The organism is Stomatohabitans albus, assembly GCF_036336025.1.
GTDB lineage: Bacteria > Actinomycetota > Nitriliruptoria > Euzebyales > Euzebyaceae > Stomatohabitans > Stomatohabitans albus.
This window is the reverse complement of sequence record NZ_JAYKKE010000002.1, coordinates 115,344-346,029: the sequence shown is the minus strand read 5'-3', so window position 1 is coordinate 346,029 and position 230,686 is coordinate 115,344. Positions and strand designations below refer to the sequence as shown.

The window sequence follows — 230,686 nt, the reverse complement described above, 5'->3', positions numbered from 1 at the left end:
CCCATAGCTGCGCTGTCGAGCAATACATCGACAAGGTGGTCACCGAGTAGGTTCACCTCGTCAACATACAAAATCCCTCGGTGTGCTGCGGCTAATAGCCCAGGTTCAAACGCTGCAGCACCTTCAGATAGGGCGCGCTCAAGGTCAAGAGAACCAGTAAGGCGGTCTTCGGTTGCGCCCACAGGAAGCTCAACAATGCGGACCGGACGGCTGGTTACCGCACCGGTAGGCGCATCCGGTGATGCAGGATCGTGGCTATACGGGTCACCTGCTACAACCTCAACATCAGGAAGGACCGCAGCGAGGCCACGGACTGCAGTTGATTTTGCAGTCCCCTTCTCACCACGCACAAGCACACCGCCAATTTCAGGGTTGACTGCATTCAGGCACAATGCCAGGCGGAGATCATCAACCCCGACGAGCGCGGTAAACGGATAGGTAGTTTGCCCGCCACGCATGGGTGGTGGTGCGGGGGGCGTATCGGTTGTTTCTTCTTGAGCATCAGTGCTCATGGCGATGACCTCCATGATCATGTCCGTGGCCATGGGCATGATGATGGCCATGTCCATGGGTATGCCCATGTCCGTGATGATGCCCATGGGTATTGGGATCATCAGGGTGTTCATGGGGAACGAGGGGTGCGTTTAATTTATGTTCGAATCCGTCTGTTTTAAAACGGTGAATACACGTGTCACAGTCGCGGTCAATCGCACCGGTCACCGTTTCGTCATACCGTAACCACACCATCTCGGCGATCAGTGGATCAGGACCAAAATAGTCAGCAACGGTCAAATCAATATTGTTTGCCTTAGCCCACTCTAGGCTTTGATTACGAATGCGTTGTTCAAGGACGCCGGTGAATAAGAAGTAGGCAATAACGACGATCTTCTTGTAGCCCAAACGTTTAAGTTTATCCAAACCCTCTTGGAGGGAAGGACGGGTAATACCGATAAAGGCAATCTCTGTTTCTGGCCAATCACGACCTTCCCAGATGAGACGCGCGACTTGGGCTACCCGAGAGTTTGACGCAGGGTCACTCGCACCACGACCTACGATCAGGACTGCAGTTTCCTTACGCTCATCAACAGGAACTGCAGCTTCTAATCGTTTGTTAATGGCTTCAATGAGACTCGTGTGAATACCAAGGGGTTTGGCATAGGTGATATCAAGACCTGGATGCTGAGATTTCCCGATATTTAAACTTGCGGGAATATCAGTTTTTGAGTGACCGGCATCAAACAGCATGAGGGGAACTGAAATCATGTGTTTATGGCCCTTGGCATAGAGCTCGGCAATTGACTCACCCAAGGGGGGTGGACTTAATTCAATGAACCCAGCACGCACATCAATTTCAGGACGCATTTGGGCACAAATATCAACCAGGGCCATAAACTCGTCGACCCCTTCTTGATCAGCAGTGCCATGGCCACTCACTAAGAGAGCTGGCATCCGATCAGGCTGAATACTTTGGAACATGGTTACCTCTGTCTATCGTGCTTACACCGTTAAGGGGCGGACCGCATTGGTATCACCCTCATACCGGGGGTGATACCGCAAGGCATTCACCATTGCTGATGCAATAGCTGCGCCACCTCGACGATTTGTATTACCTACCCAAGGCAATCCACTCGTTGCCAAGGCGGTTTTGCTCTCAACCGCGTCCACATAGCCTACGGGAGTTGCCACAGTTAGCACCGGTGCTGGTATGCCTGACTCAACCGCGTCAAGGAGTGCCCAGACACTTGTTGGGCTACAACCCACAACGACGATGACAGGTCCATCAGCTTGTTCTAACGCTATTTTCATTCCAGCCCGTGATCGTGTTGAACCAGCTGGGGCAACCGGGCAGAAATCAATTGCACATATACCGCCAGATACACCTGCACTTGTCATACGGACATCGGTAATTAAGGGTGCTCCAGCCTCAATGGCATCACGTCCCGCCTGGAGCGCCACTTCATCAACAACGAGATCGGGTACCAGGGTCACATCGCCGGTTGCATGTACGACTCGTTCAACAACAGCACGGCTGAGCGGTGGCAATTCAGCAACTTCGGGGTAGACACGATCCAGTTCGGCTCGCAACAGCTTGTAGCTCTGGACCTCAATCGGGTGTGGCTCATTCAGCATTCGTTCCCCCTTGGGCAAAATCAGCATACTTATCTGAATACCCGCGAGGGGTTACCATCCGTGGACCCATCCATTCTGTCTGTGATGAACCGATCACAACCATGGTCAACATGTCCACGAGACTGGTATCCAATTCACCAAGGGTGGTACGAACAATGTTCTGGGTTGGACGGCTGGCATCGGTAACAAGTCCGACTGGTGTCGACGAAGAACGGTGCGCTAATAACGTTTCTTTGACCCAGTCAAGCTGCCAGTTCCTATCTTTTGAGCGAGGATTGTATAAACAGATAACAAAGTCACCCATCGCTGCGGCTTGCACTCGCTGTTGAATCACCGCCCAGGGTGTCATCAGATTTGAGAGGCTGATATTGCAATGATCATGACCCAGCGGCGCTCCCAAAAGAGCGGCAGCGGTCAAACTTGCAGTAATACCTGGTACCACCGTTACATCGATGTCATCGGCATCGCCCAAGGCTTCCAATGCGGGGCTGGCCATGGCAAATGTGCCAATATCACCACCACTGATCAGGGCGACAATATGGCCATTCCTTGCGGTTGCCACTGCATCCTTAGCTCGTCCGGTCTCATTCCCGAGCCCTGATGGCCTGATATCGGCATTTGGCGAAATCCATTGGCGGCATCGATCAAGATATTGGTCAAGCCCGATCACAACATCAGCTTGGGCAAGCGCTTCGCGTGTGGCCGGTGGAACGAGGTTGGGATCACCTGGTCCCATTCCTAATAAGAGCAAATGGCCCCGCGTATTGACCGGGTCCGTTGCGACTGCGGCTGTTGCCATTGCAGCTCCTTGTGTTGTTGGAATTGAAACTGTTTTTTCTACGAGCAGGTCACCGTGGGTAGCTGCTAAAGCGGAGGCCTCTGCCACACTTGGGGTACCAACTGCAGCGAGTGGGTGCGCAGAAGGGTTTGGCACCGGTATGGATGCTAGGACTTCTGGCGGAAAGATAAGGACTGGCACCCCAAAGGTATCGGCAAGCGCACGCACCGCTGGCTCATCAGCCTTTGCAGTCACACTTGCGATGGCACGCACACTGCGGGGATGGCGGTTGGCGTTATTTAGTACCGCTTGAGCGGCTTGAGCAAGTTCATCAGGTGGGCAGCCTTTGCTTGTTCCGACCCCAACGACGAGGTGTTGGGGTCGGATAACCGTAGCCCCTTCTGGTATTGGTATGTCAGTACGGCTGGTAATAAGGAGCGCTGGATCGGTGAGGTCTTCGATACGGTCAACGACGCTATAGGGGCCAATTCCGTCGATGAGGTTTAAGTAGTGAGGATGTTCGGCCCACACTTGCAGGGTTGCCCCATCAATCCGGGCGCGCATCATGGCTGGCCGGTAGTCATGATCAGGATCCACGAATAAGTGGTCGATATTTCCAAGTCCGTGGCTATCACTGGCCGTTGTCACCACGGCTGTTGCACCCAATAGCTCAGCAACTGTCTTGGCAAGGTCATTTCCAGCACCGGCACCGGTGTGGTTATGGCCGCCGAGAATGGGAATAACCCATTCAGCGGTTTCATTGACACAGAGCACAGGGGGGTCGTACCGTTTGTCAGTACACAGCGGCGCGACTAGCCGGACAGTTGCTCCCACTGCCAGGAAACAAATCAGTGCATCGCAGGTGGTCCAACCTTCTTGTATCGCGGTTTTTGCGGGTCCCGACAAAAGCTTGGCACGACATCCACGCTGTGTATTGAGGCTGTCTATAAGGTTGTTCGCGGCAGCTCGCCCATTTTGTGTAACCGCGATAACGCCAATCACGGGATAACCAGCTTTTCCGCACGAATAATCGTTACTGGATTTAACGCCGCTAGTCGGCGCTGCCCATTGGCTAACCCTTCCAGCCGGTTTGCTTGAATCTGGGTTGCCCGTACGCCATAGCCGGCGTATTCCAGTGTTTTAATCACGGGAATAACCCGATCTATCGCTGCAAGTGTCAGCACAATTCGTCCAACCCCCGCCTCAACTGTTGCGTTAAGTGCAGCGTCTCCTCCCCCACCAATGAAGGCAGCATCGGCAACAATGAGCTGTTGCCATTGGTTGATCACCGTATCTGCATTGCCAGAGATAGCCTGAACGGTGACTTGATGTGTAGCAGCGTTTCGACGAGTTCGAGCAACTTGGTCAGGGTCACTATCTACGGCGAATACGGCGGCGCCTGCACTTGCTGCCTCAACAGACACACTGCCAGAACCACACCCAATATCCCAAATGACCTTTCCAGGACCAGGAGCCAGCCAGGCAAGGGCAACGGCACGTACCTCCGCTTTTGTTATCATCCCATCACGGTGCTCATACACAGCTTCAGGCAGGCCAAAGAATGGTGTTGGCATTTGTCCAGCTGTGATGGGTGCTTCGGTTTCAGGGCTATTTTCGATAGCCAGTGCTTCTTCATCAATAATGAGCACGACATTCGGATCTGGCCAACGATCACCGTCATGATGACGGGCAATGATTTCATTTGGACCGCCAATATCAGCTGCAACATATACCGTTCGGCCAAGATCCTTAACACCCTCAAAGAGGCGTTGAGCTCCCTGATTGGGTTCGGTAAGTACCGCCACTTTTGGATAAGCCCGCGCAAGTGCAATGGCATGACGAATATCGCGCCCATGCGCACTCGCAACAACGGCATCAGTCCAAGGCATCCCAATCATGCCGAATGCGCTGGCCACACTAGAAATGGCGGGAAGCACATTAAGACGGCTTGATGGAAACTTTTGGTTTAATCGGCGAACGATACCAAAGAACCCTGGGTCACCACTGGCGAGCACCACTGGTGCGTTTGCCGTTGTCAATGCCCCATAGACTTGGTCAAACCCCATTGACCAATCAATCGTTGTTGCATTGGGGGGATGCGGGATCAGACTGCATTGTCGACTGGAGCCAACGATCAGATCAGCCGTTTCAAGTACGGCACGGTCAGCATCACTAACGACTCGCGGAACCCCCATCACATGGATGACATTATCCATTAGCGTGGATTATCCTTAACATCAGCCCATTCGGGCTCATATTCGCCACCGGTATATTGTCCCCCGTCACCTTCTGGCTTGACCGCAGCTCGTAACGCGTGGCTAAATGACGGATCATAGAGGCGACTTCGAGTCGCGTGTCCGCTTGTTGCGCCTGGTTTTGTAGGGTCAATACCGAGTGCAGGGCCAACCATGATAAGTACAGTGCGCGTTTGCCCAAGCTCTCGCAAGGTTGCGGCAAGATCACCTAGTCGGCACCGACGTAATTCCTCGTCAGGCCAGGTGATGCGATAGCCAATCGCAACGGGAGTATCTTCGGTGTATTGACCGCCACTAAGCAGTTGGGCTTGTAAGGCTTTGCCTCGTTTGACACTCAGGAATAGCACCATGGTGGTACCAATTGCCGCAAAGTTTTCAATGCTCTCATTGGCAGGCATCGGTGTGCGTGTTGCCATACGGGTTAGCACGATGGATTGGCTCACCTCAGGTACCGTGAGTTCCACACCAAAGGCTGCGGCACCAGCTCCAAACGCACTGACCCCTGGAATGATTTCGTATGTACAGCCAACCTCAGTAAGGCGTGCAATCTGTTCACCAATAGCACCATACAAGCTTGTGTCACCTGAATGGACACGGGCGACGGTGAGTCCTTCCTTAGCTGCGCTAGTGTATAGAGCAATCTGGTCTTCAAGACTCATTTCTAGTGAGTCATAGATCTCAGCGCCTTCGTTGGCGTGCTCACTAATCATGTCTGGTGCAACCAAACTTGATGCCCAAATCACAACGTCAGCTTTGGCTATGGCACGAGCTCCACGGATGGTAATGAGGTCGGCAGCGCCTGGGCCAGCCCCGATAAAAATAACATGTCCACTCAAAATAATGCTCCTTATGAGGCCTCATGGCCATCGAGATGGAGGCGACCACGACTGACAATCACAGTTGACAGGTACGGTGCTTCATCGGGAAGATTACGGGTTACCACTTGATCTGGATGCCCTAGTTTGGCGCCAAATACAACGTCGTTTAGCCGACCCGCGTTGGCAACCGCATCACGAATTTCACTGATCTTTCGCCCCCCCTTATACGCCACAACCGTGTCATGGGTTTCAAGCGCATCAACATAGGCAGGCATACCCAATGTCAATGGCATCAAAGCCACTGTTTGACGGTCTTCACAGATCACCGTTCCAGAAGCACTCGCAACTGCTTGCATCGCCATGATGCCAGGAATGGTCTCTATCTCTGTTTCTGGCCGTGCGCGAGATACCGCACGGGCCAAATAGGTAAATGTTGCATAGACATTGGGATCGCCAATGGTGGCAAATAGGCACTGTTTGCCCTCATTTAACGCTTCAATAACCGGTTTGGCTGCTTCATCCCATGCCAAACGTCGTTCTTCATAGTCATCTGCCCAGTTCCCCAACTCAAAGGGTAACCGAACAATATTATCTCGAGGCGCGTAGTGGCGGACAATCTCTTCGGCATACCCAGGGTCTCCGGTATTGCCGACAGGAACAAAAATAACATCAGCTACCTTGATCGCTTTGACCCCTTTCACTGTTACATAGTCAGGGTCGCCTGGACCAACGCCGAGGCCAATAAGCTTACTCATGATGAATCCTTTCAGGTTTGTGCTCGCTTATCCAGAGCACATTGCACCAACCGTTGAGCTGGGCTGGGGTCGATCCACTGCGTATGTAGATAGGCCGCATGGATATTGCCCCCGTGGCTTACCACCCCTTCTTGGGTGACCACTCCGGAATAGGGATCCGTTAAGGTCCAGGCATGAGGCCCTTGTGGTAAACGAGTTAATTGTGTGCGGTGAAACTCATGGCCGATGATCTGATCGCCAGCCTGAAATAACACACTGTCAGTTTCTGCTTTAGCACGACGATAGCCCAAGGTTAAGGATGAGCTCATCGCCGCTTCTATGGGTAACAAACCACTCATCTTGTGGCCGTCAAGAACTTCGCTGAGATAGAGCAACCCTGCACATTCAGCAACAATGGCGCCCCCCCGATCAGCAAAGCGTTGAATATCAGCGATAAGTGCCCGATTTTCAGCAAGCTTGAGCGCATGCATTTCTGGAAAACCACCACCTATCCAAATGACTTCGGTCTGGTCTGGAAGATGACGGTCGACGGTGGGATCAAAGGGTACTAACCGTGCCCCGGCGGCTTCTAGCGCAAGCACATTTTCGGTGTATTGGAAACTGAACGCTTCACCTTCGGCGACGGCAATGGTGACTGGCTCGTGGCCATTCAGACGACTTGTACCTGGGAACCACATTGGACCTTCAGGCAACTGAGCCCGGTTTGCCCACTCAATGACCCGGTGAATATCAGTATTGGCCGCAACCCAAGCGCCTAACCCACTGACCGTGTCATGGGCTTGTGCTGTTCGTTCTGCAACAGGTATCAACCCAAGATGGCGACTCGGAGTGGCTAATTCAGGAACCCGGGGCAGGCAACCCAACATCGGTACCCCGATGCTCTCAACTGCTTGTGTGATGAGATCAGCATGTTTTGAGCTTCCGATTCGGTTGGCTATCACCCCCGCAATGCGCGCCAACGGTGCACCGGGTGATCCCATAAAATGCGTGAACCCGTATACCGTTGCCGCGACGGAGCGGCTGACATTTGCGGCGTCTACAACCAAAATAATAGGTGCGTTGAGGAGACGGGCTATGTGGGCGGTGGACGCGTAATCATCTTGAGGTCCGGCACCATCAAAAAGCCCCATCACCCCTTCAATGACACTGATATCTGCTCCAACCATCGCCTGTTTGACAAGAGGGGCAATCTGATCCTCCCCAGCCATCATGACGTCAAGATTGCGCCGAGGTCGACCAGTAGCGAGCTCGTGCCAAGACGGATCAATGTAGTCAGGACCAACTTTATGGCCTTGCACGATATATCCAGCTGTAGTCAGCGCAGCCATCAATCCAGTGGCGACGCTGGTTTTGCCCACGCCACTGGTTGTACCACCAATCACGATGGTTGGATAGTGATCACTCATTCGTCTGCTTCCAAATCACCTTCGCTTGCCAAATAGGCTTCACGTAAGGCGTCTAAGGTTTCTTCCTTTGGTTCTTCCCACAGGCCGCGATCGGCAGCTTCAAGGAGACGTTCGGCAATAGCTCGAAGTGCCCATGGATTGGACTCTTCCATGAACGCCCTTGTATCGGGGTCCAAGACGTACTTATTCGTTAAGGTCTCATACATCCAGTCTTCAACAACGCCAGTTGTTGCGTCATATCCGAACATATAGTCAACCGTGGCACTCATCTCAAATGCGCCTTTATAACCATGATGTTTCATCGCTTCAATCCATTTCGGATTTGCGACACGAGCACGGAATACACGCGCGGTCTCTTCAGCAAGGTCTCGCGTTTTCACGCGGCTAGGATCTGAGGAGTCACCGATATAAGCCTTCGGACTCCGGTCAGTCAGATTTCTGACCGTTGCAACCATGCCACCGTGGTACTGGAAGTAGTCATCGCTATCGAGCAAGTCGTGTTCACGAGTATCGGTATTCTTCACCGCAATTTGGATGCGGGCAAAACTGGCATTCATGGCTTCAGGTGCTTCTACCCCCTCGAGACCGCCACCGTAGGCATACCCTCCCCAAGTGGTGTAGACCGCAGCAAGGTCGGCATCATCTGTCCAGTTATGGGCGTCAATAAGTGGTAACAGCCCTGCACCGTAAGCTCCTGGTTTAGACCCGTAGACCCGCGCACCGGCCAAGTGGGCATCAGCACCGTTTGCCACATCGGTGTTGACATGGGCACGGATTGGGTTTTGATCTTCGGGTTCATCTGCACTGGCAACCATGCGTGCCGCCTGGTCGATCAATTCAACCAGATGAGGGAAGGCATCGCGGAAGAACCCGCTAATACGTACCGTCACGTCAACACGGGGACGACCGAGTTCTTCAAGGCTGATGAGTTCGAGGCCAGTAACACGACGGGTTTCATGGTGCCAGGTTGGGCGTACCCCATAGAGGGCCAAAATCTCAGCAATATCGTCGCCGTGCGTACGCATTGCTGCTGTTCCCCAAACGACGATACCTACACTCTTTGGTGGTTCGCCTTCTTCTTTGATATGACGCTTAATGAGATCGTCGGCTAGCCGTTGTCCGACCTGCCAACTCAATTCACTCGGTAAGGCTTTGGGATCAACCGAGTAAAAGTTCTTACCCGTTGGGAGCACATCCAAGCGACCACGTGTTGGTGAGCCCGATGGTCCTGCTGGAATATAGGCACCACTTAATGCCTGATGGATACGTTCTAATTCAAGGCCAACACCACCCAGCCGTGGCACTACTTGTTCACAGGCAAAACGCAACAATGCCACGAGGTCATCATGAGGTTCACCCATCACATTTGCCACAATTTCGGCCGCCTGATCAGGGTCATACCCACCTGATTCGAGCTGTGCAATCATCTCACGGGCGATGGCTTCGAGGGCGTCGATGGCATCAGAATTCGTAACAAGGCGCGCCGGATCGAGCTCATCAAATGATGGGGGTATCACCATGGGCTGAGCCAGTTTGGCACCCGCATCCTGTAACAAGGCTGCCTCGTCGACACCGAGATGGGCACCTACCGTAGCGCGAAGTCCCTGATGGCCACCTTGTGGAAGGCGCAAAATGGCCAGCACGAGGTCAATACGTTCGGTCTCACTGGCCTCATGCCCAAGGATGTGTAACCCACCACGAATCTGTGCATCTTTGATCTCGCACAAGTACCCATCAACATCGACAATCAAATCATCAAGGTCTTCAGGGATGTCATCGCCGTGTTCGGCAAATTTGAGATCTCGTACGAGCTCTGCACTCCGTAATAACTGCCAAATCTCACCTTGAACTGCTTGAACCTTTGCTGGGTCCATCTGGTCGATGTGGTAGTACTCATCGAGCAACTGTTCAAGCTGTGTCAGCTCGTCATAGGTTTCCGCGCGTGTCATCGGTGGCACCATATGGTCCACAATCGTCGCGTGAGCACGGCGTTTGGCCTGGGTGCCTTCACCAGGGTCATTCACCACGAAGGGATACACAAAGGGCAGGTCACCCAGAATGGCGTCAGGACCACAGCTTGCACTTAAACCAGCACCCTTACCGGGCATCCATTCCAACGTGCCGTGTTTACCAAGGTGCAAAATGGCGTCGGCACCTAGGACGTTGTCAACCCAACGGTAAAAAGCCAGGTATTGATGGGATGGTGGCAAGTCTGGGTCGTGATAAATGGCGACAGGGTTTTCCCCAAAACCACGAGGTGGTTGTACCGCCAGGGTCACATTACCAAAGGTACGTGTGGCGAATACGAGGTCGCCGTCATGAACCAAAACTTCACCTGGGGGCGGTCCCCAAGACTCAACGACGGGCTCGGTAAACCCTGCCGGAAGTGCGTCAAACCAAGACTGATAGGTCTGCGCATCAATACGGTGTGGTTGACCAGCAAGTTGTGCTTCGGTCAAAAACTCAGTGTCAAAGCCACCAGCTTCAATGAGCTGATGAATGAGTTGGTCACCCGTTAGTGGTTCATCTTTCCAGTGTCCGGTATTCCAGCCTTGTTCGGTCAGCGTATTTAAAATAGCGACCGCTGACTGGGGCGTATCTAGCCCAACGGCATTTCCGATTCGTGAGTGCTTCGACGGGTAGTTCGAAAGCACTAGACACAGCTTGCGGTCCTCAACGGGAATGTGTCGCAGTTTTGCGTGGCGTGCCGCAATACCTGCCACTCGCAATGAACGTTCGGCATCTGGCACGTACACCGCACCCGCATCGGTTTGTTCTTTAAAGGAGGTTGGCACACCGATAATACGCCCGTCAAACTCTGGCAGGGCGATATACATGGCCGTATCCATCGGACTTAAACCACGGTCGGTTTCATTGAACTCAGCAGCAGATGACGTTGCAGCGATTGCTTGAATAACGGGTACGCCAAGGTCGAGTAATGCTTGGGCAGTCCAAGCGCCCTCTTCAGATTCAATCGTGCCGCCCATGGCGAACATACCGACCAAAAGGGCATCGATTTGATGTGATGCCAAGAGATCCAGGGCGTCACTGCGTCCGGTTTCAGGGTCGGGCCGCAAACTGTAGGTATACACCGCAACCGCATTGCAGCCGTGGGCATGTATCCCATCAATCAGTGCATCTACGAATGCCGTGTTATTGGACAAAAAGTGTGAGCGATAAAACACAATACCCACGGTGGGTTTGGATGGATCAGCATCCGCCTCTCCGTATACCCCGGTCATTGGCTCGTCAACAGGGTCTTCGAATCCGACTCCACCCATTAACAAAGTGTCCGTCAGAAAGGCCAATAAGTTACCAGCATTACGAACCCCACCTTTGACCAAATAGTCAAAGCACTGGGCTACAACCGCACTAGGGACCGTAGAAAGGCCTGTCAGTTCGGCATCTGGTGCAACTTCGCCACTCATCGCGATAAACGGAATACCCCGTTCAACACAAGATTGACGTACAGCATCAAAGGGTGCCCAGGCACGACGACCGCCTAACAGTCGAACCATGACCACTTGGATACCATCAAGGTCAGGAACCGTGTGGGTCGTGGGATCAGCACCAATACTGATCGTGGTGACGGGGGGTACGTCCTTATCTGCCTGCTTGCTTGCCGCAATCGCAGCGAGAAGATCGGTATCGGCGGTACTCGCCAGCAATATCATGAAAATGTGGCCTTCCTGCTCGTCCATCGCGAGCCACGTTGAGGGATGCCAAGACCGGTGTCGGGGCTGTTACCGTTGCGAGGACAGCTCTGGACTCTCACCAGATTCCCGGTTACTTGTGCGTAGCGAAGGCTAGCCGATTCCTTACCAATCTACGACCCCCCGGACAATGAGATCCGCAGCTTCACGGGCTGTGCGTGAAAGGTTACCCGTGGTAGCCGTTCTGATTTGTCGCAGTGTATCGGCACACATCTTGGTTGCGCGCACAAAGTCTCCGGCACTCATGTCCATAGCCACGAGTGCATCTTCGAGACGATCACCACTTGCCCAACGCGCCATTGCATCCATCAACTCTGGATTTAATGGTCGGGTTGCAGGCAACCGATGAGACGATTCAACCGCAACCACTCGGTTATATACTTCTTGTGTCTGGTCCCACGCTATGCCAAGCCGTCCAGAAGCCCGTACCGTTCGGTGATCATCCTCGCTCCGTCGACTTTCATACGTAAAGATGCTGACCCATGCCGCGAGTTCAACTGCGTTCATGTGATCAGGAATACCGGCACGGATCGCTTCACAAAGCACGACATCCGTTTCACCGTGAATACGTGCCAACATCAACCCTTCCTCCGTCGGTTTAGGTTGTGCATCGAGGTAGCCAAGGTCACGCAACATGGCAACAACGGCGATAAATCGGTCACTGAGTGACCGTGTCCGGCGTCGATTCCCGCCTTCCATCGCTTCGATCTTGGTTAACACCTCATCATGGCGATAGGCCCAGACCTCCAGTTCACTTAAGGTTGGGTCATCGTGTACGGGATGATCTGCAATGGCCGCTTTTAGCCGCTCAATTTCAGCAGGTTGGGCGTGTACTTCTGGGCCCACTTCGATGGGTATCCGATAGTGCTCAGATACAGGTGTTTTAGTCAGTGCTATTTGGACTTCTTTGCGATAAACAGGTTTACGGTGACTACCTGTATCTGGTAAGTCGATACGTCCAATCACCGCAGGGGGATAGTCAATATCGCGTGGTCCAATTTTTTCTACACGGCGATGTTCCGTAATGGTAACCACAAGTGGGGTTCGGGCGTGTGGCCCATTCGTGTCTACAACGGCAGCAAGCTGATTTGTTCCTCGTCGGCCGCCACCAATGCGGATGACATCACCGGGTGTGAGTTGGGCAAGTGCCTGGGTGATGGCATAAACCTTTGCAGCTTTTCTCGCTTTGGCCCCTGTTTTCTGAGTACGACTCAATTCGCGCCGCAGTGCCCAATACTCTTCAAAATCGCCGTAATCACTTACTAGGTGCTGTTTATAGCCAGTGAGCGCTTTACGGAACCGTTCAAGTTCCTCAGTATTCCCTGCGATATTTGTATCAGCTTGCCACTGAGCAAATGATGTAGACAAAATCTCATCACAGGTAGCAAGGTCATATCTCCGCAGCAAGTTGACTGCCATATTGGCCGTGGGCGTGAACTGGCTACGGAGTCGCTCGGTACGCCGTCCCACCAGACTGGCAACCACTTCAAACTCTAAATCCCGCTGATAATTGACCACTGCATGGCCAATCGTGTCTTTCCCACGCCGACCTGCACGACCAGTCAATTGAGTGAACTGGCCTGGTGTTAGCAAGTCGTGTCGCTGCCCATTCCATTTTTCTAACCGTTCAATCACAACGGTCCGTGCAGGCATATTAATACCCAATGCCAAGGTTTCGGTTGCATATACAAGCTTGACCAATCCCTCGGCGAACAGTTTTTCTGTTGTCTCTTTGAAAATCGGAACCATGCCAGCATGGTGGGCGGCTACCCCGCGTTCACATGCTTGGGCCCACCACCCAAAATCCAGTGTGGCTAAATCTGCAGGATCGACGTCAGCGGTTTCTCGGTCGATAATCTTGCGTATCTGCTCTTGTTCATTCGCACTCGTTAATACGATGCCACTCCCAAGCACCTGATCCACCGCGTCATCACATGCCGCCCGTGAAAAAATAAACACAATCGCAGGCAACCATTGTTTTTGAGCCAGCATCTCAACAAGATCCGAACGCCATGGTGCCTTTACTTTTTCGCCAACCCGAATACGTCGCCCGCTCCGCCCAATCCGGACATGTTGGGAGCGTCGTTCCAACATGACGACGTCTGGATTGGGAACGCGTGAACTCCCTTGTTTTGGGGTGCGCCCTTTGCTTCGTTTACCCTTCACCTGTTTGAACATGGGGTAGAACTTGTGGCCAATGGCATACGTATGGTCAAGCGGTACTGGACGTACTTCACTAATCACCACTTCACATCCATTGCGCACGCTGGCGAGCCAGGCACCGAACTCTTCTGCGTTACTGACCGTCGCACTCAGCGATGCGATTGTGACCGAATGGCTCAGGGAAATAATGACTTCTTCCCAAACCATCCCCCGGCCTTGATCGCCCAAATAGTGCACCTCATCGAGTACGACATACATCAATCCTTCAAGCCCAGGTGCTTGTTCATAAATCATGTTGCGGAGAACTTCCGTCGTCATTACGACAAGCGGTGCGTCTCCGTTAATAGCGTTATCACCGGTCAGCAACCCAACTCGCTCATCACCATATTGCGCACAGAGATCTCGATATTTCTGGTTGCTCAAGGCCTTGATCGGGGTGGTGTAAAACGCCCGCCCACCCTTCTGAAGTGCTTCATATAAACAAAACTCGCCAACGATTGTTTTGCCTGCACCCGTCGGTGCCGCTACCAATGCTGAGCGGCCTTGTGCGAGCGCCTCCATTGCTTCTAACTGAAACCGATCTAAGGGAAAATCAAATTGTTGGGCAAAGGCGGTCACCGAATCCATATACCCAGCTTAGGGGACTCGTGTTGTGGGATTAGTCAAGGTGACCGCGATGTTGTGCCCACCAACCCAGCAGTTCGATCACCGCAATGATTGGAACGGCAAGGACCACCATCGTGATCGGATCTTGGGTTGGGGTTATCACTGCGCTTATGACCAATACGCCAAGCACGCGCTGTTTTCGATAGTTCAGGATCTGGTCGCCGGTGATCATCCCAAGGTCAAGCAGTACGGCAACGCACCCAGGAAGACTGGCAAGAGAAAACAGACTTATGCTCAAAGAAAGAAGAAACGCGACATAGGCCGAGGGGCTGACCATAACGAAGACCCAGGGGGATCCGAATGAACCAACAACGCTTAATATCGGGCCGATAAGCCACCAACTCAAGCTGAGTGTTATCCCCCACACCAGGACGGCAACAACCCCATACCGGCAACAACGACGGTACTGGTGCGACGTGACCATTGGCTTGCAAAATAATATGCCTTGCCAAATGCTGAGTGGTACACCAAACATCCCGGCAAAGAGGCCAGCCCCAACGACCTGAAAATAAAGGCCACTGAATACGCTTGTACCCAATAGTTGGCATCGCTCAAGAACGAACGGTGATTGGTCGCCCTTACCTTGGGCTACTGAACACAACGGACGAGTAAGTACGTCCAGCCAGGAATCACTGATGAGTAATCCCAATCCCATCAGCACCACAAGCACCAAGCCAACCAATCCTGCTCGCCACCGCAACTCATCAAGGTGGTGCCCAAACGGACTCATCGATGTGACGGGCCGTGATCGCGTGATCGCTCCCTTGACGTCAGAGGCGGTTCCTCTAATGCTTGCCTAAAGAGCTGAACGCTTTGACCGAGGCTATGAGCGAGGTCAGGAAGCCGTTTACTCCCAAAGAGCAAGAGTCCGATAGCGAGTACAACAAGGAGTTCTTGAAATCCCATGACAATCCCTTCTGCCAGAATTCAAGAATACTTGTTTATGCTTGCAATAACCTCTCTATCCACGCATCATCTTTAAGTTGAACGTGAAAATCAAGCAAATCATCGGTTGTAAAAGGGGCAGGATCTCGGATGACGATAACGGGGTCGCTACATGCAGGTGAGCGTGACGCATAGGACCGGGCTGGTACACCGCTGGCCACGAGCAGGCGCACTACACGCGCCCCGGCACGGCGTACCACCGTTGTGTCACAACGAGGACAACTGAATCCATAGATAGCGGCATCAGGGTCAGTCGTATCAATACGTAAATCAATACTGTCGGGTTGAAGCTGGATTCGGCCACAACGGGTACACGTGGTCGTGATTGTCATTGGGATTCTCCTTCGTTCCCAAAGCGTCGACCTATAACCCTTGGTGCTTGAGCGTTTTTTCAATCATTTACCGAATTGATAACCAAGGGTCACCCCGCTTACGTGGCTCAATGGTGACCAGTGTGCGATTATGGGGAGACACACACGCGCCAAATCGGCCATGTGATGGATGATTATATGGATTCAAAAACAACACACCCCGCGCTCCCCTTCAGATTCGGTAAGGTCACCCAAGGTTTCTTAGCTTTGGCTGCTGGCACTGTTGTTGGGTTACTTGTCCTCGGATGGATTGCAACGTTATTGCTTCCGGCGTCTGGACGTGCCCTCTTCGACAGCGTTGGGTTTGGTGTCCAAGCACCTGATGACGCCAAACTTGCAACCTTGAGTCAGTCGTCGTCGGTGTTTGCCGCTGATGGTCAACTGGTTTCAGAGCTCCACGATGAAGAAAACCGTATCGTCGTGCCCTTAGCTGAGATCCCACCCGTAGTTCAAAATGCAATCCTTGCAGCTGAGGACCGAAAGTTTTGGAGCCATCCAGGCTATGACGTTGAAGGTATTGGCCGTGCCGCAGTTGGTAATCTCCGCAGAGGTGGCGTTTCTCAGGGTGGTTCAACTATCACCCAGCAGTTGGCCAAGAGTGAGGTCGGTACTGAAGCCACCTTCCAACGCAAACTTGCCGAAGTGGCGTTTGCCGTTGCCCTCGAACGTGACTTAACCAAAGAACAGATCCTGGAACGCTATTTGAACCAGGTCTATTTTGGCGGTGGTGCGTATGGAATTGAAGCGGCAGCCTTGGAGTATTACGGCGTTAAGGCCAACCAACTTCGCGTCGATCAAGCTGCTACTTTGGCCGGCCAGATTCGTTCCCCAGGGAAAGATGCACGTAAATCGCCTGAGGTAGCCAAACGCCGACGCGATGAAATCTTGCATCAGTTGTTGGCGGTCAATCAACTGACCCAAGAAGAACATGATCAAGCCATCGCCCAGCCGATTGATGTTCAGGCTCGAATGGTGAAAGAACCGAACTTCCCGTATATCTCTGATGCGGTTAAGCAAGAGTTCTTTAATATGCCCCAGTTTGGGACAACCCGTGCTGACCGTGTGCGGACACTTTTCAACGGTGGTCTAAATATCTACACCAGTTTTGACCCGGCGATGCAGCGTATGGCGGAAGAGACGGTTAAAGCCTTCTTCAAGAATAAGACGCCCACAGCCGTGTTGACAGCCATTGATCCACGAACTGGCCAGATTCGGGCCGCATACGGCAATCAGGATTACAACGATGTCTCTGATGAGGCACGCAAATTCAACTTAGCAATACAGGGCCGTCGTCAACCTGGTTCATCACTGAAGCCGTGGGTGATGGCAACGGCACTTGAAATGGGATACAGCCCCGATATGACACTTGAAGGTACTTCAGGTGCTAAGTTCAGGACAGGTGACTCATGGCAGTACCGTGGCGTGAAAAACTACGGTGGCGCCAACCATGGCAACCCCACCATGCGTCAAGCGTTGATTAAGTCTACGAATACGGCGTTTGCGCAACTTGTGGTGATGGAAGGCATCGAAAACATGCTGGACACCATGGGGCGGGCTGGATATGACATTGAGGCGATTACCGCCGGTATCCACAACCCCTCTATTGCCCTTGGTGGTACCGAAGTTGGGGTTACCACCCTCGAAATGGCGTCTGGCTATGGCACGTTTGCCAATGCCGGCGGCCACATCAAACCTTCTTTGATTGACCGGATTGAAGATAAACAGGGCAATGTGTTGTACACCCGTGATGACACGTACACCCAGGTGATCAGTCCAGCAAATGCATCCATCATGATTTCAACCATGCGTAGTGTGGTGAACGGTGGTACGGGTGGCCGTGCTGCGGTATCTGGGTGGCCTGTGGCCGGTAAGACTGGTACCTCACAGACAAACGTCGATGCGTGGTTTGCCGGGGTCACCCCTGTCCTTTCCACCGCGGTATGGGTCGGTCACCCTGAGGGCCGTATCCCTATGTATGGCGTAACAGGTGGTGCCGCGCCAGCAGCAGTCTTTAGCTCATTTATGCGTAAAGCCCTGGCGAATATTCCCAAGGCGGACTATCCCTCTACCCCCCATGGCAAATTGCGTGAGGCAACGAGTGGCCAAATTGAAGTACCGATGGTGACCGGACGCGATGTTGATGAAGCTAAACAAGAGTTAGAAGCTCTGGGACTCAAAGTAACGGTCAATGCTATTGATTCAAATGAGAAAGCCGACACCGTGCTGTTACAGTCCCCACGGGCTGGAGACGTTGTTGACCCTGGTGCGACGGTTGTGTTGACCATCTCCAATGGGACAAAAATCAAGGTAGTGAAACCGGACGTCTCATCATCGGCAAGTGCAAGACCTTCCGCGTCTGCTAGTGCCTCATCCTCAGCATCTGCAAAACCGTCAGAACCAAGTAAAACACCAACTGTGGCCCCTCAGCCAACGGCCCCGCCGCAACCGAGTACACCGCCACAGCCAACCACAAAACCATCGGCGAAACCAAGTTCGCCTAAGCCCACGACAAAGCCATCGGCAAAACCGCCAGCTCCGGCACCACAGCCTTCAGCTAGGCCAACTGCGACCAATAGACCTAATCCACAGCCGTCAGCACCGCTGCCAACCGCAGCACCGCCTGAAGGTCCGATTGACGCAGCAAACTAATCATTACACGGCAAGCAAAGGCAGATTTGCATGACTACTGGTGCTCTCCTCATCATCCCGACCCTCAATGAAGTAGACAATATCGCTCAAGCTATAACGGGAGCGTTGGCGTCGGGGTGCGATGTGCTGGTGGTGGATGATGGGTCTACTGATGGCACGCTGGACGTTGTTGACGACCTTGCGGCAACGCATCCGAATCGTATTTTTAGTTTGCGTCGAACAACAAAACAAGGGTTGGCGGCTGCCTATCGGGATGGATTCCGGTGGGGGCTGCACGCGGGATATCGTGCTTTCGGCGAGATGGATGCTGATTTGTCACATAATCCGGCAGTGATCCCCGCGCTCCTACATGGGCTGACTGCTTTTGACCTAGTGATTGGGTCACGCTACGTGCCTGGTGGACGGACAATTAATTGGCCGTTAAAGCGTCGCCTACTGAGCCGCATGGGTGGCCTGTATGTCCGCCTTCTGACCGGCTTACCAGTTGCGGACCCCACAGCAGGATTCCGCTTCTACCGCCGAGAGGTGATCGAGTACATCGACTTGGATCGTATTGAAGCAAATGGGTATGCCTTTCAAATAGAAATGGCTATTCGTACGTGGCTGGCAGGATTCCATATTCTCGAAGTCCCCATCACCTTTAAGGACCGGACCGCCGGCGAGTCAAAAATGAGTCAGCATATTGTTGTTGAGGCCCTTATCAAGGTTGCCAGATGGGCACCACGTAGTCTTTTTGGGTTACGGCGTCAGCGGGGACGTCATCTCCGCCTTCGTCGTGCCCATCCTTGGCTCCATTAAGCGAATTTACGAATCAAACTCTCAACCCGTTCATCATGTGTGGTGAACGGGTTCATCATGTCGTACACAACACCCATGGCCTTGACTTGTGCCCAGCCTGCCTCCCACGGCACATTTGCCTGGTTAGCAGCAGTAATGAATCGGCCTCGGATAGAAGCTCGGGTGTTTGACGGTGGTATGACCATTGCATCAGCAATGACATCATCATCAACGCATTGCACCGTATGACCCTTTTCTTGGGCGCGCCAGAACAACCCTATATTTGGGTCGCAGTGGTGGTAATGCATATCAATGAGCGCTAATCGAGCATCATGCACACTGAGTTGATGGCGTTGCTTATAGTCCAACAGCATTTGGTATTTCAATACCCAGTCCAAGCGATCTGCCATCTCCATCGGGTTTGCTTCAAGCCCGTTTAATGTCTGTACCCACTCATGATGAACATGGCGATTCATGGGGTTACCATGCCCAGCTTCTATCCACTGGCCAATACGTTCACAATAGGCCCATTGAATATCAAGTGCACTGGCTGCCCGTCCGCCTTCCAGGTCAACACGTTGTCGCCCAGTCAAGTCTTGGGCGATCGTTCGTAGTGCCCGACCTACGTTTGCCAAATTAAACTCACGCCAGATGGCACCGGATTCAATAACATCAAGAACAAGTTGTGTTATCGCAAGACTCAGCCATGCCTGGTAGGTATGCATAGGCGTGTCACCACCGATCACATGCAGTCGGCGCCACTGTGATGGGTCTGCGTGGGTTTCATCTCGATCATTAATAAATGGCCGATGGTGAGTGGTTTCATCACTTAACCCATCAGCAATATGAAATGCTCGCTGACTGATGACATACCGGTATTCACCGCGAGTAGTAGTCATCAAGTGACCAGTTCCACTAATTAACTGGCGGGTGACCAGGAAGGGTAAGAGTAGGGACACAAGTCGGCGATACTCCCCGGCACGATCCACAGAATAATTCTCATGGTACCCCCAAGAATGTCCATGACTATCGACGTTATTCCGCAATAGATGCAAGATAACGGGTTGGCCCATCGCTTCGGTGAGCTTGATTTGGGTCCGCTGAACGAGCTTATGCATGATAATCATGCCGGCCCGTTCATAGGTGATTGCGTCAAGGGGATCAATGCATTCTGGAGTCGCATATTCGGGATGGTTACCAACATCCAAATAGAGGCGCCCACCATTTTCTAGGAAAATGTCACGATGACCACTTCGCCGTTGGATACGGTCAAACAGGGCAGCACCCAATGTCTCATCGTCAATTGCTGAGCCGTCAGCACAAATGCCAATGAGTCCATATTCAACTTCAAGCCCGATAATACGGGACATCATCGTGCGCGCTACTCGCCGCCTTGTTGTACAAACTGATGAACGAGAACATCAGCATCCGGACCGATAATCGCATCAATCTCATCGATCAAGTCTTCGAGATACAGAGGGCTACTTGGGGAAGTTGTTTGCATGCAGCTAGTCTACCGGCCTTTCAACCCTGTCCACTTGGTCGCTTGACCGACGTTCAACTTCACCCGACAGTCGGCGTAGTGTCGTGAGAAAGGCAGTATGGGCAACCATCCGATGATCGGGCCGCACGGCTAACCCATCAACCTTCCATGTTCGTACAAGCGTTTCAGTTGTTCGAGCATGACCCCAACGTGCATCATCAGCAATCGTTTCATACACCCGCATGACTTGAGTTATCGCAGGGGTATACACAACCATAATTCCGCCTGGGTGCAGTGCCTGGGCAGCAGCATCTATATGTTCCCATGGTTCCAACATGTCCAGACATATCCTGTCGCAGGAAACATTGGCCAATCCGTCAGCTAAATCGGTTTGGATCAGTTCCCAGTTTGTGGGTCGTTCCCCCAGCCGACGCTCAATATTGGCGATACAAACCGCAGCATGGTCCTCACGCCGTTCAAAGCTAATTACGCGGCCGGTGGGCCCAACCGCACGTAACAAGGCAAGGGTCAAACCGCCACTTCCAGCTCCCGCCTCCACAACGGTCATCCCAGGCCCAATATCTCCTTCAGCGACCATCATGGCTTGGTCTTTCGGATAGATTATTTGGGCACCACGTGGACTTTTCAACACATAGTCCGCTGAGGTTGGGCGTACCGCTGTCATTGGCTCATGCATAGTGGAGCGAACCGTAATGCCCTCAGGTTGGCCAAGGAGCTGATCATGTTTGATGATGCCGCGATGAAAATGAAATTCACCGCCGACTTGCAAATCAAACATGAATCGACGGTCTTTTCGATCAGTTAGGAGCACGGTATCTCCGGGGCTGAACAAGTCATGATGACCAGCAAAGCGTTTCATAGGTTCCTTTGATGAGCTGTCTTAGCCGTTAAGTACGGTCAACATCTTGCTTCGTGTACGACAGAACGCGCATGTTGCTTCAGTTCGGTCTCCCGAAAGTACGGTGGGCATGCCACATACCTGACAAGGCACGGTAGATGCGGCACTTTGCGCAGCAGCATCACCAAAGAAGGGTTCACGTACCCGATCCAGATAGCCAAATAAGAATGCCGCCTTTGCCCCCGGCGCCTCATGCTCCATTGCATTGAGCATCTCTTTGTACATCATTTGCGTATTGCCCTTGACAAGCGGGCATTCTTCAACAACGTAGTTCAGGCCTTTAATCACACAGTAGGCCGCCATTTCCTTTTCGGTTAGCCGATAAAGGGGCTTGACCTTTGCCGCCAATTCACCTGGTGATGCGGGTAGGGAGGGAGACTGTCGCGCTAAAAAGTCAGTTTGCCAGCGCATGACATTACCAAAGAGTTGGCTGGCCTCATCATCAAGGTTGTGCCCTGTTGCCATAATGTCGTACTCCCCCACCAAGGCAACCTGGTTGAAGGCATACCGTTTAGCAAGGCCACATGTTCCACAAGCCGAGCGTGTATGGCGGTCCTTCTTGGCCGCTTGAACAGTTGCGGGAATATCAAAGCCGTAGGCCTCTTCCATGCGCTCGACGTGCAATACTACTCCGCGGCGTTCAGCAAAGTCACGAACGATTTGTTCACTCCGGCTGGAATACCCACCGATTCCAAGACCGAGGTAGAGCCCATCGACGTTGTACCCCATATCCAGCAGAATGTCCCATAGGGCCAAGCTGTCCTTCCCACCGCTCACTGCGACAAGAATCCGCTGGTCATAGCGCAACATACGGTATTCACGGATTGCGGTGCGCACCTGTGCACGCACAAAATCAATGTAACAATCCCCACACAGTCGTGTTCGGTGACGGGGCATATCCATCACTGCTGGGTTTACTTTACATTGCAAGCACCGTTTGATTGCGGCCACTAAGCGGCACCCCCACTAATGACGGGTCGAATCTCGATCGTGCCATCCGCGGGAATAACCGCATTAGGCATAACCAAGGTGTCTTGGTAAATAACCAATACAGTTTCGGGATTGATTTCCAGCTCCTTGAGCACATCGGCCACCACACGTTCGCCGGGCAGTTCTATACGGTTATCTGGATTTCGAAGCTGAACGTTCATGCATCTATGGTGCCAGCTACCGCTTAGGCGTGCCCATGGCTTGGGATGCGTTGCCACCCATTAAGGCGGAGGCCTTCCCCCGCACTATTGGCGCGTAAGACTGGTGTAGAAACGTGTTGTGGAGCTTGAAAAATCTGAACACGGCGCAGACAGTTGAACCGATCCGCGGTCATATATATCACAGAAGCGGTGTGGTCTGGATCGACTTCAGCGGGAACACTCACGATGAGCGTTCTAAGTCGACCTGCTATCCATTCCATCATGGGTACGACAAGACCGGCATGTACCCAAAATGAGCCATTGGCCAGAACCAACGTGGTCGTGTCAACCAGGTATTTATTCGCAATACCATTCCATGCTGTACAGGCATCTTCTACGGTGTCTTCCAGGCGCACAGTTCCACTTATATGGGTGATACCAGCAAGGGCAAGCGTACTAATAACGGTTGCCATAGTCGGGTTTCGGTTGCCCAACACCACGACGTCATTGCGATTGCCCATGCGTGTATTCATCGCAATAGTGTACCCATGCAATACGAGTCGCCCGTCACGATGTTGCGGGCTCATTAGAGCCGTATGCTTCGCCCCGTTATACCTTGCACAGTGCAACATAAAAAGGACCGCCATCGCGATCCTTATCTGTGCCGATGGGGAGACTTGAACTCCCACCCCCGAAGGGACATGATCCTTAGTCATGCGCGTCTGCCAATTCCGCCACATCGGCGCGGAGCGAACATTCTAGCCAAGTACTCCATATTGTCATCAAAATTCTTCAAAACGACTACCGTAGATTAATGCCTATCATTGCTATGCCTGCGGCACCTATTCGTGTTGAACCTGCACCGATTAAAGGCAGCCGTTTTTACGGGTTATTGTCGCCCGTCCAAACCGAGGAAGATGTAAAAGCGCACCTCCATCATGTTCGAGAAGAACTCCCGGGCGCAACCCATTACTGCTGGGCATATTGCTTTGAAGATGGTCGTTCAATTTCGAATGATGATGGCGAGCCAACAAATAGTGCTGGACCCCCTATTCTGAGACATATCCATGGTTCAGGACTTGTAAATGTACACATCGTTGTCGTGCGGTTTTTCGGGGGTACGAAGCTCGGTGTTGGGGGTCTTATCCGTGCCTACGGTGACGTAGCGGGCCAAGCATTACGTGAAGTTGAGGTTATCTCTCAACCAACACGAACACGACTGACGATCCATCATGATCACGACCTAACTGGCATCATCGATGGCGTCATCCACAGCTACGACATCGAAACGATCACCATTGAATGGGGTGCCGATGTGCGACGCGAACTTGCCGTCGTTGATGAATCCTATGCCCCGTTTATCGATGAGCTAAATGAACGAACTGCCGGTCGTGTTCGTCCTGAACAGACTGACTGAGATTGGTTAGTTCATTTGTTGGAGTCGCTTATTTGTTGGGTGCTTGGCTTCATACATATCGGCATCAGCCAACGCAATCAGTTGATCAGCATCAACACCGTCGTAGCCATGGGCAACACCAATTGCAAGCCCGAGATAGACAAGATCACCACATTCGAGCACATAGGGAGTCTCGTTGATAGCTTGTTTTAGCCGGTCGCACAACGGAGCAATTTTTTCTTTTGCGTTTGGATCCTCTATGACGACGACAAACTCGTCGCCACCAAACCGTCCTACCAGAAAGTTTGGCCCAACTGTTTCCCGTAAACGAATGCCAACTTCACGCAGAACAAAGTCGCCAGCCGCGTGTCCGTGCTTATCGTTAATGGGTTTAAAATGATTGAGGTCACAATACAAAATGGATACTTGTTCTGGGTTGGGGTTCTTTAGCCTAAGCGTGAGTTGTTCAATGAGATAACTGCGATTAGAGAGACCGGTCAATGCGTCGTGAGTGGCTTGGAATTGAAGCGCCTTCGTCAACTCATCACGCTCGTGAATGCGCTGTTCACGTTCACGTACCATCTGCACCATACGCACCAACAAAATCATCACCATGAACGCAGTAACGACTCCACCAATGGTTGCACTCTGATCACCGTTACGAACCCCCACAATCGGGGTTATACATGCAATCGCACCGATTAACAGGGCACGTACAAAACCGATGCGCTGAGGTTCAACCTGAGCTCGGCACAAATCACCATAACTTGAATGGACCGTAGCCAAAATCAACAGTGCTATCGTCAGCCCGTGAAAGCGAAACACCGTGTATGGCTCACCGAGTGACTGACTGGCTTCCCATGCGAGAAACGAATTCGCGTTCAAACTCGAAATAGCGGCCGCGACGAGAAATACCATTGCCACACTGATGGATGTAGCGAATGAGCGATGGACGAGACCAAAAAGGCCGATCCACGTGGTGACGGCCAACAGGAAATTGAGATCCCACAGTCCACTTGTTTCCTGAAGTGGCTGAAAAATCATCATGTAGCAGATGACGCCAAGGCCGGTTGACGCAACCAACAAGTCAAAGATGTGATCTAAGAAAATACGTCGGGTCTCAGGAACAAGCAGACCCTCAATGGTGACAACCGTGTCACGGTAGAGCGAAAGAAAGAAGCTCAGGCACCCGATACATAAAATGAAAATTGCAGGGCGGTAGAACTCAAGGTGTCCAAATGTTGCTAATTTGGCAAATGCACAACCAAACCCAACAAGTGGGATAATCATCGGTAAAGCGTAAGCCATCAGCAGGTTTTCCTTTGAACGGATAATAAATACCACTGATGGAATCATGCCTACGATGATGAGCCAGGTGAGAACCGTAAGTTGAAGCTGCCACGTTGGCGCCAACATCAGCGCGATATTAGAAATAACAACGTGAGCCAGACCGAGCAGAAACAACACGCTGGGCTTCACACCAAAGGCCGATGGAGCACTCATATACGCAAAGTATGCCCCATATCACGAACGGTTACTATTTATTTTCGTGATATGAGGCTTTTTCTTTCGTGTGTCAGGTGATTCCTAGTTACGAACTGGGAATATTGAACGGATCATTTCACGGTTGACCGCAGCAACAGCATCTAATGGGATGCCGGCGGGGCACACCTTTGCACATTCCCCGTAGAAGGAACAAGGACCAAAGTCACGCTCCAGCTCCTCAATCATGTTCTTTGCACGGCGTTTGCGTTCCATTTCACCCGTAGGGCTCAAGGAAAGGTGGCTTAGCTTGGCACCCATAAATAGGTGCGCAGCTCCATTTGGACAGGCTGCGACACACGCGCCGCAACCGATACAGGCCGCGAAGTCCAATGCTCGCTCAGCATTTTCATAGTTGACGAGCATCGTATCCGCATCGGGAGCTGTACCAGCATTGATTGCCACGTGGCCACCGGCCTGAATCAACCGATCCAGGCCAGAGCGATCCACAATAAGATCACGAACCACGGGGTAGGCAGCAGAGCGGAATGGCTCAATAACAACCGTGTCACCGTCTTTGAACTGCGTCAATCGCTGATGGCAAATGGGTAAGTTATCCTCGTGACCATGTGGAATACCATCCACATCTAGACCACAAGTACCACAGATACCCTCTCGGCAATCCGATTCGAATACAACTGGCTCTTGACCAGATTCAATCAATTCGTCGTTGAGCTTGTCGAGCATTTCGAGAATACTCATCGAGGGGTACAAGTCGTCGACAACATGGGTGGTGTAGCGGCCCGTATCTTTGGGACCGTTCTGGCGCCAAATTTCGAGTGTTAGCTTCACTTGTAATTCCTTGTCTGCAGCTCGATGACGTGGAAGGTGAGCGGTTCCATATGCCGCACATAATTCCTGGTGCCACCGAAGGTGGATGCATCGTCAGCCTTGCTTTCCCACACGGATGCAAAGGCCCAGTGCTCGTCGTCGCGTTGTGCTTCGCCGTCCGGGCTAATGTGCTCAGAACGGAAGTGCGCACCACAACTCTCGTCACGGTCTAAGGCATCAATGCACATCAGTTCGGCCATTTCAAGATAGTCTGCCACGCGTCCAGCACGTTCAAGCACCTGGTTCAGTTCACGATCAGTACCGGTGATACGGAGGTCACGCCAGAACTCTTTGCGGAGTTCAACAATCTCTGCGATGGCTTTACGAAGCCCTGCTTCGTTGCGCTCTACACCACAGCCTTCAAAGAGAATCTCTCCCAGCTTGCGGTGGAAGTACTCAGGACCGTGGCTCCCGTTGATATTCATGAGCGCATTGATCCGGGTACGAACCCGATCCAATGCCTCGACGACAACAGGATCATCTAGCGGCAAAACTGGCTCACCTAAATGTTGTGCCAGATAGTTCGGGATTGAGAACGGAAGGGTGAACCAACCGTCAACCGATGCGCTCAGCAATGAGTTTGCGCCCAAACGGTTTGCCCCGTGATAGGCCCAAGAGCATTCGCCACCAGCAAAGAGCCCTGGAATTGATGTCATGCAGTTGTAGTCGGTCCAGATACCACCCATTGAGAAGTGCACACAAGGGGCGATACGCATGGGAACCTTTAAGGGGTCTTCACCCGTTGCATGTTCATACATTTCAAACAGGTTGGAGTACCGACTCCAAATAACGTCTTTACCAAGACGTGCGATAGCATCGCGGAAGTCAAGATACACGCTGTTCTTTAATGGGCCTACACCGCGACCAGCATCAATCTGCTCCTTCGCATTACGACTGGTGACGTCACGCGGTGCAAGGTTCCCGAATGCGGGATACTTGCGCTCCATGTAGTAGTCACGGTCTTCCTCGGGCACATCATTGGCCTCACGGGTTTCACCCGTATCCTTTGGAACCCAGATACGACCATCGTTACGTAAGGATTCTGACATCAGAATGGTCTTTGACTGCCATTTAGAGTCGTAGGGCAATCCTGTTGGGTGGAACTGAACAAAACATGGCGAAGCAAAATATGCACCATGCTGATGGACACGCCACGTTGCGGTCACATTTGACATCTTTGCCAATGTTGAGGCGTAATACACATTGCCGTATCCGCCCGTACCAAGGACCGTTGCGTGGCCAGTATGTGCTTCAATCTCGCCGGTCACGAGGTTACGGGTGATAACACCTCGGCAGTGCCCATCTTTGATGATGATGTCAAGCATTTCGGTCCGGGTAAGCAATTCGCAGGATCCAGCACGAACCTGACGTTGTAATGCTTGCGCCCCAGCAATTTGTAACTGCTGTCCGGTCTGGCCACGCGTGTAATAGGTACGTGAAACCTGGACGCCACCAAATGATCGCGTCGCCAAGGTGCCGCCATATTCACGGGCAAATGGAGCACCAATGGCATTCATGTGATCAATGACACGAACACTCTCTTCACCCAAACGGAATGCTTCAGTTTCACGGCCTCGGAAGTCACCACCTTTGACAGTGTCCTTCACGAAGTTATACAGCGAGTCGTTATCGACTTTCTTGCCTCGGGCGGAGTTAACGCCACCCTGCGCAGCAACAGAGTGCGCACGGCGTGGACTGTCATGGTAAGTGATGACTTTCACGTTGTAGCCAAGTTCGCCAAGAGCGGCGGCACAACCGGAGCCGATCAACCCGGTGCCAATCACAATGACGGTAAAACGGCGAGTATTTGGTGGGCTGACTTTAAGGTAGTGGTCGCGTTGGTACTGCCATGCGTTCGAAAGCGTGGCCAGATCGTGAAGGCCTTCTGGTTCAAAGGTTTCTACAACCTTGCCAACTGCGACGTTATCGATTCGAGATGGCGGTGCGGTAAATGTGTGTGTCACTTCAGCACTCCGGTCATGACGAAGAATGGGATAGACGTATTGCCAATTAAGATAGCGGCGGCCAAAATCCAGCCGAGCCATACAAAGAAGGCACGAATCTTCTTATTCGATGCACCCAAGTCAACCGCGACGGTGCCAAGACCGTGCAGAATATGCATGCTTAACACCACCATGGCGAGCATGTAGAACAATGCAACGAGTGGGCGCGAGAAACTTGCAATCACATTGTCATATGCCGCGGCGTGACGTACCCCATCGACAACTTCAATGTGTTGGTACCCCTCGGGGGCAAACGGTGGGATGCCTGCGGTCAAATCCAAAATATGGAAGACAATGAACAAGAAGAGCACAATGCCCGTTACCAGCATATGGCGAGCTAAGAAATTCTTAAAACCGGATAGCTTGCGGCGGTGCTTGCCACGTGTCTCACGACCACGTCGCGCAACGATTACAGCCGAAATGATGTGGGCTATTAACGCCGTCAACATCACTATACGGAAGATCCACAAGAACCCCTCGTAGTTAAAGGCTGGTTCTAAAATCGTGCGCAAAAATATCGCATATTCATTGAGGTGCTCTTCGCCATCGGGCAAATACACCTTCAAGTTACCGATCATGTGAACGGTCACAAAAGCGGCTAACAGCGCACCGGAGACGGCCATGACCACCTTCGCCAGCCAACTTGGATAAGCAGGCTTGGCACGAAGGCGAGCTGGCGCGTCGTTCTGACGGGTAGCGGTCACCTTTTCCTCCTCAGTCGTTTGGAGTACATACCGTAAAACTTGTACCAACAAAAACTGAACAGCGGAGATAGCTAAAGGTCCTCATCTCTGAGGGACTTATCCGCTGTTCACGCTCATGTTGAGTATGCACGAATAGAGGAGAATTACCAACTATTTCACGGATTTTTAAGGCTAATCAGGTAATGAGAAATTATTCACTTTCGTAAGTCTCTTAATACTAAAGTTAGCCTAAGTTGAACAACCTTGTTCTGGACAAGGTAAGTCGATGGGATCCTCAGTGACGGCATGAGACTGCATCCAAGCATGAACCTTGGCACTGATATCTGAGAATGCGGTGACCTGGTCCGCTGCCAGTTCTGCGGTTGGCATTGACACAAGCGGGCCAACATCAATCACTCGTCCTGCTTTAAATGGGCCTTGCCCGCCAGCTCCAAAACCAATGAGCACAGGCCAAACGTCAATATGATCGATCCCCTCTTGGCTCCGCCAGCCCGCGAATACCATCATGAGCTGACCGCGACCTCCTGTTCCACTGGGCCCATTCGTCCACCAAGTCACTACTCGAACTGACTGGGTTGTTTGATATGGGGTACCAGCAAAAACTGGTGCAGGGATAGCCCCATCATTGATGTGCCGCGTGAGAAGCTGATCCCTCAAATCAGGCATGATCTGGCTCCAAAGCTCCGGCCCATTTGGTATTGGGCCAACGGCACCTTCTGGGTTCCGCCATTTCATTACGGTGTCAACAATGCCACCTGCCTGTTGGGCACTGCCTAAATCATGCCACAACCCCGAAGCACGATACCCTGCAATACCGCTTGGTACTGGGGAAGGCGATGCACTCGGATCAGCGCTTGGCTGCGCTGATGGAAGTGATGTGGCTGATGGGGGTTTCGTTGTGTCTGTCTGCACAACCAAGGATGGCTCAGAGGATCGCTCAGATGCCGGTTCACTTGCCGCTGATTGGGTGATACGGGGAATGGAAGCACTTCCCCCACGAGATTCAGTGCTGGCACACCCGACGGTAAACACCGTCAGGGTGAGCCAAAAAGAGGTGAACCTTAGACCTCGAGCAAACACTGTTCGATGACCTCACTAAGTGCCGGGTGTGGCCAAATCTGCTTACGAGCAATGTCATCAACAGTCAAATCAAAGGTCATCCCCATGACTAAGATCTGGAGAAGTAAGGAAGCCTGTGGGCCGATGATGTGGGCACCTAGGAGTTTCCGGGTTGACCGATCAACGACGACTTTTACAAAGCTTGTGGTGTCTTCCAATGCCCACCCATAGGCTGCATTACCATATTTTTGTGTATGGACAATAACGTCAAGACCTTGTTCGTTTGCTTCCTGCTCCGTTATCCCAACACTAGAAACTTCCGGCTGGCTGAATGTCGACCGGGGGGTATTGGGTAACCATACAGGCTGTTTATCGTCCGGATGGATGAGATTGTTGGCAATGGTTCGTGCATGAGCGTTCGCTACATGCTTAAGGTCGAGGTCACGATTCGCACAGTCACCGAGCGCCCAGATATTGGGTGCACTGGCCTCCATGTAGTCGTTGACCTTCACCTTGCCAAACTGATCTAACTCAACACCAGTCAGCTCACAATGCATGTTCAGGGTATTTGGTGTCCGCCCCACAACCATGAGTACGCGCTCACCAGTAACGGTTTGGCCATCATCAAGTTCAAGGTGGAACAGCCCATTTTCCTTACGGATGGAGGTAGTATTCACGCCACAATGCATGTCAATACCACGCTCATGGAAGAGCTTAGTGATGAGGGTTCCAACCTCAACATCTTCCCGTGACAATAGTCGGTTTGAACGCTGAACCATCGACACTTTCGTGCCGTACGCATTAAAAATGTGCCCCATTTCAGTGGCAATGGCACCACCACCAATAATGATCAGGCTTTCAGGTTTCTTTTCAAGCCGCATGATCGTGTCACTGGTGTCAATATCCAAGCCATCGATACCGGGAATGTCAATCATCGTGGGTGTCGATCCCACCGAAATCACAATACGATCTGCGGTGAATTCATGATCGCCACTCTTGATTTTGTGATCACCGACAAATACAGCTGGCTGATCGTATACATCCACATTCTCGGCATTCGCTCGGAAGGATCTCCCGCTTTCGGCTATGGGATCAATGCGTCCGAATACACGATCTCGTATAGCTTCCCAATGGACGTCAATAACATTGGATTGAACATCGTATAGATGTCCGGTTTCAGCCGTATGGGCAACATCTGCGGCATGAACAAACATCTTAGAAGGTATGCACCCCCGGTTTAAACACGTCCCACCAAAGGTCCACGGTTCTACTACTGCAATCTTCCAATCCTTCATCTCGCTTCGGATAATGGTATTTCCAGAACCTGTACCCAAAATGGCAAGATCGTAATGCGGCATGGTGCTCCTTCGTTTTGAACTAAAGACAGACTTACACAATACGTCTATCGGTCGCCCAGCGTGTTAATTCATAGCGACTTGATAGTTGTAGTTTCCTGAGCACGCTCGAAACATGACTTTCTACCGTTTTTACGCTGATATCTAAGCGGTTTGCGACTTGTTTATAGGCATAGCCACGCGCAATCAATTGAAGAACTTCTCGTTCACGAGGTGTGAGCTGGTCATAATCGGGGTCATCTACAGGTTCAACAGGTTCTTGTTTGCTTGATGCGAATACATCCAAAACGAAACCGGCCAAGCGTGGACTAAAGACAGCATCACCACTGCGTACCCGTTCGATGGCATCAACGAGTTCAGTTGCATTCACCGACTTCGTTAAATATCCACGAGCACCCGCACGGATTAATGAAATAACGTCAGTAGGATCATCTGACACACTTAGGGCAAGAAATTGAACCGGTTCCCCTTGCTCGGTGGTGAGTTGGGCGTCAGCAACTCGGCGCAATACCTCAGCACCGCCACCGTCAGGCATATGTACATCAAGTAACACCACATCCGGCTTGGTCCTGTAAATGACCTCAATGGCCTCATTCACGCTAGAGGCCTTGCCGACCACATCAACCATTTCTCCAATTTCAGCACTAACACCGGCCAAGAACATGCGGTGGTCATCAACTAAAACAACCCTGGCGTCAGATTTAATTCGTTCACTCGATTCTTGTTGTGCGGGCGCCTTACCCAACACAGAAGGGGTAAGTTTTTGGGCGCGGGGACGGTCACTCATAGCTTCCTCTTTCGTTGGTTAGGGCGAGCCTACAGCTCCTCATTGAGTTCTAGCGGTGCAGAAATCTCAATTTCTGTTCCTTCGCCTAGCTGACTAAAAATCTCTACTTGTCCATGAAGCCGTTCCAAGCGGCCGATAATTGAATTACGAACACCCTGGCGAGAAGCTTCAATGGCATCGGGGTCAAATCCCACACCTTCGTCACGCACCCAGATATTAATGGCGGTGTCTTTGATGTCGGCAAATACGTCAATTTGATCAACCTGCGCATGTTTTGCCGCATTGACAATGGCTTCACTCGTTGCAGAGATGACTTGTTCACAGGCATCATCAAGCGGTCTATCCCCGACAATCACTAGCTCAATCTTGACCGGCCAAATACCTTCGATTTCACTTGCCATATGTTCGAGCGCTTCTCGAACCGTCTGGTTTTTCCGTTCTGTCCCAGGATCGCTGAATAGCCATGAGCGTAATTCACGTTCTTGCTGGCGCGAAAGCTGATGAATACGGCCGGGATCATGGGTGCGTTGGATGAGCGCCAAGGTTTGTAACACCGAGTCATGTAGGTGAGCGGCCATATCGGCACGTTCTTCGGCCCGAACCCGTTCTCGCTGTGCTTCTTCAGCTCGATGCGTTGCCTGTTGGATAATCGGGATCGCTACCGTTGCGACACCAACCATCGTCAATGAAATGGCAATCGCAAAGTCAGCAACGTCACCAGGTTTTACTTCTAACCCATTAATAACCGTGACACCGACACCGGATGCAACGAATATTGCCGCAACCACCATGCGTACCCACCCCAATTTGTTGAGGTCAGGGAAGCGACCACCCATCAACCGGTTCATCGCCTCATCAATGCCACGTCGTTCTTCATCGTCAGCGCGTTCCCATACGAGTACGAACCCCATAGAGATGAGAGTTACGACGAGTGCGGTTCCATCGGTGAACCAGAAGCCAATAAACCGACAGATTTGCATGATACCGGCCGTCACCAATACCAAACCTAGCGAATGCCGAAATGCTCGTGGTCGTTCAACCTCTGGCTCAGCATCCTTGGGTGTTTTTGGGATCAATGCCCACGCAAGCACATACACAACAAGGCCGAGTCCTTTAGCGGTTATCAACACGGCGATACACGCGCGTACCAAGAGTGTTGACACGCCAAAAAGCTGGCCGAGTGCCCGCGAGACCCCCGAAATATCACCGCGCTGAGGGTTACGCGTGACCAGCGGTTGGAAAAAACGACTCATTACTTCTATTTTGCTGCATTATTGTGCGTCGCCTACGGGCATTGCCCTTAATGGCTTGTCCTGGATAGGGCATTATAGAACTATGAGCGTTGTTTCCACCGAGTTCCGTCGTGACCGTAGCCGGGCGATTGTCGGCGGTGTATGCGCTGGATTGGCAACCTATTTCGGGTCTACTCCAAATAGTATGCGTCTCGTATTTGTCTTGACGTTCCTCGGACTTAGCGGCGTATCCTTACCAATCTACTTCATTCTGTGGGTGCTTATTCCCGCAGATTCACCGCGTGAACCATCAAAAAATCAGTGGATGTTGTGGCTATTTTGGCTTGTCGGCCCCGTGGCGAGCATACTGCTTCTCGGTGGCGTTCTTTCTGCTGAACTGCCGTTAGACATCAGTCTCGGAATGACAATGATAACTATTGGTGGCTTGTTACTATCGTCGCCACGTCCACTCCCCCAGCCTTCCGCGCCCCGCTACGCGCCTGGTCAAGTGATCACGAAAGAACGTACAGAAGAACTTGAATAGCTAGTCTCCTAAAGGCCGTCGGGGACTCGGTGGACGGGCCCGTTCGTAGTTTTGGAATGGGACGTACTTCTCTCTCGGCGCAACCGTCGGGGTGCTCCTTCCGCGTGGGCTTGTACGACTGGCGACTAATTTGTCGCGGGAAGGATCTTGGGCAACGAGTGGCTGACTCGGATTTGGAGTAATACCCAGTGCTTCACGTTGACTGAGTGGCTTAGCTCCTTTGTGTCCAGGACCAGGGTCAACCCAACCGAGATCACGGGCATGTTCATCTCGCGGTGTTACCTGCATAGAGACAGGATCACAAGTCCAGCGGGCAACACGAGACGCGGTACCAGATGGGGTCACGTAGTGCACACTTACAACCCAGGTATCTCGATTATCTGGTTTCGCAGCGGTCCAGCGTATTGTTTCTGTATTCACCCCATGGTCCCGAAGATGCTCGATGACTGCATCACCAATTGGTACCGATGAGTATCCAAGACTTGCCCGCTCTTGCACGGCGCCACGAACAATATCGATAAGTTGGTCTTGTTCAGCTTTAATTGGCTGGTACCAGCGAAGAATATGCGCCACGCTGGTTCCAGCTGCTTTCGCAACCGCCTCTGGGCTATCGCCAGCGCGCAGGCGTCGCTGAATAGCTTTGGGGCTTAATCGGCTGGCCTCACGATCGGCGGCTAAGGCAGCTCGTTCTTGCACCCTCGGATCACGAAGCAGTCGCGTGGCCATAACGCCACCCCCCTGCCCATCATGTTGGCTACGACCAACCATGAGTTCTGCGACAGTATCAGCAAATGCTTGGGTCAACGGAATACGCACACGCTGGGGTAACCCGTCCACCGCGACAACAAGGTGGGACAGATCTGCGGTATAGCCAACTAGTTCTCCGTTGTACATAGCACTCCGCTAGCGTGAAAGGATACGCACGGTCAATCTAACAAGAATGTGACTGAGAACAGCTCAGCCCGAACCGTCTTGGTTCGGGCTGAGGAAGAATGTCCATTAGTCTGCGTTTGGCGCAATTGGTAGGGCACCTTGGCTAGGGTCGAGCTGGTCAGCATAGAAACAGCTGGCCCGGTGCCCCTTCTCCATACCTTCAGCCAGTGTGGGTACCTCACGTTCACACTGCTGGGTAGCCTTCCAGCAACGTGTCCTAAACGTACAGCCACTTGGTGGGTTGGCAGGACTTGGTAAGTCGCCTTTAAGCAAGATTCGGTTGCTCACATCACGGACATGAGGATCAGGAACTGGCACCGCACTCAATAACGCCTGTGTATAGGGGTGTAAGGCGCGTTCATAAATGTCAGCCTCAGTACCAATTTCAGCGATTCGACCCAAGTACATCACCGCGACACGGTCACAGATATGGCGAACTACGCCAAGGTCGTGGGCTATGAATACATAACTAAGCCCAAGTTCTTGTTGTAAGTCTTCCAGTAGGTTAATGACCTGGGCTTGGACACTGACGTCAAGAGCTGATACCGGTTCGTCAAGAATAACGACATCGGGGTTGAGGGCTAAGGCCCGTGCAATCCCAATACGTTGACGCTGCCCACCAGAGAACTGGTGGGGGTACCGATTTTCATAGTCAGGGTTCAGACCAACGCGATCAAGTAGTGCACGCACTTCGTCACGAGCATTTTTGCCTTTGGCTACTTCAGGATGAATTTCAAATGCTTCACCAATAATGTCGCCAACGGTCATACGTGGATTCAATGATGCGTACGGATCTTGGAAAATGATCTGCACTTTGCGGCGCAATTCACGCATCTCTTTTGAACCCATGGCGAACATGTCACGATCTTCAAAAAAGGCCTGACCACTCGTTGGTTCAACAAGACGAAGCAGAGTTCGGGCCAACGTGGACTTCCCACAACCGGATTCTCCCACTAGCCCAAGTGTTTCACCTTTTCGAAGGTTGAAGCTAACCCCATCAACAGCCTTGACATGGCCAACAACACGCTTAAATAAGATGCCTTGACGGATAGGGAAATAGGTTTTGATGTCCCGAGCACGCAAAATTGCTTCTTCGTCAGGCACAAAGTCAGGGCGGATTTCGTCTGTTTCAATCATTCGTTGACCTCCGCAAAGTGACAAGCCACATCGCGTCCTTCAGCAATGGTCCGCATCGTGGGACGCTCAGTATTGCACTTGCCAGGAACGGCGATAGGACAGCGGGGGTGGAAGGGGCATCCTGGTGGAATAGCACTCAAGTCTGGTGGCTGCCCGATGATCGGGTTTAGTCGACCGCCTACCTGATCGGCACGAGGGATCGAGTCCATCAGTCCTCTGGTATAGGGGTGCAACGGGTTGCCATATAAATCCATTACACCTGCACGCTCAACGGCGGTGCCGGCATACATGACAACAAGACGATCTGCCACACCAGCAACAACCCCGAGGTCGTGCGTAATTAACACGAGTCCCATGTTGTAGCGCTGCTGCAAACTTGCGAGCAGCTCCATGACTTGCGCTTGCACCGTAACGTCCAGAGCCGTTGTTGGTTCATCAGCAATCAAGACGTCAGGATCCAACGAAATAGCCATTGCGATCATTGCGCGCTGCCGCATACCGCCACTGAACTCATGGGGATAATTGTCATAGCGCAACTCAGGGCTGGGGATACCGACACTTCCAAGCAAATCAATCGACCGTTCGCGTGCTTCTCGACGGCTTAACCCCTCATGAACACGGAACATCTCACTGATCTGCCACCCGACGGTATACACGGGATTCAGGGCGGTTAGCGCATCTTGGAAAATCATGGCGATACGCCGACCCTGAACTTGGCGCTTTTCTTTATCCGTTAGCTTCAATAAATCAACTCCACGAAACTTAGCCGTTCCGTTGGTAATGAAGCCCGGAGGAGAGTCCAAAATCCCCATAACAGCCTGGCTACTGACGGATTTCCCCGACCCTGATTCACCCAGGATCGCAACGGTTTCACCTTCGTTCAGCGTCCAGGTCAATTGGTTTGTAGCATGCACCACGCCACTGTCAGTACGGAACTCTACACTCAGGTCCTTTACTTCAAGGAGTGGGGCATTCATATCAAGAGGTTGCCCACCAATAGTGTCTGGCTTCTTACTGAGTTCGGTTTGATTAGATAATCGTGTCATCGCAACCTCGGATCCAATGCATCGCGTAACGCATCACCCATCAAAATGAAGCTAAAGACGGTGACACTGATAAAGGTGCCAGGGAAAAACAAGAGATGAGGAGCTTGCAATAACCGCTTTTGGGCTTCACTAACCATGAGACCCCAACTAATTGTTGGTAATTGGAGCCCCACACCCAAGTAGCTGAGTGTGGCTTCCGCACCAATCATGGACCCCACCATCAGTGTGGCATACACAACAACCGGAGCCAGTGAGTTGGGCAAAATATGACGCGTAATAATGCGGACTGGCCCCGATCCAAGTGCTTTAGCCGCTTGGACATATTCACGTTCACGCTCTCCAACGACGCTGGAGCGCACGATACGCATCATGCCTGGCCATCCAAATGCAATGAGTACGGCTGACACTTCAATAACACCGCGATTAGGCAACAAGTTCAAGAACGCAATGCCAGCCAACGTCGTCGGAATCGCAAAGAAGGTATCAGCAATGCGTGCAATCAAGGCATCAAGCCAGCCACCGAAGTACCCAGCCAAAGCACCCAAGATCAAGGCGACCAGGAATAGTCCAAAGGTAGTAGTCAAGCCGATAGAAATAGAGTTACGTGCCCCATAAATGACACGGGTAAACATGTCGCGTCCTTGGACATCAAAGCCAAACCAGTGCAAGGCGGACGGGCCTTCCGCACTGCGCCCCAATTCAGAGTAAACAGGGTCACGCCAGCAATACGCCCCGGTATTGGACGAAGCGGCGGCACAGTCTTGTGCCGAACTCAACATCGTAAATAACTGAGGGAATATAGCCATGGCAACAATAATGATGAGCAGGAGCGCCGAGACCATAAAGAGTGGGTTCTTACGCAACAACCGCCAAGCATCACCCCACAGGCTTGTACGTCGGCCAATAGCATCAGGGGCTTCAAACGATTGGTTTTCTTCTGCCGCGAACGCCGATTCCATTTGTTCTTGTGGTTCAGCGGTGCTACTCATAACGAATCCTTGGGTCTAACCAGGCGTACAACATGTCTACAACCAAGTTGGAAATCATGTAGATCAACACGAGTGCAGTCACGATGCCTACGACAACAGTGCCTTCTTGCAAGATGACGCCTTGATAGGCAGCACGACCTAAACCTGGAATGTTGAAAATCGATTCTGTAACGATTGCGCCTGCCATCAAGGCACCAAGGTCAAAACCGAGATAGGTGACTACGGGAATGAGGGAGTTACGCAAGGTGTGATGTATGATCACGCGGTGTTTTGGCATGCCTTTTGAGCGTGCTGTACGCACATAGTCGGCGCGTCGATTCTCAATCAGACTTGTGCGGGTGAGACGGGCTACATATGCCAAGGACAGACTAGCCAGTACGAGTGCTGGCAAAATCATGGCACGAATACCGTCAGCGGCTCGATAGGCGACAGGGAAAATCTTCCACTCCACACCCAAATACAGCTGGGCGACATACCCGATAACGAAAATCGGAATACTGATGACCAAAATCGTGCTGATCTTCACGAAATTATCGATAAAGGAACCCGATCGGAGGCCAGCTAGGACACCGATTGCGATACCCATGACGACTTCTATACAGAAGGCGAGAAAGGCAAGCTTTGCGGTCACCGGGAAGGCTTCTCCGATGATTTCAGTGACCGGACGGCCACGAAAGTTTGTACCAAAGTTGCCCTGAAGGAGACCATTAAATCCGTCCTCTTCATCGGGTACCACGCCGACATATTTGCCGTACTGGATCAGGAATGGATCATCTAAGTTATAGCGATCTCGCAACTCCATCTGGACTGACTCAGGCAGGGCTCGGTCACCAGACAGGGCTCGGATTGGGTCACCCGGGATCAAAAAGACCAATGAATAGATAAGGAGGGTGGCTCCCAAAAACACAGGAATAAATTGCAAGATTCGCCGGATCAAATACCGGCCCACGTCACCACACTTTCTGGGTGTTTCCACCCGTACAGGTCCTACCTCTTAAGTAAGAACGACCTAGTTTACCCAAGCATTGCGAATCTCGTGATAACTAGGAACCGAATAAGCGGGCCGAAGCCCGCTCATCCAGGTTCGTATCAGGGATTATGTTGGGCTATTCAGCAACCTTCAACTTCAAGATTTCGACGTGATCACCAAAGTCGAGGCTGAAGTTAGAAATGCGTTCACCTGTACCAGAGAACTTTGTTGAATACAGGATCGGAATCATCGGCATGTCTTCATTGATGATGTCATCAGCTTGCTGGTACAGCTTGACTGATTCCTCAAGGGTCTTGGCTTGGTTCCCTTGTTTAATCAAGTCATCAACCCTGGGGTTGTCATAGCTGCCGTAGTTGGATGCACCGTCTTTGCCGAGTAACGAGCTGAGGTAATTCTCCATCGATGGATAGTCAGCCAACCAAGCCATCCGGTATGGACCAGTGACAGTATGCTCCTCAAGCTTGCTCAGGTAGTCAGCAAAAATCATGGATTGGAACTTGACGTCCTCGACACCCAGGTTTTGTTTCCAGTTATTGGCTACTGCTTCAATCCACTCTTCGTGGCCAGCACCACTGTTAAACCACACCTCGATGGGCCCTTGGATTCCCCCGGCTTCGTCATAGAGTTTCTTAGCTTCTTCGGGGTTGTAATCGCATGAGGTACACCCACCCTTGCGGTATCCATCAACAAGTGGGCTCACAAAGTCATCAGCAGGTGTGCGGGTGTCGTTAAAGACTGCCTTGATGATCGCTTCACGATCGATAGCCATTGATAATGCTTTACGAATCTTGGGATCTTTGAACTTGTCATCATTCACCGGGAGGGACAAGAACCCAAAGTTTGATGTGGGGTTCTCATAAACCCGATCTCCCAAGTCAGCTTCGTAGGACGCTACTTGTTCTACAGGGAGATCTTCAAGGATGTCGATATTGCCAGCTCGCAGGTCGTTGTAGGCCGTTCCATAATCCTCGTAGATACGATGTTCAATCGCATCCATATCGGCTTGAGTGCCAGGATAATCTTCGTAGCGAACCACATTGATCTGCTGATTGTGTTGCCAGGTACCATCCATCTTGAATGGCCCATTACCGATCGGTGCTTCGTTGTAGCCATTGATGTCATCCATAGCCGCCTTTGGTAAGGGGAAGAATGCGTTATAGCTCAACATGGTGATGAAGGGAGCAAAGGGTGACTCCAACGTAATTTCCAACGTCATGGGATCTACCGCTTTGAGGCCTTCTAGCTCTGTGCTTGTTCCGTCTACAACACTCTGATAACCCTTGATATGCTCAAAAAAGTTTGTTGCTTTCTGGGCATTCTTGGGATCAACTGCGTAATTCCAAGCCCGGAGATAGGCATCAGCATCAACCTTTTCACCATTGTGGAAGGTCCATCCATCCTTGAGTTTGATGGTCCAAACAGAATTGTCATCATTGGCTGTAATCGTCTCTGCAACGGTATCGGGATTATCAGCACCGAAGCTGGGTTTTAAGTCACTACCAATGCGAACAAGTGGCGTGAATAATTGGCTAAGAATCTCTGATCCACAAGAATCAGCAGTATTGGATGGAACGAGGTGCTGGGGTTCGCAGGCATGCATTGCGATCGTTTTTCCTGAACCGCCCGAACCACCACCAGCCATCGCAGATTCTGAGCTAGTTGTGGTACTACCTCCCGAGCATCCAGCGGCCAGCAGAGCAAGGGAAATCAGTAAGGCAGGAGCCTTGTGGAATTGAGGCATTACGTTCTCCTTAACGCATGTGTTGGAACATCCATACCTTCTCGGTACACCTGTAGTGATACCGAGAAGGTATTGGGATTATTCCTTTACCATAACCTCAGTGATCTTGATTCGGCCATTAAAATCAAGGTCGTATCCGCTGATGCGTTCACTGGTTCCGCTGTATTTCTTGCCAAAACTCACAGGAATGAGCGGCATATCCTCTAACGCCAAGTCATCGGCTTGTTGGTACAACTGCTTGGCTTCTTCCAGTGTGGCGGCCCCATTTCCCTGTTCGAGCAGGGCATCAAAAGCAGGGTTTGAGTACCCAGAATTATTCTTCTCGCTGCCGGTACCCATTAATGGAGACAAATAATTCTCCATTGACGGATAGTCTGCTGACCAACTGCGGCGATAGGGGCCGGTGTACTCGCCACTATCAATTTTCTGGTAATAATCGGACGTGTTCAGTGTCTTAAACGTCACATCGTCAATGCCCAGGTTCTTCTTCCAGTCGTTTGCTACCGCTTCAACCCACACTTCGTGACCAGCACCGCTGTTAAACCACACTTCAAGAGGACCATCAATCCCACCAGCCTCGTCAAAGAGTTTTTTCGCCTCTTCTGGATTGTATTCGCAGTAGGTGCAAGCGCCTTCGCGGTATCCACCCACACGTGGGTTCACGTAGTCATCGGCGGGGGCCATCGTGTCACGCCAGATCGCCTTGGCAATTGTTTTACGATCAATAGCCATGGCAAGTGCTTGCCGGATACGTTTGTCATCAAATGGTGCTTTAGTTACAGGTAGCCCAAGGTAGTTCAACGTTGTGGCTGGCAATACAACAACATGATCGCCTAGATCCGTTTCATACGAATCAGCCAATTCAAAGGGCAATTCTTCAATGATGTCTAAGTTGCCTGCTAGCAAATCGTTATAGGCTGTTGTCGTATTCTCATAAATGCGATTTGTTACCCTGCGCACATCAGGTCGCTTGCCTTTGTAGTCTTCAAAGGCCACCATGTCGATACTGCGATCGTGCTGCCATGAATCAGCCATTTTGAAAGGGCCATTACCAATGGGTCGTTCGTTGTAGGCATCCAAATCCTCTAATGCGGCTTTCGGCATTGGGAAGAACGCTGTGTGTACGAGTGAGCCAACGAATGGTGCAAATGGCGTTTTCAAGGTCACTTGAATGGTTCTTGGATCTATTGCCTTGAGTCCAGAAAGTTCTGTCGTACTGCCATTCTGTACGTCATCAAACCCTTCAATATGGCGATAGAAATCCAAATTCTCTTGCGCATTCTTGGGGTTTGCCCCATACGTCCAAGCGCGGATGAATGAGTCGGCATCCATAGGCTCACCGTTATGGAAGGTCCACCCATCTTTTAACGTGATGGTGATTGTTTTTAAATCATCACTGGTTTCAATGGCTGATGCTGCCGTATCTGGGTACTGGTCACCAAATACGGGATTAAATGCATCATCTATCTGAACGAGGGGTGTATAGAGAAATGTGATGGTGTCTTGACCGCACGGTTCATTCACGTTTGTCGATGTCAATGATTTTGGTTCACATGCGTAGACGGCAATAGATTTATCCCCCGTTGCATCATGAGAACCTGCCGATGCGCTGGGCATTTGTGCTGACCCAGAAGAATCAGCCGCGGTCGACGAGGCGGATCCGACACTGCAACCACTTGCCAGTAACGCAAGTGATGTGAGCAGAGCAGAAAGCAAACGGGATTGGTGCATTACGATTCTCCTTGATGTACCAAGTGATACGTCGTATCACTGAACTCGTTGTTGTGAGTAACACAACGGCCCTCTGTTGTAGAGGGCCGTTTGGAGTCGTAATCGGTATAAACGGTATTAACCCAGTTCTTTATGGGCCGGAACACCGACGGGCATGATGGAGTCGGCGGGATTGTCTGGCACCCAACCACGGCTTGCCAGTTGCCGTTCGTATTCTGGTCGGTACCCCTCTTCAATGGGTAGTGGCTGGGGATCAGATCCGATTCCAGGCAAATCTGGAATAGCCAGTCCTGCAACAATGGCATCGCCTACTTCACCAAGATCGAGTGGCGATACTGGTTTGATGGCCCAGGCATCACATTGGCTCCAATTCGCCAACCAAATATCTTGTGGCCGAGCTAATAACAGCAAGATCGGGGGCATCGTGGCACCACCCATTTTGCGCAATTTAATCTCTCGACTCAATGAGAATCCGCCCTCTGGTTGCATATCGTTATCTGCAACGACAAGGTCATAGTCGCCATATTCTTTAGGATCATCAAGAATCGCTAGTGCCCGCTTTGGTGTAGATACGTGGAATAACGTGTTGTCCTTTGTACCGAATGCAGCACGAATTTGTTCAGCAGCATGAGTGTGGTCTGCGACCATCAAGATGTTCATAAAAATACTCCGATGGGTGAATATCACCCTCAAGGCCTTATCAGTCTGTTGGCATTCTAGTCTGTAGTCTCGGCAATACGGTAGCGATGTGTATACCACTCACTAACTTCTGGAGATAATTTGTCCCTTTTCATTGCGATTCTTTTAGCGTGTGCTGCCGCAATCGGCTTTGCAGTCGGAGCCGCTTTGCAGCATGACGCTGTTGATTTATTTCATCGTAACGGACGAGTTTCTACGACTGTCCAGTTGCGTCTGTCTTTCCGTAATCGACGTTGGCTATCGGGCTTAGCGTTGTTGTTATTTAGCGCGGCAACTCATATTGGGGCGTTAGCTTTGGCTCCCGTTACGGTAATTCAACCGATTGGGGTGCTTGCGGTACCGCTCTCAGTCATCATTAGCCAAAAGATGCGAAAGACCACCGTTACCCGTCCCGTGTGGATCGCCTGTGCACTAACCATCACTGCGGTGACCGCCTTTACCTATTTCTCGACAAAGATTGCCCACAGCCAAGATGCCAGGCCAAATGAATTGTTGTGGTCGGGACTATCTGTCTTGGCTGTTTCGCTGCTGATCGGTCTGGTAGCACGAACCCGTCGATTTTCCCGTCGAACCCAAGTGATGATGTGGTCTGTATCGGCGGCACTGCTCTACGGCTATTCTTCCGGGCTTATCAAGGCGACATTCATACAAATTGCTGATACCCCCTCTCTAAATCCAACCTATGTGGCCATCTTGGTGGCAGGTTTTACATTCACCTATGCTGCAGGGTTCTATTGTGTCCAACGTGGGTACGCGACGGGTGCACCTGAAATTGTTATCTCGGTGCTCACAACTGCAGACCCGTTGGCTGCATCAATTTTTGGGCTGGTACTCCTTAAAGAAGGCGTGGGCGTAACCCCTAGCTTGTATGCAACGATGGCATTCTTTGCTGTTCTCGCCGTTGTCGGAGTTGCACTACTTTCGTCCAACCATCCCGATACCATTCAACATCGTTCAAAACAAGAACCTAACGATCGCAACAGTGAAGGCAGTGAAAGGACCAGTCATGAGAATCATGATGGCAGCAGACACGTACGCACCTGATATCAACGGAGCAGCTCGCTTTGCGGAACGGTTTGCGGTTGGATTGGTTTCGCGTGGCCATGAAGTGCATATGATCGCGCCCTCACCGACTGGTGAGCCGGGACGCGAACGCTTAAACGGTGTGCTTGTGCATCGGATGCGGAGCCACCGTTATCCAACTGTTGCTGATTTTCATATCTGTCTACCGTGGGAAGTAACGGGTCGAATCAAGCAGATTGTGCATAAGTTCCGCCCAGATGTTGCGCACGTTCAGGCTCACTTTGTTTGTGGTCGTTACCTTGCCAAGCACGCCAGTGACGCAGGTGTTCCCCTGGTCGCAACCAACCATTTCATGCCTGAGAACCTTGTCGGCCATTTACCGTTGCCCAAGGCTGCTAAGGATTGGGTCAAACACATGGCATGGCAGGATCTGGCAAAGGTCTATGGGCTTGCTAATTATGTAACAGCCCCAACCCCGCGTGCGACAACCTTGCTTGAAGCGGCGGCAGGTATCTATGGGGCAGAGCCCATTTCGTGTGGTATCGATGGGGCGCCGTATGAAGCCGCACGTGCTGCCTCACGGACAAATAAGAAACCAACAATCCTCTTTGTTGGGCGCCTTGATGAGGAGAAACGTGTCGATGAACTTATTAAGGCTGTCGCAAAACTCCCAGACCCCGAGGCGGTAAAGCTTGAAATCGTTGGTGATGGTTCGTGCGCAAGTAAATGGCGCAGCCTTTCTGATGAACTTGGGCTGTCCTCAGTCACGACCTTCCATGGTTTTGTTGATGAAGAGGAATTGGTTGATCTCTACGGACGAGCCGACATTTTTGTGATGCCCGGTATCGCAGAACTCCAGAGTTTGGCCACCCTCGAAGCAATGTGCGCGTCTACCCCTGTAATTTGTGCGAATGCGATGGCACTCCCACACCTCTGCCAAAGCGGTAACAATGGGTTCCTCTTTGAGCCAGGAAAGATTGATCAACTTAGCGCCCATATCCTGACGCTCGTCAGTGACAGCGATTTACGCGCACGTTTTGGTGAGCACAGCCGCAATATTGCTGAGGACCACGCCATAGGCAAAACACTCGATCGTTTTGAAGAAATCTACGCGACGGTGATTGAGGGCTAGACTCACCTATGTGACGCAGACTACCCCCACTCAGCAGATAATTTCCGCGATCCGCGCTCTGAGCGTGGACATGGTTGAAGCCGCTAATTCTGGCCATCCAGGCGCCCCCATGGGGCTTGCTCCATTGATGTGGACCTTAACAGAGCGCCATCTTGCCGTAGATCCGGCTAACCCCACATGGTTGAACCGTGATCGACTCGTTTTGAGTGTGGGGCATGCCAGCGCGTTGTTATACGCCACATTATTTATGGCTGGCTTTGACCTTGATATCGAAGACCTTCGCCAGTTTCGACAGTTGGATTCCGTCACTCCTGGCCATCCAGAATATGGTCATACACCGGGTGTAGATACGACGACAGGACCTTTAGGCCAAGGTATTGCAAATGGTGTGGGATTTGCCCTCGCTGAAGCGATGTTGGCCGCACGCTACAACACAGATGACCATGCCATTATTGATCACCATACTTGGGTGATTTGTGGTGACGGAGATCTTCAAGAAGGTATTGCGCTCGAGTCCTTGTCTGTTGCCGCTCGAATGGGTTTAGGCAAGCTCATACTCATTTGGGATGATAACGACGTTCAGTTAGATGGGCCAACTGCATGGGCAATGGGCCAAGAAGATGTGATGGCACGTGTCCAGGCAACAGGTTGGCGGACACTAACCATCGAAAATGGTGAAGATGTCAATGAGATTGACCAAGCACTCACCCAAGCGTGTCAAGATGATGGCCGTCCAACCTTTATTCGGGTACGTACGACCATCGGTTCAGGCTCCCCCAATAAGGCAGGAACATCAAAGGTGCACGGGGCACCCCTTGGTGCTCAGGAAGTAGCGTTGGCTAAAACCGCATGGGGCTGGGAGCATGAACCCTTTGAGATTCCAGAGGCATTGCTTGACATCGCGGACCGTCACGAAGTGGGACAAGCCCGTTATGAGGCCTGGGCGTCCCTATATGCCGCATGGGAAGCAGATCAGCCAGATCTTGCGACTCAACTTGAACGCATCTTGCGTCATGAATTACCCGAGGAAGTCGATGACCTTGTTCTGGACTGGCAAAACGGCGATAAGGTTGCGACTCGTTCTGCCTCCCATGCCGTACTGAATAAGTTGGCGACTATAGCCCCCGAACTTATTGGTGGATCGGCAGACCTGGCAAGCTCTAATAAAACCACTATTGAAGGTTCTGGCCTGGTAGGTCCTAATGCCTATGCTGCGCGCAATATTCAGTATGGGGTGCGTGAACATGCCATGGCCGGCATCGCAAATGGCCTGGCACTTCACGGTGGCTTGCGACCATTTGTAGCAACATTCTTGGTATTCAGTGATTATGCCCGTGGTGCAATTCGTATCGCTGCCCTAAGCGGTATTCCCGTTATCTATGTCTTTACTCATGATTCATTCCATGTCGGTGAGGATGGGCCAACACATCAACCGGTTGAAACAATTGCCGCCTTACGTGCTATTCCAAACCTTGACGTTATCCGGCCTGCAGATGCCAGAGAAACACTTGGAGCTTGGCTCTATGCACTTGGCCGAACAGATGGGCCAACCGCACTGATTTTGAGTCGCCAAGACCTTCCCGTTTTGGAAGGTTCCAGTGCAGATTTAGTCAATGTTGGTGGCTATGAACTGACTGACGTTGAGGATCCGGACGTCATTTTATTGGCGACGGGGTCTGAGGTCTCCCTGGCCGTTGAAGCCGCGACATTCTTGAAAGATGATGACGGCATTGAGACACGAATCATCAGTGTGCCTGAACGTGAACGTTTTACTGACTCAGAGGATGCTGATGAATTGCTCGGCGATGGAGATATTCCTGTTGTGAGTGTCGAAGCAGGGGTACGAATGGGTTGGGAAGGGTTGGCCGATGACCACATCTCAATGGAAACCTTTGGAGCCAGCGGCCCAGCTGCATTAGTTGCCGAACACTTTGGCTTTACCGGTGAGCTGGTAGCCAACACCGTCCATGATCTCATTGAAGAGTGGGATGATATTGATGAGGATGACGAGTAGCCCAGCTATTTAGTTACCAATCGATTTAGGGAGGTAATTTCCATCACCTCCCTACTCTTTATGAAATCATTACCGTGTTAAGCTCGTCATATGAGTACCCACGAACGCGTTATCGAAATAGCTGATCTTTCAATGTCGTTTGGCGACCAAAAGGTCATTGATGGCTTATCCTTCGAAGTCAATAAAGGTGAGATTTTTGGGCTATTAGGTTCCAATGGTTCAGGTAAAACAACAACCTTACGATGCTTATTTGGCATGCTAAACCCTCAACATGGGAAACTGCTTGTTAATGGGAAGCCATGGTCCACCAAAATGGCGTCATCATTGGGGTATTTACCTGAGGAACGTGGGTTATATACCAAAGAAACCGTTACAGATGTCATGACCTTTTTTGGCAGGTTAAAGGGAATGCAGACAAAAGATGCCCAACGGTGGATTAACGATTATCTCGAGCGTGTTGACCTTGCAGACGCAGCACATAAGAAAGTTGAAAAGCTGAGTGGGGGTATGCAACAGAAGATTCAACTCGGGGTCACGATCATGAATGAACCTGAGATTCTTGTACTTGATGAACCAACCAAGGGTCTTGACCCGGTTAATCGCCAATTACTGAATGAAATCATTGAAGATCATCACCAGCGTGGGGCAACCATTGTCCTCATTACGCACCAAATGGAACAGGTCGAACAAGTCTGTGACCGTGTATTACTCCTTAAGGATGGGAATGCCGCAGCCTATGGAACTGTTCAAGATGTTCGCCGCCAATTCGGCGGTCAGCGGGTTCGTGTAACCCATCACGGTCCATTACCACCGCTTCCTGGAGTCACGCAGATTACTACTCGGCTTGGTGAAGATGGGGAGGATACTGAATTACAGATTGATGACTACGTATCCCTTCCAGATGTCCTCGATGCCTACGTACGTAATCGTGTTCAAATTCGATCGTTCACTCCATTCTTATCAAGTATGAATGATGTTTTTATTTCTGTATATGGAGCTGAGAGCGCATGAAATCTTCAGTTTTTACTGTTACTCAATTTGAGTTGACTCGAACACTAAAGAAAAAATCATTCTGGATTCTCACTATATTACTACCATTAATGATTGCTGGTTTCGGCATTCTAGGAAGCCTTGGTGGGAAAAGTGCGTCAGAAGCTATTTCGATTGGGAAGAGTGAAGAGTTTTCATTCGTTTATCAGGACGATTCCAACATTATCGTAGAATCAATCGCCAAAGAATATGGTGGGACACCTGTAGATTCAATTGAATCTAGCATTTCATCAGTAAAGGATAATGCGATTGATGCAGCTATCCACGTTCCAGCCAATCCATTAAAAGATAAAATAGTAGTTGTCGCTAAGGAACGTGGACTATTCTCCAATTCAGCATATTATACTATTGTTGATGACTTATTAAAGGATTCTGCAACAGATCGTATTAACAACAAAGACTATCTATCAATCATAAAATCGCATCTAGATATCACATTGACTACATATAAGAATGGTGAAATTGCTGGAGAATTTAGAGACATAATTGCTCCAGGTGTTTTCCTTATACTATTCTATTTTTCAATTGTTTTGCTCGGTAATCAAATGGTAAATGCTACTGTTGAAGAAAAAGAAAACCGAGTAACTGAGATGGTACTGATCTCTATGGATCCCATGCACCTATTGCTTGGGAAAGTACTCGGCCTACTGCTCTTGGGCATTGTCCAGGTAGTGACACTGGTCACAGTTGTATTGCTTATGGCAATAGGTGCCACCCTTTGGTTTGGTGGTGGCCCCAATGTTGCTAATACATCAGTAGACACTGTGCAAGCCCTCAGCCAATTCAGTTTTGGCAATATTCCAATCGACCCGGTACGCACCATACTCGCAATAGGCCTCTTCTTTGCTGCATTCTTGATGACGAGTGGGTTATTAACGATGTCGGGTTCTATGGTGGGTAATGCCAAAGACGCCGGCCAAGTCTTTGGCTTTGTCGTGATGGGGTTAATGTTGCCCTACGCTGCGCTATTGCTCATTGTCAATGAACCTGAATCTCTCGTAACAGCCATCCTGACGTGGTTCCCACTCACAAGCCCAGTTACGGTCATGATTCGCAATGCTGTCGACAATATGGACCCTATCCAAGTTGGATTAGCGCTCCTCATGCAGCTTGCCATTGGTGGAATCTTCTTTAGGGTTGGAGCCCGTCTGTTTGGTGCCGGTGCACTCGCCTACCAAGGTATGAGTGTCAAACAAGCCCTGGCCACCTTGCGTGGACGCTAAGGTCTAGCCGTCTAGCGAAGCGGAAAATCACGATGAATCAACCCTCTTCAATTCAACCCGTTGATATTGCCGACCGCATGGAGGCAAGTTTCCTCGATTACGCAATGAGCGTTATCGTGGCGCGCGCCCTACCAGATATTCGTGATGGACTAAAACCCGTTCAACGACGGATTTTGTATGCCATGTTCGAAGCAGGGTTATTGGCTGACCGCAGTCATCGCAAATGCGCCAGCGTTGTGGGCGATGTGATGAAGAAATACCACCCGCATGGCGATTCGAGTATTTACGAAGCTCTCGTGCGCATGGCTCAAGACTTTGTCACTCGTGAACCACTCATTGATGGGCGAGGTAATTTTGGCTCCATCGACGGGGACCCTCCGGCAGCATTTCGCTATACCGAAGCGCGGCTCTCCCCCATCGCTATGCAGTTACTCGCTGACATTGATGATGATACGGTTGCCTTCGAACCCAACTATGACGGTCATGAAGTCCAGCCCGAGGTACTCCCCGCTCGGTTCCCCAACTTGTTGGTTAATGGCGCATCGGGTATCGCCGTCGGTTTTGCTACTTCTATTCCACCGCACAATTTGAGCGAAGCGATTGCCGCGTGCAAAGAAGTGATCACGAACCCAACCGCCACGTTGGACCAGGTGATGACCCATCTTCCCGCTCCTGATTTTCCAACCGGCGCTCGCATCCTCGTTTCCGACGACATCCGGACCGCCTATGCCACCGGGAAGGGCAGCATTCAAATGGAAGCTGTTGCGGCTACGGAAACACGCAGCGGCGGCTTGCCCCGTATTGTTATCACCGAAATTCCATACCAGGTTAATAAGTCAGCCCTAATCGCAAAGATTGCCGATCTCACAAAAGCGAAACGCCTTGATGGTATCCGCGATTTACGTGATGAATCTAGTCGTGACGGTATGCGGATCGTTATTGAACTCAAACGTGGTGTGGACCCAATGCAGATGTTGGACCGGCTCTATGACCTGACCGATCTCCGCTCCAATTTCAGTGTCAATATGGTCGCGCTACATGAAGGGCGGCCTAAAACACTCGGGCTCATGGAGATATTGCACGCCTACGTCGCTCATCAGCGTGAAGTTATTACTCGGCGCACCCAATATCGTCTAACACACGCCCGCCAGCGCCTCCATATCATTGATGGACTCCTCATCGCGTTAGACAACCTTGACGATGTTATCGGCCTTATCCGAGCAGCCGCCAGCGCTGCAGCAGCACGAACCGAACTGATGGCACAATTCGGAATGAGTGAGCCACAGGCAACAGCGGTCTTAGATATGCAGCTTCGTCGGTTAGCACAATTAGAGCATCACAAGCTGATAGAGGAAGCTGAATCGTTACGCACCCTGATTGAGCGACTGTGCCAGATTTTGGATGACCCAACTGAATTAGATCGTGTGCTCATCAGCGAGCTTGATGACATTGATGCCCGTTTTGCCAACCCTCGCCGTACCCATCTCATCAATCCAGATACAAACAGTTCAACCCATCTTAGTCCACAGCTAGCGGCACAAGCAGTCACCGTTTATATCAGCGCCGGTGGTTATATAAAACCGGTTGCCCAACAACAAATGAGCGCGGCACATAGCGGCCAAGACCCTGCAGTTGCCGTTATGAGGTGTAACGGTGATGCACAGCTGCTGTTGGTCAGTTCCACCGGGGAAGGTACTCGTGTGAACCTCACTGATATTGGTGTGGTTAGCGCCCGTCAGCGTGGGATGATGGTCACGGAGCCTGGCACCACATTGGCCGGGGCGGTGCCATTAGACCTACAAGGACCCTTCGACCTCATTACCGTTTCAGCCAAAGGATTCGTGAAACGGACACCGCTTAAGGAGTACGACACCCGAAACCGGACCATTGCCGCGACAGGTGTCAAACCAGGGGATGCCATTGTTGCCTGTCTGCTGCTTCGGCCCGGTGGACAGATCATGTTGGCCAGTAATCGTGGTCAAGCCATCGTGTTTGACAGTGATGAGATTCGTCCAACCGGGAGAACCACAACCGGTGTAGCAGCAATGAAACTGCCATCTGATGCCTATGTGGTTAGTGCCACCGTCATTGATCCTGACCATGACGTACTGGTTCTGGGAGAAAATGGAGCCATGAAACGCGTACCTGCGTCCGACTTCCCTGTTCAAGGGCGGAACGGAAAGGGTGTACTTACCGGTATCGGAACACTTGCATTTGCAGGTAGTGGAGAAGTTATCCATGCACCAACCGAGGTGGGATGGACGGTTGTTCGACCAGAGACAGTACCTCTCGCAACCCGCTCGAAAACTCCTGATCCAGGTGATTCAACAGCGCTGGGGAAGCATGTATCAGGTCGAGCAATTCCTGAACAGAGCACCTAGGCATTCAGACAAAACGCTAGGTCAACGTACCTACACGGTGAACGGTTGCCTAGGCGCGAGGTAGTGCTGACCACACATTAGGCTGTACGGAAGGCCATAAGGTCGGCACCGAGAGAAGAAACGAGTTGGTGGGTTTGTGCGAGTGGTAAGCCGATAACTGCCGTCTCGCTCCCGTCGACATGTTCGACAAAAATCCCACCGATACCCTGCACCGCATACCCACCGGCTTTGTCCATTGGTTCACCGGTGTTCACATACCAGTCAATTTCTTCATTGCTCATACGGCGAATTCGGATGTGTGATCGTTCAACGCCTGTTGCATATCGCTCATCATGACGCACACAGACAGCGGTTAACACACTATGGGTGGTGCCATTAAGGCGACGTAACATGCTGGTTGCTTCGTCAGGGGTGGCTGGCTTCCCTAAAATGTCGCCGTCAACAATGACCAACGTATCCGCCGCAATCACAACATCGTCTGCGTCAGCCGTGACCGCTTCGGCTTTCCGTTTCGCTAACCGCTGGACCAAGGCTACAGGAGCTTCAGCTCGTTGTGGTGTCTCATCAACGTCAGGGACTTGAACATCGACGGTGAGACCAAGTCGGTTAACCAGTAGATCGTGACGGCGTGGACTTGCAGAGGCAAGGATCAAACGTGACATAGACCAATAGCATAAAGGATAAGTTCATCAAGGTTGCCTAAGGTTGGTCGTACACCTGACCATTATCAAATCATCGGACACGAAGGACACCTATGGCCGAACGGATATGCCCGATACGACAGCGGTTGGAAGGCTGGTTTAAGCGTGTGCCAATAGATGAGGATGAGCTAACGGGTGAGGAATTAAGCCTGGCTACACACTTGCAAGAGCACCATCCAAACGATGAAGCTGATACCCGATCCCTTATCGCAACCTGTGACCCACCTTCGCTGGAAACCGTCAGCCTTGCGTTTGCTTGCCCTTGGCGGTTATATGAATCGTTTGGCAGCCTAAAACGGCTCTATGGATTCGGTCACATCGCACCTGAGTACATTCATGTACTTCAAGGCAATCTCTACGAGTGGAATGGTGAAATTATCGACGCGTCGTCCTTGGACGCTGTTCTGAGTCACTATAACGACACCGATATGGTCGAAGCCGGCATGATCCTGCACATGATTTGTGCGGCCCATGATGTGGGTTACATCACCTTTACCAACTATCAATCCATCTGCATCCGAGCGATTCATACGATCGTGCGGGATCCTAACCTAGCAAGTTGGTCTGACTACGCTGCCGTGATATGTGATCAACTTCCGAGTGCGTTGGAAACCTACCCGTCAACTATTCGCTCCGCCTATGCACTACACATGGACTGGCTCATTTCGAATGCGCTGAGTCCCTGGGTAACCCTTGATTGGGAGAAGGTCCGCGCCGTTGGAATCGCTCACTATGCGACCCTTAAGTGACGTATTTCGTACACCGTCAGTATCAGGGCAATACGTGAAGATGCGCACGCACGGCTCGGGCGTGCTCGCGCTGTTCTGCATAGATCTGAGCCCGAGGCCCCGGGTAAATACAAATACCATCGCCTAAGAGGGGGGCAGGGCTAGGCCAATTAAAGGCTTGAGTAATTGCATCTACACAACGATAGAGACTCACTACGGCTGGTCGTATCGCGCTCACTGGACGGTTGAGCACATCAGCAAGCAATTGCGGCCAGATGGGATGGGTGACAGGAATACCTAGTAGGGGCACGATATCTGGGGTTAATCCCATCTGATTGGCTGCATCGCCAAGTTGAAAGGCAAGGTATTCATAGGCGGCAAGGTAGCCCTGCCAGGGTTGAGTCTGTTGTGTCATACCTGTGAGCGCAAACGTTGTCAGTGCGATTTCAGCCATCACAAGCTGAGACGTACCTACATGTGCGCCTGATTGAATGAGAGCAAGATCAGCCTCTTGGGTACTCATTGATGGCATCCACATTTTGCGGGCCCAATGCAATCCCGCCATCGGGTTCGAGATCATATACTCAACCACATTAAACCCAGGAAAAGCAGGGTAGGGTGTCATGGTTGGGTGTGTTGGTTCATCACATTCGGTTAAGACTGAGATACCGACCCGTGCCCCAAGCTGAATAAGACCAGACCCAACGTACCGACCGAATACCGCATCAATAAGCCCTGCTTCACCCGAAGGTGCAAGTACGAGCGGTGTCCCTTCATCACAGTCAAGAAGGGTAGCTCCAAGGGTGTTGAGGTACCCAACAACCGATGGTTTCACCTTGATAGCAGGAAGCTCCCAGCCATCCTGCGAAAGATCACTTCTCCAACGCAATGTTGTACGGTCTAGTCCACCGCTTTGTGCTGCGGCATACAAGTCGATAACCGGTTCGGCACCCAGGTAGGCCAGGAGCCACCCATGAGCACTGAGATGAAGGGGCCCTGGGTTCCAATGGGCTTGAGATGCCCACACCAATTGGGCATCCAGGCGTTGAGCAAGAGTCGGCTCAAGCGTTGATGGCAAATCTAGAATTGCCAGATGTCGTGTGTCTGCGGCCACGATTGCATATTGGTGTTGAGCAAGAACAACACGTGACTGACCAGTTACTCCAATGGCATGGATGTAGGTCGTTGGATAGGCACGCCGTACCGCTTGAACCAAGTCAACTATTGTGGCAACCCAATGCTCTGGGTCTTGTTCAGCCCACCCATCATTGGGCATAGAGGTGCGTATCGGACGAGCCGCCGATGCCAGTACCGTACCGTCAATACCAACAATACCTACACGAATCCATGCATTTCCAATATCAATAGCAAGGACCGGTTGCATGGCCTACCTACTCGTTGTTCCTATCATGTGGAGCATCCACTCATCCCCCACTCAGGACGATATCAGCTTCAGGAGCCAGCTCACCGTCCATCTGTCGTGAATCCATCCAGCCTTGTGGCAAACGAACTGGCTTCGGGCCATGCGTATGCCCTCGTTTCATATGAGCCGCTTCAGGTGGCATTGGAAGATCAGCTGGCAAGTCAGCCAATGCCGCACGAACTTCATCGATATGTTCAACATGATGGAGACGTTTACGAAGTTGTCCCCCAACGGGGAATCCCTGAAGGTACCAACCAGTGTGTTTGCGAATCTCCAAACAACCTGATCGCATACCTAGATACTCCACCAACAGTTCGGTGTGGCGAATAATCATGGTGCACACGTCACCTAAGGTAGGCGGCGCTGGAATGCTCTGATGGTTGAGTGCGGCTTCGATATCTCTAAAGAGCCACGGCCGGCCGAGGCAACCCCGGCCAACGACCACACCGGCACAACCGGTTTGGGCAGCCATTTCACGGGCATCGTAACCAGAAAAAATATCGCCGTTACCCAAAATAGGAATCGTGGGCACATCACGGACAAGTTCGCCAATAGCCTGCCAATAGGCATGGCCGCTATAGGCCTGTTCAGCCGTCCGTGCATGCAAGGTAAACCCTGCCGCGCCAACCTGTGCCGCGCCTACGGCTAAGTCATAGGCGTAGAGGTGATCATCATCAATACCTAAACGGCTTTTAACCGTAACTGGTACACCGTCAGCACCCCGTACCGCAGCATCGATAATGGCAATCGCGTGGTCAAGTTTCCAAGGAAGTGCAGCCCCACCGCCATGGCGGGTGACCTTTATCGCTGGACAGCCCATATTCAGATCAATATGGTCAACATGCCCATCAGCAACGAGGCGCGCTACCGCATCATGCATGGAACTGGGATCAGTCCCGTATAGCTGCAAACTACGCACTGGCTCATCGGGATCAAAGGATGCCCGTAGTAATACGCGTTCCTTACCTTCGCTGATGGATTTATCCTTATCCAGTCGCGCCCAGGTTTCGAGCAGGGATCGCGCACCAACCATTTCACTTGTAAAAAGCCCCCCACCGTATTCTCTACAGAGGCGACGGAACGGAGGGTTCGTCACTCCTGCCATCGGTGCGAGCACGACAGCAACGGGTACTGAAAGCGTTCGCGAATTGGGACCGTGACCGGTAAAGGTTAACTGCATTGTTCTAGTGTGCCCGTCCTAGGTCATATTGGGGTCACGAGGAATAACTGACCACGATTTCAATGTGATATGGAGATGAGCTGTAGTCCAGCGATAGATTAACTGCCCCGGTTTGGGTGGCAAATAGGTATCACTAATCGTTGCCCAATCACCCGCTCCAAGAATCCGTAAGGTTGCAAGTTCATCATGCTCCAATCGGGCAAATTCGCCTGGGAGGTGCCGCGCACAAACAGCACCCCCATGAGCCACACTAAACCCCACCACTGGCAATTGATCACCTTGAGCACATTCACTGATTGAAGGTGCAACACCCTGACTTGCACAAAGGCGTAACAAGGCAGCATCAACAATATTCACTGGATACGTTGGACCGTGATCAAGAAGATCCAGCACATCCAGATGCCCCTTAAACAAGGGGAAATCACGTTGTCCCTCCTGGCCAACTAACCCGACCGCCTCCGCCATCGTTGCGGCACAAGTCGCACGTACCCAGTCACGAGCAATATGCACATGGGGCCGAATAAGGAGTGTCTGATTAATGAACGCAAGGTTTGCTCCTTGCGTAAGGTCTACGCGTACCAGCGCATGTAGTTCTAGCGCTCCCCCGAATCGGCTCCCTGGCCGACGGACACCTTTAGCAACGCATCTGATGATGCCATCATTGGGCGTGAGGAGCACGATAATACGATCCGTTTCACCAAAGTCGTAGGTGCGGACGACAAGGCCTTCGGTTTCGAAATGACGGGAGCCCAATCGTGTTATAACCCCAATTGTCCGAGCTTCTTAGGGTCAGACTGCCACTGTGCAAAGAGTTTTACACGAAGATCGAGATACACCCGAGACCCAAGAATGTCCTCAATCTCTGGACGGGCCGCACGTCCGATATTGGATAAGTTGGCGCCACGATTCCCAATGATGATGCCTTTCTGACTATCTCGTTCAACGAGAATGGTGGCATGAACAACCTGAACATCGCGCTTATTACCCGGCAGGATGTCCTCGACTTCAACCGCTATTGAGTGCGGAACCTCTTCACGCATACCGTGCATAGCCTTCTCTCGAATTACCTCACCAATCAGCTCATTAATGGTCTGGTCGGTATAGTCATCTGGGTCATACAGCAACGGTCCTTCAGGCAGATGCGTGATAATTGCCTTAAGGACATCATCGACTTGCTTCCCTCGACGTGCACTGATGGGAATAATCGCATCAAAGGATGCAAGTTCACTGACTTGGGCAATTTTGGGTAGTTGCGCGTCTTTTGAAAACTTGTCTGTTTTATTGATGACCGCAATTTTGGGCCCCTTATGGCTTGCTACCACATTGGTCGCCACCCATTCATCGCCCGTCCCAATGCCAGTGTTGCCATCCACAACAAATACCAGGACGTCAACCCCAACTGATTGGGCTTGTGCAGCATCGTTTAATCGTCGTCCAAGCAGGCTTTTTGCTTTATGAATGCCGGGTGTATCAACAAAGACAATCTGAGCAGATGGTGTGGTGACGATACCACGAATGACACGTCGTGTTGTTTGTGCGATCGGTGTGGTAATGGCAACCTTTTCGCCAACAAGGGTATTCAATAACGTCGACTTTCCCACATTGGGACGGCCAACAATCGCAACTAACCCCGAACGGAAACCTTCGGCTACAGCAGTGAACTCCATGCCTTTAGCGTATCTGTCTCCAACACCGCCTTGGTCCACCTCCAACGATTGGCACATAGAGGGTCGCCTCAGGGCAAAGTTGCTTGTATATCTATCGGCTGGGCTCAATCGGTATGACACGAAGCGCAATCAACGTATCCACGACCGTCCTACTCATGGCTGCCCACCCTGCGCTCGTAGTTGGGAGAGGGAACTCGTGATTGTATTCACAGAGGGTGATGTGCTCACCAATAACGAGGTTCAAATTCACCTGACAGGACGGTTCCGGATCAATGAGGAGCACTATGCTACGTCCTATCTTTGCTTCTTCGATAACCCGTTCAATATCAGCAGGCGAACACACATCAGACCGCATGGGTGCGAACCAATCAACTCCGGGGCGTTGGTCAACAACTCGTCGTGCAGGCGGTACACCCAATAACCGGCTTGCTGCGCTATAGCAAGCAGCGAGAAGACCCTCTAGCGGCTGAAAAAGACCGTGGGATTCAGGTTGTGGGCGTGTAGACAGCACACCAACACGTTGTGCCGTACCAGCCGCAAGTAATGAGGCTAAGAAACGGACGTGAAGCCAGGTCGAGGCGCTGGGTTGAGGCAGGTGAACGCCTATGACGCTACCCGCGATACGTGGAGAACGAAATGGGCTACGGCATGAAGTAGACATCACCGTGTTGTAGCTGCCAGATAAATGCCCTTAGCTGAATTCAGAAAAACACTACTGGATGTAATGCCCTCCTGACTCCCATGGCTGTAATTTCACCGTATCATACGTAATTATTCTGTATTTCAATGTTTTTTAAGTCTTTATATGGATATTTTGACTGAGACCGTTCACAGTTAGGCCCAATCACTACACCCATGAGATAGGAGCCATGATGCAATCCAACCCACTATTCCGGCATCTTCCTGTTATGGCCGCAGCCGTGGCAACGGGCCTTATCCCATTCTTTGCGACAACGGCCTTAGCTGATGATGGAGATATTGGCGCAGAACCGGGGACTACTTCTGATGCACCGCGCCGTGAATCAACGGCTTCACCCCAAGGTATTGCGAAACCAGACGCACCAATGACTCGGACAACCAACCAAACAAAAATTAGTGCCAATATCACATCCAAACCGGTTCCCCAGAGGCCAAAACCAGATTCCCCACCGCCAGTCAGCGCACCTCAGCATTCCAATGCCACGCCACCGGCACCTTCGGTGACGCCACCGGAGGCAGACAACCGACCGTCCCAAACTGGTAACCCCCAGGCACCAACACCCCGTCGGCCCACACCACCCACGATTGACCTATTTGCGCCAGATGAATCGCGATCACCACAACTGGATAGCCCCGCATCATCGACCCCACCACAGGTATCCCCTGGAGCCCCGTCCGAGACGCCATCAACTCCCATTGATGTCCCCTCTCCCGATGATGAACAGCGCTTGGATATATCCCCAGATCACGATCTTGAACAACCAAAACCGCCACCTCATCAGCCCAATACCCCACCAGAAGATCCGGATGATGAACACACTGAGGAATCATCAGAACCAGAGGATACCCAGACACCCTTACGGCCAAATCTACCTGGAGCAATAGCGGGGCAAGGGGATGACCCAGAGGGTGAGGGTGAGCGCCAGTGTGAATGTAAGCCGGGCGAACTACCCACGCCGTTGCCTAAGCCCAATCCCAGCACACCCAACGTGACACAACCAGCACCTGAATCAACGTTGGAGACCGAGACCGCACAGCCAGAACAAGGAAACGAAAGCGAACAACCGGCAGATAGCCCTGAACCACCAGTCGGAGAATCACCGTCTATTCCATCCCACCAAGATGAGCAGGATGTGCGGGTAGACACTCCCCCACCAGTGCAGTCAAAACCAGTGGAGGATAGACCTATTGCACCCTCTGCCCCTATCCGTCCACCGGCATCATCTACGAGTGAGCGTATTCATGTCATAGCCGCACCTCGCCCTAAACCACCAACGATGCCGGCACCGGTAACACCCTCTGCAGGTATCTATTCCTCTCCCCCGACTGCGCCAACTCAGCCAGTACCATCAGACGGGACCAGTCAGACTTCATCAAGTTCAGGGAACCCTATGCCGACGGCACTCACTCCCACGGCCGAAGACGCAGCACCGCCCTTATCCACGGTAGTGCGACATCCAGCATTATTATCCTTGGCCGTGATGCACCCGGGAACCGTGCAACCACATCACCTGCCTGGCAATCTCCTGCCATGGTCGCATGCTCCATCTGATGTGACACGTTCCGCTGGTCAGGTAGATCGTACGCATACAGATATTATCAAGAGCCGTTCACAACCGGTCACCGCAGAACGAATTAGTAAGTGGATCGATGCTGTCCAACAAGACATCACTCGGAAACAATCGGGTCAACCAGAAGTGCACACACTCTGGGCCACAACGGTGGAGTCGGTCCCTCAGCTTGGCTCAGCGTGGACAATCCAACCTGGTGATACGGCCTGGACAATCGCACGTGCCCTATGGGGAGAGAATGTTTCGTGGGCAGTGATGGAATCAACTTGGATCACGTTGGTGGCCTGGAACCCTGGTCTACAGGATGCCCTACCACATCATTTACCCGAAGGGCTAACGATCATTATTCCTGCTGATATTCCTACTTCTGTTCCAGCCTAATGGATACCAATCCATTTGATGACGACCTCGCTGAGGCTTACGCCGCACTGGCCGAACAAGCTGATGAACCACGCCGACATCGGGAACGCCTTTTTCGCCGAGTCCTACCCCCAGTCGGCCTTAGTCTCGTCGCGCTCATTATTGTTGGACTTATCGGTGGCATTGCGCTTCAGGCCAAGCAACACGCCGCCAATATGACCCCAACGAACCTTGAACAGCGCGCTACACCAGAGGCGGCAGTCGTTGACCAAGCCAACCATTCAACCCCCGGTCGTGATGGCGTGCCTGGTAGTGAACAGACTGTGGAAAGTGGTCCGTCTGGCCGGTCAAGCGATACCTCAAGTATTGCCGAGCCAACACGTTCCCTGTCGATGGAAGAACGTGAGCAACTTGAGGACCTCGCCTTGCGGTACACCTCTATCTGGGCAAATCAAGGTGGCGGCATCGATCCCGCCATCCGCTCCGCGCAGCTAGCCACAATGCGGGGCGATACCAATCTGGAACCCTCGGCAACACCGACAGCCGGGATGCAGGTTCTGGTTGATGCGCATATTGCTAAGATCATTCGCCGCGATGACATTGAACTCGTGACCGTTTCTGTACTCCTTGCCGGTACCCAAGCGCCAACCTGGGCTGCTCTTCAATTACCGATTGGTAGGGATACCCGTCAGCAGTGGGTCGTACTTAGCGACCCAGTCTGGGTGCCGGTGAGTCTTCCTGACCAGCGTGCACACCGTCCATTACCGGCCCTTAATTGGGAAGATGGCCAGCAGTCTGGTCAAGGACATCATGTCACTACGTTTTTTACCGCATATGGAAAACAGACTATGGTTACTGATACCTCGCTCGTCTCACAGCCGCTTCCTGGATTGGGTGGACTGGTCGAACTTGATCACATTGAGGGTATTGCAGTAGATACGGCAAACGCTCGCCAATATGTTCGTGTCCGATGGCAACAACCTGGGGGATTGCTCACAAACCAGGTCTATTGTCTGATGATGACTCCAAACGGACGTATTGATTCGGTAGAAGTTGCAGCAATTGACTAAGGCTAAGGCGCCGGCGCGTTCTAGGCTTGTTCCTATGAGTACTCCAAATGGATATGGGCCGGTAATGCGAGGGCGCAATGCAATCTTGCAACAGCGTTCCGTTAAACAGATCACTATCCGGCTATTACAGATTGTTGTAATTGCAGCGTTGCTCATCATCCTTCTCTCAGTCGGCCTTGGATTAAGTGCCTCTGCAAGCATTAATCGAGAACCAGTCCAAGGCCTCACCTCAGCTCCAGGTCCATTGAACATCTTGATTGTGGGGTCTGATAGCCGAGATGGTCTGAGTCAAGAGGATTTGCAGAGACTCGGCACCGAATCCGTTTCTGGACGGCGTACAGACACCATTTTCCTATTGAGTGTGAGCGGTGGAAGTGCCGCAATGTTGAGTTTTCCTCGTGATCTCTATGTCACTGACTGCCAAGGAAATAAGGGCCGCATTAATGCCGCCTATGCAACAGGTGGTCCAAGTTGTCTCGTTGAAACGGTTTCTACCCTTACTGGTGTTCCCATTAACCACTATGCAGAAGTTAATTTGGCTGGTTTCGTAAATGTGGTTGATGCCTTGGGGGGTGTTCCGGTTTGGCTTGATGCCCCGATGCAAGATCGTTGGGCCAATGTCGACCTTCCCGCCGGTTGCAATATCTTAGATGGACATCAGGCCATCGGATTTGTGCGTGCCCGTCATATTGATTCAGATTTAGGGCGTATCGCTCGTCAACAGCGGGTTATTAAAACGATGGTTAGCCAGATCATCAGCCCGCACTCACTTGTCAATATTCCCCGGCTCTTCCAAGTCGCTCAGGCAGGAGGCTCATCCGTTACGGCTGATGAAGGCTTTGGACCATTTCAACTCTTACGACTGGGACGAGCCGCACGAGGCCTTGCCGGAGGGGGAATTGCCACCTATACCGTACCGACAACTGGACAACGGATTGAAGGTAACGATGTGCTAGTACCAACGGCAGAAGCCGGAACACTCTATGCCGGATTCGCCAGTGGCTCTGTCCTTACCCCCCAAGAGGTAGGCGATCCCAATAAGGTACGTGCACAGGATGTCAATCTGCGGATCCTAAATGGAACTGGGCGTGATGGACTTGCAAATCAAGCCAAGCAGACCTACACAGACCTTGGGTTTAATGTCATTGGTATTGGCAATGCCAATCCTCGCCAAACAAGTGTTGTGCAGTTTCCACCAGGTAAGGCCGATGGCGCCCAAAAAGTCGCGGATACGCTTGGTATCAGTATTGAAACGAATGCCGATATCAAAGAAATCACGCTTATTCTCGGCGGTTCAGGTACATTGCCTGGCGAAGCAAATGACGCGAATGCTACAGATGATGCTCCTATGGTCACCACCGACCAATCACCTCCACCTACCAATCCAGCTACACCACCCCAGCCAGGTGGGAACTATCCCTTGGGAGCTGGCCCCGTTCCTGCTGATTGTAAGGTCAGGTAACCACGCGTACTGGCACCATGCAGGTGCCGGTGCGGAGGAATCACCGAACAAGACGTTGCGCACATACATGAACGTGCTGCCATTGGCAGCACGTTCATTGCTCAACCGTGACCGTCTAGGTCCGTTTGCGTTATTTGGCGCCGTAGCGACGCTTGTAGCGATCCACGCGACCGGCGGTATCGACAATCTTCATCTGACCCGTGTAGTACGGGTGACTCGCTGCACTAATTTCAATACGCTTTAACGGGTATTCCACACCATCAATGGTGGTTGTTTCCTTCGTTTCAATGGTGGAACGCGTAATGAAAGACCAACCTGCGGCGGTGTCCTGGAATACAACTTCTCGGTATTCGGGGTGAATGTCGGCCCTCATCTACTTTTCCTCCTTGAACTCCACGTGCTTACGAATGACAGGGTCATACTTGCGCATGACAAGCCGTTCGCGCTGGTTCGCCTTGTTCTTGGTGGTCATGTAGGTGTAACCAGTTCCTGCGGTAGACCGCAACTTGACTTTGATTCGTGATTCACTGCGTGCCATTAGATCTTCTCCCCGCGTTTACGCATTTCAGCAAGCACACTTTCGATGCCGCGCTTGTCGATGATGCGCATGCCCTTAGTGGACAGGCGTAAGGAAACGTAGCGCTGTTCAGACGGTACCCAGTAGCGCTTGTTCTGAAGGTTAGGTTCAAAGCGACGCTTGGTCTTCTTGTGAGAGAAAGACACGTTATTGCCGCTGACAGGCTTCTTACCCGTCACTTGGCAGACCTTAGCCATAGGACTCTCCTATCAGGTCGGATTTAACCCGACGGTTGGACGATTCATGGGTTCGGACGCCGGGCGGCACCGCCAGTGATTCTCAACCGAAAACCCCACCGGACGCGCGACGCGGACGCGCAATTATAGCTGTTTCGCCATGGTGTGCCATATTCCAAGCAATGTAAAAATAATTTGAATGAATAGTGGCAATGAGCCTCAAGTCCAGGTACGGTATCAACCCGTTAAACGGTCCCGTCATCTAGCGGCCTAGGATACCGGCCTTTCAAGCCGGCGGCGCGGGTTCAAATCCCGTCGGGACTACGATACGAGTAAAGCGCTGGTGGTGATCCACCAGCGTTTTTAGTTTGCCTAACTTTATATTGTGCTGAACAGGGTTTTCTTTACTAATGAAAATCTACGCTTTCTAATGTCTTTTCTTTATACAAATTGGACATAGAAGAAGTTCGATTGCTCAAAGATGCATTTTTATACTTCATTTGTGAATAGGCAATAAGGAGTAGGTGTTATGTCTATTACCGAGCAACCAATTAAATCGGGCGAACGTATCCTTCCGCTGTATTCAAGTAATCGGGCAGTAGATTGTGCGGCCTACGCCCACGATGCAAGCCACTACTTGATTCACCCTCAAGCACTTATTCGCGCCAACGACTTGGATCACATTGCCAACATCCTGACAAGCGCGACAGAACACCATATACCAGTTACATTTCGGGCCGGTGCCACATCATTAAGCGGTCAAGCAAGTGGTGCAGGGTGGCTGGTCGATATTCGAGAAACACAAACCGGTATTGAAATCCTCAATAACGGTGCACAGGTGCGCTGCCAACCAGGCGCATTGTTGCGCATCGTAAACGCCCTGTTGGCCCCCTACGGTCGGCGCCTGGGTCCCGATCCTGCGAGTGAAATCGCTTGCACCATAGGGGGCGTCGTAGCTAACAACTCATCGGGCATGACAAGTGGCCATTTACGCACCGCCTATTACACCGTTCGGAGTGTGGAGTTCATATTGCCAAGCGGCACGCGCATCGACTCTGCAGCTATTGATGCCGATGATCGACTTCGTATCAAAGAACCTGAGCTACATGCAGGTTTGACTCGATTGCGAGACACAATTCGGTCTAACCCTCATCATGTTGAAACGATTAAACAGCAATACAACATGAAAAACACGATGGGATATGGACTAAATTCCTTTTTAGATGCTGATCGACCCGTAGATATTCTTGCGAAGCTACTCGTTGGGTCCGAAGGAACGTTAGCGTATATCGTGAACGTTGTTTTTGACACGGTTCCAGACCTTCCGTATGCGGCTTCTGCATTATGCATATTTGATCGTATTGATCAGGCAACGGATGCCCTTGCCGCTCTTGATGAAGCAGGAGCGGTTGCTCTTGAGCTACTTGATGCGGTGAGTTTACGGGTATCCCTTCGTGACAAGGCAGTAGATGATTTTCTGCAAGGTATGCACGTTGATACCCACTGCGGATTGTTAGTTGAGGTACAGGCCGAAACATCTGATCAACTCGATAATTATGTGGATCAGATGACTCGTGTACTTGGTGGCCTCCCTGCCTGGCTGCCAACGCCGTTAACAACCGACGCCTCAACACGTGCAATGATGTGGAAAACCCGGAAAGTGCTTTATTCTGCAGTAGCCGGTAACCGCCAATTAGGTACTACCCCGCTACTTGAAGACATCGTGGTACCAGGTCCTGCACTTACTAAAACGGTTCTTGAGCTCCAGACAATTTTAGATAAACACGGATACATTGACCCTGTTATTTTTGGCCACGCAAAAGATGCCAACTTGCACTTTCAAATTAATCCACGATTGGACGATAAACGTGAGTTGGATACGTATGAAGCATTCACTGAGGATTTAGTAGAACTGATTATTGGATATAACGGTTCTCTAAAAGCTGAACATGGAACGGGGCGTATTATGGCGCCCTATGTAGAGCGTCAATTTGGTTCAGCGCTGTACCAGGTCATGAAAGAGATTAAGCATCTGTGTGACCCTTCTCATATTTTGAATCCTGGGGTAATCATTTCAGATGATCCGAAAGCACATATTAAAGATCTCAAGACGTACCCTCAGATTGATCCTGCCATCGACCGATGCGTTGAATGTGGCTATTGTGAACCCATTTGCCCTAGCCGACACACCACGACAACCCCTCGCCAACGTATTGCATTAATCCGTGAAATGTATCTAGCAAGACAAGCTGGTGATCATGCATTAGCCGATGCTATTGCCGCTGATTTTGAATATATGGCAATTGACACATGCGCCGCAGACAGTTTATGCACACTCAGTTGCCCAATGAATATTGACACAGGCAAGGTCATGAAGGGGTATCGAACTGCCCGTCGTGCGGGCCGAACACAAGATCTCGGTAAGGGTCTGGCCGATCAATGGGGACTCGCACAAGCACGACTCCGCGATGGTATGAAAGTGGCAAACATCATCCCGAACACCCTGATACATGCAGGAACAAAAGGGATGCGCTCAATCATCGGAGAACGGGGTCGCGATTGGATACCCGAAGTACCTCATTCGATGCCAGGACCAGGGCGAGCACGCACAGACTTGACGTTACATCCCGCCATTACTCACCAGATCATGCACGCAAGTGCAGTTTGGGTGCCTTCGTGCGTGTCGGCAATCTTTGGTGCACCTGACCAGAAGGGTGGCGCAACCGATGCGTTATTGTCGATCTGCAAACATGCCGGTATCTCCATGATTATCCCGCCACAGGTTGACAAACTGTGTTGTTCGACCCTGTGGGCTTCTAAAGGCCTCACCGCTGGTGCGGACCAAATGCGAGACATCGTGGCCACCGTCATTGAACCGTTGACCGATGATGGTCGGCTTCCCGTAATCTGTGAAGCGTCAAGTTGTTCACATGGCATTGAAGATATTTTCAGTCAAAATGAGGCGATACACGTAGAGGATGCAACCACTTTCGTTGCACGTGAGGTCCTACCACGAGTCACTATTCCAATGGAAAAAAAGATTGCGCGCGTTGTTGTCCATCCAACATGTGCAAGTATCCATATGGGAATTGGTGACGATGTTCTTGCCATTGCACGGGCAGCTGCGCGAGATGTGATTGTGCCAGTGCATGCGGGTTGCTGCGGATCGGCCGGCGACCGTTTTATGTTGCACCCAGAGTTAAGTGAGGGTGCCACCAGTGAAGAATTGGCAGAACTTGAATCCCTCGGCCCAATTGACTGGTACCTATCATCTAATCGTACATGTGAAATGGGCCTAACTGAACGTTCCGGCAAGTCTTGGCGCCATGTTTTAGAGGCATTGGCTGCCGTGCTTGCAAATCTGTGATCTATCTCAAATCTGGCATCTACCTCTGTCAGACGGCCTGCCCTTGCTGGGCAGGCCGTTACACATAATTCAGCAAATCCTAAAATATTTGAAGCTGATACCAGATCATTCACCGTTATGAATTGAATGTATGCAGCCGTCTTGATAACACCATTGTCCAAAGACAGGAGCATAGAAGCGACATGGCGGCATCACTCAGTTGGAGTGACATCGCATAGCGTCCAATCCAGAAGGTAGGGATCCATAGGAATGGCAATGACACATAGCCTGAAAGAAGTACACCTGCTGGAAGGGCGAATATAAAGATATTTACAATTTTAGTCATGGCAATACCTTCAATCCTGTTCTTAGCAAATGTAAACACAATCAAAGCTGCGTTCATCCCAAATGCTCCAGCACAGAGGGCATATACAACTAGTGATAAAAGTTCTGGATTTGAAAGATTGAATAATCCAATTAATATAAAAATAAATACTATTGAACACAAGACAGGGATTCCAATTCTCGTGATAATATATCCACGAATCCCTAATGGTGTGATGCAGAGGTACGGGGCGATACCCGTATCTCGTTCATCAAGCATGACAAGGACACCGGCATACCCGACATTCATCGCAGTGAAGATAGCGATGAAACTATCAAATGCACCTGCATAATGAAATACATCAATATGGTAAGAAAATATTTCATTCAAACTTCTTATCGCATGAGGAAGCGCATATACTTCTAATAATGCGAAAAAGATTGGACCAATAATACAAACCCAGAACATAACATTATCTATTTGTTCTAAGAGATAGATTTTAAGTACATAGTGATAGCGGTTCATACTTTAACCTCATTTAATTGAGTAAATGAACGACGAACAGCAGTATGGGTGATATGTAGTAGTGGAATCGTCCAGCCAATTACAACAACGAGTGTGACCCAGTCCATTCGGCCACTGATAAGTGCTATGGCTGAAACCCCCGGATGGAGCAGCCACCACGGATGTGTGATTAGCCCTGAAAGATAGAGGAATGCTGGGATGGAAAGTATTAATACGGGGATTATTGTTTGGACAATATACCCATTCAATGTTGTCGCTGAGGCACCAATAAGCATGCCAAGTAATGAAAACCCAATAGAAGTAATTGCAACACCAAAGATGGTGATTACTACCGAACGATCATGGGTCACAAGTAGTAAAACCAAAGCCACACCCGAACCCATCAATAGAAAAGTGAGCACCTGAGCCACGATGTATTTCCAAAGTGGAAGCGGTGATGTGACTAGGGTAAGACTCACGCGTTGGTTCTTTTCTAAAAGCATGACTGCGCCCATAAATGCCATACCCATGGCCGCTGGATCAGAAAAGATGATGAATGTTGCAATTGGGGCGCGTATTCCCTCATCGAGAAGAAGTAATATCACAACGTAGAAGCCTGTAATAACAATATATATAGCCACGATTCCATAGGCATAAAGAAATGAGAGAGCCTCTCTAGTAAGACGAAGGATACTCATGATAGACGCTTTCCAGTCACACGAATAAAGACGTCTCCGAGGGTTATTTCTGATGAGTGGATACTTGTAATGGTGTTCTGGTGAATATGTTCAAGGAAAATAGGATCCTTGCTCAGAGTGCTGAGTGCTATCGTGTGTGAAACTTCTACACCCTCTTCAATAGCTGTATAAGTGACTTCTTGCGGGTAAGTAGCTCGCATGAACTGTGTGGGAGTATCGGTAGCTGCAATGGCCCCATCAACGATGAACGCTACTCGATCACAGAGATCTGTCGCATCAGCCATATTGTGGGTAGTCATAACAATCGTTGTACCCAGCGCTTGTTCTTCTTTGATCATGGACTTCAACAAGCTTGAATTGGTCGGGTCAAGGCCACTTGTTGGTTCATCGAGAAAAAGGACTACCGGGTTATGCATAATCGCTTTTACAAAGCAAAGGCGCGTACGCATACCCTTGGAAAATGCACCCACCTTCTTATCAGCATGGCTAAGAAGACCGACTCGATCGAGGAGTGTATCAATATCTCGGGTTCGACCGTTGTATAGTGATCCAAAGAACTCAAGGTTGTGTCGTGCACTGTATTTATTGTATAACGTTGGGTATTCAAACATCACCCCAATACGTTCATAGAATGTGTTTTTACGCGTCCGTATTTCAGTATTATCAACTTCTACTGATCCTTGATAGTTGGTAAGTAATCCAATCAAGATATGTTGAATCGTGCTTTTTCCTGCACCTGATGGCCCCAAGAAGCCAAAGCACTCACCTGGCTTGATATTCAGATTAAGATCATTAATAAAAGGATCATTCGTATAACTAAATGTCAATTGGTTAATTTTAATCATCTTCACTCCACAGTTGAAGAACAAGGCCATAGATTAAGGCTCGTAATGCGTCATCCGCGTGTGGCCCAATTTCACGCTTGTACCCCCCCACAAAGAAGATGGCGCGAAAGGCCGCCGAAAAGATTTGAACTTGAGGAAGGGCTATTGACGGAAATACCTCGCGCCATAAGCCGAACATTTGCTCATCTTGCGTTACTTCTCTTGCCACCAGATCATCAGGTAATTTACGAATAAGGACATCAAGCTCACCACCAGTGAGCAGGGCAATAAGTCCGGTTCCCAATTCCCGGAGATAGAAGCGATGCAAGATGTCAGTCAGTGACTGCGGTGTCAGGTGCTCGTGAGCAAGCCGGAGTTCATCCATCAACTCGGTTTGAACACGCATGCCGTAATCAGTCAGAGCTTCAAACAGCAAGTATTCTTTGTTGGGATAGAACAAGTAGAACGTCCCTTTCGGGATATTCACTTGGCGGACAAGGTCGTCAATGGTGGTCTTACGGACACCTTTGGTTAGCAGTGAGGCTAAGGCGGCTTCACGAAGGGCAGTCATTATCATGCTGCGTTCATGTTCAGAAAAAGCTCTTGGCATATATTCAGTATGACCATATCTATGCATTTAGTCAAACTGAATCATTCAGGAACACCACCCCCCAGAATGATGGTGATAAAAAGGGCTTATCAACTTAGGCATACCTAACCTTATTTCTGTATTATTAGTATCGGATGATCGACAAGCATGCACAAAGCAGCCCGCGAGTTGAGCAGGTGGCAACCCGAGTTCGCTCACAACTTAAACAGAACACTCATCATCATGTTCTGGACGTCAATGGGCTATCAATTGACCGCCGTGGGCTAAGACTTGTCGATCATCTTTCATTTGTGCTTAAACCTGGACAAGTTCTAGGCGTGAGTGGGCCTTCAGGGTCTGGCAAAACGACGCTACTTCGATGTCTCACCGGCTTGACAACTGACTACGCCGGAATGATTCGGCTGCCATCTCACCGGCTTGGCATGGTATTTCAAGAGCCGCGCCTTCTCCCCTGGCGCACGGTTCGAGCCAATGTCATGTTGCCGCTTAAACAACCTGATGCGTTGTTCAGAGCAGAGGAATGGCTTGAACGTGTGCAACTTGATGATGTGATGGACATGTATCCGGCACAGCTATCCGGTGGGATGTGTCAACGTGTTGCTATTGCTCGCGCCCTTGCTGCAGAGCCCGATGTTCTCTTTGTTGATGAGCCCTTTTCAGCCCTTGATCGGCCCCTGGCACTCCAGTTACGCGATCGGCTCTATGCCCTTATTCAATCTCGACAACTCACCACCATTTGGGTGTCCCACGACACTGATGAACTCGAACATATCGCCACACATCGGCTTGCACTTCATGGCCCACCGGGCACTTGGTCGCTATCTCCCGCTCAAGCGAAGAGTAACTCACAACCTAACTGAAAGGAAAGCTATGATACGCACGCTAATTGCGGCACTTTCTGCCATCATGATCATTGGGTTGGGGGGTTGTGCCACACCATCCACCCCAGCAACCGAGTCGAATGCCAACGCAACGACTACAGCCGAGGCATCCACTGCACAATCCGAAGATGCCTCGTCGGAGGACAATAGTGCATCGACGGTGCAACAGCTGAATGCCATCGTCCCCCAGACGATGGCCTTTGGAGCTCCAATGGCAACGTACGGGGACAATGGCTTCGTTGACAAGATCACCAAGAAACACACCGTTTCGAACTGGGATAGTGTCGAGCAACTCAAAGGGGCACTCATCAATGGTGAAGCAGAGCTCGCGGCAACACCGGCCTATGTCGCGGCAAATCTATACAACAAAGGGGTTGATATTCGTTTGGTCGGCCCAGTGGTATGGGGAATGCTCTATGTACTGGGGCCAGCGGATGCTACACCAGGCGACTGGAATGCGTTAAAAGGTAAGAAAGTAGCGATAACCTCGCCAAATAACATGCCAGACCTTGTATTCACCTACCTTCTCCAACAGAACGGGTTATCTAAGGATGACATCATCCCCGTAAATACAGAAGATGGGCAACAAGCCATGCAACTTTTTTTGAGTGGTGAAGTGGAATGGGTTTTGATGCCTGAGCATGCAGTAACCATTACCGAATCCAAGGCAAAAGAACAAGGCATCAATACCAAACGGGTATTTGACCTCCAAGATGAATGGGCCAAGGTTACGGGGAAGACATCTCGGTTCCCTATGGCTGGGCTGGTCATGCCAGGCAAGATCGTTGATGAACATCCTGAAGCCGTACAAGCAGTGATTGATGAAGTGAAGGCCGGTGTGGAAAAAGCGAATGTTGGTGACCCCGAAGCCATCAAGGCCATTGCACAACATTACGATCTCCCCGAACCCGTCGTTACATCAGTCATTCCACGACTACAGCTTGAAATGGTGCCCGCCAGTGAAGCACGTGCTGAATACGAAGACTTCCTGATGCGACTTGGTGAAGTCAGCCCCGATATTTATGGCGGCAAACTCCCCGATGATGCGTTCTACGCTGGCAAATAATTCTCGAGTCCGGCGTAGCATCATTACCCTTGCCGGGATCATCGCTTTGGTCCTAGCATGGACTGGGGTTGCAGCTGGACAGCACGAGTACATCCTGCCCTCACCCCTATCGGCCGCGACGGCAGCCTTAACCGTACTTACTAAGCCAGACTTTTGGTTGGCACTCGGTGATACAACGTTGCGCGCTGGTATGGGGCTTTGTATCGCCTTAGTGCTTGGTGCCTGTTGGGGAACCGCCATCGGACGTTGGCCAAGTGTGGAAGCATTTTGTCAACCAGCCATCCAAATACTGTTGGCAACCCCAGCTGTTGTATTTGTGGTACTTGCACTTGTCTGGTTTGGATCAACAAGTCAAGCAGTGATCATGGTGGTTACGTTAGTGGCCACCCCATTAATGGTGAAAACAACAGCAGGTGCGGTGCGCAATATTGACCCCACGTTGAATGAAATGGGGCAAGTATTTGGCCTCAGTTGGTTTGACCGAGTACGGACAATTCTGATCCCCTTGGTATTACCGCCGTTTATTGCATCGGCCACAGTAGCTATGGGCCAATCACTGCGCGTAGCAGTGATGGCTGAACTCCTAACGACGGCATCGGGGTTAGGTGGGGCCATACGACTTGCCCAAATAAACTTAGAAACCCCAAAGGTATTTGCCTATGCGCTCATCTTGACTTCAGTGGCATTGATGCTTGAAAAGCTCATCACCGGCCCTTTACAGTCACGCACCACGGTGCAGCCCAGGCAAGGAGAAGCCACGACCCCCTAACTTCAAGATCTTACGTATTCACAGGACGAGGATGTTTAACCCGCTTAATCGTCTCAGATAGGCGTTCATGCACAATTGCGCGAGGGTCAAAATGCACCAATCTAAAGACTACTTGAACGATTGGTCCTATGAGTACAGCGGTAATGATTGTGCCAATCCCTACGAGCCCGCCAAGACCGTACCCGATGATCGTGGCAACCAATTCAATCCCTCCGCGACATATCCCAATAGGCAGATTGGTTTTTCGGTGTACCGCCACCATCAAACTGTCTCTTGGGCCGGCCCCGAACCCTGATGAAATATAGAAGTACATTCCAATCGCCAAGATGACCATACCAATGGCTAGCATGCCGGCACTCATGATGCCTGAAGATGCCTGAGGGATGAATCCAGACCAGATAATCACATCCATAAACACTCCAATAAGGAGCATATTTAATAGCGTGCCAATACCTAGGGTTTCACCAAGCATTGTTGCAAGGAGCACTACACATGCCCCCACTACTACAGCAACGGTGCCAAGGGATAGCCCGACAGTATTTGCAAGGCCAACGTGCAAGACATCCCAAGGTGAATAGCCGACCTCGGCCCGTATAGTCAATATGATGCCGATTGCCGCAATGAATAAACCGATAACTAACTTACCGATACGCAAGACAAACTGACTCATAAATGCACTACCAACCTTGTGTTTCAAGCGTGCCATCCTACCTGTCCAGTCTCACTCGCCAGACAGATAGCTACCCGGTACCAATAGAGGAGTTGAATCTCGCTAGAGTTCTTCTGTGGATATATCCCGTAACGTAGATACCGAGATCAAGGAGCCATCATGGGCACATTTGTAGCTGGTACGACTATCCTCATTATTGCGGTTGCGATCTTGCTCATATTGGTGGTTGGCATCATCGTACTCGTCATGATTCGTCGATGGATTCGTGTGGCCAGAGCCGATGAGGCGTTAGTCATCAGCGGCCGCAAACAAATGGACGGGGATACGCAGTCATCGGTAACGGTGATTGTGAATGGGCGAGCCCTAGTTAACCCAATCACCCAGCGTGCCGAAACGATCTCCCTACGTTCCCGTCAGGTCAGTCTGCAGGCTGAGGCTCAGTCAGAAGATAATGTGACCTTGCAGGTGGAAGGAGTTGCCATCGTGAAAATTGGCTCCTCCCCCACTCTGGTCCGGCGAGCAGCTGAACGCTTTGCGAGTCAAGATAAAGCGATCGAGCATTTCACTACTGAACAGCTTGAAGGTGCGTTACGCGGTGTGGTGGCAACACTGAGCGTTGAAGTCCTCATGCGAGATCGCAAGAAGTTCGCCGATCAAATCGCGACGGATGTTGCCGCCGAGTTGGAAGAACAAGGATTGATTCTTGATTCCTTCCAAATCAAAGGTATTACCGACGAGGTGGGGTATATCTCCAGTCTCGGAGTTCCTCAGATTGAAGCTAAACGTCGTGAAGCTGAGATTGCCCAAACGAATGCTGAACGTGCCATTACACAGCGACAGATTGCAACAGCAGAAGAGAATCTGATTGAACAAACCCAGCTCGATCAAAATCGGGCAAATGCTGAAGCAGAGGTCGGAAAGGCCCAAGCCGAAGCTGAACAAGCTGAAGCCTTGGCTCGCACCCAAGCCCAACAAAAGGTCTTAGAGCAAGAAGCCACCAACCGGCAAGCCCAACTCGATGCTGAGGTTCGACGTACTGCCGAAGCAGACCGGTACCGTCGTGAACAAGATGCCCAAGCACAGGCCTTTGAACAGATCAAAGCCGCTGAAGCTGAAGCCGCGGTTATTGAACGCCAGGCAGAAGCCCGCCGGATTGAAGCTGAGAAGGATGCCGAAGCGATTCGTGTTCGGGCTCGTGCAAATGCTGATGCGATTGAAGCCGAAGGCATTGCCCGTGCTGAAGCATTACGAAAGGAAGCGGAAGCCTTAGCTGAAAACCAAGAAGCACTATTGGCAATTAGGGCTCTTGAAGCCCTACCTGAGTTGATGATGACCTTTGCAGATGGCTACGCAAAGGTTGGCAATGTGACCTTGATCGGCGGAACTAACGATGCGCTGGCTGATCATATGAATACCGAGCGGGCGACAGCCCTTGCATCCAGCTTTGCAACAGTAAAGGCCGCAACTGGTGTCGATCTCGGCAGCATTATCCAAGGTAAAGTTCATGGTTCGGCTATAGGCGAGAGCCTTGGCAATGAACTGCATAGTGAGCATTAGCCATTAAAACATAAGGTGTTGGCTCAGAAGGATATGTTTGCTTCTGGACCAACACCTTAAATACTTTCAGATATAAGAATGGTTACGCAGCTACAAGTGGTTGTGCCTTATTGCGTTGCTTTTTGATGGCAGCAAACGTCAGCCCTATCACAATAAGCCCAAGTAGCGAGGTAATGATCCCACCTTCGAATCCGAACGAGCCACCAGAAATTAAATCCTTTCCTTCAACCGGAAGTGATTTGAATACAGTCTCACTCAAGGCATTCCCCGACACGAGTGAACCATAGAAGAATCCTTGCGCATAATTCCAAATACCATGAGCAACGCCGACAAGCCACAGATTACCTGTTAGGTAATAAATCAATGAGAAAACGATACTTGCTAAAAAGAGATTGATGACAGGTACCACGGTTATACCTGGATTCATGGCATGAAGCAGGACAAATAACACACTTGAGAGAAGGATACCGCCTATATCACCCAATTTTTTTGATAGATGCGGCATCAGATAAGACCGATAAATTAACTCCTCATAGGTGCCTTGAAACGCAAAAAATACAACACCCAAAAGTAAGGTAGATAGGTACTCAGGTTTGAATACATACTCAATGGTAACGCCACCCAGTAATTTGATGGCCAACGTAGTCAACGTAATCGCGATAAAGCCACCAATAAGACCTCTCGCGATGGCTCCAAACACGCCTGAAGATGTTAATCCCAGATCTTCACGTGATAACTTGCCTACCTTCATCATGACGACAAATGAGATGAGTACACTCAATATCATCATTACCGTAGAGCCCGATGTTACGGGATCAGACTCAGAAATAGGAAGTACCAATTGAATAGCTGGAGCTAACACGGCTTGTAACACAACCGTACTAAATATAAGCACCAGCAGAGGAATACCTATTAATCCCCATGTTGAGTCTGCTTTCACTGCCAATTTTCTAGCTTCGAACATTCGTACCTTTCATTCATTATTCCTTGGCGACATAGGCGTTGGTATAAGCAAATAACCATCAACATGGCCTATACATGCGAAGACGGAATCACATTGATAAAAACCGAAGAAGATCGTCACTAGGCATAAACGGGCATACCGGAAACAGGCCGAGTCACGCACTTAGGACAAAAGCAATGCGCGCTATGGTCCCAACTCTACTCAATATTGCCGTTGAGACAGCGGAAAAACCCTTAGTTGACGTGGTTTAACGGTGTGTGAGTAAGAAATAACTACCTGTGGATTTTTAGGATGTTGAATGTTTTCACAATTATCCATCCATCTCTACCAGCATCTCAGATCACAGAAGACACCAGTGGGCGTTAAGGTATTGCAGTGCCCATTGAGACACCTGATTAAGCTCCGTCATCTCGTCGGGTTGGATCGGTCCTTGACCCTATGCCTTATACGCTCGAGAACATGAGATCATTACACTGCACTACTCCAGTGATGTTTGACAGAGGTTTCATCTTGGCATTGCCAAGTACAACTCAGATTGAGTAGCCCTGGTATCGGGAGCATAAAAAAGGGCCATCGGCCCTTTTCTCTATAGATACGCCCTAGATAGATACGCCCTAGGCAACAGCATGGAACCCACTGTCACAGTGAACAATTTCACCCGTCACACAAGGCATCATAGGTGACAATAATGAACAAACGACTTTACCGGTTGGATCCGGATCCTTTAAGTCCCAGTGCATCGGTGCTCGTGCCACGAAATGCTGTTGCAGGGCATCAAATCCACCTACGCTTTTCGCGGCAACCGTGCGTAAGGGCCCCGCAGAAACCAGATTGACACGAATACCGTCTGGTCCGAAGTCACGAGCCACATACCGATTTGCGCTTTCTAGACCGGCCTTACACACCCCCATCCAGTTGTAGCCAGGCCAGGCGATAGAGGCGTCAAAGGTAAGGCCAACATAGGAAGCTGCATCTGAGGCACGCAACAAGTCCCTAAACGCCTCCCCGAGTCGCGCAAAGGACCAGGTGGAGATGTGAATAGCCTTTGAGACGTCTTCAAACGGGACGCCGACAAATTCACCACCGATAGTCGTTGATGGCCCAAAGGCAATGGCGTGGACTAACCCGTCAAGTCGGCCCCAACGCGCATCGACGTCGGCGACTGTGGCCTCGATTTGCTCATCATTAGTCACATCCATCTCAAGGACCGGCGCTTGTTCAGGCAATCGTTTGGCGGTCAACTCAGTTAATCGCTTGGCCCGTCCAGCACCCGTGAGGATGACATCAGCGCCCATCAACTGTGCGTTCTTTGCGACCGCAAATGCGATGGAATCTTCATTGAGCACCCCGGTTACCAGCACACGGCGGCCCGCAAGTAATTGTGGAATTGTGCCCATGGCACCTAACCTTCTGTCAAATCCTGTTGTTATTGTGTGATTGCCAGTACCGCGTTTTGCCCACCAAATCCAAAACTATTGGACAAAGCTGCGCGAATCTCTACCTCGCGAGGAGCGCCAGTCACCACATCACACGCAACTTCCGGGTCAAGCTGTTCACAGTTGGCCGTATGGGGTACAACCCCTTCGGTAATTGCCTTTACCGTCAAAATGGCCTCAACCGCTCCAGCCGCACCAAGACTATGACCGGTCACCCCTTTAGAAGATGTGACCGCAACATGGTCGCCAAGGGTCTGAGCAATCATCAAACTCTCCGCCTTATCATTGAGCGGCGTTGAAGTGCCATGTGCATTGACATGCTGGATGTCTTCTGGAGTGAGTCCCGCGTCAGCCAATGCTGCCTTAACTGCCTGGGCTGCACCCACGCCTTCGGGGTGTGGTGCTGTGGTGTGAAAAGCATCAGCACTCGCGCCGTACCCGGCAATCTTTGCCAGTGGTGTAGCACCACGTGCCTTCGCATGTTCTGGCGTTTCAAGCACCAAAATGCCAGCAGCTTCTGCGATAACGAATCCGTCACGATCTTTGTCAAATGGACGACTGGCTTTTGAAGGATCAGCACCATTTCGACTCAGTGCTGTCATATTGTCAAAGCCAGCCACACTGAGCGGCGTGATCGCCGCTTCAGCACCACCAGCAAATACCACATCACAACGACCGGACCGGAGTAAATCCAGTGCAGTCCCAATCGCGGTTGTTGCTGAAGCACATGCGGTTGCGGTCACCATGTTGGGGCCGGTGGAACCAAGTTCCATCGAGATATGGCCGCTGACCATATTGGAAATCAAGCGAGGGATGAGGTGTGGTGTCACACGGTCAGAACCACGTTCGCGCATGACTTCGTGTTGCTCATCCCAGATAGGTGCGCCTCCGATACCACAGCCCATCACGACACCAACACGCGTGGGATCCCAGGTAGAGGTATCAAGTTCGCTTGATGCCACGGCTTCTTTCAGTGAGGCAAGAGCCAAAATGACAAACCGTTCCAACTTACGGGCTTGACGTCCAAGTAATGCCGCGGCATCAAAGGCCTCAGGTACTCGTGCTGAAAAATCAACACGGATGCCCTCAAGGTTGGGATCACGCGACGCTTTGCCCACGCCAGCGAGCATGGCGTCCCAAGAGGAGGCCACATCAATACCGGCTGGACAAACCAGCCCCATCCCAGTGACGTGAGCGGCCATCATAATTAGTTAACCTTGCTGTTCAGGAGTTCGATTACATCGCCGACCGTGCTCAGTTTCGCGGCCTCTTCTTCGGTAATGTGTACCTCCAATTCATCTTCGATATTCATTGACAGCTCGACGATGTCCAAGCTATCAAGGTCCAAACTTTCAAACGTCGCATCGTTTGTGATGTTTTCGGCTGGAATCTCGAATTTTTCGACAAGGAGGTTGTTAATCACTTGTTCGACATTTGCACTCATTGTTCTTCCTTTTCTTGGGTTGTCGTTATGAAAATATGTCGGGAATTGGAGGGAGGTCCGGCCAGATAAGTGTTGTCGAGCCCCAGGTCAGACCTGCGCCGAATGCGGTTAAGGCAACGGTGTCGCCTGCCTTGAGCACACCTTGTTCACTCGCCTCCGTCAAGGCTAAAGGAATAGATGCCGCAGATGTATTTCCATACGCCTGCAAATTTGTAAAGGCCTTAGCTGGATCCAGGTGTAGCCGTTGGGCGACCGCATGAAGAATACGTTGGTTAGCCTGGTGGCCAATTAGATGATCAAGCTGATCGATGGACCAGCCGCGCATGTCAAGCGCAGCTTGGGTGCTCGTGGCCATGGCCGGTACTGCTCGCTTATAGACCTGAGTACCATTCATCTGTAAAAACCAATGGTGATCGATATTCACCTGTTCATTGAAGTGCCAGGCCGGGTTCATCATCTGATCCGAACCTCGCCAATCCAAAATATCGCTCGCAGTTCCATCGGTATGTAAATCAAATGGACCGAGCGCGCCTGGTTCGTCAACCTCTCCTGGAGTGTAGATAGCCGCGCCGGCACCATCACCGAACAAGATGGCTGTTCCTCGATCATCGGGGGCAATGCTCGTACTCGTCACTTCAGCACCGATTACTAAGACATTCTTGGCGATACCGGCTGCAATTAACCCTTGGGCTATGGCTGATCCATAAACAAAACCAGAACAAGCCGCCTGAATGTCAAAGGCGAACGGGGTGCGAATGCCCAGCTTTGATGCAATGGTTGCGGCTCCCGTGACGCATCGTGATGGTGGGGTAAAGGTGGCCTTGATGACGGTATCAATACGATCGATACCTGCCGAAACAGATCCCGCGAAGTGTGTAAGGGCCATGCGGGCAGCGGTTTCACCAAGATCGTCGCTACTTTGGCCTGGCTGTGCCCAGCGGCGCTCACGGATTCCGGTTCGAGTCCGGATCCACTCGTCATTGGTATCCATAACCGCGGCGAGATCGTCATTGGTAACGATACGGTCAGGGACCGCTTTCCCTAGACCAGACAGCACAGCAACAGCATTCACGGCCACAACCCTATTGACCGAGCAGGCCTTAGCAACACATTTTTGACAATCGTGTCAATTTTTAGTTGTTTTCTAATGATTCGGTAAAAAGCGAGGCCTGAACTTTAGGTTTTGTTTGGATATGGCAGCGACGACACACTGCTTCATAACGAATCTTGTTGCCTTTGATGTCTCCTACAAGGATTTGTTCACCGTCAGTAACCATCTGGCCATCAACAAGACGGGCATTCAACGTCGCCGTTCGTCCGCAGGCACAGAGCGGGCGCGTCGGCAGGGTAATGATTTCATCTGCAAGCTCAACGAGTCGGGCCGACGCTTCAAAGAGTCGGGTTCGATAATCAGATAACAAGCCATAGGCCTCGACATCCACATCTAACACATCAACAACCTGGGCAAGTTCTTCGATTTGCTTCGCGGTGTAAAAGTGCGCCTCATCAGCAATGACGTGATAGATGGGGTTCTGTGCATGGAGTTTGGCTAAGAGATCAAACAGGTTTGTATCAGCCGTAATCTCGATTGCGGGTGCCTCCATACCAACCCGGCTACTAACCACGCCTTCAACCCTTGGGTTACAAACCAGCAAGATGGAGTTGAGATCGTGCGTTGTCGCATGGCGGTGGCGAACGAGCGTAGACAAACTCTTGCCCCCGCCCATTGGGGCATGACTAAATGTGAGTTTGGACATGACAGGCTCCTCATTCAACTTGACAATCGGCTTAGGGTTGAGTCAACGCTGTTTGGGTTGGAGGGATAATGAGTACACAAGCAGAATACGAGGCCGCCTACTTCACTTTGTTACGAGCAAGGGAAGATCTGGACCACTTACACCGCTATGAATCCATTCTGGAAGAGGAACAGACCCGGCTTACGCAATGGATTGCTATGTTACGTGATCAGTCAGGGAGCGAGGTACCACCAGTCATTCGACGACGATTGGATGATTCGGTCAAACCTACGATTGAGGCAATACAACAACGCATACTCCTCGTGCAATCTGAACTAAAATCCTTACCAAAACGGGTAGAAGCACAGCGTGTGTTTGTGCATGAGTGCGAAATAGAGGTTAATGCACTGAAACCCTAGGCTGACTCGATTCGAGGCTATCCCTCAGCGGCTTCGGCTTGAGCATCTTCAATTGCCAAGACTAGGTCTTCCCATTGGGTGCTGAGTTCTGCTACTCGGTCTTTCACAGCAGCGTGTTCCAGCATCAACTCTTGAACCCTAGTTGAGTCCTCATACACGGTAGGATCGGCCAGCGCCGTTTCCACCAATCGCTGCTGTTCCTCGGCTGCCATAAGGTCTTCTTCTGCTTGCATGCACTGTGCCCGAAGAGCCTTTGTTGCCGCCGCAATCCGCTGCCGTCGCTCGGCGGCTTCCCGGCGTTCTGTCTTCGCATCACGTACTCCCGACTGGCTGGAATCCACAGAAGTCCTCGCCCAAGTCGGACCGGTGGACTCAATAGGGCGACCAAGTTCATCAAGCCCCATTTTTTCGGTCCAGTCAGCATACGACCCAAGGTATTTACGAGCCGTTTGGTTGTGGACGTGCACGATGACATCTGCGACGGATCGAATCAAGTGCCGATCGTGGGTAATCAATACGACCGTACCTGGATAGGCCAATAATGCGGATTCAATCACATTCCGACTTTCCATATCCAAGTGGTTCGTTGGTTCGTCCATACACAACAAATTGGCTGGACGGGCAATGAGTTTAGCCAGGGCAACACGGGCGCGTTCACCCCCACTCATCACGCTGATCCGTTTATCGGCATCCTCTCCAGAGAATAAAAATGCGCCCAGCACATCACGTGGATTGACCGTTGCGGTATCCACAACATCAGCAATTTCTTGGACTGCTGTTTTATTCATATCAAGTGCATCGACCTGGTGCTGGGTATAGTGCGCAACCGTCACATTGTGACCGAGCGTGCGTGTTCCAGTATCACTTTCTAATTGTCCAACTAATACATTGAGGAGCGTCGACTTACCTGCTCCATTTGGACCAACGAGCGCCACTTTCTCTCCACGCTCAAGGGAAAGGTTGACCCCCGCCAAGACAAGATGGTCACCAAAATGCTTGGATACATCAGCTAACTCCACAACTGTGCGACCAGCACGAGGGGCATCACCGAAGGAAAGATGCATGGTCTTGGTTGCTTGGGTCGGGTCTTCGATGCGTTCAATCTTGTCCAGCATTTTCACTCGGCTTTGCACTTGACGTGCTTTTGTTGCCTTGTAGCGGAATCGTTCAATGAACCGCTCGACCTCGGCCAGTTTGCGGGCTTGGGACTTACTTGCCGCTACTTGTTGCTCAATCCGTTGTGCACGTTGTTCCACATAGGCTTCAAAATTGCCCGAATACGTGGTCACCTCTCCATCTCGAACCTCAACAATTTGGTTTGTTGTCGCATTCAAAAAGTCTCGGTCGTGGCTGACAACCATGATGGCACCGTCGTAGCGGATCAAAAACTCTTGGAGCCATCCCACACTTTCTAAATCGAGGTGGTTTGTCGGTTCGTCAAGGAGGAGGACACTGGGATTTCGGAGGAGTAAACGACCAAGGGCTACTCGCATCATCTGCCCACCGCTAAGGGTGCGTAATGGCTGTTCCATAGCGTCTTGTGGGAACCCCAATCCCGCCAAGATGCGGCTCGCACGTGCGTCAAGGTCGTATCCACCGAGTACTTCAATCTGGCTTTGCACCCGACCAAGGGAATCAATCAGAACCGTGTCTTCGGACCGGTCTGCAAGTTGTTCACTCAATTCCAATACCTGTTCCTGTAAGGCGGTGACTGGGTGGTCGTGCATGACGAGATCTTTGGGGGTGGGATTGATACCGCCGTTTGCAGACGCCATGTGGGCAGCCCATTCGGCAACATCTTGTTCAAGTACACCAACGGTTACCGACCGCCCAATGGCAACTTCACCTGAAGTGGGTTGCTCGATACCTTGAATAATGCGTATAAGGGTGGATTTGCCGGCACCATTTGGCCCTACAACTCCAATACGTGCCCCGGCACTGATACGTAGTTGCACCCCATCAAATAGGGTTCGGGTGCCGTGAGATTTACTGATATTGGAGAGCGTAATCACAGCTCAACAGGGTAGCGGGCGTACAAAATGAATGGGTCTATTCTCGACATATTTGTACGTATCGGATGTGCTAGTGGCTTAATTGGCTGACATCGGGCACACTTGATGGGTGAACGAAGCCGACCAATCGCCTGAGTCCCCTGTATCCGAAGGCTCAACAGATGACCACTTGCCATTCGCATCGAGTCGAGAAATCGCACCTCAAAAACAGGTCATTAGCCGTATATCGGCCCTTTTGCTCTTCGTTTTTTTGTTTCCCGCACTGCTTACCGTTGCGGCTTCAATTACCGATCGACCCATTGTTCAGGGTGAACCCAGTCCACGAACGGTCCTAGCTGGGACTCCCATTTCAGCAATTGACCAAGAAGAAACGAAACGACTCCAAGATGAAGCGCGCGAACAAGTCACACCTGTACTGAAGCGTGACAATGAGGCGATAGCGAACATCATTCAAGAGGTTAACGAAACCTTTAACACGGTAGGTAACATCATTAAGCAAGGCATTTCAACCGATCCTGCCGTGCCGTCGATCACACCTGAAGAATTGTCAATGCGTATTGACGACGCAGTCAAAGCCATTGACCTCGAAGGTGGGCAGTTGCTCGCCAATATGAGTGATGCACAGCTTGCCCAAACACGAAGTCTGGCGGTTGCGTTGGCCCAACGGGCTGCAACCAAGGACATCACTGAATCAACCATTCAGCGCATCAAAGATGAGGATATTCCTACCTGGGCGGCAAGCTCAGGGGCCTCATACAAAGTGGCCACAAAGGTATTGACTCCCATTATTACAACCGCTACGCGTCCAACTGCTGTTGTCGATGAAGCCGCCACAGTACTTGAACGCAATAAGGCCGCCGCAAAGGTTGAAAATGTTGAATACTCGGTGCCCCGTGGGGGGACCATTGTTCAAGTTGGTGAAGTTGTCACACCCGTTCAGATGCAAGCACTAACCCAGGCTGGACTGCGTGGAACAGACCCGTACTCAGAGTTCTTCACCGCATTATTTGTGATGGTGTCCTTGCTTATTGCTGGTGGGTATTTTCTGAAAACATTCCGCCAATCAGTATGGCAATCGGGGCAAAAGCTGTTGTTGTTGTCTATCTGTATCAACCTGACGGCAGTCATGGTGTTCGTGGCTGAAATCACGACGACGGTCGGCCCCATTAAATGGTTTGCATTGCCGGTTGCCGCAACGATCATGCTCATCACGATTCTCTTTGACAGTCGTGTTGGTATTTTGTCGGTGGTGCCACTCTTGGCGATGGTGTCCTTACGCGGAATGGTTAATCCGATGACCGTTCCGTTTATGGCGTTCATCGCATTATTGCCTATTCCGATGGTCGGGCGACTGAGTGCACGTGGCGATTTACGTATGGCGACGGGCAAAATCATTGTGGCCTATGTGATTGCAGCGGTGCTCTTCGAGATTGGTGCCAACGGAATAGGAAATGTCCAACTGGCGGCTGGAATGGGTGTAGCGGGTGGCGTATTAACGCTCCTGCTGGTCAATGGCCTGCTTCCATTTCTTGAAAGCCATTTTGATGTCATCACTGCGACGATTTTGCTTGATTACGCCGATCGGAATAACACCCTGTTACGCGAGTTGGAAACAAAGGCGATTGGTACGTATAACCACAGTGTGCTGGTTGCCATGTTGTCAGCCCGGTGTGCTCGTGCCATTCGTGCCGATGGACTGTTGGCTGAGGTGATGGCCTTGTACCACGACATTGGCAAAGTGGTACGCCCCTATTTCTTCGTTGAGAACCAAACTGGCTTATCTAACCCTCACGATGAGTTGAACGACCCACTCCAAAGTGCCGTGATTATTCGTCGCCATGTGGAAGACGGGGTTGAAATGGCTACGTTGCACAAACTTCCGAGTGCCATTATCGACGGTATCCGCACCCATCACGGCACCACCCTGGTGGCCTACTTCTATCGTGTGGCCGCAAAAGATGCGAAAGAGCACGGGGAAGAACTCCCAGATAAAGAACAGTTCCGGTACCAAGGCATCAAACCGTTTACAAAGGAACAGGCGATTTTGATGCTCAGTGACTGTTGTGAAGGCGCAACCCGTGCAGCCAGCCAAAGTGGAACACCGTTGACCCATGACCAAATCAAGGCAATTGTGTCTGGAATGATTACCGATCGAGTTACGGACGGCCAGCTCGATGATTCTCCGCTCACATTTGCTGATTTAAGAATTGTCGAAGAAGTTTTGATTCAAAGCCTTGTCGGTGTTTACCATCCCAGGATTGCCTACCCAGAGCCGGTAGAAATAGAAGACAGCCAAATACAAGAGAAAACGAGTAGGTAGAGGCATATGACCACTGGGGCTCAACATATTGCACGCACACTCCTTCGGCGCGGAATCACGCTGATTGCCACCAGAGCATCACTTGGAACGGCTCCGCTTCACATTGCGGCCCAAGCAGCGAATATCACTGTCGTTAAGATGCCTGATGCTGCATCAGTCCTTCGTGTAGCCGATGGTGCCGCTCGTCGTAAGGGTCGGACCAGTGTGGCACTACTTGATGGTCACGATGATGTCCAAGATGCACTGGGGCCTTGGGATGAAGCGGTCAAGGCAGAGACCCCGATCCTGATTATCGTGTCTTGTACTGAAGAACCCTCAATCGCTGAGGAACAGCGTGGACGATACACGAAGGAACGTAAAACCCTTGCTGAAGACCTTCGATATTGTTTGCAAGAAGCTGCCACATCGCCCAGCGGCCCGGTGCTGTGGTATGTCAATGACGAGGCGCTACAAGATGATGCGACTGACCGTCTCGCTGGTGAGAACCAAGTTCAGGTCACCCATAGCGACAGCGGTATCGAGCACGTGCAATTACGCCGAGCTGCGGCAATGGTGGACGAGGCACAACGAGTCCTGATCTGGGCAGGAGGTGGTGCATTACGGGCCCAAGCCGGCATAGAGGTCGCTGAGTTAGCTGACCGTATTGGAGCGCCCGTCATCACGACGATCCAGGCGGTTGGATTGCTACCAGCCCGCCATCCTTGTCTGGTTGGTCTTCCGCCGCATCTTCCCGCGGTTGGGCAACTTTGGGATGATGCAGATTTGGTTATTGCCATTGGGTCAGATTTTGACCATCACCAAATGCAGGGTGGGTTAATGCCGGCACCAAATAAGATGATTGCGATCAACATTGATCCTGACGTTGGTGGCACAACCTATCCCCCAACCGTGCTGTTGCGTGGCGACGCAAAAATTGTTACCAAAGCCCTCGTTGCCGCCGTGACCTATCGCGGTGGTACGGCAGCAGTCCGCAATCGTAATGAGGAAATCCGACGCTCAAGTCGTGCCCAATTGGAAGAAACCAATCCCAAGGATATTGAGCTTATTACCGCACTCGGAGCGGCTATCCCCGACCGTGGTCTTGTTGTAGCCGACTGGTCTCTTGTGGGCTCGTGGCTGGCAGATTTACACGAATGGACGATGCCTCGCTCCCTTGCTATGGCAGCCCGTGAAGGCCAAACACGCTGGGCGGTTGCCGCATGGGTAGGAGCGGCACTCGGAGCATGGTCCGCTAAGGATGACCAACCGATTATTGGTATCACTGGTGAGCAAGGCGTTTTGGCCAACCTTGGTGTCTTGGCGTCCCTAGCTGCTATTAACACAACGAATGAACAAGTACCGGCCACCTTAGTTGTAATTGACGATGGTGGGTTTGGGCGATTGCGAGCACACCTTGCCATGGCCGGCGCACCATCATTCCCGGCTGAAGTTCCAACACCAGATATTGCCGCACTCGTACGAACACTTGGGTTGCGAGCTGACCGTGTCAATAACGTGAATGAACTCACCAGCGCCTTAAATGTGCATTTAGCTACACCTGACCCAACGGTTCTTGTAGTGCAGACTCGACCGTCACTACCAGCCTCTGATGCAGCGGTGTGGTATCGCCGCAGTAATCATGCAGAGTGAGGATAAGCATGGTTACGCCATCTGTATTTATTGAATGGTCAGAGCTCTTTATTGCATCTCTCGATGATGATTTGATCGACCTTTGGACGGTTGCGGCGCACCAACTTCAAGTTGATGCCCAAGCACTGTCACGTACCGCTAAGGGTTTTCAAGAAACGCATCACGACCAAGCATTGCGCATTGTTGATGTCGTGAGTGAGGTTGATGCAGTCCACGATGTTGATGTAGCTGCAACAATCATGGCAATTACGCAGACACATGACCTTGATGAATGGGCGCCAACTATTCGTCATGATCCAGAGAAGGTCGCCCTTTTACAGAAGCTACATGCAGCAGGTATTCATATCGGGATTATCTCCGAAAGTGTGTGGTCACGGAATTGGGTCCATCAATTTTTGGACCGAGATCATGTGGCATATGACAAGCTCATCATTGCCAATGAGGGGAATTGGCGTTTGCACTTCCCAGATGCCTGGGAGGATGCGGTCACCCATCTTGGTCCTGGTGAAGTCATCTGTTCTGACGAACGTAAGGCATCAGGAGCGATTCAGATCAACTTACGAATTCGTTCGTGGCTGTGGGTACATACCCAGGCCAAAGTGATATCCGACCTTACCCCGTATGCGGAGAATAGTTAAATTGCCTGTCGATGGTGGCCTAGTCGACGGCGAGCCACTCCGAGACCGAGAAAACAGACGGAAAAGGCGCCCGCTAACCAGGGCAGTACTGGATTCAGATAGGCAGCTGGGGTGAATCCAGTCCGTGGTTGAAACGATTGTTGGAGGGAAGCACCTTCAAGGTACTGCGTGCGTTGGTGAATCCGACCATCTGGCGTGATAAATGCACTTGGTCCGCTGAGTGAGGCATGCACGACTGGTCGCCCATACTCAACCGCACGAAATCGACTAATAGCGACGTGCTGATCTTTCATTGCTGTGGATCCAAAACTGGCGTTATTTGTGCTCACCACAAGTACACCAGGATTCTTGGCCATAGCTTGACTGATCATCGATGAAAACGCACTTTCATAGCAAATGACCGCACCTACTCGTGTCTGTGCAACGGCAACTGAATCAGGGCCGTGCCCGGGCACCATATGCCCGATGAGTTGTGCACTTGGTACCCATCCCAGTAGTTTCGGGTAAGGGAAAAACTCGCCAAAGGGCACCAATTTGTACTTTGCAATAGATGTCACAAGTTGACCTGACTGATAGACCCCTATGACATTGGTCAACTCACCGTCTGCGGTATGCCCATTTTGGCCAACAAATACGGTGGACGCTCCAATGCGGGCTAACAGCGTATCTCGGTCCTGCTTGAGCCTAGCTTGATTGGGTGCATCAGGATCATTATCAAAACTATTTTCAGGCCAGACAAGGAGATCGACTCGTGGTAACGGTGCCCTCTCCCATTGCGCCGCCAATATATCAATCACCCGCTGGTTTTTGGGATCAACCGCACTTATCCCAGCTGCAAACGTATGGCGTACATCTCCAGATTGAGTAATGCCGACCGTAAGGGGCGGACCAGATGCTGTCGTCAATGGTGCAGGAACGTGCGATAATCCAATACCTACACCTATGACAGCAACCGTAGCTAGGATCAAGCGGGTCCAATACGCCCGGTTGACGATTGATTCAGCTAATCCCATACCCAGCACCATAATGGCCATTGAGGTGCCCCAGCTCCCAAGCCACGGTGCGTAGGCCAGTAACCAACTTCCCGTCCCTTGACTGTGATGTAACTGCGCCCAGGCAAAGCCACCGAATGGTACGGCAGCACGGGTAGCTTCGAGGGTTACCCAAGCGCTAGGGACAAGGAGCCATCGCCACGGTGCGTTACGCGCGAACCAGAGCAAGGCACCGAGTGCACCGATTAACCCACCCTCAATAGCGATGAGGGCGATATACGGCACTGGTCCAAATACCCGCATCCATGCGCAGGCAAGGGATAGCCAGCACAGGCCGAATAGAAGCGATACACCACCGGACTGCCGCCATGAATTGGTATGGCTCAACCCATGCCACCATAGGGCAATGCCAATGACGGCTGCTGATCCAACCCCCCAGGGATCCCAAGCTAATGCGGTGACACAACCACCCAGAACCCCAAAGAAATATGGGGATCTGAGTAGAGACAGCCTGGCATTAGATACAGTCTGCGCAAATGTTGTGTTCTGGATCGGCAAGTTGGCTCGGTTTCTTCACTAAGAAACACTCAGTACAGGTGAACTCATCTTCACCGATCAGTTCGACCGCCTGAGGTTCACGACGTCCACGTGTTGGGAGTTCATCAGCATCTAGCGGTGCAACTTCACTTTCAACATCAATGTCTTCGTCATCGAGGTCATCGTCGTCATCCTCATCCTCGTCCTCATCGTCGTCCTCATCGAAATCATCGTCAAGGTCATCGTCGTCATCGAGGTCATCCGTGGTTGACGCATCATACTCGTCGTCATCACCGTAGAAGTCTTCGTAGGTGTCGTCTGTATCGTCGTCATCGCCATCAAAGTCAGCTTCTTCGTCAAGACTGACTTCAAGGTTTTCGTCGTCATCATCAATTGGATCGTCGTGTAAATCCAAGTCACTCATCTCTCGCCCTCCAATTTGTATTGCGGGAACTGTTTATAGGTCCATCCGCAAAAAAGCAACTGTTAGGGCCGAAAAACTTATAATTTTGATGAACTATTACATAAAGTCATACCACATTGCGGGTCCAAGCACTGGCCAGTGCATCGGCATATTCATTCCAACGGTTGCCCGCATGTGCTTTCACCCAACGGAGTTCAATCCAGGGTTTGGCCTGTAGCAGCTCGAAGGCTGGTTGCACCAAATCAAGGTTTTCGACGGGGCCGGTTTTACGTTTCCAGCCTCGTTTTGCCCATCCAGGTGCCCATTCTGTCAGGCTCCGCACCGCCAAATTGGAATCTGTCCACACAATCGTTGGCGTTTGATCGGGAACAAGTGCGATTCCTTGCAAAATCGCCGTATATTCCATCCGGTTATTGGTTGTATCAGGGTCATGCCCAAAGCGACGGTCAATCAGTTCGTTATCCACGACATACACGGCGCCCCAACCCCCAGGACCGGGGTTGGGGATACAGGCTCCATCCGTGAATACACCACTTGTTGGTCCAGCGCTGTAACGCGCGAGAACCTGCTCAGTTGTGTTCCCAGCCATTACAGCACAACATAATCCGTACTGGTTGTATTCAGGCGTTCCCCACCTTCTTTAGTGCATGCCACAATGTCCTCAATACGCATACCCCACTCCCCCGGCTTATAGATGCCTGGTTCTACGCTGAACGCCATCCCTGGTTCTAATAGCGTGTCATTTGACTCAAAAATGTATGGGTCTTCGTGTACTTCAAGGCCAATACCGTGCCCGGTCCGGTGTAAGAGATATTCACCGTACCCACCATCAATAATTATTGATCGGCAGATTCGATCTATTTCACCAGCACGAATACCTGGACGAACAGCGGCACATCCAGCTGCCTGGCTGGCTTGAAGCACGCGATAGGCCTCGTCGTACCCTTCTGGGGCGTGACCCATCACATAGTTGCGCGTGCAGTCACTGAAATAGTGATCTACCGGGCCGCCTATGTCTACCACAACGGCTTCTCCTTCATTGATGACTCGATCAGTTGGACTGTGATGTGGACTTGCTCCGTTTTCGCCAGCTCCAACAATGATGAACTCGGCCACACTATGACCCTCTTCTCGCATCATGCGGTCAATCTCTTTGGCCACTTCTTTCTCAGTCCGGCCAACCTTCAACACTTCACCCATACGTTGATGCACACGATCAATTGCTGCACCCGCAGCCCGTAACTTGGCAATTTCATCGTCGGTTTTCACCTGGCGAACCGGCTGCATAATCGGCCCACCATGCGCCAGGTGCACCCCAGGGAAGCGATGAACAAGATCTACAACATATTGACCCCAAAGGTGTTGGCCAATTGCAATCGTCGTTTCAGCACCGATGGAGCCAAGTGCTTCAGCTACCTTGTCCCACGGCCCATGTTGTTCATCCCAGATCAATGGGGTGATAGACGGGTCAAAGGTATTGGACTGAAATCCTGGGTACTCCATGCGCGGCAAAATAATGGAAGCGTCACCAGATTTGGTGACCAGCAACCCGGTGAGCCGCTCCATCGGGTGCGTGTGCCACCCACTCAAAGCGGAAAGGTCTGGGCCAGGGCCAACCAATAACGCATCAATGTTATTCGCATTCAAGGCAGCCGCGGCTTTTTGGACAGGAGTTACATGCTGTTCTTCTGGGTTATGCGCACTCATAGGCCATACCATAGGCGCACCCAAACACGTTGCATGAAGTCCGCTAAACTAAAGGCGAAGCCTTTTTGTTGTGCCTGCTGCATGGCATTTCAAACTGTGCTAAATTAGCTGACCTTGCGTGCTCGTGCGCGCCTCTATTTGTCTGTTTTTGTCCAGGAGACACCCAATGGCTAAGAAGTCCAAGATCGCCCGCAACCAGCAACGCGCCGTACTGGTTGAAAAGTACGCCGAACGCCGCGCTGAGTTGAAGGCCATCATCAAGGACCTCAACACGAGCTTTGATGAGAAAATTGCGGCTCGTGATGCGTTGAACAAGCTCCCAAAGGACTCCAGCCGTGTACGTCTACGCAACCGTGACTCATTAAATGGCCGTCCTCGCGGCTACGTTGGGTTGGCTGGGTTGAGCCGTGTTACCTTCCGTAAACTGGCGCACAAAGGTGAGCTTCCTGGGATCACCAAGTCTTCTTGGTAATCCAATTTAAAGGTTGAAACGGGGCATTTCGCCCCGTTTTTTGCGTGCTCCTAACCCTGTCTAAAAATAGTGCACGAGCCAGTGTGCACGGCCGTTAACAACACGGTTTACGACCGGCACTCTTCCTTATCCGTTATTCCTTATCCACTATTAAAACGGTTGATCATGGGCATTAGTCGTTGTAGGTGACCTGACAAAGCCCATGCATGCAATACCCATTGGGACGGTAGTGCAAATATTGCTGGTGATCTGGTTCAGCCAACCAGTATGGGTGAAAGTCCTTGTGTATTTCTGTTACTGAGGGGCTATAACCAGCTGCAACAAGACGTTCATCATAGTGAGCTTTTGCCTTAACAGCCGCGTCATATTGTTCGGGTGTGTGGGTGAATATTGCGCTGCGATACTGAGTGCCAACATCGTTACCCTGACGATTCAGTGTCGTGGGATCGTGGATTTCAAAAAATGTGGCTAAGAGGGTTTCTAGTTGCTCTGGTTCATAGGTGACCTGCACGGTTTCAGCATGCCCAGTCTGCCCAGTGCAGACCTCCCGATAGGTCGGACTTGTTGTTTGTCCGCCCTGGTAACCCACACTGGTGGTGTGGACGCCATCAAGCTGCCAGAACAAGCGTTCAGCCCCCCAGAAACAGCCTGCAGCTAGACCAATGGTGTCATAGCCCTCGGGGGTGGGTGCGGTGTAGTCCGTGTGTAAAACCGGATGAATCGTGTCGCTCATCACACCGGTATACCTGTCCTAGCGATGGATCGTCTTAGGATTGCCAAGAATGTACGTCCACATTGCCACAACAAGAACTCCCACAAGCAAAATTGACGAACTGACCAGTAATTGAAACCGTCCAGCTTCAAGCACACTTGCCCCTCCAAATACTGCTCCCACAAATGCCCCTGGCAGCGTTACTACCCCGATATTGCGAGTTTGATCAGTGCCTGCAATCACCGCGGTAGATCCTGCTCGACGCATTACTGATCGGGTGGCCAGACGCATCGGGGCACCAAGGGCCAGCCATCCCTCCACGTCCTGAACGTGCTGGGTAAGTGCTTGACTAACTTCCCTACCCATCAATGTGCTTGCAATCATCGAATGGCCAATCAAAATACCGCCGATACTCAACAGGTATCGTCCTTCGAGTGGCAGGGCATGGGTTCCGAATACGAGCAGCATTGGGACAGCAACTGCGATGATAACCACTCCGGCAATGACGGGAAGGCTTTGAAACGATAGTTGTAGCCGTTGCCGGATGGTCAATGATGCAACCCCAACCATCACACCTAAGAAGGCCAGGGTTAGCGGGACATGGGTAAGCACACCTGAAAGAACCACGCTTAAAAGCGCTAATTGAACTGTTGCTCGAAGAATTGCCCATGGTTGGATCCACGGTTGTTCAAGGCCAAGCCACCACGCAAGTCCGGTGGTGAGTGCCCCCACCCCGATAAGTGATACCACCGTAGGGAACATGGCGTACAGGATTTGATCAACCATCTCAACTACCTTATGTGGTGCTTAGTAACCAACGCCGAACAATAAAAGCACCATGTTGGACATTTTTTTCGATAGCTTGCCTACTGCGACGGTGTTGTATTCAATCGTCGCCAATATCATCCGAGTCATCGCGATTGGGGTCGTCCCCTACAACCGGCGTCCAAGTGCAGCTACAGCTTGGCTGATGCTCATCATGCTTGAGCCCATCATCGGAACTCTTGTGTTTTCCATCCTGGGTAGCAACAAGTTAAATGCCCGTCGCCAGCGTATCCAACGAGCGGTCAATAGGGGGTTGAAGGCGATGTGGTTGGACACACCTGATACACCCCCCAATGAGTTGTTACCCGAAGGGCTTGAACGGGTGATCGCAATGAACCGCAAGATGACTGAATTACCAAGTTTGTTTGGTATCAACCGTGCTATTTCGTCTGACTATCAGACAAGTATCGATCAGATTATTCATGCCATTGATGAGTCACGCTATTACGTGCACATGCTCTTTTACATCATGGCAAAGGATGAACGTACAACCCCTATTTTCGATGCCATGAAACGTGCTGTTGACCGTGGGGTTAGGGTACGCGTGCTCTATGACCATATTGGAAGCCGTAAATATCCCGGCTTTGCCGAGATGCGTGAGTTTATGACCAATAACGGCATCGACCACCATATGACGGCACCCGTTCTGCCCTTCGACGGTGAGTTCAATCGACCGGACCTGCGAAACCACCGCAAGCTCATGGTTGTTGATGGGAATGTTGGTTTCACCGGCTCATTTAACATGATCGATTCAACCTACCTAGATGAACAAAACGTTGCCTTGGGACGCCATTGGAATGAAGTAACAATCCTGCTGAATGGACAAATTGTCTCCCAATTAGACAATATTTTTGCACTTGATTGGGCAAGTGAAACAAATGAAACCCTGCCCGTATCCATTCCTGATGCTGCCCAACGCCAACATATTTCGTATGTTTCTCGTCACACCGATGATGAGATGAATGTGTTTCAGCTCATCCCGAGTGGCCCAGGATATGCCGAAGAACCAAACCTGCGGCTATTTACAACCCTGATTGAACAAGCCCAAGAACACGTTGCGATTGTAAGTCCCTACTTCATTCCTGATACTCCACTGATGCAGGCCATTACGAGTGCGGCTTATCGGGGTGTCGAAGTGGAGTTATTTGTCAATGAACGTGGTGATCAGATGATGGTGGACCTTGCCCAACGTTCTTACTACGAACCCTTGCTTGACGCTGGGGTAACGATCTGGCTATGGCCACAACCGGAGATCTTGCACGCGAAGTTTGTCACGATTGACCGGCAGGTATCGGTGCTCGGTTCATCAAATATGGATATGCGTTCATTCGGGTTGAACCATGAGATTTCCCTCCTGGCAAGTAATGGCAATGTCAACCGCGACCTGCATAAAGTGCTTCGTACCTATCGAACGAAATGCACTGTGTTAGATAGAGACCGATGGGGACGGCGGTCATGGGTCACGCGATACCTTGAGAGCTTGATGCGCTTAACGAGTGCCCTTCAATAACTCTTCTTGCCCTAAGACGTTGTGTAACCACGTGACCGCAGCGTGGACACTCATTACGAGTGGCCCCGGTGGCGGTGGTGGTCGGCGCCAAACCAAGATCGGAGTTTGAGTCGCCACTGCGGCTCGAATCTTTGCATCATCCCCACCGGCATTCCTGGTGACGAGCGCATCACAGCGTTCCAAAATGGCAAGCTCATCTTCATACTTGAATGGACCACGTTGAGTAATTGTCTCAACACGATCAATTCCTGTTGTATCAGCGGGGTCAATAGAGCGAAGGACCACCGTGATAGCTTGACCAAGGCCCATCCACGGTTCCAGATATGTCCGTCCGGTCGTCACAAAGACACGTTGCCAATGGTGGGCGCGTACATGGGCCACGGCTTCTTCTCCCCCATCCACCTCTATCCAAGTCGCATCAGGTGGTGGCGTCCATGCCGGACGATCGAGACGAAGATGGGGAATCTGCGCATCCTGGCTGGCTGCAGCTACATTCGCATGCATGGTGGCCGCATAGGGATGGGTCGCATCAATCACAGCCCGAACCTGATAGGTACGAAGGAAGCTGATGAGTCCGTGTACACCACCAAATCCACCCCGTCGAACCGTTACACTCGGCGCAAGTTCGGTCTGGCTATGCAGCGTTGTGCCGGCCAAACTGAGGGTTATTGCCACCTGGTCAGCCAAGGCTTCAGTAAGGTGACGAGCCTGGGTGCTACCACCCAAAATGAGCACATGGGGACGTGCTGGTACACCCATCAGTTAAATATCCGGTTCTGGAGGGTTCTGGTCTTGGTGATCTTGACGCAATAACGTCACATCAAAGAGCCACCCGTGGGTTTCAGCCAATTCGGCGCGTTTAGCTGGTATGCGCTGCTGCATCTCATCCAGCGGACCGTGGTCAAGTTCTTCTTGTGCTAGCCCGACAAAGGCGCCCCAATAGGCAGTCCATCCCGCGGGATCCTGCGTCCATACATGCCCCTTGGCGTCAACCATGTCCACGACCGTGCCATGATTAGCGGGAAGTCCATGTTGCAGTTGCCGACCTGTCGTGATCAATACCGACTGACCAATCTCGGTTTGGGCAACACCGTGGGCAGCCGCAAGAGCAGAAACACTGGTCACGCCTGGAATGACGTCCATTTGAACCCCTGGATAGGTTCTTACCCCTTCAATCGTGCCATCAAAGAGTGTGGGGCAACCCCAGGTGAGTATGGCAACGTTGGTGACGTCGAGCGCATCCAGTGCTGCAGCAATAGCGGCGGCTTGTTGTTCTCGAAACTGTTGGACACTGTGCCGGTATGCTCCACGAGGACGGTTGCGCACACTTGGCATGGGGAGATCGATCAGACGATGGGCATCTGGATTAACGAGATGCCGCTGTGCAATACTGCGGCGTGTATCCCCTGTTGTTGTCCCTGCTTTGGTTGGCAGCAGAATAACGTCATGTGCATTTAGGGCATTGACTGCTTGCACGGTGATTTGGTCCGGGTGACCCGGACCAATACCGATGATCGTAACGTGCACTAGAGACGTACCACCGCATCAATATCGGGGTGCTTCTTTAGCCAGGCATCAATGTAAGGACATGTGGGTTTGACCCGTAGGTCCGTACTGGTGGCTTCAGCGACCAATGCTTCTACCAACTTGCTTGCAATACCTTCACCACGGTGCGCCGGATCAACTACGGTCGAATAGGCATCAATGTACCCATCATGATGTGCGTACTTGATATAGCCAACGCTGAGAGCATCTTTCGTTGCTTCAAACGCAGACCCATTATTCGTGATTGTGATTGATGATTGTTCGCTCATACGTTGAGCTTAGCGATGGCTGCACGAAATTAATGGTTCAAATCTTTGTTACCAGACTTTTTCATTCCGTATGCTGCAACAATGCCCGTTGGATCTGACAGACAACTGGACGAATGCCCACCCCTTGTCGTGTTCATCATCTCTGACTCGATTGGTGAGACCGGAGAGCAAATGGCAAGGGCCTCCTTGTCACAGTTTCCACGATTGACCTGTGAGCTTCGGCGTTTTCCCTATGTACATTCACCTGAAAGCGTTAATGCCATTCTGGCCGAAGCAGCGACATGCCCCCAGACGCTTGTCCTGTTTACCTTGGTGGATCCTGCCCTGGTTCGCCATGTCATCACCTCATGTACCCAAGCAGGCATTGACTATATCGATCTCCTTACGTCGGTAACTGAGCGGATACGCACGTTTACAGATCAAGAACCCGAACCAATTCCTGGTCGCATGCGACGAATGGACGAAACGTACTTTCAACGCATTGCCGCAATTGAATTTGCGGTGAAGTATGACGACGGCAAGGATCCTCGCGGGTTTCTGCAATCAGATATCGTGCTTATCGGGGTCTCACGAACATCAAAAACACCGTTGTCAATGTATCTGGCTAATCGAAACTTACTTGTTTCAAATCTGCCGCTTGTCTTAGGGTCACCCGTTCCTGATGAATTATTCAAAGTTGAAACAGGCCGGATCATCGGACTCACAAACTCACCAGAGCGGTTGAACGAAATTAGACAGACACGCATGAGTGCGATGGGTATCAAAAGTTCAAGTTCGTACACCAAACTAGAACGGATTTTAGAAGAACTCGCATTCGCAGAAGATTTATTCAGGAAAATTGGATGCCCGATTATCGATGTATCTGATAAAGCTATTGAAGAAACCGCAGAAATTGTGCTTAATCGTCTCGCACGAAATCAATTACAAAAGAAAACACCGCCTCGTTGAGCATTATTTGAGGAGAGGAACATGACTAACCAATACGTGTATGCATTTAGTGAAGGGTCTGCAGAAATGCGTTCAACCCTGGGCGGTAAAGGTGCGAATCTTGCTGAGATGACCGCTATCGGGTTGCGCGTTCCACCAGGATTTACCATTAGTACGCAATCCTGCATACGGTACCAACAAGAACGGGCGTTGTGGCCAGAACTACTTGAAGATGTTCAACATGCGATCGGTGAAGTAGAACGCGAGCTGAACAAAGGCTTCGGTAACAAACAGTCTCCGCTTCTTGTAAGCGTTCGATCTGGGGCAGTTATTTCTATGCCCGGCATGATGGATACGATTTTGAACCTGGGTTTAACTGATGAAACGGTCATCGGACTTAGAGAAACAACCCAAGATGCTCGATTTGCCTATGACTCCTATCGACGCTTTATTCAAATGTTTGCAGACGTGGCTCTCGGTGTTCCTCGCGTACGGTTTGAACTTGAGTTGGAACGTCTTAAAGAACGTGAAGGGGTTGAGGCCGACACTGAGATTAGTGCTGAAGGCTTACGAGGATTAATCGACACGTATAAAACTATTGTTGAAGAAGAATACGGATCACCATTCCCTCAAGACCCTACAACCCAATTACACCAAGCCATTGAGGCGGTGTTTCGATCCTGGGATAACCCACGAGCAAGGGTGTATCGTGATTTAAACGGTATTGACCACAATCTCGGTACGGCCGTGACCGTGCAATCAATGGTCTTTGGTAATAAAGGCCCAACCTCGGGTACTGGTGTTGCATTTACCCGTGATCCTTCAACGGGTAAGCCAGCCTTGTTTGGAGAGTTCTTATTGAATGCGCAAGGCGAAGACGTTGTGGCTGGTATCCGGACGCCGAAACCTATTGCTGAACTCGCTAATTCGATGCCTGAGGTGCATCGTGAGTTTGTTGAAACTGCCGCACTACTTGAACAGCACTATCGTGATATGCAAGATATTGAGTTCACGATTGAAGATGGAACCCTCTATTTCTTGCAGACACGCAGTGGTAAGCGAACGGCCATGGCCGCAGTTCGGGTCGCCGTGGATCTCGTTAATGAGGGCATGATTACTCGTAATGAAGCACTGAAACGAGTGGAACCAGCACATATTGATCAACTGTTACACCCCACGTTTAACCCGGATGCATTGGCTAAGGCTACGGTCTTAGCGTCCGGACTACCGGCGAGTCCAGGCGCGGCAACAGGCGGGGCGTTTTTCAGTGCGGCTGCCGTGTTGGAGGCCAATGAGAGAGGTGAAAAAGCGATTCTTGTGCGTGCCGAAACTAGCCCAGAAGACATTGAAGGTATGGTTGCGGCACAAGGGGTACTGACGGCCCGCGGTGGTATGACGAGTCACGCAGCAGTTGTGGCTCGAGGGATGGGTACTTGCTGTGTTGCCGGTTGTGCTGATATCCATGTCGACGAAGTGGCTAAAACATTTACCATCAATGGGAAGACATTCGGTGAAGGCACCAAGATTTCTTTAGATGGATCCACCGGTAAGGTCTACGCCGGTTTAGTAGAAACAAAGCTGCCTGAACTTGGAGATTCCTTTGACATCTTGATGGGGTGGGCTGACGAGGCGCGTCGGCTTGGGGTCCGTGCCAATGCCGATAACCCTGTTGATGCTGAACGAGCAGTTGCCTTTGGCGCTGAAGGCATTGGCCTGTGTCGTACGGAGCATATGTTCTTTGAAGAAAATCGTATAGCAGCAGTGCGGCGGATGATTCTGGCCGGATCAGCCGAAGAGCGTACCGCGGCACTGGCTGAGCTACTCCCCCATCAACGTTCCGATTTTGTGGGCATATTTGAAGCCATGGGTGGTCGCCCTGTGACGATTCGCTTGCTTGACCCGCCACTTCACGAGTTCTTGCCCCACGGAGAATCAGAGATAGCCGACCTTGCTAGTTCTATGGGTATTGACGTCAGCGTATTGGAAACAAGGATTCGCCAGTTAGAGGAGTTCAACCCGATGCTAGGTCATCGCGGTTGCCGCCTTGCCGTTACCCATCCTGCGATTTACCGCATGCAGGTACGTGCCATTCTTGAAGCGGCGGTCCAGGTTGTCGCTTCTGGACATGCCGTAGATCCAGAAATCATGATTCCGTTGGTCACGAGTGAAACAGAGCTTGCCTGGGTCAAAGAAGAAATCGCCGACGAGATCGCGCTTGTGTTTGCTGAACTTGAGACAACGATCCCCGTTAAGATCGGCACGATGATCGAGACACCTCGTGCCGCAATCACCGCCAAGGCGATTGCGCATGAAGCCGAGTTCTTTAGTTTCGGTACAAACGATCTTACGCAAATGACCTTTGGGTTTAGCCGTGATGATTCAGGCCCATTCATCAGTGCCTATCTTGATGAAGGCATCTTGGATATCAGCCCGTTTGAATCTATCGACCAAACGGGTGTTGGCGAATTGGTCCGTACGGCAGTGGCCGATGGACGGGAAACCAACCCAGACATCAAACTCGGTATTTGCGGTGAACACGGTGGTGATCCGGCATCCATCACATTCTTCAACACCATTGGCCTTGACTACGTATCATGTTCACCGTGGCGCGTATGTGTAGCGCGTCTAGCCGCAGCTCAGGCCACCTTGAACTAAACAGCTACCCTTTACAGCTCTATCGTTCATTGTTGAAAGGAACCTCCATGACGGCTCAATTTCACCGCCTCGAGTGGCGCTTAGATGATGAGCAGGACCAGCCGGAACAAGAAGACTCTGCGTTGAGCCAGCTCATGGGGGCAAACCCCTTCAAAAAGCTCTATGACAATCGTGTGTTGTACCTTCGTGGTGCTATCGAAGACACCAAGGCTGACGAGATCGTTGCCCAACTCTTGTCCCTTGGTGCAGAAAGTGACGACGACATCACCTTGGTTATCAACTCCCCCGGCGGTGTGATTACCGGTATGTTCGCCATTTATGATGTCATGCGGCTACTCAACGCAAAAGTCAACACCCTTTGTGTCGGGTTAGCCGCATCAGCGGGTGCCTTCTTACTGGCAACCGGCACGGGCTGGCGTGCGGCAACCCCGAATGCACGCATCATGATCCACCAGCCCCTCGGCGGGGCTCGAGGACAAGCCACCGACATCAAGATTCAAGCGGAACAGATTGTTTTTGCTCGAAACCGCCTCAACGAGATTCTGGCTGAACGTACCGGACAACCTTTCGAAAAAGTAGCAAAGGACACCGACCGTGACTTTTGGCTTGGTGCTCGTGAAGCGCTTGATTACGGGCTGATTGATCAGGTTCGCGAGACGGGCGGATTGCTCTAATCATGCCGGTTCATGCATACAAACCTCCATTCTTGGAGGTTTGTTTTGTTTTCACTAGGAAGGCCTGAAGGGGCCGCTAACCTGTATAGAATGCACGATTTCGCGTCAACTCCTTGGACTCCATCATCGTGGAGGAGCTTGCCGGTTCAACAAGAACCTTCTTGGCCAGACGAAGACCATCTCAACCGCGTGCTCACTCAACTTGCAAGTGAACCACCACTTGTGTTTGCCGGTGAAGCACGAACCCTTACGGCTGGGATGGCTAAGGCTGGGCGCGGAGAGGCCTTTGTACTCCAAGGTGGTGATTGTGCAGAAACGTTTGCTGCTGATACAGCAACTAATACACGAGAAAAAATCAAAGTACTTTTGCAAATGTCAACGGTGTTGACCTATGGCGCAAAAATGCCGGTGATAAAGATTGGACGTATCGCCGGTCAGTTTGCAAAGCCACGTTCTTCAGAAACAGAAACGGTGGACGGTGTGACGCTTCCGTCCTATCGCGGAGATGCGGTCAACGGTCTGGCCTTCACCGAAGAAGACCGGATTCCAGATCCAGATCGTCTGTTGGGGGTCTACCATCATTCGGCAACGTCATTGAACCTAATTCGCGCCCTTGTGGGTGGTGGATATGCCGACTTGAATCGAGTCCATCAGTGGAATCGTGAATTTGTAGCTGATAGCCCCCAGGGTAAACGCTACGAACTGATGGCTGACCACATTCAGTCAGCGCTTGACTTCTTACATGCAATAGGTATTAATGCTGAGAACAGTGAAAAATTACGGGCAACACAGTTTTTTACCAGTCACGAAGCACTCTTGCTCGGGTACGAAGAGGCGCTAACCCGCCTAGATTCAACCTCGGGTGATTGGTATGACTGTAGTGCCCATATGTTGTGGGTCGGCGAACGGACGCGCCAATTGGACCACGCTCATATCCATTTCTTAAGTGGTGTCCGTAACCCAATCGGGGTTAAGGTGAGTAACCGGATGGAACCGAACGAGTTACTCGACCTCATTTCCGTCTTAAACCCGGATAATGAACCGGGCCGCTTGACGTTAATCACTCGTATGGGAGCATCTGCAATCCGTGATGCTCTTCCGCCGCTATTGGCTGCTGTTAAGGAAGCCAATAAGACTGTGACTTGGATCACCGATCCCTGTCACGGCAATACGATTACCAGTGAAAGTGGGTACAAAACACGACGTTTCGATGATGTGCTTGATGAAATCGTCGGTTTCTTCGCAGCACATGATGCAGTCGGAACTGTTCCCGGTGGGGTCCATATGGAACTTACCGGTGAAGATGTAACTGAGTGCCTCGGAGGGGATCAAGATATTGCAGACCTTGATCTCTCTCGACGCTATGAAAGCGCGTGTGACCCAAGGCTCAACAACGCCCAAAGTCTTGAACTGGCCTTCCGTATTGCAGAAATTTTGCAACGCAGGAGAAATATTGTCTAAAAAAGTTTATGTACTCATTGATGGTGAAAATATCGATGCCACGCTTGGCAAGATCCTTGAACGACGGCCCAACCCAGAAGACCGTCCTCGTTGGCATTATGTTTTAGCGCATGCTCGTGAGCTGTACCCCGATGCTGAGGTCAGCGGTCTGTTCTTCCTTCATTCCCCATCGGATGAACTCTTACCTATTGCATTTGTAAAAGCGCTGACCGCACTAGGGTTCACTGTTGTACCACTTAAAGGCACCGGGAATATCAATGAACAAGTAGTAGATATTGGGATCTTACGTACATTGACTGGCATTTTTGACCAGGGTGAGGGACATGTCATTTTAGTTTCTCACGATGGTGGATACGCCGACATTGTGAAAGATCTGCTTGGTAATAACCATGATGTTTCCATCGTTGGTTTCAATGAGTTCGTGTCCTCAGCGTATGTCCACTTACAGCCTTTAGGGCTACAAATATTTGACCTTGAAAATGATGTAGGTGCATTTGATGTGGAATTACCACGGGTACGTGTTATTGATTTAGAAGAGTTTGATCCATCCTCGTATCTATAAGTTCTTGGTCATTAATCCCCCGCGATGGCGGGGGATTTTTGTTTTAGTACCGGCAACTACCGGTATGTACCGGATCAATCCCAGCACGTTCAATAACTGGCAATACTTCATCCTTACTTAAGGCATACCCGACATCAGGATCCGAAGTAGCTGCCGCAAAGACAATGCCGGCCAAGGAACCGTCATCAAGGACAACGGGACCACCTGAGTCACCCATTCGTACCCCACTTGATAGGGCTAAAATGTCGCGGGTGACAACCGTTTGTCCGTAGATGTCATAACCCTGCGCTTGGAGGTGGTCGCGTACGCCTGCTGGCCGAACGGTAACGGTTTCAGCACCTGCTGGAAACCCTAATGTGGCACCAAATGCACCGCGCTCGACTGGCTGTTCCGTCCAAGGAATCACGGCGGCTTTGCTTTCAGGGGAATCAAGAACGGCCACGTCACGGAGTGGATCAAATGCAACAACACTGGCGACATGTTCTCCAGACACGTCATTAATGACAATCTCGCTAGCGCCGGCAACAACATGCGCATTCGTAACGATGAGCCCTTCTTCCACGGCAACGCCGCTCCCATGACTAGTCAAGCGACATCCTGAAGCCGTAACGCGCACAACGGACGCCCGTCCTGCACTTTCAGCAAGGCCAACGGTTGCTGAGGTGGGTCGTTCATTTAATTCTGGTGGAACAACCTGTGCGCCCACATCGGCATACGCCTGGGTAAATCCTCGTGTGTCGAGAAATGTCGTCAATCGGCCAACAATTTGCGGTGGAGTGGGAAAGAGGCGTTGGACATATCCGGCAACCATGGAGTGTTGGAAGGCATCAGCGACCCCCACAACCGGACCATAGGCCAAGATTGCACCCACCAGCCATACCCCTATGAGGCCTTGGAGTAACCCCGTAACTAGCCCACCAACACGGTCTATCGGTGCAAGCCAGGTATTGGCTGCAGTGCGGCTCACCGCATCGCCAATGATTGAAGCGATGGCATACCCTATTCCGATCAAGGCACAGGCAATGGCCAGGGTGACAAGTCCGCGTGATAACCCCGGCGTTTCAACGATCTGAACGGTCAACTGGGTACCATATTGCGCGGCACACCAGAGACCAATAAGTGCGCCTGACACTGCAATAATTTGACTGAAGGCACCGCGGCGAAAGCCAGCATAGGCGGCAAGGAGCAGCACTAGTGCCAAGACAATATCAACAACATTCACCCCTCATAGTCTGCCCTAAGTTTCAATGCGTACCGCATCCTGTTAGGCTCCCAGCTCTATGAATCAGCCCACACGACCGCAAACACGCATCGTATTTTACGGTTCTGACCGAGATTCTTTAGCGAAACTTGCCAGTCAACAGGTGAATAATCTTTACCTTAACCACCGCAAGCTAGCCTCCACGAGTGTCATTGAAGGGGTAACAACACAAGTACGGAGTGATGTTACCAAGCTGCTGTCAAACAGTATCGGAGATGGGCGTGGCCGCTATGTGCTCACTCCAGCAACCGCGGTCCGTCTCGTTGCATTCGATGTTGATTCCACCCTCGTCAATGGTGAGGTCATTGATATGATTGCCGCCCACTGGGGCGTTGGTGCCCAGGTGGCCGCGGTAACCCAGGCGGCAATGGAAGGTCAATTAGATTTCAATGCATCCTTACGTGAACGTGTTGCGCTTCTTGCGGGGTGTCCTGCCACAGTTTTAACAACCATCCATGACACCCTGCCATTGAATCCGGGTGCATATGAATTAATGGCCATACTGCACACCGCTGGTGTTGCGACCATGATGGTTTCTGGCGGTTTCAGTACGGTTACTGCGCCACTGGCCAAGGCCTTAGGTATGACCGCCTGTTTTTCAAACCAACTCGAAATCATTGATGGCACCCTCACTGGTAAGGTCATTGGCGAGATCATTAACGGTGAAGCAAAACGTGCCCATGTCCTAGAAACATGCCAAACCCTCGGCATTAGTCCAGGTGAGGCTGCTGCGGTCGGTGACGGGGCCAACGATTTATTGATGATGGGATCGGTCGGAACCGGTATCGCCTATAACGCCAAGCCAGTTGTTCAAGCCAATGCAGATATGGCGTTGAACGACCCCGACCTTACCCTTGTCGCTGCACTATTAGGTATAGGAGATGAGGAGCTGGGCTATAAGCCGGATTCTGTCATTTAAGACGACCATCTACCTGGGATTTACGTTACCGTAAACCTCATGCGGCCTACCCGATATCATGCAACGGGCCGCTGTGATATCTGCTTGGCCTTGCTTCACCTGGGGTACACCTGGCCGCTCATGTCACCACGAACGCCGGTGCGCTCTTACCGCACCCTTTCACCCTTACCCGCACCAATCACCTTGGCCGTTGGCGGTTTGCTTTCTGTTGCACTTGCCTCACATCGCTGTGACTGGGTATTACCCAGCAGGTTGCCCTATGAAGTCCGGACTTTCCTCAGCATCTCTGCCGCGGTCGTCCACCCAACTCCTCAACTCCGAGTATAGACAGGAGCTTATGTATTCTGTGTGACCGTTAACGACACATCTCCTACCATTGGGATACTTACTCGCCATGTGCCGGTACGTAGGGGTTGAATAGGTGTACAGGTCCCCAAGATAAGTTCTTGACCTTCCCTGATGGAATACCCCATCGCACAAACTACATTGACGATCCAAGCGGCGGCTTCGACAGGATCACCCATCAAACTTTTTCCAGCGCCACTCCCCATTTCTTTGCCGTTGTGGATGAGGGTGGCGACCGCAGATTTCACATCCACTTTGGTCAGGGCTTTACCCCGCGCTGCAATAACCGCCCCACCGAATCCACCGTTATCCGCTTGGAGGGCAATGCCGTTCGCAGATACTTCGAGGCGACTGTCGTAGATAATGAGTGCCGCCAACACCGCAGACACACTTCGACGAATATCCACGGTGGTGCTTTCTCTAGTGGGGAGATCCATATTCATACGAAAGACCAACCCACCCCCAATAGTTGGCGCATGGAAGCGACTTAAATCGATCGTTTGCCCGTCATCGACCACCGTATTAGCCATCACCGCACCAACAATTGGTTCGTGTAAACCGTATGCATCCCGACAGGAGGGATTCATCAAATTAGCTGCCCAACCACCCAAGGTCAGTCCACGTTGCAACCAACGAGCCGTGTTATCGGCCACAATTATTCTGCCCTGCTCAATATCCATATCGCCAAGCTCATCTTGACTTAGCGAGGCAATGCGATGGTGCAGTACAGCCGCGTTCAATGCAAGCGCAGCACGACGATGGTGGGGAAGAAGTTCAGCCATAGGGGTTGTCGAGAAACTAATCGGGAGCCGGTACGAGCAAGGTGTCACATTCAGGGCACGCCACAAGCTCACCGTCACGCATACCTTGCCGTAGTTCCTCTATATCGACACCTGGCAGCTCCATATGACACCCTAGACAGGTTCTATTATCTAAACTCGCCACAACCGGTCCCCTACTCCGTTTGGCATGGCGCTCATATTCGGTAATGATCTCTTCGGTGAGTTCAGCCACAACCCGAACACGCTGTTCCCTAGCCCCTTCGATATCGGCATCAATATCGGCGCTCGCTTCATTCCGCAATCCAGTTAATGTGTCAATTTCAGTAGATAGTTGGGTTCTTGTTTCGGTCAGTTTCGCCTTTGTTGTTTCAAGCCCTTCAATCTCTTCCATTGTTTCAAGTTGCGAATCCTCTAAATCATGTTTGCGTTTTTTCATTGCAGCCAGTTCGTCTTTAACCGCTTGAACCTGCTTTTCAGTTGTGAGTGCCCCCGAGTACAGCTGCGCATCAGCAGCTTTCTGGCTTGCGGTGACCGCACTGATCTCATTTTCTAACCGGCGGTTTGTAGCTTCGGCCTTTTCTAGTTGTCCAACGGTGTCAACAAGTTCACTCGTTGCCTGGTCAAATTGTTGTTGATGAGCATCCAAGCGCTGTTGGGCTTCGAGGTGATCACGGGTGTGATTGAGCCTGCGAAGTCGCTCATCAATGGTCGATAAATGGGCGAGGGAACGTTGTTGTTGAGGAGTAACACGCATAGTTGTTCCTTTTACAGAGCTGGAGTTGTCGACCAGGGATCGGTACAAATTGAGGACGCCAACACGCGAGCATGGCAACCATAGGAGGGTCCATGATGGCGAAGGTGATCGATCATGGTTGCCATCGCAGGAGATTCTGTGCCGTAGTGTCCTGCGTCAATAATGGCAAGCCCCATTGTGATCGCATCAAGCGCCTCATGATGACTAACGTCACCCGTAATAAACACATCCGCACCCGCGTTACGAGCTTGTTCGGCCAGACTTGCACCAGAGCCACCAACACAAGCGATGTGTTGCACCAAGCGGTGTGGGTCTTGTGTTCCCAAACGAGCATGCGGGCTTGGAAGTTGGTTACGAACCTTCATAAACACATCAATAAGTGGTTCAGGTTGAGGGAGCGTGCCAAGTAATCCGAGTGACCGTTCATGATCATCACCGCCAATGGGATGACTTGTCGTGATACCAAGCGTGTTTAACGCGGTCCAACTGGTGGTATCTGGCCTGGCATCAAAATTGGTATGGGCAGCAAAAATAGCCACACCACGTTCTGCCGCTAAGAGAGCTAGGCGACCCGATGCACTATTGGGACTAAGGCTTGGTAGTGGGCGAAACAGCAGGGGGTGATGGGCGATAATCAGGTTACAACCGTGTTCGACCGCTTCAAGGATGACCGCTTCGGTGACATCGAGTGCAACGCTCACGGCATGTACTGCGGCATCAGGATTGCCAACTTGGAGGCCAGGGGAATCCCAATCTTGGGCATGCGCTGGAGGATAAAGCTGGTCGAGAAGGCGAACCCAATCCGAAACTGTTTCAGCAGTCATGGTTGTAGCCTAGTGCACGTCAGTGACCAATAGCACGATCAAAGACATCCCAAGCTGATCTTGTTGCAAGTTGTGCCCGGAGCGGACTCACACTAATCACACCATCACGGACCGCTCGAATATCACTATCAGGTTCGAATCGTTCTTCGTGGGGGTTATCAATTATTCTGAGATCAGTTGCAGGACTAATTCGCCCCCCGTTGGCATCAACATATTTCCAGTCACATTCATAACTGACAATGGTGCGTCGCATCGGTGTAGTAGACAAGGTTGCCCCGATAGGAATATTGACGTTAAGCAGAGCTACCTGTTCAGGTAACCCATGTTCAAGGATGAATGCACCCCAATGAGCAACGACCTCAGCGCACGCATCCCAATCAATCTCTGAGCCATCACCAAAATGGTCCAGGGTTTGGCTGCTCACCGCAAGGGCTGGAATGCCAAATAGGCTCCATGCTTCTTGGGCAGCACCAACCGTTCCCGAAGCCGGAATACCGGATCCGACGTTATAGCCCAAATTCACCCCGGTAATAACCAGATCTGGCATTCGCCCTTTTAAATATCCAAGGATGGCAACATGCACAGCTTGCGCGGGCGAACCAATAACGGCTTGAGCCCGCTCGACTTTGTCAAATTGTTCAAACCTATTCGTTACCTGTGTGGTGCCTACATCAGGTCCGCGTTGTAATCCTCGCCCAACCCCAGACTGTTGGTGAGCTGGGGCACTGACGACAACGGTTCCAAGGGCACTTGCCCCTTTAACCGCAGCATAGAGCCCTGGAGCGTCAATACCGTCATCATTTGAGACAAGGATAAGTGGTTTGTGTTGTGACATATAACCTATTTCGATAACTGTTCAAGTCGGGTACGGAGTTCTTGGATAAGCGCTCCTTGTTCTTTCTTCACGTTTTCAGCCAGTTTGATGACCTCAGGATTGGTACCCGTGTCAATTTGTACCTGAGCGGCCTTGATTAAGGCTTCACGTTGATGAATGGCTGCTTGAATCCAGGCTCGTGCTTGAGCTTTTGCATCACTCTTGTCAATAGCCTCTTGAGCCTGATCAATCAATGCCTTTGCCGATGGGTTATCCTCGACCGTTTGGCTTACATCTCCGATCAGATGTTTCCCTTGAACGGCAAGCTGATCGCCAGACCGCTGAACTTCTTTAACAAGATCTTTAACCGCAGGATCCACTTCTTCATTGGAGAGAATGGATTCAGGAGCCTGAACGGCTTGGTCTTGAACAGACCGCAAGAAAGCTTGATCAGACTCACTTAACGTTGTCATATCTGTACCTGAACAAGCCATTAATACACCAGCTAGCAGTACTGCAAGTAACGCGGGGGTTCGCATGTGAATCTCCTTAAGTGAATTCGTCTGCAGCCTACCCTGTCACAAAACGATGTGGTTGGCATGATAGGACAATGACAACTGCACAAAATCCCACCCCGCCCCCCAGTGGCTGGACCCAAATGTTGGAACAAAACCCTGGTCATAGCCAGTGGTATATCGACCGCTTTGACCGGATGGCCGCCGAAGGCCGAGATTTACTCGGTGAAGCACGATTCGTCGATGCCCTGGCTCCACGCCAGGCACGCATCATGGATGCCGGTTGTGGTCCAGGTCGTCATGGGGGCTGGCTCGCTGATCGTGGCCACACCGTTGTTGGGGTTGATGGTGACCCCGCACTCATTGAAACGGCACAAGCCCGCCACCCCAATGCTCGCTGGATAACACAGGATTTAGCAGTATTAGACCTCAGCGATGAGGAGCCATTCGATGTGATTTATTCAGTCGGTAATGTCATGACCTTCTTACACCCAGACACCCGTATGGAAGTTTTGACCCGACTCTTTCAACATTTAGCACCGCAAGGCCGTCTCATTACTGGCCATCAGCCTGCCCGTGGATGGTCAGCTGAATCAATCATTGAGGATATGCGGTCGATTGGTTTTGCTATTGATGTAGTCCTTGGCACTTGGGATATGCGCCCCTTTGGGCCCGACAGTGACTTCGTCATTGTGATTGCGTCCAAGCACTAGGCTCCAACTCATTCCCCCTATACGACAGCGCAGCATCACGATACCGTAATGCTGCGCTGAAGATATTTGTACGTCTAGTGCTCACATGCTGGGCACGTGCAATTGTCGCAGGTACAGGTCATGCACGTATCATCGCAATTTGAACATGCGCAGTGTTCATCAACATGACCTTCATGCTGGTGGTGGACGTGACCATCGTGCAAGTAGTCAATGTGGTCCCCATGTTGGACAGTTTCATGTCCACAATCTGGTCCATGAACGTGGGTGTGATCTTCGTGAATGACATGTGTGCTCATCAGCAGGTCCTTTGGTATTGATTCAAAATATGCAGTTATCTGCATACGTTGTACTGAACAATACATGCAACCTTACGCATATGTCAAGTCCTAGTTCTTATCTATTGTCAGTGTTACGGAGTCGCTACCCGTTTCCCGTGTTGGTGGTGATAGTGCAAATCCTGATGCACCGCCTCGGTTTGGGGTGGGTACGGCTGGTCTTCAACAGCGTGTTCAAGCGCAAGGCGGAATACACGACAGACGTGCTCATCAGCCACCGTGTAGACCATAGTGCGGCCACAACGTTCAGCTTTTACAACCGTTGCATCGCGCAACACTTTTAGGTGCTGACTGACCATTGGTTGGCTCAGTTCCATACATTCCACAAGTTCGGTTACGGTATGGGGAGCGTGTGCGATACGATGCAAAATCGCAGCACGAACGGGGTTTGACAATGCCCGAAACATACCGGTGACAATTTCATAGTCATACGGATTCGCAAATGGTGCGACTGAATCGGCATGTTCATCATGGTCATGGGTATGATCACGAACAACATGGTCTGGGTGGTCTACCAACACATTTCACCTACTCTGTATCGTCCTCTACATTCAGCCTAGTATCGCTGTCAAAATACTTGCGCACAGGACAAGCCTGTGCGCAAGGATGGCGAAAAAGAATACGTTATTTTACCGACTTGCCGGTTGCCCCAAGGATGTCAAGGGCTTCTTTTACGCGGTCAGCCATACCGCGTTCGGCTTTCTTGCCCCAAGAACGCGGATCGTAAACCTTCTTATTCCCCACTTCCCCATCAACCTTTAGTACGCCGTCGTAGTTGGTAAACATATGGTCTGCAACCGGACGGCTAAAGGCATACTGCGTATCGGTGTCGATATTCATCTTGATGACACCAAAGCTGACTGCATCAAGGATCTCCTGATCCGTGGAGCCAGAACCACCGTGGAATACCAGATCGAATGGCTGGTCTTTACCGACCTTTGCCCCAACAGCGTCCTGAATTTCTTTGAGAATCTCTGGGCGCAGCACCACATTGCCAGGCTTATATACCCCATGGACATTTCCAAATGTTAACGCGGTGATGTAGCGGCCCTGCTCTCCGGTTCCAAGCCGTTCAACGGTCTTCATTCCGTCTTCAACGGTGGAATACATCTTCTCTTTGTCGGAGGTATCACCTTTGATACCGTCCTCTTCACCGCCTACGACACCAACTTCAATCTCGAGTACTTGACGGTTTTGCTTTGTTTGAGCGAGGAGGTCGGCGGCAATCTCAAGGTTTTCATCAACAGGTACCGCACTGCCATCCCACATATGACTATTGAATAATGGGTCCTCACCAGCAGCGACACGGTCGGCACTGATCTTAATCAGCGGGCGGACCCATTCATCAAGCAAATTCTTGGGGCAGTGATCCGTGTGAATCGCCACATTAATTGAGTACTGATCAGCAACAGCACGAATAAACTCGGCCATTGCGACAGAACCCGTCACACGATTGTTTACTGCCTGCCCACTGAAGTAGGCAGCCCCACCGTTAGACACCTGGAGAATGGCGTCTGATTCAGCTTCTGCACACGCAAGAAGTACCGCATTGATGGATTGGGAGCTCGTCACGTTAAACGCGGGATGGGCGAAGCCACCGTTCTTGGCAGCATCCAACATTTCTAGATACTTATCCGGGGTTGCGAGAGGCATGGAGTTGTCCTTTGGATCGGTTGAAAACCCTTCTTGGTTTTCAATGAAGAGGCCCTAAGAGCCGTTAGTTATGAACAATAGCGCAGGCCGAGTTGTTCGACCCGATTATGCTTTGACAATGACTATTCACCTTCTCGTGAATCCGGCTGCCGGTCGCGGCCGTTCAATGGCTATGTCCACTCGTGTGGGACGTTTACTTGGTGCAGATACCAAGGTGCACATTTCACCCAGTCTCGATGAAGCTGTGGCCTTAGCTGGGACATTTGGACCGGATGACACGGTAGCCGTACTTGGGGGGGATGGAATGGTCGCCGCTATTGCAGGCCAAGCCGTACAAACACAGTCACTTTTCCTTCCATTACCTGGAGGAAGTGGTAACGATGTTTGCCGTGCACTTGGGATGGGCACTGACCCCATCGCTGTGGCAAAGCGGGCCCGCCACTACCACGAACGACCCATGGATGTGATATCAGCCGATAATCGCATCGTTACCTGTGCGGTGAGTTATGCCCTGATCGCCCAAACTGCGCACTTGGCGAATACTTCCCCTGGATTCTTTCCAGCGGGTACCCAATACATGTGGGGACTGGCAATGTCCATGTTCACGACCGCGCCACGGGTTCGCATCACAACTGATCAAGGAGTGGTTGTGAATGGACGAACCTGGCTCGCGACCCTATCGAACCTCCCCAATCTGGGCAATGGCCTCACCGTCTGCCCACCAGCCAGAATTGATGATGGACTAATGGATCTACTGTGGACAGACCCGTTACCGAAGGCATCGTTATTGTCTGCACTTTGGCGAATCCCCGCTAAAAAGCTGTTAGAACATCCTAGTGTGCATCACATGCAGGTTAAAGAAGCCCAAGTTCAGGTATGGCACGAACCTGCATCCGCTGATGGCGAAGTAATACGGCCCCCAAAAACGGTGAAGGTCCTTCCCCATGCCCTGCGGGTCTTAGCCCCTCGTAAACAACGCAGCTAAACGCCTACCCAGTGCATGATGGACCGCTATGCCGCTGCCCGTCATGCACTGGGTACCAGATCTAATCATCATCTTTTTTCTTTGGTTTCGGTGCCTGGTAGTACGTCGTCACCGTCCATTTTTCACTCTTACCATCAGGATTTGTGCGAGTACGCGTCCACGTCACAGGGAACGCAGCATGAGGAACGCATAGGCATTTACTGCGTTCGCTCTCTACATCCCAAAACTTTGTGGACCAAAATGTGACCGTCACAGAATTAGATGTGTGACTCGTATCAACCAGGATTGCGTAGGGCGTATCGTTCGTAATCTCAAGGTTTACACCGGGATAGTTCAGCGTTGCTTCACGACCAGCCGGGTAACGAGAGAAATACTGGCTGTGTGCTTTGTGCTGGGGAATGAGTACACCAGAGAACCACGCCGCATTGAAGAATGTCGTTGCGAACTGGCTCACACCACCCCCAACTTCACGCACCATCTGGCCTTCTTGGATCGCGCCCCCGTCTGTAAACCCATTTTTCCGGGTACGCCGTCCGACGTGTTTGTTCAATTCGAAACTTTGTCCAGGCCCAACCACAACGCCGTCAACAAGGTCAGCAATGCGATGGATATTCTTCACGCGACTTTGACCGGCCGGGAAATAAGACGTAAATGTACTGATTGGTTCTTTAATACCCAGACTTTCAGGACTAGACACCTTATCTTCAAGTCCAATGAGGTTGACGGTGCCGCCTTCTCCCTTTGCCGCAGCTAACAGGGCATTGAGCGTTGCTTCCTCGTCGGGAACAAACCCATCTTCCATTGAATCAACCACCACGGTACCGGTGACTCGTGAGGCATCATGCATACTCTCGTCAGTTGGCGATGCCTTTGACGGAGGGTCTTGCTCACCTTCGATATGGGCTTTCAGGCCTTTAGTGACGGTATGCGCCGCAAAATAATTCTGGAGTGATTCTGGAATGGCATCCATGCTGACTTGAAGCTTCAGCCGACTCCCTGCTTCTGCGGTCGGATCGGGAACAACCCTACTAATGGCAAGTTTGTCTTCGGGAGACAGTTGGAGGTCATCATCGGATTGGCCAGTAACTCGTGGGGTTTGTTCATCCTGAACATTTACCTCTCCAGCCTGCGATTCACCTTCACCCTCTTCTACCGTGTCGCCGCCCTCGTCACCTTCATGTTTGCTCGCAGCATCGGTTGTACTGGATGGACTCGCGGTACTTGCTTCTGGTTGATCTGACTGGTCGGCTTGGGCTAAGAGAGGCAGTGGGTTGGATGAGGCTAGGTGATTCACAAGCGTGATGTCGCCCAAAGTAGGAATTGATAATTCATCCAACGATGCCGTCTTGTTAGAAGCAGACGCCGAGGGATTGGCTGACCGTTCACTCGCACCGTCTCCAGTGGATGCCCCTGAACTTGGACGTTCCTTTCCCTCATCCTCAGCCGATTTATCACGTTGCACACCTCGCTCACTGGCGCGTGTAGAAGCAGATGACGATGCTGATGGACCCTCACTTGCTGAACCTGACGCACTTGGATCAACTGTGGGAGCAGGAACCGGTTCATTCAGCGCTTTGGTAAGCGTGATAGGGGTATTAAGGATGTGGTTCCATTCCTGAGTGACTGCGTCAACATCAACCGGAGAGATCTTCGGTGGCATCGTGCGGCCTTGGGTAACAACCTCAATGGGCGTTGACGACCAATTCCCACGTTGACTACTCACGTTCGCAATGGTGTCTTTCAAGCCTGCAACCAACATCTCGGCATCAGTCTCATACCCATCGACCCCAGGAGTTGACTGGGCTCCTGTCGGTGTTAACGTGACTTCTGGTTCTTTGATATTCAGTGTGATTTGTTTCGCCGTATCAGCAAGCTTCTCAGTATTGCCACCACTAATCACGACTGGCAATGTGACCTCACCAGCCAACCGTTGAATCCAAACACCAGAGCGATTGATCCAGGAGTTTAATCCTTTGGTTGTGTTGACCTCATCTACAGTGAGGCCAAGCTCTTCACCTGATTTGGTAACAACCTCCCCGCGCTGATTCGTGATTGAAAACGAGGTCTGGTTGAGTTGATTTTGTAATGTCTTGATTGCGTTGGGGCCGTCTTCTTCAGTCGTGACGGGAATACCCGCAAGTGTTGTGCCATCTGGCACTCCAAACACTGGGAGTACGAGCGCGATACCGGCCACAGCGAGAAGAACGCCGCCAACAACAACTGAAGCAGTGCGTACAACACGTGCCGAGGTGTCGTGTTCGGTGTACTGGGTCGGTGACCAAAAATTATCGACAAACTCCGCGTATTGATCGTTGCCTGCTACCGACTCATCGGAAGACTCATCTCGTTCATAGCTTTCAACGACCTGAGACCCCTCGGCGGGTTCTGCATCAGATGGTGATACTGCGTTATCAGAATCATTGGCCGTTATCCCATCCAGTTGTGATGATTGCCCACCGTTGTTCTTCTGGGTTGTCGTGGTTCCGTCTTCAGCAGCTTGCACCGTATCTGAGCTGGCATTTGTTTGATCGAGAGGGTCATCATGATCACTATTTGATGGCGTGGTAGTGCTATCCGTGGCAACGACGACACCATCACCGGTTTGTACTGACTCGTCTTGAGTTTCACTACCGTCGCCTTCATCGCCCTCATCAGACAGGTCAGGTTCGTCCTCACCTGAGGATTCTGATACTGAGCGATCATCAGGCTGAGTATCCTGACTCACGCCGGCCGAGGTGCTATCACCAGCATCATGATCTGGATCTTCTCGTTGCGCTGAATACAGTTCGTCAACTTTTGGTAAATCAATTGGCCCGATGAGCACAGGACCTTCCGAGAGCACCTCTCCAGAGGGAATGGAATCACCTTCAGCAGTTATTCCATCACCTTCTGTATAGGTCAAAAGCTCATCCATTAGAGACGTCCCCTTTTTGTTCAATCACGCTCTGCAATGTATCAGACTTGACCGATTGGACTATGAACCTGGCCGCTAATCTGCACGTTTTTCCATTTCGAATATTAATTAGGAAATATTACTCACTGCTATCTAGCTCTGTTGCCATAGGGCGGTTGTGATCATGGCTACCCCAACCACAAGGAACGCAAATGCACCCAACTGCTGCATCTGCTTGGCACTAATCAAACGCCGGAGGGCATTTCCGGCGACATAGCTCAGTAAGACTGCACCAAATTCGCCGACCGTAGCCCCTGCCCATATCCAAACCGGATGCCCTGACGTCGCCAGTGTGGCTGCAGAGAGTGATGACTTGTCAATGAGTTCTGCCACAAAAAACATCGTGAGGAAGGCGAATAGGCTTACCGGAGGGGTATCCGCATCATCATCTTCCTCCCCGATATCTCGCCACGTGATGACGGCAAAGACAAGAAAAATAGCACCGGCGATGATACCGAGTATCTGATCGCGTGATAGGGGTCCGATGGTTGGTGGAATGATTGTGTGAATCACTCCACCAACGGTGACCGCGAGCCCCATGAGAATCGCAATCGTAACTAAAAGACCGAATAGGGTTGGTAGAGCTTTTCGTCCACTGCCGTGACTCAACACAATGAGCTGTGTCTTGTCCCCCAGCTCAGCAAGAAAGACAAGAACTAATGCAGTAAAAAAAGCAGACACAAAAAAACAGGGTACTCTTTCTCAGCCCGGGCGGTTAGCTCAGCTGGGAGAGCACTTCGTTTACACCGAAGGGGTCGGGGGTTCGAGCCCCTCACCGCCCACGCCACGCACAAGGCTCAAACCCTTGCCATCGTTGATGGTTTCAGTTCGGGCCTAGCTGCTGTCTTTGGCCCAGGTGAGGGCATCGCTATCGTCACAGCAAGATCATTGCGTAACGTGCTGGGTTGGATGGGCAGTGGAGGAGGTTCACCGACATTCTCGACACCCAAAACACTCCGTCGTCCTCGTGGTGAACGTTGTAATGCGCACAGTTGTGGGTAAGAGAAGCCGGAGCCATCCTCGCTACCGAAGTACACAACTCAACTTTCACTCTCGAGTACAAGTGAACAAAACAGAAATGTTCTCTTTTCTTATTTCACTCCCCTAGACATGCTGCAAACAATCTTTGTCATTGTCGTGCGAGGAATGAGGGTATGCACTCCCCTTACAGGGATTTACTATTTAGGTATGAGAAATAACATATAGACATTAATGCGATTACGTATGGATTCTGTAATGTCATATAATTCAAGCAATTAGAGTATTTTCTTTCATAATTATCATTCCTAGCAAGCACCAAAATGTTCCCTTCTGCCACTTTCTGTCGTAATAGGGGGAGGTATCCCTGATAGCGCGTTTGATAACCCCAGTACAATGCTCGGTATATTCCTCATCGGAATTGACCAGGACAGATCGTTATCGTTCAGCCCTCGGGTATGCACAAACCTGACGAAGATGTCCGTATCCACTCGTTATTGAAAGGACTCATCATGGGTTTTCTTGCTTGGATTGTCCTCGGCCTTATTGCCGGTTCGATTGTTCGCTCTATTGCACCAGGACGTATTGAAGGGGGTTGGGTTATTTCTCTGATTCTTGGTGTTGTTGGTGCACTCGTAGGCGGTTGGTTGAGCTCCACGCTCTTTCACATTGATGTAAACACAGGTTTCTTCAGTATTCCAACCTGGATTTCAGCAATTGTTGGTGGTGTAATCGTTTCATACGTCTACAGCTTCTTCAAAGGTAAGAAAGCATAAATCTTCTCATGAAGTGAGCCCGTACCGGATCGGTACGGGCTTTTGTGCACCACTACCCTGAACTATTCCCGGGGTGCAGTGGGCATGTGTGAGAACCGTGGGTGGAACAATACGAGGACTAATGCCAATACCATGATGCCCACACCGATATAGGCAGGTAAGTCCGGCCAAATGCCGTATAGCGATGTGCTCGCAATCGGTGCGATAACAAAGGTCAACGCATTGGTCGCCGCAATCAGTCCGGCCAGACTGCCTTGCTCTTCTTGGGTGAGTAACAGCGACGGTCCCGCAGTGTAGCCAGGCATCGCCATCCCGATGCCGCCTCCGATGACCCCTACAGAAGCCATAAGGAGCCAGATCGGCCCATGGAGGGCAAAGCCCACGCACCCAATTAACCCAATCCCGATCCCAACCCGTAAGAGCGTAGTCGGCGACCAGTTTGACCGTGGCACGATCATGGCTTGGGAAATAATCATCATTACTCCGGCACATAACACCGTGAGTCCAGTCATGAGACCTGTCGTTTCTCCATCGAGCCCATAGCGGTCTTGGATGAGAAAGCCTGCCAAAAACTGGATGAAGCCTAATGCCATAAACATGGCGAACCCTGCCAGCAAAAAGGGGGTGACACGGTGATCCAAAGGGCTGATACGGGGAGGGTCTTGTATAAGCGCGGTACGTTCTTCTGGTTGGAGTACAAAAAAAGCCAACCCAAGCGCACCGAGAAGGAGAAACGGTACTGCACCAATAGAAACTAAGAGTCCAAATTTTGCCAGTACACCACCCACAACTGAACCCACAACCAGAGCTAACCCCTGCGCCGACCCGATGCCTGCCATACCCTTCACACGGGCTGTTTCAGTCGTTGTGACATTGGCAATAAAGGCTTGAGCTGTCGGCACAACGCCGGCAAGTGAACCACCGAACAAGAACCCACGCGTTATAAGCAATCCAAGTAGCAACGGTATGCCGGTCAATAACCCACTCATGCCGGCCGCACTAAAACCGGTGAAACAGATCATTGCAACCACTAGCCCCACGAGTGCTGTAATGAGGACCGGTCGTCGACCATGAGACTGTGAGCGACGACCCCAAAACTGGCTCGTAGCTACAACCATCAAAGCTGCGATACTGATCATGAGCCCGATGTGCCACTCTTCTAGTTTCAATTCACGTGAAAGGGGTGGAATTACTGGGCTAAGGGTCATTTGGGCCATATTGGACAGAAACACAATGGCCAAGATTGTTTTCACCTGGGCGCTTGTAGCACGTTTCGTTGTCATTGTTGAGACATACCTTCCACAACGTTGGTAAACGCAGAGTATGTCACAAGGTGGCCGGCAAAATCTAGATTGCTACCTAGTCATCATGCCAAGCGCGAATCGCACGTTCGTATACCCGTCGATCATCGTGTGAGAATACGTTAAAGATCACTCTGTCCATCACACCCTGATGGGTTTGTAGCCATTCATTGACTGTTTGGAGTGCCACGACTGCTGCCTCACGCTTGGGGTACCCAAAAACACCCGTGCTGATAGCACAAAAAGCCACATGACGTATATATCCCACCTCAGCGGCAAGTTCGAGACAAGCCCAGTAGCACGACGCCAATGCATCTTCGTGCGCTGGGGTGAGTTCTCCACGTACGATGGGGCCAACCGTATGGAGGACAAACCGAGATGGAAGGTTATAGCCACGCGTAATCTTCGCCTGGCCAGCTACTTCTGGGTGCCCTTGACGCTGGATGATGCGCTGGCAATCGGCGATGATCTGATGGCCGGCCCGTTGTGTAATAGCCCAATCAATACACGGGTGGTTTGGGATGGAACATCCTCGTAGCCCTGCATTGGCCGCGTTCACGATGGCATCGGCGGCGAGCGTGGTGATATCGCCCTGCCAGAGACTCGTGGATGGAGCTGATGGATAAGGAGTCTTAGCAAAGCTGTCCGCAATCGTAGGTAGACCCATCGGGTCAATGCCGTAGACCGATCCTGGTTCACGCACAACCGGCGTGTCAAGATTGATGAGATCCCGATAGTCCTCAAGTTCGAGTTGATGAGTCACACGGCCTCCTTAACGTGATGACGCGCTAAGGAGAGCGTAAATCACCGGCCTAGATAACTTCTAATAAAGGCCTCAATTTGTTCAACTTGTGTCATCATTGGCAGCTCAAGCCCCTTTGGGATCGGTTGATCAGCGGCTTGACGAGGATTAGCGAGACGTGCCAATCCAACTTCATTGAGGGTTGTATGGATATCTGGAACGCCCAAAAGTGCAAGCACGTTAAACCCAAGCTCAAATGCGCCCATGAGATAGGCGATCTGCTTATCGGTTAGCGGATCACGATCCGATCGCCACTCTTGTACATCAGGGATAACGATTTCGATATTGTCACTCATTCGTTGTGCAAGCCGCTTTTTCAGTGATTCATCGCGGATGGCCACCGTCATGAACTCAAGAGAGGCTAGACCAATACCTTCAACAAGGCCCTTGGCGTAAGAACGAATGTCGTCGTCTGTCTCGAGCCCCTCAAATTCATGTTCATCAACATGTTCTTGGACAATCTGTTCGCAATCGTCATCGTTCAAAAACTCCATAACCGCCAGAAAAAGCTCTGCTTTATTGGAGTAATTGGCATAAATGGCACCCTTCGAATACCCCGCGATATCAGCAATCGCATCCAGGGTGGCACGGTGATACCCCTCTCGGCTGAATATGTCCAATGCCGCGAGCAGTAGTGCCTGTTGGGTTTCGTTCTTCTTTTGAGCGTGACTTTTTCGCTGTTTGGCCACCCGAGCTCGTGGGAAATCAACCATGAACCTATAGTACTAATACAATTTAAATACCATCGGTATATAAATTGTATTAGTATTTAGATACCGTTGGAATCTCTACTGGAGTCTACGATGCAACCAGTACTTGACATATCACAGTTGACCAGGCGATTTAAATCGGTGGTCGCAAATGATGGGATTAGCTTTCAGATCTATCCCGGACAGATCCTCGGCCTTCTTGGCCACAATGGAGCCGGTAAGACAACGCTCGTTTCTCAAATCGTTGGCCTTCTCAAACCACACGCTGGTTCGATTGTTGTTGCCGGTGTTGACGCCATTGCACATCCAGCCCGAGCACGTGAATTGACGGCATTACAACCGCAAAGCCAAGCCCCCATAGATGGGTTGAATCCTCGTGAGGCGATTGAAATCGCTGGACGACTCTATGGGCTGTCACCCTTGGAGGCGAAACGTGATGCTCACGCACTTATGGAGGCACTCGATATCACTGCGTGGTCGCGACAACGTGCATTTCCAGAAGGCAAGGGGCTATCAGGGGGTGTTCGTCGGTTAACGGCCTTCGCCATGGCAACGATTGCCCGAACACCCTTACTCATTCTTGATGAACCTACAAATGATGTTGACGCCAGCCGCCGTCGAAAATTGTGGAATATTGTGCGGAAAAAGGCAGATTCAGGGACGGCCGTCCTTGTTGTTACCCATAACGTCATAGAGGCCGAACGGGTGGTCGATGACCTGATCATTTTGGACCATGGGCGCGTGCTTGTACATGACTCACCTGAAGTTCTTCGTCACAAGCACGGCGATCACTTTCGGCTCGAACTCGCCTTGAGAAACTCACTTGAAGATCCCACGGCAAATGACCAGGCCATCCCGTTTCCAATCATTCATCGTGTCACGGTTGGCCGTCGTGCCTACCTCCAATTCGGCGCCGAGGAGATCAACACTGCGATTCATTGGGCCCAGCACCAACAGGGAGCAAACACAATTGACCACTTTTCGATTGCACCAGTTGGTCTTGAGGACGTCTACATCGAATTAACGAAACGTACTGCAATGACAGAAACCGAGGTACCTGATGTCGTATGAACTCGCACCCATGCCTTCACCAGATCCTGTTCGGACAAGTCCCATCCGTACATATCTGACTCTCTTGCAATGGAGTTTCATCAGTACCAGACCAGCACTTCCTTTGATTATTGCGGTCCAAATGCTGATGGGCATTTCGATCATTGTTGGATTTGGCCTCCTGATTCCATCGTTGGACCTTCAAACTGCCATGTTTTTGTCTAGCGGTGCACCAACTGTCATGTTGTCACTGGTCGGCTTTGTGGTGGTACCCCAAGCACTCAGTGAAGCCCGTGCCAATGGACTCCTTGACTACCAGCGCGCTCTTCCAATCCCAAGAATGTTGCTGCTTTGTTGTGATTTCACCGTATGGCTATTCATAACCCTTCCAGGCGTTGCCATGGGGATCGTAACGGGACAGCTCTATTACGGATTTGTATTTCCGATTGACTGGCCGCTCCTCTTCATTTCCGCCGTCTTGGTTGCCCTCATGTCAACGGCAATCGGCTACGCCGTTGCGATGGCGTGTCCTCGGATGATCGCCATGGTGGTAAGTCAACTGCTTGCCTTTTTCGTGATGCTCTTCTCTCCTATAAGTTTTCCACCATCTGCGTTACCTTCCTGGTTCCAAACCGTTCACCTATGGCTTCCCTTCCAAGCTGCCGGCGACCTTATTCGTTCAGCCCTCCTTCCGGTCCAATACCCTCTCGAGCTACGTGACATTGCCATACTTGGTATCTGGACACTCATCGGGCTGGTAATTGCTTCGCGCATCTTGGTACGACGTCAGTAACCTGCACAATCGCCCGTGGTCAGCATGATATTGCTGACCACATGAACGTGCGCTCAAGATGTGAGTTTCTGTCAACGTGTGACGTATGCTCAATAGTCGGACCTTTTTAAACGCGAGAGATGAGGTTCTGCTATGGCTCACGCGATTAGCACTCATGCGCTGACAAAACAATTTAAGAACAGAAAAGTTGTCGATTCGGTGTCGATGACCGTACCAACCGGAACGGTATATGGCCTCATTGGCCCAAAGGATGCGGGTAAGTCAACGCTTATTCGTATGATTCTTGGGCTGCTTCCCCCCACGAGTGGCCAGGTAGACGTGCTGGGTACACCGATGAACCGCCATAATGCAAAGCAGTTGGTCAACCGGATTGGGGCGATGGTTGATGGACCACCTGGGTATAACCATCTCACTGCCTCGGAAAATATGCACATCGTGCAAGATATGTTGGGGCTTACTAAACGCCAAGTGGACCGGGCGTTAGATATGGTTCGCCTGACTCCTCATCGAGACAAATTAATCCGGACCTATTCGTTAGGTATGCGCCAGCGCCTCGGGATTGCGATGGTGCTGGCCCGAAACCCTGAACTCATCATTCTTGATGAACCGACCAATGGACTTGATGTTGCCGGTATTGAAGAGATACGCCTGTTGCTCAGTCAATTAGCGAGCCGAGGTACCACTGTGCTGGTTACCGGCCACAAACTTGATGAGGTCGACAACATGGCCCATGTCGTCGGGATTATTGATGATGGGAAGTTGTTATTCGAAGGCACTCGTGACGCATTAGAAACCCATACCGCTCCAGATTTGGTGATTGAGACACCGGACCGAACCGGAGCTGTATCACAGATCACTGGGGCTATTCCCATCCCTGGGGGAATCATGGTTCGTAAAGTGTCCCATGTAGAAAGCGCCAAGGTGATCCAACGGCTTGCACTCGCTGGTATCCCGATTTATGAAGTTCGTCGGGTCCCGCGCAGTTTAGAAGAGGTATTTGTTAACCTCACTCCTGACGGAGCAGCACAATGACCCATGCCTTAATCATCGAGTTTCATAAAATTAAACGCCTTCGTCATATTCGGTTTCTTCTCTCAGCGATTGCAATTATTGCCATCCTGAGCTGTGCAGGCATCGTAACGTCAGGGCTTCAAATTGACGAGCACGTTACACGCACGACGACTTGGGCAGATTTGCTACTTGATTACACCTTTATAGCCACCATGATCTCACCAATTATGGTTGCAACCATTGTGAGTCGCCAGGTTGACATCGAACACAACTCACATGGTTGGAATATGGGTCGCTCAATAGGAATAACTGTTGAACGGATGTGTAGTGCCAAGCTCTTAATGCTTGTCCTCCTGATTATTCCAACTATTTTATTACAAACACTCCTTATTCTTGGTATTGGCTATCTCGCCCATCTCAATGGACCGCTCAGTCTTGCCCACTGGTTTTCGTATTCAGGATTACTCATCACGGTAGATATAGGCTTTATGGCCTTACATATTTATCTATCATCTGTCGTCAAGAATCAATTACTCAGCGTAGGTCTTGCTGTACTTGGTTCCTTTTTAGGCGCTATGTTGATGAGTAATACTTCAGTTATAGCGACACTCACGCCGTGGGGGTATTACACTCTTATTGCCCATGTTGCCTACCTTGGCAATCACCTGGACTACTATTGGCCTTCTCTTTGGTATCCCATTGGGTTTTTACTAGTTTCTCTTGCGGTCTACTCAATTGGGATTCATCAGTTTGCTAGAAAAAGGAAGTAGCTGATGTTACGTGCAGAATTACTTAAGCTTAATCGCTCTCCCCTGTGGGTTATTACCATCCTAACGCCATTAATCGCGGTAGCTATTGGTACCTACACTGCCCTTCATATTTCAGCCAACACTCCTCTCTCCTGGGAATCGTTAACGGCAATGACGTTGCGCGCACATATTTACTATGTTTACCCTATTGGAATTGCTTCCCTTTCGGCAGCAATTCTGGCAATGGAAATCAATGGGCCAAATTGGACATTTATACGTACTTCCTCACAGACATTTATTCAATTAGTAGCCGCAAAACTTTTTGTAGTAATACTTCTTTGCCTAAATATTCAGGGATTACTCATTGTAGGTATAATCAGTGTTGGTAAGCTGCTATTTCATTTTGAAGGAATACTTGACTTAAATGTTTTAAATATAGCTGTTCTTATGCTATTCAATAGTCTTCCACTCGTCATATTTCAGCTCTGGCTATCATTTTGGTTTACCAATCCATTTAATCCAATCGTTCTTTGTACATTTGGATGTGCATTAAGTTATTGGATTCAGGAGATACCGTCAAGCTATCCTATTCGTTTTATTATCCCTCAGTCACTTATTTCAGAGTCAATTCCAGCTCAATATAATACCAGTATTGATATTGTCAGTCATATCCAAAACAATATATTATTAGTACTTATATCAATAATACTATTTACAGTTTTCTTTATCTTGTATATACTCACATCACCTTTGAAAGACCACTTAAATAGACGGTAAGGCCTGCTCCCATGTCGTACTCAACAAGGCAAATCATTGTTTTTCTCTCGGTAGCTTTTGGTGGTGCTTGGGCAGTATGGCTACTGCTTTATGTCGTTACGAAGAATAACCAGGACCCATCGTTCGTATCTTCACTGGCATTCATCACCTCAGTGATGGCAATGTGGTCACCTGCGTTAGGTGTACTTGTGCTTTGGCTCTCCAACAAACGCAAGCGGGTACTTACACCTTCGCTTCAATTTCATATTCGTAACCGCTGGAAGGTCTATCTCGCCGCATGGCTTGTTCCGATCGGTTGTGTCCTGCTCGGGGCCCTCGGGTTTTTCCTTCTGCTCCCACACGATCTCGACCTCTCGCTGAGCGGTATGCGTCAATCACTTCAGTTACCGAGTGAGACTGTCCCTGATGAAGCAATTCCCAGTATCGTCGGTATTTCGTTGGTAAGCGGTGTTTTCATTGCCCCAATCATTAATACCTTGCCAGCGCTTGGTGAGGAACTCGGGTGGCGCGGCTTTTTATATCCAGCGCTCGCTGAACGGCTACGCCCGCGCTACGCCCACCTAATCATGGGCGTCATTTGGGGATTCTGGCATACCCCGATTAACACCATGGGCCACAATTACGCAACCGAGTACCCCGGATACCCCTGGCTAGGAATCATTGTCATGAGTGTGTTTTGTTTCGGTGCGGGGACGTTCCTCTCCTATCTCACCGAGCGTTCTGGCACCATCTGGCCGGCTGCCCTCGGGCACGGGACGATCAATGCAGTTGGTGGCTTTCCGGTAATCATTGCAACCAATGATTTGCCGCACAGAATCTTTGGCCCAGGTATCAGCGGTCTTATTGTTTCACTCCCATTTGTGCTCCTCGCGGCGTGGCTCATCCCTCGTTTTCAACGTACTGAGCAATTTCCGATTCAAGAGGAGGGTGTTGGCGGCTAGGGAATCCCATGAACGCCCCACTTGGTGCCCCACACATTGCGCTACCGTAATGGCATGGCACGTACCATCATTATTCGTCAACCAGCATCATCGACGTCTCCGGCGACCCCAAATCTGGTGGAACTTGAGGATGTGAACGAGTCGTTCTTTATGCCGGGGCCTGTAGTCATTGATGTAGCCTATTCGACCATTAACTACAAAGATGCCCTCGTGCTAACCGGACAGCCTCGGGTCGTAAAAGCCTTCCCCCTCGTTGCGGGGATTGATGTTGTCGGAGTGGTCCAGTCATCAACAGATTCTCGGTGGAAACCTGGTGATCGTGTTGTACTGAATGGCACTGGGCTATCTGAAACGCAGCATGGAGGACTTGCCCAACGTGCGGTGGTATCTGGTGACTATCTCATTCGTATTCCAGACCAATTCTCCCTAGCACAGGCTGCCGCAATCGGTACGGCCGGCTATACGGCTGCCCTCTCCATTGCTCGCCTTCAGGCCGCAGGCTTATCCAGTAGCAACGACCGACCCGTACTCGTAACCGGCGCGACTGGTGGGGTGGGATCCATCGCCATTATGGTGTTAAACGCCCTTGGCCATTCGGTTGCTGCCCTTACCGGACGGGCTACACAGTATGGCGCCTATTTGGAAGGCTTGGGGGCATCCCAAGTCATTGGTCGTGATGAACTCACGAATGATGGCCCCCCGTTACAACAAACACGCTGGGCTGGTGTACTTGACACGGTGGGTGGAACGATCTTGCACAATGCCCTCGCCCAAACAATCTATGGTGGCACCGTGACCACCTGTGGATTGGCCGCAAGTGCCGCATTATCAACAACGGTCATGCCATTCATCTTGCGTGGGGTCACCCTCGCCGGTATTGACTCGGTCATGACCGCATACCCGGCACGCATACAGGCATGGACACTATTGGCCGACACTGTTGACACCGCCCAACTCGATAAGCTGACAACCACCGTTCCGCTCAGCCAAGCGATAGACACCGCCCACGAGCTCTTAGATGGGAAGCATCATGGCCGCATCATCGTCGATGTCAACGCCCTGTAGATAACCAGGCCATGTGGCGTGTACGACAACCATGCCTCATGTGACCGGCCACCTGTGACCATCCGTTACATCATCTGAGGGCCACGATAGACTGCCTGCTCATGGCATTTGGTGATTCTCCTGTATTACGTTCCTATATTTCTGATAATTCTGCAGGGGTATCACCTGACATCATCATTGCGATGGCCCGCGTAAATGGCGGACACACTGCACCCTATGGACGAGATAGCTACACCGCCGAGGCTGAGGCCGCGCTGGCCACCTTGTTTGATCATCCACTCGATATGTTCCCAGTGGCAACAGGAACGGCCGCCAACGGGTTAGCCCTATCGGTCCTTACCCCACCCTGGGGTGCCGTGTTGTGCCATCCAGACGGGCATATTACAAATGATGAAGCAGGCGCCCCCGAGTTTTATACCAATGGCGCAAAAATCTTGCTGGTCGATGGACCTAACTCAAAGATTGATCCTGATGCTCTCCGCCATGCGGTTCGTGATCGCGTTGGCAATATCCATTGTGTACAACCGGCAGTCCTCAGTCTTACCCAGCCAACAGAAACGGGGAGTGTGTACACCGTTGAGGAAGTTCGAGAGCTGTGTGCCATTGCACATGAAGCCGGACTACGTGTGCATATGGATGGTGCGCGTTTTGCCAATGCTGTAGCTGCGCTGAATGTCGCCCCTGCAGAATTGACGTGGAAAGCCGGTGTTGATGTATTGGCCTTTGGTGCCACCAAGAACGGTGCGGCAACCGTTGATGCGGTCCTCTCCTTTGACCCCACACTCAAGAAGGATTTAGCTTACCGCCACAAACGCGGTGGACATCTATTCTCAAAGATGCGCTACCAAGCAGCCCAGTTAACGGCCTATATCACCGATGACCTGTGGCTGAACAATGCCCGCCAAGCCAATGCGATGGCTGCTCGAATTCGTGACGCCTTATCAGATACAGCGGGTATCAGCATTATCGGAGACCCACAAGCGAATATTGTCTTTTGTCAAGTTCCAACCCCGGTGATAGCGGCCATGCACCATGATGGATTTACGTTCTATGACGATCACTGGGCTCCAGGTGTCATTCGGCTCGTAACCTCCTTTACCCATACGCCAGCCGATATTGATGCCTTCACCACCGCAATGAAAAGCCACCTCACCACCTATATTCACAACGAATTATAGGGGACGTGGCCCCTCTGCAGAGCGGTCATGACCTAGTACAAGCTATTAGCTAAAGAATGCCCCCAGGTGCCTGCGGCCTCCCCTTCTCCAAAAGCTAAGGGACCATGTGATTCTTCAACCAGAAATCGGTTGAGCTCAACAAACTTGCCAGGAAAACGTTCGGAAATACGGATAGCGATCGCGTGGGCAGCCGTTTGATCGGTGTCTGAATCATCGACCATTGTGGTGAAGGCAGCAACATTCACACTTTCAGCGATGGTGACTGTATCCAGCCATTCACTAACGCCCATGTCCCCAGTATCTCCGCCCTCGTTCATGGCATCCGCACGGGTAGATGGCGTTGAGAGTCCTCCACCATGGGTTGGGGCACCCACAATGAGGAGGTCATATTCCACACCCACCACATCTGGGGCATCTTGTGCCCGCACGATGGCCGTGTCAATCTTTTGGGCACCAAGCCCTTGACTAATATGTTCAGCCACCGTGTAGGCATTGCCAAACCATGATTCACACACGATTAACGCTTTCATAGCACTACGCTCCTGTACGGCATTGGGTAAATAAAGAAAGTCATGTTGACTCTAGAACGTACTTTCGTGTGTGAATGAATACAGCAGGTAAAAGGTCGATGAAGACTACGCCCAGGTAGCCTGGTCTGGGTCGATACCTTGTGCTCGAGCTGATGCATCTATGACACGGCGGAGCCACGAGGCCAACCCAGGACGAATCTTGTTGTAGTACGCCGCATATCGCGGGTCTTGTTCATACATACGCCCGAGAACGACATGCATATTTCTTGTAATAGTGAAATAATCACCGAATTGTTCAAAATGCCGTTGGGCAAGGGCGTTTGCTTCTTCTGTTCCAGGTTCAACGCCACGATCAAAGGCCTCAACGAGTTTGCGTTCAAGTACACGCGCAGCGTCTACCAGGGTTTTCCACTCCTCTACCGTGCGTCCTTGTGCCTTTTCGATATATTCAGCCCACTGTGGCGTTTCACCCCACGTTTCGTGTGCTTCAGTCATCAGGTTCGGGTCCCAATCCTCGCCAAACAGGGAGGCTTGTTGTTCTGGTGTCAACGTCCAGCCTTGTTCATGTGCATTCATCATGCGTTCTAGCCCTTTCTTCAATTGCTTCAATCGCTTGATTTCTTGCACCACTCGCGTGCGTTGTTTTTCGAGTGCAGCTTTTGGTGAGTACGCAGCTTGGCTATCAAGCAGCTGTCGAATCTCATCAAGGGGCACATCGAGCGCACGGTAAATGACAATACGCTGTATACGAGCAATATCCGTTGCGGTGTAACGGCGATAGCCATTGGGATTGCGATAGCTCGGTCGTACCAGACCGATTTTGTCCCAGTGGTGCAAGGTACGGACGGTTACCCCAACCGCATTCGCCGTTTGGCCGACGCTCAACCCTTGTTCTGTTTGTCGCTGGCGGGTGTAGCGAATTGGTGGCATCCAGTAATCGTCCATGACGCTACTGTGAACCCTGACGTTGGCGTAGGGTCAACCACTTTTTTGAAGAACTACTGATCGTGCACTCTATTCAATGGTGACTGTGCTAATCGGGGAAGACGGAAAAGAGCCACGGCACCGATGCCCGTAATCACCACATTCGTTCCTAAGAATGCGTAGAAATATCCCGTGTCTTGAGAACCTAAGCCTGAGAGAAGTGGCCCCAGCACCATACCAACACCATAGGCCAGGTTATTGAGGGAGAATGTTCCTCCCAGTGTTGGTGGTTGAGCGTGTTTTCCTTGCTCACTGATCAAGGTTGTTGCCGGAGTTAGCAATAGTGCGCCTGATAACCCGACAAGGACCATCGCGATTCCAACTTCCCAAATCCCGGTTCCTGACCCAAGGACACCTAAGGCGAGGGCACTCACCACCACGCCACACCCCACCAGCCATTTGACCGGTACCTTGGCGGTCAACCAACCAACAAGTGGGTTAAAGACCAGGACGGCTATCGCTGAGATGCCGTACAACATGCCCACGGTAAGTTCATCTATGTGGAGATGAAGTGGCAACACCGGTTGAATCGACGCTGGTAGTGCAGCCCCACAGATCACAATCATGATGATTGACCAAGACCCAGGGACACGGAGAACAGCCAATGGCCCGCCTGTGTCATCCTCAGGTACCTCAACGCCGTTGACCAGGACAATGCGCAAGATACCATCAATAATCGCAATCAAACCAGCGAAGATAAATGGTGATCCACTCCCCCATACTGTGGCCATCACCCCAGCCAGCGGTGGCCCTACTAAAAACCCCAATGAGCTCGCTCCTATGGCAATACCAAAGGCCGAGCCACGACGTTGTAACGGTGTTGTAGCTGCAATGAGCGCGAGGGCAGCCACCCATGTAATACCGCCGGAGAACCCTTGGGCCAACCTGGCGATAAGTAAGAGAGAGAACGGTTCGCCGAGTGCAAAACAGAACGTGGCGAGACCCATGCCGATAAGTCCGATTAATAACGGTGTTTTCGGTCCATACCGATCGACCATCCAACCGGCGTACACGGTTGCGATCACCATAGCGAATGCGTAAGAGGCAAATAGAACGCCAGCCCATCCTGGCCCCGCATCAACAACGGTCGGCAAAAGCGGCAAGATTGGGGCTGCAAGCCCACTCAGGAGCATATCAGTAAAAATGGCGGCAATCGCCACAATCAAGGCGTGTACAGGCTTGGTGGTACTGGCCGGTTCATGCCTATTGCCAGGTTGTGTACGTGAAGTCATATCAATCACACTGCCCCATGATTCCGGTAATGAGTTGACGGAGTAGACCTGGACGTTCTACAGGATCTGGAAGGTCGCTTGGCCGTGTTGCCGCCGAAACGGTGAACCCTTGTATGAGCGCAATGAGTACGCCGGCGATAGCTTGCGCTGAGGGGTGATTCGTTTGAGGGTGTTCGGCATTGATGATCGAGACCATACGGTCATGCCAGACAGTCAGGGTGTCGGCTTTATCAAGATTGTTCGTATCAGTCACTTCAAAGGCTTGTGGGGCGACAAGCACACTCGTTGCGGCAAGCGCTTGAAAGCAAGCATCATCTTGGAGCAATTGAACATAGGTATTCATAAATGATGTCAATTGTTCAACAGCACTCCCCCCTTCGATCGTCTCAAAGAGATGGGTGCTGTAGCGTTTCCAGGCCCACTCAAGTGCCTCAATCAGCAATGCCTGCTTATGTTTGAAGTGATGGGTGAGGGCACCGCGAGTGACCCCCGCATGTGTAGCGATTTGTTCAAACGTTGCGCCTACCCACCCCTGCTGTTGAAAGACGAATAGGGCTGAACGCATGAGCGCTTGTTTTGTTTGAGCTGCTTCTTCTGCCGTTCGTTTCATACATACATACTAACATGTATGTTTGTTAAATATCAACAGAAAGTTAAGTAAGGCCCACCATTTATCGCATCTCGTTTGTGATAAATGATTGCTATTCATTTTTATTCATGTAACGATAGGGAGTGATCAGCGGTCCAATTTCAGTTATGCAAGTTGGTTCGGCCCAACACCACTACTCCCCAGTAGCTGCCCTGCTGAGTACTATCAGATACACATTGGAATTGGATTATGTGCCGTTCCAGAAAGGTCGGCTATGCATATTGCCGAAGGCTATTTACCTGTCGTACATTGTGCGGCTTGGTACGCCGCCAGTGCACCATTTGTCATTCATGGTGCGCGTGAAGTTATCAAAGAAAGCCAGAAAAGCCCGGAGAATCGACTTCTCCTTGCAGCTGCTGGTGCATTCACATTCGTGTTGAGCGCGATCAAATTACCAAGCGTGACTGGATCATCTAGTCACCCAACCGGTACGGGTCTGGGGGCGGTGTTATTTAAGCCACCAGTTATGGCTTTTCTCTGCACCATTGTCCTCATCTTCCAGGCCATTTTGTTAGCCCATGGCGGGTTAACGACATTGGGTGCGAATGTCTTCAGCATGGGTATCGCCGGTCCCTGGGCAGGGTACGGCGTTTATATGCTGCTCAAAGCTGCACCCGGGTCAGTACGTGTCTTTTTTGCCATGTTTTTTGCTGATCTGATTACCTACGTCGTTACCAGCTTCCAACTTGCCATCGCCTACCCAGACGCCTCATCTGGCATCATGGGTTCCGCACAAACCTTCTTGAGCATCTTCGCAGTTTCACAGCTCCCGCTGGCCATCATGGAAGGGTTTATTGGTGTCCTTGTCTTTAGGTACCTCAGTCAGGTTGCAGCGCCGCAGCTCAACCGTATCGGTCTTTTTATGACCCCCGAACAGAAGCTTCAAAGTGGTGCGAGCAATGTCTAATACAAACACACAATCTCAAGGCAGCACCATGACGAATGTCCTGCTGATCATCGTGATCTTTGTCATTGCAGCAGGATCCTTTTTCATGGCGAACACATCCGACGCACCCGAAGGAGAAGCCTTTGGGGGCACCGACTCAATTGTCACTGAAAAGTTAGAAGAAAATGGTGTTGAGCCTTGGTTTAATCCATTGATTGAGCTCAACAGTGGTGAAATCGAGTCAGGGCTATTTGCAACGCAAGCCGCAATTGGTGCCGGTCTATTCGGATTTATGATTGGCAACCTTCGTGGTCGTACTGTGCAACGTCGTGAGCAGGAGCCATCTGCAAAAAAGACGGAATCATAAAGGTAAACCATGCATGATCATGGTTTTGATGACGCCGCTTGGGCAAGCCCCTGGCGGCGTCGCGCCGTAGGCGACAAAGTATTGCTCTCAGTAGGCCTGGTATTAGTTGCCTTAGTAACCCCTGCATGGCCAACCAGCTTGCTTATCGTGCTCGTGGTAATGGCCCTGATGCTTGGCCCAGGACGGCTTCATCCCAAGATGGTGGTCCTCAGTGCCCTGGCACCCGCAACATTCCTGTTGATAGGTGGTATTCCAATTGCCATCGAACTTGGGGACAACCCAATAGGAACCGTGATCGCAAGCCTCGGTCCGATCAACATCACGAAAGAAGGGCTGTTGAAAGCCATCGACGTCGCTGCTCACGGGGTATCTGGCACCATGTCGCTCATGCTCTTGGCAGTCACCACCCCAATGGTTGACTTACTTGCGGCAATGCGCCGTATCGGGATTCCTGCTCCAGCAGTAGATATTTCAATGCTGATGTACCAAATGATCTTTGGACTGGCCGGAACAGTAGCCACCATCGGTGAAGCCCAAGCTGCCCGCCTTGGCCATTCCACATGGAAACGCACCATCCATTCCAGTTCGGCATTGATGGGTACTGCATTTGTTCGATCTATTGATTCCGCTATGCGTAAAAGTGAAGGGCTTGCGGGGCGTGGCTATGTCAACGACCTGACCACATTAGGCGTAAAATTACATCATTCACCCCGGTTCGTGGCCGCATCATTCCTGCTCATTGCGGTACTCCTTGCCATAGGATTGGCAAGTAATTATGTCATGGCGGGAGGATAACCATGGCCCATCAACATCTCTCTTGTGAACATATTGTGGTAAATCATGGCGACCATCAAGTACTGAACGACGTATCCATTGATATCTCGCCTGGAAAACGAACCGCCATCCTTGGGGCCAATGGAAGCGGTAAAACAACGTTGATGCGCGCCCTTTCGGGCGCAATTAAACCCAAATCAGGGCATGTCCTCGTTGATGGTGTACCACTCAAATACAACAGCAAGGGATTAAATGCTCACCGCTCTGTGGTGCAACTCGTCCTTCAAAACCCTGATGACCAGCTCTTTAGTGCTGATGTGTATCGAGACGTCAGCTTTGGACCAGTCAACCAGGGTCTATCTGAGGAAGATGCAAGGGCGCGAGTAGAAGAAGCGCTCGCGCTAATGGGCGTAACCCATCTTGCTGAACGTCCTACGCATCAGCTTTCATATGGCGAACGTAAACGTGTCGCTTGTGCCGGTGCCGTAGCAATGCGCCCTTGTATCTTGATGCTTGACGAGCCAACAGCCGGCATGGACCCTGATGCCGTCTCTGAAATGTTGGCCGCACTCGAACGCCTAGAAGCCGCCAATACAACGGTTGCAATGAGTACCCACGACCTAGATATGATCCTGACATGGGCCGATCGCGCAATCATTGTCCTCGACAAACAGACCATTGTGGGTGATCCTGTTGATTTGCTGAGCGACGAAGAATTAATTAATCGGACCAGACTTCAAATACCTTGGCCATTAAAGTTGGCTAAACGGCTCGCCGATGCAGGCAAGGTAGACCCGTCATGGCGCCCACGGTCCTTAGACGACGTCAGTGCCCTACTCTGCAAGTAAATGTCCAAACCCATCCCACACGTTAGGCTCAAAGCATGACTGATACCAATAATCCCGAGAACCGTCCCCGCATCGTTGTCAGTGTTGATGATGACAAGCGCTTTGGGGACTACGCCAACTTTGTTACCGGCTCCTTCACTCCGCAGGACTTCACCTTAGACTTTGGGCAGTTCATGACTGGCTCTGCTCCTGATGAAGTTAAGGTCGACGTGGTCACCCGTGTCAAGATGAGCCCCCAGTTGGCTCCACGTTTGGTACAGACCCTTCAGGCCCTCATTGAGGGCTACAACCAAGCCCACGGCGAAGAAGAAGCCTAAACTGCTGTTCCAGTGAACGAACCGTTCGCTTGGACTATCACCGGTGTCGAACGAGACACCGGTGTTAACTTGTTGGCCCGCTCTGCCACACTACTTGATGACCCCAAACCGCTATTGCGGTGGTACGTGCCCACTGATGCAACCATCGTGTTAGGTCGAGGCCAGCGAGCTGCCCATGAAGTACCAGGGTTTAACCAGGTGGTCCGCCCTTCCGGAGGCGGCGCAGTCCGCCTTGACCCTGGGCTGTTGAGTTTGGATGTCGTGATCCCTGCAGGCCATCCCTGGACTCAGGGCCGTCACCTGGCGGATGTCTTTATTCCAGTTGGCCAAGCCTGGCTGCGTGCGTTGGCCATGCTTGGTGTCCCAGAGCTTTCCTTGTGGGAAGGTGCAGCCACTGCTACCCGCCTCGGTACGCCAGAACAAGCTGCCCTGGCTGAAGTGTGCTATGCCTCCATGGGGCGAGGTGAAATTGCAACGGGCAATCAGAAACTCGTTGGCCTCAGCCAACGGCAACGCCGTGGGGGTGCCCTGGTGCAGTGCGGTATTGCCCATCATTGGGATCCCAGCCCCCTTATTGACGCTATGGGTGTTCACGAAGCCCAATCCGCTATTTGGGCAGCGGCAACCGGTATCGATGATGTGCTTGGCCGTTCGGTCGATGACCAGAGCATAATTGATGCTGTAAATCAAGCATTTACTACAAAATAATTCCGTAATATTTGGTAAAAGCCTTTAAGCTAAGGCGACAATGTTTTCCTTCCCCACATTCCCCACTGCATTTGTGCTGGCCACATGCCTCGGGGTAGCAAGCCTGCCTGGCGTTGCTGCTGAGGCTGATCCGGCATCCGATACGACCCCCGATAACATCAGTACGGGCCTCCCCGCCGATGGTAGTCAGCAAACCGAAGATCCTATTGGATCGGTTGAGATCCCCTCGGTAACACCAGAGCCCACAGGTAAACCAGAACCTATATCTCCTGATGCCGCGACAGGTGAACCTTCACTGGCTACACCGGAACCCGGTTCAACTGGCAAAGTTCGCCAACCGGCACCAGCCCAAAAGGCACCCATATCAACCAATGAAACGGCTGATCTTTCTCAAGCCAGTTTCAATATCGCTCCCGGTGTGTCAATGGTTCGTGATCGTGCCCCGCTTGGCCCAGTATCTACGGCAACCATATTGACTCGCGTGGCTCCCGGTGCCTCAGTAACGATTGAACCGATCACCGCAGGTGGTTCCACCGTGCGTGGCCTGAGAACCGTGCCAGATATGGCTAAGCGGTCTGGTGCGTTAATGATGATTAACGGTGGCTTCTGGCGGTCTGGTCCTGGTGGTAATCCAAACGGTACCTGGATTGTGCACGGCGAGATGTTAAGTGAACCGGAAAGCCAAGGGGTCGGTCCCCGTGGCACCATTGGCTGGCTCCACGATGGTCGCGTCGTGGTAGACCGAATTACCGCTAACTTGTCGCTGACCGGCCCTAATAACCTCAGTATCCCGGTGAAGGGCATTAACCGTGACTGGCGGCGTACCCCAGATGCAACAACAGACACTGGTGATGCCGTACTCGTCTATAACGCTGCATATGGCGGCCCCGTTAAAGTCACCCCACCACCAGGTGGTTCAGGCAATCTCACGACGATTCGAGTCAAAGCAAAAGCGTGGCCTGGAACGGGCACCGTAACCGCTGAGGTGCTTGGGGTCAGTACTGGGCCGGCTACCCTCACCCCACGTCAGGGAGAGGTGTTGGTTACTGCCCGTGGAAAACATGCGGCTGCCCTCGCATCAGTAAAGATTGGCCAGCAAGTCAATCTCAACTCCCAGCTTGTGCCTATGGACCCTGCCCATGCTGCTGATTGGGCACACGTGCATACAGCAGTTGCAGGGGGCCCTCAGGTATTACGTAATGGCCAAGTCACCCCAGCAGCAGATTGGGTGAGTGAAGGGTTTGAACCCCATATCCACTCCAATGTACGTCATCCTCGTACCGCCATTGGACGCACCGCAAATAACGAAACGGTGATGGTCACTGCAGACGGTCGTCAAAAAGGTTACAGCGCCGGACTCACGATCCGCGAGCTTGGTCAATATATGGCAAGTAAAGGCGTTGTTGACGCCGTTTCTCTCGATGGTGGCGGGTCTACCCAAGCGACCGTCGGGAGCCAAATTGTGAACCGTCCGTGTTGTGATTCGTCATTGCGACGCGTTGCTAACGGGATTGCACTCAAGGCTCGCCAGTCACGTGTCCGCCGCTTAAGTGGTCCAGAACGTATCTCAACGGCCGCACGCGCAGCCACCAGTGCGTTTTCAGAAGGTAAGACGCCGACCGTCGTCCTGGCCCGAGCAGATGTCTACCCTGATGCGCTGAGTGGTGCCGCATTAGCAGGCGCCGTGGGTGGTCCAGTCCTGCTTTCAAACCATGACCAGGTTCCTAAGGTCACGATGGACGCGATCCGTCACCTTGGGGCAACCCATGTCGCCATTCTTGGTGGTCGGGCAGCCATTGGGAATACGGTTGAGGACCAGTTGCGTGCGGCAGGACTTACCGTCGTGCGTATGAGCGGCCCTGGACGTTCAGATACCGCTGCTGAAGCGGCCCGCGCGATTGCCCTCCAGGTGCGGCAAGGGGGCGGAACCGTTGACCATGCCTTTATCGTTGCAGGTGACCAATGGGCGGACGCACTCGTGGCCGGCGGCCCCGCAGGGTTAATGAAAAGCCCGATCCTCTTGACAAACCCTTCAACTATTGATGCCCCAACTGCCCAGGTGTTACATGACCTCGGTATCAAGAAAGTCACCCTCGTTGGTGATACCAACCGGCTATCACCTCAGCTTGAAACCGACATGAAGGTTCGCGGTATCACCGCAGAACGAATTGGCCAGCCCAATCCTTATGCAACCAGTGTGCAAATGAATGATTGGATGCGCGATAAGGTCACAAACCTGAATAACGGTCTCGTTGTTGCAACGGGTGAGAACTTCCCTGACGGCCTTGCCGCAGGACCAACCGCTGCCCGTAAACGCCTCCCACTTGTCTTGGTTCCAGGGACCAACTTGGGTGCTGATCCATTGATGATGGAATGGATCGCTCGACATACCGATGCGCAGTCGAGGCTATATGTTCTCGGTGGATTGAAGGTTATTCCAGATACCCAACTGCTTATTCTTGACCGCTTAGGAACAACAAATCCTGCAGCTAAAGACGGTGGCGCCTATGAAGTTGCCGAATCAGAGGGGATTCCGTTAGCGATAGCACAAATTGCCCAGGACCAAACAAAGCGTTTGGGTGCTCCCCTTGCGACGCCGACGACTGCGAAAGCAACCAGGCGAGATACGAGTAGCAGCAAACCAGCTGCATCATCCGAGGAAACGGCAAAGACGTCCGAATCCGCCAGCAAACCCACAACCAAAGCATCAGCAACAGCCGCACCGGTACCAAGTGAAGAACCCATAGATGTTGCTAAGCCTGGTACCTCTTCACAACGTGAAGGTAACTAGGCCAGTTTTGCCCTAAAAACACGAACCCCTTGGTCTAGGACCAAGGGGTTCGTGTACCTCTTCTACCTATGAGGACCGTCGCGGAGGAGCCCAGCGAGGTGGCGGGGTTCGTCGGCCACCAGGCAATGACGTTACCGGACGGGTAACGCGCCGGGATTCATCCTGACGCGATTGTGAGACGCGCGGTTCAAGTTCTCCTCGTAAGTCCGTACCCTGCTGAGCTGTGCTGTTGGCTTCCAGGCGCTCAAGAATGCTCTGTCGGGCTTGTTGGCGGGCAACCTGCTCGCGCTCACTGATGCGGTAGGCATCATCGTCATAGTCGATGATGGGTTCTTGTATGGTGGGTTGCCAGGTTCGTCGTTGGCTATAGGGTTCACTTCCCGTTTGGGGTAGGGCTCGGTTAATTGTCCGATCTAAGTTCTGACGTGTTGCTTCTGCCGTGGCTGACAATTCAGCTAACCGTTCTGTGGCTTGGGTCAAGCGAACCAACATATTGGCTGCTTCTTGCCCACCCAGTTCGAGTTGCTCACCAGTTCGTTCAGCTTGTTGTAAATAGCCAAGCGTTTGAACTGCGCGTTCCCCCACTGACTGTTCAACCAATGCGGCGCTATCTTCTACAAGCTCAAGCATCCGATCCGCAATAGCTTCATCACGCGCAATTGCCTCTTCGCGCCTGGTCATGACCTGTTCCATCCGGTCCATAACCACCGCGAGTCGGCGCTGTTGTTCACTCACTTGTGCGAGGTGAGTTCGCACGGGTGCCACAAGGCGTTCAAGCTCTAATCCAAGACGGCGTTCAAGTTCATTAACAAGGTCAGCTAACTGTGCGGCGGTTTGTTCAGCAGCATGTCCGATGGCTGCCCCCGTGCGCTCAGTCGCCCCGTCCAGACCTGCCGTAAATACATCAAGGGCGGTTGTCGTTTCAGCCCGAACATCACGTGCTAAATGGGCTAGGACGTCACGGTCACTGGCTAACCCGTCAGCTGTACCTTCTAACGTGTCCACTGCCCCGTAGAACCGTTCGGCCCAGACGGCCAATTCGGTGTCACGCTCGGCCATCGCACTAATGATTTCGTCAGCACGTTGTGTGATACGGACTTCAATATCTCGGTTCTGGCTTACCATACGGTCAGCAACTTGCTGGCTACCAGCTTGCATGGCCCGTTGGGCACCAGCGACTTCTTCCTTAAATTGGGCGACAAGATAGTCCCCTGCGTCACGCACACTGTTTGAAATCTGGTACCCGGCGTCAGCCGTTGCTTGCGTAATGGTGGTGCTGGCTTGTTCTAGCGCAGCATCTAAGAGAACCGACTGGCCAGATAATTTACCCAAGGCGTCAAGCACACTCTCCGTGGAACGGTCGGCCGTATCACGCAGCTCACGGGCGATTTTGGTGACCCGTTCTATCTGATCACCCGCAACATCACTCGCACGCACGGTTACTTGATCCAACACCGTGTTCATTCGTTGGGTAGCGGTATCAACCTGTTCACCTAAGACGCCAGAAGCCGCCTCTATTGAGGTGTGTACCGATGCCGAAAAGGTTCGTGCCGCATGTTCAGTGACCGTTGCTGATCGATTTAATTCATCGACAAGCGCATCAAGGGTTTCATCAAGGTGACGTGTCCAGTGCGACCCACTGGCTTCTAGCTGGCCAGCTGTACGTTCACCAGCCTGGCTAATGGACACAAGGGCGCTATCAATCTGTGTGCGAAGTCGCTCAATTTCAGCAACCGTTTGCTCACTCATGACCCGCCCAGCATCGGAGGCTGCACGTCGCCACTGATGAGGTAATTCAGCCATTTCATCAGCCACACGAGCGGCAAGCTGATCAGTTGCCTCACTCATCGCATCAGCGATGGCACTCGCATTCACATTAACTGATTCTGCGAACGATCGGGTGGCCTGAGCGACCGCTTCGGTAAGGAATCGATGGTTCGACCGTGACGCATCCGAAAGCGTCTCCGTATGATGGCCCTGCTGGTCATTGATCCGAGTGATGACTTCAGAAACGACCTCATGGAGTCGAGCTTCAAGGGCACCGACCTCTGCGGCTTGACCTTGAGTAATTGCTTCTAAAGCCTCAATTTGACCTACCGTTGCGCCCACTAAACGGTCGATCTGCTCATTGGTCGCGGCTTCAACGCGGTCAACGGCAACAAGCACGTTTTCCGTTGCATTGATCACCGTCTCATCGACCGTTGACCGAGTAATTTGAGCAACGGCTTCGGCAGCACCCTTGGTTTGGGCCAAATGACTGGCAATGAGTTCAGCGGTCGCATCCAGATGTTCGGCATACCCACGTGCTGCACTCTTTAATTCTCGAACTGCACCACTGGTCGCAGCCTCTATGCGACCACTCACCTGGTCTGATTCGCCCAACATGCGTTCAACTGCTTGGCGAGACCCTTCAGTGATACGTTCAGCCGTTTGCCCAATGCGAAGGGCAGCATCAGCTGATGCCTGTTCACTTGCCGCTACGGCGGTTTCTACTCGACTAACTGCATCTTTTGTGGCACCTGTCACCTGCTCGACATGGGCCCCGGCTTTGTCATCGAGCCGACGCTCTAGGCGTTCACTATCTGCCCAGATTCGGGCCTGTACTGAACGGGTGACATCTGCAATCCCTTCTTGGGCTTCAAGCAGGCTGGATACGATACGTTCTTGAATCTCGTCAAGCACGGCACGATTGTCATGAACCAGTCGCCCAGACTGGTCATCAATCTGGCTGGCTAAGTCATTCATGACCCGGTTGATTGAACGATCAAACTCTTCCGCTCGTTCAATCAACGCCAGTTGAAGTTGGTCTACCGCACGCTGTGCACCGGCATCAACACGTTTCGCACCTGATGATGACGCATCACCAATACGCACAGCAGCCTCTTGGGCCTGTTCAACGACCTGTTCAGATGCATTCAAAAGGCTCTGAACAGCGCGACGGCTTAGTTCGATGCTGTTTAGTAACGCCGCAATCTCACCTGACGGGAGATTGGCGGTCGTCATAGAGGGTTTTTCAGGCACAGTACCTACTCAAAACGGGGCGCAGTTTGCTCAAGTTTACGAGGTGTACGGCCCAAAATGCGCTTAGTAAACCTGAAACACCCGATAAATCTCTAAAAATGTACCGATGGCAGGTCACCGTGCTGTCGTACTCAGTCCAGGAGGCGCCGTATATAGGTGAACTGGCCCTCTATCCGCACCTATCATGACTATGACGCCACTGATCAGACCGGCCATGATGGTATAGGGTTTACAGGTATGGGACGGACACCAGTGGATCACTTAGTAGGACCCGGTTGGGATGTGGCATTAGAACCTGTGGCTGATGCGTTAGCAACTGTTTCAACAAAACTGCATGAAGAGGTAGCCCAAGGAAATACATTCCTTCCCAAGGGAAACCAAATCTTCGCAGCCTTTCAGATTCCATTCGATACCGTGAAAGTGCTTATTGTCGGTCAAGATCCTTACCCCACCCCTGGGCATCCCATCGGCCTATCATTTGCGACAGATCCATCTGTCTCCCCCCTCCCCAAAAGCCTTCAAAATATTTTCAAGGAATATCACGATGACCTTGGATACCCGATACCAGCAACAGGTGATTTGACTCCTTGGGTACAAGAAGGTGTCATGCTATTAAACCGGGTGCTCACCGTACGACCAGGGCAACCGGGTAGCCACCGTCATCTTGGGTGGCAGACGGTGACCGATCAGGTCATTTCCGCACTGGGTATGCGTGCACAACCACTCGTAGCGATGCTTTGGGGAAATGATGCTAAAACGGCCCGTCAATGGCTCCCCAAAGCCGTCACCATCGAATCGGTGCATCCGTCACCATTAAGTGCGCACCGCGGCTTTTTTGGTTCTCAACCCTTTTCTCGAGCCAATGAAGCGTTAGAACGCCTTGGTGCTACGCCGATTAATTGGCGGCTGCCATAACCGACCACCACCTGTTGCCATCGGTGTCTCCATATGCCGCTAGGTTGTAGAGACTAGACGAACAGGTACGCCAGCGGCATGCATTGCCATCTTTGCTTCAGCGATCGTTACGGTTCCAAAATGGAATAGTGACGCCACAAGAACCGCATCAGCATGGCCATCTCGTGCGGCTTCAATCATGTGGTCAACAGACCCTGCTCCCCCACTAGCGATCACCGGTATGGTGATGTGTTCAGACACAGCACGCAACAGGGCAAGGTCATACCCTGTTTGGGCGCCATCACGATCCATACTGGTGAGGAGGATCTCCCCAGCGCCACGGTCCTGCACTTCACGGACCCATTCAAGTGCATCTCGGCCAGTGTCATCACGGCCACCATTCACAACAACATGCCAACCATCCGAATATTGTTTTGCATCAATGGCCACAACCACGGCCTGCGCACCAAACGCATCACGTAATTCTTCAATAAGTGCAGGGCGAGCGACTGCCGCTGAATTCACACCAACCTTGTCAGCACCAGCTAAAAGGAGTTTGCGTGCATCAGCAACAGAACGCACGCCACCACCGATGGTGAAGGGGATAGAGAGCTGTTCAGCGACCTGGCGTGCCATGTCAACCGTGGTGTCGCGTTGGTCAACACTTGCCGTGATATCGAGAAATATGAGTTCATCTGCCCCTTGACGGTCATAGAGGGCGGCTAACTCGATGGGGTCTCCCGCATCACGGAGGTTTACGAAGTTGGTGCCTTTGACAACACGACCACTGTCTACATCAAGACACGGGATAACCCGAACCGTCACACTCATGTAAGTACCTCTATGGCTTGAGCCACCGTGAACGAGCCACTGTAGAGCGCCTTTCCTACAATGACGGCATCAACCCGAGGATGAACGGTACGCAAGGCAACGAGATCGTCTAAGGTGGCGACCCCGCCTGACGCTGTAATCCATGAATCAGTGGCATCAGCGACTTTGGCTAGCATGTCAAGGTTTGGCCCGTTCAACATGCCGTCACGACTGATGTCCGTGTACACGAAACGGCGCACCCCCATCGTGGATAGGGTGTCTAGCGCCTCAAAAAGGTCGCCACCTTCACTTGTCCAACCACGGGCTTTAAGGGTTCGGCCTTCGGCATCAAGGCCGACCACGATACTGTCACCATGCAGTTGAAGGGCTTCTCGAATGAAGTCTGGATCTTCAATCGCCATCGTGCCAATCACAACCTGTTGTGCGCCATAATCAATGCTGGCGTTCAAATCATTGAGGGTACGAATCCCACCGCTAGCTTGAACGCTGACGCCGGTTTCGGCGATGATGTCACGAATAATCGGCCGGTTACGTGGTTTACCCGTAAAGGCAGCATCAAGATCAACCACGTGTAACCAGTTCGCACCTTCATTGGCAAATGCGGTGGCGGCAATTACCGGGCTGGTGTTATAGACCGTTTCCTCATCTGCTTTACCTTGGGTAAGGCGAACCGCCTGCCCTTCTTTGATATCAACCGCGGGGTAGAGGGTTAAACCCATGACAACTCCTTTACATCGCTGAGAAAACGTCGGCCAACAACCCCACTCTTTTCAGGATGGAACTGGGTGGCCAATAGCGGACCTTCTTGGATAATGGCCGGAATAGTGACCCCCTCATGGTCCGTAACCGCCAAGGTGTGATCGGTAGCTGGCACCACCATGTAGGAATGTACAAAGTACAAATATTCATTGTCTATCCCCGACACCACTGGCGAGGGATGAGAAACCTTCAGCGTATTCCATCCCATATGGGGAACTGCACGAATGCCATCATCTGGAATACGGACAACCGCCCCAGGGATTAAACCAAGTCCGGGGACCCCAGGAGCTTCTTCTGACTTGGTATAGAGAACCTGTAATCCAACACATATACCGAGCAGTGGTTTACCTGCGTGTAATCGGTCATTGATCACCTCGGCAAACCCCGACCTGGCGATGGCTGTTGCACATTGTCCAAAGTGTCCAACCCCAGGGATAACCAATAAGTCAGCGCGGTCAGTTGGTTCAGGCTTGGTCGCTACCTGAACATCCCAGCCAGCTGCTTCAAGTGCACGATAGGCACTTGCGATATTCCCGGCCCCATAATCGATTAGCTGGGCCCGGACACTCACAGTACACCTTTTGTAGACGGCATCGCATCGTGTGTGACGGCAATGGCACGGCGGAGGGCAACCGCAACCGCTTTCCACGCGCTTTCATGAATATGGTGGCTATTACGAACTTCACCGATTCCCGCTACATGCATGGTAATGCGTGCATTAAACACGATTGCTTCGAAGACATGTTGGGTCAGGCTGCACTCATAGTTGCCAATAGCCGGTGTCGGAAAACGAAGATCACATACAAGATACGGTCGACCGCTGAGGTCAATGGCGACACGGGTTAGGGCTTCATCAATGGGCACGGTCGCATCGCCAAAGCGTTCAACTCCCCGTTTATCCCCAAGGGCCGCAAAGAGCGCTTGTCCAATTGCGATACCAGTATCTTCCACCGTGTGATGGGCATCGATATGGGTATCACCTTTGGTACGAACCTGTAGATCAATGCGACCATGCCGGCCGAGCTGGTCCAGCATATGGTCGAAAAATGGTACGCCTGTATCGACCGATACCTTTCCGGTACCGTCGAGATTAATCTCAACGAATACATCGGTTTCATTGGTTGTTCGCGCAATCGTCGCGGTCCGAGCCATGGCCCCTCCTAAACAGGGTGTGTAGTCAAGATTGTGCGTAGCGCAGATAAGAATTGATCATTTTCTGTTCGGGTACCAATACTGGCGCGCAAACAGTCTGGTGTGCGTGGGCCGGTCGAAAAATCTCGAACTAATACGCCACGAGCAACAAGTTCGGTAAATACATGGTGAGCTTGTGGCACATGGAAAAGAATGAAATTTGCTTCACTTGGCCAGGCGTGGACACTCGGCATGGTATTCAACTGCGCAAAAACTCGCTCACGTTCAGCTATCACTTCGGCCACATTCGCGCGTTCATCCCCCATCACGTCTAAGGCCAGGGTGCCCACCAGTTGGGTGATGGCATTCAGGTGGTACGGCAACCGTACTTTTTGAATATCCTCAATCACCCACGACGGCCCATAGCAATAGCCCAAGCGTAGCCCCGCCATTCGCCACGCTTTGGAGTATGTACGACAAACAACCAATCGGGGGAGTTCGTGCATCAGGGTGATCGCACGGTTGGGTTCGTTGGCCAGTTGAATATAGGCCTCGTCTAACACGATGAGAGCGCTACTGGCATCGTGAAGGGCTCTAATGGCTTCATCTGGGACAACAACCCCAGTCGGGTTGACCGGACTCGCAATAATCACCAACGATGGCTGGTGTCGTTCAACTGCACGCTGCGCAATGGCTGGGGTGAGGTGGAGGTTGTCATCAAGCTCTTCGGTCACAACCGTTGTCTGCGTGACCTGTGCTAGCAGCGGATGGGCACTGTAGCCCGGGTTAAACAACAAGACCGTCCGAGCGACACCACCATAGGCTTGGAGTAACTGAGTGAGTACTTCATTGGACCCATTTGCAACCCAGGTTTGTGCTGGGGGAAGGTCAACAAGTGCCCCAAGCTTGGTGCGAAGCTCAAGAGCATCGCGGTCGGGATAACGGTTCAGTTCTAGTGTGGGCAAGCGGGCAGCCACGGCTTCAATCAACGCCTTTGGTGGCCCCTCTGGCATCTCATTGGTATTGATGCGTACAGGAATATCCCACTGGGGAGCACCATAGGGTTCTACGCCTTGAAGATCTTCACGAACAGGAACACGATCATTCATCTTGTTGGCTTTCAGTCTGTGACTCCTGGTCGGGTACGTCCTGTGACAGCGTTGCCTGCGGTGTCGTACGCGCCGCATGTTCCTTGTGTTGTAACCGGTCTATACGTGCTTGTACGCTGCGAACATGTGCTGGTAACCCTTCTGCTCCACCTAATGCGCGGACAACCTCAGCCATTTCTGTGCTGGCGTCCGGACTGAACTCAACATAGTTCACCGGCTTCATAAACTGGCTAGTTGTTAATCCACCAGTAAATCGAGCCGCACCGTTTGTGGGCAGTGTGTGATTAGGACCTGCACAATAATCACCAAATGCGGTAGGTGTTTGTACACCTATAAAGATGGTTCCGGCATGGGTGAAGGCTTCAGCCAAATGCACGGCATCTTCTGTTTGAACCTCAAGGTGTTCAGGGGCAAAGGCATCAGCAACGTCAACGGCGTGGTCAAGGTCATCAACCAAGACAATTGCACCTTGGCCAAACAGTGCTTGGCGGATACGATCAGCCGTTTCTAGTGTGGCCAACTCTTCTTCAACAAGACCCGGTATCACTTGCGCGAGTGAATCAGATGGGGTCACCAAAATACTCGTCACCATGGGATCATGTTCTGCTTGGGCAATCAGGCTGGTAGCAACACATACCGGGTCGGCAGAATCATCGGCAACCAACATCACTTCGCTCACACCAGCCGGAGCATCAATACCAACTAACCCACTGGCCTGCGCTTGTAATTTTGCTTCGTTGACATAGGCATTGCCAGGACCGACAATCACATCAACCGCAGGCAACGTATCTGTACCGTGAGCCATAGCCGCAATCGCTTGGGCACCTCCAATTCGATACACATGGTGAATACCGACGAGACCAGCAGCAGCCAAAATCGTCTGATTGGGACGTCCGTCTGGCCCTGGGGGTGTACACATCACAATATCGTCTACACCTGCAACGAGTGCAGGGACAACCGTCATGATGACCGTGCTGGGATAGGCGGCTCTCCCACCTGGAACGTAGACACCGGCACGAGATACAGGCGTAAAGCGAACACCCATACGTGCGTGATGGTGGACACCTTCCCACCCAGTCGGCTTTGCTTGGGTATGAAACCACTGAACTTGTGCAATGGCGGTTTCAAGTGCGGTGCGCAAGGCAGGATCAAGTGCCGTTACTGCTTCATCGATCAATGCAGGCGGTACTTTCCACGTACCAAGTTCACTGAATACCTGACCGGCTTGTTCCCACTGATCAAAGGATTGGGCGTAGCGAGCGATGGCCTGGTCACCTTCTGTGGCGACGGAACCCATTATTTCAGCCACCGTATCTTTTACAGTTGCGTAGGTGGCTTTTGGCGGTCTCGGTAAGACGGTGCCTACCACAGTGGGGTCAAGTCGATGTGTGCCACGAAGATCAATAATCTCAAGCATGACTTTCCAATCTAGTTCATCTGCTATCCGACCAGGCAGAACTTGTGCGCCTTTGTTGACGATACGCATTAAGAAACGAAGGCGTACTCCAAATTTGCTACTGCCCGTTACCATGGTCACGTGTACCTACCGCTATTTCCGCTACAAACTGTTCTGTTTCCTCAACAGTCCATGCCCCTCTATGTCTTTGAGGGTCGGTACAAGCAGCTCATTCGCCACTGTATAGAAACTGCAAGCCCATTTGGTGTTGTGCATATTTCACAAGGGATCGAAGTAGGGATTGATTGGACCCCTGACCAGCTTGAGCGGCTATCTTCAGTAGGAACATTGAGTCGTTTAGAACAGGTTGCAGAACAGCCTGATGGCGCCTTCTACGTAGTTGCCCGTGGACTTGACCGCTTCCGTATTAGCCATCTGGTTGAGGGTAACCCATGGCCGGGAGCCCAAGTTGAAATGCTCCCAACACAATCAACGGATACGCCGTGCCCGTTGCTTTGCCATCGGTTACGCCATGCGGTCAAGCCCTGGATGCGATTAAACCATTTGGGTGATCAAGATGTTGAAGCTGTTGAACAGTTATCTGCCCAGGAGCTTGCTGCGTTTACGGTGAGTTTGCTCCCTGAGCACGCCACCCAATATCAGGAAGCTCTCGAGCATGATGACTTGGATACTCAGGTCAAAACAATCATTGCGGTACTTGAGCACGAGATGGCTCTCACAACCCAGCTTCATGCCATTAAGTTGGCCGCTATCCCGACACCTTGCGGTTGTCTATTAAATTAGCCCTTTTGCACGATACGTAATCAACCCTGCCAAGCATTGGTAGGCAGAGGCTAGCGGTGTCAGTGAGTGTGAATTACTCAGTAATGCATCTATGAAAAACCCCGCGTAGCGCGGGGTTCTTGCCTATTGGCCTAGAGGTGCTGGAACCACAAGATCACGTCAGGCGCAAACTCAACAGAATCGTTGTGGTAAAGAAAATGATGGCGCATACAACAGTGATGCGGTTCAGGTTGCGTTCCATGACCGTTGAACCGCCACCGGTACTAACCGTACCGCCACCGAACATTTCACTCATGCCGCCGCCCTTACCAGACTTCAGCAAAATAAAGAGCACCAGGGCAAATGAGACGATCACGTGAACAACAATGATCGCAATATTAATAATTTGAGCAGTTTCCATTGGACTCCAGATTAGCTGGCCGCAACCAACGCGGCGAAGTCATCAGCACTCAGGCTGGCACCACCCACTAGTGCCCCGTCGATATCAGGTTGGGCCATCAGTTCAGCAACATTGCCTGGTTTGACGCTGCCACCGTATTGGATGATGATCGCGTCACCAACATCCTCATTGAACAACTGGGCGATAGTTGCACGAATAGTCGCACAACCGGTATTGGCATCTTCAGGTGTAGCGGTTTTTCCTGTACCAATTGCCCATACTGGCTCGTATGCAATCACAACACGAGCCATATCATCATGGCTAATTCCCGCAAGTCCCTTGGTGACTTGATGGCTCAACACGGTGTCTGTTTCACCTGCCTCTCGCTGGTCTAACGTTTCACCAACACAGAGGATGGGATTCATCCCGTATTTGAGGATCTGCTTGACTTTTGCATTTACGTCCGCATCGGTGTCCCCAAAAATCTCACGTCGTTCAGAGTGACCGGCGAGTACCCAACGGACATCTAACGCGGCGAGCATCTCGGCACTGACTGCACCGGTAAACGCACCGCTATCTTCGATAGCCACATCCTGGGCACCCAACGAGAGGGGCAACCGGTCGCCATCGATCAATGTTTGAATAGAACGAAGCGCCGTGAAGGCGGGAATGACCGCAACGTCCACTTTGTCCGTCTCCGCTTTGGTCAATTTGTATGCGGTTTCTTGAACCAGTTTGATGCCCTCTAAATGGGTGAGGTTCATCTTCCAGTTACCGGCGATGAATGGTTTCCGTGCCATAAATGCTGTCCTATCTCTACGTCTTTAAACGGTTTAGGCGCGCAATGCGGCGACACCTGGTAAATCTTTGCCTTCTAAGAACTCAAGGCTGGCGCCACCACCGGTGGAGACATGGTCAATCTTGTCGGCCAGCCCAAACTTACGAACGGCGGCAGCAGAATCACCACCACCAATAACGGTAAACCCATCACAGTCAGCAACGGCTTGGGCAACAACCTTGGTACCTTCGGCAAAGCGGTCAAATTCAAAGACACCCATAGGACCATTCCACAATACGGTTCCTGCCTTTGCGATAAGGCGAGCAAAGGCATCGGCACTTACTGGACCGATGTCAAGCCCTTCACGATCAGCCGAGATTTCACGTGAGGATTCAATCTCAATTTCCGCATCAGCATCAAAGTCGGTGACCGTACGATTATCACTGGGCAGATGAATCGTCACCCCTTGGGATTCAGCCTTTTTGATAATGTCAATGCAGGTATCAATCATGTCATCCTCAACACGACTATTACCCACATTGCCACCGATAGCCTTAATAAAGGTGTACGCCATCGCGCCACCAATGAGGATTTCATCAACACGAGGCAACAGGTTTTCGATTACAGCAATTTTGTCACTGACTTTGGCACCGCCAAGAATGGCGACAAAGGGCTTCTTCGGTTCATCAAGTAGCTGACCGAGCGTTTCGACTTCGCGTGCCATCAACAAGCCTGCCGCTTTTTCATCAACTAGTGCTGGCACCCCGACCACACTGGCATGAGCACGGTGCGCAGCCCCAAATGCGTCATCTACATACACATCAGCGAATTCAGCAAGAGCTTTGGCGAACTCAGGGTCATTCTTCTTCTCACGGTCATCAAACCGAAGGTTTTCAAGGAGCGCAACTTGGCCGTTTTCCAGGTCATTCACAATCTGTTTGGCGGACTCACCGATTGTGTCAGTGGCGTACTTCACATCAGTTTCTAATAACTCGCTGAGTCGAGCGGCTACTGGTGCAAGGCGCAACTCATCAACCACCTTGCCATCTGGCCGACCAAGGTGACTCATCAAAATGACCTTTGCGCCGGCATTACGCAACTGGTTCACGGTAGGTAACAGGCCTTCTAACCGAAGCTCATCGGTGATCTCACCATCAGCTAGGGGCACATTGGCGTCCACACGGACAAGCACTCGCTTGCCTTGGACGTCGACATCGTTCAAAGTCGGGACATTGATGGCCATGAATCCTCCGAGAGAAATGTGGGTTCAGCCTGTGTATTACCAGGCAATCGGGTGGCTACCCGTGAGACGGCGTGCCTGGCAATGAACCAGGCACGCCCGTTTCTGGAACGTACCAGAGTGACGATGTATTAGAGCGACTTGCTGATATGAGCAGCGAGGTCAACAAGACGGTTTGAGAAGCCCATCTCGTTGTCGTACCACGCAAGAACCTTCACAAGGTTGCCGCCAATAACCTTGGTTTCAAGGGAGTCAACAATGGAAGAATGCGGGTTACCAATGATGTCCGTGGACACAATCGGATCAGTAACAAATTCAAGGATGCCTGCAAGTGCGCCATCTGCGGCCGCTTTAAGGGCATCGTTCACTTCCTCAGTCGTGACGTCACGAGAGAGATCAACAACAAGATCGGTGACAGACCCGACAACCACAGGCACACGAATCGCCAATCCGTCGAGCTTGCCGTCTACCTCAGGGATGACGAGGCCAATAGCTTTCGCCGCACCCGTTGAAGTTGGAATAATATTGACTGCTGCCGCACGCGCACGACGAAGATCACGGTGTGGTGCGTCATGAGTGCCTTGGTCATTGGTGTAGGCGTGGCAGGTGGTCATGAAACCTTTGTTAATCCCGAATGCATCATTCAGCACCTTCACGACTGGGGCAAGGCTGTTCGTGGTGCAAGATGCATTGGACACGATATTCATCGTATTGCCGTCATACTTGTCATGGTTCACACCCATAACGACGGTCATATCAACATTTGACGCAGGGGCACTGATGATGACCTTCTTGGCACCAGCATCAAGGTGTGCCTTTGCCTTTTCACCATCGGTAAAAATACCGGTGGACTCAATAACGATATCGGCGCCTAACTCGCCCCATGGAAGGTCGGCGGGGTTACGTTCACTGGTAACGCGGATCTCGTCACCATCTACGATTAAACCGTTTTCGGAAGCCTCAACGGTCCCATCCCAGCGGCCATGCGCACTGTCGTACTTCAGCAGGTGTGCTAATACCTTATTGTCGGTTAAATCGTTTACCCCGACGATGTCGAAATCTACACCCTGACGCTTGACGCTGCGTAGGAAGTTGCGGCCAATGCGACCGAACCCGTTGATACCAACCTTAATGGTCATGGAATACTCCTAAAAAAGGGGGTTACAAGCGCCGGTTATTCCGAACGCTTCCCTTAACTTTAGTTGTTCTCGCCATCGAGTGGTACGGCTAAATCCAATATCCGCTTTAAGCGACGGTGAATCGTGGCTTTATCAACCGGTGGAATCATCAGTGCCCCCAGTTCAGCCAAAGACGCTTCAGGGCTGGCGACACGTGCAAGTGCAAGTGGTCGTAACGTATCAGGAAAGGCGCCCCAGCCCTCAAACTCAACGATTTTTTCAATGGCTTCAATCTGTTTGGCCGCAGCCGCAGTTGTACGTGCAAGGTTTGCACGATCAGCATTTGCAGTTCTATTGGCTGTTTTGCGGAGGGCTAGTAATTGTCGCCCCGACTGAAAGGTCATCAGGGTATTTTCCCCACCAATTTTCTTAAGTAAGCCTTCCACAAGTGTGCTGTTCTTAATAACGATGCGGCCATCAATCGGTGATGGCCAATGCATCTTTCCTGAAACCCACTGCGCAGTTTCATGGTTGGGTGCATTCAGTTCAAAATGAACCGGTGCGTGGGGGGCGCTCAGACTGCCTGCAACCATGATGGCACCCGATACGAGTAGATCGATGTGCTGACCTGGGGGTTCATTTGGCGGCGGGGGCCAGGAGCCACCTTGACGGTTAACCGGACACAACCCCAATCCTGTTAACTCATCTAATCCAACACTAACTAACCATCCACCAGAGTGAGCCAGATTCGTACCCATGTGACGCGAAATATCCGGTCGTGATCCGAGATCATCCACAAGGCACTGTCGTAACCGGCGGGCAACGGCCCCGTAGGCACAGCGAACCACTACCTCTGGCCCTTGGGTACGGTTATGCCACCGTCCCCCAAAACGCACCATTCCAGCAGCCTGTTCGATCCGGCTTGCGCGATCAGGGATGGCGATATGGGCCAACTCTTCACGCAACATGCGCGTGAGGGTCACCCGAGCGCTCCTTCAGTCGTTTCAAGATATTCCTTTAGTGCTACGGCCAGTCGCTGCCGGTCATGGCCAGTCCCAACCCCTTCATGTTTGCGTACGGCCACATCTCGTGCAAGTACCCGACGAACACGGGGATGGCTCACGGTTGTCCCGAGCGGAACCCCTGGGCCGGCCAAATCAGGGCCACGATGACACAACACATCAATTGGTTGATCGCCTGGGATAAGGTCAAGTAAAATAGCACACTGCTCATTTAAAAGTAGTCCATCGGTTTCCCCAGGTTGTGTGGTGGTATTAGCAATGTGTAAGCACCGGATACCTTCACGATGCCCAACTGAATGGGCGATATCAGGAACTAGTAATACCGGAGCCAAACTCGTTAATAAACTGCCAGGTCCCAATGTGATTACATCGGCTTGGGCAATGGCATCAAGGGCTTCTGGGCAGCCACGGGGGGATTCTGGTTCAAGCCAAAGACGTTCCAATCGCCCGATTTGATCACGGTTTTGAACCGCAACTTGCCCCATCAACAACTGTCCATGATCCATGGCTCGTAAGTGGACGCTCACATTGGTACACGGCAATACCTGTCCACGGATATGAACCATTTCACCAATACGCCGCAGGGCTTGGACCAGTGTGGCCCCTTCTTCAAGTTGAGCAAGAATGGCAAGATTCCCCAATGCATGACCGGCCAAGTCACCCAAGGTGAAGCGGTGGGCCAACCAAGCGGCATCCTCCGAATATTCTGCCAAGGCCTGTGTGGCATGCCTGAGATCACCAATGGCCGGTATGTCTCGGTCGACACGCAACCGTCCTGTGCTTCCCCCGTTGTCGGCAACGGTCACAATCGCGGTTGGGGCATGGCCTAGCGTAACGAATGCTTCTAAGGTCCTAGCCAGCCCGTGCCCACCACCTAAGCAAACGATATTCATCGCACCATCCGGTCCCGATGACGGGTCGTGACAGATTCTCCCTGGTCTCGTAAATATTGAGCTACAGCTTCTGCAAGGGCGACAGACCGGTGATTACCACCCGTGCAGCCAATACCGATAGTCAAGTACCGCTTCCCTTCAGAATGAAATGCCGGTACCACAAGATCAAGCAGCGCAAAGAGCCGTGTTAAAAATGCCTGTGCCTTCTCCTGGGAAAGGACATAGTCACGAACCGGCGCGTCGAGGCCGGTCAGGGGCCGTAATTCCGGCACCCAATGAGGGTTGGGAAGAAATCGTACGTCAAAGAGCATGTCAACATCTTGGGGTATCCCATGTTTAAATCCGAAGGACAGGATGTTGGTTACCATCTCCGGACTATCGGTGTCTTGGAAGACGGTATGCAGCCGGTCGCGAAGGTCGTGGACAGAAAGTCCCGAGGTGTCAATGACAAGGTCTGCTGTAGCACGTAACCCAGCCAGAAGCTCCCGCTCGCGGGTTATCCCGTCAACGATGCGGTCCTGGCCAGCCAATGGGTGGATTCGACGTCCCGCTTCATACCGGCGAACAAGCACATCATCATGGGCTTCGAGATAGAGCAAGGTTGTGCTTGCACCAGAGGCGTCCAGTTCAGCAATGGTGTCATCAAGTTCATGAAAAAACTGTTGGCCACGAACGTCGACAACCAAGGCAATTTTCATAATGCTTGCCTGTTGAAACAGGCTTACCACACTGGTTAAGAGTTGAGGGGGCATATTGTCGATAACAAAATACCCAAGATCTTCAAGCACCTTGGCTGCGCTGGTACGTCCAGCACCGCTTAAGCCGGTAATGATCGCAATTGTTGGCTGGTCCATGTGAAAACTGTAGTACATCGGCAAACTTGGTGTGGTGCACCGTTTTATTCCCTTGATTGTGTTCCTCTGTTGCATGTTGACCGCATGTGTGCGTTCCCATACCACGATTGAGATCCATCCTGCCGACCTGGTGAGTTTTGATATTCAAGTACGCGCAACACGGTCATTGGTTGAACAGGCGAATCTGTCTTCTGCGGCTCTTATTGAAAGTGCCAAGAAACGTATCCCTGAACCGGCCCAAGCCGTCTCCACTATTGAACCTATTGAAGAACCGGATTGGGTTGGCGCTCGGTTAACGACCTTGCCAATACCAGCAAATCAAGCCAATCAATTTGTTCGTTATGAACGGGACGGGAATAAAGCTCGCGTTGATGTCCTGTACGCGAATATCCGACCCAAAGAGTTCGGGGTGGATGATCAAGCGTTGAAGTCGGCAGGGGCTGAAATGACCATCAGCGCAGTATTCCCTGGAAGGGTATTGGCGTCCAATGGGGTTATCCGTGAGAATACCGTGACGTGGGATTTGCTGACGATGACGGAGGACCCTTGGGTTGAGGCGCAAGTTGGCCCCGAAACATGGGTTATCGCCGCTGCGATTGGTATTGGTGCACTTGGCATCGTGATGCTGGTTTATGGGGTGGTACGCCTTGCACGCGCTCCCCGACGGGTGGCCCTCAACTGAGCCTATGTGATCGGTCGAAGAGACTTGAAATACGGTTATGCTGCGTGGTCGCTTAATGGCGAGACAAATAGTCAACAACTCGTTCGGCCAAGGCGCGGCTAAACCCTGGGGTTTGTGCGATGTCATCGACGCTGGCGGCGCGTACTTGTTTGAGGCTACCAAATTGTTTCAGTAGTGCTGACCGACGCTTCTCCCCTACCCCTTCAATATCATCAAGCACGCTGGTGGTCATGCGTTTATTGCGAAGGGTGCGATGGTAGGTGATGGCAAAGCGGTGTGACTCGTCACGGATCCGGATCAAGAAAAATAGGGCCTCTGAACCGCGCGGCAACATGATGGATTCTGCTCGTCCTGGTAAAAAGACTTCTTCTTGTTTTTTAGCTAGTGATGCAATGTCGATACCCGTGATACCCAAGTCGTCGAGGGCACGGACAGCCGCGTTAAGCTGACCTTTCCCACCATCGATAAGAATGAGATGAGGTGGATAGGCAAATTTTTTTGGGGCATCATGCGGTAAGGTTTGTTCTTCGAGGTATTGGGAAAATCGGCGATGAATGACCTCATACATGGATGCAAAGTCGTCTTGTCCATGCACTGTTTTCATTTTGAATCGCCGGTATTCACTCGGCCTGGGTATCCCATCTTCCATAACGACCATGGACGCAACCGTATTGGTGCCTTGCAAGGTTGAGATGTCATAACACTCGATACGCAGTGGCGCCTGAGATAAGCCCAGATACTGTGCAAGCTCTTCGATGGCCTGGCTGCGCGTATTGAAATCTTTTGCACGCTTTAGCCGGTGAAGGGTGAACACTTCTTTGGCATTGTGCTGGGCTAGTTCTAATACCTTGGCTTTATCGCCCCGTTGAGGGACACGCAGCGGTACGTTCTTGCCTTTGAGTTCATGTAAAAACGCGGCAACCGTTTCTTTATTTGGAGGTAGCGCACTCACTAGCACTTCATCACCGATGACATCTTCATCAGGCACCGCACCGGTCCGGCGCGTATAGAGATTGACGAGATACCTTGCGATTAATTCACCTGATTCAAGTTCCTCAACAATATCTACGATCTGATTATGGTGACCGATCACTTTGCCTTGCCGAACAAACAACGTATAAATAGCCATCTCCAAGCCATCACTCTCAGTGGCATGAACGTCATAGTTTGCATCACTGCTACTGACAACATGTTGTTTCGCTAAGGCAAGTTGGACCGCCTCGATTTGATCTCGATATCGTGCGGCTTCCTCAAACGCCTGGTTAGCCGCAGCAGTCTGCATATGGTCCGTTAACGTTTCAATAACCCCCTTAGCATTGCCCTTAAGAAAATCCTCTATTTTTGCTAAGAGGTCCCCATACTCCTCGCGGCTGATCAGGCCTGCGCATGGACCACTACAGCGCCGGATATGGTACTGCAAACAGGGTTTTTGTGATCGTTGGTGACTGGCAAATACGGCGTTTGTACAGGTTCGTACGGGATAAATCGAGAGCAGTAAATCCAACGTGGACCGTATCGCACCTACATGGGCATAGGGCCCGAAATAGAGCGTGCCATCATGTTTAATATTGCGCCGAACCATGACCCGTGGCCACGCTTGTTGTTTAGTGATTGCTAGCCACGGAAAACTCTTATCATCATTAAAAATCACATTAAACCGTGGTCGATATTGTTTAATGAGATTTGATTCGAGATGCAAACTCTCAACATCTGAGCGCACGACAAGCCATTCAACGCTTGCGGCCATCTCTAACATTTTGACCGTTTTTTGAGGCAAGTTATCCGGGTTAGCGAAATAGCTATTAAGGCGGCTACGAAGATTCTTTGCTTTTCCAACGTAGATGACACGACCGTGCTGATCGCGCCAAAGATAACAACCTGGACTGGTAGGAATCGTGCCGGCTGCGGGACGGATAGCGGCTGCCGGATTATCCATTAGCGGTTGATATCAGCCTCAGGCACCACATCCGTATAGCGCAATACCAAATCATTTGGCTGCACAATGAGGCTGATTTCGTCTCGTGGTGCCCAAAGGGGAATGGCTGGTCCACGGCCTGCATGGCCACTTAAACACATGGCCAGCGAACCGTCAGGGTGCATCCCTACAAATTGGCGAGCGTAGGTCAAGAGTTGTTCACGCGATACCTTGCCACCAAATCGGGTGTAATAGGCCATGGTCCAACGAACTTCAGCTTTACCCATGACAATAAGCCCTTCGCCAGGGTTAATGGTGGCAATATCGTCCAGGCTTTTGCCTCCATGCAAGACCTGATCACCAGCAGGTGTTTTACCAATACGCACCGCTGCATCTGGTTTCGCAAGACTGCCGGGAAGTTCTTCGAGTGAAAATTCGCCTGCGGCTTGTGCTGCTTTTTGGCGTTCAATCGGTACAAGATGCGTCATGCAAGTATTCCATTCCTCAGGCATACAAGGTACGGCAGGTGATGGGTTCATGCACCCTTCACCTGCCGATTGCGAATGATTCTTTACGCCCTAATCGCGTCAATAAACCACGAGGTAATAGATGATGGATGAGTAATGGCGGTACCTGCACACACCATATGGGCACCAAGGTCAAGTGCCTGGCGGGCTAACGCCGGGGTATGGATACGCCCTTCAACCACAACCGGCGCCTTAACGGTAGCCACAACTGATTCGACAAGTTCAAAATCAGGTCCAGGCGTTTTGGGTCGTGCATCCGTGTACCCCGATAACGTTGTGCCTACAAAATCAGCCCCAGCTTGTTCAGCCATCATGCATGCATCAAGGCTGTCACAGTCGGCCATAATGAGAATCTCTCGACCTAGTTCGTCCTTAGCCCATTGGCGCAACGCATTAACCGTCTCAACAAATGTTCGCCCATCAGGACGCTCTCGTAAGGTTCCGTCAAGCGCAATGATCGCACAACCTGTTTTTGCTACTTGTTGGGCATGGAACAGGGTCGGAGTGATGAAGACACCTTCCTTGCCGTCTTTCCACAGACCGACAACAGGTACGTCAACCGCTTCGACAACCATTCGGACGTCTTCAAGCCCTTGAGCTCGAATTGATGCAGCACCCCCAATAACTGCTGCCTGGGCAATCTGGGCCATGGTTCGAGGGTCACGCATCGGCTCACCGGGGTAGGCCTGCGCAGATACACAGAGCGTGCCACGAAGTTGATCGATAATGGTTTGTGTCATCTTCACTCCTTACGCGTTGAGCGTATCAAACGCCATCTTGGCACTCCCCAAAATTGGAGCTGCACCTGCTAGTTGGCCCAGTAGTACCGGTGTGTCTTGGAGGGGTTCGATAAGCTCACCACGGAAGGCTGATTCCATCGCATTCCACCACAGCTCCCCTGCCTGGGCAAGTCCACCGCTCAGCACGACACATTGCGGGTCGACGACTGTCACGATGGCAGCCATCCCGCGACCTAACGCTGCACCAGCCGTTTGTACGGCCCGTATTGCGACCGCTTCACCCTCATTAGCGCGCGCAACCACATCTTTCGCGTCAGGACTCGACAGGTTCCCGCCATGGCCGACATACCAGCGATGCAACGCAGGACCGGCAGCCAGGCTTTCGAGATGCCCAAATTTTCCGCAGGTACACGGCATATCGTCCGCCCCTCCAATCGGAAGGTGACCGATTTCACCACCCACATGATGGGCACCGCGGACGGGTACGCCATTGATTAAGAGACAAGCCCCGACACCAGTGCCTGGTGCCACCATGAGTACCGTTTCATATCCGGCTGCAATACCCTTCCAAACTTCCCCCATCGCATGTGCATCGACATCGTTTTGCACCACAACCTTCGGGGCGTGCGGAAAGCGCGCTGCCAAACCATTAGCCACCGCGGTGCCAGCCCAGTCTTTAAGCACACTCGTTGATTGCAAGATCGTTCCGGTATCGGTATTCACCACCCCAGCGGTACCTACCCCGATCGCAGGGACATCAGCTATTGCTATCCCACTGGCCTGTGCCGCATCGTTGGCGACACGAGCAAACGCATCCAACATCGCGTCAGGGCCTTCTTGGCCAGGAGTGGGTACCGACACAATCGGCCCAATCTCGCCTGATTCATTGACCGTTGCGGCAGCAATTTTGGTTCCGCCGACATCAATCCCAATGACGTTCATACCCACTCCTTAGCCAGACTGTCTACAGACCGTTCGCGCGAACAATCTCAACAATACGTTCAGCCACATCACCGTCGAGTGCCTGGACAGGCGCAGCCATCGCAGGACTCTTCAATAGACCCTGAGCGGCCATTGCCACCTTGAAAGCACCCACACCGGCGGCGTCACCGGAGCGTCCAGTGGCTTGGAACACAATTTCAAACAGGCTGGTCAACTCATCTTGGAGTACCCGCGCGGTGGCCCAATCACCGGCCATTGCGGCATCCCAGAGTTTTGCGTACCGAGCAGCGTCAACATTCGCCAACCCAGGAACGACACCGTCAGCACCAAGCAGCAACATGCCGTCAACCACAACTTCATGGCCAGTGAAGACACGTAGTGGGCTGCCGGCGGCACGATTAGCCATGACAAGTCGACGGAACCCGACGTCATCACCGCTGGAATCCTTGACCCCAGCAACCACACCGTCAAGGCCTAACCGGACCAGAAGGTCAGCAGGTATTTTCTTGTGCACGCGAACAGGAATGTCATAGACAAACATGGGTGCGTCCACTCCAGCACCAATGATGCGGAAGTGGTCTTCGATTTCCTTGACATCATTGATCGCATAGATCGGTGCAGTTACCACGAAGGCATCGGCACCGAGTTCAACGGCATCGTTTGCCAGTTCGATAGACCGTTGAGCGGTCAAGTCAATAGCTCCGGCAATCACGGGGACACGGCCAGCATTGGTGTCAATGATCGTCTTCAACACATCATGGCGTTGGCGATTGGTCAAGTAGGCCACTTCACCGGTTGAACCCATGGCAAACAAGCCATGCATCCCTGATTCAACTAGATGGTTGACGACGTTAGCTAACGTCTCGTGGTCCACCGAGCCGTCAGTATTGAACGGGGTGACAACCGGGGGAACCATCCCATAAAAACGGGTGTGGGACATGAATACTCCTTGAAAAGATGGATTAACCCAAAACAGGGTGTAGCAGGCTTGGAGCCGCGCCAAGTAGCGTCTTGGTGTAGGACTCAGATGGATGTTCAAAGACTTGTTCGGCAGGGCCTTCTTCAACAATAAGCCCGGTGTTCATCACACAAATTCGGTCAGAGATGTAACGAACGGTCTGAATGTCATGGCTGATGAACACCATGGCTAAGTTCAGTTCATCCTTCAAGTCCGTGAGCAAATTGAGAATCTGAGCACGTACGGACACGTCTAGTGCGCTCGTTGGTTCATCGGCAATAATGACATCAGGTTCGAGTGCCAATGCCCGTGCAATTGCCACGCGCTGACGCTGCCCACCCGATAACTGGCCAGGTAGCGTATCAAGCGCACTTTGCGGCAACCCGACAAGATGAATGAGTTGCTTAACGCGCTCGAGACGTTCAGCCGGGGTATCGATGTTGTGTACATTCAACGGATCCAGCAAGGTATCGCGTACACGCATACGACGGTTCAACGCAGTTGATGGGTCCTGGAAGACAACGCTGACGATACGCCCAATTTCCTTGCGTACAGCACCTGAGCGACTCGTGACATCGCGGCCTTTAAAGAGGACCTTGCCTTCGCTGGCGTCTTGGAGGCCGACCATCACTTTCGCCATCGTCGATTTACCCGAACCAGATTCACCCACGATTCCGACGGTTTCACCTGGATGGACCGCGACAGATACCCCTTTGACTGCGGTGATCTGACTTCCGAAGAGGCCACCCTGGCGGCTGCGGAAATGAACCTTTACATCTTGAAGTTCGATGATTGGGGTCGTTTCGGAACTCATTTGGTGCCTCCAGCAGGGGTGAAGATCACGGGGTCAGGATCACCTTCGTGGGCCGCATAGAAATGATCGGTCCCGGGAATCTGACGCCAGATTGACGGTTCATCAGCCAAGTGTGGTCGTGTTGAACGCGGTGCGAAACGGTCACCCTTAGGGAACTCACGGGGGCTGGGAACAGTGCCCATCACCTGATGGAGACGCCCATTACCAGCTTCGATGCTCAATACTGCGCCCAATAACCCTTGGGTGTATTCATGCTGTGGATTCCACAACAGTTCACTTGTTGAGGCTTGTTCCACCATCTGTCCGGCATACATGACGGTGATCTTGTGGCTCACTTCAGCAACAAGCGCCAAGTCATGCGATACGAACAGCATGGCAAACCCAAGCTTCTCACGGAGGTCATTTAACAACTCAATGACCTGATGTTCCACGGTCACATCCAGTGCAGTGGTCGGTTCATCTGCGATCAACAGTTTCGGGTCCCGCGTGAGGGCCATGGCGATAAGGACACGCTGGCGCTGACCACCAGATAATTCATGGGCATAGCTCTTGAGTACTCGGCCAGGTTCCAAGCCCACAAGGTCAAGAAGATCTTCAGCAGTTCGGGTCCCGCCACGTGAGGTCAGTTGCTTGAACTGCGCATCAATGAGCATGGATGGGTTGAGTGCACTCAAGGCATCTTGGTGAATGAGGGCCATTTCATGGCCACGCAATGCGTTGAGTTCTTTTTGGGAGAAGGTGAGCAGATCCTTACCTTCATACATAACTTGTCCACCAAGGCGAGCTGATTTACCCAAGAGGCCCATGATGGACTTAGCAGTAATCGATTTACCACAGCCAGATTCACCAACAAGCGCCATCGTTTCGCCGGGACGAATCTCAAAGCTGACCTTGTCAACAACGTCCGTTTCACCGTGGATTGCCGGGAAGGCAATAGTCAAGTCCTGCACACGCAGGAGCGGTTCCGCTTGAGTGGCTGATTCAGGAAGGACAAGCCGATCAGTGCGGGTGACTTCAACTTCACGGAGGGCTTGGAGTCGATCAGCTAATGGAATGGCTTCAGTGCTATTCCAGCCGGCCACTGACCCGGCAAGTTCATGAGGATCGATTTCGCCTTCAGCAACAGCATCTTCAAGGCTTTCTGCAATCTTGGGGCCTGCCGGAGCAGGGGCAACAATCGCGTCAGTCAACCCTTCCGAAAGAATATTCAAGGCCAGCACCGTCAATGTAATGGCCATGCCTGGGAAGAATGTTGGCCACCAGGTACCACTCAGCACTTGGTTACGACCATCAGAGATGATGTTACCCCAGGACGGTTCAGGTTGAGGTACACCGGCTTGGATAAAGCTTAAGGATGCTTCAAACACAATGGCATCTGCCACAAGGACGGTTGCAAAGACCAAGATGGGCGCGATGGCGTTGCGGAGCACATGTTTAACCAAGATGTGTAGGGTGCTCGCCCCCATGACCTTACCGGCGGACACATAGTCTTCACCGTACTGGTTCAACACATTGGCACGAACAACGCGAGTGAGCTGTGGCGTATACAAGAAGGCGATAGTCACAATGATCATCGTGGTTGAACGCCCCAGGACAGCAACGAATGCCACTGCAAGTGCGATACCAGGGAAACTCATAATCACGTCAAGCACTCGCATGATGCTCTCTGAGATCACTTTGTTCGCTGTAGCTGCAATTGACCCGAGTACTAACGCGGCGAGGAGCGCAAGCGTCGTGGCCCCAAGACCGATGACCAGAGAATATCGCGCGCCATACAGGATACGGGTGTAAATATCACGACCGGAGTTGTCGGTACCAAACCAAAACTCTGCCGAAGGTGCCTGACGTGGCTTAATAATTTCAAGTGGCCCGTGCGGGGCAATCACATCGGCGAAGAGCGCCATCAAACAGATCACAACGATAAAGACCAATGCGATCTTGGATGGGATAGACAGGTTCTTGACGAAACGCAACCCAGGGCGTTCGAGCGTTTTCGTTAATTCTGGGCGCATGACTTAGACACTCCGAATTCGGGGGTTGATGAGGACATAGAGCAGGTCCACGACGATGTTGATGACCACGAAGGCCAAGGCAACAACGAGTGTTACGCCTTGAACAAGGTAGGGATAATTCGATGTCACACCTTCCAAAATGGCGCGACCCATACCGGGCAGGTTAAAGATAATTTCAATAACGACTGCTCCACCCATGAGGTACCCAACCCGTAGCCCGAGAACAGTTACTGGGGTAATGAGCGCATTCCGCAGGACATTACGCGCAATCACAATGGGATAGGGAATACCCGCAGCTAATGCCGTTTGAACGTAGCCACGGTCAAGTTCTTCAACCATTGAGGTACGAACCACACGGGTGAGCTGCCCCATCACTGGTACTCCGAGGGCGAGGGCGGGTAACGCCATACGTTTGAAATAGCCGACCGGGTCGGCAGAGAAGGCCGGCAATTTGCCCGAACCAGGAAGCCATCCCAGCTTCAATGTAAAGAGCTGAATCATCAGCACTGCAAGCCAGAAGGATGGGGTGGCCAAACACAGAATACTGATGACACGAATCACTTGGTCAGGCATACGGTCACGATAAATAGCGGCAACCACACCGAGGATGAGTGCGCCGGTCACCGCAACAATGAGACCTAAAAAGGTTAATTGCAGGGTAACGGGGAAGGCACTGGCAACCCGATCAGCTACGGATAGTTGCTGACCGCCGTACACACCCATATCTCCATGGAGGAGACCGGCGATGTAACTAAAGAATCGAGTCCAAAGCGGATCGTTATACCCATTCGCTTGGATCCATTCTTGGCGTGCGGTAATAGATGCACCTTCACCTAAGGCGCCTGTCGCGGCAATGTCTGGATTGACTTGTGCCAAAATGATGAATACCAGCAACGTAATGCCGAGAATCATCAATGGCAGGACCGCCAGACGCCGCGCAAGAAGTTTCAATAAGTTAGCCATAGTTCCCTTATGAGTGCGCGTTTCGAGATTGAGTGGAGCCTAACCTAGCACGTAATCAGACATCAGACGTCTAACTTCGTGGAAGAAGAAAGCCGACGCAGCTCTACCTACGTCGGCTGTTCTTCGCTGAGACTCCTCAGATTGCTTACTGCTGCTTGACGCTTACGTCAATGAAGCTTAAGCCGGTGGTGCTCACGGGCTTGAAGTTCTGCAACACATTTTCGTTGTAGGCCGTGGGAACCTTGCGGTGCATAATCGGGTACAACGGAACCTGTTCGCTCAACAAGTCAAAGGCTTCGTTCCACTTCTGCTGTTGGGCATCGCCTTCCAACTTGGCGGCTTCATCCAAGAGGCCCTGGAGCTTCTCGAATTCAGGATTATCAGCCCAGGCATAGCGGGTTTCACTCCAGACGTTCTTGCCGTACCACCAACGCATTAACAAGTCCGGGTCAGAACCGAATACGGACGGGTCACCGGGGGCAATTACGATGTCATTGTCACCGGAGTCAATCTCTGGGTACAACGCCTTGGAAGGCATTTCTTTCAAATTGACCTTGAGTCCTACCGCTTCAAGCTGCTGCTGAATGGCTGGTGCCATCGGCTTGATCCAGCTATCTGCAATACGAAGGGTGACTTCTTGGCCTTCTTGGACACCAGCTTGTGACAACAGTTCCTTAGCTTTGTTGACGTCATAGGTGTAGACGTTCTTTGCTTCGTGGAAGTTGGGGTGCTTTTCGTTCAAGAAGCTCTTTACCGGGTTGGCATCGCCACCAAGGTAATCATCAATCAAGGTAGGGATGTCCAAGGCATAAAACAGCGCTTGACGTGCTTCAACCTTGTCCCATGGCGCCTTCTTGGTATTGAACATCAAGAACGCCAAGCCGAAGCTATCAACACTTTCGACCTTAAAGCCCTGATTTTCAATACTTTCCTTATCGTTGGCTGGAACGTTTTCGATTGCGGAAACCGTTTCATCCAACAATGCGGTTACGCGCGCAGCTGGGTCTGAAAGAAGATCCCAGGTCATCGTTTCCGCACTCGCCGGCTTTGGTCCGTTGTAGTTCTCGTTGGGGGCGTAGACAATCTTGTCATTCGGGGTCGCTGAAACATACTTCCAGGGACCGGAGCCAACGGGAAGCTGACCATAGGCTTCTGCGTCTTTTTCAACAAGTGCCTTAGGCACGATCTTGACCACACTCAAGCGTTCGTCAATCAAGCTAAAGGGGCTGCTCATCGTGAACTTGATCGTGTCATCGTCGACGGGCTCTACCTTTTCAATGAAGGAGATGAAGTCGTCGTAAAAGCCCTCTTTGTTCTCAAGGACGCGGTTGTAGGAGAACACCACGTCATCAGCCTTTACGTCAGTACCGTCACTGAACTTTGCACCTTCACGGAGGTCTACCTCAAACGTATTGCCGTCAACCTTGGGAAGTTCCTTAGCTAACGCAGCGTAGGGTTCGCCGGTTACGCGGTCGAGTTCAACCAGGCCTTCCATCACATGCCAGTTACCTGCCAAGGTAACGGCAGCAGAAGTGGTAGCTGGGTCGATGGAACCAGATAGGTCGTAGGCAGAAGCGGCACGGATCTCGCCACCCTTGGTGGCTTCAGCGGATTCAGTCGTGCCTTCTGAGGCCATCTCGCTGCCCTCAGATGCCGCACCTTCGCTTCCAGTGCTGGTTGCGCCACCACTGCAAGCCGCAAGGCCAAGCATCATTGCAGCCATAAGTGCAATCGCGCGAGGCTTATTCTGTTCGCTACGAAGCAAATTGAAAGCCATATATTCCTCTCTCAGTTTCATCATCCCCTCGATTGGGAATGTCTGACATCAGACGTTACAGTATTTGTTTGTAACGCGCCAATCGGAGCACAAGATTTTTTGGAGGGAACCATGAATGTCGCACCTAAGTCGCGCCGCGACCTGGTCATGGATGGGATTAAGAATCACATCATTACGAATGGACTCCAACCCGGTGATATTTTACCGACTGAAACGGAGCTTTGTGAACTCTTAGGGGCCTCTCGTTCATCAATCCGTGAGGCGATGCGGGCGCTGGCAACACTAGAAATCACTGAGGTGCATCACGGAAAAGGCACCTTTGTTGGACCGATGACCTTAGATCCGATGGTCCAACTTGTTGTATTTCGTGGAGTTGTAAAGAATAAAAATTCGATTGGCACATTGCGAGACATTGTGAAAGTCCGCCAAGGGCTTGATATTGCCGAGTCAGAACGGATTGTCTCCTCGCTTAAAGACTCCAGCAACCCCGCATTATGGGAACTTGTTCATGCCATGGAGGTACGTGCAGAAAAAGGGTTGACCTTTCCAGAAGAGGATCGGGCATTTCATACCGAGATTATTTCTAAAGTTGGGAATCCCTTAATGACGCAACTCGTTGGGGCATTCTGGGATATTCATACCGGAGTACTTCCTGAGCTTGGGCTACACCTGCCAAGGAATTTGGTGCCAACTGCTCGTGCACATGGCGATATGTTGTTTGCTGCTGAATCAGGTGATGTAGATGCGTGGCGCCAAAGTGTCGTTGCCCACTACGAACCGCTCATGACCGCACTAGAAGCAGCGGAATCATAATCACCCATGCAGAGATGTCTGACTCATACACCCTGTAGAGGGCCTCTATCCGTTCACAATCATCAACGGTAATTAGACGTTTATTGGACTGGCCAGCTCACCACGACCTCTCCGGCGCCGTCTAGGTGAAGTGGCTCGGGGTGTGCTCCAATGACCGCGCTTTGCCCGACTACAAGAGAGACCGGACCATCACCGTCATCAATGGTGATGCTGCCAGAGACAACACTCACAATAATGAGTTGAGGGTGCGGGCGTTCAACGGTGGTTTCACCACTCACGTGCCATACATCAACACCAAAATGGGCATTAGTGACGTAGTGACGTCGTTCAAACCCGTCTTGGGTGCTCACCGTTGGTGTCGTTGTACCGTGAGGCACATCGGTTCGTACACAATCAGCAGACTCTTGAAGATGCAGTGGACGCAATTGCCCGTCAAGGCCCGGTCGATCCCAGTCATAGAGCCGGTAGGTGGTGTCACTATTCTGCTGGGTTTCAAGAATCTGAATACCCGGACCGATCCCGTGCACGAGCCCGGTTGGTACATCAAAAAAGTCACCGACATGTACATCGTGATAGACAAAGAAACCGTCAAAATCACTCTGCAGAATGCGGATTTTGGCGGCTTCAAGATCAGATTCGGTAATGCCGTGCACAAGCTGAGCACCTGGTTCAGCTCCAATCACATACCAGCATTCAGCCTTACCCAGGTCTCCGGCTGGAGCTTGGGCATCATTGGGGTGTAATTGCAAACTCAGCCAATCATTGGCATCAATGATCTTGGTCAATAAGGGGAAACGTTCGCCGGGTAGATCACCAAATACGTGCCGATGGTTTTCCCATACCTGATCCAGGCCTAACCCGATCGTCTCTTGGCCAATACCAGTAGCCGACTCAACAACAGACACGCCATTGGGGTGGGCAGCAACGACCCAAGCCTCACCAATAGGGACGCCAGAAGGAGCACCGTAGGCCGTTAATGCCGATCCACCCCAAGGCCGCTCAGAGAAGTGTGGAATGAGGGTCAAAATGGGCATAACAGTCCTTCGTGGTCGCCAGGTATTAATACCTCAGCATTGTAGGGTCAACCTGGTCGGCCCATGCCAATATCCCACCGTCGAGATTGCTCACCTTGGTAAAGCCAGCATCGACCAGTATCTGTGCCGCTTGCATACTGCGCCCCCCACCCTTGCACTGGGTAACAATCTCAGCATCCTTATCTAACTCATCCAGGCGACTGGCAAGCTCCTGGAGTGGGATATGGGTGCTTCCCGCAATGACGGCAATCTCGCGTTCATCTTCACCACGAACATCAAGTAATACGGGTGGCGTTGTACTGAGTAGGCGCTGGTTCAATTCGGTGGGACGAATTTGGGGAATGGACGATTCGTTCGTAGATTCGCAAGCCAAGGTAATATCCTCCACGCTGGTAACGGGTTGGCGATCAGGCAATACCGGAACGTTAATCGTTTTTGTATCCTGCCGTAGTGCATCTATGAGTATCAAACGACCAAGCAGGCTCTCCCCTACCCCACAGATCAGTTTGATAGCCTCCGTCGCCATGATCGATCCAACTTGAGCACAAACCGGCCCGAGCACACCCGCATCACTGCACGCCGGTATTGCCCCTGGCGAGGGCGGGTTGGGGACCAAATCTCGGTAGGTAGGGCCCTGTCCAGCCCAAAACACACTGACTTGACCTTCCATTCGGATAACGGACCCATAGACAACTGGTTTGCGTAATAATTCCGCAGCGTCACTCACCACATAGCGGGTCGCTAAATTGTCTGATCCGTCAACAATGAGGTCATAGTCACGCATAAGATCAACGGCATTTGACGCATCAAGACGAACCGTATGTTCATTGACCGTTGCATTCGGGTTACGCGCCAAAATGGCCGCTTTCGCACTCGCTGTTTTGAGTTGGCCCACATCGTGATAGGTATGGACAACCTGACGGTGCAAATTAGAGGGACTCACCACATCTTCATCAACGAGCCCGATGGTGCCAATACCAGCACCAGCCAAATACAGGGCGACCGGGCTGCCAAGCCCCCCACACCCAACCAAGAGCACCTTGGCATTGGCTAAACGCGCCTGGCCGTCTCGCCCAATTTGTGGCACCAATAGCTGACGGTGATAGGTCGCTACTGTTTGTGGGTCGATCGGGATCGGGTCAACGAGCGGTTGCCTAGACATTCATCCCCATCGCACGGAGGTCAAGGCGGGCTTCTTCACTCAGCATCGCCGTAGACCAGGGCGGTGTAAAGGTGAACTCAACATCAGCGCCATGGATCCCTGGCAACTGGGTCAAGACAAGGACGACTTGCTGATGGAGTAGCTCACTCAATGGGCAGCCAATGCTGGTTAAGGTCATCGTGACATTGGCAAAGCCATCAGTGATAACAATGTCATAGACCAGCCCGAGGTCAACAATATTGATGCCAATCTCTGGATCGATGACAGCCTTTAAAGCTTCAAAACAGGCGCCAACCGTGGCTACACCGTCGGCATCGGTTTCAACACCGGCAAATGCGGGACTGACTTGTTGAGCCTGTTCTCGAAGATCGTCGGCACTCCCCTCTAGCTCTTGGGGATCGGTTTCTAGCGGCCAGCCTTCACTCATCTTGTCCTCAATTCCTACTCGTCAATGGTCACGCTATTTGTTGTTCGTCCAGCTTGATAGGTGGTAATGGCATCTCGAAGTGCCATCCACCCCAATAACGCGCATTTCACCCGAACTGGAAACTTAGCTACTCCTGAAAAGGCGACGCCATCACCCAGGTCATCTTCCCGACGGATCGGCTCACCGTGCATCATTTCACGAAAGGCCTCAACGACGTCAAGGCTGTCTTCCATATCACGGCCAGTATTGGCCTGTGTCATCGTTGAGGCACTCGCCATCGAAATCGAACAGCCATCACCATCAAAGCCAAGGATCTTTAACTTCCCATCCTCAACACCCAACCAGAGGTCCAATTCATCACCGCACAATGGGTTTGCGTGATGAACATGCACATCGAAATGCTCAGGTTCGCCCCGCCCACGGGGTTGCTTGTAATGGTCCAAGATGAGCTCTTGGTACAAGTCTTCTAAAGCCATATTGTCCTACCTCTGCCATTAGGCGAAGAACGCTTGGGTAGCGCGAATCGCTTCGGCTAATCGATCAATATCTTCTGTCGTGGTGTACATCCCAAATGAGGCACGGGTAGTTGCAGCAACACCAAGTTCACGCACAAGTGGTTTAGCACAATGGTGGCCGACACGTACCGCAACCCCTTCACGGTCAATGACCGTACCAACGTCATGGGGGTGAATGCCATCAAGGGCAAAGCTCACCACCCCGCGATGTTGTGCCGTATCGAGGGAGCCATGAATCGTGACCCCCTCCAACTTACTTAAGACGTCAAGACAATAGGTGGTGATCATTGCATCATGCTCGGCAATGGCATCCATCCCAATCCCTTGCACGAATCGCACGGCTGCCGCCATACCAATGACTTCAGCGACAGGTGGTGTACCAGCTTCAAACTTCAGTGGCACCTCATTGAATGTGCTGCCTTCCAAACGCACATCCAAAATCATGTCACCACCACCGAGAAAGGGCGGCAATTCATCCAACCATGCCGGATCAGCACACAAGATGCCAATACCAAACGGGCCATAGAGCTTGTGTCCTGCAATCGCCAAGGCGTCAGCACCAAGCTGAGCCATATCCACCGGCAGGTGAGGCACCATCTGGGCACCATCAACGATGAGCTTCGCGTCCGGGTTGACTGATTTGAGTTTACGGCCCATTTCAGCGACAGGGACGACCGTACCTAACACATTGGATAACCCTGTAATTGTTAATCCCTTAACCCGACCGGTAGCAAGCACCTCATCAAAGGCTTGTTGGTCAATCAGACCATCTTCGGTGAATGGCAAGTAGACAATCTCAAAACCCGCTACTTGCGCAACAAGCTGCCACGGCACCATATTGGCGTGGTGTTCCATCACTGAACAAACGAGAATATCGCCTGGGCCCAAGGCAGTTCGTCCCCAGGTATGTGCAATCAGGTTGAGTGATTCGGTCGCATTTTTTGTGAAAACCACGCCACGGGGATCAGCGCCAACAAGGTTGGCGATAATCCCTCGAGCAGCTTCGTAGAGTTCGCTGGCTTCTTCACTCAGCGTATGCACCCCGCGGTGTACATTCGCATTGTGATAGCGATACACATCGTCCATCACATCTAAGACAACCGTCGGGGTTAAGGCTGAGGCACCTGAATCCAAGTAAACCAACGATTTCCCATGAACCTGACGGTTCAATGCGGGAAACTGACTACGAATAGCAGCAATATCCATTACCTTAGTTTAGGCGAATTGTTCGAAGCCTTCGGCCTCTAACTGGGCAGCAAGATCAGCGCTGCCGCTCTTGACAATACGACCGGCGCTCATCACGTGCACATTATCAGGTGTGATGTATTGCAAAATACGGGTGTAGTGCGTAATCAACATGACACCCAAGTCTGGGCCACGCTGGGCATTGATACCTTCACTCACCACACGTAACGCATCAACATCAAGCCCAGAGTCTGTTTCGTCGAGAATCGCAAAGGTTGGCTTGACCAGAGCCATTTGGAGGATTTCAAAGCGCTTCTTTTCGCCACCAGAGAAGCCTTCATTGACGTTACGTTCCAAGAACTCAGGATTCATCTTTAGGTTTTCCATCTCAACCTTGACTTTGTCCATGAATTCACGTACCCCGATAGGTTCATCATTCAATGTATTCATTGCGGTACGAAGGAAGTTCAGGGTAGAGACCCCAGGAATTTCTACCGGGTACTGCATGGCTAAGAACAGCCCAGCCAACGCACGGTCATCGGGGCCCGCATCGGTGAGATCTTCATCATCAATACGAATGGAGCCACCGGTGATTTCATAGGCAGGGTGACCGGCAACGGCATAGGCCAGTGTGGACTTACCGGACCCGTTTGGCCCCATAATTGCGTGGGTTTCGCCTTTATTAATCGTTAAATTGACGCCTTTAAGGATTTCCTTATCCTCGACCGTGACGTGTAGGTCTTCAATATGCAGGGTTGACATGTATAAAACTCCAATTCTGGGGTGATGCGTCAAACATCACTTCGCGATAACGGTGGAAATATCATCCATCAAAATGTCTGACAGGCCAGCAATGTCAATGTCATCAATAACTTCAGCTAAGAATGCCAAGACCAACATGCGTCGGGCCTCAATGCGATCAATGCCACGACTCTGCAGATAGAACAGCTGCACCTCGTCGATTTGACCAATTGATGAATGGTGGCCGCATGCGGTTACGTCAGCCGTACCAATTTCTAAGAAAGGCAAGCTGTCAGCGCGCCCATCACTCAAAATCAGGTTCGCATTTGACTCATCAGAAGACGTATTTTTTGCGTCAGGATCAATTTTGATCGTACCCACCCACGTGGCACGGCCCGCATCACAGATCACACCTTTATGGTTGTACTCACTCACCGAGTCACTCCCAACATGGTGAATAAGACTGCGATGTTCGATATGGTCCGTTCCCGTGGGGAGGTACACCCCCAGTAACTGTGCGTGGGCGCCACGACCAGCTAACTCCACGTCCGGTCGCACATACACATGGGCGCCCTTTAAGGAAACCTCAAGGTGGGTGAATGATGCGTCACGCCCTACTTGGGCTTTGTGAGTTGCCATATGGCTGATTGCCTCGCCAGCCCAATCTTGAGCAGTTACGAGGGTTAACTGTGAGGCATCTTGGAGTACCGTTTCAACCGCATTCAATACCGTTGTCTCATTGGCACCACCGTGCTGATCAACCACAACGGTCCCATTGGCTCCGGTCTCACTCACTACAAGTACCCACTGCACGGCAAGACCAGGTTCCGTTGTCGTGATATCAATAACGATTGGCTCACTGACTTCAGTGTTCTTGGCGAGATGAACAAGCACTCCGGTATTGAAGCGAGCCAATGTATTGGCAATGAAATAGTCGTGCTGGTCAGAAATTACGCTTCCCAGGTATTGAGTCACGAGTTCCTTGGGTGCTTCCTTCAGCGGTGCGATTGTTACACCGTCTGGGAGGTCGGCTGGAAGATGCACACTCGTATCAACAAGTTGAACAACGACAGCGTTGCCCGCTGCGTGATCAACGGTGGCTTGCGCCAAATGGCCAAGCTCCCCAGCGGGGCTGGATTTCGTAATAATCGGTAAATCCAGATCAAAGAACGCTGGGTCTGAGAACCGATAATCCTCGTCGTGGTTCGTTGGCTTTGCTAATGCACCAGAACGAATCTCGGCATCCGACTGATGGTCGTGGATCGTCGTCATTAGCCCACGCTCCCTTCCATATTGAGGCTAATAAGGCGGTTCAATTCCACGCTGTACTCCATTGGCAATTCCTTGCTGATGGGTTCTACGAATCCACGCACAATCATGGCACGCGCTTCCGTTTCACTAATACCGCGGCTCTGGAGGTAAAAGAGTTGATCTTCCCCGATGCGACTGACACTGGCCTCGTGCCCAATCTGCGCATCATCAGTAAGAATATTCATGTACGGATACGTGTCACTTGCCGCAAACTCATCAATGAGTAACGCATCGCAAACGGTCGATGCCTTCACGTTCTTCGCTTCCTTAGCTACGGCTAACAACCCACGATAGGTTGTACGACCTTTGCCTTGAGCGACTGACTTGCTCACAACCGTGGAGGTTGTATTTGGCGCAATATGCACCATCTTGGCCCCGTTATCTTGGTGCTGGCCATCGGCCGCCCACGCAATCGACAGCACTTCACCGTGGGCACCTTCACCCAAGAGGTGCACAGCAGGGTATTTCATCGTGACCTTGGACCCGATGTTGCCGTCAATCCATTCCATATTGGCATTGCGATAGGCATGGGCACGTTTGGTAACCAAGTTGTACACATTGGTCGACCAGTTCTGAATGGTCGAGTAGCGCACGGTCGCGCCTTCCTTCACAACAATCTCAACATTGGCTACGTGCAAGCTATCTGACTGGTAGATCGGTGCGGTGCATCCTTCAACGTAATGCACATATGAGCCAGGCTCAGCAATAATCAACGTGCGTTCAAACTGGCCCATATTCTCTTTGTTGATACGGAAATAGGCCTGAAGTGGGATATCTACCTTGGCGCCGGCAGGCACCACCACGAACGATCCACCGGACCACACCGCGGTATTTAGCGCGGCAAACTTGTTGTCATTGACCCCAATGACACTGCCAAAGTGCTCACGAAAGATGTCTTCATATTCACGAAGACCAGTATCGGTATCCACGAAGATCACCCCTTGGGCTTCTAAATCTTCACGGACCTTGTGATACACCACTTCGCTCTCATACTGGGCCGCAACCCCAGCGATCAACCGCTGTTGTTCGGCTTCGGGGATACCGAGTCGATCATAGGTTTCTTTAATCTCATCTGGGAGTTCATCCCACGTGGTGGCCTGTTTTTCAGTTGAACGCACAAAATAGTGAATGTCGTCAAAATCAATCTCGCCTAATTCGGCGCCCCAATGGGGCATCGGACGGCGATTAAAGGCTTCAAGACCATCAAGACGCATTTGTAGCATCCAGTCCGGTTCATCCTTAAGTTCGCTGATTCGACGTACAACGTCTTCGCTGAGACCTTTATCAAAGGTCGTAACTGGCTTGGTTTCATCATGCCAGCCATAGTCATAGGTCTTGGTCGTACCCAAGTCTTCTCGACTTGTGGAAGGGGTGGCCATGAACGCTCCTCTGTCAATCTTCCAACTTGAAATTGCATTCGCACATCAAGTCGCCATCTGCGATGGTGGTTGTGTAATCAAAGTCGATCTGTAAAAGGCGGGATAACTCGTCACGTTCAACGCTGCACATCGTCGCATTCGAGCGGGCAACATCAGCCCACGCACAGTGTCGGTGACGGAGTTTCAGACCTTCTTCGGTTTCTATCACTTGCGTTGGTTTGCCATTTTGAGTCATTAATTCAGCAATACGCTTCGCACGTTCACGCGGGTCATGTATTGCCGTGATTTCTTCCTCATATTCGGCCATTTCTGAACGGATGTAGGACGACAACAACGCATTCGTTTCTTGTTGCCCATGCGTATCCGTGAAATGTTGCACGAGATTGGCCGCAATCGTGGGGACATGTTCTTGAAATAACCGAAAACCCGTCTCGGTTAGTGTCCACTCCTCACTTGGGCGCCCCATCTTTCCATCGTGGCGAACCTGCCCCTTGACGAGCCCTTCAGCAGATAATTCACGCAGTTGGGCCCGTACGGCAGTCGCACTGATATCTAGAATCTCAGCCAATTCAGCGGCCGTCAACGCCGCTTCATACAGGTGATCTACGACCCGACCTTTAGCCGGGCCAAGTATCCCAACGACTGATTTTCTCATGGACTTAAGTATGTCAGAACTTTCGTAAATCGCAGGTTGGGCGGATCATTGACGAGCTCACCTCAGCGCTTACTCATCCAGTGATACCAATGCGGTATGGCTAGGGTGTCACCGTTGGGTCACCAGACGCTGAGGCACCCGCAAGGTGGTCACGAATCCCATAGGCTGCTGCCACAATAAAGGCCACAAGGGGTACTGCAATCAAAGCACCAATAACATCACCCACCGTTGCACCACCAATCACGCTGAGCAAGATTACGAGGGGATGGAGGTTAACGGCTTTCCCCATAATCCAGGGTTGGAGGACGACGGTTTCAAGTTGATTGATACCCAAGACAGCGACAGCCATTAGACACGCCGAGACGAGTCCGCCTGTAGCAAACGCAAGTAAGACAGCGACGGCACCGGTGATCAGCGCCCCAAGAATGGGAATCATGGCTCCGAGCAATACAAAGAGCCCTAATGGAACTGCAAGCTGTAATCCGAGAAGATGGGCTGCTGTCCCAATCCAAATACCCTCAAGTACCGCGATACCTGCTTGAAAGCGGACGTAAGAGACAACTCCAACCCACCCGTATTGGGCACCAATATCGATCGTTTCTTGAGTTCCTTGAGGCAGTAGCGTTACAAGGAACCGCCAAATTGCAGCGCCTTGGTAGATGAAAAAGAACCCGGCGAACAAGGTGATGATAATGCCTGTCACTGCGGCTGATGCGCCAGAACCTATAGCGAAAATCTGGTTTGCAACGTCAGCGGTATGCGCTTCAATGCGGCCAGCTATGGCCGCTCCAATGGTATGGAGATTGATGGGTGGTACTGGGATGGGGAGACTGTTGCGTTGAACCTCGATAAACATGTCCAGGTCCTTAGCCGCATTCATCGCTTGATCCCAAATCCCGTCAAATCCTTTAAATAGTTGTTCGATCACCACGACAAGTAGCCACCCGAAGGCTGTGATGGCACTGAGAAAGGTGATGATCGTGGCAGCGAGACGGCGAACGCCACGATCAACGAGTACCCGGACAATAGGGTTTAGTAGGCCAGCAAGAAACCCAGCGGCAACGAGTGGAACCCATAGCAATACAACCTGGCTCAACCCGTAGATCACAACCGCAGCAAGGGCGATCAAAATCAGGATCCGCCAAGCCCAAGCCGCAGCAATTTCCAAACGCTCAGGAACATGGTGAGTCGTGTCTGGTTTGGTGTCCAAAAGAATGATCTCCTACCCTTTGGGGTACAGCTTAGTAGACGAGTGAGGAGACGCAGATGAAGGGCATACTCGCCATCGATGATCGGCCGGTGTGGACTGATGTGACTAATCCAGTAGTACAACCGGGCAAAGTACTCATTCGCGTTGGGGCGGCTGGCGTGAATCGTGCCGATTTATTGCAGGTTCGGGGTATGTATCCCCCGCCACCGGGTGAGAGTGAAATTATTGGCCTTGAATGTGCCGGTGTTGTTGACGCCGTTGGTGATGGGGTTACCCGCTTTAGCCCTGGTGATAGGGTTTGTGCCCTTGTCCCTGGTGGTGCCATAGCGGAGTACTGTCTGGCTGATGAGCAAACAGTTATGACGATCCCTGGTGGGCTGAGCGTTGTCGAAGCAGCCAGCATTGTTGAAACCTGGGCGACCGTGTGGGATAACGTTGCCCTACGTGCAGGACTTGCCCAAGATCAATGGTTACTTGTCCATGGTGGTACATCGGGGATTGGTTCGACGGCCATACAAGCCGCACACCTCCTTGGTGCCAAGATTGTCACCACTGGAAGTAACGACGATAAGTGCGCGACCGCGACCGCAATGGGGTCTGACCAGACAATCAATTACAACCAGGTCCTGATTGATGACCCTGAACATGGTTTAGCAACCGCAATCAGCCGTGTAACTGGTGGACATGGGGTCGATGTGATTCTTGATCACATCGGTGCGTCCTACTATGACCAGCACATTGAGGCGTTGCGACCAGGTGGACGTATGGTGTTCATCGGGTTCTTGAGTGGACACAAGATACAGACATCACTCGTACCCTTGCTGATGAAACGCCTCACGCTCATCGGGTCAACGTTACGCAATCGCAACCTAGATGAGCGCGGGAGTTTGTGCCTCATATTGGAAAGTGATGTGTGGCCCGCCTTTGAACGTGGTGAGGCCAAACCCGTTATTCATGCGGTCTTACCGGTCACCGAAATCGAAACTGCCCATCAAATGCTTCGAGAAGGTAGCCACGTAGGCAAAATAGTGCTCACGATTGATGGCACCATCGCCTAACCTTATCGCCGAATCGCTGCGTGTGGTCCGTTTGTTGGGTCACACGCAGTTGGGTTTAAGGCAGCATTTGGCCCAATACCAAGGAGATAACCACCATCGAATTATTCATAATATGGGCCCAAATGGATGCGCCAAGGCGATTGGTTTTGATCATCCAGAACCCAATTACAAGTCCTAAGATGAGGATTTGAATGATGCCGCTGAGCATTGCGGCTGGTTCAATGTCGATTAACAAAAAATTGGGTAGGTGGGGAACGGTAAAGAGGAGCGCCGAAATGACAAGGGCAACCCAGGTGTTGACCTTGCGCGAGAGGGCGTTGAGAATAATCCCTCGAAAGATCATTTCTTCGGCAATGGGGACAACGATACCAATGGCTAAGCCAGCACCAATAGCTTGAAGGGGAGAAATATCACTTGGCCAAATAGCGCTGTTCAGGTTGGCTGAATCTTCAGGTGAGAGTTGAAACACACTTGAGAGCACCACTCCCGTGGCAATGCTGATCAATGTGGCCCCAACACCCCACAAGAGGTCAGTCTTTTTAAAGGACCACTTCATGAACGTGGCAGGGGTTCGATTACCTCTATACGACCACCACCATGCCATCAGAATGGTGCTGATTGAGACTGGCCAAATCACACTGATAAGCATGTTCGGGTCATTTTGACGCAGTGCGGTCAAATCGGCTTTGGTGACAACCGCATACACGATCGTGGCAATCAACCCGATAACAAGTTGGGCAACCGCGAATATAACGATGCCCATCACCACGTCTAGCCACGGGTTACCAATTACCTCAGGAACAGGTGTGGAATCGGCAGTTGACACCGCTTCGGGGTGCGATGGCGAGCCTTCTCCGCGCACGTCTGTGTGACTGGGATCACCCCAGGACCACTCTGGTTCATCTGTATTGGTAAATCGTTCACTGATAGGCATGGGAAAAGCATAGGCCTTGAGGACGGATTGTGACGGGCCTTTTACCGGCCGTTGGAATTGATTATCGTTCGTTTGCTCGGCAGTCTTAAGCTCATGACTAATGCACTCAAGCCTAAATTGATTAGCCCAGAGCAACTTGCATCGGCGGTGGGACGTCTCCCAGAAAACCCACGTGTCGTAGTGAGTGGTAACTTCTCCGTGCCTTGGAGCACCCTTAAAGCATTTAGCGAATACCAAGAGCACTTTACGTTAAACATGTTGCACGCCCCCAAAGGGGTGGTGATGCATGATGGGGTCACTCCAGAAACCAGCTTTGTTGGCCCTGGTCTGCGCGGGCATCCCAACTTGCAGTATGTTCCTAGCCGCTTATCGATGGTGCCGCTCTTGTTCTTGCACGGTCACCTCCCTGTCGACGTCGTGATCGCCAATATTTCGGTACCTGTTGATGGCAAAGTGTCCCTCGGTGCTGAAGTCAATGTGATGGTTGGTGCTATTGAAGCGTGCAAGCGTCGTGGCGGGTTATTAATTGGTCAGGTTAACCGTCATATGCCCTACACCTTTGGTGATGGTGAGTTCAGCATTGACGACTTTGACATCCTTGTTGAAGCTGATGATGAGCTTGGCCACAGCGCCCCTTGGGATGATCACAAGGGTGGCCACGGGTCCAAGATGATCACCAATGACAAGATTGACCCCGAAGCAAGTGCTGATGCCATTGCGGATAACGTAGCTCGCCGGATAGAAAATGGGATGTACCTCCAAATGGGTATCGGTGACATCCCAGACCGAGTGTTGGCTCGCTTGAAGCGTCACCGCAATATGAAGATTTGGACAGAAATGTTCTCCGACGGAGTCCTTGGCTTGGAACGTAACGGGGTACTCGACCCAAGTTTCAGGATTATGTCTACATTTATTAATGGCAGCCGTGAATTGATGGACTGGGTGCACTTAAATGATCGGGTGCGCATCATGCGTACCGAGACCATCAATAACCCTGGCAATATCATGAAGAACCCTGGCCAGATCTCCATCAATACGGCCCTTCAGATTGATATTCGGGACCGCGCGAACGCAGCCCGTGTCGGTACAAAAATTATCTCAGGATTCGGTGGCTCGACCGACTTCATCGTGGGTGCAGTGCACTCCCATGGCGGCCAATCCATTATGGCGTTGCGCTCCTGGCACCCCAAGATTGACCAATCAACGATTGTGCCGCGTATCGAAAGCCCAGTAACGAGTTCAATGCACTCGGCTGTGATTACCGAACACGGTGTCGCAGAGATCACCGGCGCTACCCAAGACCAAAAAGCACGTAACCTCATTGAACATGCGGCCCATCCAGCCGCTCGAGATTGGTTACGTGAGGAAGGTCAAAAGGAAGGGCTTAACATCTAACGGTATAGCTTTCCTTGACCGAAAGGCGGCCCCATGGGGTCGCCTTTTAGCGAGAAGGCCAACGGCTTACAAGCGCACCTTATTCACGTCCAGCGGCCCGCCGAAGCCGATCCATGACCGCTCGCCCGATACCGGTGGTACCCACACTTTCAATGACCACTACTTCAACACCCATGTCATCGGCCTGTCGCAAGTAGCCATACAGATTCTTGGCCAAATCTTCGGGTGTATTCCACGTTCCTAACACGTGCATACGGCGATGGGTTCGTACCCCAATCGATGGGTCACTTGCGGTGACCAATCCAACTGACCGTACTTTTGATAACCACTGGTGTGCCATATCCCAGCCACCCCCGATGGGGCTCAGCAGCACCCGTGCGGTGGGCTGATAATGCGCAAAGCGTGTCCCAGGACTGCGTTCAATTGCGGCAGGTGCTTCCTGATCAGCAGCATGCAGCCATGGGGCTAAATCTTCACGGCTGATCTTCCCTTCGCGTAACACCGTAGGGTGTGTTCCGCGCACATCAATAACGGTGCTCTCAATACCAATAGCACTCGGACCACCATCAACAATCCAGTCCAACCCATGTGGAAAATCCCGCATGACGTGGGCTGCAGTTGTGGGTGATGGGCGACCAGAGAGGTTCGCTGAAGGACCGACGAGTGGAACCCCAGCCTGGGCGATCAATACCCGCGCAACCAAATGGCTTGGACATCGCACGGCCACGCTGTCTAGCCCAGCCGTCACCACTGACGGAACATCCTTTCGGACAGGAAGCACAAGGGTGAGGGGTCCTGGCCAAAACGTATCGATAAGGGTTTGTGCCACCGGAGATACGGAATTGGCAACCCATTCAACCTGGTGTGGCGCAGCGAGATGCACAATCAGAGGATTATCTGCCGGCCGTCCCTTGGCGGTAAATACCCGCTCAACCGCACGAGCATTGAACGCATCCGCACCCAGCCCGTACACCGTTTCAGTAGGGAACGCGACAAGACCACCACGTTCAAGCGCCCGAGCTGGTGCAGTCAACATGGTCCGGAGTAACGCCTCTTCTGCCTCGGGCAATACCTTTACAACAGCGGTTTCACCCATCAGTGTTATTCCTCATCTTCATCGTATTCCTCAGTCACAATCTGATGGATAACCCCATCTGGCCGTGCTGGTTCAGGTGGAGGGGTCTCAGCATGAACTGGGGTTCTTGGCATGGGTGGACGCATCGCGGCAGCCGCCATTGCAGCCGCAGCCTGGGCATCAAAAATCGACTCCAAGCGAACCCGGCAGGCGGTCAGTAAATCGCCAGGCAAACTATCATCGGTCAAGGCAGAACAAATCACATTGTCTAAGCGCTCCATACGCACTTCTTCGGTGAAGGACGTATCCAAGGCCACATGGCGCAACCGAGCAAGCCAGCGTGCCTGGTTGTTCAGTTGGAGGTCATCAGCAAGATCGCGCAGGGCCTCATACAACGGCTGGGCCTGGCTTGGGCCTTCTCCGAGTTCAACGGAGAGACGATCAAGCACCATTTGGAGTCCCGCCACCAAGTCTTCTTGTTCAACTGGCGCATTGCCCTCATCAGGCCTACGAGCCGTGGCCCGAACCGATGGCTTCGCAATCAGCCGCATACATTCAGCCTGAATAGCTCGGGCTTGATCGAGGGATGACGGGCTTTGTAGACATGCCCGTAAATCAGCAGCCCACAAATCCAAGCCGGCCGCATCAAAGGCGTCAGCAAGGTGGGTTACAAGGCGGGGGGTACGAAAAGCAGAGGTCGACATGAACCCAACCAGGTTAGGTTGTCGGATCGTCCGCTACACTGGTCGACTGATCTGCCCGTTAACGGCCGGGAGCTGGCCAAAGGGGAAGAAGACAGAAGGAGTACCTAATGGCCCGCCGTCGTTCGGGACGTCGCCCGTCCCAATCACGCAAGTTTATTGATGAAGAGACCCGCGCAAAGCGTGAGGCTCGCGCAGGAAGTGCGAAGGAAGAAGCCCTCGAGTTGGAGGGCACCGTCACCGAAGCGCTCCCAAACACCATGTTCAAAATTGAACTCGAAAACGGTATTGAAATCCTTGGACACATTAGCGGCAAGATGCGCAAGCACTACATCCGTATTTTGCCTGGCGACCGAGTAACCGTTGAAGTGAGCCCCTATGACTTAACCCGTGGGCGTATTACCTACCGATACAAGTAACAACATCTCCAGCCGTTTAAAACGGTGGACGATGCGCCTGGCTGACCCGTTGAACCAGCCAGGTTTTTCGTGCTTGCAACCCTCCGTCGGCTCGTTTGGCAGCCTGTTCAAGCAAGTGCGGTTTACCCACAATCAAGAGGCCTTCGCGTGCACGCGTTGCAGCGGTATAGACAAGTTCACGGGTCAACATATGGTTCTGCGAGGGGTCCAGGACCAACACGACAACCGGCCACTCCCCGCCTTGGGATTTGTGGACAGTCAATGCCCAGGCAGGCATCAGCGTATTCGTTTGTTCCCCCTCAAAGGTGCGCTCCCCGTGTGTAAATGCAACCGTCACAATGCGCTCTCGTGCCATTGCGCCCACCACGGTGCCCACATCACCGTTTGATACATCCAACTCCGGGTCGTTGCGCGTAACAACTACCCGGTCCCCTTCACGCCAGTGCGCATCATGTGCACCTTGTTCAGCCGGATTCAACGTCTGGCGTAATACCTTATTTAACTGGTCTACGCCCGCAGGACCCTTGTACATGGCACTGAGCACTTGTACTTGGTCTGAATGACACCCGAAATAGGCAGGGGCACGCTCTTTAACAATCACCGCTACCCGATCAGCGAGCGCATTAGTGTCAACCGGAACGGCGAAAACATCCGTTTGTTTTCCGACAACTGGGGTCACGGTTCCCGTGTTAATTTCATGGGCGAGGGTCACGATTCTGCTTTGAGCGGCTTGACGGTGCACCGTAGTCAACCGTGTCAGCGTGATATTTGGGATTTGCCCTAAATCACGTAGCACCGCACCAGGCCCGATGGGGGGCAGTTGGTCAGCATCCCCAACAAGTAGTACTCGTGTCCCTGGCCCAACGGCAGCAAAGAGCGCATCGGTTAAAAAGACATCAGCCATTGACCACTCGTCACAAATAATCAAATCTGCCTCTATCGGATTGGCGTTATCACGCCCCCAAATAAACCCACCGCCATCATCAGGGCGTGCTTCAAGCAGCCGATGGACGGTAGTTGCGGTCATGCCGGTAAGTTCTTCCATTCGTTTTGCTGCCCGGCCAGTCGGGGCACACATGGCAACGGTCCAATCCGCCGCTTGAGCCTGGGCCACAACTTGGCGAATGGTCGTTGTTTTGCCCGTTCCTGGCCCACCGGTCAGCACCGTGAGTCGTTCCCGCAATACAGCCTGAACCCCTTGTCCTTGCTCATCGGTCAGCATGGGATCAATTTCAATACGCTCAACCGGATGAACCGGTGGAGATGAGATGAACTGGGCAATACGATCAGCGACGCGTCTTTCAACCGTGGCCAAACGTTCCGGACTTACCACACCATCAGCCACCGGCACAATGAAACCTGCCGTAACCGCAGCACGCATACCTGCATCGGCCAGCCCAGCACCCAGGATGCCCGGCAATGCCCGAACCACCTCATCACGCGCGATCACCGTGTGCCCGTGGGCTGCACATCGTCGTCGAATATAGTCATACGTGCCTGCCGCTAAACGCCGAGGGTCATCTAGCGCGATCCCCGCTCCACGCCCGAGAGCATCCAATTGCTTCCAAGATATTCCTTGTATATCCAAGAGCTGGTAGGGGTCTGTTTCAATGATTGTGAGTGCGTCAACGGTATAGGTACTAGCAACTGTTTTCGCAACGGTTGGCCCTATTCCAACCTGTGCAAGGCGCGCAATGATGGCCGGTAACAGTCCCGCTTCACGCCACGTTTGACCAATGCGTTGGGCAAGTGCTTCACTAACGCCATCAACTTCATCAGCGAGACGTTCAGGCTCAGTAGTGAGAACCTCATCAAGGGTGTCTGGAAAGGTATCGGTGATCCGTCGGGCGAGAACGGTACCGACACCTTTAAACCGGTCTGATGCCAGAAACTTCACCATGCCATCACGAGTGGAGGGCATCGTCAGCTCGTACCACTGCGCTGCAAAGGTTGGCCCATATTTCGGGTGGTCGTTCCACCCCCCGATCAAGACCACGTGTTGCCCTGCGGTGAGATCCGCCAAGGGGCCGGTTGCTTTGAATGCGTCACCGTCTTCATCTTTGGCGAGTACCACCGCGAACTGGCCATCTCCCCCGGCCCAGAGCACACGGGAGATGGTGGCATCTAAACGGTCGGTATCCATATCACGATTCTGAGGATGGGTCCCCTGGTTGGGGACATCGACTATCGTTGCGCCAATGACGGTAGGCTGCGGCTAATGCATAGCCGTCAGGGCCATGAATGGTTGGAACTGCATCGTTAGACGTGGCAATGATGGGTGGTTGATTGCGCACATTTGCTCCACCGGGAGGAACTGGCTGCCCGTGGATCAGGGCGTGTTCCACCGGGGTCAGTTCACGGATACCAATCATCGCAACGTGGTCGGGATGCTGACGCGCAAACTCGTTATAGACCATGGCATCATGTTGGCCATCATCACCAACTAATATCCATTTAATTTGAGGGAAATCCTTCACCAAACGTGCCAGTGACTTACGTTTATGGTCAAGCCCTGAGCGGAACCATCCCGTCGTGGTTGTGCCCCAGTCGGTCATCAACATCATGCCCGATGGGAACTGATGGTGGTGTAAGAAGCGCTGTAAGAATGGCACCGTATTAAATGCACCCGTGGATAAGTAGACCACTGGCGCAAATGGGTGGTCCTGCAATATCTGCCGATACCAGGTTCCCATACCGGGTACGACATCTCTTGCTTCTTCAGTTAACACAAAGGCGTTGTAGGCGGCGATAAATGGGCGCGGAAGGTGGGTGATAATGACGGTGTCATCAATATCGCTTAACAATCCCACACGTGACTTTGGGTTAAGAATATAGATGCGTGCAGCACCAGAAATATCAGCCGTGGTCCGGACTCGAACGGTATGCCACCCTGGGACCAGCCCGTGCCCATGAACCATCAAATCAAAATATCCGTCACGGTCTGTTCGTGTCCGAAGGGTGCGTTTACCCACCTGAATCTCTATGGCCGCGTTGGCCATCGGTGCTGTAATAAACTGCCGCCACCCACGGGCATGTTTAGGTACCTCAACGTCGGTTGATTCTTGGTGCCAAATATGGCGGTCATCCATGCGTCCCAAGAGCACCCGGCCCATGACCTGCACCTTTTCTCCATCGCCTAATCCCGGATAGACCTGCGGATGGGGCACCCAACCTTGTTGGCGTAACCGCTGCGTTAACCGCTGATTGAGGTGGGTGGCAATGCGATAGGCATAGTGGACAGTGGACATGACGTACTAACTTAGGGCAAATGAATCCTGCTGCTCCATCTCGCCAAGTTTTAGAACATCTTGCATCCTTACACCACGTGGGTACGTCCTATGACAATTGGCGAGGGGAACCGGTCACCGTCGCTGACGAGGTAATCATTCGTATCCTTGGTGCCTTAGGGGTTGATGCCTCCACCCAACAATCTGCTGAACAAGCTATTACCGAAGCAGCATTGGCACCGTGGCGAAATGTTATGGCCCCAACGGTGGTTGCACGGCAAGGGTGGACCCCATGGGTCCGCGTACATGTGCCACACGGCAGTGCGGTATCGCTCACTGCCCGACTTGAAGATGGCAGCCTTCGCCCAGTCCGTCAAGTGGATTGGTGGGAAGATCCCCGTGAGGTCGACGGCAAATTAATTGGTGTGGCCACGTTTGAGTTAGACGGTGATCTACCGCCTGGTTCGCACTACCTGATTGCCGAAGGCGACGCCATCGCGACGACGGAATCCGTGTTGATCATTAGTCCTGCTCGACTCAATGTCCTTGGTGACCGCCGCGTCCTTGGCATTGCCGCCCAGCTCTACCAGCTTCGTGATGATGTCAGTTGGGGCATCGGTGATATGCGCCATCTTGATGCCTTGATGGGCCAGGCACACCAGTGGAATGCTGACTTTGTGCTCGTCAACCCCATTCACGCAGGTGTTCGTGAACCAGAATTTGAAGATAGCCCCTATCGACCAGCGTCACGCCAATTCCGTGACCCGCTCCTCATTGATTTGGATGGCCCTGAGTTCATCATTACCCATGAGTCGGTCAAGGCGACCATTGCAGACATACACGCCAAAGCTACGGCGCTGAACACGGCGGACCGTATCGACCGTAAAGCCGTATGGTCCCTGAAACGTCAAGCGCTATGGGAGCTGTTTGTTACTGATTCCTTCGACCAAGCTCAGTTTTCACGCTACGCCATACAGCAACGGCAAGGCTTGATTGATTGGGCTACCTGGTCAGCATTAACGGAGCATTTTGATGCCCTTTGGCCAGATTGGCCCAGTGAGTACAAAGACCCACGCTCATCCAAGGTGGCACGGTTCAGAAAAACCCACACGCAGGAGGTGCGATTCCATCAGTGGCTGCAATGGGTCATTGATACCCAGCTTGATCGCCTTAACCAGACGAACTCCCTTGATGTCGGGGTCATGCATGACTTGGCCGTTGGTGTTCACCCAGGGGGTGCCGATTCGTGGCTATTGGGTGAAGCAATGGTCCGTAATGCCAGCGTGGGTGCTCCCCCAGATCATTACAACGCCCTTGGTCAAGATTGGTCTCAGCCACCATTGAACCCCGTAAAACTGGCTGAAATGGGATACACACCCTGGCGTGATCTTGTCCGCGGGGTTATGCGTCATGCCGGTGCACTCAGAATCGATCACATATTAGGTATGTTCCGGCAGTGGTGGATTCCTGCTGGGTGTACGCCCACAGAGGGCACCTATGTCTACTTTGATCCTGAAGCCATGCTTGGGGTGCTCGTCCTTGAGGCTGAACGTGCTGGGGTCATCTTGGTCGGAGAAGATTTGGGCACACTACCAGCAAATGCTCGCCAGATGCTTGATGAGCGAGGGCTGGCGGGTACCGATATTTCTTGGTTCACCCAAGGCTGGGGGCGCCCTGCCAACCCTCAGCACTATCGCCAGGTTGCCCTTGCCATGGTGTCTACACACGACATGATGCCCAATGCAGGATTGTTACGACTCGAACATGTTGAGCTTCGGGCACGACTCAACCTCCTGACCCAATCCTTGGACGAAGAACGAGAGACTGAACAAGCCGCCATTGACCAGGTTCGTGCAGCCATGGTTGAGGATGGGTACCTCGAACATCCCGATGTGGACACCACCACATTCATCGTGGCGCTACATCGCTGGGTTGCTCAAGGCGCTAGCCAGCTCTTTGCCGTTTCACTTGCAGATCTAGCGGGAGATCGGCGAGCCATTAACGTGCCTGGAACAAATCAGACCCAGTATCCCAATTGGCGACTTCCCTTGTGCAACGACGCTGGTCAACCCATAGATCTCACGAACCTTGCTGACCTGCCGTTGGCCAACGCCATTATGGAGGCTTCACAGCGCTGAAGATAAATCGCGGTGAAAATCGTTTTACTTCCGACAACTCAGCACCGCCGTAGCACACACTGCATGCAATGCTCATCGAGGATTGTTTGTTAATTCGTCTTCCGGTCACACCCGGTTCATGGGCCGAAGACATTCCCCCCGTACCAGATGGTTTTCAAGCCACACTGGTCTTTGGGCATTTAGATGACGCCATTAACCATGCCGAAACAATGGGCGAGTTGGGGTACACAGTTGCTGGGGTGGGCATTGACCATGCCGGAGCACCGGCAGATGACCCCTTTGCAGACATCATGATCGAACGTCGCCTTGCAAATGCTTATCCGCGTTGGCGTGACGGCCTCATGCATCACGGCGCAAAGGTCTATGACCTTTCAATGGGTCCCGTTCAACGAGTCTTTGCCGCTGCGATTGCCGCCCATACCCCCCAATGGGGCGGAAACCATCGGTTGCGGCAACACCATATCCCCGTGTATTTACGTCCGCTTACCTAACAGACGACGTTTTCGGTGTGCGTAGTGGACAGGCCACCACATTTCTAGGTAACGTCGTTGGGTGGAAAACATCAGCTTGGAGGGCAGATGAGCGAGAACAAACAAGCAAAACCAACAATTGCATGGGCACGTGTCATCTTTGTTGGTTTCATTATTGTGGTGGCCTTTTCAATTGGCCGGTTCTCAACAACATTCGGTCCGGATCTACAACAAACGATCAACGATCTGACCGAGGAAAATGCCCTCTTGAAGGCGTCTACCATCCGTAAAGATGGTGAAATTGAGCAGTGCCGCAAGCTTGTCTACTCGCTTGACGGTTCGCTCGCAGGGGTCGAAAATCCGGGCGAAACGAACAACACAACAAACGCCGATGGTGAGTCGGTGCGCACGTATCTCGTGAAAGAAAACGACACATTAAGTTCTATTGCCAATACGGTTTACGCTAATTCTCAGTTATTCGGTGCGATCCGTGACGCGAATAACATTAGTGCTGCGAACCCCTTACGTGTTGGGAGTGAAATTATCATTCCACCGTTAGAGGAAGCCGTCTCTAAAGCCAACGATGAAGAACGTAAGAGTGAAGATGATTCAAGTGAACCTTCCAAAGAGTAGATCAGGTCACTACATTGGCTAACTAGAGTTAGATTTCTCTCATAACACTACGATCGTCACCGTCCGATAACTCATTTCAACTGCATAGCTATATCCGTCGTGTGCTGGCCTTCCAGCCCATTCCTTAGGAGCCCATCATGACCAATGATGTCAATGCCCCAACGCCCATCGATGCAGGCGAAACCCCAGCCGTACCTGAGGCGCTTTCATCTACCCCGGCAGACGCACCTGCGTCTCAGGCTAGTACTGAGGAACCAAGACCGACGCCAGCCGCGAACGAGACAATAGACCAACCTGAATCTCTACCTTCTTCCGCTGCTGAGGTGTCCAATGCTGAGGCAGAACCAAACGCGCAACGTGAGGATACCGTCACACCTGACGCCCCATCGCAAACCGGTGATACCGCTGTGCCGTCATCTCCTTCACAATCTGACTCAGAGACATCGGGAGAGCCTGAAAAACCAAAGAAAAAACCGCGTAAGAAAAAGAAGAAGCCAGCCGGCCCGACTCCCGCTCAAGTTCTTCAGCGCATAGGCACCTCAACGGAGGCGGCTATGGCCTATGTGGCCGCTCCTGAGCAGGCATGGCAAAAACTCAGTAGCGGTTTTTTGGAAGAACTGATAACTGATCTACCGCCTGTTACCGCAGCTGCGTTGCTGGGGCCCGAAGCGTTGTGTCGTCACTTCCTTGCGAGTGCGGCCACTGGTCGCTATCGCGACTTATTCTATTTGTGGGACTTGTTTAAAGCGTATCCGGAACAGTGCAAGCCAATTTTGATGAGTCGAACCGAAGCCCAGGAGCGGGCAAAACACAAGTTGCGCGTAGCCACTGAATTTGGCTTGATTGGCTCAGCGAATCGGGTAGCAGAAGACATCGACCGAGCCCAAGGCCTGCCGTGGAATTGGATTCGTGAGATTCTTCTTGACGTTGGGCCTCTCATCGCCCAGCGCCCCGCGGTGATTGCTGCCCTATGGCGTAAGGACCCGGATTGGGTCATTGACCTCCCCGAAGAACCGGATCAGCGCTGGCTGAGTGAAGCAGCCGCCCTACATGCCCATAGTGAGCCGGTTCCCGAAGCCATTGAGGCGATATTAGGCCAACATCTCGATAGTTTGCCGACCACACCATCAACCCTTGCCTTGGCAGCTCAGCATCACCCTGATCGCGTCGGCGTGCTGCTTGAACGTATCGACCCTGACGCACCTGATGTAGTGGCAACGGTGCGGTGGGCTCGTGACCATGGCCACGATGTATCGGCCAAACTCTTTGCCCACCTTGAGGCAGTAGCCCAGGACAATCGGGCGAAGGCCGCTGCGCTCTGGGCTGAATGGACAGCCGGTGGTATCGCACCCGAAACCTTGCCTGATGCCTTACTCGCCCCCAATTTGGAGGGATTGGATATTGGGGCGCCAGAAACATGGGATCTTGCGGCCATTCTGGTGGACCGCGGAGTAGCTATTGACGCCCAAGCCATTGTGGATGGTGTCGCCGCAACAAACCGGCAAGTCGCTGAAAAGGCCTATGAGGCTGCGGTCTGTGCGGGATTTGCTGAAGTGCATCTCCCTGCCGGATTAGCGTCTAATCCTAATATCAAAGCTGATGCGCGCTGTCCCAAATGCGCCGCGTGGACATGGGTACGCCCCAAACACGAAACACGCTGCCCACGGTCAGCGAAAACGTTGGACGAACCGGCGGCTACTCCCCCAGCTCCGGCAGCACAAGCCGTTGATACGCCTTCACCAGACACTCCACTATCCCAATAACACTTTTGCACCGTCGGCTTCCGAGCCGACGGTTGTGTATCCGTTTCACATTGAGGTGTGATGATGATTCATCTAGCTGATCTTCCAGCCAAGGTTGCGCGGTCACTGACCTTCTCACTTGGCCATCCTCGTTCCTTCTCCATCACTCCATCAGGGGTATTCTTTTTACGCAGCCCTGCCGGAGAAGATCCCGTGCACGACCTGTGGCATCTTCCGATCACTGAAGACGGGTTTGGAACGGCCTACTGCCTGGTTGACGCCCATAAGGGTGATGCCATCAAGATCAGTGCTGAAGAAGCTGCTCGTCGCGAACGGGTACGTGAACGCGCCCAAGGTATTGTGGCCTACTCCGTCGATCAGGAAGGTAGCACATGCGCATTTACCTGGGGTGACGGGGTTGGTATTGTCACGGTTGAACCTGATGCCACCATTCATACCGTGCCCACCCCTGGGGTAATGGCCCAACCCACCTTGAGCCCTGATGGCCGGTATGTTGCCGGGGTGATTGACGGGGCCCTGTGGTGTGTGGACATCAATGGTGGTGGCGCACAGTGTTTGGCCCGAGAAGATGGCAAGGTGACATGGGGGTTGCCCGACTTTATTGCCGCCGAAGAAATGGGGCGTCAACAGGGCTTTTGGTGGTCACCAGAGAGCACTTGTCTTTGTGTCGCACGGGTGGATAACACCGCCTTGGGTGATTGGTGGATCAGTGCACCCGTTGATCCTGAACGCCCAAGTACCCCCATGCCCTATCCTCCCGCAGGTGGAACGAATGCCAGCATAAGCTTGTGGACGGTTACCCTTGACGGCAACCGTCAGACACTTGATGTGCACGTCGGGCCAGACCATCCATTTGAATATCTCGCCAGCGTGCAGTGGCTCGATGCTGACCGGCTCGTGGTTTCGATACAAACCCGCGACCAACAGCACGTACAAACCCTCGTGGTGCCCACAACCGGCGCGCCGGTCCACGTGCTCGATGACAACACACAACAGCCCTACGTTGAGTTACTTCCTGGGCTCCCCCATGCCTTCCGTGATGATGCCGGAGAGATTCAACTGCTCACCACACGCATTGTGGACAACCATCGGGTACTAGCCCTTAACGGGCAGCCTCTGAATGATACTTACCATGATTGGACCTTACTTGGGGTAAGTGGGGTGTTTACCGATGGCCGCGTTCGCGTTGGGGTGAATGGGATTCCGGCTGAGTCCCCTTGGCTTAACACCGCAGCCCTCCTTGATGCTAATGGTGCAACGGCTTATCCAGGCACCCTCATTGCAGGGCGTGGTCCCGCAGGTGAAGTGATCGCAGTGGTGCGCGAAACCTCATTAGATGGGCCACCAATCACACGAATAATCAGGGTAGACCACCCCGAAACCCCATCGGTTACGTTGGATTCGTTTGCCATGCCGCTGCCAGAAACGGGGGTATCCCTCTATGGCCCGATGCACGGGCCAGGGCGTAGCCGTTCACTGTTGCTTGTGCCTGGTGATTGGACCCCAAGCAAAGGGCCGTTACCCGTTCTGGTCAGCTCCTATGGCGGTCCCCATTTCCGTGCGGTCACAACCGATCGCACTCGCCTCTATGAAGAAGTGTTCTTTTGTGCCCAAGGCTATGCGGTGATTATGACCGATGGGCTTGGGGCACCTGGTGGTGGGGTGGACGGTGAATATGCGATTGTGAAGCATCTGGCGGCCACCGTGCAAAGTCAGGTTGATGCGATTGATGGTATTGATGCCAAGTTCCCTGGCCTTCTCGACCGAGAGCGCATTGCGATTCGCGGGTGGAGCTATGGCGGGTATTTATCGGCACGAGCCGTACTTGAACGCCCCGATGTCTTTAAGGCTGGGATTGCCGGTGCGCCGGTCACCGATTGGCGCCTCTATGACACGCACTACACCGAACGGTATCTCGGGAACCCCAATGACGACCCAGCAGCCTATGAAGCCGAAGCATTGGCACAAATCGCTACCCACGTTGATCCTGCCACGTGGTGTTCACGGCTCTTACTCATTCACGGACTAGCTGATGACAATGTGGTGATGGCCCATACCTTACGCTTGAGTGCATCACTGCTCGCCCAAGGGTTACCCCATGAGGTGCTACCGCTCAGTGATGTCACCCACTTCACCCCATCAGTGACGATCAATACGAATATGAAACTTCACCAACTCGACTTCCTCCGTCGGAACCTGTGATGCGCGCACTCATCACCCGTGCCACGGGCGCGCTGTCGTCAACGATTACATCGCGTCTACTCAGTCAGGGCTGGCATGTCCAGGGTGTTGACGTATTGGCCAGTGAATCAACCGAGCCTGATTGGATCTACGTTGCCGATATTACGATGCCTGGCACATGGGAAGGGCTATTAGACGGGGTAGACCTGGTGATCCATGTGGTGTCGTCCAGTCGTGAAACGGGTGATGTTCAGGCCAAATGGGATACCAACGTCCTGGGAACCCAACGGCTCTTTGAAGCAGCCCGTCGGGCCGCAGTCAAACGGGCTGTTTTGGTATCAAATACGAATGTGCTTGGCCCGTTTGTCCGTGATGGCGCCGACGAGGATTACTTAGGCTCCACAGGGGGCAATATTTTTTCTGAAGTGCTGTTGGCAGCAGAACACCGTGCCCTGCAAGCAGCTGCGCTTGGGTTACCGGTTACGATTGTGCGCCCATCGGATATGTATGGGCCTGGGGTACCGCTGTGGACGACGCGTGTTCTTGATTTATTGGCCGTCAAACAGTTCAAGCTACCCCACGGGGGGAAGGGTATGGTACGCCCGACCTATATCACTGATGTCGCGGATGGGGTGATTACGGCGGCAACCCATGACAATGGTTCAGGTGGCATCTTTAACCTGGTCGGCCCCCAAGCGTTGAGCACCGAAGCATTTTTCCGCCCCTATGCCCGACTCGCCGGAGTGAAACTAGAGAAACATGCCCGTTTTGTGGGTCGGCCGCTGGCTGCCACCGTAGGCGCGATGAACAAGGCGCTCGGCCTTCCCGGTGAGCTGGCCAGTGATGCGATGGCCTTCCTGACACGCCCAGGTACCCCATCAGGTGAGCGTGCCGCAGCAGTGTTGGACTGGCAGGCAACGATAACGCCTGAGATGGGCTTTGCGGCCATCGCTGACTGGGTTCGGCGCGGTAAACCCAACGTCACGCTGAGCCGTCCGTTAGCAACACCCCTGCCTAAACCAGTCTGAGCCGATGTCCTATCATTGGGATTATGAGTTTAGAAACGCAGATTCCTGAAGATTTAAAAACGGCGATGAAAGCCAAAGATAAGGTGCGGGTGAATACGTTACGCGCGGTCTTGTCTGGCATTAAATATCTGCGTGCCGAGGGTGGGCACGATGAGATCAGCGATGATGACGTGATTGGGATTGTGAATCGTGAGGTCAAAAAGCGCCGCGATTCTATTGAGATGTATGAATCCAATGGCCGCCCCGAATTGGCCGAAAATGAACAGGCCGAGGTCGCCATTTTGATGGAGTACCTGCCTGCCCAGCTCACCGAAGAAGAAATCCGCCAGATCGTGACTGACACCATTGCCGAGGTTGGTGCCACTAGCCCCGCTGATAAAGGCAAACTCATGGGTGCTCTCATGCCCAAGGTCAAGGGTAAGGCCGACGGTAAAGCCGTCAACACCCTGGTCAGCGAGCTATTAAGCTAGCCCATTTCACCCGATCTAGCTCCCCCTCCAACGCTATTTGCCGGCACCAGCATGTACCCAGCCACAGCAAGGCGAAGGGTTTGGCCCGGACTAAAGCAGCTCGTAGGCATGCCCCATTCATAGGTTGCCTAAGTCCATACGCATACGGACCATTCAGGCCCAACCATTAGGATAATGAAAGATACCAAGCAAAACATTGCAAACGAAGCCATATCTGAGAGTCAGAAGTACAACTAGCCGTACTTCCATAATCACAGCTAACGATCAGTTTATTAACACTACTTTGATGCAGGGTGTCCGAGGAGATGTTGTTGAGCATAAAGAAGCGACTAACCATTATCCTGGTTTACATTATTTCTAATTTGTTACTCTTTGGCATTATTAATTTACTATTTGACGGAGCGTTTCAAAGCTGGCAAATCTGGATGAATTTGACCTTCACATTAGTAATTGGCGGCATGGTGCTCGCCTGGGCGCTTGATAAGCAAAAGGACACGAAACGATCTGTCTAATCCTGCTGGGGTTCTCGCCAGTTGTCATGTAACACCAGCATGTACCCGGACAGATTAAGAAGGGTGGTTTCGCCGACTAAGGGATGGGGTTTGGAGCAAGATTCCGGTCTAAACCCCGCACCTTATACGTACAGCCCGATTGGAACAGGCTGAGGAAGTATGCCGGTTGGTCGACGTGCGTTATCCCAAAGCTGGCTCAAAATCTTCGGTGAGTTCCCAGTTGGGTACGAAGTGTTTGTCGTTTCGTTCTAAGAAATCCATCAAAATAGCATTAAATAGGTCTGAACGTAACATCTGTACATCGTGGCCCCCAGCTGGGATCACACATACATCGGCGTGGGTCCACATCTCGCGCAAAGCCGTGTGGTGGGTGCGATCCACGGCGCGGTCACGATCCCCGCGCATCACCATGGTGGGCACTTTGAGCCGACTGATCGGTTCGAGGTCAACCTTCACTTCTAACGAACCGGCTGAGTCTCGTATGAGGACATCCCGCCATGCATCGGGGCCGCCTTGTGGAAAGTGCCGCCGACTCATCCCCCGTACAAAGAGTGGATTGGCACGGGCGAATGAATCAGGGTGGAAGTGTTTACGCCATTTTTGGAGCGCGGCATTGTCATCGATGCTCACGCCGATAAGGACAAGCCCGAGTACCAGAGGGTGAGTGCGTTCATCTTGAAGCATGCCGAGTAGCGTATGGCCACCCATCGAAAAACCGACGCAGACCATAGGGCCTTTCGCTTCTAAGAGTTCAACAACCGCATCAATCAACACCTGTCGGTTATAGGTTTCAGGGTCATCCAACACGCTTTCCCCGTGCCCAGGAAGGTCGGGGATATAGAGGCGGTATCCCGCTTCAGAAAAAGGTTTGATTTGCCGTTTCCAATGGGATTCACCCGTCCCGGTACCGCCGTGCAAGAATAAGAGAGGCACCCCGCTTTCGGGGCCATAGGTGGTCATATACATGGCGCCCAAGTTTACTACCTAGTCGCCGGGTCTTTGTCTATCTTTCTAGTCGCCGGGTCTTTCTCTATCTTTCGTAGCGGGGCATACGATGGGAACATAACTATTGCTAGCGCAATGATGTATAGAAATTCTCTTGGAATGTTATCTATACCCATCTGCCAAAGGACGGTATGTGCAATGATCAACAAAGCAGCAACAACCCGTTGAGGGAAACTGGGGTTCCAAAACATAACTGACTCCACTCATTAAACCCTTGATTGGGTTCGAATTGTGCTGCAGATACTGAAGTAGCAATCGGAGCAGCTAAGGTGAGAGAGAGAGAGAGAGAATGCCTGCCATCATCACTTTAACAGTAGGAATCATTTTTGATTTACCTTTCAACTTCGTTGTTGATATTGTATCCAATTGATGGACACAACGTGGAACATAGCTAAAGCGTGACCCCCATTCAAACAGCATAAGCTATCTGGTAACTATCGTTATCTCATTGCTATACATACTGTTCGAACGTTACTTTTCTTACGTATGGTCAACTAGCAGAATTGATGACACCCCACGCGTCACACGATGTGCAAGCGTTGTAACCGGCACACAAACCCTTTACTCCCCAGGTGATACCTGGCTGGAATACGTACCTATCTATGGTCGAGAGACGAACTGGGCTGGCATACTGTTGCCCATGGCACTTCAAGTAGGCATCGTCGGACTTCCCAATGTTGGCAAATCAACCCTCTTTAACGCGGTGAGTGCGGCAGGGGCTGAGGCAGCCAACTATCCCTTCGCAACAATTGACCCCAATGTGGGGATGGTGTCGGTGCCGGATGACCGCCTCGATACCCTCGTGCGGTTGTCGAATGCAGCGAAAAAGATTCCGACCACGGTTGAGTTTGTGGACATCGCCGGGTTGGTGAAGGGCGCCAGCCAGGGTGAGGGGCTGGGTAACCAGTTTTTAAACCATATCCAGGCTGTGGATGCGATTGTGCATGTGGTGCGCTGTTTTGAGTCCACAGACATCGTGCACGTTGAAGGCAGTGTTGACCCGCTGCGTGATATCGAGATTATTGACACCGAATTGGTGCTTAAAGATCTAGAAGCGTGCGAAAAGCGTCTTGACCGCGCCCAACGTACGGCAAAAAGCGGCGACAAAGACGCCAAGCGAGCCGTAGAGATCTTAACGAGGCTTGTGGCCCATCTCGGTGACGGTAAGGCCGCCCGTGAATTCACGGTACCGGAAGAAGACGCCAAGGTATTTAGTGATTTAACGTTATTAACCGCAAAACCCGTGCTCTTTGCGTGCAATGTGACCGAGGATGACGCGGCAACCGGGAATGCGTATGTCGAGCAAGTACGCAGCTACGCGGCACCGTTGGGTGCTGATGTGGTTGTTATTTCTGCCGAAGCGGAAGCCCAAATCAGTGAACTTGACGATGATGAACGCGCAGAGTTTCTGGCTGATTTGGGGTTGGAACGCTCAGGTTTAGACCGACTTATTACGGCGGCCTATCACGTTCTTGGGCTCTTGACATTCTTTACGGCTGGTGAGAAGGAAGCGCGTGCCTGGACCGTGACGGCTGGATCCACGGCACCGGTTGCGGCAGGAAAAATCCATTCTGATATTCAACGCGGCTTCATTCGCGCTAATGTCATTTCATATGCCGATTATGTAGCATGCGAAGGCGAAGCCGGTGCGAAAGCAAAAGGCAAAATGCGCCAGGAAGGCAAGGAATATATCGTCAAAGATGGCGACGTTATTCATTTCTTACATAACACCTAAATGCATTTATGACTAGAGAGAACACTGCTCCCCATGAACAGCCGCATTGGCCAGGCCGGGCGTATCCCATCGGAGCACACTTTGACGGAATAGGCACCAATTTCTCCCTATTCTCAGCCCATGCTGAACGCGTTGAGCTGTGCCTCTTTGATGAACACGGCCAAGAAGAACGCGTACCGTTTGACGAGGTGATGGGGTATCTCTGGCATGCCTACCTACCCGAGGTTGGGCCTGGCCAGCGCTATGGGTATCGGGTGTATGGGCCATGGGACCCCGCGTCAGGGAAACGGTTTAATGAACATAAACTCGTTATTGACCCCTACGCCTTCGCCATAGAGGGGCCAATCGTTGATGAAGGCCCCATTTACAGTTATAACTTTGAACATACCGACGAAAAAGACACTGAAGATAGCGCACCGTTCGTGCCTAAGAGTGTTGTCATTAATCCGTATTTTGACTGGGGTGCCGATCGCCAGCTCGACATTCCTACCGAAGATACGGTTATTTATGAAATTAATGTCAAAGGATTCACCCAAACCCACCCAGATATTCCTGAACACCTGCGTGGAACCTATGCCGGGTTGGCGAGCGAACCGGCGGTTGCACACTTAAAAGAGCTTGGGATTACCGCCGTCGAGTTGATGCCGGTGCATCATTTCATGCATCCAGCACACCTATTGCGTCATGGGTTACGCAACTATTGGGGATATGATTCTATAGGCTACTTTGCACCACATGCAGAGTATGCGGCCAGTAAACGTATTGGGGGTCAGGTTCAAGAGTTCAAACAGATGGTGAAAACCCTCCATGCCAATGGGATTGAAGTGATCCTTGATGTGGTTTATAACCACACCGCTGAGGGTAACCATATGGGTCCAACCGTCAGTTTTAAAGGCATTGACAATGAGTCCTATTACCGGCTGATTGATGGTGACCGCCGCTATTACATGGATTACACAGGTACAGGCAACAGCCTGAATGTGCAAAGCCCGTTCGTCCTGCAACTCATTATGGACTCCTTGCGCTATTGGATTAATGAGATGCACATTGACGGGTTCCGGTTTGATTTAGCCTCAACGTTGGCCCGTGAACTCCATGAAGTGGATAAGTTATCTAGTTTCTTTGACATCATTCAACAAGACCCCCAAATATCGCAGGCAAAACTTATTGCTGAACCCTGGGATATTGGTGAAGGTGGCTACCAAGTCGGTAATTTCCCACCGGTGTGGAGTGAATGGAACGGACGCTACCGCGATACCGTACGCGACTTCTGGCGTGGTGAACCAGCCACCCTCGGTGAGTTTGCGCAGCGCTTTACCGGTTCGAGTGATCTCTACCAGTCTGAAACCCGTCGACCGTCAGCCTCGATTAACTTTGTGACTGCCCACGATGGATTCACCTTACGTGACTTGGTGAGTTACAACTACAAGCACAACGAAGCCAACGGTGAAGAGAACCGTGATGGTACGGACGATAACCGCTCATGGAACTGTGGCGTTGAGGGGCCAACGGACGACCCAACGATCAATGCGCTCCGGGCACGCCAACAACGCAACTTCCTCGCCACCTTGCTGTTGAGCCAAGGGGTGCCCATGATTGTGGGTGGTGATGAACTGGGGCGCACCCAACAAGGCAATAACAACGGGTATGCCCAAGACAATGAACTGAGTTGGTTCAACTGGGATGCGGTTGATACCGACCTCTTGATGTTTACCAGTCAGTTGTTATCGTTCCGGTCGAACCACCCCACCTTCCGACGTCGCCGCTGGTTCGAGGGGCGCAATATCTTTGGGTCAGATCTCCTCGATATCGGGTGGTACAACATCAACGGCAACCAGATGACTGAAGAGGACTGGGCACAGGGCTACGCGAAAACGATGACCCTGTTTTTAAACGGTGAAGGTATCCGCCGCCCCGGTGATCACGGTCAAAAACTCTACGACGATGACATCGTCATCGTGTTTAACGCCAGTGAACAAGATCTGTCGTTCACGATGCCAGACGTTTTGATGAGTTCAGACTGGCACAAGGTGATGGACACGGCCCAAGGGTGGTTAGACGAACCTCCTGCCTATGACACCGACGAGCGAACGGTGGTGGCGCGTTCAACACAGGTTTGGACCCGTCCAATCGAAAAGTTCTAATCCATTTGCCTGGCATGGTTGACCTTCGCCAGCAGATGACTATACTGACGAAACCTTCGGGCGGTTAGCTCAGCTGGGAGAGCGTCTGGTCGACAACCAGGAGGTCACAGGTTCGAAACCTGTACCGCCCACCACATACGAATAACGTTACTGAACCAACACCCACCAACCCCTCTGAGGCTGGTGGGTTTTTTAGTGAAGAAAACTACAACCAGTAGTTGTTTTATTACAAATAAACGTATCCCATTTCAGTTGGCCTAGTGCCCATTACCTGTATTAGTTTCATTGGCATGCACAACTGCATACGGGCTACAAATGCGTAGCCCCCTCCCCGTTAACACAAAACTATGTTATTGAATTAATTTCAATTAATAGGTTTTCGTATCTATCTGTTTACTAAACAGGTACATAGGAGTTTTTATGCCCGTTTTGTTACCAAAGTTCCGTTATCTCCTTACCGCACTCTTGGTCGCATCACCTCTGGTTACCTCGCCTTCATTGGTCAATGCCCAAACCCCAACGGCAAGTCCTAGCCAGAGCCCAAGCACCGCGCCCACAACACCCCCCTCACCACCGGCAGCACCAAGTGATAACGCACCTAGCACACAGGTCCCTGAAGATATCCAAAAGCCACGGACCAACCATGCCATCAGTACGAAGCGGTACGCCGGAAATGACCGCTATGGCACCGCAATCGCCATCAGCAACACCCTCTATCGCGATCACAGCCAAGACACCATCTTGTTAGCGTCAGGCGAGCAATTCCCCGACGCGATCACCGCGGCAAACCTCTTTACATCCGGCCACCCCAACCCCGTGCTCTTAACCCCACACAACAAACTCACCCCCGAGGTAGAAACCGAACTCAAACGCCTCGCCAAACCCAACACCACCATCACCATCATTGGTGGTGAACAGGCCCTCTCCCCCGAACTCGAAACCACCATCACAACCCTCGGCTTCAAAACCACCCGACTCAGCGGACCCACCCGCATCGAGACGGCACTCAAGATTGCATCGGAATCCGAGACTAAACGCGAGGCTCATGACGTTGTGGTTACTCCGGCAAATGATGTGATGCTCTCGCTTGTTGGGGCCTCTTATGCGCTACGGTCCAACGCCGTTCACCTCCTTGCTGGTACCGCGATAGAGCAGCAGCGACTCGTCGCCAATCACATCCAGACGCGAGCTCCTCAACAGTCAACCAGCCTTGGCAATATTGAGCACATCTTTTCACCAAACGCAACCGTTGATGCCATTCACGGTGATAACCCCTTAACCTTTCAAACAGCCAGTTGTTATAACAACCCCTTTTGCATCCAACCCATAACCGTTGCACCACCTGGCCCTGAGGCACAAACCATTACTGAAAAGATGCTGTATTCACGATTCGGGCCAGTTGAGCACCTTGTTGTCGTTGCCGGTGACAGCGGTGTGGACGGCATCGCAGCCACCCAACTCGCCGCAACATACAACGCCCCGATCATCCCGCTCTATAAAGACAAGCCAAACCAGACGGAAACATCACGAAGCCGCTATGCGTCAGTCATCAAGTTCCTCGGCCGGATGAATCGTACGATCCACGTGGTTGGTGGTGAATCTGTCCTCCCCAAATCCTGGGAATCAGAACTGAAAACCAACCTCGAATACGACCTCAACTAACGCACACTAACCCCGCTCAACCCGATGTTCCTTCCGGGTTGAGTGGGGAATACCAGCGCTGTATATATCGCTCTGGCCAGGTAGAGCTCCCGTCCCAACCGGTATGCCCGTATGGGTATTCAACATCCAGAGGGGTACGGTCTAGACTCAACCTATGGATTTGCGCGTTTTTGTTTCAGCCTTAGCAATCAGCCTGGGCGCCTGTGCTGCAGCCCCCCAACCAGGTATCCATGTGCGGCACGAGCGGCCCCACGATGCCCAATCCTTCAGCCAAGGGCTTGAAATGCACGGTGACCGTCTCTTTGAAAGCCGTGGCCTGGTTGGAGAAAGCGCGATCACCGAACTCAACCCAGCAGACGGAACCGTTAAAAAGCGTGTGAACCTCCCGCCAGATCAGTTTGGAGAAGGGCTCACCATCGTTGATGACGAGATTGTCCAACTCACCTGGCAACACGGCATTGCCCACCGGTGGACCCTTGACCTTGAACCTATCGGCCAATACACCTACACCGGTGAAGGGTGGGGATTGTGTTGGGATGGTAAGCAGTTTGTGATGAGTGACGGGAGTGACCAGCTCACGTTCAGAGACCGTGACTTTAACGAAACAGGCCATGTCAACGTCCGTCAAGATGGGCAACCGCTCACCCAATTGAATGAACTTGAATGTGCAAACGGCCAGGTCTATGCAAACGTCTGGCACCAAAACACCATTGTGCGCATCGACCCGGCAACCGGCGATGTCACCAATAGCTATGACCTCACCGCATGGATACCCCAGGGCCTCGGTCAAGAACAAGTCCTTAACGGTATTGCCAAACAACCGAATGGTGCGTGGCTCATTACCGGCAAACAATGGCCCATCATGCTTGATGCAACGATCGTCGAGCCTGACCTTGACCTATCCGGCCTCCAAGGGTTTCAGTACTGGTCACCCATCCGCTATTCCTAAACACCCACAACCACACCAAGCAAGAACAAGATTGACCCGTCATGAAGACGGGCCAATTATCACACCAACGGCAGGTACGTCTAGCGTTTGGTGAGTGCCGTGACCTTGGCACATACCGGCGCATCTGCCACACACAGCACCTTATTTGCAGGCGTCTGTGCGATCGCCGCCTGTGTGGAATCAGGGATCACATCACCAAGGGTCAACACGATGGGAGCGTTCAAGTCGCTCGCCAACCCAGCTAACGGGAATCCTGATTGCCAGGCATCCTCACGCTGCCCATCAATAACAATCAGATGATCGTGGGTACCAAATGCCTCACGAATGGCCGTAGCTGTCTCAGCACGACTCGCCCCAGCTATCCGACCAGGTGTGCGGGCGGTGTATTTGGCAAGTTGATCTTGTACCGATGTATGCAGTGCGGCTGGTCCACCCACCAGGGTTACTTCGCGGCCCTGAACGGCTGTGCCAACCCCAGGTGACAGCGTTTGCGTATCGCTTAACAACACCGGTGTATTGGTGCGGGCTGCTAGAGCACCAAGGGCCAACGAGTCAGCCCACGTGCGTGACTCCACCCCGTTATCACCAAAGGCACGGGCAAGATACCGTTTGCCGGCATCGGCAGAGTCTGCCACCTTGGCAATAGCCAGAGCGGTTTCAATACGGTTGGCCCCAGCAATCCGTCGCGTTGACATATTTGCGCGTTGGAGCGCCGTTTGCACGGCAGGGCTGATGGCGCTTGGACCACCAAGAATCCACACCTCGCTGATACCCTCACGCTGCAATTCACGCAGGACGGCCAGTTCTAACTGGTCCGATTTGGTGAGGAATAGCGGATAGTCACGTTGCAGTGGTCCACTAGCCAAGGCATCAGCCATCACCTGTTCACTGGCCAATAACGCCACCCGTTGCTGGGCTAAAACAGGCTTGCCTTCTTGAGTGCGCAGGTGAGCACGTTGGCGGGCAACCCCAATCGCAAGGTCAGAACCCTGGCTCGGGTTCGTCCCTCCAATAGCCCATACGCTCGGGATTGTGCGCTGGGCTTCAGCAGCTGGTCCCACAGCTGGCACTTGGCCGAGGACAGCCCCATCGCCGCTATAGGAGGGAATATGATCTCGTGCAGGTGCTTCGGGTGTGGGATCTGGTGTAGGTGCCACCGGTGGCACAACCGGGGGTACTGGAGCCTGAGGGGGTTGGGGTACCGAAGGGGGCGGAGCCACTGGTGGTACAGGCTGACTGGGTGGTGGAACGGCTGGAGGTGGAACAGGAGCCGGAGGTGTACTTGGTTGCGGCATTGGGGCGGCCTCACGTGGCGGCGTTAAGGGCACACTAGGGAGCCGATCCCCTGCCTTGGGGTTTGCCTGCATAACAGCTTCAACCCACGGGCGTACATAGGACAAACTCGTGTACCACACGGTTGCCCGACCACAGACATCTTCTTCAAAGACGATGTCATCACCCCTTCTGGTCCGATGATGACTGACCAACCCGACTTGGACACGAGTTCCGTTTCGTTCAACATAAATCGGGCCGCCGCTATCCCCATAACAACTATTGGGCAGGCGGTATTCACTCCCGTGAACATCAGCATCAAGGGGAACATTGTGATAATGCACGGGATACTGGGCGCACAACTGCACGTGAGACTTGCACTCTTGCAAGATCGGGACATCGGCACGCCGGAGTTGCTTGTAGTCAGCGACGTAGTGCCCGCCGATTGGGATATTTGGGTAGCGCTGCCATGCGTGTACACCACGCCCTACAACCGTTGCCATACCTGCACGTGGAATGGGTTCACCCGTTTCCGCAAGGTTTGTAACCGGAAGCGTTTTACCTGATGGGACATGAATTGGGTTTCTTGTTCGCACCAGGGCAACGTCGTATTGCCCTTTTGTACCGCCCCCAGCGGCGTAATCGCGTGCGAACTCTGGATGGGGGAACTGCCCGTCAGTTGAGTAACTGTGCTGGACAGCCTTACCCTGCTGGTCCTCTTCAAAATAGGTAATGACTGTGGCCGGTGTTGATGGATCACTATCTTCAAAACAATGGGCCGCGGTTAAAATCCAATGCTCGTTCAGGATAGTGCCCCCACAAGAGGCGTAGGCTCCCTGATCCGTTCTGATCGATAAGCGTACGACCTCGGGAAAGTCGCTTGCTTCGATAGGCGTACCATTCACAATGGAAAATGAGGCTTGTCCATTTGGGGCCGCATGAACTGGAACGGGGGTCAGCCCGAGCGCACTCGTCATGATGAGCGCACCAAGCCGGTTGGTACGAATACCCAAACCCACAATGACCTTCTTTCTGTTCATCTCAATCAGTAGGTCCACAATTGTTATCTTCGTTCGCCGTATTGCTTGTCTTGAGGCAAGACAATTAACCTTTGGTCAACCTGCAATCTCATGGCAGGTCACCACACAGACCAACACACCACCAGGCTGGTTCTTGGGTGTCTTGAGGTGGTGTGAGATCGTTGTTAGGAGGCTGCTAGCTGCCGCAAAACGGTGTGTAAAATGCCACCGTTTCGGTAATAGGTTTGTTCATTGGGCGTGTCGATTCGTACGTCCACAACAAAGGTCACCACGGTGCCGTCAGCTTGGGTGGCACGAACTGAGAGTTCACTTGGAACCTGATCTTGGTTGGCAATACCGGTGAAATCAAATACCTCAGTACCGTCAAGTCCAAAGGTGTCCAGGTCGTCACCAGCTTTAAATTGCATGGGCAAAATGCCCATCCCGATGAGGTTTGATCGGTGAATACGTTCGTAGCTCTTGGCGATCACTGCACGCACCCCAAGGAGGTTGGGGCCTTTGGCTGCCCAGTCACGGCTAGACCCAGAACCGTACTGCTCACCCGCGATTACAAGCAACGGGGTATGTGCAGCTCGATAGCGTTCAGATGCCTCAAAAATCGTGGTTTGTTCACCAGATGGCAGATGAATCGTAAAGCCACCCTCGGTACCTGGTGCGAGCTCATTGCGCAGACGGATATTAGCGAAGGTGCCGCGCATCATAACCTCATGGTTACCACGGCGAGAGCCATACGAGTTGAAGTCCTTGCGTTCCACGCCATGCGCCGTCAACCACTGACCTGCCGGGCTGTCTTGGGCAATGGCCCCTGCAGGGCTGATATGGTCCGTGGTGACGCTATCACCGACCTTCACGAGGACACGTGCCCCCATGATGTCTGCCAAGGGCGCAGGTTGGGCGGGCATATCATCAAAGAATGTGGGTTTAGCGATATAGGTCGACTCATCGGACCAGGCGAACCGATCACCACCACTGACGGTTATCCCTTGCCAGGCTTCATCACCGGTAAAGACGTCGTTATAGGTATCAATAAACTGTTGACGCCCTAATGAGGTATTGATGACCGCCTCAATTTCGTCATTCGTTGGCCACACATCTGCCAAGAACACGTCGTTGCCCTCGTGGTCTTGGCCGATTGGATCGCGGGTTAAATCAATGTCGGTCGTGCCTGCCAGCGCATACGCAACCACAAGCGGTGGACTCATCAAAAAGTTCATCTTGGTATCGGGACTGATACGGCCCTCAAAATTGCGGTTCCCACTCAGGACCGCGGCCACCGCAAGATCATGCTCATTAATAGCCTGTGAAATGGTGTCTTCTAACGGCCCAGAGTTCCCGATACACGTGGTGCACCCATACCCCACCACGTCGAACCCAATGGCACTTAAATCATCAAGTAAACCGGCTTTTTGATAATAATCCGTCACAACCTTAGAACCCGGTGCGAGAGAGGTTTTAACCCACGGCTTTCGGGTCAACCCAAGGGCATGAGCTTTGCGCGCCACAAGCCCGGCAGCCATCATGACCGAGGGGTTGGATGTGTTCGTACAACTCGTAATGGCGGCAATCACCACATCCCCATGGCCAAGGTCTACCGATCCAGACCCATTGAGTGAAACCGGCACACTGGAATCGTCCTGCGCTTCATAGTCAGCTCGAACCGCGTGAATCGTTTGTTTTGCCTCATCGAGTGGAATGCGTTGTTGTGGCAGCTTCGGGCCACTGATACTGGGTACAACCGTCGACAAATCAAGGGTCAACGTATCGGTATAAGCCGGACGAGCCGCGGGGTCATGCCAGAGGCCGTTTGCTTTGGCATAGGCTTCAACCATGGCGATATGCGCCTCATCTCGCCCAGTTAAATGCAAATAATCAAGGGTTTTTTCGTCTATCGGGAAAATAGAAATCGTCGACCCAAACTCCGGACTCATATTGCCAATGGTTGCCCGGTTCGAGACCGGGACATTGGCCACACTTTCTCCAAAGAACTCCACGAATTTCCCAACAACTCCACGTTGGCGCAAAAGCTCAGTGACCGTCAGCACTAGGTCGGTAGCGGTCGCCCCGTCGGGGAGTTCGCCGGTGAGTTCGACCCCAATAACCTCGGGAATCAGCATAGAAATCGGTTGGCCAAGCATGGCGGCTTCGGCTTCAATGCCGCCAACACCCCACCCAACAACCCCGAGCCCATTAATCATCGGGGTATGACTATCAGTGCCAACCAACGTGTCAGGATAGATTTGGTCGGTTGCATCAAAGACCACTTGTCCAAGGAATTCCAAGTTCACTTGGTGCACAATGCCCGTATTCGGTGGCACCACTGAAAAGTTATTAAACGCCGTTTGTCCCCAGCGCAAGAATTCATAGCGTTCCGTATTGCGTCTAAACTCAATCTGCGCATTGAGCTTGAATGCATCGGCCACCGCGTATTTATCCACTTGAATGGAGTGGTCAATCACCAAGTCAACAGGGACAAGTGGATTAATGCGTTGTGGGTCGCCGCCCAAGGCAGCCAATGCATCACGCATCACCGCAAGGTCAACAACGGCAGGTACCCCCGTAAAGTCCTGTAGTAACACCCGTGCCGGGGTAAACAAGATTTCCTGTTCACCAACTTTGGTGCCGTCATAGTGTGCGAGTGCCTGAATATGGGCATCAGTCACATTTTCACCATCACGATTACGTGCCACGTTTTCTAGCAGAATTCGAATGGCGTAGGGCAATCGGTTTAGGTCAACACCTAGTTTGGTGATATCGGTGTAGCGCACACGTCGGCTACCTACCGTCAGCGTGGATGAGAAATCTTGGTGCACGGGAGCCTCCTCTGTTGTGGAAACGCCCATGCTACGGGCTACGTGGGGAAAACCACCGAGGTTTAGCCAAACACACTTAGGTAACCCTTAGTCACTTTGGATCAAGAATTTGTTAATCCGCTTTTGTCTCAATGAGGCGAAGCATGTACCGGGCAAGCAGGTCTGCTTCCATATTGACTCGGTCACCTACAGCCAATAGGCCATGGGTTGTCGTCGCAAGGGTGTGGGGAATAAACCCAATGCTGATGACCGTACCAGAAGGCTGATCATCAACATCAATGATCGTAAGACTCGTACCATTGATCGTAATAGAGCCCTTTGGTGCTACGAGACGTTTGATAGTGTCTGGAACACGAAAGAATATCGTTTTCCATCCATCATTTTCTCGAATATCACGTACTTCACCAATCCCGTCTACATGACCACTCACCATATGCCCACCCATTTGTGTGGTTGGACGAAGGGAACACTCAATATTGACCCGGTCTCCAGGCTGCAAGGCTCCAATCGTTGTTTTGGCTACCGTTTCACCCATCACCTCAAAAGAAACTGTGGCATCGGTGCGTTCAATCACAGTCAGGCAGCATCCAGCGATACAGACAGAATCACCGATGGTGACATCACTGGGTATGGCCTCATTAGAAAGGGTGAGGGTACACAGGGACTCATCACCTGAAAGGTGCTGTACCGTCGCCATTCCACTGACAATACCGGTAAACATATCGCCTCCAATGACACTGACTTATGGAGGACCTTACTCCAGTCACACCAGCGTGGCTAAGAAATGCCGTTTCTTCCCAACCCGGATAATGATGATGGCATCTGCGGTTACATCATCGGTATCTACCGGCCGGTCAGCTTGGGTAACCACGCGGTTATTGAGGCGAACTGCTCCTTGGCCAATGAGTCGTTTTGCCTCTGATTGGCTCGCGCATGCTCCGGCTTCAACGAGGAACTTAGAGATAGGTGTTTCACCGGCAAGTACGTCAGAAGAAACCTCAACCGTGGGTGCTTCTGCAAAAGCTTCACGCACGATCGCAGCCGGCAGGTCGGTAAAGGGTTCGGCCCCAAACAGCACCTCTGTGGTTTTTATCGCAGAAGTCAATCCGTCTTCACCGTGCACAATACGGGTAGCTTCTGCAGCCAATCGTTTCTGCCCCTCTCGTAGATGTGGCGCTTCACCGTGCTTAGCCACAATCTCGTCAATTTCATCGAGTTCGAGGAAGGTAAAGATCTTTAAGAAGCGTTCGACATCGGCATCAGCCGCATTGATCCAGAACTGGTAGTACCCGTAGGGGCTGGTCTTTTCACGGTCTAGCCAGACCGCGTTGCCAGCACTTTTACCGAATTTCACACCAGCGGCGGTCGTCAGGAGCGGCCAGGTGAGCCCGAATGCCTTGGGATGGTCAGGACCAGCCATCTTCCCAATAAGGTCCGTTCCGGCCGTGATATTGCCCCACTGATCACTGCCACCACCTTGGAGGCGAGCACCTTCGTGTTTATAGAGATGCCAAAAATCCCAGGCTTGAAGGAGCTGGTAGCTGAACTCCGTGTAGGTCAGACCCTGCTCACGCGTTTCAAGACGTTTACGTACACTCTCTCGGCTAATCATCTGATTAACGCTGAAATGCGGACCAATGACTCGGAGCGCATCCATAAAGGAGAATGACCGCATCCAGTCGTAGTTGTCGACAAGTAACCCACGTTCAGGCGTTGAAAAATCGAGGAAGAACGCGAGCTGGGTACGAATAGCCGCCAAGTTGCGTTCAAGGGTCGCTTCATCAAGCAGTTGGCGTTCAACGTCACGACCTGACGGGTCACCGACACGCCCGGTTGCCCCTCCCGCCAGGGCGATGGCACGGTGACCGAGGCGTTGGAGGTGCGCCATTGCCATGATCCCCACCAGGTTCCCGGCATGGAGGCTATCGGCTGTCGGGTCAAACCCCACATAGAACGTCACCGGCCCCGCTGCGAAGGCATCACGTAGGCCCGCTTCATCGGTGCAGTCATACACAAGACCGCGGGCGGTAAGAACATCAAAGGCATTGAGCGTTGACATAATTCCTCAATAGAGATAGGCGGGTGTGACCGTGAAGTAATCACAGTGCAGGATAAACGACTTAGCGCACCGTATCGGTAGGTAGGTTGACCATCGCCCCGAAGGCATGGACAAGTCCGGCAATCGCGCCTTCGATAATCGGATGATCCTTGGTAGCCAAGACCGATTCAGCCCCGTCAATATTCACACTGATACCCAACACGTTATGGTCATCAATGGCGACGAGACGGGTAAAGACGTCTTCACTGGCATCAGCCCCAGGGTGGCGAGCGGATGCCGATACGAGGACTGGAAACGCCAACGTATGCATCTCGTCGAGCGCGGCTTTTGCATCGGCTAGGGCTGGCCACGCGCTGACGAGACGGGCAATGTCGTTGCCGTGAACTAGCCCCCCATCGAGGGAAATGTCAACCATTGCAGGTTCAGTGATCGGGTCAAAGAGATGAACCCCTTTCACGGTCCATGGTTGGGCGAGTTCCCCGTCAAGGGTCGGGGACGCAGCCAATCGGTTTGCGGCTTCAAGGGCAAGGGACGCACCCACATCAATCCCAACAAAAGCCACTTGGGTACTCAGTGTGGTACGAATCAGCGGTGCATTATCCGCATGGCGTACAGCCGTTAATACCGCTTGCACATTGGCTTCAAAGGTTGCCTGGTCATTGAGGATGTCAACGCTCATCACCACGGCGGGCAAATCACAGTACCGTTTGGCCAGTGCATCGTGCGTATCACCATTGCCAAGTTGGCCATAACCACCACGAACAAAGATGACAACACCAGGGGGGTCGCCAAAGGCGTTTGTGCGTGGGCGATGAATACGCAGCCACGTGCCATTGATATTCACTTCTTCTCGACTGGTTTGCCGTTGTGGTACCTGCGCATCATTCAGGCGCTCCAAAATGGCATTCAGATACATACGGCGAGCGGTATCGGGGTCTGGATCCAATGTCAACGTGGTGAGGTCGTGTGCCATAGGGGGCCATACTAAGCGAGGAATCGGTCTTCACTCGAAGCCCAAGATGAAAATAGCCCAACTTGTTTTCCGCGAAGTGTTCTGAGGCCGGTAGCATACGTTTTTTTAATCGAACTGAAGGGTTCTGCATACGAATGAATGCCGTTTTATTAGCTGTCCTTGTCATGCTGATCTTGGCCATGTTGCGTATGCATGTCGTGCTGGCTTTGCTCTTTGGTGCCATTATCGGTGGGTTATCTGCTGGTCTTGGGGTTGAGGCCACGCTGGAAAGTTTTAGTGAAGGGATGAAAGGCGGTGCCGGTATCGCATTGAGCTATGTGCTCTTAGGGTCCTTTGCTGCAGCGATCGCCCATTCAGGTGTTCCCCGTGTCTTCGCAAATACGATCATTTCACGTTTAGACCAAGCAGAAGAACGCCACGCTGATCGTGTGGAAACCGTTGTCCGTCGCGGTATTTTGGGGGCGTTGGTTGTGATGGCCATACTCAGCCAGAACCTTATCCCTATTCACATAGCGTTTATCCCTATTTTGGTTCCCCCCCTGCTCGGTCTCGCAACCCGACTGGGCATTGACCGTCGTGCTATGGCTTGCGCGATGACGTTTGGTCTCGTCACCACCTATATGTTCTTACCCATTGGGTTTGGCAACATCTTCTTAAACGAAATCTTGTTGTCCAATATCCAATCCTCGGGGCTTAATACCGAAGGGGTCAACGTCATGGGGGCAATGGCCATTCCGGCCCTCGGCATGATGGGCGGCTTGGTGATTGCCTTGTTGGTCTCGTATCGGAAGCCACGAACCTATCGTGATATGGCGACTAACCCGTCTGAACAAGACGTTGAGGAGCACGCCGCAGCAGAAGCCTACCGCCCTATGAACGGGATTGTTGCTGGAATCGCCATCGTCGTGGCGTTCGCCGTGCAGTTGATGACGGATTCCATGCTCGTGGGGGCTCTACTTGGGTTCATCGTGTTTGTGATTGGCCAAGTGATCCATTGGAAAGAGATGGACCGCGTCTTCAATCGTGGGCTCACCATGATGGCCGGTATCGGGTTCATCATGATTACCGCCCAAGGCTTCGCGCAAGTGATGAAAGATACGGGGCATATTGAGCCTCTCGTTGAGACAGTGACCAACCTCTTTGGTAATAACACCGCTATTGCCGCTTTGGCCATGCTCGTGGTCGGACTGGTCATCACTATGGGTATCGGTTCATCGTTTTCGACACTACCAATTATTGCGGCAATCTATGTGCCCTTATGTATCAGTTTGGGATTCAGTCCTCTCGCCACCGTCGCCATCATCGGCACTGCCGGTGCGCTTGGTGATGCGGGTAGCCCTGCATCAGATTCAACCTTAGGCCCTACGGCAGGGTTAAATATGGATGGGCAGCACGACCACATCAAAGACACCGTCATTCCAACCTTCTTGCACTTTAACTTGCCGCTTTTGGTTGCCGGTTGGGTTGCCGCCATGGTGCTCTAATCTCGTTTGTGGTCTGGCCACACCCCAACACCACGCATCAAACATCGGGAGCCATCCCGGTGTCTTTTCCATTGCACTATACCCCCTGGGGTATATGCTGTTGTGCAATCTACTTACAAAGGGGCTGCTTCTCATGTGCCGACCAGCAACATGCGCGACATGCAAAAAGACAACGTGGACTGGCTGTGGACAACATATTGACCAGGTAAAAGCCAGTGTGCCTCGTAACCAGTGGTGTACCTGCAAACCACAAGACCGCAAACCCGAGGGCCTCTTTAGCCGTCTACTTGGGCGATAACAGTGACAGACATTGCACAAACCACAATTATTATCGGTGGTGTCGCGGCAGGGATGTCGGCAGCTACTCGCCTTCGTCGTCTCGATGAACAAGCAAACATCATTGTTTTAGAGCAAGGTGAGCATGTTTCCTTTGCTAACTGTGGACTTCCCTATCACGTTGGCGGGGTCATCGAAGAACGCGATGCCTTATTATTGCAAACCCCCGAGGGGCTGCATAAGCGGTTCAATCTCGATGTTCGCACCGGCACGCGTGTCACTGCGATTCAACGTGACGAACAAACCGTACGGGTAGTAACCCCCGGCGGGGCAAGTGAAACCTTGGCCTATGACAACTTAGTCATTGCCACCGGCGCAACACCCTTTGTGCCGCCCTTGCCAGGGATTGAGCGCGCCCTCACCTTACGCAATGTGTCTGACATGGACAAGATTGTTGCCAAAGTGGCCGAGCAACCACGCCACGCGGTTGTGCTCGGTGGTGGCTTTATCGGCCTTGAAATGGCTGAAAACCTCGCCCATCGCGGGATTGATACCACGGTGGTGGAATTAGCCCAGCAAATCCTCCCTCCTTTTGACCCCGAGATGGCTGCCTATGTACAAGCCCATCTTGAAGCTAACGGCGTAAAGGTGATCACAGGTTCTGGGGCGTCATCACTGACTAACACCCACGTGCTCCTGACTGATGGGCGCGCATTGGATGCTGACTTGGTTGTTGCCGGCGTTGGGGTTCGCCCCGACTCTGATTTGGCTGTCCAGGCCGGCTTAACCGTTACCGATCGCGGGCTTATCGTGGTCGACGATGACCTTCGCACCAGCGATCCTCATATTTTTGCTGCTGGGGATGCAACGGCAAAGCGAGATCACGTTGATGATTCCCTCCGATTTGTGACCCTTGCCCAGCGGGCAAACCGTGATGGCCGCATGATTGCCGATGCCATCATGGGCAATTCGGTGCCGTCAAATCCGGTGTTGGGTACCGCTATTTTGGGTGTTTTTGGACTCATGGCTGTGGCGACCGGCTGGACGGAGACACGGGCACGTGCCGAAGGGCGCCAGATTCGTGTGATTCACACCCACCCTGGGGACCACGCCGGCTACTACCCCGGCGCAGCCCAAATGCACCTCAAACTGGTTATTGATGCCCAGACGGACGCCATATTGGGTGCCCAAGGTGTTGGTACCAAGGGGGTTGACACACGCATCGATGTGATTGCAACCGCTATCCGTGGCGGTCTTCGTGCCAGTGAACTCATCGATATTGAACTTGCGTACGCCCCCGCATTTGGCAGTGCTAAGGATGCGGTCAATATGTTGGGCTATATCGCAGACAATCTGGCTGCTGGGATGACGACCAGTATCCAATGGCACGAACTAGAAGCCGCGATGGCCGAGGGTTCGGTGCTCGTGGATGTGCGTGACCCTGAGGAATTTGCCAGCGGGTCAATTCCAGGTGCGATTAATGTGCCCCTCAATGCTTTACGTGAACGCCATCAAGAACTGCCAGACTCGGTGATTGTCCACTGCCAGGTTGGTCAACGTGGCCACACGGCAGCCCGACTGTTAACTCAACTGGGACACCAAGTAGTTAACCTAGATGGTGGGTATCTCACGTGGAAGATTGCCACAGCTGCCAAGGAATAACGACACACATGCAACTTAGTCAGGAAGACACCAAACCATCCGTCACCCGTTTAAAGCGTGCGCGTGGCCAGCTCGACGCCGTGATTCGCATGTTGGAAGCGGGTGAGGATTGTGAGGCGGTAGTTACCCAACTTGCCGCAGTAGCCAAAGCGGTTGATCGGGCAGGGTGTGCCATCATCGTAACTGGTTTGCGCCAGTGTCTTGAAGATCCGAGTGATGAGTTCAGCCCTGAACGACTCGAAAAGCTGTTCTTAAGTTTTGCCTAGGCACGCGATTGTATTGGGTGCGGGGCCCCTCCAGGTCACCCGTGGTGAGATACCGCTAGATAGAGACGGGTGACCGCCATTTAAAACCAGCAGTAAGTATGTGCATCAACGTGCCGATGACCATACCGAACGTCATCTGATGTATCTGTTCTAGCCCCGTTTTTTCGACTAAGGACCTGATTATGTGTTTACCTGCCGTCTGCCAGACCTGTTCAAAAACCACCTGGAAGGGATGTGGCCGCCATATTGAATCGGTCCAAAAAACTGTCCCGGCCGATCAGTGGTGTGTGTGCTCAGACGAGGACCGTAACCCTGGCACTATTTTGGATAACCTGGTTGGGAATTAAGCACCCCCTACCTTTTTCTTACACCAGATAGCCAAGCCAATACAGGTGAGGGGCTGAGGCCTTTGGCACGTGGTGTCGTGCTCAAACTCTTCGCTTTTGATGAGCGTAGTGCAGTATTGCTCGCATCGGGACTATCGCCGCCATTTTCTTTTCCTGTTACTGGCTGCACGCCTTAGACTGCAAGCTATGTTGAATTATGCTGCACTGCCCAAGGTTGTTCTTCACGATCACTTAGATGGGGGTTTACGCCCATTAACGGTGATTGAACTGGCGAAAGAGCGCGGGTACACCAAATTGCCGACAACTGACCCAGAGGCGTTGGGGGCTTGGTTTGTTGAAGGCGCCAATAAGAAGAACCTCGTTGAATATCTGCGTGGGTTTGAGCACACCGTTGCGTTACTCCAAGACCCTGAGGCCATCGAACGGGTAGCCCAAGAATATGTTGAAGACCTTGTGGCTGACGGGGTGGTCTATGCAGAGGTGCGTAACGCCCCAGAGCTGAATACACAGCAAGGCTTATCCATGTTGGAGGTACTCGAAGCTACCGATCGAGGGCTTGCACGCGGTATGCATGAGGCCGCAGCCAAGGGGCACAACATCATGGTGAACCAGTTGGTTATAGGGATGCGTCATGACACCCGCGTCCTTGAAGCCGCAGAAGCCGCACTTGAAGCCCGCGACTCAGGCCTGCACATTGTGGGCTTTGATATTGCAGGCCCAGAGGCTGGTTTCCCACCAGGGGCACACCGTGAGGCATTCAATCTCATTAAAGAAGGCTGCCTGCGTACCACGATTCATGCCGGAGAAGCTGAAGGGGTGCCCTCTATCGCCGAAGCGATGAATAGCTGTGGCGCTGAACGTCTCGGCCACGGGGTACGCATCATCGAAGACATCACTGACCATGAGGATGCCTTGGAGTTGGGCTTGGTTGCCGATATGGTCCTTGATCGTGGCATTGTGCTCGAATGCTGCCCAACCTCAAATGTGCAAACCGGAGCTGTGCCCACCATTGAGGAACACCCGATTGATGCGCTCTTGGAATTGGGGTTCCGGGTTACCGTCAATACCGATAACCGGCTGATGAGCGGAGTATCGATGACAAGTGAGTTTGGGGTATTAGCCGACGTCTTTGGCTGGGGTATTGACGAGTTTGAAGAGGTCACCCTGAACGCTATTGAAGGCTCATTCGCTCATTTCCATGAGCGTGTTGAAATTGCTGACACGGTGATTCTTCCCGGTTTTGAGGCGGCACGAAACGCCTAAGGTTCGATACCTATCCGCTCGCGTCAAGCCCCTACCATTCTTCGTATTGGTGGGGGTGGAACCGGTCGGTATGTTTGGTTACTTGCCGAAGGTTGGCTATGGCATCGAGTTCATCACCGGTCAACTCAATCCCCAGGCTGGCGAAGTTCTGCGCGCGTCGTTGCTCATTAGTTGATCCAGAGACAGCGACATGCCCCTGATGACGATGCCACGCTAAGGCGATTTGATGCACGGTCGCATCATGGTTCTTTGCAATCGTTTCCATTTCAACCATGGCCGGTACCTGGTCTTCTTTAAATGCCCGAAACCCTGACGGAGACCAGGCCATCGGCATCACCTTGCGCTGATGACAATGCTCACGCCACGATACTTGTTGTGACCATGGATCAATCGGGATTTGATTCACCGCGGGCGCCACCCAGGTCGCTTCAATCAGTTCATCCAATTGGTCATTGGCAAAGTTAGATACCCCAATACTGCGAACCAGGCCATCAGCTTTGGCATCAATCAACGCCATCCACGTTTCGATCGCTAACCCGATGGTGGGGTTTGGCCAGTGAATGAGCATGAGGTCAATGACATCGAGGTTCAACTTGCGGAGTGAATCAATAATTGATGGACGCACATGAGCCAGACCGTGATTGGCCCCATGGATCTTCGAGATAACGGTGATCTCTTCACGACGAACACCGCTTTCTTTGATGGCCATGCCCACGCTCATTTCGTTGTTGTAGCGTTGGGCCGTATCGATGGTGCGCCAACCAGCACGGATAGCATCACGAACCGCGAGCATCCCGATGGTGCCTTGAAGCCCACTCGTACCGTAAATCAACGATTCAATCTCGTGCCCGTCATTGAGTGGCAGGCGGGGGTTGTGCAGATCAGAAGTCATGACGTTCCTTATCAGGCGTCGGCCACGTAGGTGATTCGGTAATCAGCTTGTGGGCAAGCATGGTGGCGGCCGCGCTAAAAAACGGGAACGCCAGTACCGAGATAACCGGGATGGAGAGTACAAATTGGGCGGGTATGGCAAAGGATAGTGTAGAAATCGGTTGATGACGCATGTACCGCCATCGTTCTTTTAGGGTTGGTTTTCCACGGCGACCAAAGGCACCCCCTAATAATTCAGTTGTCATCAGCCATCCACCTAAGCAAAGCCCCACTACCAAGCTGGCGATGGTGCCTACCGCGGGAATGAGCCCGAGTACGATGCCAAGAAGTGCGGAACCCATAGATAGCGCAAAGATAACGGCGGATTGAGATGCAGAACGCATAACGGCGACACCGAGATGTTCATCCTGGACACCCGTTAGCCCGAGCACTTCACGGTCAATTGATTCACTGATTCGGTCATAGACCGGCCCACCTAACGCCAAGGTCAAGGTTGTGAATGCGACAGCTGCCACCACCCCTACAGCGCCAAGTACGACGAGTGCGAGGAGAAACGACAGGGTACTTCCTAACCACCCTGGTGAGCCCGCCGTCACGTCCCCAACCCAACCAGTGATCGCGTGCACCAATGCTGGCCCACCAATAACGGCAAGTACCACGTACAGCACGGTAACGGCTAATGGTGGCAACATGCCCATGATCAGGAGGCGTGGCCGACTGGTTATCGTTGACGCTGAGCGAGCAATGAGGCGTATACCAAGAAATGGTCCCATGAGGCCAGTACTACCTAGTCATAGCGGGTTTGTGTACCGGACTTTTCCTTTATGACGCACGAATTGTTCCCGACAGGCATGCTGGTAGCTATGTCATTGCAAAAACGGGACGATTTAAGAAACTTCGCTATTGTCGCACACGTCGACCACGGGAAAACCACATTGGTGGACGCGATGATGCGTCAGAGCGGCACCTTTGCCGCGCACCAAGAGGTGCAAACACGGGTGATGGACTCCATGGATTTGGAACGTGAGAAGGGCATCACGATTCTGGCTAAACACACCGGAGTGACCTTGCCTGGTAAGGACGGCCCGGTGCAATGTACTATCGTTGATACGCCTGGTCACGCGGACTTTGGTGGCGAGGTTGAGCGTGCCCTCACGATGGTTGACGGGATTGTGTTGCTCGTTGATTCCGCAGAGGGGCCACTCCCCCAGACTCGGTTTGTGTTGCGCAAAGCGATGGATCGTGGTCTGCCCATGTTGTTGGTTATCAACAAGATTGACCGTCCTGATGCCCGCCCGAATGAGGTGGTTGATGAGGTCTACGAACTGCTCTTTGACCTTGATGTACCCGAAGATCAGATTGATTTTCCTATCGTGTACACGAACGCCAAAGCAGGGCACGCTGGGCACAGCCCCGAGACGATGACCGAAACGATGGAACCACTCTTTGACACGATTCTGGAGACGATTCCAGCGCCGGTTTTTGATGATGAAGCGCCTACCCAAGCGCTGGTCACCAACCTTGATGCCTCCCCCTATTTGGGTCGGCTTGGGGTGTGTCGTGTGCACAATGGCACCCTGCGTAAGGGTCAGCAGGTGGCGTGGATTACCGAAGAGGGCGTGAAAAACGTCAAACTGGTCGAGTTGTTGACCACCAAGGGTTTGGATCGTGTGGCCGTTGATGAGGTTGGCCCTGGCGGGATTTGTTATATCGCCGGGATTGAAAAGGTGATGATTGGTGACACGATCGGAGACCCAGAGAATCCCGTGGCCTTAGAACGTATCCATGTGGATGAGCCCACCTTGGGGATGACCATTGGGATTAATACCAGCCCGCTTGCAGGCAAGAGTGGTACCAAGATGACCGCCCGGATGGTGAAAGACCGCCTCGATGCTGAGCTGGTGGGCAACGTGAGTTTGCGGGTTGAACCCACAGAGCGCCCTGATGCGTGGGAAGTGAAGGGCCGTGGTGAATTGCAGTTAGCTATTTTGGTTGAACAAATGCGCCGTGAAGGGTTTGAGCTGACCGTGGGCAAACCCCAGGTCATTCCCAAAGAGATTGACGGGGTACGGCACGAACCCTTGGAACGGGTGGTCGTTGACGTTCCGGAGGAATATTCCGGGGCGGTTACCCAGGCCATTGCTGAGCGCCGTGGGCGCATGATGGCGATGACCAATAATGGCACAGGCTGGGTGCGTACGGAATATGTTGCCCCTACTCGTGGGCTTATTGGGTTGCGCACCGAGTTCTTGTCACTCACACGTGGGCAAGGGGTGATGAACCGGATTTTTGAGGAATACACCCCCTGGATGGGTGAGGTGCGTACCCGTGCCCAAGGTTCGCTGGTGGCCGACCGTAAGGGGCCGGCAACCGCCCATGCCATTCAAAACCTTTCTGACCGTGGTGTGCTTTTTGTCAAGCCCGGTGATGAGGTGTATGAAGGCATGATCGTGGGTGAAAATGCGCGTGCTGATGACATGGACATCAACATCACCAAGGAAAAGAAACTGAACAATATCCGTTCAGCTACGGGTGAAGAATTGGTGCGGTTGACCCCACCAAAGATTATGCCCCTGGAACAAAGCCTTGAGTGGATGCGCCAAGATGAGTGTGTTGAAGTTACCCCTGATGCGATTCGGTTGCGTAAGGTGGAGTTAGACCAGACCACTCGTTATCGTGCGGCGAAGAAAGCGAAACAAGAAAGCTGAATGATGCCAGAGCATCGCGTAGCGTCTCACACGCTAGGGTGGGTGCTGCGCCGATATGCTCTCGGCATCGTGGCTAGTGTGCTCCTTGGCGGGTGTGACCTGAGTGGAGGTCAACCTTCTGAGCCCATGCCTTCTACGCTGTCTGGTTCTATGGTTAACGAGATTGCGTTTGTGATTATCCCGTACCGATCTCCAGGCAAATCCTATGATTACCGCACTCGAACAATGCGGTCGTGTGAACAGGTACCGTGCGGAAGCCCGATCTCAATTGTTTACGACGACGGTACCGTCCAACACCTCGATTCCGTAGGCGGACGCGGCGACAAGGTGGCGATTTCACCCAACCGGCAACACCTCGTCATTTCTGATGCTTATGGCATACATGCCATCCACGCCCACACCGTACACACCTACAAAAAATCCGAACTTACTGATTCTGTCCGCGGGATACATGTCAATGACGACGGAACCTTTTTCAGTGTTGAACACGTCGGCTCACGAGAAGTCGATGGCACCGTCCAATTCTCATCTTTTGTAGGCTGGAAGTATCACGATCAGTACCACGAAAAACTGGTAGGAATTGATGGGGTACTAGTGGATTGTAACCTCAATCCCCAGTTATTTTCCTACGGAGATGAAGACGATAAGAAAACACATATTTACCGCTTCAACCCCGACCAGGGTGCATTTGAAGAACAACAACCACTAACCGGCGCCGCAGTAATCACCCCTTCACACTACCACTGCCAAGACGACCATACCGTCCTCATGCATGGAGACATCTCTAAAGATTTAGACACTTTTGATTCGGAGACAGGTTATTTCTCATTCAATAATGGGATAGTAGATTCAAACATTCAAGAAGCATGGTTTGACGAGCGGCCGCTTGTGGATCGGCAAGTCTCATCGGTTTATGATGGTGTGTTTTACTCTATTGGTGAACCAGGCAATATTCACCGTTACGTCATAAATGAACATATGCTACCTGACCTAAACGTATATACGTTCATACCCCGACCCACTCAAGACAACCTTAGTCTCACCAACGCCTCCCTATCTGGCAGCTCCTTGTTTCTAATGTCAATAGACCCCAAAATTAACCGCCGGATTGTTTCAGAAATAAACATGCAAGACAACGGCAAGCTCATCAGCTCAACACGAAACAAATACATCGATAAAACCTACAATATCGACCAGATAGACGGGCTATTCATATTCAACCCCGACCAATTCAGAGCCTGGGCTGATCGAGAACAGTATTAAGTGTCCTCATACCAACGAATACACCTTGGGTTTAAACTCTCTTGTTCCGGCTGATACGCAAGGTCGAACTGGACCAAACTCTGCGCTACCGCGCGACAAAGACAACCAAGCAAGAAAGCTAAGCAGCGCGATTAAGACTGTCTAGGAGCACGGTTTGGACCATATTTTCGGTCTGAATCGTGCTCCTTATCACGAGTGGTGGGCCTGGCTACCTACAGCCTTGCAGGTTTGCTATCAGAACTCTTCTTCTACCGTTGAGTCGTACAAATGCACGGTCTCTTGTGCCATGCCAGCGAGGTCGGCCTTGTCTTGATCGGTGAGTTCAATCTCTAAGGCCTTCAAGTTGGCTAGCTGGTGTTCAGGATTAGACGAACGCACCACCGTCGCAAACCCACGGCCAAGTTGGTCAGCCAAGGCAATCGCGTGCGGACTTACGCCATGACGAGCGGCAACGGTTTCAAGCACGCTCCAGTCAAGTTCCGTGTTATGGCGAGCCGCACGCGTACCCAACGGCCCCCAGGCCTGAGGCATCACGCCGCGTTCTAATAACCCGTCAACGAGTTCGCTTTGCCGTGCCCAGGGATCAATTTGGACCTGATTCACATCTGCTTCAACACCTGTAGCATCCACCAGGGCGTCATATTGGGTGAGCGAGAAATTACTCAACCCAATACTCATCGTGAGTCCTTCTTCGCGGACATTGGCAAGGGTTTCCCATGTGGCTTCGGCCCGCCCAAGGCTGGGATTTGGCCAGTGAATCAAAATGAGGTCGAGATAGTCGGTACCAAGGCGCTCCAGACTCATTTCAACACTCTCACGCGTCAACTTACCTTGGTTACAGCCCACCACCTTGGTGGTAAGGAAAATGTCATGGCGGTTAACCCCACTTTGGGCGATACCCATACCCGTTGATACTTCATTCGTATACATCTGGGCGGTATCAATTAACCGAAACCCCGATTCAAGGCCAGTTCGCACCAGATCAATACATTTCGGGCCTTTAATAGGCCATGTCCCCAACCCAAGGGCGGGCATCGCACATTGTGAACGAAGGGTTCGCGTTAACATCATTGCTCCTTCACCTGCATCGCAACCAGATAACCGGCTACGTTTGAATAATGGTTATGCGCTTAGGAATCACGGTTTCAACCGCGGTAGCACTACTAGCTACCCTAACTACATGTAGTACCCAACCGGCAATTGCGCAAGACGCAAATCCCCAGGGGAACACCCAGCCGTCATGTACCACACTGCGTGGCGTGCTCCCGGCACCACATAGTGTGGTGGCCACGCAAACCCCACTCACCGTTACGGGATTCATGAGTTGTGCTCAAGATGCCAAGGTGTCGCTCGACATTGATGGCAAGCTGGTTGAAGGTACACAAGTAACACCAGATCGTGTTCAAGCCACCATTGATAGCCTCTCCCCTGGTGTGCACACCGTGCGTTTACGTGCGAATACCACCACCGTAAAAGAATGGCCCATCCTGGTTGCCGGCCAATCAGTAAAGCGAGTTTCTGGGGCTAATCGTGCGGCAACTGCCGTTGCCGTGGCTGATCAGCTCGTAACCACCTGGGGTTCCACATGGTCAGCCAGCCCCCGCGCCATTGTGATTAATGGTGAACGTGAAGCGGATGCGATTCCTGCCACCACCTTGGCCCAAGTTATCCACGCCCCGATCTTGGTGACCGGTACCGACCAGGTACCCGAAGAAACCCGCGCCTGGTTAGGTGCGCACCCTGGCATCGAGCTTGTCGTTATCGGTGGTGAAGGTGTGGTGAGCCCAACTGCACTCAGCCAACTGGTCACGATGAGCCCCAAGGTGAGCCGCCTCGCTGGTGACACCCGCTATGCCACGGCGGCCAGTGTGGCCAAGGACCTGGTCACCAACCACAGCATCACCAAACTGGTACTTACCGATGCCGGTCGCTGGACTGACGCCCTGCCTTCAGCGGTCTATGCCGCGCGCAACCAAGCTGCCTTATTGCTCACCGACCCAACCCAGGCGGCAGAGCCGGCAAAAGCCCTCCTGAACGACCATCCAACACTCCGTGAACAGGTAGAGGTTACGGGCACAACAATCACCGATGATGTTGTGACCAGCCTCAATGGTGGCACCCCCGTTCAACGCATCAGTGAACCCGTTCAACCACCAATGGCAATGCCAACAGTTGGGCAGGCGCAACCAACCACTGGAGCCTTATCGGTAGCCCTTGCCGGACGAGGGAGTGAACAACCCACACAATCCCTCGTATTTACAAGTGCTACCAACCCAATTGATGGGATTACAGCCGGCCCGCTTGCGGCGCAGACTGACGGGCTCATCCTTGCCGATACCTACGGTGCCGGTGTGTTGACAATGGTCATCCAACAACGATCCAAGCTCAATACCAATGCCATCACGGTGGTTGGTGGCCCTGCCGCAGTATCTCCGGAAACGGTTGCCAATATCCTCGGGATCGGGATTGATGCCAAAACCACACAAGATTTACAGTTACCCACAGGAACGTTCAATAACGGTCAGATTGCATTTACGTGGAATCAACCCCTCACGGGTGGATCAATCTATATCCAAGATGCGAACGGCTTTGAAGTTCCCGGTACGGGCACCATTGCAGGGAATACGATCACGTGGAAACCCAATGCCAATATCTCACTCGCCAACCCACTAACCGCCACTGTCTTTGTAGTTGACGCCCAGCACGCTCGCCATCGAGTAATGAGCGGTGAGGTGCTGGTCCCCAAGAAAGACAAGAATGGCTGGGACATCGCCCCTGGTACCGGGCCAGTCATCGGCCAGAGTGGACGGTTATACACCTGGGTTGCTGCGGTAGAACCAAGTACCAAGTGGACCATCGCAGATTGGACCGCGTTGGCTGAACGCGTTTTGAATGATAAGCGTGGCTGGACCCATGACGGCAAGGTTCGTTTGCAGCGTATTGATGACCCAGAAAAGGCTGATATTCGCCTGGTATTGGCCACACCACCAACCGTTGACGCCCAATGTGCCCGCGCCGGGTTGAATACCGGTGGTCGCCTTTCATGTTGGAATAACAGCAATGCGATGGTGAACTTAGACCGTATCAACACCGGTGTACCCACCTTTAATGACCTTGAGGTGTATCGCACCTACGTGATTAGCCATGAGTTTGGTCACGGCCTTGGTCACCACCACCAAACCGCGCCGTGTAGTGATCCCAACCAACCGGCCCCCGTGATGATGCAACAATCCATCAACTTGCGTGGCTGTAAGCCCAACGGTTGGCCTTTCCCCCAGGCCTAAACAAAGGACAATGCAGCCAATCGGATCAGGTGCGGTTAGGTACCTGACTGCACCGATTGGCGCATCACCCTTGCCGCGTGGATATACGCTTCACTGGCGATAGACCCCCAAAAGGTGTCACACGCGTGATTGGCATAGGGAATAGCAACCAGGTGGGTACGAACCCCCACCGCATTGAGCTGGTTCACGAGGGCCAGACTGCCGGTGTGAGGAACCGCGGCATCTTGGGTGCCCAGCACAATGCTGACCGCGGGCGCATTCGGGGTAATGAACTGCCCAGGGGTAATGCTGGCATAGACCTCGGGTTGTTCTTCAGGGGTACCGCCGGTGTAGCTTCGGGCGCTATACCGCGTCACCGCACCCATGATGAGGTCTGGGTTGTGATAAAACCCCACCGGATCAGCAACGGGATAGGTGACACATACCGCCGAAACCGCAGGATATGGCGTACTGTCGGGCTGCGTGTACAGCCCAGCGTTGATTTTAAACGCCAGATTAAGGGCAAGGTTGCCACCGGCAGAGTCACCGGCAAAGGTCCAGCGGTCAACTTGGCCATTGAATTGGCTGATGTTGGCCAGCACCCAGTCAAGGCCACGAAGAAGTTGTTGCTCCGTTTGGCCTGCATAGTGATGGTGGGCATCTGAGAGGGCGTAATCAATACTGACCACCACGCACCCTTCCGTAGCTGCGTGGCGATGATAGTAGGTCCGGTCCTCTTTTGAACCATAGAACCACCCACCGCCATGGGTATAAATAACAACAGGTTTGTTCGCCTTGCCGTCATCACAGTAAAAGACCTTCAACAAACTGTTGGGCAATTGGGTGTCGTAGGTATATGTCCTGGTTGAGACGCCACGAATAATCCGTGGCCAATAGGCTCTAGAGAAACGAACTGGCACCCCGGCAGCCTTGGTGGCCCGGAGCATACGCCAAAGCATGAATACTTGAGCGCCAACACAGGCCAGAATCACACCGATAAGGATTACTCGGTTGACGGTACTCATGGTGGGGGGATACCACATCGCCACAGCCAACACGAGCGTTTGCCCCACGAGATAGAGATGAGCTCCAGTGACGGTGATCGTATTGGCGAAGGAACTTAACACTGGAATCCGCGCATTCAAGGTGCCCAGGGCAAGGAGCACCATCACAACAGCACACCCCAGAATCAGTACAAACACAGATACGTCCTTACTCGCCGGTTACATGAGTTATACCCATTCTCACCTATCCGGTTGCACTGATAACAGCATGAACCCAGGCAATATGCCTGGGTTCATGCTCATAACGCTGAGATGTACTACCTAATCCATGGGAATATCGGCGGCACCCACACCCACCAAGTCACGGCGAAGGCTCTCTAAGGCACGTCCTTCAATCTTGCGCACGCTCTCACGGCTGATATCCAATTCCTTACCCAACGCATCCAAGGTGAGGGGTTCACGCCCATCAAGACCAAAACGGCGAGTCAACACATATGCACTGCGGTTATCCAGGTGCTTGACCGCACCGCGCAATTCATCACGGACTTCGTTGTCGGCAACTTCTTCGGTAAAGGTATCGGCTTCAGTTGCAACGAAATCACCGAGTTCTGAAGAGTCCGAATCATCACCAACTTGACGATCCAAGCTCGCCACACTCCGCATGTGCTCTAACGCATCTTCAACCTTGGCTGGGGTCAACCGAGTGGCTTCAGCCAATTCGTCGATGGTTGGCTCCATACCGTTTTCGGCCTCAAGACGGCTCCGCGCAGCACGAATCTTGACCACGGCATCGTGCATGGCGACAGGGAGGCGAATGGTGCGCTCATTGGCGGCAATCCCACGTTGAATCGCTTGGCGAATCCACCATGTGGCGTAGGTTGAGAACTTGAATCCTTTTGTCCAGTCAAACTTCTCAACCGCACGAATCAACCCGAGGTTGCCTTCTTGAATCAGTTCATCAAGGCCGAGCTTGGTCCGGTTGGAGAACTTGGCGGCGATGTTGACCACCAGACGCAAGTTTGCACTCACGAAGTGGTTAAAAGCATCTTGGCCATCGCGCACTGCGCGCAACAAGGCGCGACGTTCAGCATCGGTCTTGAATTCACCGGCTTCAAGTTTTGCTTCTGCTTCACGGCCCTTTTCAATGGCTTGGGCAAGGCGGCGTTCACCGTCAGCGTCAAGGAGGCTTACCGCGCCGAGTTCATTGAAATATAAGTCGAGCAGATCGTCAGGAACAGTCTTCATTCAGTCGCCTTTCACAGATAGTCATCTGGGCAAGACATGGCAGGTCATACAACCTGGCTTTGGTGGGTACATACACAATCACCAGCAAAATCTCAGGCACGGGAAGAAACTTCCCTGGCTAGTTGGCGAAGAAGCGATAGGCTGGCCGCGCCGGTGCTGTCCATTTGATTGCTGGGAATCGTTGAGTTTGCCTTAAATCCCTAGTTCAGTCAAGGGTTTTTCTCAATATTTTTTGATTACTACCCAATTGTCGGCAAGTTTTGCCTTCCCTGTACTAAAGTTCAGGCTTTTATTTCCCTGGTCATCACCCTATTTATAGGCAGACGGCAGCTGCCACGCTCCTGCAATCGCACGTATGACCAAAGCGGCGAACGCGCTCCCAGGCTGGTTTTGCATATCTCCATCAATCACCCGCCTCACCGCATCCCGGCCACTTGGTAGTCCGATCGTGAGGGCATGAGCACCCCAATAGGTCACCACCGTCGTGTCTGACGATAGCACGGGTGTCATCGTGGCCGCATCGGTGACGCTACGCAGCCACACAGTCGGGATACCCGTTGACGTACTAAGGCTGGGTAACTGGCCATTCGTTAACTCTCTGGCTAACGGCCCTTGGGTATCAATCCGCACGGGGGTAACCGCACGGACAAGGGCAGCGATCAGTTCTAAACCCGCATGCGTATTTGGTGCGTAAATATCAATCCAGTTCGTACTCAAGGGCGTATCAATAAGCACGATCTGGCGAATGGCCGGACGAAGTTCAGGGTGGCGGTGGATCGTTGCTTCAATAATCCATGTTCCCTGGCTAATCCCAACAAGGGTGACTGGCCCACGCCGGTGCTCAAGCATGATCTGGGTAGCAAGGCTGTCGACGTTAGCTAATACACCGCTCAACGTATCACGAGCACGATACGGTAACGGATTGCCGAGGTGGTCAAGCCCCGCATAGGAATACCAGGTGACGGGATGCGGCGTTCCAAGCCAGGGCAAGGTAGCCCGAGAGGTATTAAATCCATCGACCAGAATGACACGATGAGGGTCACTACTTGCATAGGCGCGCTCTAGTTGACGTTGTATGACAGGTGGGGCAACTGGTGAGGGCTGCAAGAGCACATATAAGACACCGGTTCCAAACATTACCGTGCCCAGTACTCCCCCGACCGTTGCCATAGCCCGCCAGGGACGGATCGGCCCAGGGTTGGGATCAAAACTATGTACACTCGCGATAGCAACAAGGGGGACACCCAAGGCGATGATCACGGGTGCATGAGATGGTGATGTCAACCCCGCAAAGGCACCCATCATCGTTGCAACCCCTGGCGCTACGAATGCCCATTGCCAGGATCGCAACCCAAACACACTTGCCAGCGCTGGGGTTAATGCACAGGCAAATACAGCCGCAGCAGCCCAGAGGTAGGGCACACCGGATAGGCCAAAGGCGACGAGCGCAACGCCGATAGGGAGAACAACAATCAGCCCAATAAGCCAGATCCGAAGCCAGGTTATCCACGCCCACCCCGTTAATTGGCTATAGACGGTGAGCCGAATCGCCATAGCTGCACCCATCAGCCCGGCGAGTACAGGTATGGGAATGGGCAGGGCGAATGCAAGGGTGACATCATGACTTAGCGCACTGATAGGTCCGGCAATTGTGCTGAGTACCGCATCAGGACGAAGCCCCAACACCGTGAGGACCAAGCACTCGGTCCAGCCAAGCAAACTGAGTACAAGGCAAGGCCGCCAACCCGATCGGCTGGCGGCCAGTGCAGGTGCATCATTCAGCCACATGGGCCGAAGGGTAGCAGCCCTTACGGATTCAAATGCCGCATGACACGGGGAAGACTTGCGTCTACGACACCACCAACAGCGTCACTGATGCTCTGTTGGGTGCCAGAGCCAATCGAGATGAATGGTTTACGACGAGGTTCAGTCGCTACTAGTAACAGACCGCCCATGAGCCCAAGATTCTTCAAGAAATGCACTTGTTGGGCGCCACGGTCACCACCACTCATCTTCCAGAACGGATGTCCAGCCACCGTGACGGGAATGAGGCTGGCAATTAAGCCAAGTGCTGCAGGTTTGCGGAAGATACCAGTGAACAGGCTGATTCCACCTAAGACCTGTGCCGCTCCATTCGCACGAACAACGGTGCTCGGATCAGCGTCTGAAAGAGCTGAACTGCCAGTAAATTGTTCAACCCGCTTGCCCATACCATCAATCGTGTCTTGAGCGACTACTGCCAATGGCTTTGGGTTTTTAAATGCATTCAGCCCAGCCGAAATAAAAATGCTGGCTAGTGCACCATGCGCAAGTAACCGTATCAATCTCATACCTATCTCCTTATCAGTGATTACATGGCAATGTAATGATCTCGCCTGCTTTGTTCAAGTGGCTTGACGAAGAACGACCAAATCATCACGGTGAATGATGACCCCTTGGGGACTCCTACTCGTCAGCATGTCATCTATGCAAACGGCACCACAACGGGCTCGACCTCGAGCTACCGGTTTCCCCAGCGTATCAAGTACCTGGACACAACTACCGTCTGGGAATGCACCGGTGATTGATTTAATCCCAACGGCAAGCAGGCTCGCCCCATGGTTGACGAGTGCGTCAACAGCACCATCATCAATGACGATCTGACCTTTTGCAGGGTGGGCAAAGGCTCGCCAAAGCCGAGACGAGTCGGTTCGATGACGAAATGGGGGGATGACTGTCCCCACCGGTTTACCCGCCAGCGCATCCACAATGACATTCGGTCGTTTGGCGTTCGCAATGACGGTAGGCAGCCCACTCGCTGCACCAATACGCGCAGCTTCTAACTTGCTGGCCATACCACCACTCCCAACCCGCGAGCCTGAACGACCAAAGTGACGCTCATCTAAGGCAGTTAAATCATCAATCACGGGAATAAGCGGGTGCCCTTCTGATGGGGGGCCATTGTGAACCCCGTCCACATCAGTAAGGAGTACCAGCATGGATGCATCAAGCATTGAGGCCGTGAGTGCGGCAAGACGGTCATTGTCACCAAGTCGTAACTCATCGGTCACAACTGCATCGTTTTCATTCACAATCGGAATCGCATCACAGCTCAATAATGCGGTAAGCGTGGTCCGGGCATTGAGGTAGCGGCGACGATCTAAGAGGTCATCAGCCGATAACAACACCTGGCCAACGACTTGTCCGTACTCAGTAAAGACACTCTCCCAAGCGTGCATCAAATAGCCCTGGCCTACGCTGGCCGATGCTTGTAACCATCCCGTATCACTTGGCCGTTCGGCAAAGCCCAAGGAATGAAATCCTGCGGCCACCGCACCGGAGGTTACTAACACCACAGGTCGCCCTAAAGATTCTTTAATCTGGGCAACCTGTTTGGCGGTTTCTCGAATGGCATCTTGGTTTAAATTGCCATCATCAAGGGTGAGTGATGAGGAGCCAACTTTGACAACCGCAGGGTGTGCTTGCTCTTTCGTAAGTCTTGGAGCGTGCATGCCTATCCTTTAGGCGACTGGTCTATCAGTATCTGGATGATCGTGTTGGAAGGTGGGGCTGCCAGGTTGGGCGAACCAGTCATTGTAAAAGGACAGTTTCCCATCTTCGGTGACCTCATGAACCGGGGAGAATGGGAGGTCTGATACGTCGTATTCAACGTATTCAACCCCAAATTCTTCGGCATCGTCCCACCCATCGTCGATGTCCTCACTATCACCAACCCAATGGTCGGGATGGAAGAAAAAGACACGGTCAGCGATTTGCACTTCATCACCTGGGGTTGCACCAGCTTTTATGAGTGCGTCTTCTAACCCGGCTCGTTTCAAGCGGCCTTGGAGATAGGCAACCGCATCTTCATTCGTAATGTCTAACTGGTTAATCCAACGCTCAAACCGTTTGTGATGCACCATCCAACCGACTTGGCCGCCACCAAGACCAACTTTTTGTATCTCAATAGGATCTGGTTGGATAATGCGCGTAGGGCGAACAACTGGGCGGGGGCCTTCGTGTACCGCTTCAGTCAGATTCTCTGCCCGATCAGCAACTTCTTTGGCACGAACCGCTTGAACCAGTGTGGCTAACCGGCTTTTCAGGGCATCAACCCCTTCACCGGTCACTGCACTACCTGTAAGCACTTCCCAGCCCTGGGCAACAAGTTCATCAGCAACCAACTCTGCCATATCGGGATCAGCGTCAGCTTTGTTCAGCCAGATAATGGCTGGTCGTTCAAGTAGCGCAGGCTCATAGGTGGTCAGTTCTGAAATAATCGCGTCTAAATCCTCGGTCGGGATACGTTGTTCATAGCGATAGACCCCAACCTCATCGGTTGCGGCATACCCTGAGGCACAGTCGAGTACGTGCACAATGACTTTGGCACGTTCGACATGGCGTAAAAACTCATGGCCAAGCCCTTTTCCATCTGCAGCCCCTTCGATAAGCCCAGGGACATCAGCCACCACAAAATCAACGTCATATCGGTCCGCCACACCAAGATTGGGCGTGAGGGTGGTAAACGGATAATCAGCCACCTTGGGGGTGGCGGCACTGAGTTTACGAATCAAGCTGGACTTACCGGCGTTCGGAAAGCCAATGAGGGCGACATCGGCAACCAGTTTGAGTTCAAGACGAACCTGAAACTCATCACCAGGAACACCGTATTCGTGAAAGGCTGGGCTCCGGCGTGTACGGGTACGGAATTGAGCGTTGCCTCGGCCACCACGACCCCCTTGGGCCACAATAATTTCTTGGCCATCAACCACCAAGTCAGCAAGCAGGTCACCGGTTTCAACATCAATAATCTGTGTGCCAATAGGTACAGCCATAACTTCATCAGCACCGTCGGCGCCCTTGCGTAAATCACCGCTGCCGTTTTTCCCGTTACCGGCCCGACGGTGAGGGCGGTAATGGAAATCAACCAGGGTATTTAATCGGGCATCGGCTTTGGCAATCACGTTGCCACCACGACCCCCGTCGCCACCTTCGGGCGGACCCTTTGGCTCATACGGTTGTCGACGGAAGCTGGTAACACCGTCACCGCCCTTTCCACCTTTAACGTGGATGAGGACGTTATCTA

208 protein-coding genes, 4 tRNA genes, 1 other RNA gene, 2 pseudogenes and 1 riboswitch (2 of these 216 only partly in view) are annotated in these 230,686 nt (G+C 52.1%); of the genes and pseudogenes, 78 read left to right on the top strand and 137 right to left on the bottom strand.

Features of this window, described 5'->3' with window-relative positions; translation table 11 throughout:
• The 13 genes from VCU37_RS06605 to VCU37_RS06545 form a co-directional block, all read right to left on the bottom strand.
• Positions 1-581: the 5' portion of a magnesium chelatase subunit D family protein gene (locus tag VCU37_RS06605; protein ID WP_336249841.1), read on the bottom strand. The gene continues 1,603 nt to the left of window position 1, outside the view; only the first 581 of its 2,184 coding nucleotides appear in the window; it begins with the start codon at positions 579-581; its stop codon lies beyond the left edge, outside the window.
• The gene (locus VCU37_RS06600) at positions 502-1,476 is read right to left on the bottom strand and encodes a sirohydrochlorin chelatase (RefSeq protein WP_336249840.1); all 975 of its coding nucleotides are present in this window, start codon (positions 1,474-1,476) and stop codon (positions 502-504) included. Before VCU37_RS06600 ends, VCU37_RS06605 begins: the two co-directional genes overlap by 80 nt.
• Positions 1,477-1,497: 21 nt before the next feature.
• Entirely contained in the window at positions 1,498-2,130 is a 633-nt protein-coding gene (locus tag VCU37_RS06595) for a precorrin-8X methylmutase (protein WP_336249839.1), read from the bottom strand.
• Entirely contained in the window at positions 2,120-3,910 is a 1,791-nt protein-coding gene (gene cobJ / locus VCU37_RS06590; RefSeq protein ID WP_336249838.1) for a precorrin-3B C(17)-methyltransferase, read from the bottom strand. The genes VCU37_RS06595 and cobJ overlap by 11 nt, the downstream gene beginning before the upstream one ends.
• A complete protein-coding gene (gene cbiE, locus VCU37_RS06585) occupies positions 3,907-5,124 on the bottom strand; it encodes a precorrin-6y C5,15-methyltransferase (decarboxylating) subunit CbiE (RefSeq protein ID WP_336249837.1) in 1,218 nt (405 codons plus the stop codon). The genes cobJ and cbiE overlap by 4 nt, the downstream gene beginning before the upstream one ends.
• Positions 5,124-5,999 carry a precorrin-4 C(11)-methyltransferase gene (gene cobM, locus VCU37_RS06580; protein ID WP_336249836.1) on the bottom strand — a complete coding sequence of 292 codons (876 nt, stop codon included), beginning with the start codon at positions 5,997-5,999 and terminating at the stop codon, positions 5,124-5,126. Before cobM ends, cbiE begins: the two co-directional genes overlap by 1 nt.
• 11 nt (positions 6,000-6,010) lie before the next feature.
• Entirely contained in the window at positions 6,011-6,736 is a 726-nt protein-coding gene (gene cobI, locus VCU37_RS06575; RefSeq protein ID WP_336249835.1) for a precorrin-2 C(20)-methyltransferase, read from the bottom strand.
• An 11-nt stretch (positions 6,737-6,747) separates the two neighbouring features.
• Positions 6,748-8,142 carry a cobyrinate a,c-diamide synthase gene (locus VCU37_RS06570; RefSeq protein ID WP_336249834.1) on the bottom strand — a complete coding sequence of 465 codons (1,395 nt, stop codon included), beginning with the start codon at positions 8,140-8,142 and terminating at the stop codon, positions 6,748-6,750.
• Complete coding sequence (gene cobN, locus VCU37_RS06565) at positions 8,139-11,843, bottom strand: cobaltochelatase subunit CobN (RefSeq protein ID WP_336249833.1); 3,705 nt, start codon at positions 11,841-11,843, stop codon at positions 8,139-8,141. The genes VCU37_RS06570 and cobN overlap by 4 nt, the downstream gene beginning before the upstream one ends.
• A gap of 8 nt (positions 11,844-11,851) precedes the next feature.
• A riboswitch (cobalamin riboswitch) is annotated at positions 11,852-11,962 on the bottom strand.
• Positions 11,961-14,645, bottom strand: coding sequence for a DEAD/DEAH box helicase (locus tag VCU37_RS06560; protein WP_336249832.1), 2,685 nt, complete (start codon positions 14,643-14,645; stop codon positions 11,961-11,963). Its footprint overlaps the riboswitch before it by 2 nt.
• Positions 14,646-14,676: 31 nt before the next feature.
• A complete protein-coding gene (locus VCU37_RS06555) occupies positions 14,677-15,414 on the bottom strand; it encodes a twin-arginine translocase subunit TatC (protein ID WP_336249831.1) in 738 nt (245 codons plus the stop codon).
• Positions 15,411-15,590 carry a Sec-independent protein translocase subunit TatA/TatB gene (locus VCU37_RS06550; protein WP_336249830.1) on the bottom strand — a complete coding sequence of 60 codons (180 nt, stop codon included), beginning with the start codon at positions 15,588-15,590 and terminating at the stop codon, positions 15,411-15,413. Before VCU37_RS06550 ends, VCU37_RS06555 begins: the two co-directional genes overlap by 4 nt.
• Before the next feature lie 35 nt (positions 15,591-15,625).
• Positions 15,626-15,961 carry a hypothetical protein gene (locus VCU37_RS06545; RefSeq protein ID WP_336249829.1) on the bottom strand — a complete coding sequence of 112 codons (336 nt, stop codon included), beginning with the start codon at positions 15,959-15,961 and terminating at the stop codon, positions 15,626-15,628.
• 177 nt (positions 15,962-16,138) lie between these two features.
• On the opposite strand from VCU37_RS06545, the gene VCU37_RS06540 reads away from it, so the two are divergent.
• Both VCU37_RS06540 and VCU37_RS06535 read left to right on the top strand, forming a co-directional pair.
• Positions 16,139-18,649, top strand: a complete 2,511-nt coding sequence (locus VCU37_RS06540; RefSeq protein ID WP_336249828.1) for a penicillin-binding protein — start codon at positions 16,139-16,141, stop codon at positions 18,647-18,649.
• Positions 18,650-18,679: 30 nt separating this feature from the next.
• On the top strand, positions 18,680-19,447 hold the full coding sequence (locus tag VCU37_RS06535) for a polyprenol monophosphomannose synthase (RefSeq protein ID WP_336249827.1): 768 nt from the start codon (positions 18,680-18,682) through the stop codon (positions 19,445-19,447).
• Here VCU37_RS06535 and VCU37_RS06530 read toward each other — a convergent pair.
• The 7 genes from VCU37_RS06530 to VCU37_RS06500 all read right to left on the bottom strand — a co-directional run bounded on the left by VCU37_RS06530 (position 19,444) and on the right by VCU37_RS06500 (position 23,702).
• Positions 19,444-20,799: a proteasome accessory factor PafA2 family protein gene (locus VCU37_RS06530; RefSeq protein WP_336249826.1), complete on the bottom strand. Its 1,356-nt coding sequence runs from the start codon at positions 20,797-20,799 to the stop codon at positions 19,444-19,446. The two genes, VCU37_RS06535 and VCU37_RS06530, sit on opposite strands and share 4 nt — an antisense overlap.
• Before the next feature lie 8 nt (positions 20,800-20,807).
• Positions 20,808-20,930, bottom strand: coding sequence for a hypothetical protein (locus tag VCU37_RS06525; RefSeq protein WP_336249825.1), 123 nt, complete (start codon positions 20,928-20,930; stop codon positions 20,808-20,810).
• Positions 20,931-20,934: 4 nt separating this feature from the next.
• Positions 20,935-21,789, bottom strand: coding sequence for a tRNA (adenine-N1)-methyltransferase (locus tag VCU37_RS06520; RefSeq protein ID WP_336249824.1), 855 nt, complete (start codon positions 21,787-21,789; stop codon positions 20,935-20,937).
• A gap of 21 nt (positions 21,790-21,810) precedes the next feature.
• Entirely contained in the window at positions 21,811-22,779 is a 969-nt protein-coding gene (locus VCU37_RS06515; protein WP_418896467.1) for a PP-loop family protein, read from the bottom strand.
• Positions 22,779-22,979, bottom strand: coding sequence for a ubiquitin family protein (locus VCU37_RS06510; protein ID WP_336249822.1), 201 nt, complete (start codon positions 22,977-22,979; stop codon positions 22,779-22,781). The genes VCU37_RS06515 and VCU37_RS06510 overlap by 1 nt, the downstream gene beginning before the upstream one ends.
• A 23-nt stretch (positions 22,980-23,002) precedes the next feature.
• Positions 23,003-23,545 (bottom strand): hypothetical protein, encoded by a 543-nt coding sequence (locus VCU37_RS06505; protein WP_336249821.1) that lies wholly within the window; start codon positions 23,543-23,545, stop codon positions 23,003-23,005.
• A 75-nt stretch (positions 23,546-23,620) separates the two neighbouring features.
• Positions 23,621-23,702 (bottom strand) — tRNA-Leu (locus VCU37_RS06500).
• 70 nt (positions 23,703-23,772) lie between these two features.
• Between VCU37_RS06500 and VCU37_RS06495 the strand changes: the two genes are divergently transcribed.
• Positions 23,773-24,375, top strand: a complete 603-nt coding sequence (locus tag VCU37_RS06495) for an IMPACT family protein (protein ID WP_336249820.1) — start codon at positions 23,773-23,775, stop codon at positions 24,373-24,375.
• Positions 24,376-24,381: 6 nt separating this feature from the next.
• On the opposite strand, the gene VCU37_RS06490 is transcribed toward VCU37_RS06495, so the two are convergent.
• From VCU37_RS06490 to VCU37_RS06455, 8 genes are all read right to left on the bottom strand, one after another.
• On the bottom strand, positions 24,382-25,857 hold the full coding sequence (locus tag VCU37_RS06490) for a GGDEF domain-containing protein (RefSeq protein WP_336249819.1): 1,476 nt from the start codon (positions 25,855-25,857) through the stop codon (positions 24,382-24,384).
• Positions 25,858-25,941: 84 nt separating this feature from the next.
• Entirely contained in the window at positions 25,942-26,688 is a 747-nt protein-coding gene (locus tag VCU37_RS06485) for a succinate dehydrogenase/fumarate reductase iron-sulfur subunit (protein ID WP_336249818.1), read from the bottom strand.
• Entirely contained in the window at positions 26,685-28,772 is a 2,088-nt protein-coding gene (locus tag VCU37_RS06480) for a fumarate reductase/succinate dehydrogenase flavoprotein subunit (protein ID WP_336249817.1), read from the bottom strand. Before VCU37_RS06480 ends, VCU37_RS06485 begins: the two co-directional genes overlap by 4 nt.
• Complete coding sequence (locus VCU37_RS06475; protein WP_336249816.1) at positions 28,688-29,434, bottom strand: succinate dehydrogenase cytochrome b subunit; 747 nt, start codon at positions 29,432-29,434, stop codon at positions 28,688-28,690. The genes VCU37_RS06480 and VCU37_RS06475 overlap by 85 nt, the downstream gene beginning before the upstream one ends.
• 228 nt (positions 29,435-29,662) lie before the next feature.
• Positions 29,663-30,466: a hypothetical protein gene (locus VCU37_RS06470; protein WP_336249815.1), complete on the bottom strand. Its 804-nt coding sequence runs from the start codon at positions 30,464-30,466 to the stop codon at positions 29,663-29,665.
• 29 nt (positions 30,467-30,495) lie between these two features.
• On the bottom strand, positions 30,496-31,851 hold the full coding sequence (locus tag VCU37_RS06465; RefSeq protein ID WP_336249814.1) for a mycothione reductase: 1,356 nt from the start codon (positions 31,849-31,851) through the stop codon (positions 30,496-30,498).
• A 31-nt stretch (positions 31,852-31,882) separates the two neighbouring features.
• Positions 31,883-32,635 (bottom strand): response regulator transcription factor, encoded by a 753-nt coding sequence (locus tag VCU37_RS06460; protein ID WP_336249813.1) that lies wholly within the window; start codon positions 32,633-32,635, stop codon positions 31,883-31,885.
• Positions 32,636-32,664: 29 nt separating this feature from the next.
• Complete coding sequence (locus tag VCU37_RS06455) at positions 32,665-33,888, bottom strand: ATP-binding protein (RefSeq protein ID WP_336249812.1); 1,224 nt, start codon at positions 33,886-33,888, stop codon at positions 32,665-32,667.
• A gap of 82 nt (positions 33,889-33,970) precedes the next feature.
• Between VCU37_RS06455 and VCU37_RS06450 the strand changes: the two genes are divergently transcribed.
• Positions 33,971-34,411: a PspC domain-containing protein gene (locus VCU37_RS06450; protein WP_336249811.1), complete on the top strand. Its 441-nt coding sequence runs from the start codon at positions 33,971-33,973 to the stop codon at positions 34,409-34,411.
• On the opposite strand, the gene sepH is transcribed toward VCU37_RS06450, so the two are convergent.
• From sepH to VCU37_RS06410, 8 genes are all read right to left on the bottom strand, one after another.
• Positions 34,412-35,305 (bottom strand): septation protein SepH, encoded by an 894-nt coding sequence (sepH, locus tag VCU37_RS06445; protein ID WP_336249810.1) that lies wholly within the window; start codon positions 35,303-35,305, stop codon positions 34,412-34,414.
• 105 nt (positions 35,306-35,410) lie between these two features.
• Positions 35,411-36,481, bottom strand: coding sequence for an ABC transporter ATP-binding protein (locus VCU37_RS06440; RefSeq protein WP_336249809.1), 1,071 nt, complete (start codon positions 36,479-36,481; stop codon positions 35,411-35,413).
• The gene (locus VCU37_RS06435; RefSeq protein WP_418896466.1) at positions 36,478-37,527 is read right to left on the bottom strand and encodes an ABC transporter ATP-binding protein; all 1,050 of its coding nucleotides are present in this window, start codon (positions 37,525-37,527) and stop codon (positions 36,478-36,480) included. Before VCU37_RS06435 ends, VCU37_RS06440 begins: the two co-directional genes overlap by 4 nt.
• A complete protein-coding gene (locus tag VCU37_RS06430) occupies positions 37,524-38,516 on the bottom strand; it encodes an ABC transporter permease (protein ID WP_336249808.1) in 993 nt (330 codons plus the stop codon). Before VCU37_RS06430 ends, VCU37_RS06435 begins: the two co-directional genes overlap by 4 nt.
• Positions 38,509-39,465: an ABC transporter permease gene (locus VCU37_RS06425; protein WP_336250065.1), complete on the bottom strand. Its 957-nt coding sequence runs from the start codon at positions 39,463-39,465 to the stop codon at positions 38,509-38,511. Before VCU37_RS06425 ends, VCU37_RS06430 begins: the two co-directional genes overlap by 8 nt.
• A 157-nt stretch (positions 39,466-39,622) precedes the next feature.
• The gene (locus VCU37_RS06420) at positions 39,623-41,248 is read right to left on the bottom strand and encodes a peptide ABC transporter substrate-binding protein (RefSeq protein ID WP_336249807.1); all 1,626 of its coding nucleotides are present in this window, start codon (positions 41,246-41,248) and stop codon (positions 39,623-39,625) included.
• 78 nt (positions 41,249-41,326) lie between these two features.
• Positions 41,327-42,979, bottom strand: a complete 1,653-nt coding sequence (locus VCU37_RS06415; protein ID WP_336249806.1) for a peptide ABC transporter substrate-binding protein — start codon at positions 42,977-42,979, stop codon at positions 41,327-41,329.
• A 117-nt stretch (positions 42,980-43,096) separates the two neighbouring features.
• Positions 43,097-43,639, bottom strand: a complete 543-nt coding sequence (locus tag VCU37_RS06410; RefSeq protein WP_336249805.1) for a hypothetical protein — start codon at positions 43,637-43,639, stop codon at positions 43,097-43,099.
• A gap of 120 nt (positions 43,640-43,759) precedes the next feature.
• Between VCU37_RS06410 and VCU37_RS06405 the strand changes: the two genes are divergently transcribed.
• The 6 genes from VCU37_RS06405 (at position 43,760) to VCU37_RS06380 (ending at position 52,501) form a co-directional block, all read left to right on the top strand.
• Positions 43,760-44,722: a DMT family transporter gene (locus VCU37_RS06405; RefSeq protein WP_336249804.1), complete on the top strand. Its 963-nt coding sequence runs from the start codon at positions 43,760-43,762 to the stop codon at positions 44,720-44,722.
• Complete coding sequence (locus tag VCU37_RS06400; RefSeq protein ID WP_336249803.1) at positions 44,694-45,833, top strand: glycosyltransferase; 1,140 nt, start codon at positions 44,694-44,696, stop codon at positions 45,831-45,833. The genes VCU37_RS06405 and VCU37_RS06400 overlap by 29 nt, the downstream gene beginning before the upstream one ends.
• Positions 45,834-45,843: 10 nt before the next feature.
• Entirely contained in the window at positions 45,844-47,847 is a 2,004-nt protein-coding gene (tkt, locus tag VCU37_RS06395; protein WP_336249802.1) for a transketolase, read from the top strand.
• A 90-nt stretch (positions 47,848-47,937) separates the two neighbouring features.
• Positions 47,938-48,858 carry an ABC transporter ATP-binding protein gene (locus VCU37_RS06390; protein WP_336249801.1) on the top strand — a complete coding sequence of 307 codons (921 nt, stop codon included), beginning with the start codon at positions 47,938-47,940 and terminating at the stop codon, positions 48,856-48,858.
• Entirely contained in the window at positions 48,855-50,120 is a 1,266-nt protein-coding gene (locus tag VCU37_RS06385; protein WP_336249800.1) for an ABC transporter permease, read from the top strand. The genes VCU37_RS06390 and VCU37_RS06385 overlap by 4 nt, the downstream gene beginning before the upstream one ends.
• A gap of 32 nt (positions 50,121-50,152) precedes the next feature.
• Entirely contained in the window at positions 50,153-52,501 is a 2,349-nt protein-coding gene (locus VCU37_RS06380) for a DNA gyrase/topoisomerase IV subunit A (RefSeq protein ID WP_336249799.1), read from the top strand.
• 77 nt (positions 52,502-52,578) lie between these two features.
• Here VCU37_RS06380 and VCU37_RS06375 read toward each other — a convergent pair whose 3' ends face one another.
• Positions 52,579-53,163 (bottom strand): Maf family protein, encoded by a 585-nt coding sequence (locus tag VCU37_RS06375; protein ID WP_336249798.1) that lies wholly within the window; start codon positions 53,161-53,163, stop codon positions 52,579-52,581.
• 92 nt (positions 53,164-53,255) lie between these two features.
• Here VCU37_RS06375 and VCU37_RS06370 point away from each other — a divergent pair, with 92 nt between their 5' ends.
• Positions 53,256-53,951: a hypothetical protein gene (locus VCU37_RS06370; protein WP_336249797.1), complete on the top strand. Its 696-nt coding sequence runs from the start codon at positions 53,256-53,258 to the stop codon at positions 53,949-53,951.
• Positions 53,952-53,973: 22 nt separating this feature from the next.
• Here VCU37_RS06370 and VCU37_RS06365 read toward each other — a convergent pair whose 3' ends face one another.
• From VCU37_RS06365 to VCU37_RS06345, 5 genes are all read right to left on the bottom strand, one after another.
• Positions 53,974-55,314 (bottom strand): FGGY family carbohydrate kinase, encoded by a 1,341-nt coding sequence (locus tag VCU37_RS06365; protein WP_336249796.1) that lies wholly within the window; start codon positions 55,312-55,314, stop codon positions 53,974-53,976.
• Positions 55,315-55,354: 40 nt separating this feature from the next.
• Positions 55,355-56,533, bottom strand: coding sequence for a tRNA dihydrouridine synthase DusB (gene dusB / locus VCU37_RS06360; protein ID WP_336249795.1), 1,179 nt, complete (start codon positions 56,531-56,533; stop codon positions 55,355-55,357).
• Positions 56,534-56,551: 18 nt separating this feature from the next.
• Positions 56,552-57,286, bottom strand: a complete 735-nt coding sequence (gene recO, locus VCU37_RS06355) for a DNA repair protein RecO (RefSeq protein WP_336249794.1) — start codon at positions 57,284-57,286, stop codon at positions 56,552-56,554.
• Between the two features lie 5 nt (positions 57,287-57,291).
• Positions 57,292-58,200, bottom strand: a complete 909-nt coding sequence (gene era / locus VCU37_RS06350) for a GTPase Era (RefSeq protein ID WP_336249793.1) — start codon at positions 58,198-58,200, stop codon at positions 57,292-57,294.
• A 91-nt stretch (positions 58,201-58,291) separates the two neighbouring features.
• Positions 58,292-58,861 (bottom strand): hypothetical protein, encoded by a 570-nt coding sequence (locus VCU37_RS06345; protein WP_336249792.1) that lies wholly within the window; start codon positions 58,859-58,861, stop codon positions 58,292-58,294.
• Between the two features lie 208 nt (positions 58,862-59,069).
• On the opposite strand from VCU37_RS06345, the gene VCU37_RS06340 reads away from it, so the two are divergent.
• From VCU37_RS06340 to VCU37_RS06330, 3 genes are read left to right on the top strand one after another with little or no spacing between them, the layout of a single operon-like run.
• Positions 59,070-60,851: a hypothetical protein gene (locus VCU37_RS06340; RefSeq protein WP_336249791.1), complete on the top strand. Its 1,782-nt coding sequence runs from the start codon at positions 59,070-59,072 to the stop codon at positions 60,849-60,851.
• Positions 60,851-61,900: a hypothetical protein gene (locus tag VCU37_RS06335; protein ID WP_336249790.1), complete on the top strand. Its 1,050-nt coding sequence runs from the start codon at positions 60,851-60,853 to the stop codon at positions 61,898-61,900. Before VCU37_RS06340 ends, VCU37_RS06335 begins: the two co-directional genes overlap by 1 nt.
• A 34-nt stretch (positions 61,901-61,934) precedes the next feature.
• The gene (locus VCU37_RS06330; RefSeq protein WP_336249789.1) at positions 61,935-63,362 is read left to right on the top strand and encodes an LCP family protein; all 1,428 of its coding nucleotides are present in this window, start codon (positions 61,935-61,937) and stop codon (positions 63,360-63,362) included.
• Between the two features lie 130 nt (positions 63,363-63,492).
• On the opposite strand, the gene VCU37_RS06325 is transcribed toward VCU37_RS06330, so the two are convergent.
• Genes VCU37_RS06325 through rpmB form a run of 3 tightly spaced genes read right to left on the bottom strand, consistent with a single transcriptional unit; the run spans position 63,493 to position 64,136 of the window.
• On the bottom strand, positions 63,493-63,735 hold the full coding sequence (locus VCU37_RS06325) for a type B 50S ribosomal protein L31 (protein WP_336249788.1): 243 nt from the start codon (positions 63,733-63,735) through the stop codon (positions 63,493-63,495).
• On the bottom strand, positions 63,736-63,900 hold the full coding sequence (rpmG, locus tag VCU37_RS06320; RefSeq protein ID WP_336249787.1) for a 50S ribosomal protein L33: 165 nt from the start codon (positions 63,898-63,900) through the stop codon (positions 63,736-63,738). It lies immediately after the preceding gene.
• Positions 63,900-64,136, bottom strand: coding sequence for a 50S ribosomal protein L28 (gene rpmB, locus VCU37_RS06315; protein ID WP_336249786.1), 237 nt, complete (start codon positions 64,134-64,136; stop codon positions 63,900-63,902). Before rpmB ends, rpmG begins: the two co-directional genes overlap by 1 nt.
• Before the next feature lie 230 nt (positions 64,137-64,366).
• Between rpmB and VCU37_RS06310 the strand changes: the two genes are divergently transcribed.
• Together VCU37_RS06310 and VCU37_RS06305 are read left to right on the top strand one after the other, a co-directional pair.
• Positions 64,367-64,439: transfer RNA gene (locus VCU37_RS06310), tRNA-Glu, on the top strand.
• Between the two features lie 205 nt (positions 64,440-64,644).
• Positions 64,645-67,482 carry an FAD-binding and (Fe-S)-binding domain-containing protein gene (locus tag VCU37_RS06305; RefSeq protein ID WP_336249785.1) on the top strand — a complete coding sequence of 946 codons (2,838 nt, stop codon included), beginning with the start codon at positions 64,645-64,647 and terminating at the stop codon, positions 67,480-67,482.
• A 115-nt stretch (positions 67,483-67,597) separates the two neighbouring features.
• Here the strand turns inward: VCU37_RS06305 and VCU37_RS06300 are convergent, their stop codons facing one another.
• From VCU37_RS06300 to VCU37_RS06285, 4 genes are read right to left on the bottom strand one after another with little or no spacing between them, the layout of a single operon-like run.
• A complete protein-coding gene (locus VCU37_RS06300; protein ID WP_336249784.1) occupies positions 67,598-68,311 on the bottom strand; it encodes an ABC transporter permease in 714 nt (237 codons plus the stop codon).
• On the bottom strand, positions 68,308-68,988 hold the full coding sequence (locus VCU37_RS06295; RefSeq protein WP_336249783.1) for a hypothetical protein: 681 nt from the start codon (positions 68,986-68,988) through the stop codon (positions 68,308-68,310). Before VCU37_RS06295 ends, VCU37_RS06300 begins: the two co-directional genes overlap by 4 nt.
• Positions 68,985-69,833 (bottom strand): ABC transporter ATP-binding protein, encoded by an 849-nt coding sequence (locus VCU37_RS06290; RefSeq protein ID WP_336249782.1) that lies wholly within the window; start codon positions 69,831-69,833, stop codon positions 68,985-68,987. The genes VCU37_RS06295 and VCU37_RS06290 overlap by 4 nt, the downstream gene beginning before the upstream one ends.
• Entirely contained in the window at positions 69,826-70,422 is a 597-nt protein-coding gene (locus VCU37_RS06285; protein ID WP_336249781.1) for a TetR/AcrR family transcriptional regulator, read from the bottom strand. The genes VCU37_RS06290 and VCU37_RS06285 overlap by 8 nt, the downstream gene beginning before the upstream one ends.
• A gap of 134 nt (positions 70,423-70,556) precedes the next feature.
• On the opposite strand from VCU37_RS06285, the gene VCU37_RS06280 reads away from it, so the two are divergent.
• From VCU37_RS06280 to VCU37_RS06270, 3 genes are read left to right on the top strand one after another with little or no spacing between them, the layout of a single operon-like run.
• Positions 70,557-71,282 (top strand): ABC transporter ATP-binding protein, encoded by a 726-nt coding sequence (locus VCU37_RS06280; protein ID WP_336249780.1) that lies wholly within the window; start codon positions 70,557-70,559, stop codon positions 71,280-71,282.
• 10 nt (positions 71,283-71,292) lie between these two features.
• Complete coding sequence (locus VCU37_RS06275; RefSeq protein ID WP_336249779.1) at positions 71,293-72,369, top strand: ABC transporter substrate-binding protein; 1,077 nt, start codon at positions 71,293-71,295, stop codon at positions 72,367-72,369.
• Positions 72,344-73,138 carry an ABC transporter permease gene (locus VCU37_RS06270; RefSeq protein ID WP_336249778.1) on the top strand — a complete coding sequence of 265 codons (795 nt, stop codon included), beginning with the start codon at positions 72,344-72,346 and terminating at the stop codon, positions 73,136-73,138. Before VCU37_RS06275 ends, VCU37_RS06270 begins: the two co-directional genes overlap by 26 nt.
• Before the next feature lie 10 nt (positions 73,139-73,148).
• Here the strand turns inward: VCU37_RS06270 and VCU37_RS06265 are convergent, their stop codons facing one another.
• On the bottom strand, positions 73,149-73,844 hold the full coding sequence (locus VCU37_RS06265) for a YczE/YyaS/YitT family protein (RefSeq protein ID WP_336249777.1): 696 nt from the start codon (positions 73,842-73,844) through the stop codon (positions 73,149-73,151).
• A gap of 123 nt (positions 73,845-73,967) precedes the next feature.
• Here VCU37_RS06265 and VCU37_RS06260 point away from each other — a divergent pair, with 123 nt between their 5' ends.
• Positions 73,968-75,365, top strand: a complete 1,398-nt coding sequence (locus VCU37_RS06260; protein WP_336249776.1) for a flotillin family protein — start codon at positions 73,968-73,970, stop codon at positions 75,363-75,365.
• An 82-nt stretch (positions 75,366-75,447) separates the two neighbouring features.
• Here VCU37_RS06260 and VCU37_RS06255 read toward each other — a convergent pair whose 3' ends face one another.
• From VCU37_RS06255 to VCU37_RS06230, 6 genes are all read right to left on the bottom strand, one after another.
• On the bottom strand, positions 75,448-76,329 hold the full coding sequence (locus VCU37_RS06255; RefSeq protein WP_336249775.1) for a CPBP family intramembrane glutamic endopeptidase: 882 nt from the start codon (positions 76,327-76,329) through the stop codon (positions 75,448-75,450).
• 614 nt (positions 76,330-76,943) lie between these two features.
• Entirely contained in the window at positions 76,944-77,717 is a 774-nt protein-coding gene (gene fabI, locus VCU37_RS06250; protein ID WP_336250064.1) for an enoyl-ACP reductase FabI, read from the bottom strand.
• 38 nt (positions 77,718-77,755) lie between these two features.
• Positions 77,756-78,970 carry a beta-ketoacyl-[acyl-carrier-protein] synthase family protein gene (locus tag VCU37_RS06245; protein WP_336249774.1) on the bottom strand — a complete coding sequence of 405 codons (1,215 nt, stop codon included), beginning with the start codon at positions 78,968-78,970 and terminating at the stop codon, positions 77,756-77,758.
• A 2-nt stretch (positions 78,971-78,972) separates the two neighbouring features.
• Positions 78,973-79,209 carry an acyl carrier protein gene (locus VCU37_RS06240; protein WP_336249773.1) on the bottom strand — a complete coding sequence of 79 codons (237 nt, stop codon included), beginning with the start codon at positions 79,207-79,209 and terminating at the stop codon, positions 78,973-78,975.
• Positions 79,210-79,234: 25 nt separating this feature from the next.
• Positions 79,235-80,281 carry a beta-ketoacyl-ACP synthase III gene (locus tag VCU37_RS06235; RefSeq protein WP_336249772.1) on the bottom strand — a complete coding sequence of 349 codons (1,047 nt, stop codon included), beginning with the start codon at positions 80,279-80,281 and terminating at the stop codon, positions 79,235-79,237.
• 61 nt (positions 80,282-80,342) lie between these two features.
• A complete protein-coding gene (locus VCU37_RS06230) occupies positions 80,343-80,966 on the bottom strand; it encodes a thymidine kinase (RefSeq protein ID WP_336249771.1) in 624 nt (207 codons plus the stop codon).
• A gap of 68 nt (positions 80,967-81,034) precedes the next feature.
• Between VCU37_RS06230 and VCU37_RS06225 the strand changes: the two genes are divergently transcribed.
• Positions 81,035-81,364, top strand: a complete 330-nt coding sequence (locus VCU37_RS06225; protein ID WP_336249770.1) for a hypothetical protein — start codon at positions 81,035-81,037, stop codon at positions 81,362-81,364.
• A 17-nt stretch (positions 81,365-81,381) separates the two neighbouring features.
• Here the strand turns inward: VCU37_RS06225 and VCU37_RS06220 are convergent, their stop codons facing one another.
• On the bottom strand, positions 81,382-83,376 hold the full coding sequence (locus VCU37_RS06220) for an ABC-F family ATP-binding cassette domain-containing protein (RefSeq protein ID WP_336249769.1): 1,995 nt from the start codon (positions 83,374-83,376) through the stop codon (positions 81,382-81,384).
• A 109-nt stretch (positions 83,377-83,485) separates the two neighbouring features.
• On the opposite strand from VCU37_RS06220, the gene VCU37_RS06215 reads away from it, so the two are divergent.
• Genes VCU37_RS06215 through VCU37_RS06205 form a run of 3 tightly spaced genes read left to right on the top strand, consistent with a single transcriptional unit; the run spans position 83,486 to position 87,963 of the window.
• Positions 83,486-85,696: an HD family phosphohydrolase gene (locus tag VCU37_RS06215; RefSeq protein WP_336249768.1), complete on the top strand. Its 2,211-nt coding sequence runs from the start codon at positions 83,486-83,488 to the stop codon at positions 85,694-85,696.
• Positions 85,697-85,702: 6 nt separating this feature from the next.
• A complete protein-coding gene (locus VCU37_RS06210) occupies positions 85,703-87,325 on the top strand; it encodes a thiamine pyrophosphate-dependent enzyme (protein ID WP_336249767.1) in 1,623 nt (540 codons plus the stop codon).
• A gap of 8 nt (positions 87,326-87,333) precedes the next feature.
• Positions 87,334-87,963: a hypothetical protein gene (locus VCU37_RS06205; protein ID WP_336249766.1), complete on the top strand. Its 630-nt coding sequence runs from the start codon at positions 87,334-87,336 to the stop codon at positions 87,961-87,963.
• Here the strand turns inward: VCU37_RS06205 and lnt are convergent.
• From lnt to VCU37_RS06185, 4 genes are all read right to left on the bottom strand, one after another.
• Positions 87,960-89,513: an apolipoprotein N-acyltransferase gene (lnt, locus tag VCU37_RS06200; RefSeq protein WP_336249765.1), complete on the bottom strand. Its 1,554-nt coding sequence runs from the start codon at positions 89,511-89,513 to the stop codon at positions 87,960-87,962. The two genes, VCU37_RS06205 and lnt, sit on opposite strands and share 4 nt — an antisense overlap.
• A complete protein-coding gene (locus VCU37_RS06195; RefSeq protein WP_336249764.1) occupies positions 89,473-89,916 on the bottom strand; it encodes a hypothetical protein in 444 nt (147 codons plus the stop codon). The genes lnt and VCU37_RS06195 overlap by 41 nt, the downstream gene beginning before the upstream one ends.
• Before the next feature lie 106 nt (positions 89,917-90,022).
• Positions 90,023-90,505 carry a ribonuclease H family protein gene (locus VCU37_RS06190; protein WP_336249763.1) on the bottom strand — a complete coding sequence of 161 codons (483 nt, stop codon included), beginning with the start codon at positions 90,503-90,505 and terminating at the stop codon, positions 90,023-90,025.
• A complete protein-coding gene (locus tag VCU37_RS06185) occupies positions 90,505-91,623 on the bottom strand; it encodes a M24 family metallopeptidase (RefSeq protein WP_336249762.1) in 1,119 nt (372 codons plus the stop codon). The genes VCU37_RS06190 and VCU37_RS06185 overlap by 1 nt, the downstream gene beginning before the upstream one ends.
• 166 nt (positions 91,624-91,789) lie before the next feature.
• Between VCU37_RS06185 and rpsN the strand changes: the two genes are divergently transcribed.
• Positions 91,790-92,095: a 30S ribosomal protein S14 gene (gene rpsN / locus VCU37_RS06180; protein ID WP_336249761.1), complete on the top strand. Its 306-nt coding sequence runs from the start codon at positions 91,790-91,792 to the stop codon at positions 92,093-92,095.
• A 172-nt stretch (positions 92,096-92,267) separates the two neighbouring features.
• Here the strand turns inward: rpsN and msrA are convergent, their stop codons facing one another.
• On the bottom strand, positions 92,268-92,828 hold the full coding sequence (gene msrA / locus VCU37_RS06175; RefSeq protein ID WP_336249760.1) for a peptide-methionine (S)-S-oxide reductase MsrA: 561 nt from the start codon (positions 92,826-92,828) through the stop codon (positions 92,268-92,270).
• A gap of 18 nt (positions 92,829-92,846) precedes the next feature.
• Complete coding sequence (locus VCU37_RS06170) at positions 92,847-93,593, bottom strand: ABC transporter permease (RefSeq protein WP_336249759.1); 747 nt, start codon at positions 93,591-93,593, stop codon at positions 92,847-92,849.
• A 52-nt stretch (positions 93,594-93,645) separates the two neighbouring features.
• Here VCU37_RS06170 and cls point away from each other — a divergent pair, with 52 nt between their 5' ends.
• Positions 93,646-95,142 carry a cardiolipin synthase gene (gene cls, locus VCU37_RS06165; RefSeq protein WP_336249758.1) on the top strand — a complete coding sequence of 499 codons (1,497 nt, stop codon included), beginning with the start codon at positions 93,646-93,648 and terminating at the stop codon, positions 95,140-95,142.
• Here the strand turns inward: cls and VCU37_RS06160 are convergent.
• Genes VCU37_RS06160 through VCU37_RS06150 form a run of 3 tightly spaced genes read right to left on the bottom strand, consistent with a single transcriptional unit; the run spans position 95,122 to position 96,956 of the window.
• Positions 95,122-95,901, bottom strand: a complete 780-nt coding sequence (locus VCU37_RS06160; protein WP_336249757.1) for a precorrin-6A/cobalt-precorrin-6A reductase — start codon at positions 95,899-95,901, stop codon at positions 95,122-95,124. The two genes, cls and VCU37_RS06160, sit on opposite strands and share 21 nt — an antisense overlap.
• Before the next feature lie 3 nt (positions 95,902-95,904).
• Positions 95,905-96,669: an SAM-dependent methyltransferase gene (locus VCU37_RS06155; RefSeq protein ID WP_336249756.1), complete on the bottom strand. Its 765-nt coding sequence runs from the start codon at positions 96,667-96,669 to the stop codon at positions 95,905-95,907.
• Positions 96,669-96,956 carry a GNAT family N-acetyltransferase gene (locus VCU37_RS06150; protein ID WP_336249755.1) on the bottom strand — a complete coding sequence of 96 codons (288 nt, stop codon included), beginning with the start codon at positions 96,954-96,956 and terminating at the stop codon, positions 96,669-96,671. Before VCU37_RS06150 ends, VCU37_RS06155 begins: the two co-directional genes overlap by 1 nt.
• 81 nt (positions 96,957-97,037) lie before the next feature.
• On the opposite strand from VCU37_RS06150, the gene VCU37_RS06145 reads away from it, so the two are divergent.
• The 5 genes from VCU37_RS06145 (at position 97,038) to VCU37_RS06125 (ending at position 103,235) form a co-directional block, all read left to right on the top strand.
• On the top strand, positions 97,038-97,904 hold the full coding sequence (locus VCU37_RS06145) for a pyruvate, water dikinase regulatory protein (RefSeq protein ID WP_336249754.1): 867 nt from the start codon (positions 97,038-97,040) through the stop codon (positions 97,902-97,904).
• Positions 97,905-97,925: 21 nt separating this feature from the next.
• Positions 97,926-100,538, top strand: a complete 2,613-nt coding sequence (gene ppdK, locus VCU37_RS06140) for a pyruvate, phosphate dikinase (RefSeq protein ID WP_336249753.1) — start codon at positions 97,926-97,928, stop codon at positions 100,536-100,538.
• Positions 100,539-100,585: 47 nt separating this feature from the next.
• Positions 100,586-101,212: a ClpP family protease gene (locus VCU37_RS06135; RefSeq protein ID WP_336249752.1), complete on the top strand. Its 627-nt coding sequence runs from the start codon at positions 100,586-100,588 to the stop codon at positions 101,210-101,212.
• 90 nt (positions 101,213-101,302) lie between these two features.
• Positions 101,303-102,673, top strand: coding sequence for a class II 3-deoxy-7-phosphoheptulonate synthase (locus tag VCU37_RS06130; RefSeq protein ID WP_336249751.1), 1,371 nt, complete (start codon positions 101,303-101,305; stop codon positions 102,671-102,673).
• On the top strand, positions 102,666-103,235 hold the full coding sequence (locus VCU37_RS06125; protein ID WP_336249750.1) for an NYN domain-containing protein: 570 nt from the start codon (positions 102,666-102,668) through the stop codon (positions 103,233-103,235). Before VCU37_RS06130 ends, VCU37_RS06125 begins: the two co-directional genes overlap by 8 nt.
• A 43-nt stretch (positions 103,236-103,278) precedes the next feature.
• Here VCU37_RS06125 and VCU37_RS06120 read toward each other — a convergent pair whose 3' ends face one another.
• A complete protein-coding gene (locus tag VCU37_RS06120; protein WP_336249749.1) occupies positions 103,279-104,457 on the bottom strand; it encodes a MarP family serine protease in 1,179 nt (392 codons plus the stop codon).
• 58 nt (positions 104,458-104,515) lie between these two features.
• On the opposite strand from VCU37_RS06120, the pseudogene serB reads away from it, so the two are divergent.
• Positions 104,516-105,307, top strand: a pseudogene (gene serB / locus VCU37_RS09345) (phosphoserine phosphatase SerB); the annotation flags it as partial.
• A gap of 70 nt (positions 105,308-105,377) precedes the next feature.
• Here the strand turns inward: serB and rnpB are convergent.
• From rnpB to VCU37_RS06085, 6 genes are all read right to left on the bottom strand, one after another.
• Positions 105,378-105,726, bottom strand: an RNA gene (gene rnpB / locus VCU37_RS06110) — RNase P RNA component class A.
• Positions 105,727-105,750: 24 nt separating this feature from the next.
• Positions 105,751-106,542: a 2-keto-4-pentenoate hydratase gene (locus VCU37_RS06105; protein ID WP_336249747.1), complete on the bottom strand. Its 792-nt coding sequence runs from the start codon at positions 106,540-106,542 to the stop codon at positions 105,751-105,753.
• A 16-nt stretch (positions 106,543-106,558) separates the two neighbouring features.
• Positions 106,559-107,296, bottom strand: a complete 738-nt coding sequence (locus VCU37_RS06100; RefSeq protein ID WP_336249746.1) for a zinc ribbon domain-containing protein — start codon at positions 107,294-107,296, stop codon at positions 106,559-106,561.
• A gap of 11 nt (positions 107,297-107,307) precedes the next feature.
• Positions 107,308-108,120, bottom strand: a complete 813-nt coding sequence (locus VCU37_RS06095) for a Nif3-like dinuclear metal center hexameric protein (protein WP_336249745.1) — start codon at positions 108,118-108,120, stop codon at positions 107,308-107,310.
• Between the two features lie 19 nt (positions 108,121-108,139).
• Positions 108,140-108,955, bottom strand: a complete 816-nt coding sequence (surE, locus tag VCU37_RS06090; RefSeq protein WP_336249744.1) for a 5'/3'-nucleotidase SurE — start codon at positions 108,953-108,955, stop codon at positions 108,140-108,142.
• 5 nt (positions 108,956-108,960) lie between these two features.
• Positions 108,961-109,473 (bottom strand): DUF305 domain-containing protein, encoded by a 513-nt coding sequence (locus tag VCU37_RS06085; protein ID WP_336249743.1) that lies wholly within the window; start codon positions 109,471-109,473, stop codon positions 108,961-108,963.
• A 71-nt stretch (positions 109,474-109,544) separates the two neighbouring features.
• Between VCU37_RS06085 and VCU37_RS06080 the strand changes: the two genes are divergently transcribed.
• A complete protein-coding gene (locus VCU37_RS06080; RefSeq protein WP_336249742.1) occupies positions 109,545-110,162 on the top strand; it encodes a class I SAM-dependent methyltransferase in 618 nt (205 codons plus the stop codon).
• Positions 110,163-110,307: 145 nt separating this feature from the next.
• Positions 110,308-110,445 carry a hypothetical protein gene (locus VCU37_RS06075; RefSeq protein WP_336249741.1) on the top strand — a complete coding sequence of 46 codons (138 nt, stop codon included), beginning with the start codon at positions 110,308-110,310 and terminating at the stop codon, positions 110,443-110,445.
• A 126-nt stretch (positions 110,446-110,571) separates the two neighbouring features.
• Here the strand turns inward: VCU37_RS06075 and VCU37_RS06070 are convergent, their stop codons facing one another.
• Together VCU37_RS06070 and fbaA are read right to left on the bottom strand one after the other, a co-directional pair.
• Complete coding sequence (locus tag VCU37_RS06070; protein ID WP_336249740.1) at positions 110,572-111,018, bottom strand: ArsR/SmtB family transcription factor; 447 nt, start codon at positions 111,016-111,018, stop codon at positions 110,572-110,574.
• Positions 111,019-111,121: 103 nt separating this feature from the next.
• Entirely contained in the window at positions 111,122-112,150 is a 1,029-nt protein-coding gene (gene fbaA / locus VCU37_RS06065) for a class II fructose-bisphosphate aldolase (protein ID WP_336249739.1), read from the bottom strand.
• 118 nt (positions 112,151-112,268) lie between these two features.
• On the opposite strand from fbaA, the gene VCU37_RS06060 reads away from it, so the two are divergent.
• Entirely contained in the window at positions 112,269-113,135 is an 867-nt protein-coding gene (locus tag VCU37_RS06060; RefSeq protein ID WP_336249738.1) for a diacylglycerol/lipid kinase family protein, read from the top strand.
• Between the two features lie 61 nt (positions 113,136-113,196).
• On the opposite strand, the gene VCU37_RS06055 is transcribed toward VCU37_RS06060, so the two are convergent.
• On the bottom strand, positions 113,197-116,049 hold the full coding sequence (locus VCU37_RS06055; protein WP_336249737.1) for a VanW family protein: 2,853 nt from the start codon (positions 116,047-116,049) through the stop codon (positions 113,197-113,199).
• A gap of 132 nt (positions 116,050-116,181) precedes the next feature.
• On the bottom strand, positions 116,182-116,769 hold the full coding sequence (locus VCU37_RS06050) for a TMEM165/GDT1 family protein (RefSeq protein ID WP_336249736.1): 588 nt from the start codon (positions 116,767-116,769) through the stop codon (positions 116,182-116,184).
• 28 nt (positions 116,770-116,797) lie between these two features.
• On the opposite strand from VCU37_RS06050, the gene VCU37_RS06045 reads away from it, so the two are divergent.
• Positions 116,798-116,870: transfer RNA gene (locus tag VCU37_RS06045), tRNA-Val, on the top strand.
• A 654-nt stretch (positions 116,871-117,524) separates the two neighbouring features.
• On the top strand, positions 117,525-117,842 hold the full coding sequence (locus VCU37_RS06040) for a GlsB/YeaQ/YmgE family stress response membrane protein (protein WP_418896465.1): 318 nt from the start codon (positions 117,525-117,527) through the stop codon (positions 117,840-117,842).
• 62 nt (positions 117,843-117,904) lie between these two features.
• Here the strand turns inward: VCU37_RS06040 and VCU37_RS06035 are convergent, their stop codons facing one another.
• The 3 genes from VCU37_RS06035 to VCU37_RS06025 all read right to left on the bottom strand — a co-directional run bounded on the left by VCU37_RS06035 (position 117,905) and on the right by VCU37_RS06025 (position 120,658).
• Positions 117,905-119,125, bottom strand: a complete 1,221-nt coding sequence (locus tag VCU37_RS06035; protein ID WP_336249735.1) for an MFS transporter — start codon at positions 119,123-119,125, stop codon at positions 117,905-117,907.
• Positions 119,126-119,201: 76 nt separating this feature from the next.
• On the bottom strand, positions 119,202-119,906 hold the full coding sequence (locus VCU37_RS06030) for a macro domain-containing protein (RefSeq protein ID WP_336249734.1): 705 nt from the start codon (positions 119,904-119,906) through the stop codon (positions 119,202-119,204).
• 41 nt (positions 119,907-119,947) lie between these two features.
• Entirely contained in the window at positions 119,948-120,658 is a 711-nt protein-coding gene (locus VCU37_RS06025; RefSeq protein WP_336249733.1) for a TetR/AcrR family transcriptional regulator, read from the bottom strand.
• A gap of 90 nt (positions 120,659-120,748) precedes the next feature.
• Between VCU37_RS06025 and VCU37_RS06020 the strand changes: the two genes are divergently transcribed.
• From VCU37_RS06020 to VCU37_RS05985, 8 genes are all read left to right on the top strand, one after another.
• Complete coding sequence (locus VCU37_RS06020) at positions 120,749-121,726, top strand: ABC transporter ATP-binding protein (RefSeq protein WP_336249732.1); 978 nt, start codon at positions 120,749-120,751, stop codon at positions 121,724-121,726.
• Complete coding sequence (locus tag VCU37_RS06015) at positions 121,716-122,498, top strand: ABC transporter permease (RefSeq protein WP_336249731.1); 783 nt, start codon at positions 121,716-121,718, stop codon at positions 122,496-122,498. The genes VCU37_RS06020 and VCU37_RS06015 overlap by 11 nt, the downstream gene beginning before the upstream one ends.
• A gap of 132 nt (positions 122,499-122,630) precedes the next feature.
• The gene (locus VCU37_RS06010; RefSeq protein WP_336249730.1) at positions 122,631-123,530 is read left to right on the top strand and encodes an ABC transporter ATP-binding protein; all 900 of its coding nucleotides are present in this window, start codon (positions 122,631-122,633) and stop codon (positions 123,528-123,530) included.
• Positions 123,527-124,279 carry an ABC transporter permease gene (locus VCU37_RS06005; protein WP_336249729.1) on the top strand — a complete coding sequence of 251 codons (753 nt, stop codon included), beginning with the start codon at positions 123,527-123,529 and terminating at the stop codon, positions 124,277-124,279. The genes VCU37_RS06010 and VCU37_RS06005 overlap by 4 nt, the downstream gene beginning before the upstream one ends.
• Positions 124,280-124,282: 3 nt before the next feature.
• Positions 124,283-125,035, top strand: a complete 753-nt coding sequence (locus VCU37_RS06000) for an ABC transporter permease (RefSeq protein ID WP_336249728.1) — start codon at positions 124,283-124,285, stop codon at positions 125,033-125,035.
• A gap of 11 nt (positions 125,036-125,046) precedes the next feature.
• Positions 125,047-125,976: a CPBP family intramembrane glutamic endopeptidase gene (locus VCU37_RS05995; protein ID WP_336249727.1), complete on the top strand. Its 930-nt coding sequence runs from the start codon at positions 125,047-125,049 to the stop codon at positions 125,974-125,976.
• Between the two features lie 54 nt (positions 125,977-126,030).
• A complete protein-coding gene (locus VCU37_RS05990) occupies positions 126,031-127,041 on the top strand; it encodes an MDR family oxidoreductase (protein ID WP_336249726.1) in 1,011 nt (336 codons plus the stop codon).
• 101 nt (positions 127,042-127,142) lie between these two features.
• Positions 127,143-128,219: a threonine aldolase family protein gene (locus VCU37_RS05985; protein ID WP_336249725.1), complete on the top strand. Its 1,077-nt coding sequence runs from the start codon at positions 127,143-127,145 to the stop codon at positions 128,217-128,219.
• Between the two features lie 32 nt (positions 128,220-128,251).
• Here the strand turns inward: VCU37_RS05985 and VCU37_RS05980 are convergent, their stop codons facing one another.
• The 4 genes from VCU37_RS05980 to VCU37_RS05965 all read right to left on the bottom strand — a co-directional run bounded on the left by VCU37_RS05980 (position 128,252) and on the right by VCU37_RS05965 (position 131,575).
• On the bottom strand, positions 128,252-128,749 hold the full coding sequence (locus tag VCU37_RS05980) for a flavodoxin family protein (RefSeq protein WP_336249724.1): 498 nt from the start codon (positions 128,747-128,749) through the stop codon (positions 128,252-128,254).
• 105 nt (positions 128,750-128,854) lie between these two features.
• A complete protein-coding gene (locus tag VCU37_RS05975) occupies positions 128,855-129,694 on the bottom strand; it encodes a MerR family transcriptional regulator (RefSeq protein WP_336249723.1) in 840 nt (279 codons plus the stop codon).
• A gap of 53 nt (positions 129,695-129,747) precedes the next feature.
• Positions 129,748-130,965, bottom strand: coding sequence for an MFS transporter (locus VCU37_RS05970; RefSeq protein WP_336249722.1), 1,218 nt, complete (start codon positions 130,963-130,965; stop codon positions 129,748-129,750).
• 1 nt (position 130,966) lies between these two features.
• Positions 130,967-131,575 carry a TetR/AcrR family transcriptional regulator gene (locus VCU37_RS05965; RefSeq protein ID WP_336249721.1) on the bottom strand — a complete coding sequence of 203 codons (609 nt, stop codon included), beginning with the start codon at positions 131,573-131,575 and terminating at the stop codon, positions 130,967-130,969.
• 253 nt (positions 131,576-131,828) lie between these two features.
• On the opposite strand from VCU37_RS05965, the gene VCU37_RS05960 reads away from it, so the two are divergent.
• From VCU37_RS05960 to VCU37_RS05930, 7 genes are read left to right on the top strand one after another with little or no spacing between them, the layout of a single operon-like run.
• Complete coding sequence (locus tag VCU37_RS05960) at positions 131,829-132,521, top strand: energy-coupling factor ABC transporter permease (RefSeq protein WP_336249720.1); 693 nt, start codon at positions 131,829-131,831, stop codon at positions 132,519-132,521.
• A gap of 28 nt (positions 132,522-132,549) precedes the next feature.
• A complete protein-coding gene (locus VCU37_RS05955) occupies positions 132,550-132,867 on the top strand; it encodes an energy-coupling factor ABC transporter substrate-binding protein (protein WP_336249719.1) in 318 nt (105 codons plus the stop codon).
• Between the two features lie 9 nt (positions 132,868-132,876).
• Positions 132,877-133,662, top strand: a complete 786-nt coding sequence (cbiQ, locus tag VCU37_RS05950) for a cobalt ECF transporter T component CbiQ (protein ID WP_336249718.1) — start codon at positions 132,877-132,879, stop codon at positions 133,660-133,662.
• Positions 133,663-133,664: 2 nt separating this feature from the next.
• A complete protein-coding gene (locus tag VCU37_RS05945; RefSeq protein ID WP_336249717.1) occupies positions 133,665-134,489 on the top strand; it encodes an energy-coupling factor ABC transporter ATP-binding protein in 825 nt (274 codons plus the stop codon).
• A gap of 35 nt (positions 134,490-134,524) precedes the next feature.
• On the top strand, positions 134,525-134,806 hold the full coding sequence (locus tag VCU37_RS05940; RefSeq protein ID WP_336249716.1) for a DUF3467 domain-containing protein: 282 nt from the start codon (positions 134,525-134,527) through the stop codon (positions 134,804-134,806).
• A 12-nt stretch (positions 134,807-134,818) separates the two neighbouring features.
• Entirely contained in the window at positions 134,819-135,514 is a 696-nt protein-coding gene (locus VCU37_RS05935; RefSeq protein ID WP_336249715.1) for a lipoate--protein ligase family protein, read from the top strand.
• Between the two features lie 40 nt (positions 135,515-135,554).
• Positions 135,555-138,305 (top strand): cell wall-binding repeat-containing protein, encoded by a 2,751-nt coding sequence (locus tag VCU37_RS05930; RefSeq protein ID WP_336249714.1) that lies wholly within the window; start codon positions 135,555-135,557, stop codon positions 138,303-138,305.
• Positions 138,306-138,371: 66 nt separating this feature from the next.
• On the opposite strand, the gene VCU37_RS05925 is transcribed toward VCU37_RS05930, so the two are convergent.
• A complete protein-coding gene (locus tag VCU37_RS05925; RefSeq protein ID WP_336249713.1) occupies positions 138,372-141,308 on the bottom strand; it encodes a coiled-coil domain-containing protein in 2,937 nt (978 codons plus the stop codon).
• 255 nt (positions 141,309-141,563) lie between these two features.
• Here VCU37_RS05925 and VCU37_RS05920 point away from each other — a divergent pair, with 255 nt between their 5' ends.
• Entirely contained in the window at positions 141,564-142,241 is a 678-nt protein-coding gene (locus VCU37_RS05920; protein WP_336250062.1) for a uracil-DNA glycosylase, read from the top strand.
• A 39-nt stretch (positions 142,242-142,280) separates the two neighbouring features.
• Here VCU37_RS05920 and hisF read toward each other — a convergent pair whose 3' ends face one another.
• The 6 genes from hisF to hisD are packed head-to-tail and all read right to left on the bottom strand — an operon-like array spanning position 142,281 to position 147,536.
• Positions 142,281-143,051 (bottom strand): imidazole glycerol phosphate synthase subunit HisF, encoded by a 771-nt coding sequence (hisF, locus tag VCU37_RS05915; RefSeq protein ID WP_336249712.1) that lies wholly within the window; start codon positions 143,049-143,051, stop codon positions 142,281-142,283.
• Positions 143,048-143,770, bottom strand: a complete 723-nt coding sequence (hisA, locus tag VCU37_RS05910; RefSeq protein ID WP_336249711.1) for a 1-(5-phosphoribosyl)-5-[(5-phosphoribosylamino)methylideneamino]imidazole-4-carboxamide isomerase — start codon at positions 143,768-143,770, stop codon at positions 143,048-143,050. Before hisA ends, hisF begins: the two co-directional genes overlap by 4 nt.
• Positions 143,761-144,381 carry an imidazole glycerol phosphate synthase subunit HisH gene (hisH, locus tag VCU37_RS05905; protein WP_336249710.1) on the bottom strand — a complete coding sequence of 207 codons (621 nt, stop codon included), beginning with the start codon at positions 144,379-144,381 and terminating at the stop codon, positions 143,761-143,763. Before hisH ends, hisA begins: the two co-directional genes overlap by 10 nt.
• On the bottom strand, positions 144,378-144,962 hold the full coding sequence (gene hisB, locus VCU37_RS05900; protein WP_336249709.1) for an imidazoleglycerol-phosphate dehydratase HisB: 585 nt from the start codon (positions 144,960-144,962) through the stop codon (positions 144,378-144,380). Before hisB ends, hisH begins: the two co-directional genes overlap by 4 nt.
• Positions 144,963-144,970: 8 nt before the next feature.
• Positions 144,971-146,050: a histidinol-phosphate transaminase gene (gene hisC, locus VCU37_RS05895; RefSeq protein WP_336249708.1), complete on the bottom strand. Its 1,080-nt coding sequence runs from the start codon at positions 146,048-146,050 to the stop codon at positions 144,971-144,973.
• Entirely contained in the window at positions 146,043-147,536 is a 1,494-nt protein-coding gene (hisD, locus tag VCU37_RS05890) for a histidinol dehydrogenase (protein WP_336249707.1), read from the bottom strand. The genes hisC and hisD overlap by 8 nt, the downstream gene beginning before the upstream one ends.
• A gap of 51 nt (positions 147,537-147,587) precedes the next feature.
• On the opposite strand from hisD, the gene VCU37_RS05885 reads away from it, so the two are divergent.
• A complete protein-coding gene (locus VCU37_RS05885) occupies positions 147,588-148,250 on the top strand; it encodes an LON peptidase substrate-binding domain-containing protein (protein WP_336249706.1) in 663 nt (220 codons plus the stop codon).
• Positions 148,251-148,404: 154 nt separating this feature from the next.
• Here VCU37_RS05885 and secG read toward each other — a convergent pair whose 3' ends face one another.
• The 7 genes from secG to rapZ all read right to left on the bottom strand — a co-directional run bounded on the left by secG (position 148,405) and on the right by rapZ (position 154,534).
• Positions 148,405-148,650, bottom strand: a complete 246-nt coding sequence (gene secG / locus VCU37_RS05880; RefSeq protein WP_336249705.1) for a preprotein translocase subunit SecG — start codon at positions 148,648-148,650, stop codon at positions 148,405-148,407.
• A gap of 11 nt (positions 148,651-148,661) precedes the next feature.
• Complete coding sequence (gene tpiA, locus VCU37_RS05875; RefSeq protein WP_336249704.1) at positions 148,662-149,429, bottom strand: triose-phosphate isomerase; 768 nt, start codon at positions 149,427-149,429, stop codon at positions 148,662-148,664.
• A 33-nt stretch (positions 149,430-149,462) separates the two neighbouring features.
• A complete protein-coding gene (locus VCU37_RS05870) occupies positions 149,463-150,644 on the bottom strand; it encodes a phosphoglycerate kinase (RefSeq protein WP_336250061.1) in 1,182 nt (393 codons plus the stop codon).
• Between the two features lie 134 nt (positions 150,645-150,778).
• Positions 150,779-151,786 carry a type I glyceraldehyde-3-phosphate dehydrogenase gene (gene gap, locus VCU37_RS05865; RefSeq protein WP_336249703.1) on the bottom strand — a complete coding sequence of 336 codons (1,008 nt, stop codon included), beginning with the start codon at positions 151,784-151,786 and terminating at the stop codon, positions 150,779-150,781.
• A gap of 59 nt (positions 151,787-151,845) precedes the next feature.
• Positions 151,846-152,748: a DNA-binding protein WhiA gene (gene whiA, locus VCU37_RS05860; RefSeq protein WP_336249702.1), complete on the bottom strand. Its 903-nt coding sequence runs from the start codon at positions 152,746-152,748 to the stop codon at positions 151,846-151,848.
• A complete protein-coding gene (locus tag VCU37_RS05855) occupies positions 152,745-153,680 on the bottom strand; it encodes a gluconeogenesis factor YvcK family protein (protein ID WP_336249701.1) in 936 nt (311 codons plus the stop codon). Before VCU37_RS05855 ends, whiA begins: the two co-directional genes overlap by 4 nt.
• Positions 153,677-154,534: an RNase adapter RapZ gene (gene rapZ / locus VCU37_RS05850; RefSeq protein WP_336249700.1), complete on the bottom strand. Its 858-nt coding sequence runs from the start codon at positions 154,532-154,534 to the stop codon at positions 153,677-153,679. Before rapZ ends, VCU37_RS05855 begins: the two co-directional genes overlap by 4 nt.
• A 34-nt stretch (positions 154,535-154,568) precedes the next feature.
• On the opposite strand from rapZ, the gene VCU37_RS05845 reads away from it, so the two are divergent.
• Positions 154,569-155,216, top strand: a complete 648-nt coding sequence (locus tag VCU37_RS05845) for an LppM family (lipo)protein (RefSeq protein WP_336249699.1) — start codon at positions 154,569-154,571, stop codon at positions 155,214-155,216.
• Between the two features lie 52 nt (positions 155,217-155,268).
• Here the strand turns inward: VCU37_RS05845 and uvrC are convergent, their stop codons facing one another.
• The 9 genes from uvrC to VCU37_RS05800 form a co-directional block, all read right to left on the bottom strand.
• Positions 155,269-157,152 (bottom strand): excinuclease ABC subunit UvrC, encoded by a 1,884-nt coding sequence (uvrC, locus tag VCU37_RS05840; protein ID WP_336249698.1) that lies wholly within the window; start codon positions 157,150-157,152, stop codon positions 155,269-155,271.
• On the bottom strand, positions 157,152-157,619 hold the full coding sequence (locus VCU37_RS05835) for a hypothetical protein (protein ID WP_336249697.1): 468 nt from the start codon (positions 157,617-157,619) through the stop codon (positions 157,152-157,154). Before VCU37_RS05835 ends, uvrC begins: the two co-directional genes overlap by 1 nt.
• Positions 157,620-157,702: 83 nt before the next feature.
• Positions 157,703-158,398 (bottom strand): N-acetylmannosamine-6-phosphate 2-epimerase, encoded by a 696-nt coding sequence (locus VCU37_RS05830; RefSeq protein WP_336249696.1) that lies wholly within the window; start codon positions 158,396-158,398, stop codon positions 157,703-157,705.
• A gap of 9 nt (positions 158,399-158,407) precedes the next feature.
• Positions 158,408-159,340 carry an ROK family protein gene (locus VCU37_RS05825; RefSeq protein WP_336249695.1) on the bottom strand — a complete coding sequence of 311 codons (933 nt, stop codon included), beginning with the start codon at positions 159,338-159,340 and terminating at the stop codon, positions 158,408-158,410.
• Positions 159,341-159,362: 22 nt separating this feature from the next.
• Positions 159,363-160,280, bottom strand: coding sequence for a dihydrodipicolinate synthase family protein (locus VCU37_RS05820; protein ID WP_336249694.1), 918 nt, complete (start codon positions 160,278-160,280; stop codon positions 159,363-159,365).
• Between the two features lie 22 nt (positions 160,281-160,302).
• The gene (locus VCU37_RS05815) at positions 160,303-161,112 is read right to left on the bottom strand and encodes an ABC transporter ATP-binding protein (RefSeq protein WP_336249693.1); all 810 of its coding nucleotides are present in this window, start codon (positions 161,110-161,112) and stop codon (positions 160,303-160,305) included.
• Complete coding sequence (locus VCU37_RS05810) at positions 161,109-163,124, bottom strand: dipeptide/oligopeptide/nickel ABC transporter permease/ATP-binding protein (RefSeq protein ID WP_336249692.1); 2,016 nt, start codon at positions 163,122-163,124, stop codon at positions 161,109-161,111. Before VCU37_RS05810 ends, VCU37_RS05815 begins: the two co-directional genes overlap by 4 nt.
• Positions 163,125-163,127: 3 nt before the next feature.
• Complete coding sequence (locus VCU37_RS05805; protein ID WP_336249691.1) at positions 163,128-164,087, bottom strand: ABC transporter permease; 960 nt, start codon at positions 164,085-164,087, stop codon at positions 163,128-163,130.
• A gap of 145 nt (positions 164,088-164,232) precedes the next feature.
• Positions 164,233-165,864, bottom strand: a complete 1,632-nt coding sequence (locus VCU37_RS05800) for an ABC transporter substrate-binding protein (protein ID WP_336249690.1) — start codon at positions 165,862-165,864, stop codon at positions 164,233-164,235.
• 111 nt (positions 165,865-165,975) lie between these two features.
• On the opposite strand from VCU37_RS05800, the gene VCU37_RS05795 reads away from it, so the two are divergent.
• Positions 165,976-166,677: a FadR/GntR family transcriptional regulator gene (locus VCU37_RS05795; protein WP_336249689.1), complete on the top strand. Its 702-nt coding sequence runs from the start codon at positions 165,976-165,978 to the stop codon at positions 166,675-166,677.
• Positions 166,678-166,757: 80 nt separating this feature from the next.
• Here the strand turns inward: VCU37_RS05795 and VCU37_RS05790 are convergent, their stop codons facing one another.
• From VCU37_RS05790 to VCU37_RS05745, 10 genes are all read right to left on the bottom strand, one after another.
• Positions 166,758-167,711 carry a type I phosphomannose isomerase catalytic subunit gene (locus VCU37_RS05790; RefSeq protein WP_336249688.1) on the bottom strand — a complete coding sequence of 318 codons (954 nt, stop codon included), beginning with the start codon at positions 167,709-167,711 and terminating at the stop codon, positions 166,758-166,760.
• Between the two features lie 25 nt (positions 167,712-167,736).
• Positions 167,737-168,873, bottom strand: coding sequence for a ThiF family adenylyltransferase (locus tag VCU37_RS05785; protein ID WP_336249687.1), 1,137 nt, complete (start codon positions 168,871-168,873; stop codon positions 167,737-167,739).
• Entirely contained in the window at positions 168,866-169,300 is a 435-nt protein-coding gene (locus tag VCU37_RS05780) for a metal-sulfur cluster assembly factor (protein WP_336249686.1), read from the bottom strand. The genes VCU37_RS05785 and VCU37_RS05780 overlap by 8 nt, the downstream gene beginning before the upstream one ends.
• Positions 169,301-169,314: 14 nt before the next feature.
• Positions 169,315-169,776: a Fe-S cluster assembly sulfur transfer protein SufU gene (gene sufU / locus VCU37_RS05775; protein ID WP_336249685.1), complete on the bottom strand. Its 462-nt coding sequence runs from the start codon at positions 169,774-169,776 to the stop codon at positions 169,315-169,317.
• 18 nt (positions 169,777-169,794) lie between these two features.
• Positions 169,795-171,021, bottom strand: a complete 1,227-nt coding sequence (locus VCU37_RS05770; protein WP_336249684.1) for an aminotransferase class V-fold PLP-dependent enzyme — start codon at positions 171,019-171,021, stop codon at positions 169,795-169,797.
• A 9-nt stretch (positions 171,022-171,030) separates the two neighbouring features.
• Positions 171,031-171,762 carry a Fe-S cluster assembly ATPase SufC gene (gene sufC / locus VCU37_RS05765; RefSeq protein ID WP_336249683.1) on the bottom strand — a complete coding sequence of 244 codons (732 nt, stop codon included), beginning with the start codon at positions 171,760-171,762 and terminating at the stop codon, positions 171,031-171,033.
• A 36-nt stretch (positions 171,763-171,798) separates the two neighbouring features.
• Entirely contained in the window at positions 171,799-173,013 is a 1,215-nt protein-coding gene (locus VCU37_RS05760) for a SufB/SufD family protein (protein ID WP_336249682.1), read from the bottom strand.
• A complete protein-coding gene (gene sufB, locus VCU37_RS05755; protein WP_336249681.1) occupies positions 173,013-174,431 on the bottom strand; it encodes a Fe-S cluster assembly protein SufB in 1,419 nt (472 codons plus the stop codon). Before sufB ends, VCU37_RS05760 begins: the two co-directional genes overlap by 1 nt.
• A 13-nt stretch (positions 174,432-174,444) precedes the next feature.
• Positions 174,445-175,086: a helix-turn-helix transcriptional regulator gene (locus VCU37_RS05750; RefSeq protein ID WP_336249680.1), complete on the bottom strand. Its 642-nt coding sequence runs from the start codon at positions 175,084-175,086 to the stop codon at positions 174,445-174,447.
• A gap of 100 nt (positions 175,087-175,186) precedes the next feature.
• On the bottom strand, positions 175,187-176,296 hold the full coding sequence (locus VCU37_RS05745; protein ID WP_336249679.1) for an AI-2E family transporter: 1,110 nt from the start codon (positions 176,294-176,296) through the stop codon (positions 175,187-175,189).
• A gap of 56 nt (positions 176,297-176,352) precedes the next feature.
• On the opposite strand from VCU37_RS05745, the gene VCU37_RS05740 reads away from it, so the two are divergent.
• Positions 176,353-177,354 (top strand): NAD(P)H-quinone oxidoreductase, encoded by a 1,002-nt coding sequence (locus tag VCU37_RS05740; RefSeq protein WP_336249678.1) that lies wholly within the window; start codon positions 176,353-176,355, stop codon positions 177,352-177,354.
• Between the two features lie 55 nt (positions 177,355-177,409).
• On the opposite strand, the gene VCU37_RS05735 is transcribed toward VCU37_RS05740, so the two are convergent.
• Positions 177,410-178,288, bottom strand: a complete 879-nt coding sequence (locus tag VCU37_RS05735; protein ID WP_336249677.1) for a CPBP family intramembrane glutamic endopeptidase — start codon at positions 178,286-178,288, stop codon at positions 177,410-177,412.
• Between the two features lie 93 nt (positions 178,289-178,381).
• On the opposite strand from VCU37_RS05735, the gene VCU37_RS05730 reads away from it, so the two are divergent.
• On the top strand, positions 178,382-179,683 hold the full coding sequence (locus VCU37_RS05730) for an acetyl-CoA hydrolase/transferase family protein (RefSeq protein ID WP_336249676.1): 1,302 nt from the start codon (positions 178,382-178,384) through the stop codon (positions 179,681-179,683).
• A 79-nt stretch (positions 179,684-179,762) separates the two neighbouring features.
• On the opposite strand, the gene VCU37_RS05725 is transcribed toward VCU37_RS05730, so the two are convergent.
• Both VCU37_RS05725 and VCU37_RS05720 read right to left on the bottom strand, forming a co-directional pair.
• Entirely contained in the window at positions 179,763-180,779 is a 1,017-nt protein-coding gene (locus VCU37_RS05725) for an L-threonylcarbamoyladenylate synthase (RefSeq protein ID WP_336249675.1), read from the bottom strand.
• Positions 180,780-180,784: 5 nt separating this feature from the next.
• On the bottom strand, positions 180,785-181,462 hold the full coding sequence (locus tag VCU37_RS05720; protein ID WP_336249674.1) for a hypothetical protein: 678 nt from the start codon (positions 181,460-181,462) through the stop codon (positions 180,785-180,787).
• Positions 181,463-181,617: 155 nt separating this feature from the next.
• Here VCU37_RS05720 and infA point away from each other — a divergent pair, with 155 nt between their 5' ends.
• Positions 181,618-181,878, top strand: coding sequence for a translation initiation factor IF-1 (gene infA, locus VCU37_RS05715; protein WP_336250060.1), 261 nt, complete (start codon positions 181,618-181,620; stop codon positions 181,876-181,878).
• Between the two features lie 16 nt (positions 181,879-181,894).
• Here the strand turns inward: infA and recD2 are convergent, their stop codons facing one another.
• The gene (gene recD2 / locus VCU37_RS05710; RefSeq protein WP_336249673.1) at positions 181,895-184,021 is read right to left on the bottom strand and encodes an SF1B family DNA helicase RecD2; all 2,127 of its coding nucleotides are present in this window, start codon (positions 184,019-184,021) and stop codon (positions 181,895-181,897) included.
• Position 184,022: 1 nt separating this feature from the next.
• A complete protein-coding gene (locus VCU37_RS05705; RefSeq protein ID WP_336249672.1) occupies positions 184,023-185,126 on the bottom strand; it encodes an App1 family protein in 1,104 nt (367 codons plus the stop codon).
• Positions 185,127-185,146: 20 nt separating this feature from the next.
• On the opposite strand from VCU37_RS05705, the gene malQ reads away from it, so the two are divergent.
• The 7 genes from malQ to VCU37_RS05670 all read left to right on the top strand — a co-directional run bounded on the left by malQ (position 185,147) and on the right by VCU37_RS05670 (position 193,788).
• Positions 185,147-187,243 carry a 4-alpha-glucanotransferase gene (malQ, locus tag VCU37_RS05700; RefSeq protein WP_336249671.1) on the top strand — a complete coding sequence of 699 codons (2,097 nt, stop codon included), beginning with the start codon at positions 185,147-185,149 and terminating at the stop codon, positions 187,241-187,243.
• 68 nt (positions 187,244-187,311) lie between these two features.
• The gene (locus VCU37_RS05695) at positions 187,312-187,734 is read left to right on the top strand and encodes a hypothetical protein (RefSeq protein ID WP_336249670.1); all 423 of its coding nucleotides are present in this window, start codon (positions 187,312-187,314) and stop codon (positions 187,732-187,734) included.
• An 87-nt stretch (positions 187,735-187,821) separates the two neighbouring features.
• Positions 187,822-188,346, top strand: coding sequence for a LysM peptidoglycan-binding domain-containing protein (locus VCU37_RS05690; protein WP_336249669.1), 525 nt, complete (start codon positions 187,822-187,824; stop codon positions 188,344-188,346).
• Between the two features lie 137 nt (positions 188,347-188,483).
• Complete coding sequence (locus VCU37_RS05685) at positions 188,484-190,109, top strand: hypothetical protein (RefSeq protein WP_336249668.1); 1,626 nt, start codon at positions 188,484-188,486, stop codon at positions 190,107-190,109.
• 60 nt (positions 190,110-190,169) lie between these two features.
• Positions 190,170-192,311: a prolyl oligopeptidase family serine peptidase gene (locus tag VCU37_RS05680; protein ID WP_336249667.1), complete on the top strand. Its 2,142-nt coding sequence runs from the start codon at positions 190,170-190,172 to the stop codon at positions 192,309-192,311.
• On the top strand, positions 192,311-193,318 hold the full coding sequence (locus VCU37_RS05675) for an NAD-dependent epimerase/dehydratase family protein (RefSeq protein WP_336249666.1): 1,008 nt from the start codon (positions 192,311-192,313) through the stop codon (positions 193,316-193,318). Before VCU37_RS05680 ends, VCU37_RS05675 begins: the two co-directional genes overlap by 1 nt.
• A 23-nt stretch (positions 193,319-193,341) precedes the next feature.
• A complete protein-coding gene (locus tag VCU37_RS05670) occupies positions 193,342-193,788 on the top strand; it encodes a GatB/YqeY domain-containing protein (RefSeq protein ID WP_336249665.1) in 447 nt (148 codons plus the stop codon).
• 692 nt (positions 193,789-194,480) lie between these two features.
• Here the strand turns inward: VCU37_RS05670 and VCU37_RS05665 are convergent.
• Positions 194,481-195,266 (bottom strand): alpha/beta fold hydrolase, encoded by a 786-nt coding sequence (locus VCU37_RS05665; RefSeq protein ID WP_336249664.1) that lies wholly within the window; start codon positions 195,264-195,266, stop codon positions 194,481-194,483.
• A gap of 679 nt (positions 195,267-195,945) precedes the next feature.
• Between VCU37_RS05665 and ychF the strand changes: the two genes are divergently transcribed.
• The 5 genes from ychF to VCU37_RS05640 all read left to right on the top strand — a co-directional run bounded on the left by ychF (position 195,946) and on the right by VCU37_RS05640 (position 201,795).
• The gene (gene ychF / locus VCU37_RS05660) at positions 195,946-197,040 is read left to right on the top strand and encodes a redox-regulated ATPase YchF (protein WP_336249663.1); all 1,095 of its coding nucleotides are present in this window, start codon (positions 195,946-195,948) and stop codon (positions 197,038-197,040) included.
• An 8-nt stretch (positions 197,041-197,048) separates the two neighbouring features.
• Positions 197,049-199,184, top strand: a complete 2,136-nt coding sequence (glgX, locus tag VCU37_RS05655; RefSeq protein WP_336249662.1) for a glycogen debranching protein GlgX — start codon at positions 197,049-197,051, stop codon at positions 199,182-199,184.
• A 58-nt stretch (positions 199,185-199,242) separates the two neighbouring features.
• Positions 199,243-199,318, top strand: a tRNA-Val gene (locus VCU37_RS05650).
• Between the two features lie 286 nt (positions 199,319-199,604).
• Positions 199,605-200,846 carry a cell wall-binding repeat-containing protein gene (locus tag VCU37_RS05645; protein WP_336249661.1) on the top strand — a complete coding sequence of 414 codons (1,242 nt, stop codon included), beginning with the start codon at positions 199,605-199,607 and terminating at the stop codon, positions 200,844-200,846.
• 154 nt (positions 200,847-201,000) lie between these two features.
• Positions 201,001-201,795: a glutaminyl-peptide cyclotransferase gene (locus VCU37_RS05640; protein WP_336249660.1), complete on the top strand. Its 795-nt coding sequence runs from the start codon at positions 201,001-201,003 to the stop codon at positions 201,793-201,795.
• A gap of 80 nt (positions 201,796-201,875) precedes the next feature.
• On the opposite strand, the gene VCU37_RS05635 is transcribed toward VCU37_RS05640, so the two are convergent.
• The 5 genes and pseudogenes from VCU37_RS05635 to VCU37_RS09340 all read right to left on the bottom strand — a co-directional run.
• The gene (locus tag VCU37_RS05635) at positions 201,876-204,107 is read right to left on the bottom strand and encodes a cell wall-binding repeat-containing protein (protein ID WP_336249659.1); all 2,232 of its coding nucleotides are present in this window, start codon (positions 204,105-204,107) and stop codon (positions 201,876-201,878) included.
• Positions 204,108-204,271: 164 nt separating this feature from the next.
• Positions 204,272-206,947, bottom strand: a complete 2,676-nt coding sequence (acnA, locus tag VCU37_RS05630) for an aconitate hydratase AcnA (protein ID WP_418896464.1) — start codon at positions 206,945-206,947, stop codon at positions 204,272-204,274.
• An 82-nt stretch (positions 206,948-207,029) separates the two neighbouring features.
• The gene (locus tag VCU37_RS05625; protein ID WP_336249657.1) at positions 207,030-207,638 is read right to left on the bottom strand and encodes a riboflavin synthase; all 609 of its coding nucleotides are present in this window, start codon (positions 207,636-207,638) and stop codon (positions 207,030-207,032) included.
• Between the two features lie 42 nt (positions 207,639-207,680).
• Positions 207,681-208,976 (bottom strand): tyrosine--tRNA ligase, encoded by a 1,296-nt coding sequence (gene tyrS / locus VCU37_RS05620; RefSeq protein WP_336249656.1) that lies wholly within the window; start codon positions 208,974-208,976, stop codon positions 207,681-207,683.
• A gap of 433 nt (positions 208,977-209,409) precedes the next feature.
• Positions 209,410-209,892 (bottom strand): annotated as a pseudogene (locus VCU37_RS09340) (alpha/beta hydrolase fold domain-containing protein); the annotation flags it as partial.
• A gap of 191 nt (positions 209,893-210,083) precedes the next feature.
• Here VCU37_RS09340 and VCU37_RS05610 point away from each other — a divergent pair.
• From VCU37_RS05610 to VCU37_RS05595, 4 genes are all read left to right on the top strand, one after another.
• The gene (locus tag VCU37_RS05610) at positions 210,084-211,433 is read left to right on the top strand and encodes a Na+/H+ antiporter family protein (protein ID WP_336249654.1); all 1,350 of its coding nucleotides are present in this window, start codon (positions 210,084-210,086) and stop codon (positions 211,431-211,433) included.
• Positions 211,434-211,733: 300 nt separating this feature from the next.
• On the top strand, positions 211,734-213,371 hold the full coding sequence (locus VCU37_RS05605) for an FAD-dependent oxidoreductase (RefSeq protein WP_336249653.1): 1,638 nt from the start codon (positions 211,734-211,736) through the stop codon (positions 213,369-213,371).
• Between the two features lie 8 nt (positions 213,372-213,379).
• Positions 213,380-213,637 (top strand): metal-sensitive transcriptional regulator, encoded by a 258-nt coding sequence (locus VCU37_RS05600; protein ID WP_336249652.1) that lies wholly within the window; start codon positions 213,380-213,382, stop codon positions 213,635-213,637.
• A gap of 533 nt (positions 213,638-214,170) precedes the next feature.
• Complete coding sequence (locus tag VCU37_RS05595; RefSeq protein WP_336249651.1) at positions 214,171-215,247, top strand: adenosine deaminase; 1,077 nt, start codon at positions 214,171-214,173, stop codon at positions 215,245-215,247.
• Between the two features lie 31 nt (positions 215,248-215,278).
• Here the strand turns inward: VCU37_RS05595 and VCU37_RS05590 are convergent, their stop codons facing one another.
• Both VCU37_RS05590 and VCU37_RS05585 read right to left on the bottom strand, forming a co-directional pair.
• Positions 215,279-216,139, bottom strand: a complete 861-nt coding sequence (locus tag VCU37_RS05590; RefSeq protein ID WP_336249650.1) for an aldo/keto reductase — start codon at positions 216,137-216,139, stop codon at positions 215,279-215,281.
• Positions 216,129-216,911 (bottom strand): EI24 domain-containing protein, encoded by a 783-nt coding sequence (locus VCU37_RS05585; protein WP_336249649.1) that lies wholly within the window; start codon positions 216,909-216,911, stop codon positions 216,129-216,131. Before VCU37_RS05585 ends, VCU37_RS05590 begins: the two co-directional genes overlap by 11 nt.
• Positions 216,912-217,001: 90 nt before the next feature.
• On the opposite strand from VCU37_RS05585, the gene typA reads away from it, so the two are divergent.
• Together typA and VCU37_RS05575 are read left to right on the top strand one after the other, a co-directional pair.
• Positions 217,002-218,846: a translational GTPase TypA gene (gene typA, locus VCU37_RS05580; protein WP_336249648.1), complete on the top strand. Its 1,845-nt coding sequence runs from the start codon at positions 217,002-217,004 to the stop codon at positions 218,844-218,846.
• A 150-nt stretch (positions 218,847-218,996) separates the two neighbouring features.
• Entirely contained in the window at positions 218,997-220,109 is a 1,113-nt protein-coding gene (locus tag VCU37_RS05575; protein WP_336249647.1) for a hypothetical protein, read from the top strand.
• Positions 220,110-220,343: 234 nt separating this feature from the next.
• On the opposite strand, the gene VCU37_RS05570 is transcribed toward VCU37_RS05575, so the two are convergent.
• Complete coding sequence (locus VCU37_RS05570; protein ID WP_336249646.1) at positions 220,344-221,180, bottom strand: aldo/keto reductase; 837 nt, start codon at positions 221,178-221,180, stop codon at positions 220,344-220,346.
• Positions 221,181-221,227: 47 nt separating this feature from the next.
• Here VCU37_RS05570 and VCU37_RS05565 point away from each other — a divergent pair, with 47 nt between their 5' ends.
• Positions 221,228-223,393, top strand: coding sequence for a DUF3152 domain-containing protein (locus tag VCU37_RS05565; RefSeq protein WP_336249645.1), 2,166 nt, complete (start codon positions 221,228-221,230; stop codon positions 223,391-223,393).
• A gap of 35 nt (positions 223,394-223,428) precedes the next feature.
• Here VCU37_RS05565 and VCU37_RS05560 read toward each other — a convergent pair whose 3' ends face one another.
• The 6 genes from VCU37_RS05560 to obgE all read right to left on the bottom strand — a co-directional run.
• On the bottom strand, positions 223,429-224,574 hold the full coding sequence (locus VCU37_RS05560) for an alpha/beta hydrolase (RefSeq protein ID WP_336249644.1): 1,146 nt from the start codon (positions 224,572-224,574) through the stop codon (positions 223,429-223,431).
• A 123-nt stretch (positions 224,575-224,697) separates the two neighbouring features.
• Positions 224,698-225,621 (bottom strand): sigma-70 family RNA polymerase sigma factor, encoded by a 924-nt coding sequence (locus VCU37_RS05555; protein WP_336249643.1) that lies wholly within the window; start codon positions 225,619-225,621, stop codon positions 224,698-224,700.
• 309 nt (positions 225,622-225,930) lie between these two features.
• Positions 225,931-227,409 carry a hypothetical protein gene (locus tag VCU37_RS05550; protein ID WP_336249642.1) on the bottom strand — a complete coding sequence of 493 codons (1,479 nt, stop codon included), beginning with the start codon at positions 227,407-227,409 and terminating at the stop codon, positions 225,931-225,933.
• Between the two features lie 20 nt (positions 227,410-227,429).
• Positions 227,430-227,951 (bottom strand): DoxX family protein, encoded by a 522-nt coding sequence (locus VCU37_RS05545; RefSeq protein ID WP_336249641.1) that lies wholly within the window; start codon positions 227,949-227,951, stop codon positions 227,430-227,432.
• Positions 227,952-228,005: 54 nt separating this feature from the next.
• Positions 228,006-229,112, bottom strand: a complete 1,107-nt coding sequence (gene proB, locus VCU37_RS05540) for a glutamate 5-kinase (protein ID WP_336249640.1) — start codon at positions 229,110-229,112, stop codon at positions 228,006-228,008.
• Positions 229,113-229,121: 9 nt separating this feature from the next.
• On the bottom strand, positions 229,122-230,686 hold the 3' portion of the coding sequence (gene obgE / locus VCU37_RS05535; RefSeq protein ID WP_336249639.1) for a GTPase ObgE. It continues 7 nt past the right edge of the window; 1,565 of the gene's 1,572 nt are visible here — the last part of the coding sequence; its start codon lies off the right edge, out of view — the gene reads right to left on this strand; its stop codon occupies positions 229,122-229,124.

Coding starts and splice junctions, on each gene's coding strand:
- sepH (WP_336249810.1), bottom strand. CDS start 35,305: ATGTACAACGGAGAACTAGTTGGCTATACCGCAGATCTGTCCCACCTT.
- VCU37_RS06505 (WP_336249821.1), bottom strand. CDS start 23,545: ATGAGCCCGCAACATCGTGACGGGCGACTCGTATTGCATGGGTACACT.
- VCU37_RS06035 (WP_336249735.1), bottom strand. CDS start 119,125: ATGACAACGAAACGTGCTACAAGCGCCCAGGTGAAAACAATCTTGGCC.
- cbiQ (WP_336249718.1), top strand. CDS start 132,877: ATGCATGATCATGGTTTTGATGACGCCGCTTGGGCAAGCCCCTGGCGG.
- VCU37_RS05835 (WP_336249697.1), bottom strand. CDS start 157,619: ATGACGCATCTTGTACCGATTGAACGCCAAAAAGCAGCACAAGCCGCA.
- recD2 (WP_336249673.1), bottom strand. CDS start 184,021: ATGGATACCGACCGTTTAGATGCCACCATCTCCCGTGTGCTCTGGGCC.
- VCU37_RS05800 (WP_336249690.1), bottom strand. CDS start 165,864: ATGGCTTTCAATTTGCTTCGTAGCGAACAGAATAAGCCTCGCGCGATT.
- VCU37_RS06145 (WP_336249754.1), top strand. CDS start 97,038: ATGCCCGTTGGATCTGACAGACAACTGGACGAATGCCCACCCCTTGTC.
- VCU37_RS06415 (WP_336249806.1), bottom strand. CDS start 42,979: ATGCACCAATCCCGTTTGCTTTCTGCTCTGCTCACATCACTTGCGTTA.
- VCU37_RS06010 (WP_336249730.1), top strand. CDS start 122,631: ATGGCTCACGCGATTAGCACTCATGCGCTGACAAAACAATTTAAGAAC.
- VCU37_RS05975 (WP_336249723.1), bottom strand. CDS start 129,694: ATGGACGATTACTGGATGCCACCAATTCGCTACACCCGCCAGCGACAA.
- rapZ (WP_336249700.1), bottom strand. CDS start 154,534: ATGGACCAGCCAACAATTGCGATCATTACCGGCTTAAGCGGTGCTGGA.
- VCU37_RS05585 (WP_336249649.1), bottom strand. CDS start 216,911: ATGGGACCATTTCTTGGTATACGCCTCATTGCTCGCTCAGCGTCAACG.
- VCU37_RS05985 (WP_336249725.1), top strand. CDS start 127,143: ATGGCATTTGGTGATTCTCCTGTATTACGTTCCTATATTTCTGATAAT.
- VCU37_RS05925 (WP_336249713.1), bottom strand. CDS start 141,308: ATGACGACCGCCAATCTCCCGTCAGGTGAGATTGCGGCGTTACTAAAC.
- VCU37_RS06225 (WP_336249770.1), top strand. CDS start 81,035: ATGAGTACACAAGCAGAATACGAGGCCGCCTACTTCACTTTGTTACGA.
- VCU37_RS05590 (WP_336249650.1), bottom strand. CDS start 216,139: ATGACTTCTGATCTGCACAACCCCCGCCTGCCACTCAATGACGGGCAC.
- VCU37_RS05815 (WP_336249693.1), bottom strand. CDS start 161,112: ATGAGTTCCGAAACGACCCCAATCATCGAACTTCAAGATGTAAAGGTT.
- VCU37_RS05790 (WP_336249688.1), bottom strand. CDS start 167,711: ATGCCCATTTTGACCCTCATTCCACACTTCTCTGAGCGGCCTTGGGGT.
- VCU37_RS06290 (WP_336249782.1), bottom strand. CDS start 69,833: ATGATTAAAATTAACCAATTGACATTTAGTTATACGAATGATCCTTTT.
- VCU37_RS05920 (WP_336250062.1), top strand. CDS start 141,564: ATGGGACGGACACCAGTGGATCACTTAGTAGGACCCGGTTGGGATGTG.
- cobI (WP_336249835.1), bottom strand. CDS start 6,736: ATGAGTAAGCTTATTGGCCTCGGCGTTGGTCCAGGCGACCCTGACTAT.
- VCU37_RS06280 (WP_336249780.1), top strand. CDS start 70,557: ATGATCGACAAGCATGCACAAAGCAGCCCGCGAGTTGAGCAGGTGGCA.
- fbaA (WP_336249739.1), bottom strand. CDS start 112,150: ATGCCTCTCGCAACCCCGGATAAGTATCTAGAAATGTTGGATGCTGCC.
- VCU37_RS06130 (WP_336249751.1), top strand. CDS start 101,303: ATGCACGATTTCGCGTCAACTCCTTGGACTCCATCATCGTGGAGGAGC.
- VCU37_RS06460 (WP_336249813.1), bottom strand. CDS start 32,635: ATGAGTGACCGTCCCCGCGCCCAAAAACTTACCCCTTCTGTGTTGGGT.
- VCU37_RS06260 (WP_336249776.1), top strand. CDS start 73,968: ATGGGCACATTTGTAGCTGGTACGACTATCCTCATTATTGCGGTTGCG.
- msrA (WP_336249760.1), bottom strand. CDS start 92,828: ATGAGCGACACGATTCATCCGGTTTTACACACGGACTACACCGCACCC.
- VCU37_RS05825 (WP_336249695.1), bottom strand. CDS start 159,340: ATGAACGTCATTGGGATTGATGTCGGCGGAACCAAAATTGCTGCCGCA.
- VCU37_RS05600 (WP_336249652.1), top strand. CDS start 213,380: ATGCAACTTAGTCAGGAAGACACCAAACCATCCGTCACCCGTTTAAAG.
- VCU37_RS06335 (WP_336249790.1), top strand. CDS start 60,851: ATGGATACCAATCCATTTGATGACGACCTCGCTGAGGCTTACGCCGCA.
- VCU37_RS06025 (WP_336249733.1), bottom strand. CDS start 120,658: ATGGTTGATTTCCCACGAGCTCGGGTGGCCAAACAGCGAAAAAGTCAC.
- VCU37_RS05780 (WP_336249686.1), bottom strand. CDS start 169,300: ATGAGTGAAGGCTGGCCGCTAGAAACCGATCCCCAAGAGCTAGAGGGG.
- VCU37_RS06550 (WP_336249830.1), bottom strand. CDS start 15,590: ATGGGATTTCAAGAACTCCTTGTTGTACTCGCTATCGGACTCTTGCTC.
- VCU37_RS05760 (WP_336249682.1), bottom strand. CDS start 173,013: ATGACGACGATCCACGACCATCAGTCGGATGCCGAGATTCGTTCTGGT.
- VCU37_RS06005 (WP_336249729.1), top strand. CDS start 123,527: ATGACCCATGCCTTAATCATCGAGTTTCATAAAATTAAACGCCTTCGT.
- VCU37_RS06230 (WP_336249771.1), bottom strand. CDS start 80,966: ATGTCCAAACTCACATTTAGTCATGCCCCAATGGGCGGGGGCAAGAGT.
- VCU37_RS06545 (WP_336249829.1), bottom strand. CDS start 15,961: ATGACAATCACGACCACGTGTACCCGTTGTGGCCGAATCCAGCTTCAA.
- VCU37_RS05995 (WP_336249727.1), top strand. CDS start 125,047: ATGTCGTACTCAACAAGGCAAATCATTGTTTTTCTCTCGGTAGCTTTT.
- VCU37_RS06205 (WP_336249766.1), top strand. CDS start 87,334: ATGGTTACGCCATCTGTATTTATTGAATGGTCAGAGCTCTTTATTGCA.
- VCU37_RS05545 (WP_336249641.1), bottom strand. CDS start 227,951: ATGAGATTGATACGGTTACTTGCGCATGGTGCACTAGCCAGCATTTTT.
- VCU37_RS05720 (WP_336249674.1), bottom strand. CDS start 181,462: ATGTCGACCTCTGCTTTTCGTACCCCCCGCCTTGTAACCCACCTTGCT.
- VCU37_RS05665 (WP_336249664.1), bottom strand. CDS start 195,266: ATGTATATGACCACCTATGGCCCCGAAAGCGGGGTGCCTCTCTTATTC.
- VCU37_RS06555 (WP_336249831.1), bottom strand. CDS start 15,414: ATGAGTCCGTTTGGGCACCACCTTGATGAGTTGCGGTGGCGAGCAGGA.
- VCU37_RS05970 (WP_336249722.1), bottom strand. CDS start 130,965: ATGACTTCACGTACACAACCTGGCAATAGGCATGAACCGGCCAGTACC.
- uvrC (WP_336249698.1), bottom strand. CDS start 157,152: ATGGATAATCCGGCAGCCGCTATCCGTCCCGCAGCCGGCACGATTCCT.
- VCU37_RS05635 (WP_336249659.1), bottom strand. CDS start 204,107: ATGAACAGAAAGAAGGTCATTGTGGGTTTGGGTATTCGTACCAACCGG.
- VCU37_RS05705 (WP_336249672.1), bottom strand. CDS start 185,126: ATGTCCACTGTCCACTATGCCTATCGCATTGCCACCCACCTCAATCAG.
- VCU37_RS06400 (WP_336249803.1), top strand. CDS start 44,694: ATGATGGCAGCAGACACGTACGCACCTGATATCAACGGAGCAGCTCGC.
- VCU37_RS05550 (WP_336249642.1), bottom strand. CDS start 227,409: ATGTGGCTGAATGATGCACCTGCACTGGCCGCCAGCCGATCGGGTTGG.
- sufB (WP_336249681.1), bottom strand. CDS start 174,431: ATGGCCACCCCTTCCACAAGTCGAGAAGACTTGGGTACGACCAAGACC.
- VCU37_RS05645 (WP_336249661.1), top strand. CDS start 199,605: ATGCCCGTTTTGTTACCAAAGTTCCGTTATCTCCTTACCGCACTCTTG.
- VCU37_RS06270 (WP_336249778.1), top strand. CDS start 72,344: ATGATGCGTTCTACGCTGGCAAATAATTCTCGAGTCCGGCGTAGCATC.
- VCU37_RS05735 (WP_336249677.1), bottom strand. CDS start 178,288: ATGCCTATCAGTGAACGATTTACCAATACAGATGAACCAGAGTGGTCC.
- VCU37_RS05685 (WP_336249668.1), top strand. CDS start 188,484: ATGACCAATGATGTCAATGCCCCAACGCCCATCGATGCAGGCGAAACC.
- hisA (WP_336249711.1), bottom strand. CDS start 143,770: ATGGGTTTAACCCTCTACCCCGCGGTTGATATCAAAGAAGGGCAGGCG.
- VCU37_RS06410 (WP_336249805.1), bottom strand. CDS start 43,639: ATGAACATCTTGATGGTCGCAGACCACACTCATGCTGCTGAACAAATT.
- VCU37_RS06525 (WP_336249825.1), bottom strand. CDS start 20,930: ATGCAAACAACTTCCCCAAGTAGCCCTCTGTATCTCGAAGACTTGATC.
- VCU37_RS06325 (WP_336249788.1), bottom strand. CDS start 63,735: ATGAGGGCCGACATTCACCCCGAATACCGAGAAGTTGTATTCCAGGAC.
- VCU37_RS05670 (WP_336249665.1), top strand. CDS start 193,342: ATGAGTTTAGAAACGCAGATTCCTGAAGATTTAAAAACGGCGATGAAA.
- VCU37_RS06440 (WP_336249809.1), bottom strand. CDS start 36,481: ATGATTGAAACAGACGAAATCCGCCCTGACTTTGTGCCTGACGAAGAA.
- VCU37_RS06530 (WP_336249826.1), bottom strand. CDS start 20,799: ATGATGTCCCGTATTATCGGGCTTGAAGTTGAATATGGACTCATTGGC.
- VCU37_RS06190 (WP_336249763.1), bottom strand. CDS start 90,505: ATGGCTGGGAACACAACTGAGCAGGTTCTCGCGCGTTACAGCGCTGGA.
- VCU37_RS05795 (WP_336249689.1), top strand. CDS start 165,976: ATGAATGTCGCACCTAAGTCGCGCCGCGACCTGGTCATGGATGGGATT.
- typA (WP_336249648.1), top strand. CDS start 217,002: ATGTCATTGCAAAAACGGGACGATTTAAGAAACTTCGCTATTGTCGCA.
- VCU37_RS06305 (WP_336249785.1), top strand. CDS start 64,645: ATGTCTATTACCGAGCAACCAATTAAATCGGGCGAACGTATCCTTCCG.
- VCU37_RS05570 (WP_336249646.1), bottom strand. CDS start 221,180: ATGATGTTAACGCGAACCCTTCGTTCACAATGTGCGATGCCCGCCCTT.
- VCU37_RS06570 (WP_336249834.1), bottom strand. CDS start 8,142: ATGAGTGATCACTATCCAACCATCGTGATTGGTGGTACAACCAGTGGC.
- VCU37_RS06370 (WP_336249797.1), top strand. CDS start 53,256: ATGGCCGAACGGATATGCCCGATACGACAGCGGTTGGAAGGCTGGTTT.
- VCU37_RS06085 (WP_336249743.1), bottom strand. CDS start 109,473: ATGCGAACCCCCGCGTTACTTGCAGTACTGCTAGCTGGTGTATTAATG.
- ppdK (WP_336249753.1), top strand. CDS start 97,926: ATGACTAACCAATACGTGTATGCATTTAGTGAAGGGTCTGCAGAAATG.
- VCU37_RS05730 (WP_336249676.1), top strand. CDS start 178,382: ATGACTAATGCACTCAAGCCTAAATTGATTAGCCCAGAGCAACTTGCA.
- VCU37_RS06040 (WP_418896465.1), top strand. CDS start 117,525: ATGCACAAACCTGACGAAGATGTCCGTATCCACTCGTTATTGAAAGGA.
- VCU37_RS05980 (WP_336249724.1), bottom strand. CDS start 128,749: ATGAAAGCGTTAATCGTGTGTGAATCATGGTTTGGCAATGCCTACACG.
- VCU37_RS05690 (WP_336249669.1), top strand. CDS start 187,822: ATGAGCGAGAACAAACAAGCAAAACCAACAATTGCATGGGCACGTGTC.
- VCU37_RS06160 (WP_336249757.1), bottom strand. CDS start 95,901: ATGGGTGTACCAGCACGTCCCCATGTGCTCATTTTGGGTGGTAGCACC.
- VCU37_RS06135 (WP_336249752.1), top strand. CDS start 100,586: ATGACGGCTCAATTTCACCGCCTCGAGTGGCGCTTAGATGATGAGCAG.
- VCU37_RS06340 (WP_336249791.1), top strand. CDS start 59,070: ATGATGCAATCCAACCCACTATTCCGGCATCTTCCTGTTATGGCCGCA.
- VCU37_RS06330 (WP_336249789.1), top strand. CDS start 61,935: ATGAGTACTCCAAATGGATATGGGCCGGTAATGCGAGGGCGCAATGCA.
- VCU37_RS06055 (WP_336249737.1), bottom strand. CDS start 116,049: ATGGATGAGCTTTTGACCTATACAGAAGGTGATGGAATAACTGCTGAA.
- VCU37_RS05805 (WP_336249691.1), bottom strand. CDS start 164,087: ATGGCTAACTTATTGAAACTTCTTGCGCGGCGTCTGGCGGTCCTGCCA.
- VCU37_RS05575 (WP_336249647.1), top strand. CDS start 218,997: ATGGTTAACGAGATTGCGTTTGTGATTATCCCGTACCGATCTCCAGGC.
- VCU37_RS05725 (WP_336249675.1), bottom strand. CDS start 180,779: ATGGGTGAAACCGCTGTTGTAAAGGTATTGCCCGAGGCAGAAGAGGCG.
- surE (WP_336249744.1), bottom strand. CDS start 108,955: ATGTCACAACACAAACCACTTATCCTTGTCTCAAATGATGACGGTATT.
- VCU37_RS06060 (WP_336249738.1), top strand. CDS start 112,269: ATGACTATTCACCTTCTCGTGAATCCGGCTGCCGGTCGCGGCCGTTCA.
- VCU37_RS05740 (WP_336249678.1), top strand. CDS start 176,353: ATGAAGGGCATACTCGCCATCGATGATCGGCCGGTGTGGACTGATGTG.
- rpmB (WP_336249786.1), bottom strand. CDS start 64,136: ATGGCTAAGGTCTGCCAAGTGACGGGTAAGAAGCCTGTCAGCGGCAAT.
- acnA (WP_418896464.1), bottom strand. CDS start 206,947: ATGGGCGTTTCCACAACAGAGGAGGCTCCCGTGCACCAAGATTTCTCA.
- VCU37_RS06385 (WP_336249800.1), top strand. CDS start 48,855: ATGAAATCTTCAGTTTTTACTGTTACTCAATTTGAGTTGACTCGAACA.
- VCU37_RS06195 (WP_336249764.1), bottom strand. CDS start 89,916: ATGAGTGACTTGGATTTACACGACGATCCAATTGATGATGACGACGAA.
- cls (WP_336249758.1), top strand. CDS start 93,646: ATGTTGGACATTTTTTTCGATAGCTTGCCTACTGCGACGGTGTTGTAT.
- VCU37_RS05820 (WP_336249694.1), bottom strand. CDS start 160,280: ATGTCCCACACCCGTTTTTATGGGATGGTTCCCCCGGTTGTCACCCCG.
- VCU37_RS06390 (WP_336249801.1), top strand. CDS start 47,938: ATGAGTACCCACGAACGCGTTATCGAAATAGCTGATCTTTCAATGTCG.
- VCU37_RS06420 (WP_336249807.1), bottom strand. CDS start 41,248: ATGCCTCAATTCCACAAGGCTCCTGCCTTACTGATTTCCCTTGCTCTG.
- VCU37_RS06015 (WP_336249731.1), top strand. CDS start 121,716: ATGTCGTATGAACTCGCACCCATGCCTTCACCAGATCCTGTTCGGACA.
- VCU37_RS05785 (WP_336249687.1), bottom strand. CDS start 168,873: ATGTCTAGGCAACCGCTCGTTGACCCGATCCCGATCGACCCACAAACA.
- VCU37_RS06075 (WP_336249741.1), top strand. CDS start 110,308: ATGCGCAGTGTTCATCAACATGACCTTCATGCTGGTGGTGGACGTGAC.
- VCU37_RS06240 (WP_336249773.1), bottom strand. CDS start 79,209: ATGAGTGCAAATGTCGAACAAGTGATTAACAACCTCCTTGTCGAAAAA.
- hisB (WP_336249709.1), bottom strand. CDS start 144,962: ATGGCTCGGACCGCGACGATTGCGCGAACAACCAATGAAACCGATGTA.
- VCU37_RS06495 (WP_336249820.1), top strand. CDS start 23,773: ATGCCTATCATTGCTATGCCTGCGGCACCTATTCGTGTTGAACCTGCA.
- VCU37_RS06435 (WP_418896466.1), bottom strand. CDS start 37,527: ATGACACGATTATCTAATCAAACCGAACTCAGTAAGAAGCCAGACACT.
- VCU37_RS06540 (WP_336249828.1), top strand. CDS start 16,139: ATGGATTCAAAAACAACACACCCCGCGCTCCCCTTCAGATTCGGTAAG.
- VCU37_RS05640 (WP_336249660.1), top strand. CDS start 201,001: ATGGATTTGCGCGTTTTTGTTTCAGCCTTAGCAATCAGCCTGGGCGCC.
- VCU37_RS06105 (WP_336249747.1), bottom strand. CDS start 106,542: ATGGCTGAACTTCTTCCCCACCATCGTCGTGCTGCGCTTGCATTGAAC.
- VCU37_RS06265 (WP_336249777.1), bottom strand. CDS start 73,844: ATGGCACGCTTGAAACACAAGGTTGGTAGTGCATTTATGAGTCAGTTT.
- VCU37_RS06535 (WP_336249827.1), top strand. CDS start 18,680: ATGACTACTGGTGCTCTCCTCATCATCCCGACCCTCAATGAAGTAGAC.
- proB (WP_336249640.1), bottom strand. CDS start 229,112: ATGCACGCTCCAAGACTTACGAAAGAGCAAGCACACCCTGCGGTTGTC.
- tpiA (WP_336249704.1), bottom strand. CDS start 149,429: ATGGCACGGAAACCATTCATCGCCGGTAACTGGAAGATGAACCTCACC.
- VCU37_RS06455 (WP_336249812.1), bottom strand. CDS start 33,888: ATGAGTCGTTTTTTCCAACCGCTGGTCACGCGTAACCCTCAGCGCGGT.
- VCU37_RS06480 (WP_336249817.1), bottom strand. CDS start 28,772: ATGGCTCGGCTGGATTTTGGCCGCCGCTATCTTAATTGGCAATACGTC.
- VCU37_RS05830 (WP_336249696.1), bottom strand. CDS start 158,398: ATGACACAAACCATTATCGATCAACTTCGTGGCACGCTCTGTGTATCT.
- era (WP_336249793.1), bottom strand. CDS start 58,200: ATGGAGTTCACTGCTGTAGCCGAAGGTTTCCGTTCGGGGTTAGTTGCG.
- VCU37_RS05610 (WP_336249654.1), top strand. CDS start 210,084: ATGAATGCCGTTTTATTAGCTGTCCTTGTCATGCTGATCTTGGCCATG.
- VCU37_RS06185 (WP_336249762.1), bottom strand. CDS start 91,623: ATGAGTGCGCATAACCCAGAAGAACAGCATGTAACTCCTGTCCAAAAA.
- VCU37_RS06375 (WP_336249798.1), bottom strand. CDS start 53,163: ATGTCACGTTTGATCCTTGCCTCTGCAAGTCCACGCCGTCACGATCTA.
- VCU37_RS06430 (WP_336249808.1), bottom strand. CDS start 38,516: ATGAGTAGCACCGCTGAACCACAAGAACAAATGGAATCGGCGTTCGCG.
- VCU37_RS05810 (WP_336249692.1), bottom strand. CDS start 163,124: ATGCGCCCAGAATTAACGAAAACGCTCGAACGCCCTGGGTTGCGTTTC.
- VCU37_RS06170 (WP_336249759.1), bottom strand. CDS start 93,593: ATGGTTGATCAAATCCTGTACGCCATGTTCCCTACGGTGGTATCACTT.
- VCU37_RS05680 (WP_336249667.1), top strand. CDS start 190,170: ATGATGATTCATCTAGCTGATCTTCCAGCCAAGGTTGCGCGGTCACTG.
- dusB (WP_336249795.1), bottom strand. CDS start 56,533: ATGCAGTTAACCTTTACCGGTCACGGTCCCAATTCGCGAACGCTTTCA.
- tyrS (WP_336249656.1), bottom strand. CDS start 208,976: ATGTCAACGCTCAATGCCTTTGATGTTCTTACCGCCCGCGGTCTTGTG.
- VCU37_RS06365 (WP_336249796.1), bottom strand. CDS start 55,314: ATGCAACCGGTCCTTGCTATTGATATTGGAAATGCATGGATTCGTGTA.
- VCU37_RS05770 (WP_336249684.1), bottom strand. CDS start 171,021: ATGGATATTGCTGCTATTCGTAGTCAGTTTCCCGCATTGAACCGTCAG.
- VCU37_RS06020 (WP_336249732.1), top strand. CDS start 120,749: ATGCAACCAGTACTTGACATATCACAGTTGACCAGGCGATTTAAATCG.
- VCU37_RS05955 (WP_336249719.1), top strand. CDS start 132,550: ATGACGAATGTCCTGCTGATCATCGTGATCTTTGTCATTGCAGCAGGA.
- sufU (WP_336249685.1), bottom strand. CDS start 169,776: ATGGCTTTAGAAGACTTGTACCAAGAGCTCATCTTGGACCATTACAAG.
- VCU37_RS06300 (WP_336249784.1), bottom strand. CDS start 68,311: ATGAACCGCTATCACTATGTACTTAAAATCTATCTCTTAGAACAAATA.
- VCU37_RS06465 (WP_336249814.1), bottom strand. CDS start 31,851: ATGCCGCATTACGATCTTGCCATTTTGGGTACAGGTTCTGGAAATACC.
- VCU37_RS06095 (WP_336249745.1), bottom strand. CDS start 108,120: ATGACTGCTGAAACAGTTTCGGATTGGGTTCGCCTTCTCGACCAGCTT.
- VCU37_RS05855 (WP_336249701.1), bottom strand. CDS start 153,680: ATGAATATCGTTTGCTTAGGTGGTGGGCACGGGCTGGCTAGGACCTTA.
- VCU37_RS06345 (WP_336249792.1), bottom strand. CDS start 58,861: ATGTCTACTTCATGCCGTAGCCCATTTCGTTCTCCACGTATCGCGGGT.
- VCU37_RS06150 (WP_336249755.1), bottom strand. CDS start 96,956: ATGAGCGAACAATCATCAATCACAATCACGAATAATGGGTCTGCGTTT.
- VCU37_RS06000 (WP_336249728.1), top strand. CDS start 124,283: ATGTTACGTGCAGAATTACTTAAGCTTAATCGCTCTCCCCTGTGGGTT.
- ychF (WP_336249663.1), top strand. CDS start 195,946: ATGGCACTTCAAGTAGGCATCGTCGGACTTCCCAATGTTGGCAAATCA.
- VCU37_RS05695 (WP_336249670.1), top strand. CDS start 187,312: ATGCTCATCGAGGATTGTTTGTTAATTCGTCTTCCGGTCACACCCGGT.
- VCU37_RS05990 (WP_336249726.1), top strand. CDS start 126,031: ATGGCACGTACCATCATTATTCGTCAACCAGCATCATCGACGTCTCCG.
- VCU37_RS05595 (WP_336249651.1), top strand. CDS start 214,171: ATGTTGAATTATGCTGCACTGCCCAAGGTTGTTCTTCACGATCACTTA.
- VCU37_RS06520 (WP_336249824.1), bottom strand. CDS start 21,789: ATGAAACGCTTTGCTGGTCATCATGACTTGTTCAGCCCCGGAGATACC.
- VCU37_RS05625 (WP_336249657.1), bottom strand. CDS start 207,638: ATGTTTACCGGTATTGTCAGTGGAATGGCGACGGTACAGCACCTTTCA.
- VCU37_RS06380 (WP_336249799.1), top strand. CDS start 50,153: ATGAATCAACCCTCTTCAATTCAACCCGTTGATATTGCCGACCGCATG.
- VCU37_RS06100 (WP_336249746.1), bottom strand. CDS start 107,296: ATGCGTGTTACTCCTCAACAACAACGTTCCCTCGCCCATTTATCGACC.
- VCU37_RS05565 (WP_336249645.1), top strand. CDS start 221,228: ATGGTTATGCGCTTAGGAATCACGGTTTCAACCGCGGTAGCACTACTA.
- VCU37_RS05965 (WP_336249721.1), bottom strand. CDS start 131,575: ATGAAACGAACGGCAGAAGAAGCAGCTCAAACAAAACAAGCGCTCATG.
- secG (WP_336249705.1), bottom strand. CDS start 148,650: ATGGAAACTGCTCAAATTATTAATATTGCGATCATTGTTGTTCACGTG.
- VCU37_RS05945 (WP_336249717.1), top strand. CDS start 133,665: ATGGCCCATCAACATCTCTCTTGTGAACATATTGTGGTAAATCATGGC.
- VCU37_RS06600 (WP_336249840.1), bottom strand. CDS start 1,476: ATGTTCCAAAGTATTCAGCCTGATCGGATGCCAGCTCTCTTAGTGAGT.
- rpsN (WP_336249761.1), top strand. CDS start 91,790: ATGGCTAAGAAGTCCAAGATCGCCCGCAACCAGCAACGCGCCGTACTG.
- cbiE (WP_336249837.1), bottom strand. CDS start 5,124: ATGGATAATGTCATCCATGTGATGGGGGTTCCGCGAGTCGTTAGTGAT.
- hisD (WP_336249707.1), bottom strand. CDS start 147,536: ATGCGTATCGTCAACAAAGGCGCACAAGTTCTGCCTGGTCGGATAGCA.
- VCU37_RS06490 (WP_336249819.1), bottom strand. CDS start 25,857: ATGAGTGCTCCATCGGCCTTTGGTGTGAAGCCCAGCGTGTTGTTTCTG.
- VCU37_RS06275 (WP_336249779.1), top strand. CDS start 71,293: ATGATACGCACGCTAATTGCGGCACTTTCTGCCATCATGATCATTGGG.
- VCU37_RS06560 (WP_336249832.1), bottom strand. CDS start 14,645: ATGGATTCGGTGACCGCCTTTGCCCAACAATTTGATTTTCCCTTAGAT.
- hisF (WP_336249712.1), bottom strand. CDS start 143,051: ATGAGTGTGACGGTTCGGGTTATCCCGTGTCTTGATGTAGACAGTGGT.
- VCU37_RS05940 (WP_336249716.1), top strand. CDS start 134,525: ATGACTGATACCAATAATCCCGAGAACCGTCCCCGCATCGTTGTCAGT.
- VCU37_RS05930 (WP_336249714.1), top strand. CDS start 135,555: ATGTTTTCCTTCCCCACATTCCCCACTGCATTTGTGCTGGCCACATGC.
- VCU37_RS06285 (WP_336249781.1), bottom strand. CDS start 70,422: ATGCCAAGAGCTTTTTCTGAACATGAACGCAGCATGATAATGACTGCC.
- malQ (WP_336249671.1), top strand. CDS start 185,147: ATGAATCCTGCTGCTCCATCTCGCCAAGTTTTAGAACATCTTGCATCC.
- VCU37_RS06245 (WP_336249774.1), bottom strand. CDS start 78,970: ATGATGGCCGCTCACGTCACTGGGATGGGGCTGGTTTGTCCAGCCGGT.
- VCU37_RS05555 (WP_336249643.1), bottom strand. CDS start 225,621: ATGAAGACTGTTCCTGACGATCTGCTCGACTTATATTTCAATGAACTC.
- gap (WP_336249703.1), bottom strand. CDS start 151,786: ATGACCATTAAGGTTGGTATCAACGGGTTCGGTCGCATTGGCCGCAAC.
- VCU37_RS06450 (WP_336249811.1), top strand. CDS start 33,971: ATGAGCGTTGTTTCCACCGAGTTCCGTCGTGACCGTAGCCGGGCGATT.
- VCU37_RS06255 (WP_336249775.1), bottom strand. CDS start 76,329: ATGTTCGAAGCTAGAAAATTGGCAGTGAAAGCAGACTCAACATGGGGA.
- VCU37_RS05675 (WP_336249666.1), top strand. CDS start 192,311: ATGCGCGCACTCATCACCCGTGCCACGGGCGCGCTGTCGTCAACGATT.
- cobN (WP_336249833.1), bottom strand. CDS start 11,843: ATGGACGAGCAGGAAGGCCACATTTTCATGATATTGCTGGCGAGTACC.
- VCU37_RS06595 (WP_336249839.1), bottom strand. CDS start 2,130: ATGCTGAATGAGCCACACCCGATTGAGGTCCAGAGCTACAAGCTGTTG.
- sufC (WP_336249683.1), bottom strand. CDS start 171,762: ATGTCAACCCTGCATATTGAAGACCTACACGTCACGGTCGAGGATAAG.
- VCU37_RS06295 (WP_336249783.1), bottom strand. CDS start 68,988: ATGAGTATCCTTCGTCTTACTAGAGAGGCTCTCTCATTTCTTTATGCC.
- VCU37_RS05750 (WP_336249680.1), bottom strand. CDS start 175,086: ATGAGAAAATCAGTCGTTGGGATACTTGGCCCGGCTAAAGGTCGGGTC.
- glgX (WP_336249662.1), top strand. CDS start 197,049: ATGACTAGAGAGAACACTGCTCCCCATGAACAGCCGCATTGGCCAGGC.
- VCU37_RS06080 (WP_336249742.1), top strand. CDS start 109,545: ATGACAACTGCACAAAATCCCACCCCGCCCCCCAGTGGCTGGACCCAA.
- VCU37_RS06510 (WP_336249822.1), bottom strand. CDS start 22,979: ATGAACGTTCAGCTTCGAAATCCAGATAACCGTATAGAACTGCCCGGC.
- VCU37_RS06210 (WP_336249767.1), top strand. CDS start 85,703: ATGACCACTGGGGCTCAACATATTGCACGCACACTCCTTCGGCGCGGA.
- VCU37_RS05960 (WP_336249720.1), top strand. CDS start 131,829: ATGCATATTGCCGAAGGCTATTTACCTGTCGTACATTGTGCGGCTTGG.
- rpmG (WP_336249787.1), bottom strand. CDS start 63,900: ATGGCACGCAGTGAATCACGAATCAAAGTCAAGTTGCGGTCTACCGCA.
- hisC (WP_336249708.1), bottom strand. CDS start 146,050: ATGAATGATCGTGTTCCTGTTCGTGAAGATCTTCAAGGCGTAGAACCC.